The sequence below is a fragment of the Streptomyces sp. NPDC005931 genome, from assembly GCF_042871235.1.
GTDB lineage: Bacteria > Actinomycetota > Actinomycetes > Streptomycetales > Streptomycetaceae > Streptomyces.
On sequence record NZ_JBIAIG010000001.1, the window covers coordinates 622605 to 853290 of the forward strand.

General features: G+C 70.3%; 207 protein-coding genes, 5 tRNA genes and 5 pseudogenes (1 of these 217 running past the window's edge). 61 read left to right on the plus strand and 156 right to left on the minus strand.

What is annotated here, in order from left to right; all coding sequences use genetic code 11:
* Positions 1-536 precede the first annotated feature (536 nt).
* The 46 genes from ACFYOV_RS02810 to ACFYOV_RS03035 form a co-directional block, all read right to left on the minus strand.
* Positions 537-1343, minus strand: coding sequence for a hypothetical protein (locus ACFYOV_RS02810; RefSeq protein WP_389081947.1), 807 nt, complete (start codon positions 1341-1343; stop codon positions 537-539).
* A 65-nt stretch (positions 1344-1408) separates the two neighbouring features.
* On the minus strand, positions 1409-1597 hold the full coding sequence (locus ACFYOV_RS02815; protein ID WP_389081950.1) for a DUF4314 domain-containing protein: 189 nt from the start codon (positions 1595-1597) through the stop codon (positions 1409-1411).
* 123 nt (positions 1598-1720) lie between these two features.
* Positions 1721-2785 (minus strand): N-6 DNA methylase, encoded by a 1065-nt coding sequence (locus ACFYOV_RS02820; RefSeq protein ID WP_389081953.1) that lies wholly within the window; start codon positions 2783-2785, stop codon positions 1721-1723.
* An 80-nt stretch (positions 2786-2865) separates the two neighbouring features.
* Positions 2866-3477 (minus strand): hypothetical protein, encoded by a 612-nt coding sequence (locus tag ACFYOV_RS02825; RefSeq protein ID WP_389081956.1) that lies wholly within the window; start codon positions 3475-3477, stop codon positions 2866-2868.
* Between the two features lie 41 nt (positions 3478-3518).
* The gene (locus ACFYOV_RS02830) at positions 3519-3866 is read right to left on the minus strand and encodes a hypothetical protein (protein ID WP_389081958.1); all 348 of its coding nucleotides are present in this window, start codon (positions 3864-3866) and stop codon (positions 3519-3521) included.
* A gap of 131 nt (positions 3867-3997) precedes the next feature.
* Entirely contained in the window at positions 3998-4405 is a 408-nt protein-coding gene (locus tag ACFYOV_RS02835; RefSeq protein ID WP_389081960.1) for a hypothetical protein, read from the minus strand.
* Positions 4406-4565: 160 nt separating this feature from the next.
* The gene (locus ACFYOV_RS02840; protein ID WP_389081962.1) at positions 4566-5183 is read right to left on the minus strand and encodes a hypothetical protein; all 618 of its coding nucleotides are present in this window, start codon (positions 5181-5183) and stop codon (positions 4566-4568) included.
* Between the two features lie 65 nt (positions 5184-5248).
* Positions 5249-5473, minus strand: coding sequence for a hypothetical protein (locus ACFYOV_RS02845; RefSeq protein WP_389081964.1), 225 nt, complete (start codon positions 5471-5473; stop codon positions 5249-5251).
* Positions 5470-5814, minus strand: a complete 345-nt coding sequence (locus ACFYOV_RS02850; protein WP_389081967.1) for a hypothetical protein — start codon at positions 5812-5814, stop codon at positions 5470-5472. Before ACFYOV_RS02850 ends, ACFYOV_RS02845 begins: the two co-directional genes overlap by 4 nt.
* Positions 5811-6200 (minus strand): hypothetical protein, encoded by a 390-nt coding sequence (locus ACFYOV_RS02855; protein WP_389081969.1) that lies wholly within the window; start codon positions 6198-6200, stop codon positions 5811-5813. The genes ACFYOV_RS02850 and ACFYOV_RS02855 overlap by 4 nt, the downstream gene beginning before the upstream one ends.
* Before the next feature lie 7 nt (positions 6201-6207).
* Positions 6208-6660, minus strand: a complete 453-nt coding sequence (locus ACFYOV_RS02860) for a hypothetical protein (protein ID WP_389081972.1) — start codon at positions 6658-6660, stop codon at positions 6208-6210.
* Positions 6657-8159, minus strand: coding sequence for a DNA cytosine methyltransferase (locus tag ACFYOV_RS02865; protein WP_389081974.1), 1503 nt, complete (start codon positions 8157-8159; stop codon positions 6657-6659). The genes ACFYOV_RS02860 and ACFYOV_RS02865 overlap by 4 nt, the downstream gene beginning before the upstream one ends.
* Positions 8160-8228: 69 nt before the next feature.
* A complete protein-coding gene (locus ACFYOV_RS02870) occupies positions 8229-8711 on the minus strand; it encodes a hypothetical protein (protein ID WP_389081977.1) in 483 nt (160 codons plus the stop codon).
* Between the two features lie 59 nt (positions 8712-8770).
* Complete coding sequence (locus ACFYOV_RS02875) at positions 8771-8926, minus strand: hypothetical protein (RefSeq protein WP_389081979.1); 156 nt, start codon at positions 8924-8926, stop codon at positions 8771-8773.
* Complete coding sequence (locus ACFYOV_RS02880) at positions 8926-9579, minus strand: hypothetical protein (RefSeq protein ID WP_389081981.1); 654 nt, start codon at positions 9577-9579, stop codon at positions 8926-8928. The genes ACFYOV_RS02875 and ACFYOV_RS02880 overlap by 1 nt, the downstream gene beginning before the upstream one ends.
* Before the next feature lie 80 nt (positions 9580-9659).
* Positions 9660-10088: a hypothetical protein gene (locus tag ACFYOV_RS02885; protein WP_389081984.1), complete on the minus strand. Its 429-nt coding sequence runs from the start codon at positions 10086-10088 to the stop codon at positions 9660-9662.
* Positions 10089-10191: 103 nt separating this feature from the next.
* Complete coding sequence (locus ACFYOV_RS02890; RefSeq protein WP_389081986.1) at positions 10192-11175, minus strand: helix-turn-helix domain-containing protein; 984 nt, start codon at positions 11173-11175, stop codon at positions 10192-10194.
* Positions 11176-11261: 86 nt separating this feature from the next.
* Entirely contained in the window at positions 11262-12392 is a 1131-nt protein-coding gene (locus tag ACFYOV_RS02895; protein WP_389081989.1) for a PD-(D/E)XK nuclease family protein, read from the minus strand.
* A 31-nt stretch (positions 12393-12423) separates the two neighbouring features.
* Positions 12424-13515 (minus strand): AAA family ATPase, encoded by a 1092-nt coding sequence (locus ACFYOV_RS02900; RefSeq protein WP_389081991.1) that lies wholly within the window; start codon positions 13513-13515, stop codon positions 12424-12426.
* Between the two features lie 23 nt (positions 13516-13538).
* On the minus strand, positions 13539-13883 hold the full coding sequence (locus ACFYOV_RS02905) for a hypothetical protein (protein WP_389081994.1): 345 nt from the start codon (positions 13881-13883) through the stop codon (positions 13539-13541).
* Between the two features lie 218 nt (positions 13884-14101).
* Positions 14102-14689: a hypothetical protein gene (locus tag ACFYOV_RS02910; protein ID WP_389081996.1), complete on the minus strand. Its 588-nt coding sequence runs from the start codon at positions 14687-14689 to the stop codon at positions 14102-14104.
* Between the two features lie 653 nt (positions 14690-15342).
* Positions 15343-15597, minus strand: a complete 255-nt coding sequence (locus ACFYOV_RS02915) for a hypothetical protein (protein WP_389081999.1) — start codon at positions 15595-15597, stop codon at positions 15343-15345.
* Between the two features lie 30 nt (positions 15598-15627).
* Positions 15628-16476, minus strand: coding sequence for a peptidoglycan-binding protein (locus tag ACFYOV_RS02920; protein ID WP_389082001.1), 849 nt, complete (start codon positions 16474-16476; stop codon positions 15628-15630).
* A gap of 60 nt (positions 16477-16536) precedes the next feature.
* On the minus strand, positions 16537-16896 hold the full coding sequence (locus tag ACFYOV_RS02925) for a hypothetical protein (RefSeq protein ID WP_389082004.1): 360 nt from the start codon (positions 16894-16896) through the stop codon (positions 16537-16539).
* A gap of 89 nt (positions 16897-16985) precedes the next feature.
* The gene (locus ACFYOV_RS02930; protein ID WP_389082006.1) at positions 16986-19934 is read right to left on the minus strand and encodes a hypothetical protein; all 2949 of its coding nucleotides are present in this window, start codon (positions 19932-19934) and stop codon (positions 16986-16988) included.
* 2 nt (positions 19935-19936) lie between these two features.
* Positions 19937-21022 (minus strand): hypothetical protein, encoded by a 1086-nt coding sequence (locus tag ACFYOV_RS02935; RefSeq protein WP_389082008.1) that lies wholly within the window; start codon positions 21020-21022, stop codon positions 19937-19939.
* Positions 21023-21024: 2 nt separating this feature from the next.
* Positions 21025-21954 (minus strand): hypothetical protein, encoded by a 930-nt coding sequence (locus tag ACFYOV_RS02940; protein WP_389082011.1) that lies wholly within the window; start codon positions 21952-21954, stop codon positions 21025-21027.
* Positions 21955-21970: 16 nt separating this feature from the next.
* Entirely contained in the window at positions 21971-22867 is an 897-nt protein-coding gene (locus tag ACFYOV_RS02945) for a phage distal tail protein (protein WP_389082014.1), read from the minus strand.
* A complete protein-coding gene (locus ACFYOV_RS02950) occupies positions 22867-27138 on the minus strand; it encodes a phage tail tape measure protein (protein WP_389082017.1) in 4272 nt (1423 codons plus the stop codon). The genes ACFYOV_RS02945 and ACFYOV_RS02950 overlap by 1 nt, the downstream gene beginning before the upstream one ends.
* A 335-nt stretch (positions 27139-27473) precedes the next feature.
* Positions 27474-28085, minus strand: a complete 612-nt coding sequence (locus tag ACFYOV_RS02955; RefSeq protein ID WP_389082019.1) for a hypothetical protein — start codon at positions 28083-28085, stop codon at positions 27474-27476.
* Between the two features lie 14 nt (positions 28086-28099).
* On the minus strand, positions 28100-28594 hold the full coding sequence (locus tag ACFYOV_RS02960) for a hypothetical protein (protein WP_389082021.1): 495 nt from the start codon (positions 28592-28594) through the stop codon (positions 28100-28102).
* Positions 28595-28726: 132 nt separating this feature from the next.
* The gene (locus tag ACFYOV_RS02965) at positions 28727-29026 is read right to left on the minus strand and encodes a hypothetical protein (protein ID WP_386306602.1); all 300 of its coding nucleotides are present in this window, start codon (positions 29024-29026) and stop codon (positions 28727-28729) included.
* Between the two features lie 131 nt (positions 29027-29157).
* Positions 29158-29589 carry an HK97 gp10 family phage protein gene (locus tag ACFYOV_RS02970; RefSeq protein WP_389082023.1) on the minus strand — a complete coding sequence of 144 codons (432 nt, stop codon included), beginning with the start codon at positions 29587-29589 and terminating at the stop codon, positions 29158-29160.
* Positions 29589-29993: a hypothetical protein gene (locus ACFYOV_RS02975; RefSeq protein ID WP_389082026.1), complete on the minus strand. Its 405-nt coding sequence runs from the start codon at positions 29991-29993 to the stop codon at positions 29589-29591. The genes ACFYOV_RS02970 and ACFYOV_RS02975 overlap by 1 nt, the downstream gene beginning before the upstream one ends.
* Before the next feature lie 40 nt (positions 29994-30033).
* A complete protein-coding gene (locus ACFYOV_RS02980) occupies positions 30034-30459 on the minus strand; it encodes a DUF6093 family protein (protein ID WP_147245119.1) in 426 nt (141 codons plus the stop codon).
* A 1-nt stretch (position 30460) separates the two neighbouring features.
* Positions 30461-30892, minus strand: a complete 432-nt coding sequence (locus ACFYOV_RS02985) for a DUF6093 family protein (protein WP_128803070.1) — start codon at positions 30890-30892, stop codon at positions 30461-30463.
* 141 nt (positions 30893-31033) lie between these two features.
* Positions 31034-31504, minus strand: a complete 471-nt coding sequence (locus tag ACFYOV_RS02990) for a hypothetical protein (RefSeq protein WP_386306596.1) — start codon at positions 31502-31504, stop codon at positions 31034-31036.
* A gap of 174 nt (positions 31505-31678) precedes the next feature.
* Positions 31679-32800, minus strand: a complete 1122-nt coding sequence (locus ACFYOV_RS02995; protein WP_389082030.1) for a hypothetical protein — start codon at positions 32798-32800, stop codon at positions 31679-31681.
* A 100-nt stretch (positions 32801-32900) separates the two neighbouring features.
* Entirely contained in the window at positions 32901-34982 is a 2082-nt protein-coding gene (gene fxlM / locus ACFYOV_RS03000) for a methyltransferase, FxLD system (RefSeq protein WP_389082032.1), read from the minus strand.
* Between the two features lie 23 nt (positions 34983-35005).
* A complete protein-coding gene (locus ACFYOV_RS03005) occupies positions 35006-36280 on the minus strand; it encodes a lanthionine synthetase C family protein (RefSeq protein ID WP_389082034.1) in 1275 nt (424 codons plus the stop codon).
* On the minus strand, positions 36277-39204 hold the full coding sequence (locus ACFYOV_RS03010; RefSeq protein WP_389082037.1) for a lantibiotic dehydratase: 2928 nt from the start codon (positions 39202-39204) through the stop codon (positions 36277-36279). The genes ACFYOV_RS03005 and ACFYOV_RS03010 overlap by 4 nt, the downstream gene beginning before the upstream one ends.
* A 230-nt stretch (positions 39205-39434) precedes the next feature.
* A complete protein-coding gene (locus ACFYOV_RS03015; protein WP_205382920.1) occupies positions 39435-39611 on the minus strand; it encodes an FxLD family lanthipeptide in 177 nt (58 codons plus the stop codon).
* Positions 39612-39831: 220 nt separating this feature from the next.
* The gene (locus ACFYOV_RS03020; RefSeq protein WP_389082040.1) at positions 39832-40266 is read right to left on the minus strand and encodes a hypothetical protein; all 435 of its coding nucleotides are present in this window, start codon (positions 40264-40266) and stop codon (positions 39832-39834) included.
* Between the two features lie 245 nt (positions 40267-40511).
* Positions 40512-40715, minus strand: coding sequence for a DUF5999 family protein (locus ACFYOV_RS03025; protein WP_386306584.1), 204 nt, complete (start codon positions 40713-40715; stop codon positions 40512-40514).
* A gap of 167 nt (positions 40716-40882) precedes the next feature.
* Positions 40883-41470, minus strand: a complete 588-nt coding sequence (locus ACFYOV_RS03030) for a hypothetical protein (RefSeq protein ID WP_389082043.1) — start codon at positions 41468-41470, stop codon at positions 40883-40885.
* Positions 41467-41781 carry a hypothetical protein gene (locus ACFYOV_RS03035; protein ID WP_389082046.1) on the minus strand — a complete coding sequence of 105 codons (315 nt, stop codon included), beginning with the start codon at positions 41779-41781 and terminating at the stop codon, positions 41467-41469. Before ACFYOV_RS03035 ends, ACFYOV_RS03030 begins: the two co-directional genes overlap by 4 nt.
* Positions 41782-42376: 595 nt before the next feature.
* On the opposite strand from ACFYOV_RS03035, the gene ACFYOV_RS03040 reads away from it, so the two are divergent.
* The gene (locus ACFYOV_RS03040; protein ID WP_389082048.1) at positions 42377-43765 is read left to right on the plus strand and encodes a Tat pathway signal protein; all 1389 of its coding nucleotides are present in this window, start codon (positions 42377-42379) and stop codon (positions 43763-43765) included.
* 31 nt (positions 43766-43796) lie between these two features.
* On the plus strand, positions 43797-44264 hold the full coding sequence (locus ACFYOV_RS03045; protein WP_389082050.1) for an SAM-dependent methyltransferase: 468 nt from the start codon (positions 43797-43799) through the stop codon (positions 44262-44264).
* Between the two features lie 9 nt (positions 44265-44273).
* On the opposite strand, the gene ACFYOV_RS03050 is transcribed toward ACFYOV_RS03045, so the two are convergent.
* The 6 genes from ACFYOV_RS03050 to ACFYOV_RS03075 form a co-directional block, all read right to left on the minus strand.
* On the minus strand, positions 44274-45113 hold the full coding sequence (locus ACFYOV_RS03050; RefSeq protein ID WP_389082053.1) for a hypothetical protein: 840 nt from the start codon (positions 45111-45113) through the stop codon (positions 44274-44276).
* Between the two features lie 7 nt (positions 45114-45120).
* A complete protein-coding gene (locus tag ACFYOV_RS03055) occupies positions 45121-45447 on the minus strand; it encodes a hypothetical protein (protein ID WP_389082055.1) in 327 nt (108 codons plus the stop codon).
* 72 nt (positions 45448-45519) lie between these two features.
* A complete protein-coding gene (locus ACFYOV_RS03060; protein ID WP_389082058.1) occupies positions 45520-45804 on the minus strand; it encodes a hypothetical protein in 285 nt (94 codons plus the stop codon).
* A complete protein-coding gene (locus ACFYOV_RS03065; protein ID WP_389082060.1) occupies positions 45804-46859 on the minus strand; it encodes a major capsid protein in 1056 nt (351 codons plus the stop codon). Before ACFYOV_RS03065 ends, ACFYOV_RS03060 begins: the two co-directional genes overlap by 1 nt.
* A gap of 13 nt (positions 46860-46872) precedes the next feature.
* Positions 46873-47292, minus strand: a complete 420-nt coding sequence (locus ACFYOV_RS03070) for a head decoration protein (RefSeq protein WP_234518410.1) — start codon at positions 47290-47292, stop codon at positions 46873-46875.
* Positions 47293-47434: 142 nt separating this feature from the next.
* Positions 47435-48112 (minus strand): hypothetical protein, encoded by a 678-nt coding sequence (locus tag ACFYOV_RS03075; protein WP_389082062.1) that lies wholly within the window; start codon positions 48110-48112, stop codon positions 47435-47437.
* A gap of 923 nt (positions 48113-49035) precedes the next feature.
* On the opposite strand from ACFYOV_RS03075, the gene ACFYOV_RS03080 reads away from it, so the two are divergent.
* The 3 genes from ACFYOV_RS03080 (at position 49036) to ACFYOV_RS03090 (ending at position 50835) form a co-directional block, all read left to right on the plus strand.
* On the plus strand, positions 49036-49455 hold the full coding sequence (locus tag ACFYOV_RS03080; protein ID WP_389082064.1) for a DUF6233 domain-containing protein: 420 nt from the start codon (positions 49036-49038) through the stop codon (positions 49453-49455).
* A 220-nt stretch (positions 49456-49675) separates the two neighbouring features.
* Entirely contained in the window at positions 49676-50137 is a 462-nt protein-coding gene (locus ACFYOV_RS03085) for a hypothetical protein (RefSeq protein ID WP_389082067.1), read from the plus strand.
* A gap of 68 nt (positions 50138-50205) precedes the next feature.
* Positions 50206-50835: a hypothetical protein gene (locus ACFYOV_RS03090; RefSeq protein ID WP_389082069.1), complete on the plus strand. Its 630-nt coding sequence runs from the start codon at positions 50206-50208 to the stop codon at positions 50833-50835.
* Positions 50836-51044: 209 nt separating this feature from the next.
* On the opposite strand, the gene ACFYOV_RS03095 is transcribed toward ACFYOV_RS03090, so the two are convergent.
* The 4 genes from ACFYOV_RS03095 to ACFYOV_RS03110 all read right to left on the minus strand — a co-directional run bounded on the left by ACFYOV_RS03095 (position 51045) and on the right by ACFYOV_RS03110 (position 56246).
* Positions 51045-52877, minus strand: coding sequence for a hypothetical protein (locus tag ACFYOV_RS03095; protein WP_389082071.1), 1833 nt, complete (start codon positions 52875-52877; stop codon positions 51045-51047).
* 41 nt (positions 52878-52918) lie between these two features.
* Positions 52919-54055: a TIGR02391 family protein gene (locus ACFYOV_RS03100; protein WP_389082073.1), complete on the minus strand. Its 1137-nt coding sequence runs from the start codon at positions 54053-54055 to the stop codon at positions 52919-52921.
* 119 nt (positions 54056-54174) lie between these two features.
* Positions 54175-55713 (minus strand): terminase large subunit domain-containing protein, encoded by a 1539-nt coding sequence (locus tag ACFYOV_RS03105; protein WP_389082075.1) that lies wholly within the window; start codon positions 55711-55713, stop codon positions 54175-54177.
* On the minus strand, positions 55710-56246 hold the full coding sequence (locus ACFYOV_RS03110) for a hypothetical protein (protein WP_389082077.1): 537 nt from the start codon (positions 56244-56246) through the stop codon (positions 55710-55712). The genes ACFYOV_RS03105 and ACFYOV_RS03110 overlap by 4 nt, the downstream gene beginning before the upstream one ends.
* Positions 56247-56520: 274 nt before the next feature.
* On the opposite strand from ACFYOV_RS03110, the gene ACFYOV_RS03115 reads away from it, so the two are divergent.
* Positions 56521-58281 (plus strand): DEAD/DEAH box helicase, encoded by a 1761-nt coding sequence (locus ACFYOV_RS03115; protein WP_389082080.1) that lies wholly within the window; start codon positions 56521-56523, stop codon positions 58279-58281.
* A gap of 82 nt (positions 58282-58363) precedes the next feature.
* On the opposite strand, the gene drmB is transcribed toward ACFYOV_RS03115, so the two are convergent.
* Complete coding sequence (gene drmB / locus ACFYOV_RS03120; RefSeq protein ID WP_389082082.1) at positions 58364-60106, minus strand: DrmB family protein; 1743 nt, start codon at positions 60104-60106, stop codon at positions 58364-58366.
* 3 nt (positions 60107-60109) lie between these two features.
* On the minus strand, positions 60110-64018 hold the full coding sequence (gene drmA, locus ACFYOV_RS03125; RefSeq protein WP_389082084.1) for a DISARM system helicase DrmA: 3909 nt from the start codon (positions 64016-64018) through the stop codon (positions 60110-60112).
* A gap of 802 nt (positions 64019-64820) precedes the next feature.
* On the opposite strand from drmA, the gene ACFYOV_RS03130 reads away from it, so the two are divergent.
* The 5 genes from ACFYOV_RS03130 (at position 64821) to ACFYOV_RS03150 (ending at position 72848) form a co-directional block, all read left to right on the plus strand.
* The gene (locus ACFYOV_RS03130; protein ID WP_389082086.1) at positions 64821-66299 is read left to right on the plus strand and encodes an ATP-binding protein; all 1479 of its coding nucleotides are present in this window, start codon (positions 64821-64823) and stop codon (positions 66297-66299) included.
* Between the two features lie 69 nt (positions 66300-66368).
* The gene (locus ACFYOV_RS03135; protein ID WP_128803047.1) at positions 66369-69143 is read left to right on the plus strand and encodes a Z1 domain-containing protein; all 2775 of its coding nucleotides are present in this window, start codon (positions 66369-66371) and stop codon (positions 69141-69143) included.
* Positions 69140-70150: a PD-(D/E)XK motif protein gene (locus ACFYOV_RS03140; RefSeq protein ID WP_389082089.1), complete on the plus strand. Its 1011-nt coding sequence runs from the start codon at positions 69140-69142 to the stop codon at positions 70148-70150. Before ACFYOV_RS03135 ends, ACFYOV_RS03140 begins: the two co-directional genes overlap by 4 nt.
* The gene (locus ACFYOV_RS03145) at positions 70143-72152 is read left to right on the plus strand and encodes an AIPR family protein (protein ID WP_128803045.1); all 2010 of its coding nucleotides are present in this window, start codon (positions 70143-70145) and stop codon (positions 72150-72152) included. The genes ACFYOV_RS03140 and ACFYOV_RS03145 overlap by 8 nt, the downstream gene beginning before the upstream one ends.
* Positions 72153-72215: 63 nt before the next feature.
* Positions 72216-72848, plus strand: a complete 633-nt coding sequence (locus tag ACFYOV_RS03150) for a hypothetical protein (RefSeq protein WP_128803044.1) — start codon at positions 72216-72218, stop codon at positions 72846-72848.
* A gap of 135 nt (positions 72849-72983) precedes the next feature.
* Here ACFYOV_RS03150 and ACFYOV_RS03155 read toward each other — a convergent pair whose 3' ends face one another.
* On the minus strand, positions 72984-73172 hold the full coding sequence (locus tag ACFYOV_RS03155; protein WP_389082092.1) for a hypothetical protein: 189 nt from the start codon (positions 73170-73172) through the stop codon (positions 72984-72986).
* 56 nt (positions 73173-73228) lie between these two features.
* Here ACFYOV_RS03155 and ACFYOV_RS03160 point away from each other — a divergent pair, with 56 nt between their 5' ends.
* On the plus strand, positions 73229-73702 hold the full coding sequence (locus ACFYOV_RS03160) for a very short patch repair endonuclease (RefSeq protein WP_389082442.1): 474 nt from the start codon (positions 73229-73231) through the stop codon (positions 73700-73702).
* Here ACFYOV_RS03160 and dcm read toward each other — a convergent pair.
* The 13 genes from dcm to ACFYOV_RS03225 all read right to left on the minus strand — a co-directional run bounded on the left by dcm (position 73689) and on the right by ACFYOV_RS03225 (position 83361).
* Complete coding sequence (dcm, locus tag ACFYOV_RS03165) at positions 73689-75623, minus strand: DNA (cytosine-5-)-methyltransferase (protein WP_389082094.1); 1935 nt, start codon at positions 75621-75623, stop codon at positions 73689-73691. The two genes, ACFYOV_RS03160 and dcm, sit on opposite strands and share 14 nt — an antisense overlap.
* A 479-nt stretch (positions 75624-76102) precedes the next feature.
* Positions 76103-76549, minus strand: coding sequence for a hypothetical protein (locus tag ACFYOV_RS03170; RefSeq protein WP_389082096.1), 447 nt, complete (start codon positions 76547-76549; stop codon positions 76103-76105).
* A gap of 86 nt (positions 76550-76635) precedes the next feature.
* Positions 76636-78081 (minus strand): methyltransferase domain-containing protein, encoded by a 1446-nt coding sequence (locus tag ACFYOV_RS03175; RefSeq protein WP_389082098.1) that lies wholly within the window; start codon positions 78079-78081, stop codon positions 76636-76638.
* Entirely contained in the window at positions 78078-78737 is a 660-nt protein-coding gene (locus ACFYOV_RS03180) for a ParB/RepB/Spo0J family partition protein (protein ID WP_389082100.1), read from the minus strand. The genes ACFYOV_RS03175 and ACFYOV_RS03180 overlap by 4 nt, the downstream gene beginning before the upstream one ends.
* 55 nt (positions 78738-78792) lie before the next feature.
* Positions 78793-78957: a hypothetical protein gene (locus tag ACFYOV_RS03185; RefSeq protein ID WP_389082103.1), complete on the minus strand. Its 165-nt coding sequence runs from the start codon at positions 78955-78957 to the stop codon at positions 78793-78795.
* Entirely contained in the window at positions 78954-79649 is a 696-nt protein-coding gene (locus ACFYOV_RS03190; RefSeq protein WP_389082105.1) for a poly-gamma-glutamate hydrolase family protein, read from the minus strand. Before ACFYOV_RS03190 ends, ACFYOV_RS03185 begins: the two co-directional genes overlap by 4 nt.
* Before the next feature lie 64 nt (positions 79650-79713).
* Complete coding sequence (locus ACFYOV_RS03195) at positions 79714-79839, minus strand: hypothetical protein (RefSeq protein ID WP_389082108.1); 126 nt, start codon at positions 79837-79839, stop codon at positions 79714-79716.
* A complete protein-coding gene (locus ACFYOV_RS03200) occupies positions 79836-80048 on the minus strand; it encodes a hypothetical protein (protein WP_128803037.1) in 213 nt (70 codons plus the stop codon). Before ACFYOV_RS03200 ends, ACFYOV_RS03195 begins: the two co-directional genes overlap by 4 nt.
* Before the next feature lie 228 nt (positions 80049-80276).
* Positions 80277-81215 carry a hypothetical protein gene (locus ACFYOV_RS03205; RefSeq protein ID WP_389082110.1) on the minus strand — a complete coding sequence of 313 codons (939 nt, stop codon included), beginning with the start codon at positions 81213-81215 and terminating at the stop codon, positions 80277-80279.
* Positions 81216-81230: 15 nt separating this feature from the next.
* Positions 81231-81482, minus strand: coding sequence for a hypothetical protein (locus tag ACFYOV_RS03210; protein WP_389082113.1), 252 nt, complete (start codon positions 81480-81482; stop codon positions 81231-81233).
* Positions 81483-81487: 5 nt separating this feature from the next.
* A complete protein-coding gene (locus ACFYOV_RS03215; protein ID WP_389082115.1) occupies positions 81488-81814 on the minus strand; it encodes a hypothetical protein in 327 nt (108 codons plus the stop codon).
* Positions 81815-81873: 59 nt separating this feature from the next.
* Positions 81874-83028: a ParB/RepB/Spo0J family partition protein gene (locus ACFYOV_RS03220; RefSeq protein WP_389082118.1), complete on the minus strand. Its 1155-nt coding sequence runs from the start codon at positions 83026-83028 to the stop codon at positions 81874-81876.
* Positions 83029-83190: 162 nt separating this feature from the next.
* Entirely contained in the window at positions 83191-83361 is a 171-nt protein-coding gene (locus ACFYOV_RS03225) for a hypothetical protein (protein WP_389082120.1), read from the minus strand.
* 322 nt (positions 83362-83683) lie between these two features.
* On the opposite strand from ACFYOV_RS03225, the gene ACFYOV_RS03230 reads away from it, so the two are divergent.
* Both ACFYOV_RS03230 and ACFYOV_RS03235 read left to right on the plus strand, forming a co-directional pair.
* Positions 83684-84211: a hypothetical protein gene (locus ACFYOV_RS03230; RefSeq protein ID WP_128803032.1), complete on the plus strand. Its 528-nt coding sequence runs from the start codon at positions 83684-83686 to the stop codon at positions 84209-84211.
* Positions 84212-84988, plus strand: a complete 777-nt coding sequence (locus ACFYOV_RS03235) for a hypothetical protein (protein ID WP_128803031.1) — start codon at positions 84212-84214, stop codon at positions 84986-84988. It abuts the gene before it with no gap.
* On the opposite strand, the gene ACFYOV_RS03240 is transcribed toward ACFYOV_RS03235, so the two are convergent.
* Positions 84974-85939 carry a recombinase family protein gene (locus tag ACFYOV_RS03240; protein ID WP_389082123.1) on the minus strand — a complete coding sequence of 322 codons (966 nt, stop codon included), beginning with the start codon at positions 85937-85939 and terminating at the stop codon, positions 84974-84976. The genes ACFYOV_RS03235 and ACFYOV_RS03240 overlap by 15 nt on opposite strands.
* Before the next feature lie 107 nt (positions 85940-86046).
* Entirely contained in the window at positions 86047-86298 is a 252-nt protein-coding gene (locus ACFYOV_RS03245) for a DNA-binding protein (protein WP_389082125.1), read from the minus strand.
* Between the two features lie 137 nt (positions 86299-86435).
* Between ACFYOV_RS03245 and ACFYOV_RS03250 the strand changes: the two genes are divergently transcribed.
* Positions 86436-88019, plus strand: coding sequence for a tyrosine-type recombinase/integrase (locus tag ACFYOV_RS03250; protein WP_389082127.1), 1584 nt, complete (start codon positions 86436-86438; stop codon positions 88017-88019).
* 122 nt (positions 88020-88141) lie between these two features.
* Here ACFYOV_RS03250 and ACFYOV_RS03255 read toward each other — a convergent pair.
* From ACFYOV_RS03255 to ACFYOV_RS03265, 3 genes are all read right to left on the minus strand, one after another.
* Positions 88142-88218: transfer RNA gene (locus ACFYOV_RS03255), tRNA-Ile, on the minus strand.
* Between the two features lie 179 nt (positions 88219-88397).
* A tRNA-Asn gene (locus ACFYOV_RS03260) sits at positions 88398-88470 on the minus strand.
* 5 nt (positions 88471-88475) lie between these two features.
* Positions 88476-88548: transfer RNA gene (locus ACFYOV_RS03265), tRNA-Asn, on the minus strand.
* A 188-nt stretch (positions 88549-88736) separates the two neighbouring features.
* Here ACFYOV_RS03265 and ACFYOV_RS03270 point away from each other — a divergent pair.
* The 4 genes from ACFYOV_RS03270 (at position 88737) to ACFYOV_RS03285 (ending at position 94358) form a co-directional block, all read left to right on the plus strand.
* Complete coding sequence (locus ACFYOV_RS03270; RefSeq protein ID WP_389082129.1) at positions 88737-89042, plus strand: YtxH domain-containing protein; 306 nt, start codon at positions 88737-88739, stop codon at positions 89040-89042.
* Positions 89043-89123: 81 nt separating this feature from the next.
* Positions 89124-90578, plus strand: a complete 1455-nt coding sequence (locus tag ACFYOV_RS03275; RefSeq protein ID WP_389082132.1) for an FGGY-family carbohydrate kinase — start codon at positions 89124-89126, stop codon at positions 90576-90578.
* Between the two features lie 118 nt (positions 90579-90696).
* Complete coding sequence (locus ACFYOV_RS03280) at positions 90697-92430, plus strand: ABC transporter ATP-binding protein (protein WP_389082134.1); 1734 nt, start codon at positions 90697-90699, stop codon at positions 92428-92430.
* Positions 92430-94358, plus strand: a complete 1929-nt coding sequence (locus ACFYOV_RS03285; protein WP_389082136.1) for an ABC transporter ATP-binding protein — start codon at positions 92430-92432, stop codon at positions 94356-94358. The genes ACFYOV_RS03280 and ACFYOV_RS03285 overlap by 1 nt, the downstream gene beginning before the upstream one ends.
* A gap of 179 nt (positions 94359-94537) precedes the next feature.
* On the opposite strand, the gene ACFYOV_RS03290 is transcribed toward ACFYOV_RS03285, so the two are convergent.
* The 5 genes from ACFYOV_RS03290 to ACFYOV_RS03310 form a co-directional block, all read right to left on the minus strand.
* Positions 94538-95833, minus strand: a complete 1296-nt coding sequence (locus ACFYOV_RS03290) for an RNA polymerase sigma factor (RefSeq protein WP_389082139.1) — start codon at positions 95831-95833, stop codon at positions 94538-94540.
* 91 nt (positions 95834-95924) lie between these two features.
* A complete protein-coding gene (gene dnaG / locus ACFYOV_RS03295; RefSeq protein WP_389082141.1) occupies positions 95925-97853 on the minus strand; it encodes a DNA primase in 1929 nt (642 codons plus the stop codon).
* A gap of 29 nt (positions 97854-97882) precedes the next feature.
* The gene (locus tag ACFYOV_RS03300) at positions 97883-99148 is read right to left on the minus strand and encodes an NAD(P)/FAD-dependent oxidoreductase (protein ID WP_389082143.1); all 1266 of its coding nucleotides are present in this window, start codon (positions 99146-99148) and stop codon (positions 97883-97885) included.
* Between the two features lie 134 nt (positions 99149-99282).
* A complete protein-coding gene (locus ACFYOV_RS03305) occupies positions 99283-100599 on the minus strand; it encodes a deoxyguanosinetriphosphate triphosphohydrolase (protein WP_389082146.1) in 1317 nt (438 codons plus the stop codon).
* A 250-nt stretch (positions 100600-100849) separates the two neighbouring features.
* Complete coding sequence (locus tag ACFYOV_RS03310) at positions 100850-101758, minus strand: sirohydrochlorin chelatase (protein WP_389082148.1); 909 nt, start codon at positions 101756-101758, stop codon at positions 100850-100852.
* Between the two features lie 214 nt (positions 101759-101972).
* Between ACFYOV_RS03310 and ACFYOV_RS03315 the strand changes: the two genes are divergently transcribed.
* The 3 genes from ACFYOV_RS03315 to ACFYOV_RS03325 are packed head-to-tail and all read left to right on the plus strand — an operon-like array spanning position 101973 to position 105556.
* Positions 101973-102689, plus strand: coding sequence for a vancomycin high temperature exclusion protein (locus ACFYOV_RS03315; protein WP_389082151.1), 717 nt, complete (start codon positions 101973-101975; stop codon positions 102687-102689).
* 32 nt (positions 102690-102721) lie between these two features.
* Positions 102722-103192, plus strand: coding sequence for a hypothetical protein (locus ACFYOV_RS03320; RefSeq protein WP_389082453.1), 471 nt, complete (start codon positions 102722-102724; stop codon positions 103190-103192).
* Between the two features lie 24 nt (positions 103193-103216).
* On the plus strand, positions 103217-105556 hold the full coding sequence (locus tag ACFYOV_RS03325) for a molybdopterin oxidoreductase family protein (RefSeq protein WP_389082153.1): 2340 nt from the start codon (positions 103217-103219) through the stop codon (positions 105554-105556).
* A gap of 416 nt (positions 105557-105972) precedes the next feature.
* Here the strand turns inward: ACFYOV_RS03325 and ACFYOV_RS03330 are convergent, their stop codons facing one another.
* On the minus strand, positions 105973-107616 hold the full coding sequence (locus ACFYOV_RS03330) for a M4 family metallopeptidase (protein ID WP_389082156.1): 1644 nt from the start codon (positions 107614-107616) through the stop codon (positions 105973-105975).
* Between the two features lie 197 nt (positions 107617-107813).
* Here ACFYOV_RS03330 and ACFYOV_RS03335 point away from each other — a divergent pair, with 197 nt between their 5' ends.
* The gene (locus ACFYOV_RS03335) at positions 107814-108227 is read left to right on the plus strand and encodes a gamma-glutamylcyclotransferase family protein (RefSeq protein WP_389082158.1); all 414 of its coding nucleotides are present in this window, start codon (positions 107814-107816) and stop codon (positions 108225-108227) included.
* Between the two features lie 48 nt (positions 108228-108275).
* On the opposite strand, the gene ACFYOV_RS03340 is transcribed toward ACFYOV_RS03335, so the two are convergent.
* On the minus strand, positions 108276-108860 hold the full coding sequence (locus tag ACFYOV_RS03340) for an NADPH-dependent FMN reductase (RefSeq protein WP_389082161.1): 585 nt from the start codon (positions 108858-108860) through the stop codon (positions 108276-108278).
* 307 nt (positions 108861-109167) lie between these two features.
* Between ACFYOV_RS03340 and ACFYOV_RS03345 the strand changes: the two genes are divergently transcribed.
* Both ACFYOV_RS03345 and ACFYOV_RS03350 read left to right on the plus strand, forming a co-directional pair.
* Positions 109168-109767 (plus strand): hypothetical protein, encoded by a 600-nt coding sequence (locus ACFYOV_RS03345; RefSeq protein WP_389082163.1) that lies wholly within the window; start codon positions 109168-109170, stop codon positions 109765-109767.
* A gap of 117 nt (positions 109768-109884) precedes the next feature.
* The gene (locus ACFYOV_RS03350; protein ID WP_389082166.1) at positions 109885-110535 is read left to right on the plus strand and encodes a class F sortase; all 651 of its coding nucleotides are present in this window, start codon (positions 109885-109887) and stop codon (positions 110533-110535) included.
* 15 nt (positions 110536-110550) lie between these two features.
* On the opposite strand, the gene ACFYOV_RS03355 is transcribed toward ACFYOV_RS03350, so the two are convergent.
* Entirely contained in the window at positions 110551-110901 is a 351-nt protein-coding gene (locus tag ACFYOV_RS03355; RefSeq protein ID WP_389082168.1) for a winged helix-turn-helix transcriptional regulator, read from the minus strand.
* Between the two features lie 107 nt (positions 110902-111008).
* Here ACFYOV_RS03355 and ACFYOV_RS03360 point away from each other — a divergent pair, with 107 nt between their 5' ends.
* The gene (locus ACFYOV_RS03360; protein ID WP_389082170.1) at positions 111009-111917 is read left to right on the plus strand and encodes an NAD(P)-dependent oxidoreductase; all 909 of its coding nucleotides are present in this window, start codon (positions 111009-111011) and stop codon (positions 111915-111917) included.
* Here the strand turns inward: ACFYOV_RS03360 and ACFYOV_RS03365 are convergent.
* Positions 111907-113463 carry a PQQ-binding-like beta-propeller repeat protein gene (locus ACFYOV_RS03365; RefSeq protein ID WP_389082173.1) on the minus strand — a complete coding sequence of 519 codons (1557 nt, stop codon included), beginning with the start codon at positions 113461-113463 and terminating at the stop codon, positions 111907-111909. The two genes, ACFYOV_RS03360 and ACFYOV_RS03365, sit on opposite strands and share 11 nt — an antisense overlap.
* A gap of 110 nt (positions 113464-113573) precedes the next feature.
* Entirely contained in the window at positions 113574-114356 is a 783-nt protein-coding gene (locus tag ACFYOV_RS03370) for a sulfite exporter TauE/SafE family protein (protein WP_389082175.1), read from the minus strand.
* A gap of 207 nt (positions 114357-114563) precedes the next feature.
* Between ACFYOV_RS03370 and ACFYOV_RS03375 the strand changes: the two genes are divergently transcribed.
* The 3 genes from ACFYOV_RS03375 to nirD are packed head-to-tail and all read left to right on the plus strand — an operon-like array spanning position 114564 to position 118738.
* Positions 114564-115781 carry an NAD(P)/FAD-dependent oxidoreductase gene (locus ACFYOV_RS03375; RefSeq protein WP_389082177.1) on the plus strand — a complete coding sequence of 406 codons (1218 nt, stop codon included), beginning with the start codon at positions 114564-114566 and terminating at the stop codon, positions 115779-115781.
* Positions 115782-118391 carry a nitrite reductase large subunit NirB gene (gene nirB, locus ACFYOV_RS03380; RefSeq protein ID WP_389082179.1) on the plus strand — a complete coding sequence of 870 codons (2610 nt, stop codon included), beginning with the start codon at positions 115782-115784 and terminating at the stop codon, positions 118389-118391. It begins immediately after the preceding gene.
* Complete coding sequence (nirD, locus tag ACFYOV_RS03385) at positions 118388-118738, plus strand: nitrite reductase small subunit NirD (protein WP_389082182.1); 351 nt, start codon at positions 118388-118390, stop codon at positions 118736-118738. Before nirB ends, nirD begins: the two co-directional genes overlap by 4 nt.
* Before the next feature lie 177 nt (positions 118739-118915).
* On the opposite strand, the pseudogene ACFYOV_RS03390 reads toward nirD, so the two are convergent.
* From ACFYOV_RS03390 to ACFYOV_RS03400, 3 genes and pseudogenes are all read right to left on the minus strand, one after another.
* Positions 118916-119829, minus strand: a pseudogene (locus tag ACFYOV_RS03390) (SDR family NAD(P)-dependent oxidoreductase).
* 57 nt (positions 119830-119886) lie between these two features.
* Complete coding sequence (locus ACFYOV_RS03395) at positions 119887-121641, minus strand: SulP family inorganic anion transporter (RefSeq protein WP_389082184.1); 1755 nt, start codon at positions 121639-121641, stop codon at positions 119887-119889.
* A complete protein-coding gene (locus tag ACFYOV_RS03400; protein WP_389082187.1) occupies positions 121638-122243 on the minus strand; it encodes a carbonic anhydrase in 606 nt (201 codons plus the stop codon). The genes ACFYOV_RS03395 and ACFYOV_RS03400 overlap by 4 nt, the downstream gene beginning before the upstream one ends.
* A 223-nt stretch (positions 122244-122466) precedes the next feature.
* On the opposite strand from ACFYOV_RS03400, the gene ACFYOV_RS03405 reads away from it, so the two are divergent.
* From ACFYOV_RS03405 to ACFYOV_RS03415, 3 genes are all read left to right on the plus strand, one after another.
* Positions 122467-123387 (plus strand): response regulator transcription factor, encoded by a 921-nt coding sequence (locus ACFYOV_RS03405; RefSeq protein WP_389082189.1) that lies wholly within the window; start codon positions 122467-122469, stop codon positions 123385-123387.
* Positions 123384-124862 carry a sensor histidine kinase gene (locus tag ACFYOV_RS03410; RefSeq protein WP_389082192.1) on the plus strand — a complete coding sequence of 493 codons (1479 nt, stop codon included), beginning with the start codon at positions 123384-123386 and terminating at the stop codon, positions 124860-124862. Before ACFYOV_RS03405 ends, ACFYOV_RS03410 begins: the two co-directional genes overlap by 4 nt.
* Positions 124863-125245: 383 nt before the next feature.
* Positions 125246-125683, plus strand: coding sequence for an LAETG motif-containing sortase-dependent surface protein (locus ACFYOV_RS03415; RefSeq protein WP_389082194.1), 438 nt, complete (start codon positions 125246-125248; stop codon positions 125681-125683).
* A 159-nt stretch (positions 125684-125842) separates the two neighbouring features.
* Here ACFYOV_RS03415 and ppdK read toward each other — a convergent pair whose 3' ends face one another.
* The gene (gene ppdK, locus ACFYOV_RS03420) at positions 125843-128590 is read right to left on the minus strand and encodes a pyruvate, phosphate dikinase (protein WP_389082197.1); all 2748 of its coding nucleotides are present in this window, start codon (positions 128588-128590) and stop codon (positions 125843-125845) included.
* 608 nt (positions 128591-129198) lie between these two features.
* Between ppdK and ACFYOV_RS03425 the strand changes: the two genes are divergently transcribed.
* Positions 129199-130914 (plus strand): CDP-alcohol phosphatidyltransferase, encoded by a 1716-nt coding sequence (locus ACFYOV_RS03425; protein WP_389082444.1) that lies wholly within the window; start codon positions 129199-129201, stop codon positions 130912-130914.
* A gap of 32 nt (positions 130915-130946) precedes the next feature.
* Here ACFYOV_RS03425 and dusB read toward each other — a convergent pair whose 3' ends face one another.
* Positions 130947-132119, minus strand: a complete 1173-nt coding sequence (gene dusB / locus ACFYOV_RS03430; RefSeq protein WP_389082199.1) for a tRNA dihydrouridine synthase DusB — start codon at positions 132117-132119, stop codon at positions 130947-130949.
* A gap of 137 nt (positions 132120-132256) precedes the next feature.
* Here dusB and ACFYOV_RS03435 point away from each other — a divergent pair, with 137 nt between their 5' ends.
* Positions 132257-132469 (plus strand): hypothetical protein, encoded by a 213-nt coding sequence (locus ACFYOV_RS03435; protein ID WP_389082202.1) that lies wholly within the window; start codon positions 132257-132259, stop codon positions 132467-132469.
* Here ACFYOV_RS03435 and ACFYOV_RS03440 read toward each other — a convergent pair.
* The 3 genes from ACFYOV_RS03440 to ACFYOV_RS03450 all read right to left on the minus strand — a co-directional run bounded on the left by ACFYOV_RS03440 (position 132458) and on the right by ACFYOV_RS03450 (position 135812).
* Positions 132458-133051, minus strand: coding sequence for a TetR family transcriptional regulator (locus ACFYOV_RS03440; protein WP_389082204.1), 594 nt, complete (start codon positions 133049-133051; stop codon positions 132458-132460). The two genes, ACFYOV_RS03435 and ACFYOV_RS03440, sit on opposite strands and share 12 nt — an antisense overlap.
* A gap of 25 nt (positions 133052-133076) precedes the next feature.
* The gene (locus ACFYOV_RS03445) at positions 133077-134102 is read right to left on the minus strand and encodes an aldo/keto reductase (protein ID WP_389082206.1); all 1026 of its coding nucleotides are present in this window, start codon (positions 134100-134102) and stop codon (positions 133077-133079) included.
* Between the two features lie 288 nt (positions 134103-134390).
* Positions 134391-135812 carry a hypothetical protein gene (locus ACFYOV_RS03450; protein WP_389082208.1) on the minus strand — a complete coding sequence of 474 codons (1422 nt, stop codon included), beginning with the start codon at positions 135810-135812 and terminating at the stop codon, positions 134391-134393.
* A gap of 461 nt (positions 135813-136273) precedes the next feature.
* Here ACFYOV_RS03450 and ACFYOV_RS03455 point away from each other — a divergent pair, with 461 nt between their 5' ends.
* The 3 genes from ACFYOV_RS03455 (at position 136274) to ACFYOV_RS03465 (ending at position 139533) form a co-directional block, all read left to right on the plus strand.
* Positions 136274-136567: a lactococcin 972 family bacteriocin gene (locus ACFYOV_RS03455; RefSeq protein ID WP_389082211.1), complete on the plus strand. Its 294-nt coding sequence runs from the start codon at positions 136274-136276 to the stop codon at positions 136565-136567.
* Positions 136568-136659: 92 nt separating this feature from the next.
* Positions 136660-138795, plus strand: a complete 2136-nt coding sequence (locus tag ACFYOV_RS03460) for a bacteriocin-associated integral membrane family protein (RefSeq protein WP_389082213.1) — start codon at positions 136660-136662, stop codon at positions 138793-138795.
* A gap of 42 nt (positions 138796-138837) precedes the next feature.
* The gene (locus ACFYOV_RS03465; protein WP_389082215.1) at positions 138838-139533 is read left to right on the plus strand and encodes an ABC transporter ATP-binding protein; all 696 of its coding nucleotides are present in this window, start codon (positions 138838-138840) and stop codon (positions 139531-139533) included.
* An 84-nt stretch (positions 139534-139617) separates the two neighbouring features.
* On the opposite strand, the gene ACFYOV_RS03470 is transcribed toward ACFYOV_RS03465, so the two are convergent.
* Positions 139618-141000 carry a glycine--tRNA ligase gene (locus ACFYOV_RS03470; protein WP_389082217.1) on the minus strand — a complete coding sequence of 461 codons (1383 nt, stop codon included), beginning with the start codon at positions 140998-141000 and terminating at the stop codon, positions 139618-139620.
* A 172-nt stretch (positions 141001-141172) separates the two neighbouring features.
* On the opposite strand from ACFYOV_RS03470, the gene ACFYOV_RS03475 reads away from it, so the two are divergent.
* The 4 genes from ACFYOV_RS03475 to ACFYOV_RS03490 all read left to right on the plus strand — a co-directional run bounded on the left by ACFYOV_RS03475 (position 141173) and on the right by ACFYOV_RS03490 (position 144333).
* Entirely contained in the window at positions 141173-142165 is a 993-nt protein-coding gene (locus tag ACFYOV_RS03475) for a metal ABC transporter substrate-binding protein (protein ID WP_389082219.1), read from the plus strand.
* A gap of 23 nt (positions 142166-142188) precedes the next feature.
* Complete coding sequence (locus ACFYOV_RS03480; RefSeq protein WP_389082222.1) at positions 142189-142959, plus strand: metal ABC transporter ATP-binding protein; 771 nt, start codon at positions 142189-142191, stop codon at positions 142957-142959.
* Positions 142959-143861 (plus strand): metal ABC transporter permease, encoded by a 903-nt coding sequence (locus ACFYOV_RS03485; protein WP_389082224.1) that lies wholly within the window; start codon positions 142959-142961, stop codon positions 143859-143861. Before ACFYOV_RS03480 ends, ACFYOV_RS03485 begins: the two co-directional genes overlap by 1 nt.
* 61 nt (positions 143862-143922) lie before the next feature.
* Complete coding sequence (locus ACFYOV_RS03490) at positions 143923-144333, plus strand: Fur family transcriptional regulator (RefSeq protein ID WP_389082227.1); 411 nt, start codon at positions 143923-143925, stop codon at positions 144331-144333.
* A 4-nt stretch (positions 144334-144337) separates the two neighbouring features.
* On the opposite strand, the gene ACFYOV_RS03495 is transcribed toward ACFYOV_RS03490, so the two are convergent.
* The 5 genes from ACFYOV_RS03495 to ACFYOV_RS03515 are packed head-to-tail and all read right to left on the minus strand — an operon-like array spanning position 144338 to position 146764.
* Complete coding sequence (locus ACFYOV_RS03495) at positions 144338-144679, minus strand: hypothetical protein (protein WP_389082230.1); 342 nt, start codon at positions 144677-144679, stop codon at positions 144338-144340.
* A gap of 11 nt (positions 144680-144690) precedes the next feature.
* Positions 144691-145524: an isoprenyl transferase gene (locus tag ACFYOV_RS03500; protein WP_389082232.1), complete on the minus strand. Its 834-nt coding sequence runs from the start codon at positions 145522-145524 to the stop codon at positions 144691-144693.
* Between the two features lie 41 nt (positions 145525-145565).
* Positions 145566-146312, minus strand: a complete 747-nt coding sequence (recO, locus tag ACFYOV_RS03505; protein WP_389082234.1) for a DNA repair protein RecO — start codon at positions 146310-146312, stop codon at positions 145566-145568.
* 30 nt (positions 146313-146342) lie between these two features.
* Positions 146343-146558, minus strand: coding sequence for a hypothetical protein (locus ACFYOV_RS03510; protein WP_389082237.1), 216 nt, complete (start codon positions 146556-146558; stop codon positions 146343-146345).
* The gene (locus tag ACFYOV_RS03515; RefSeq protein WP_389082239.1) at positions 146555-146764 is read right to left on the minus strand and encodes a hypothetical protein; all 210 of its coding nucleotides are present in this window, start codon (positions 146762-146764) and stop codon (positions 146555-146557) included. Before ACFYOV_RS03515 ends, ACFYOV_RS03510 begins: the two co-directional genes overlap by 4 nt.
* A gap of 116 nt (positions 146765-146880) precedes the next feature.
* On the opposite strand from ACFYOV_RS03515, the pseudogene ACFYOV_RS03520 reads away from it, so the two are divergent.
* The 3 genes and pseudogenes from ACFYOV_RS03520 (at position 146881) to ACFYOV_RS03530 (ending at position 148625) form a co-directional block, all read left to right on the plus strand.
* A pseudogene (locus ACFYOV_RS03520) lies at positions 146881-147713 on the plus strand (helix-turn-helix domain-containing protein).
* Positions 147695-147892 (plus strand): DUF397 domain-containing protein, encoded by a 198-nt coding sequence (locus tag ACFYOV_RS03525; protein WP_389082242.1) that lies wholly within the window; start codon positions 147695-147697, stop codon positions 147890-147892. The pseudogene ACFYOV_RS03520 and the gene ACFYOV_RS03525 overlap by 19 nt, the downstream one beginning before the upstream one ends.
* Positions 147893-147950: 58 nt before the next feature.
* The gene (locus tag ACFYOV_RS03530; protein ID WP_389082244.1) at positions 147951-148625 is read left to right on the plus strand and encodes a hypothetical protein; all 675 of its coding nucleotides are present in this window, start codon (positions 147951-147953) and stop codon (positions 148623-148625) included.
* Between the two features lie 38 nt (positions 148626-148663).
* On the opposite strand, the gene ACFYOV_RS03535 is transcribed toward ACFYOV_RS03530, so the two are convergent.
* The 5 genes from ACFYOV_RS03535 to ACFYOV_RS03555 all read right to left on the minus strand — a co-directional run bounded on the left by ACFYOV_RS03535 (position 148664) and on the right by ACFYOV_RS03555 (position 153473).
* Complete coding sequence (locus ACFYOV_RS03535; protein ID WP_389082247.1) at positions 148664-148879, minus strand: hypothetical protein; 216 nt, start codon at positions 148877-148879, stop codon at positions 148664-148666.
* 11 nt (positions 148880-148890) lie between these two features.
* Positions 148891-149469: an ArsR/SmtB family transcription factor gene (locus ACFYOV_RS03540; protein ID WP_389082249.1), complete on the minus strand. Its 579-nt coding sequence runs from the start codon at positions 149467-149469 to the stop codon at positions 148891-148893.
* A gap of 726 nt (positions 149470-150195) precedes the next feature.
* Positions 150196-151320, minus strand: coding sequence for a hypothetical protein (locus ACFYOV_RS03545; RefSeq protein WP_389082251.1), 1125 nt, complete (start codon positions 151318-151320; stop codon positions 150196-150198).
* A 121-nt stretch (positions 151321-151441) separates the two neighbouring features.
* Positions 151442-152383 (minus strand): SCO2521 family protein, encoded by a 942-nt coding sequence (locus ACFYOV_RS03550; RefSeq protein ID WP_389082254.1) that lies wholly within the window; start codon positions 152381-152383, stop codon positions 151442-151444.
* Between the two features lie 124 nt (positions 152384-152507).
* On the minus strand, positions 152508-153473 hold the full coding sequence (locus tag ACFYOV_RS03555) for an SCO2522 family protein (RefSeq protein WP_389082256.1): 966 nt from the start codon (positions 153471-153473) through the stop codon (positions 152508-152510).
* 171 nt (positions 153474-153644) lie between these two features.
* Here ACFYOV_RS03555 and ACFYOV_RS03560 point away from each other — a divergent pair.
* Both ACFYOV_RS03560 and ACFYOV_RS03565 read left to right on the plus strand, forming a co-directional pair.
* A pseudogene (locus tag ACFYOV_RS03560) lies at positions 153645-154004 on the plus strand (GNAT family N-acetyltransferase); the annotation flags it as partial.
* A gap of 27 nt (positions 154005-154031) precedes the next feature.
* A complete protein-coding gene (locus ACFYOV_RS03565; protein WP_389082455.1) occupies positions 154032-154853 on the plus strand; it encodes a hypothetical protein in 822 nt (273 codons plus the stop codon).
* 209 nt (positions 154854-155062) lie between these two features.
* Here ACFYOV_RS03565 and ACFYOV_RS03570 read toward each other — a convergent pair whose 3' ends face one another.
* The 5 genes from ACFYOV_RS03570 to leuA form a co-directional block, all read right to left on the minus strand.
* Positions 155063-155980: an SCO2523 family variant P-loop protein gene (locus ACFYOV_RS03570; RefSeq protein ID WP_389082259.1), complete on the minus strand. Its 918-nt coding sequence runs from the start codon at positions 155978-155980 to the stop codon at positions 155063-155065.
* A 2-nt stretch (positions 155981-155982) separates the two neighbouring features.
* Positions 155983-157827: an SCO2524 family protein gene (locus ACFYOV_RS03575; protein ID WP_389082261.1), complete on the minus strand. Its 1845-nt coding sequence runs from the start codon at positions 157825-157827 to the stop codon at positions 155983-155985.
* A gap of 55 nt (positions 157828-157882) precedes the next feature.
* Positions 157883-158635, minus strand: coding sequence for an SCO2525 family SAM-dependent methyltransferase (locus tag ACFYOV_RS03580; RefSeq protein WP_389082446.1), 753 nt, complete (start codon positions 158633-158635; stop codon positions 157883-157885).
* Positions 158636-158732: 97 nt separating this feature from the next.
* A complete protein-coding gene (locus ACFYOV_RS03585; protein ID WP_389082263.1) occupies positions 158733-159428 on the minus strand; it encodes a TerB family tellurite resistance protein in 696 nt (231 codons plus the stop codon).
* A 215-nt stretch (positions 159429-159643) separates the two neighbouring features.
* Positions 159644-161365, minus strand: a complete 1722-nt coding sequence (gene leuA / locus ACFYOV_RS03590; protein WP_389082266.1) for a 2-isopropylmalate synthase — start codon at positions 161363-161365, stop codon at positions 159644-159646.
* A 332-nt stretch (positions 161366-161697) separates the two neighbouring features.
* On the opposite strand from leuA, the gene ACFYOV_RS03595 reads away from it, so the two are divergent.
* The 3 genes from ACFYOV_RS03595 to ACFYOV_RS03605 all read left to right on the plus strand — a co-directional run bounded on the left by ACFYOV_RS03595 (position 161698) and on the right by ACFYOV_RS03605 (position 164460).
* Positions 161698-162768 (plus strand): M4 family metallopeptidase, encoded by a 1071-nt coding sequence (locus ACFYOV_RS03595; protein WP_389082267.1) that lies wholly within the window; start codon positions 161698-161700, stop codon positions 162766-162768.
* A gap of 21 nt (positions 162769-162789) precedes the next feature.
* Positions 162790-163056: a protealysin inhibitor emfourin gene (locus tag ACFYOV_RS03600; protein WP_389082270.1), complete on the plus strand. Its 267-nt coding sequence runs from the start codon at positions 162790-162792 to the stop codon at positions 163054-163056.
* 87 nt (positions 163057-163143) lie between these two features.
* Positions 163144-164460 (plus strand): GH1 family beta-glucosidase, encoded by a 1317-nt coding sequence (locus ACFYOV_RS03605; protein ID WP_389082272.1) that lies wholly within the window; start codon positions 163144-163146, stop codon positions 164458-164460.
* A gap of 54 nt (positions 164461-164514) precedes the next feature.
* On the opposite strand, the gene era is transcribed toward ACFYOV_RS03605, so the two are convergent.
* The 8 genes from era to ACFYOV_RS03645 all read right to left on the minus strand — a co-directional run bounded on the left by era (position 164515) and on the right by ACFYOV_RS03645 (position 171189).
* Complete coding sequence (gene era / locus ACFYOV_RS03610; RefSeq protein WP_389082275.1) at positions 164515-165468, minus strand: GTPase Era; 954 nt, start codon at positions 165466-165468, stop codon at positions 164515-164517.
* Positions 165469-165565: 97 nt separating this feature from the next.
* Entirely contained in the window at positions 165566-166045 is a 480-nt protein-coding gene (locus ACFYOV_RS03615) for a hypothetical protein (protein ID WP_389082277.1), read from the minus strand.
* Positions 166046-166217: 172 nt separating this feature from the next.
* Entirely contained in the window at positions 166218-166571 is a 354-nt protein-coding gene (locus ACFYOV_RS03620; RefSeq protein WP_389082279.1) for a cytidine deaminase, read from the minus strand.
* Between the two features lie 35 nt (positions 166572-166606).
* Entirely contained in the window at positions 166607-166966 is a 360-nt protein-coding gene (locus ACFYOV_RS03625; RefSeq protein WP_389082281.1) for an MmcQ/YjbR family DNA-binding protein, read from the minus strand.
* Positions 166963-168273 carry a hemolysin family protein gene (locus tag ACFYOV_RS03630; protein ID WP_389082283.1) on the minus strand — a complete coding sequence of 437 codons (1311 nt, stop codon included), beginning with the start codon at positions 168271-168273 and terminating at the stop codon, positions 166963-166965. Before ACFYOV_RS03630 ends, ACFYOV_RS03625 begins: the two co-directional genes overlap by 4 nt.
* Positions 168270-168767: an rRNA maturation RNase YbeY gene (gene ybeY / locus ACFYOV_RS03635; RefSeq protein WP_389082285.1), complete on the minus strand. Its 498-nt coding sequence runs from the start codon at positions 168765-168767 to the stop codon at positions 168270-168272. The genes ACFYOV_RS03630 and ybeY overlap by 4 nt, the downstream gene beginning before the upstream one ends.
* A 12-nt stretch (positions 168768-168779) precedes the next feature.
* Positions 168780-169847: a PhoH family protein gene (locus ACFYOV_RS03640; protein WP_389082288.1), complete on the minus strand. Its 1068-nt coding sequence runs from the start codon at positions 169845-169847 to the stop codon at positions 168780-168782.
* Positions 169848-170028: 181 nt separating this feature from the next.
* Positions 170029-171189 (minus strand): carbohydrate kinase family protein, encoded by a 1161-nt coding sequence (locus tag ACFYOV_RS03645; protein ID WP_389082448.1) that lies wholly within the window; start codon positions 171187-171189, stop codon positions 170029-170031.
* A gap of 280 nt (positions 171190-171469) precedes the next feature.
* On the opposite strand from ACFYOV_RS03645, the pseudogene ACFYOV_RS03650 reads away from it, so the two are divergent.
* A pseudogene (locus tag ACFYOV_RS03650) lies at positions 171470-172874 on the plus strand (MFS transporter).
* 83 nt (positions 172875-172957) lie between these two features.
* Here the strand turns inward: ACFYOV_RS03650 and ACFYOV_RS03655 are convergent.
* The 8 genes from ACFYOV_RS03655 to hrcA form a co-directional block, all read right to left on the minus strand.
* Entirely contained in the window at positions 172958-173863 is a 906-nt protein-coding gene (locus ACFYOV_RS03655) for a ribonuclease Z (RefSeq protein WP_389082290.1), read from the minus strand.
* A gap of 5 nt (positions 173864-173868) precedes the next feature.
* Positions 173869-174222: a histidine triad nucleotide-binding protein gene (locus ACFYOV_RS03660; RefSeq protein ID WP_389082292.1), complete on the minus strand. Its 354-nt coding sequence runs from the start codon at positions 174220-174222 to the stop codon at positions 173869-173871.
* A gap of 52 nt (positions 174223-174274) precedes the next feature.
* Positions 174275-177478 (minus strand): S41 family peptidase, encoded by a 3204-nt coding sequence (locus ACFYOV_RS03665; protein WP_389082294.1) that lies wholly within the window; start codon positions 177476-177478, stop codon positions 174275-174277.
* 45 nt (positions 177479-177523) lie between these two features.
* Positions 177524-178066 (minus strand): hypothetical protein, encoded by a 543-nt coding sequence (locus tag ACFYOV_RS03670; RefSeq protein WP_389082295.1) that lies wholly within the window; start codon positions 178064-178066, stop codon positions 177524-177526.
* Positions 178067-178173: 107 nt separating this feature from the next.
* The gene (locus ACFYOV_RS03675; RefSeq protein ID WP_389082296.1) at positions 178174-178914 is read right to left on the minus strand and encodes a 16S rRNA (uracil(1498)-N(3))-methyltransferase; all 741 of its coding nucleotides are present in this window, start codon (positions 178912-178914) and stop codon (positions 178174-178176) included.
* On the minus strand, positions 178911-179984 hold the full coding sequence (locus ACFYOV_RS03680; RefSeq protein WP_389082299.1) for a nitronate monooxygenase: 1074 nt from the start codon (positions 179982-179984) through the stop codon (positions 178911-178913). The genes ACFYOV_RS03675 and ACFYOV_RS03680 overlap by 4 nt, the downstream gene beginning before the upstream one ends.
* Before the next feature lie 109 nt (positions 179985-180093).
* On the minus strand, positions 180094-181227 hold the full coding sequence (gene dnaJ / locus ACFYOV_RS03685; RefSeq protein ID WP_389082301.1) for a molecular chaperone DnaJ: 1134 nt from the start codon (positions 181225-181227) through the stop codon (positions 180094-180096).
* Positions 181227-182243 (minus strand): heat-inducible transcriptional repressor HrcA, encoded by a 1017-nt coding sequence (gene hrcA / locus ACFYOV_RS03690; RefSeq protein WP_389082304.1) that lies wholly within the window; start codon positions 182241-182243, stop codon positions 181227-181229. Before hrcA ends, dnaJ begins: the two co-directional genes overlap by 1 nt.
* 162 nt (positions 182244-182405) lie before the next feature.
* Here hrcA and ACFYOV_RS03695 point away from each other — a divergent pair, with 162 nt between their 5' ends.
* Positions 182406-183131, plus strand: coding sequence for an MBL fold metallo-hydrolase (locus ACFYOV_RS03695; RefSeq protein WP_389082306.1), 726 nt, complete (start codon positions 182406-182408; stop codon positions 183129-183131).
* Between the two features lie 31 nt (positions 183132-183162).
* Positions 183163-183969: a DUF3097 domain-containing protein gene (locus ACFYOV_RS03700; protein ID WP_389082308.1), complete on the plus strand. Its 807-nt coding sequence runs from the start codon at positions 183163-183165 to the stop codon at positions 183967-183969.
* Between the two features lie 140 nt (positions 183970-184109).
* Here the strand turns inward: ACFYOV_RS03700 and hemW are convergent, their stop codons facing one another.
* From hemW to lepA, 4 genes are all read right to left on the minus strand, one after another.
* Complete coding sequence (hemW, locus tag ACFYOV_RS03705) at positions 184110-185342, minus strand: radical SAM family heme chaperone HemW (RefSeq protein WP_389082310.1); 1233 nt, start codon at positions 185340-185342, stop codon at positions 184110-184112.
* A 27-nt stretch (positions 185343-185369) separates the two neighbouring features.
* Positions 185370-187949, minus strand: coding sequence for a SpoIIE family protein phosphatase (locus ACFYOV_RS03710; RefSeq protein WP_389082312.1), 2580 nt, complete (start codon positions 187947-187949; stop codon positions 185370-185372).
* 216 nt (positions 187950-188165) lie between these two features.
* The gene (locus ACFYOV_RS03715; protein WP_389082314.1) at positions 188166-190040 is read right to left on the minus strand and encodes an AMP-dependent synthetase/ligase; all 1875 of its coding nucleotides are present in this window, start codon (positions 190038-190040) and stop codon (positions 188166-188168) included.
* 248 nt (positions 190041-190288) lie between these two features.
* Positions 190289-192157: a translation elongation factor 4 gene (gene lepA, locus ACFYOV_RS03720; RefSeq protein ID WP_389082317.1), complete on the minus strand. Its 1869-nt coding sequence runs from the start codon at positions 192155-192157 to the stop codon at positions 190289-190291.
* 239 nt (positions 192158-192396) lie between these two features.
* Here lepA and rpsT point away from each other — a divergent pair, with 239 nt between their 5' ends.
* Complete coding sequence (gene rpsT, locus ACFYOV_RS03725) at positions 192397-192663, plus strand: 30S ribosomal protein S20 (protein ID WP_389082319.1); 267 nt, start codon at positions 192397-192399, stop codon at positions 192661-192663.
* Positions 192664-192903: 240 nt separating this feature from the next.
* On the opposite strand, the gene ACFYOV_RS03730 is transcribed toward rpsT, so the two are convergent.
* Together ACFYOV_RS03730 and holA are read right to left on the minus strand one after the other, a co-directional pair.
* Entirely contained in the window at positions 192904-193299 is a 396-nt protein-coding gene (locus ACFYOV_RS03730) for a nuclear transport factor 2 family protein (protein ID WP_389082322.1), read from the minus strand.
* A 130-nt stretch (positions 193300-193429) separates the two neighbouring features.
* Positions 193430-194419 carry a DNA polymerase III subunit delta gene (gene holA / locus ACFYOV_RS03735; protein ID WP_389082326.1) on the minus strand — a complete coding sequence of 330 codons (990 nt, stop codon included), beginning with the start codon at positions 194417-194419 and terminating at the stop codon, positions 193430-193432.
* Between the two features lie 490 nt (positions 194420-194909).
* Here holA and ACFYOV_RS03740 point away from each other — a divergent pair, with 490 nt between their 5' ends.
* Both ACFYOV_RS03740 and ACFYOV_RS03745 read left to right on the plus strand, forming a co-directional pair.
* Positions 194910-195572, plus strand: coding sequence for a class I SAM-dependent methyltransferase (locus tag ACFYOV_RS03740; protein WP_389082328.1), 663 nt, complete (start codon positions 194910-194912; stop codon positions 195570-195572).
* On the plus strand, positions 195569-195859 hold the full coding sequence (locus ACFYOV_RS03745; protein ID WP_389082331.1) for a sulfurtransferase TusA family protein: 291 nt from the start codon (positions 195569-195571) through the stop codon (positions 195857-195859). The genes ACFYOV_RS03740 and ACFYOV_RS03745 overlap by 4 nt, the downstream gene beginning before the upstream one ends.
* Positions 195860-195967: 108 nt before the next feature.
* Here the strand turns inward: ACFYOV_RS03745 and ACFYOV_RS03750 are convergent, their stop codons facing one another.
* From ACFYOV_RS03750 to leuS, 7 genes are all read right to left on the minus strand, one after another.
* Positions 195968-196213: a hypothetical protein gene (locus ACFYOV_RS03750; RefSeq protein WP_389082333.1), complete on the minus strand. Its 246-nt coding sequence runs from the start codon at positions 196211-196213 to the stop codon at positions 195968-195970.
* A 49-nt stretch (positions 196214-196262) separates the two neighbouring features.
* On the minus strand, positions 196263-197102 hold the full coding sequence (locus ACFYOV_RS03755; RefSeq protein ID WP_389082335.1) for an arylamine N-acetyltransferase: 840 nt from the start codon (positions 197100-197102) through the stop codon (positions 196263-196265).
* Positions 197103-197267: 165 nt separating this feature from the next.
* Positions 197268-199901: a ComEC/Rec2 family competence protein gene (locus ACFYOV_RS03760; RefSeq protein WP_389082338.1), complete on the minus strand. Its 2634-nt coding sequence runs from the start codon at positions 199899-199901 to the stop codon at positions 197268-197270.
* Complete coding sequence (locus tag ACFYOV_RS03765) at positions 199898-200998, minus strand: helix-hairpin-helix domain-containing protein (protein ID WP_389082340.1); 1101 nt, start codon at positions 200996-200998, stop codon at positions 199898-199900. Before ACFYOV_RS03765 ends, ACFYOV_RS03760 begins: the two co-directional genes overlap by 4 nt.
* Before the next feature lie 181 nt (positions 200999-201179).
* Entirely contained in the window at positions 201180-202025 is an 846-nt protein-coding gene (locus ACFYOV_RS03770; RefSeq protein WP_389082343.1) for a DegV family protein, read from the minus strand.
* Between the two features lie 72 nt (positions 202026-202097).
* Positions 202098-202832 carry a hypothetical protein gene (locus tag ACFYOV_RS03775; protein WP_389082345.1) on the minus strand — a complete coding sequence of 245 codons (735 nt, stop codon included), beginning with the start codon at positions 202830-202832 and terminating at the stop codon, positions 202098-202100.
* A gap of 125 nt (positions 202833-202957) precedes the next feature.
* Positions 202958-205852 carry a leucine--tRNA ligase gene (gene leuS, locus ACFYOV_RS03780; protein ID WP_389082348.1) on the minus strand — a complete coding sequence of 965 codons (2895 nt, stop codon included), beginning with the start codon at positions 205850-205852 and terminating at the stop codon, positions 202958-202960.
* A 533-nt stretch (positions 205853-206385) separates the two neighbouring features.
* Here leuS and ACFYOV_RS03785 point away from each other — a divergent pair.
* On the plus strand, positions 206386-207642 hold the full coding sequence (locus ACFYOV_RS03785; RefSeq protein WP_389082351.1) for a cytochrome b/b6 domain-containing protein: 1257 nt from the start codon (positions 206386-206388) through the stop codon (positions 207640-207642).
* Positions 207639-209249 carry an NADH-ubiquinone oxidoreductase-F iron-sulfur binding region domain-containing protein gene (locus tag ACFYOV_RS03790; protein ID WP_389082353.1) on the plus strand — a complete coding sequence of 537 codons (1611 nt, stop codon included), beginning with the start codon at positions 207639-207641 and terminating at the stop codon, positions 209247-209249. Before ACFYOV_RS03785 ends, ACFYOV_RS03790 begins: the two co-directional genes overlap by 4 nt.
* Before the next feature lie 60 nt (positions 209250-209309).
* Here ACFYOV_RS03790 and ACFYOV_RS03795 read toward each other — a convergent pair.
* The 9 genes from ACFYOV_RS03795 to ACFYOV_RS03835 all read right to left on the minus strand — a co-directional run bounded on the left by ACFYOV_RS03795 (position 209310) and on the right by ACFYOV_RS03835 (position 214266).
* Positions 209310-209382: transfer RNA gene (locus ACFYOV_RS03795), tRNA-Ala, on the minus strand.
* 108 nt (positions 209383-209490) lie between these two features.
* Entirely contained in the window at positions 209491-209724 is a 234-nt protein-coding gene (locus ACFYOV_RS03800) for a hypothetical protein (protein WP_006136074.1), read from the minus strand.
* 3 nt (positions 209725-209727) lie between these two features.
* Positions 209728-209901 carry a hypothetical protein gene (locus tag ACFYOV_RS03805; protein WP_389082356.1) on the minus strand — a complete coding sequence of 58 codons (174 nt, stop codon included), beginning with the start codon at positions 209899-209901 and terminating at the stop codon, positions 209728-209730.
* Between the two features lie 201 nt (positions 209902-210102).
* Positions 210103-210175 (minus strand) — tRNA-Ala (locus ACFYOV_RS03810).
* A gap of 120 nt (positions 210176-210295) precedes the next feature.
* Entirely contained in the window at positions 210296-210970 is a 675-nt protein-coding gene (locus ACFYOV_RS03815; RefSeq protein WP_389082359.1) for a histidine phosphatase family protein, read from the minus strand.
* Positions 210961-211407 (minus strand): ribosome silencing factor, encoded by a 447-nt coding sequence (gene rsfS / locus ACFYOV_RS03820; RefSeq protein ID WP_389082362.1) that lies wholly within the window; start codon positions 211405-211407, stop codon positions 210961-210963. Before rsfS ends, ACFYOV_RS03815 begins: the two co-directional genes overlap by 10 nt.
* Positions 211408-211545: 138 nt before the next feature.
* Positions 211546-213282 carry an LCP family protein gene (locus tag ACFYOV_RS03825; protein ID WP_389082364.1) on the minus strand — a complete coding sequence of 579 codons (1737 nt, stop codon included), beginning with the start codon at positions 213280-213282 and terminating at the stop codon, positions 211546-211548.
* 16 nt (positions 213283-213298) lie between these two features.
* The gene (gene nadD / locus ACFYOV_RS03830) at positions 213299-214045 is read right to left on the minus strand and encodes a nicotinate-nucleotide adenylyltransferase (protein WP_389082366.1); all 747 of its coding nucleotides are present in this window, start codon (positions 214043-214045) and stop codon (positions 213299-213301) included.
* 56 nt (positions 214046-214101) lie between these two features.
* Positions 214102-214266, minus strand: a complete 165-nt coding sequence (locus ACFYOV_RS03835) for a hypothetical protein (protein WP_389082369.1) — start codon at positions 214264-214266, stop codon at positions 214102-214104.
* Between the two features lie 251 nt (positions 214267-214517).
* Between ACFYOV_RS03835 and ACFYOV_RS03840 the strand changes: the two genes are divergently transcribed.
* Entirely contained in the window at positions 214518-215633 is a 1116-nt protein-coding gene (locus ACFYOV_RS03840) for a M48 family metallopeptidase (protein WP_389082371.1), read from the plus strand.
* 185 nt (positions 215634-215818) lie between these two features.
* On the opposite strand, the gene ACFYOV_RS03845 is transcribed toward ACFYOV_RS03840, so the two are convergent.
* The 5 genes and pseudogenes from ACFYOV_RS03845 to proB all read right to left on the minus strand — a co-directional run bounded on the left by ACFYOV_RS03845 (position 215819) and on the right by proB (position 220744).
* Positions 215819-216889: a hypothetical protein gene (locus ACFYOV_RS03845; protein ID WP_389082374.1), complete on the minus strand. Its 1071-nt coding sequence runs from the start codon at positions 216887-216889 to the stop codon at positions 215819-215821.
* Between the two features lie 87 nt (positions 216890-216976).
* A pseudogene (locus ACFYOV_RS03850) lies at positions 216977-217568 on the minus strand (hypothetical protein).
* A 71-nt stretch (positions 217569-217639) separates the two neighbouring features.
* Complete coding sequence (locus tag ACFYOV_RS03855; RefSeq protein ID WP_389082376.1) at positions 217640-218926, minus strand: glutamate-5-semialdehyde dehydrogenase; 1287 nt, start codon at positions 218924-218926, stop codon at positions 217640-217642.
* 94 nt (positions 218927-219020) lie between these two features.
* A complete protein-coding gene (locus ACFYOV_RS03860; RefSeq protein WP_389082379.1) occupies positions 219021-219485 on the minus strand; it encodes a hypothetical protein in 465 nt (154 codons plus the stop codon).
* Between the two features lie 131 nt (positions 219486-219616).
* Complete coding sequence (gene proB, locus ACFYOV_RS03865; RefSeq protein WP_389082381.1) at positions 219617-220744, minus strand: glutamate 5-kinase; 1128 nt, start codon at positions 220742-220744, stop codon at positions 219617-219619.
* Positions 220745-220994: 250 nt separating this feature from the next.
* Between proB and ACFYOV_RS03870 the strand changes: the two genes are divergently transcribed.
* Positions 220995-223070 carry a hypothetical protein gene (locus tag ACFYOV_RS03870; protein ID WP_389082384.1) on the plus strand — a complete coding sequence of 692 codons (2076 nt, stop codon included), beginning with the start codon at positions 220995-220997 and terminating at the stop codon, positions 223068-223070.
* 69 nt (positions 223071-223139) lie between these two features.
* Here ACFYOV_RS03870 and galE read toward each other — a convergent pair whose 3' ends face one another.
* Complete coding sequence (gene galE, locus ACFYOV_RS03875) at positions 223140-224111, minus strand: UDP-glucose 4-epimerase GalE (protein ID WP_389082451.1); 972 nt, start codon at positions 224109-224111, stop codon at positions 223140-223142.
* Between the two features lie 340 nt (positions 224112-224451).
* Between galE and ACFYOV_RS03880 the strand changes: the two genes are divergently transcribed.
* Both ACFYOV_RS03880 and ACFYOV_RS03885 read left to right on the plus strand, forming a co-directional pair.
* Positions 224452-226683: a CDP-glycerol glycerophosphotransferase family protein gene (locus ACFYOV_RS03880; RefSeq protein WP_389082386.1), complete on the plus strand. Its 2232-nt coding sequence runs from the start codon at positions 224452-224454 to the stop codon at positions 226681-226683.
* Between the two features lie 24 nt (positions 226684-226707).
* The gene (locus tag ACFYOV_RS03885) at positions 226708-230271 is read left to right on the plus strand and encodes a CDP-glycerol glycerophosphotransferase family protein (RefSeq protein ID WP_389082389.1); all 3564 of its coding nucleotides are present in this window, start codon (positions 226708-226710) and stop codon (positions 230269-230271) included.
* Positions 230272-230359: 88 nt separating this feature from the next.
* Here ACFYOV_RS03885 and ACFYOV_RS03890 read toward each other — a convergent pair whose 3' ends face one another.
* Positions 230360-230686, minus strand: partial view of a glycosyltransferase family 2 protein gene (locus ACFYOV_RS03890; protein ID WP_389082391.1) — the 3' end only. 804 nt of this gene lie beyond the right edge of the window; only the last 327 of its 1131 coding nucleotides appear in the window; its start codon lies beyond the right edge, outside the window; it ends in the stop codon at positions 230360-230362.

The window sequence follows — 230686 nt, forward strand, 5'->3', positions numbered from 1 at the left end:
GCGGCCCGCGCGACCGGTCGGCGAAGGTCGCAGTACAAAGGCACCCCAGCTCCACGGCCCCGGATCCCGCCACCCGCAGAAACGTTTACGCAGGTCAGATCGTCCCTCTGACCTGCGAGTGGTGGGGCGGGTGGGACTCGAACCCACGGCCGACGGATTATGAGTCCTTTGAGGATCTTGGCGACCCTTGCCTGTCCACGCTCCTTCATGACGTTTTCGCAGGTCAGAACGGGTGACCCATGTCGGCGTCCCTTCGTCTTTGTCAGTCTGTTCCTGTCCTTGTGTCCCGACTACGTCCCGACACCGCCCTGATTGGACGACGCCATCGGCCTGACGGGCACGTAGCGCCAGCTCGGCGAGGTGAGGCGAACCCTGCCGCAGCGGATTTCCTTTCCAGCGCGCAGAGGCTCCGCCCCTGAAACGGGGCGGAGCCTCTGTGGCCGTTCTCGCAGGCCAGGCGTTGTCCGGTCAGCTTATCTGGCTGTGCCCCCGCATGGGGCGCGGCGTGGCCGCGCCCCATGGTCGAGGTGGATGGATCAGGTGGTACTGGCCTTGGGACGGCGCTTGGGCGTGCGCTTGCGGGGGCGCCGACTTGTGTCGGCCGCGGGTCGTTCGCTGGCCTGGTCGCTGGCTTCTTCGACGGTGAGGGGCTCGGGTGTTGTGTGAGGCGCTGCCTCGGGGGCTTGGTGGGCATCTGTCTCTGCGGATTCCGGCCCCTCGGCGGGGGTGGCGCCGCCATCCTGGCCGTCCTCGCCCGCGATACCTTCCGGCTGCGCTCCGTCCTCGGTCGGCGGGATGGCCTCGGGCTCGGCTTCGTCGGCGGGCTCGGGCTCGGGATCCGGTTCGGGCTCAGCTTCGTCGGCGGGCTCGGCGGAGGCCGGCGGGGCGCCGCGCGCGGCGGTGACAGCGGCCAGGGCGTTGTCGAAGAGGTCGACCCATGGCCGGTGGCCGACGTAGCGGGGCTTGTACTCGAAGGCCGGGAGAAGGTGGTCTTCGAGGGTGCGCAGGATGATGACGGCGGGGTCTTCGTCTTCCTCGGTGACGAGGGTTGTCGCCTTGTTGTAGCGGTGCCCTTCGGGGAGGCGTGCAGCCGTGTGCGCTTCGTGGGCGGCTCGTTCGCTGCGGGTGGCGCTGTCCGGCAGTGTGGATGCGGCGTTGCCGGTGATCCACAGTTGGACAGTGGCTCCACCGAAGATGGGCCGGAAGCTGATGGCTCGTCCGTCGCCGTGGATGAGATGGGCTGCGCCGTCGGCGGGTGCTTCAGGGTTGAGCGCCCAGTCTTCCCCAAGACTTTGGGCGAGGGAGACCGCTGTCTCTCGGACTGCGGCATCGGTGATGAGCATGCGTGTTTCTCCAAGAGGTCTGGTGGAACGCCGGGCCCGCCCCGGCTGGGGCGGGCCCGGTAGGGCTATGCGGGACGCACCTCGTCGCCGTCGTCGAGGAGCATCGAGAGGGTGGAGCCGCTGTCCCAGTTCACGTAGAGGATGGAGAGACCGGCGTCGAACCGGTGGACGGTCCCTTCGTCGCCGGGTTTGAGTTCGGTGTGCGGGTCGGTGGTCTGAACGAGGGCGACGCGGTCGCCTTTCTTGAGGGTCATCTGCTCTCCATCTGCGGCGGGTTGGGGAAGTTCATGGCACCCCTCAGTTCGTTGGTTCTATTCTATATGCATTCAGGGGATGGTCAAGATCACCTCTGAGAGATTTGGGGGTATCCGCCCCGGTCAGGCGGCGGCATCTCGCACCAGGGCCTCGACCTTCTGGATCGCCGCGAGGAAGGCGGCCTGCGAGTGCAGCCTGTCGCGCCGTTCCAGGGACTCGCGAGCCTCCTGGGCCGCCTTCGCGGTCAGGTTGCCCTCGTGGAGAGTGTCACCGCAGGCGATCAGGACGTGCGGTCCGAGGTCCCAAAGGATCGCGTTGACGGCGGCTCCGGCCGCTGCGAGTTCATCGATGTCCGCCAGGGACCATCCGAACTCGTGGGGGTCGATGCTCTTGTCTCGCATGACCTGTACGGCCGCGCGGTACATTCCGCCAGTGCCGCCGGTGGGTTCGTCGAACTTCATTCCGGGCTTGAGTGGCATGTCTTCGAACATCATCCGGGCCATCAGTTCGGCGACTTCCGGAGGCGTGTGGAACTCCGCGAGCGCGTCGTGGGCGCCCTGGGAGCGCATGACGGCGAGCACCGCACCCATCACGTCCGTAGTGGATCGGAAGTAGGGATCGTCGCTGCTGGTCAGGTGCAGCAGTCCCCTGGTGAGGGCTGCTTCGACCACCGCCCTGACGGCTCGGGCGCGCTTCGGACCGGGTTTCTCGTCGTCAACCCACTTGTGTAGGGGCGTTGCCCGGTCGATGAGGTCGGGGCGCATGATCCACCAGCGTGCCCAGCACTCGCGGAATGCGGTGAGGAGCTGGGTGTCGTCGAGGCTGAGCCACCAGTCGGCAGCGAGGTAGGCGTCGGGGCCGCGCAGAGGCCACAGAGCGAGCGTGGCTACGACGCCCATGGGGACTTCGATTCCAGCCCCGCCCTGGGCGTGGTGCCAGGCGTAGCTGACAGCCTCGGCAATGTCGAACGCGGTCTCGTGCGGGTTCCTCTGCGTGGGGCGGTAGTGGCCGAGCTTGGGCTTGACCGTGGCGAGCTTGGCCCGCGGCTGCGCGGAGACGGTGACGGTGACTGGGGCGGGCGCCGGCGGGAGGTCGGCGAGGGACCTGCGGGGCGGAGCTGCGGGGGTGGGCGGCGTCGACGGCTGGTCGGGGCCGTCTATGTCGGCGAACAGGTCGAGCTGACTCATGCTGCTTCTCCTGGGTCGGCGAGAGTTGGGCGAGATGCCGTGCGTCGGCCCGCGTTCGGACGGGCCGACACACGACGGGTTCAGCGAGCTGCGCGCTGGATGCGGCGGAGCGTGGCGGCGGCCTCTTCGGTGCGTCCGGCTGCCAAGAGGGCGGTGTGCCGGAGCAGTGCGGTCAGCTCCGCAGACGTGACCTGGGCGAGGATGTCGGTGAGGCTCAGGTGCCGCTGGCGGGCCGAGCGGTACGGGTAACCGGTGGCCAAGGTGAGCACGATGCGGGGTATCAGCTGGTCGGTGTGTTCGTCGCTGAGCCCGAGCCGGCCGCCGATGCGGTGGATGGCGTCAGGGTTGCCGAGGAGGGCGGTCGGCGGGACGGCCTCATGGGCCCGCTTGGCGGCCGACACTTCGCGCTGGACGTACGCCTCCCAGTTCAGGCGGGCGTCGGCCTCTCGGCCGTCCGCCAGGAGGGCGCTGGCCGAGAGCATCGCCGCGAAGCGGGGGGACTGTACGGCCTCGTTGAGGTACTGGGCGGGGGTGAGTCCGGCACGAGCGACGGCGGGGTCGTGGGATTCGGCATGGAAGTGTTCGAGGGTGGCGAGCAGCGCGCTCTCGGCGGCGGCCGGGTGTACGCCGTAGCGGTTGGCCAGGTTCGCGCAGAGGATCTGCAGGACGATGGGGTGCACGTCGGTCTCCAAGAGGTCGAGGTAGGCGGCCGAGGTGTCTCTCGGCCGCGAGGTCAGCCCTGCGTGTTCGGCGAGGCGTAGTGGGTGAGGAGTTCGGCGATCTCGCGGGCGATGTGGTCCATGAGCGTGCGGATGTGCTTTCTGTCGCCGCCGAGGTACAGGGCCAGGTCGAGGACTTGGGGGGCGGCGGCGTAGTCGAGGAGCTGCCGGTACTGCTCGACGGTGAGCGCCACGAGGTGGTCGGGACGCAGCGCCCAGGCTGCGATTGCGGCGTTGTCCGCGAGGCGGGCGGCGGCGCGAAGGGTGGCACTGTCGGGCGACCGGGTGAGGATGACCAGGAACATGGCGGCGAAGTGGTGTTCCGGTGTGTCGATGACCGGTATCGAGGAGCGGGGTGGCATGGGTGCCTCCAGGTGAGGTGAGCACCCCCGAATGCTCCTTTTCTATATGCATTCGGGGGATGGTGCGGCCTTGATCGCGAACAGGCAGGGGGGTCAGAGCTTGGCGATGCCCACGGCCGACGCCGCGGCGATCACCGGAGCGGCCCGAGCTCGCGGGGAGCGAGGCCCCGCGGGTTGGAAGGCAGAGGGATGGCGACGTCGCGGGGATCGGGCAGCGAGTGGACGTAGTAGTAGCCGGGCGGGTGGTTTCGCAGGTCGGCCAGCCGGACGAGGAGCGACACGTCGGCGGCGAGCTTGCCCCACTCGACTCCCGGCCCCTTGAGCAGGTCGAAGCGAAGAAGAAGCCGCCCGTCACTCCCATGCAGGCGCCACAGGTCGTAGTCCACGGGGTTGTCGGTCCGGGTGGCGACGATGGTCTTGATGCGCGGCTCGATCCCGGCCGCGGTCACACTCAGGCGCCGCAATACGGCGCGTGCGAGGTCACGCGTGGCCAGGCAGACCTGTCGGTCCGCGATCGGGCAGGGGTCGACCGGTGTCACGTGCGGGCTCCTTGATGTAGGTCCGCCCGACGACCGGATCACTCTGTACCGGCCGCCGGGCGGAGTTGCGGGTGGGGTCCCCCCTTCTTGCTGGTTCTATTCTATATGCATTAGGGCGGTTTGCAAGATTTCGTGGGGATTTTCTTGATCAGGTGAGAGGTTATTTCCGCAGCTCAGAGAAGCCCTCAGCCTCTCCCATCTCCCGGATGTGGAGCACGAGGCGTGAACCGCTGACCACGTGCCCGAGCCTCATGTCCGGCCCGAGCACTCTCTTGTGGTCGTCGTCGTCCAAGACGCCCTGGTCCACGAGCCCGTCCACGCACGCCTTGAAGCTGGGGTACCAGTTGGCGGGGTCTCTACGCTGCTGGTCCTCGGGGTGCAGCACGCCGATGATGTGGGCTCGCTCCAGGTGCGGGACACCCCTCGAAGCGGCCCAGGCAGCACGTCGCAGGACCCTCGTGATGTCGGCTCGCCGATGGTGGTGGAGGCGCTGGTTGGAGTTCAGGAGCAGCAGGCGCGGGGGCATGGCCACGCGGAACCGGCGACCCGGCATCCCCTCGAACCAATCCGTCGTCTCGGCAGCGGGCTGCGCGAGCTGCACCGCCGCCGCCGGCTCGTCGGTCGTTGGTGCGTCCTCCGGCGCATACCCGCTCCTGCGCCTGCTGCCTGACGCGGTGAAGGCCGTGGCGTGCATGCTGGAGACGAGGATGAGTCGTTGGCGTGCGCCAGTGCCAGCGTCGGCGACCAAGGCGCGCATGTCCCCTTCCTTGTACCGCACGATGCGAATGCGAGCGGTGTCCTGCGGATGGCAGGCCGCGAAGATGCGGCCCTTCCGTATGTGGTTCATGAGCGTGCCCGGTTCACCAACGCGTCGACGGCTCTGGCGGCAACGGCCGCAGGCCAGAAGACGGCAACGACAGCGAGGTACAGGGCGACCGCGGCGGGCCGCAGTTGGGCGGCGAGACGCAGCAGCGGTTCGTTGGCGAGCAGCGAGGAGAAGATCCCTGCCAAGGAGAAGGTCCCGGCGAGCCAGCCAAGGAGGATGAGAGCGGCGAGCAGGCCGGTCACGCTCTGCCCTCCTCGTCCGGCTGTACGAGGATGATCTCCAGCACACCGGCTCGGGCGAGTCGAAGCGCCAGTGAGGCGGCTCGCCCCCTCGGGTGGGCGGCGAACCCTTCGCAGATGGCCGGTGCTTCGGTGCCGAGCGTCTTGTGGCAGACGATGTGGCCTTCATCGGCAACAGCCCTGTTGACCATTCCTGCCACCCGCCCAGGCTCCAGGTTCATGAGATTGCCCGGTCTGAAGATGCACGTGGTGCAGCGGTCTTCGCACACTCGGACACTCCAGGTGGCCGGGTCGGCGACATCGTGGCGCAGCCCGTCGTCTGAATAAGCAGCAGCACTGTTCACCGATCGGCTCCCGAGGTGGCAGCGAGCACGGCTCCGTGGTTGGCAGCCGGAGGCGTCACGTAGGCGACGACCTCCACAGGGACGTCCGCGTAGCTACCGTAGGTGCGGCGGCACAGGTTGCCGCGGGGAGTCGGCGCCGGGTCGGTGTGCGAGTCGGGATTGCTGCTGCCGATCAGGTGCGCCCATCGTTCGTAGACACCGTCCTCGGGTTGATACATGAGCAGCCGAACCCCGGCGCCATACTCCCCGTTGTCTTGGTGAATGGGGGCGAACTCGATGCGGGGTGCGGGCAGATCGGGGTTGAGCTGGGCGATGAGCGCCACGGCCGCAACAGGGCCGAGGAGTTCGCTCATCGATCGGTCTTCAAGCACGGGATAGTTCTCCATCAATGGATCAGGCGACGTTGGGAAGTTCGAGCTGCTGCGCCTCGTCCTCGGCGTCCAGCGGGTTGGGGCCGGGCTGGTAGAACGGCTCGCACCGGGGGCACTGCTGCTCGACAGCACGTCGGTGGGCACGAGACCCGGCTGCGGTGCCGCAGGACTTGCGAATGACCGGCGGCGGCAACTCAGAGGGGTCGGCGTCAGGCAGGGCGTGGACGATCACGCCGTTGAGCCAGATCCGGCCGCCGCACACGCCGTCGAACTCGTTCTTGGCCGGGACGACCTGCCGGATGCAGGCGGCTCGGAAGGGGCAGCCGCCGCAGACGTACAGGACGGGTTCGCAGATGGCGACCAGGTCCTTGCCGGTCTTCCACCGGCTGTCAGCTACGGCGAAGTCCATATCGCCCCAGCACGGGGCGTGGTCGGGGACGTGGGTGCCGGGCAGGGCACTGCGTGATCCGGTCACAGGACGGGCTCCAATCGCTTGCCTATCCACCTGGCGACGTTCACTGAGACCGCGTTGCCTGCCTGCATGGTCTGTTCGGCCTGATTGCCGTAGACGACGTACTTCGCGGGGAACCGCTGCCCTTCGAGCTGTTCGCGGGGCTTGAGCATCCGGAAGTAGCAGTCGTTGATATCCGGCGCGCTGCGTACCAGGGCGGCCGAGTCGCGGGTGGAGAGGGTGTGGACAGGTTCGGCAGCGGTCTTCACCGCGGCCTTGCGATACGGCACGACGAGGGTGTTTCTTGCTAGCTCGGGCACTCGGCCGGCGTGGGTGACCAAGCCGTGGTGGTTGCCCTTCGCTGTGATCCCGGCGAGCGGGTTGCTTGCGGGGCTGGCCGTGGCGTGGTTGCGGAACTCGACGATGAAGGGGTCTACCGTCAGCAAAGCTTCGCTTTCCCGCGTGGTACGAGTGCGCAGCGGTACGTCGACGGGAACAGCATCGGTGTTCCACGAGCCGCCAGTCGGCACCAGGAGCGCGTCACCCTGCTTGGCCGTGCGGGTCGGCAGGGGCCGGTCTTCGACGGCGAACGCCCTGTCTCCGCCGTCCTTGCCGTGGGTGAGCGTGATCGAACTGGGGCGGTACGGGAACTTGATGAGGCCGGCACGGATACGGTCCATGGTCGTGTCCGCGAGCGGCTTCTTGCGGTCGCCGATCCGCGTTCCGAGGTCGTCCCAGTTGATGATGTCGCTCGCGGGCCGTACGTAAGGCTCGACGATGGCCTGACGGCAGCGGGTGTTGGGGCAGCGGTAGATGTAGTCGCGCCGGTACTTGCCGATGCGGATGCCGTCGACGTGCCAGGTCTGGACGGCGTGCACGTCCTCGCCGCAGTCCACGCACGGCGCCAGCGGCCTGGGCTCCAGGTCCGGCTTCCGCATGGTCTTGAGGGTGAAGACCACGTACATCCGGTCGCGCCACTGCGGTGCGCGCAAGTTGATGTCGTCACCGATGTGGGCGCTGCTGACGCACACGATCTGGTAGTCGTAGCCGAGCAGGTCGAAGACGTGGAGCCAGGCCGGGAAGGGGAGCCAGTCGAGGCCGAACTCGACCACGTTCTCAACGATGATCGCCTTGAATCGCTTCGCCTCAGCGGCGCGTGCCACGCAATACGCCGTGACCCGGGTTGCTTCGAAGGCTTCCTGAGTCAGGGACTCCCACTCTTCGCGCTCTTCCTGCAACAGGTTGAGCAGGTCGAGTTGCCTCTTCTCACGTTGTCGTCCGCCTGCGGGGCTGATCTCCGTGCAGATAACCGAAGCCCAAAGGACGTCTGCGTTGGGCAGGAGGCGCATCGGGAAGCTGTCCGAGAGGGTCAGGACGGCGTGCTCGGCCTTCGGGTGGTTTGCAGCGTGCGTCTCGATCGCGAGCTTCCAGTGATTGATGCCGAGGATCAGCTCGTACCCGGCTTCAACGAGCCCGGTGCTGCTGCCTCCCGCGCCGCACAGAAGGTCAATGACTGTGGCCATGGTGGTGGTCGTTCTCCAAGAGGTCTGCCGAGCCCGGCCCCGCGTGGCGGGGCCGGGGGATGGCCGGGATCAGTGAGTGCGGAGGCCGCCGTGCTCTTTGGCCCGGCGCAGGAAGTTCACCCAGAGCCGCCAGGTGGGGTCGCCGACCGGCATCTCAGCGATGTCCACGTGAGGGTGAGCCTCGTAAGTGGTCAGGGCGGCGGTGATCTCGGCGACGGTGACCAGGAAGCCGTCGTTGTACCTGAGCTTGTAGGCGGGGATGCCCTTGGGCTCGGACTCCGAGGCGTCCTTGACGGCCAGGTACGCGGCTCGGTATTCGGCGATGCGGGTCGCCGTGGCCTGGTCGCGCTGGGTGCCGGGCTGAAAGTCCTCGCGCGTCAGCCCGTAGGCGGACAGCTCCGGGTAGGCGGGAACGGGAAGCTCGACGAGCATCCCGAAGTTGTTCATCGCGTCGAGGGTTCGCGGCATCGCGGTCCACGCGAAGCGGAAGTAGTTCTCGTCCCCTTCGGCGGGCCTGCCGTCGGCGGTCTGGATGTAGATGTCGTATCCCACGGGGTGCTCCAAGAGGTCTGCGGCTGCCCGGCCCGGCGTCAGGCCGGGTCGGGCAGCGTTCAGCGGTGGGCGGCGTGGCGGTGGTGCTGTTCGCCGCAGGTGGTGCATCGCGGGAGCCGGTTGCGGGCCTCCCAGCGGAGTTCGCCGACGACGAGCGCAGCGAGGCCGGCGGAGGCGCCGAGGCCGAGCGCGAGCAGCCCGTAGATGACGGTCATCAGGCGGTGACCTGGCCGACGTGGGCGAGGTAGACGGTGGCGACCTCGCCGTTCCTCTCCCACACGGTGAGCGGCCATTCGAATCCGCCCTGTTCGTGGATGCACCGCCAGCCCCGCTGCATCAGGTCGTGGGTGGCGTAGCCGTACTCCTTGACGGCCGCGTGGCGGTCGTCGAACGGGCCCTGGACCAGCTGAGACAGGGGCTGGTGCTTGGCCGAGACTCCCTGGATCTGTACTGAGACCAGGTCGACGAGCCGGGGGGCGAGGTGGCGCTCGGTGACGAAAGCGGTGATGGCCTGGATGAGGGAGACGAGGTTGTTCCCGTGCTGGGAGTGCTCGCCGTCCTCGGTGGAGTCGTAGACCAGCTCGTCGACGGTCGGGTTGTCCTCGTGTGCGCGCCGGACGTGGAAGCCCTCGACCTCCTCGGGGTCGAGGGGCAGTTCCTCGACAGAGGAGATCCACAGGTGCGACCCGTCGGTGAGCTGGGCGGTGATGCCGAACATGCCGCCGGAGATCTCGACGTCGGTGACGAGCGGGATACGGCGCAGCGCGGTGATGATCGGCTCGTAGGCGTTCCACAGCTTGCGCCACAGCGGGTCATCGGTGTTGCCGTGCACGGGCATGGGGGCCATCTGCGCGAGTTCGTTGCTCACGGGTGTGTCTCCAAGAGGTCTTGCGCCGATCAACAGTACAGAGTTGGGATCTATTTCGGAACGGGTGAATGCGCCCGCGACTAGCAGACGGGGGGCCTCCGACGCTCCTCCCGCATCCCTCGGGCGACGGCCGTCAGGGCGGCCAACTGCTCGGCGCGCTGCCGGGCAGCGTCGGCGATGCCCTGCGCCTGATGGGCGAGGCTGCGCGCCTGCATGAGCGCATGGTGATTGTCGCGGGGGTCGAGGTGGATCTCGGCGCCGCCGATCTCGTCGAGGAGTTCGCCGACGATCTCGTCACGCACGTGCTCGGCGTGACCGAGGCCGTCGAGGTCGCGTTCGCGCTCGGCCTGGTCCTTGAGGTCGGCGATCTGGATGAGCATGTCGCCGACACCTTCGGGGTCTTCGCGGTAGAGGTCGGCGAGAGTGCGGATCTGCTCGTGGGCGGCGGCGCTGCCGTCGAGCACGAGCGCGCCCTTGTGTTCGCGACGGAGGGTGGGCAGGTAGCTCATGTCGTCCTTCCGGTCCGAAGGGGCCCCTCCCCTTCTTTCTGGTTCTATTCTATATGCAATATCGGGGATGTCCAGATTCCTGGGGAAATATTCGTTCGGGCGCCTAAGTTTTTTGCTCCCTGCGGGCCTTGGAATCTCGCACCGCCTCACGCGCAGCCCTGCGGGCGGCCTCCACCGACTCCGACCGCTCCTCGACCTGCTGACGGCGGCTAGCCGCATCCCCGTGCCACTCATCCCAGAAGCGGCCATGCGCCTGGTGCTCCGCCGCCTTGGCTTGCTCCCGCTCCCTCTCGCGTCCTGCGCGCGGGTTGGTGCCACATCCGCGACAGGAGGCAGCAGGGCGCCCACGGTGCCTCGAGCAGCCCGTCTGCGGCTCCTCGCGGTCCGGGGTTGGGGTGTCTGTCGGATCGGGCGCGGACTCCCCTACGGCGTCAGCCGTGGGGGTAGGGGGGAAAGGAAGGACAGAGGAAGAACCAGGAAAGGAAGGGGTTTCACCGGTGGAACCCAGTGGGTTCCCTGCGTGGAACTCATCGGGTTTCACCGGTGGAACCCGGCCCTCTTGCATGTCTGGGTTACACCCGTGGAACCCTGCCTCTTCCTCTGGGTTCCCCGCGTGGAACCCTGCCTCGACCTGCGGCTTCTCTGCCTCCTTCTGCTGTCGTGCAGCTTCGCGGGCTTCGACGTCCTGATACGTCATCGCAGGCTTGGCCGGGGCTGAACGCTCCACTCCGGAGCGGGCCTTGCGGGGGTTCTTCGGGGCCGCCTTGCGGGCCTCCGCAGCCGCCTTGAGTTCAGGTGTGGTCGGTGTGGGCGGTACGCCGAGCGGGAAGATCCGGTAGACCGCAGAGCGGCCCGCTTTGCCTGTCTCAACACGTTCGACGAGCCCCTTGGCTATCAGCTCCGTGACGATGGTGATGGCGCGCTTGTCGGTCACACCGACCCAGGCGGCAAGGCGTGTCAGGCCGGGCCGCGCAAGGCGCGTCTCGTCGTCGGCGCTGTCCGCGATCTTCATGAGGGCGAGCTTTTGGCTCTGGCTGAGCACATCGGGCGGCAAATAGGCCGCAGCGATCATCAGTTGGATGGACACGGTTCCCCTTGGCGGTACGAGCACAGCGGCAGGACGGGGTGCCCCGCCCGGTCGGACCCGGGCGGGGCTGAGGGCTCACGGGCTCGTCAGGCCGGCGAGACGTTGATGATCGGAGCCGTCTTCTTCCCGGTCTTCCGCCGCGGAACGGGCAGCCCAGCCGCCTTGAGGTTCTTGACCATGCGATCCGTGTCCGGCCTCATCGGCACGGGGATGCCTGCGATCTCGTGGAGGTCGACCATCGCCTCCACGTCGTCCTTCTCCTCGTCGTTCCCACCGCGCCAGGACAGCTTGTTGGGGCCGTAGACCCCGGCTGGGGACTGGTCCAGCTTCTTGCGGGCGAAGGTCTTGATCCGGTTGCCCTGGCTGGCGAGTTCGTGTCCCTTCACGTAGTCGATGAGCGCCTGCTCCCGGTCGGCGTCGTTGTGGATGAGCGCCGTCTGCTCCGGTACGCCCGGGGCGGTCCCCGGCCAGCACAGGGAGCGGAAGGGGCAGTAGTCGCAGATGGCGTCCAGGCTCGGCCCGTTGAAGTCGCGCGGCATCTCTTCGGGGTCGCTGGTCTCGCGCACGCGCTCCACCCACCACTGGGCCTCGGCGGCCCGCTGGGGGTCGAAGTCGATCTCCTGGATGTGCTCCGCGCCGCTGTCGCGGTTGATGAAGCGGAAGCGGATGCGGCCGATGTTCAGCGGACCCAGGCGTGACAGGTACCGCTGGCCAGGTACGTCTTCGAAGCCGACCTCATGCAGCGCGCCCGCATACAGGTAGACCTGGCGCAGCTCGGCGGCCGTGGCGCCGTAGCGGAGGACGCGGTCCCACATGTAAGTGGACTTCGTCTTCACGTCCTCCACGGTGAGCACGTCTGCGGGTATCGCCGGTCTGTGCCGGGCAGGCAGGCGAGCGGCGGTCGCCGCGTCAAGCTGGACGACGTCGACGTGTCCCCGGATCAGGTCGTCCTGGACGCTGCGCTCGACCAGCCATCCGTACTCCGTGCGCGCCGACTCCAGCAGGCCGAAGTGGATGAAGGTGCCAAGGATCGCGGCGCGCTTGTCGGCGTGATCGGTCGGAGTGACGCCGTGCAGGATGTAGGCGGCGCGTCGGCCGCACACGGTGTCGGACGCCCCGAGCTGGGTCTGACGGGAGCGGGGGCGGCGCGCGTCGACGTCGTGCGCGGCGTCCCAGATGGAAGGTGCGACGCCGTCAACGATGGTGGCTACGGACATAGGAGTCCTCCAAGAGGTGCGTGCGGGCCGGTCACTGCTCGGCGTCCGCGTCCTGCTCGGCGGCCTTGCGTTTGGCGGCGGCGCGGAGCTTGTCGGCGTCGGTCAGCGGGCCCTCACCCATCTCCGAGCGCGGGTTGTCGAGTTCGGCCGCCCTCTGCTCGGCGGCGGCCCGGACGGTGGCGATCTCCTCGCGGCTGAGGCGGTTGGCCGGGTCCGGGACGGAGCGCCACAGCGCACCAAGGGCTTCCTTGTCGTCCAGCTCGGCGATGCGGGTGAGCCAGGGCTGCACCAGGTCAGCGACGAGCGCGGGCATGACGCGCGGCTGGGACTCGACGGAGCAGCCGAGCCCGTTGAAGACCAGGTCCTCGATGCTGAAGTTCCGGAGGGTCAGAGGCTTCTTCTGCTCGACGCGCATGCGCAGCGACCGGACCTTGATGATCTGCGGGTCGGCGTTGCGCTTCATGCGCACCCAGCAGGTGGAGTCGAAGCCCAGGTCCTTCTGGGCTGAGACCTTCCACTCGCTCTTGTTCTGGATCGGCTGGCCGTTGTCGTCTGTCGCGCTGACCTGCTTGCCGCGGGCCAGGACGATGGCGATGCCGGGCAGGGTGCGCAGCAGGTAGATGATCCTGTTCCACCGCTCCAGCGCGTCATTCCACAGGTTCCGGCCGATGTCGTAGGCGGCGTCCGGATCCTCCTGGAGCAGGGCCCGGTTCTTCCTGGTCCGGCGGCCCCGCTCGTACGTCCAGTTAGTGAGCATGCGCCACAGGGCCGACCCGGAGTCGATGGTGAGAACGACCGGTGGCTCCCCGGCTGACGCCGCCCGCCGCGCCTCGGCATGCACAGCTTCGACCTGTTCGAGGATGTCTCGGTAGGTTCCGTCGTGCTCGATGATCAGGTAGTTCGCGCCTTCGATCGCCGCGTACTCATCAGCCGACCCCTCATCGAGGTCGATCCAGTACATCTGGCCGATGCGGTCGCTGCTGGAGAACTGGGCGGCCGAGTAGGTCTTGCCGGCGCCCTCCTCACCCTCGATGAGCAGGAGGGGCCACGGGACGATCCCGGTTGGCTTGCGGGTCTTGAGCTTGACGGCAGGCGGCTTTGCGGCGCCCGCAGGTGCGTTCACGATCTGGCTCCAAGAGGTCGTGGTCAGTCCGCGCGCAGGGCCCGGACTTCGAAAAGCGGGGTCCACTCCGGGTGTTCGGTGAGCAGGAGGCGCACGTACCGGGAGCGGTAGGAGTTGTTCAGCGCGAACTCGTCGCCTCGGGTCGCCGCGCCGTACTGGTAGCGCAGGAGCTCGAAGAGCATCCCGATACCGATGCGGGCGAACCCCTTCTCCGCGCAGTCGGCGGTCATCCGGGTCAGCGCCCGGAGGACCCAGGGGTTGAGGGCGTGGAATGCCTCGAACCGCTGCTGGATGGTCAAGTCGCTGACGTCGGCGGGGTGGCGAACGGGCTGGATGGTGCCGAACAACGGCGGCTGTTCGATCAGCAAGGCTCTCCCCCTCAGAGATAGTGCAAACACCCTGGAGTGTTGGAATCTATCTTTGGGCGGACTGATTGTCGATCGACAACACCACCGACCACCATCTGGCGGCCCCCTGGAGTACCGCATTGCACCTCCGAAAACCAAGAAGCGCACCCCCCTTGGATGCGCTTCTATTCTATATGCAATCGGAGAGCGAATCAAGAACAAGTCGCCCTGACCTGCGGTTACTTGGGCGACTGGCCAGCGGCCTTGCCGCGAGGCACGATCCTGGACCCGGGGCCGTCGTAGCTGCCGTTGCGCAGCGCAGCCAAGACCTCTTCGTCGATCGCCCATTCGACCCCGCGAGCACCGGCCTTGAGCGCGGGCGCGTCTTCCACTACCGGCTCAAGGAGCCAGATCGGCGATCCGGACAGCGTGTAGTCGGCGGGACGGAACCGACCCGTGCTGATCGCCTTCCTCAGCAGCGCGCCGGACGACAGCCGGAACAGCGCCACCAGCTCGGCCTGGCCCACGAGCGGCGGCAGCTGGTCCACTTCCCCGACCCAGTACCCCGGGTCCTGCTGCTTGACCAGTCGAGCAAGCTCGGCCTCATTGAGGTGCTTCGGCCGCGGGGTGGTCTGGCCGAAGCCCTTCACGAACTGCAAGAGCCAGTACGGCGACCCGCTGATGATCTTGGCGTGTCGGTAGTCCAGCGTGTGGTCACGACTGATCCACTGACTGACCTGGAGCCGCTTCACGTCGTACAGCGCGGCGAACTCGGCCCCGCCGGCCAGGTACGGCTTCCGGGCCGCCGGCCTCTGATCCCCTGCCACTCCATCGCCTCCAGATCACGGTACGTGTGCATATAGATTGTAACCAGTGAAGAGACGGAGTCCGCATGCCCCCGAAGTCCGGGTAGTGTGGGTGCTTCCAAGAGGTCGAAGGCCCCCGTCGAAAGACGGGGGCCTTCTTCCTTGTCCACTCGGCCAGAGAAGCGAGCGACAAAACGGCCGGTCGGCCGGCGGTAACCCGCGACTCTTCGCAGACCCGGCGCCCACTGATGAGGTTGATCTTGTGTGGTCGCACGGCCTGATCTCGATCGTCGCGGTAAGCCGTGAGCCGCTCCGCACTCCCAGGCGGCTGCCTGGGAGCGCGGGACTTGCCGTCCACCCCGGACAAGCCACCGAGACACCACGAGTTCAAGATCCGAAGCAACAAGCAACCCTGAGGCAGTGCTTGGGCCGTTACCTATTGGGGCCGTTATTCGTGCGCACTCGGCCTCCCCCACGCACAGCGTTCGAGCGAGCGCGTCGAGCAACTCCGTCGAGATATTCACCTGGCGTCCCCAGCGCGCTGCGGTGACGTCCCGGGAGAAGACGACCCGCACTCTTGCAGGTTGAGCGTTGTCACAAGGGAGAAGGCCCTGCCTCGAGGCAGGGCCTTCTCCCTTGTGACATGCGGGTCGCTCAACTCATCACATCATGAGTCAGGTGCCCGGGAGTGTGACCGTTGCGCTCTCGTACTTCGGCGGCCGGGCGTAGCCGAGCAGCCAGCCGAAGCGGGGCGACAGGTGCTCCTCCGCGAATCGGAAGACGCCGTAGTAGACGAAGGTCGCGACAGGCGTGAGGACACCGGTAACGGCGGTGGCGTCCAGGTCGAGGCCATGTCGCAGGGCCACCGCGACGAGCCAGCCGACCGCGGCCGGGACTCCGGTACGCAGCAGCGAGGCGTAGAAGTTCATGGAAGTGCTCTCCTTGCTCGGGTGATGGGATCAGGTGAACAAGCGACGCCAGGTCTCGGGACCGGGGTAGCCGTCAGCGTCGGAGCCGCTCCATCCCTGGGCTCGCTGGAAGTCGGCGACGTTCTGACGGTCGGCTTCGCCCCAGTCCCGGGAGGGGCCAACGCGGTAGTGCTTGCCGAAACCGCGCCGGACGAGCTGCTGGCCCAGGAGGAGGATCGAGGCGTTCGACTTGCCGGGGCCGAAGGCGCTACGGCCGGGGAACGGCGGCGGTCCCGGCTTGGGAGCCGGGCTCGCCCCGGTGGGCCAGTTCGGCATCGGGCCCGGGTCGGTGTGCTGGTTCTCGGGCACCTGGCCATGGCCGTAGTGCCCGCCCTTCGTCTCCCACGTGTGCTCGCTGCGGTTCGCGTTCCAGGTGGGCGTGCCCATCGGCCAGACGTCGGGGACTCCCCAGCTCCTGGCCCAGGTCAGGATCTTGTCGAGACCCTTGGCCGGGGTGTCCCGCACGGTCGCATACGTCTTCCCGCCCACCCGGCAGTAGGGGAAGAACAGCGTCTCGACCTGGAGGCACACCTTCCCCGTGCGGTTCGTCCGCGTGCCGCCGGCGGCGTCGACGACCGACTTCGAACGGCTGTTGGCCGGGTAGAACTGGGCGGTACGCCCGGTGAACGGGTCCCACAAGAGGTGCGGAGCGGCCCCGCTGCCCCCGCCCGTGAAGTACCGGACGAGCTGGTCGAAGGGAACGAGGTCGGCGGGCTTGGCCGCCGTGCCGTTCTTGTCCCAGGTGATGTGCCAGATCACGCGCGGGGCGTACTTGGTGTCGGTGGGTGCCGTGTCACTGAGCGGGTGCCGCTCGGCTCCGGGCAACCAGAGATCGGGCATGAGGCGCGTCCTGCTTCTCCCCCGCGCCATGAGCGATCTTGAGGGGTGTCGTTCGTTGCGCTACGGGCTGCCGCGGGCGGCGAGCAGCAGTTGCAGCACCGTGAGGAGCACCGGCGCGATGAACGCGAAGATGATCAGACGGCGGTTGGTGCTCGCCTGCTCGCGGTCCTGGTCCCGCTCGTTCTTCACGGTCTCCAGCTCGCGTTCGAGAGAGTCGATACGCAGAGCGAGGTTGCGCTGGTCGGCGCGGTACACGTCCACGGTGACCACCTGGTTGAGACGGTTCGCCAGAGCAGCGATGTCGCTGCGCAGATCGTCGCGGAGCTGTGCGAGATCGTCGCGCTGGTCCTCGCGCAACTGAACGACGGCGCGGTGCAGTTCCCACAGTGTGGGTTCCGCGCCCGGCGGCGGGGTGCTCACCGCGTGCTCCTTCGGCGATCGGTGGCCCCGCGCCACGCCTTGATCATACGGCCGCACGGGACGCCACCAGATCTCGAAGGCGCAACCCCCTACTTCGTGTAGGTCACGCGTAGCTGAGGAGGGTAGGTCTGCCCGACTCCCTGAGCGCGCCCGTAGTAGTTGAGGTCGGAGTTGTTCGGGTCCAGCGCAATTCCACGCCAACTAGTGCTATCGAACACCGCAGTGATGTCGACCCATTTTCCGACGTTCTTTCCCCAACTGATCGTCTGCGACTCACTGTCGGAGCTGAACGTCGACGGCCGCGATGTGAACTTGTGGGCCTTGATGACGGCCTTCCCGCCGCTGTTGTAATACCAGTGATCGAAGTAGAGATAGACCTCTGCTTTCTGAATGGTGGCACCAGACAGGTCGGTTCCGAGCGATGCGGGGAATCCGATCAAACTCGCCTGCATTCCATTGGTCGAGCTGTAATAGCCCTGGAGGCACTGATTTCCGTAGTACGAGTTGTAGGCGCCGCGATTCGCATAGCTGCCGGACCAGGAGGCCGCGTAGGTCTTGGTGTAGGTCTTCTTCGGCGGAGTCGTCGTTCCTCCGCCAACGTTGTATACGCCGGTCTCGGGGACGTACGGCCCCACATCCTCGACGTACATCACGCCCTGGTAGGTGGTGCCGCCGAAGAGGCGCACGGTCTGACCGCTAGGGCCGCTCTGGCAGCGGAAGGTCGTCAGCAGGCGGTGCAGGCCCGTCTTGAACGCTGCGCCGGAACGGATGGTCTCCAAGTGAATGCGCTGGTACCCGGCCGTGGGCATGGGGTAGGTCACGGACTGAATCTGAGGCGAAGAGATCGACGGGGTCTGCGCGCCGCCGTCCCGAAGGGTCACAACGAGTTCGCCGCCGGCTGCGGACGGATCGGCGTAGCAGTCCAGGACTATGCGATACATACGGCTGGCATCGGCGTCAAAGGACAGCTCAACAAATCCATATTCAGTGCTCCCCGCCGTGACGGAGCTTGCCTGATAATCGACGGCCACGAGACCGCGGGCGAAGCTGGCCAAGTACGTCTCGAACGGGTCGCCGCCGATGGTGAGAGTGCCAGCTACGGCCAGGTCCGCAACACCGGTATTGCCGTCCTGGTCGATGGTGGCAACCGCAGTGCCATCGTTCGTCAGCGTCACATAGTTCGGTGTACCGGTGGTCAGCGAGACGGCCTCTCCCCCGGACTCGTCGTACAGGCGCAGTCCCTCCGGAGAGAGCTCGGCGCGGGCGCCGCTCCCCGGGGTGGAGAGAACGGCCCGGCATTCGAGGTTGTCGAAGTAGGCGCTGCCGGCGGTGGTCGTGCTGCCGGTGCCGTCGACCCCGATCCGCATGTTGGCCTGGGTGGAGTTGGCCAGGACGGTGACGACCTTGGAGATGCGCTGCCACGTGCCGTCGGTGACCGGGGCAGTGACGACAATTCCGTCCGAGCCGAGGCGCGTACCGGCCTCGTCGTAGAAGCCGAGGAACAGCTTCACGCTGGCCCCGGTGAAGTCCGCAGTGGTCTTGTAGTCGGCGGCGATCCAGTAGCGGTCTCCGGGCAGGACCGGGGACGTGGCGTGCTGGACCCAGCGGTACGCCCCAGCAGCCGAGGTGATGCGCAGCCGCTTGGCGGAGTTGTTGCCCCCGTCTTCGACGGCGAAGACCGCCGGGTCCTGACCGGCCAGACCAGCCGCGACGACGCCGGTCTCGTAGGAGGGGTCTCCGACCAGGTTGCCGTTGGTGCCGATCGCCAGCCGAGACGCTGAGAGCGAGCCCGCGGCGATGTTGCGGGCGGTCAGCGTGTTGGTGGCGATCTCGTCGCCGGTGAGGGACAGCGCCTTGACCTCGCGGGCGGTAAGGGTCTTGGCGACGACCTTCTCGGCGGTAACGGACTGTGCGGCCAGTTCCAGCGTCCCGATGGACTCGGCCAGGACCATGCCCGCGCCGATGACGGTTCGGATCTCGGCATTGTCGAAGTCGGCCGTGCCGGCGGTGGCCTGGAAGTCTTGCAGCCAGACGGTGGCGGTTACGGTCCCGGCCGGGGCTTGCACCTGCTGACTCACGCGCGCCCATACGGCGCCGGGGGTGGGCGTCGCGATGGCGGTGCCGTAGCCAAGCACCGCGCCTGCGGCGTCCTCCCAACGCAAGTAGAACCGGACGGAGTTCCCCGCCCAGTCGGCGGAGACCCGGTAGTCGAAGGCGAGGAAGAAGCGGTTGCCGGGAGACACGGGCAACTCGGTGATGCGCAGACTGGGCGAAGCGGCCGTGGCGCTGGTGCCGTTGACCCGCAGGGCCTTCGGCGAGCCGTTGCCGCCGACAAGCGCCCACTGGCTGTTCGCGGCGACGAGCTGTTCGGTGAACTCGCCCTCAAACGACGGGTCTGGCATCAGGTTGCCTGTGCCGATGGCGAGCTGGTTGTGACCGACTGCACCGATTTGCAGCTTGGCGCGGGACACGGCGCCCTCGGCGAGCGCGGTCTCGCCAACGATGCCGTCCAGGACCTCTTGGGCGACGACCGGCCCCGGGGTGACCGGGCCGCTCTGGACTGACGGGGGCGACGCGACGCCCGAAGAACTGCGCGTCAGCAGGCGGACGTACAGCGCCTGCTCGGCGGGGATGGTCAGCGTGCCGCCGCGCGGGGATTCGAGTGTGCCGCGCAGGGTGGCGGCGCCGGGTGTGAAGTTGTCGAGGCCGGCCGCGTGCACCTCGACGCGGGCGAAGTCCAGCGGCGCGGCGACGGCGTCGGCGAAGGTTCCCTCCCAGGCAGCGGCCACGCCTCCCGGTATCGCTGTGACGGTGGGCTGGCTCGGGGTCGGAGGCGTCGGGCCGTTGACGACGTTGACTCCGGTGGTGCCATCCGGTTGCTGGCCTATGACCGCGCGCAGGGACCCGTCGTCGTCGAAGACGTTGATCGCGCCGTCCTCAATGGACGAGTACGCGAGCTGGGCCGTGCGGCTGGTGCTTTCGAGGCGCCGTTCGACGGCGGCTAGGCGGGCGGCGAGGCTGGCGATCTGGTTGGTCATGCTCAGGCTCCGTAGGTGTAGCGGTCCGCCCGCGCCAGTTGGACTGTGACCTGCTCCGGCTCGTCGTCGGCCGGTGGCTTGAGGGTCCAGCCGGTGATGCGTGACCAGCCGTCGTACTGGGTCCACTCGTCGTTCAGGCGTACGCGTACGTCGTCGCCGATCTGGAAGGCTCCGATGCGAGCCGCCGGGTGGTCGCGGAGCACTACCTCGGTGACCTCGCCGATGACCGACCGGTTGACGCGCTCGGTGCGGGTGCGGGCGGCGAGCCGGTCGTTGGCCTTCTCGGTAGGAACTTCGAGGACCTGCTCCAGGCGCAGGCGCCCGTTGCGGGCTGCGTCCACGACGCGGCGCCGGGAGCGGCCTTCGCCTGCGCCGAGGCCGATGACGACCTGGGCGTAGCTGTCGGCGTCGTACTCCACGGGAACGGTGGAGGTGACGTTGATGCCCGACGTGAAGCTGATGTCCTGCCGCCGCGTGCCCAGGCGGGGCCATCCGATCCGGATGCGCTGCGTCGGCGTGTCACCCGACCAAGCGACGCTCTCGGTCCACTCGGGTCCGCCGGCCACGGCCACCATGTCGTCCACGACCGTGTTGAGCGTCGGCGCCTCCCACCAGGACGTGGAGTAGGGCTCGGCAGGAGTGCCGACCTTGGCGTTGGACGTCGTCCCGTCGATCGCGACACGGAGGTTCCCATCCGGCTGGGCCTGGCAGTACGCCCAGGCGTCGCGGATCACGCGGCAGGGGTCGGCGTTCACCCACGGCCCGCGCCCGTCGAGGTTCCCGTGGAGGTCGGTCCGCTTGGTGAGGTACGAGCCGAATCCGCTGGCCTCGATCCGGAGCTTCTGGCCCTCGGGCTCCGCGCGCCAGATGATGCCGCCCCACAGCAGGGTGCGGTCGCGCTCGGCGAAGATCAGCGTGGTGCCCGGGTCGACCTGCGCAGGGGTGAGGTGGGCCAACCGCGGCTCGATGACACCGGTGAAGTTGCCCGGCCCGCACAGTTCCGGGCCGAACTCGACGCCGGTCAGCGGAAGATCCCATGCGAGGGTGTCACCGGTGAGGGCGTGCGTGGTCAGGTAGCGGTACGACATCGTCAGATGACGCCCTCGTTGAACTCCACGTCGCAGACGATCGAGGTGGAGCCGTCCACACCGAGGTTGCCGGTCTCGCTCTTGGACATGTAGGTCTGCACGTACAGCGTCTGGTTGGTGCCGCGCATGGCCGCCGTGATGCCGATGTTGTCGGCCAGGACGATGGTGGACCGCCGGACGTTCTTGCCCTGGTCGTCGTCGATGACCGTGTTCTGGCCCTGCACGGTGCCGATGACCTGCTGCATCGAAGCGAAGACATCCGCGTCGGACATGCGCAGGCCCGCGAAGGTCGTGACGGCCTTGAGGTTCACGGCCCAGTCCGGCACCGGGATGCTCCAGCGCGCGGCGGCGGGCCACGTGTGCCACTTGTTGTCCTGGTAGACGAGGGTGGACAGGCTTCCCGGGAAGGACGTGTAGAGGCGGCGTTCCCGCCGCGGGTTGGCGATCTTTCGCAGGTCCTTGATCATCACGTCCGTGATGGTCGCGGTGTTCGACGGGATGTCGAGGCGGGCCAGGGGAATGGCCGTCATCCCCGCCGGCACCGCCGTGGCGGTCGCCGACACGTTGGGGATCACCTGGAAGTAACCGATGTCGTCCTTGGCCGGGTCGCGGTTTCCCTCGTACTCGGGGTCCTCGATGCGCTGGACCAGCAGGTCGGATCGGCCGGAGGCGCCGGTCGGCGCTACCGGCACGATGGCATCGCCGACGTTGTACTGCGTGTACGAGCCCTGCCCCCATGAAGCACCGCGTATGACGGAGGAACCGTCCCCCACTCGTACGCCGGAGCCGGGCGTGGAGAGCTGCCGGACCTTGAGGTCGTTGGCCTCGGTCACGCCCTGGTTGCCGCGGGCGAGGTCCCTGACCATCATCCGGAAGGCGCGGGCGGGGTGAGTGCCGCCGTGGGTGAGCATGGGCGGCTGGACGAGCGTCACAGCAGGGTCCTCCTTCTTACAGGGCGGTCCACGCCGACCGCCACGAGACGGTCAGGCGGGTGGTGTTGGTGTAATCGGCGGCCGTCCAGCGGATCTCGCTGCGGCCCGGCGGGATCTGGAAGAGGTCCAGGCGTGATGCGCCGGACAGCGCCGAGGCGGCGTTCCCGCTGCCGTTGCGCAGGACCCACCGCGTGCCGGGCCGGGTCTCGATGTCGATGCGCTCGCCGACCCCGAGAGTGATGTCGAGGTCCAGGACGCGCCCGGAGTCGACGTGCAGGAGGCGGGGGTTGGCCACCGGCCCGGTGATCCGGATGGTCGGCCACGCGCCGGTGTTGCCGTCGTTGATCACCCAGCCCGGCCTGGTCTCCGGGGTGGCGATGCCGGTGGTGATGGGGGCGACGAGCGGTGCCGTGAAGCCCTCGGAGCTGTTGGAGATGTCGAGGGGCAGAGTGACGCTGGATATCTCGTCATCGTGCAGACGAGGGTCGAGGGCGGTGAACTCCAGGTCCAGGGGTATCCAGCCGTGGATGGCCTGCGCGGTGGAGACCGCTTCGGCGCGTCGGATGCGGCCGAAGAGGACCCTGGTGCCGCGTCCGGGCCAGCGCAGTCGTAGCTGTGCGAGCGCGCCCGCGGTGCGACGGATCGCCGCGTTCGCGGCGACAGCCTCTATCTCGGCGAGCTTGTCCAGGGCAGCGGCCGGATCGCCCGCGGTCCGGATTCCCGCTTCGATTCGCACCGTGCGCGGCGCGTAGAGATCGACTCCGGGAAACGCGCCGTCGTCGGCGGGGTTCAGCACGTCCTGTGTGCGCAGCTCGGCAGCCCCGAGTCCTTCGACGTCGGAGATGGACACGGCCGTCTTGTGGCCGATGAGGACCCCGCCGAAGTCGATCTGCCATTCGCTGAGGGGGAGCATCAGATCCGCCCCCCGCGCTGGGCGTTCCGCAGACGGCGCATGATCTCCCCGGACAGCTCCTGCGGCGAGCTGTCGTGGGCTTGGACGGTGATCGGCATGTTCTCCACGAGGGCCTTCGGCTGCTGCTGGACGACGGTGACCTTGATGGCGGTCGGCGGCCGGGCGTCAACGAGCCGCATGGCAGGTGGGGCGGCGCCGCTGGCCAGACGCATCCCGAAGCGCGTGGCGACGTCGTTCAGGACGGACAGGGCGCTGCTGCGCTTGGCGGCCCCGAGCGGGATGAACGCCTCGCCGCCGGTGCTCGGTTCGGCGAACTTGATCAGGCCGCCGGAGGTGGCGTAGAGACCGGGCGTGAGAATGCCGCCGTTCGCGTACGACAAGCCCTTGTTCGCGCGGCTCAGGTCGGAGAAGAACTTGGCGCCCTTCGATCCCAGCGCGCTCTTGAGGCGGGAGAGGCCCAGGTTGGCGATCTCGATGATGTGGTCCTCGTCGAGCCCGGTGGCGTCGGCCACCGCGTGCAGGCCGGTCGTCTTGCTCTTAACCGCGCTGATGATCGCGACCAGGTCCGGCAGATCGTCGCTGGGGACGGTCTTGTCGGCGCTTCGGGCGGCGTCGTTCGCCGCCTTCGCCTTCTTCTTGTCCTTCACGGCCTGGGCGGCGAGGTCGGCCGCGTCCTGGTCCCCCTGCTCGGCCAGGCGCTTGGCGAGGTCGCCGAAACCGCTGGCGGCGAGCTTCGCCAAGTTCTGCTCGAAGCCGGTCTGGTCTTTCACCGCCTGGCGTAGCTGCCCCGTGTACTCGCCGAGGCTCGCCTTGGAGGCTTCGGCCAGTTCCCGCAGGTCCTTCGCCATCGACTTGACGTAGCGTGAGCTGCCGGTCGCCATCTTGCGGGTGAGCGAAACTCCCTCCTCACCCATCTCCGCCAGAGCGTCGGCCACGTCCTGGCCGGCGCGGCGCGCAACCGTGTCGAGGTCGTGTCGCCACCGCTTGGCCGTCGCCACCGAGGAGTGCAGCTTCTTCGCGAACAGGGCGAGGCTGAAGTTCCCCTTCTTGTCCTGCGAATCGCTGGCGATCCCGGAGAGGGAGTACAGCGTCTGCGGCTGGTAGGTGAAGCCCGACAGGCCCCCGTCGGCGTGGTAGCTGACCTCTCCCCCGAAGCGGCGGGCTACCTCGTCCAAGATCCGCTTGGATCGAGCCCGCTTGGCTCCGGCCAGCGGGATGTACGCCTCCCCCTGTGTCTCCGGCTCGGCCCAAATCCGCCACGCGCCGGCCGGGGCGATCTGGGCCGTGTGCTCCTCGCGGCGGGAGCGCACGCCGCCGTCGGCGTAGAAGTCGATCAGACCGCCGTTCGCCTGCTTCTTCGGCGCCTGAATCGAGTCGGGGACGCCGTTGCCGTCCCTGTCCCACGAGCTGGGCTGGACCTTGGCGAAGAACGGGATGGTCACCGCGGCGGGCTTGTTGACGGTGACGGTGATCGTCTTGGTCCCGGGGATGCGCCCCACGGACGCGCCGATGCCGTCGAGCTGGGTCTGCACCGCCGCCATGTCACCCGACAGGAGCGCGGTGGTCAGGGCCGAAGCTGCTGCCGTGCCCTTCTGCTGCGCAACGGCGACGATGAGGCTGAGCATCCCGGACCACTCGGAGTTCGACTGGACCCCGGCCGCCTTGAACGCTCCTACGACCCCCGTCAGGTCGGGCGCCTTGATCGGCAGGTCCGCGCCGTACAGGGCGTTGAGCTGCGAGCGGATCTCCCCGATGTCGCCCTTGAGGAAGGACTGCGCCAGCGAAGTGGACGCCTCTTTGCCGAACTTGGCCGATACGTCCGCCAGGAGCCCCATGCCCTGTTCGAGCTGCGCGGCTGCTGCCTTGGGCAGCTTCTTCGCAGCCTTCTCCATGTCGGCCACAGTCATGTCCTGCATGACGCGAGCGAGCTTGCTGGGGTCGTTGGTGGCTGCCGCGTCCGCCCAGGCTTCGGCTACCTTCTTGCCGTACTTCGCCGAAATCGCGGGCAACTGCTCCAGGCCAGCGCGGAAAGCGGGGGTCGAGCGGGCGGACGACTCCTGGATGATCGATTCCAGCTCGTCGGCGACCTTACCCTTGCCCTTCTTGAGCTGCTTGACCAGCTCGTCGAGGATCGGCGCGGAGTCAGGGCCGAGGTCGGAAAAGTGGTCCGCCAGGTCGAGGCGACCGGCGGCGGCCAGCTCGCCCAGGTTCTTCTGGAACTCGCGCTGCGCCTTGAGCTGCTTACGCAGCTCCGCGACGTAGTCCGACAGGGATGCCTTCGACGCGTCGGCCGACCGGCCCGCTTTGCGGTTCGCCTCGGCCACCTTGTCCTGAGCGGCCTTCCACGCCTTCGCCGGATCGACGATCGAGCCGAGAGACTTGGCCATCGCCTCCATCTGATCGGTGAACTGCGGCGCCCCGTTCTTGTCCGTCGGCAGGGACTGCGTGAGGTCCCAGGCCCCGAGCATCTCGCGCCGGTTGTTCTTGATCTTGTTGTTGACGATCGCCATGTTCGCGGCAAGCTGGCTCTCCTGCTTGACCGCGTTGCTCCAGATCTTGTGCTGCTTGTCCAAGACCTTCTTGGCGGCGTCCCACTCCGGCTCCGGCGCATACGAGCCGATCTTCCAGGTCGACGCCTTCTGCAAGTCCAGCTCGTCCTTGAGCTTCTTGAGCTTCGCGCCGCCGGAGGTGATCGCGTCGATGGCGGTCGCGACGTCGATCCCGGCGTCCTTCAGCTTCTTGACGTCGTCGCTGTTCGTGAGCTGTTCCGTCAGGGTCCGCAGTCCGGCCCCCTGCTCGCCCTCCTCCCGCTCCTTGCGGAGGGCGTCGACCAGCTCCTCGGTCGCGGCCTTGGCCTTCTGCTTGCTGGCGGAGTAGGCGGCGTATACGCCGATACCGATCGTCATCAGCGCCGTCAGGCCGGCCACCGCGATGCCCGCTCCGCTGAGGACGGCGGGGAGGGCGGAGCCTCCCGCGCGGGCCGCCGCGAGTTCGGTCCGAAACACGGTGAGCTGGGCACCGAACCGCAGGAAGGCGGCCTTGGCGAGCAGTGCCGCGGCCGAGAGCGCCAGCACGACGCCCATGACCGACTTCACCGGACCCGGCAGGTCGTTGATCGCCCCAGCCAGCACGTTCAGGTACTCCCCGACCCCTTGCAGGGCGGGCAGCAGCACGCGCGCCATGTCGATGCCGAGGGCTTGGGCCTGGTTCTGGAACAGACTCCACTGGCCCGCCGTGGTGTCCATCTGGATCGCGTACGCCTTCTGCGTCGCTCCGGCCCGCTCGACCTCCTGGCTGATGCCCTGGTAGGTCGCGGCGTAGTTCTCGCCGTCGGCGGCCGACAGGGCCAGGGCGGCGCGGACCGCCCGGATGTCGCGCAGCAGGGGAACCAACTGGTCGGCGCTGCCGCCGGTGGCGTTGCGCACTTTCTGCATGACGACGTACAGGCCATCCTGCTGGAGTGCGGCGGCGGCCGACTCGTAGCCGAAGCCCTTGATCATGTTGGACAGCTCTTGGGTGGGCTTCATCATGCGCGTCAGCAGCATGTTGAGCGCCGTGACGCCCTCGGCGGCCGGGATGCCCGAGAGCGTGACGGCTGCGAGCGCAGAGCTGATGTCCTCGAACTTCACGCCCGCTGCGGCTGCCATCGGGACGACGTCGCCGAGCTGCTGCGCCAGCTCGTCGAACGACACGACGCCGTAGTTGACGGTCTGGAACATGACGTCCATGACGTCGCTGGCCTGTGAGGCGTCCATCCCGTACGCCTTGAGGACGCCGAGCAGGGCTCGGGCGGACGTCTCGGTCGTCGTGAGGCCGGCGGCGGCACCGCGGGCGGCCACCCGGAGGATCGTCATCGCGTCGGCGCCGTCGAAGCCGGTCGAGACGACCTGGTACAGGCCCTCGGCAAGCTGGTCGGCGGACTGTGGGAGCTGGGTGCTCAGCTCGACGATCTGGTCCGTGAAGTGGCTGATGTTGGTGCTGTTGATCTCCTTCGAGATCGTCATGACGTTCGCCATGTGCTTCTCAAGCTCGATGGCACTACGCACGCCCATGACGAACGCGCCGCCGAGGGCGACGCCCATCACGGTGAACCCGGTGGCCATCGCCCGGCGGGTCCGGTCCGATCGCGCCGCGAGCGCGTTGAGGTCGCCGTCGAGGCGGCGGACCTGGCCGCCGAACGCGGTGACCTGGCCCGCCGCTGTCCGCAGACCTCCCACCAGGCCGGTCACGCCGGCCTGGACCTGGACGTAGAGGGTGTAGGCCCCAGCCACTGGCTAAGCCTTCTTTCTGGGCCGAAGCCCGACCTTCACCCCACGCCCCTCCGGACCCTCCGGGACCTGTTCCTGCTCCATGGCGATCAGCTCGCAGCCGACGCACCGGTGTGTCTCAGTGACGTACACGAAGCGGTCGCCACCCGCTTGCTCGTCCCACTCCTCCGGCCTGGTCCCGCACGACTCGCACACCGTTCGCGAGAAGCCGAGGTAAGCGATGGCCTTCGCACGGTCGAGCGCCGACCACCGCCCGTCTCCCGCTCCGGTGAACTGCGAGTGAGGGATGCCGTACAAGGCGCAGACCTCCATCTCTGCGCGAAAGCCCGGGTCGGAGGTCAGCCTTTTCCCAGGTCCGCCCTCAGCGTCTGGTTGACCAGCAGCGCACAGGTGAACAGCGCCTTAGCCTCGGAGTCAGGCCACGCGTCAAGGAGTTCCTGCGCTTCCTGCTCGCTCATTCCGGAAACCTCGTCACCGGACTCGTCCCGCTCGATGTGGCAGGCGGCGATGAGAGCTGCCGGATAGGTCTCGACGTTGTACTCCATGCCCTGATCGGCCTGGGCCTCCGTCGGGGGATGATCGCGCAGGAGCTGTTCCCAGGCAGGACGCGGAAGGGCTCGGAAGGTCAGGACGACCGTCGCGTCCTCCAGGACCTGTTCGGCGGCGTCCAGTCGCAGTTGCGCAGCGACGACTTCCGGCTGGCTGACCGTCCATTCCTCGCGGTCGGCTTCCGAGACGCCCTGCTCGATGGACTGCCCGCGGGCGACTGTGCGCGCCTTGGCTAGCTCCAGGGCGGCATCGGTGGCGTTCTTCTTCGCCTCGTCGTCGTCGCACAGCCGCAGACTGCGCTCGGGGAGCTTGCGCGCCTTGAGCCGCGCCATCTTCGCCGACCAGTGGGCATCGCGGGCGACGGCGGCGGCCGGGGGTTCGGACATCGCTGTGGTGGTCATGCGGCAGCCCCGGCTCAGACGGTCTTCGCCGGCACGGCGGCGTCGAGGGTGGGCTCGTCGGTGATGCCGAAGGTGACCTTGAACTTCGCCGGTTCGGACGCGGTGCTGTAGGAAGGGCTGCGGCTGCCGACACGGATGGGGAACACGTCGAGCGACTTGGACTGCGGCACGTCACCCTTGCGCAGGATGGCGATGTACCCGATGACGCCCTTGGACAGCAGGGTCTCGATCTCATCGCTGACCTTGTCCTCGTAGAACGTCAGCGAGCTGTTGTCCGCCTTGTCCTCGCCGGGGATGGTGGTGGCGAACGTCGACCCCATGTCCGGGGTGTCGATCGGGGTGTTCTCCAGCGACCAGCCTTCGACGTCGGAGATGGTGTCCGACAGGTTGGTGGCGTTGGTGGGGCCGAGTTCGGCGCGGGTGGGGATGTTGTCGTCGGAGGCGATCTTCTGCAGGAAGTAGAAGAGGGTGGTGCCTCGGCGCATGAAACGCTGCTGCGTGGTTGACACGCGACTCTCACTCTCCGGGGACGCTGACGGCCCCGGAATACGGCAGGCCCGTCCCCAACAGATCAAGCTGGGAGTCAGCCCGTACCAAGTGGTCGGGCGTCCGCGATGGGCCTCCGCGGTGAGGTGCGGCGGTCAGCCGAGGGTGGTGACCTCGATTGCGAACCGCTGAACGTAACTGTATACGCCGCTGGCGACAGTCACGCCTTCTTCTTTGTCCAGCTCACGGGACATGACCACGTAGCCTGCGGGCGTGATCGGGTAGGTGTAGCCGAGCACTGTTCGAGCCAGCATGCCCGCGCGGACCTTGTCGGCCATCCACTCCGCCTGCTCGGCGGTGGTGGCAACTGACGTGACCTGATAGACGATTCGGGCGTCCGCGCTGGCGTCTCCGAAGGGTGGGCCATCGCTGGTCGACCCGACCGGATAGAGCACGCTGTAGGGAGTGGCCGCTCCCGTGGGAAGGCTGCTGGACGTGGGCGCCGTTCCGTACCCGCAGGACCGGCCGGTGGCGCTGGCGAGCATCGCTTGGACGGCGAGACTGAGCACTCGCCCGGAAACCGCCATTAGTCGCCCACCGCCGCTGCAACCGCTGCCAGGAAGGCGGGACGGATCTGTTCGACCGCTGGCCCCACGTGCGGGTAAGGCGGCTGGTTATAGATCCGCCCAAGGCTGTCGGCCCCGACGAAGCCGTACTCCAGGCGCCTGCTCTGCGGCTTGTTGGTGCCGACGATCGCCTCTACGTTCAGGCCGCTGGTGCTGAACTCGTGGGTCCACGACCGCCGGTAGTCACCCGTCGGCGCGTTCGGCCCCGGCCGGCCGCTCGCGTTGGCCTTGATGGCCGTCTCCAAGAGCATGGCGTAGTGCTGGACGACACTGGCCACCGCAGGGAGCGCGGCTGCCGCGCGGGCATTCAACAGCGCGGCGATCTGCGGCGCGTTGCTGTACGCCCCCGCCGACTGATGCGCGTTCGGGTGTGGATTCCGGGGGGATGCCATCAGCTCGTCTCCTGGGCTTGGTCGAACTCTCCCCGCGCCCACTGCTGGAGCTGTGCCAGTACGGCCTTGGTGAAGCCGTGCGGGCCGCCGTCCATGTCCGGCCTAGCCAGGGCCGCCTTCTCCAGCAGTCCTGGGTCGATCGCCGAGAGGAAGTGGGCGGCTGCCGGTCCCGGCTCGTACGGGATGCCGACCGCGACCCTGGCATAGCCGTCGAAGTCAGGGCTCGTCCTGCCCTGCGCGAACTGGAGAACCAAGTCCGCGGCTTTGCCCGCCTGTTGGTGGATGGTGTAACCGGAGACGACTCGTGAGTAGTCGGTTCCGTCTATCTGTATCGAAGCCTTGCTGCCGTCCGCCGTGATTCTGACCTGCTGAAGCTCGGCGGCCGGAGTGTCCGTCATCTCCATACGTCGAGCGTAGGACGGTTCTCGGACACTCCGATTCGCCTCACGACGGCGGCGTGATCTCGTCCAGCCGCGTCACGCGCACCAGCTCCACGGTCGACGCTTCGGCCGGGTCTAGGACCTGCCAGACCCGACCGCCTGTTGCCGCGCTGCCCGAGTGCGCGACCGTGACCTCGACCCGGTCGTACCGCGCGGGCACCGGCGCCCCGAGCGGCGTCAGCAGCCGGTACCAGGACACGGTGTCGTCGAGCCACTGCTTGCCGATGATGCCCTCAGCGGTCACCTGCCCGTGTCCGGACAGCATCGCGCCAGGCCCCTCGTAGACCAGGTCGGCGGGTACCTCGCCGAGGAGGCCGGTTGCTGGGTCGAGCGCCGGCGTGCCGGTGGGCCGGGTGACGCGCACGGTGTCGAGCAGGAGCTTGGCCTCCAGCTCCTTCCGCACTTCCTCCGGATCGATCGCTGTCGTCACTTCACGCTCCGGTGGTCTGGGTGTTCTGGTCCACCCACGTGGTACGGACGATGCTCAGCGTTGAGGTCTCCCCGATGTCGATCACGCGCCACGTCCGGCCGATGGCTGACTCGTCTTCGGCTTCCACGACGGCGACGGTGTCCTCGCGCGAGGCGACCGGCGCCGACAGCGGCGTCAGGAGACGGTACCGAGAGGGCGTGTCGTCCACGTACGCCTGACCCGCGATGTGCAGGACGACGGACGGCCCGCCCGTTGGAAAGATGGCGCCCGGTCCTTCGTAGACGGTGACGGGCGGCCCAGGTTCGTACTGTCCCGTGTCCGGGTTGAATACCGGCTCGCCAGGCCGGTAGATGCGGATCTTGTTGGTGAGGATCTTCTTCTCGACGATCGCGCTGACGGCCCCCAGAGTCAGCCCTTCAGTAGGCACGCTCATGTGTTCGAGCGTAGCCGCGCCCGCCGACAGCCCGGAATCTACGCGCGGTGTCCCGTGCCACTGGATCTTGACCGTTTACCATCAAACTTTGACGGACGCGAGATTGTGCCATCGGAGTTTGATCACCGCAGGCCAGAGGCTCTAATCGCTGGCCGTCCTCCTGATCTTCACCACGCGGCGGCCAGCCTCCTGCGCCTCCCTCTTCTTGAGCACCTCCCCAGGGTCCGGGTCGAGCAACTTCACGAGACTCTCTGCTCCGTGCTTCATGCTGAGCGCATGCGCAAGGTCGACGAGGAGCTTCAGATCGTCGTCGTTCTTGACCCCTCGCGCCACGGCCATCAGGTGGCGCAGCCTCTCGGGGACTGTGTCATCCGGCCTCACCCCACACCACTGCTCGGCGACCATCTCCGCCACCCTGCGTTCCGGAACCTCCAGCGCCTTAGCCATGCGCGGATACAGACCTGGCTCCGGCGGGATCTTGATCTCGTTCCACCGCGCCTTGTTCCACCAGGTCACAGACGGTTTGAGGTCACAATCGACCGCCATCTCCTGGTAGGTCTTTCCCGCTTCGGTGTTGAGGTGGGCCACCCGCTCGCTGAACACGTTCGCCATGGCGATAGCATCAACTCAAAAATACGATCCGTCAACTGTCGTTGATGGCGCCCACGGTCGCGCGCCCCATCGATGGTGTCCCGACTGGGCAATCGGCTTGCGGCGACACGAACTCGCATCTGCCAAAGTCCGATGGCAAACGGTCAAGATCCGATGGCAGAGGACACGCGGGACTCACCGGGTAGGCGCATTCGACGTCGCTGTGGCGGCAGAGGAACTGGTGAGCACTACTTCGCTGCGATCGAGAGCTGATGAGAGGTCGCCCGACAGCTCATCTGGGAGAACTCCTGCTCCCAGGCCGCAGGACCGGATCAGGCCACGGCACGCCTGTGCCTCGCGTTCGGTGGCGAGCCCAGGGAACAGCGCATGCGACACGACGTCGCGGGCGGCGTACCCGTTGCGTGCTTCCATGATGCGTCGCATCAGATCCTCAACGAGTCGCCTGGCTCCGGGGTGCTCGGGCCCGACCGCATCTAGGACCGTGAGGCCGAGCCGGGTATCGAAGACGGTCAGGCCCGGTTCGGCTTCACGGCTGAGGTAGGTGTCCACCAGCTCGGCCGCGATGCCGTCGTGGCAGTGACCTGCATCGCAGCGAGACAGCACCGTCAGGCACCCGGTGACCGCCTGCTCCCAGGGCTCGCCGGGAGTTGTGTCGGCGAGCAACGCCGCCGCGTGCTCCTTGTCGCCTCCCGTGAGGGCTGCTACTACGGCAACTTGCCGCCCGTCGAGCATTCTTGTGCCCACGCCCCGGTGCTGCTCGATATGAGCCAAGGCTTCACGCCAGCGGCCCGTCGTGGTCAGCGTGCGTGTGCCGTCGGCGAGCACCACACGCCACAGCCACGCGTGGACTTCCCTCCGGTCCTCGGGGGACGCGGCCAGGTTGGCTGGCACGGTGATGCCTTCGAAGACAGCAGGGCTACCGGTGCCGACGGATTCGTACAGGTCGAGAAGCCGCTGGCGCCCGTCGTCGGTCTGGCCGGCGCGGATCTGCAAGCGGGCGAGGTTGACCAGGGGTTCGAGCCCACGGATGGCGCTCATGGCGGCCAGCGGACAGGCGTGAAGGTACGCGTGGGCGTGTCGGTGGCACATCGACCGGGCCAGGTCGGGAAGACCGAGGTCGGATGCGAGAAGCGCAGCTTGGTTGAAGACGGTGGAGGCCAGCCCCTGGTCATTCTGTTCTGCCGCTCTGTCGGCCAGCTCCACCAAGGCCCGCACTCGAGCGGGCAGCGGCGGGCAGGCGGGCCGGAACCTGGCGACGAGAGGGAAACGCTTTGCTATCGGGCCGTGCGGGTCCATGTGTCCCCCCTGGGACGACGGGTAGGGGCTGGAGCGAAGAGAATCGGCGGTGCCCGTCGGTCGTGCAACGGGCACCGCCGCCGTCACATCCCAGCTGACGTCACCGCCAGTCGACGACGATGCGGTTCAGCGGAGTTTCGAGAGCGAAGAGGCCGGGGCTCTGCTCGATCGCCGGGGCGTCCAGGGGCTGGATCTCGAACGTGGCCTCCCGGTCGCGGTACTCGCGGTCCCAGGTGCGGATCATGTCGGCGACCCGCGCGGTCAGCTCGTCACTGCCGGGGCCGTGTCCGATGACGCCGAACTCCCAGAGCTTGCCGCCTTCGGGGGTCTTCTGGTCCGACAGTCGGCGGGCGAGGTACGTGACGGCGCCCTTCTCCACGGCCGCAGTGGACGACGGGTAGGGGTCGTCCGTGAGAAGGGTCCCCTTGGCGTCCTTCGGGAACAGCATCCGGATCAGCCCGCTGGGCAGCGAGCAGGAGAGAAACAGCTCCATCCACTCCGGCGACTCCATCGCGCGGACCATCATCCCCGTCCACTCCTCGCAGCGCGGCTGCTCCAGCACGCCAGCCAGGGCCTCGGCGTCGATGGGCTGCCCTGCGGGAGCCTGGAGCCGCACGGAGCCGTCCGTGCTGAGCGGGATGACGCGGCGGTCGTCGTCGGCGATGCCGCGCCGCAGCGGCATGAAGGTGTTCATCTTGCTGCTGACGCTGGTCCAGCGGCCGTCGCGCTGCTCGTAGGCGATGGAGCGGGACACGCTGCCCTTGAGCCGCTGGGGAACGACGAGCCTCCCGCCAGGCGCAAGTTGCTGCATCCAAGCGTGCGGGACGCCGTGCGCGCCGACCGTGGCAATGACCCGGTCGTACGGTGCTCCTTCGGCATGGCCGAGGGCTCCGTCGCGGGTCAGCGCCTCCACGTTGGTGAACCCGGCCGCGGCCAGGTGCTCGCGGGCTCCTTCCACCAAGTCGTCATCGACGTCGATGGTCGTGACGTGGCCGCTCTCTCCCACGAGGTGGGCGAGCAGGGCGGCGTTGTAGCCGGTGCCCGCGCCGAGTTCGAGGATGCGTTCGCCGGGCTGGGCGTCCAGTTGGTCCAGCATGAGCGCGACGACTCCGGGCTGGGAGGCGCACGAGATCGACGTGCCGTCACTGTCGTATTTGATGTTGACCGGCACGTTGGCGTAGGCGTCTTCGAGCGTGGCGTCGGGCACGAACAGGTGGCGCGGGACGGTGCGCAGGGCAGTCTCGACCGCGGGCGTGCGGGCGTAGCCGGACTCGCGGATCTTGTCGACCAGGGCATTGCGGAGCTGCGTCGCGTCGGCCTCGGAAGTGGTCATCGTGTCGGTATTCACCGGCCTGACGCTAGTGGTTTCGGGCGTGCCCTCGTTGGACGACGCGGTGTTGTCACTCGATCCCATGACTGCCTTTCGTGCGATGTTGAACAGGGCGCTTTGGTCGCCCGAGGGGAGACCTGCGCGGTTGGCGTGGAAGATCACGTGGTGGGCGATGACCGCTCGCAGGCCGCGTGTGAGCTCGCCGCCGGCGGCGAGCTGAGCAAGCGTCGCTCCGGTCCTCTCGAAGGCGGCAACCCACTCCGTCTGTTCGCCGAGCGGGCCGGTCGGACGGCACAGGCTGCGCGTGTCGACGGTCATCAGCTTCTGTACCGCCGGGACCAAGGCGGCGGCCCGCTCCGGGGCAAGGGGGTCGGTCGCCGGTCGGAACGCGGCGGCTTTCACCCACACGTCGCCCTGCTCGAACCAGTCCAGGTTGGCGCCTCGCATCAGGGCGCTGAGCAGAAGGACGGCCGTCTCCCTGCGTCCCAGCCGCCCGGGTCCGGGCTGGTAGGTGAGCAGATGACGACTGTCCATGTGGAACAAGTCGTGAGCAGCGTCTATGGCCTTCGTCCCGCCGAAGGCAGTGGTCTCCGGCTCGTAGATGCCAGAGGTCCACGACTGGGCCGTGCCGTCCCGGACGAGGTCGCTCAGCAGCGTCTCGATCAACGGGGACGGCCTGGCTGCGCGGTATCGCAGCGGCCAGGGCTGCTTGTTCATGAACCACCAGTCGACGAGCTGCCCGTCCTCCTCGGCCGCCAGCAGTGCGGGACCGAGGCGTTCGGTTATGGCTCGCTTGGCGGTCGTGCGGTCGGTGAACGTCACGTGGTGCTGATGCCAGCGGTCCGGGGGCATGACGGGGTCCTTCGATCGGCGGATCAGGCGATGAGCAGGCAGGAGTCCCAGGCTGAGGCGGGTGGGGCGGTGGTGGCAGGGGCCAGAAGCGCCAACGCCATACCGGCAGCGCCGTTCAGGAATCCAGGTCCGGTTTCCTCGTTCTGAGTGACCGCCCTGGCCACGTCTTCCGGGACGGCGCCCGGCGGGCAGACCGCGCTCAGCAGTGGTGGTACCGCTGCGCGGAGCCGTCCAGCCGTCGACGGGTGGGCGTCGGCGGCGGTCCGGGCCGCTACGTGTGCGAGACCGGCGAAGCCGTGGCACAGGCCGTTGTCCGTGGTGGCCTTGAGCTGGGCGATATCTGTGAGTGCGGCCACGATCGCGACTTCCGCCTCGATCTGGCGGTCGGCGCGGCCGAGTGCGAGGGCGGCGAGTTGCTGCGCTCGGGCGACGCCGACTGTGCCGTAGCACCAGGAAGGGCGCTTGGGCGCTGATGGAACGAGGTGGCCGCTGCGCAGTTCCTCGCGGGTGACCCAGTACGGCCAGGCGAGGCCAGGGCCGGTCTTCTCCTGCCATCGGTCCAGCCAGGCCAGGATCGTGTGGAGGGCTTCCCGGTGCCCGCCGACGGTGATGCCGCGTCGCGCGGCGAGGGCCAGCAGCGCGAGGACGCCGCCGATGCCGTGAGCCATGCCGCTGTTGGCGTGGCCGCCGGGAAAGCGGTCGTCGGGTCGGCCGGATGGTCCGGTCGGCGTCCACCAGCCAGGCAGGACTTCGTCCTCGTGGATGATCGGCTCGGTGAGCCGTACGCAGTAGTCGAGGATGGTGCGGACGTCGGCCCCGGCCGGGTCGTGACGGAGGAAGTAGGCCCCGTAGCCAACCAGGCCCCGTATCGTGTCGAACTCGGCGAGATCCGGAAGGCGTCCCGCGTCGGCGCGGCGGTTCGCGGCGGTCAAGCGGCGGCGAACGTCGGCGGACATTTGGCGGTCCAGGGAGTCCCGGGCACGTTGGTAGGCGCCCGGCAGGTGTTCTGCGGCGCAGGCCAAGGCGTGGGCGAGGGCGGGCGCGCCGTAGAAGGGGTGACTGTCGGGTCCGCTGGTGAACGGCTGCCGTGCAGCAGCGGTGAGCCAGGCATGAGCGCGTTTCCACGAGCCCGTGCCGGCGGCGGCTCGCTCGATGTGCAGCAGGGCGATGCCGGTGGGTCCGTACGCGAGGTGCTGGCGGTGCGAAGACGCAGCGTCCGTTTCCGGCGGCGTCGTGGCGGGGTTGGCGAGCAGTTCGGCGACGGCGTCCACTGTCCTGACCGCGAGTGTGTGAGTCATCGGGCCCTCCGCGACAACCAGGCCAGGGCAGCGGCGCGCGTGAGGTAGAGGCAGACCTCTTCCTCGGGGAAGTCGACCGCGACGTGCCGGACGAAGTGGACGTGCAGCAGTGAGGAGAGGACGTCGTCCAGGACGATGCCTTCGGTGTCAGGGCCGGGAAGATGCAGCCGGTAGGCGGCGACTGCTGCGTCCCGGTCGGCCCACGCCTCCATGACGGCCTGTCCACCGGCCACGGTGCGCAGGGCCGACCAGCCGTCGGACGGATCGGCCAGCCGTACGGCTTCGGTGAATTGCGGACGCGGCACCGCAACAGGGGCGACTGGCGGGATGTGGTCGACCAGCCAGCGCATCGCGGCCTCGGTGCTGCCGAGGAACGCGGTGGCGATCGAGATCGTGTGCGCGGCCACCAGCGCACGTTGTTGCGGACGCTGGAGCTGGCGGAGCTGAGTGACGACGGCGCGCGAGTCCGCCCGGAACACCTCCTCGGCGGCGTCCCACGCCGCGCCCGAGCCCCAACGGCCCATCTCACGGTAAGAGGTGGGGAAGCGCATGTCCGACAGCAGGCCCGTGGTGCGCAGTTCCTCAGCCCAGGTACCGATCGTGCGGGCGGTCTCGGCGAAGGCTTCGGGGCCGGGCAGCGCGATGCGCACTCGCAGGTGATGATCCGGGTCGCGGAAGCGGATGAACCACCACGGCGGGCCGCCGAGTCGATCCAGCAGGTTCGGGAGATGCTGGGAGAGCAGGGCATCCTGACGGCGCAGGTCGCCGTACAGGGTGGCCAGCAGCAGAGACGAGACGCCCGGCGTCTGGATCTGCTCCGGGGAGAAGGTGCGGGAGGGGACGGGGGTCGGCAAGGACGGCCACCCCGGTGATCGCGTCGCCTTGAGTGGCAAGACGACCTCATGCGCCCGGCCGCCGCACCACCCGTACGCGTCGGCGTCCGGGGCTTCGACGAGGACGGCAGTGCCGACGCGGTTCAGATGCTGGCGCAGCAGCGTTCGATGTCCGGCTTGGCCGAGGTCGAGGCGCAGGCGCCGGTCGTCCTCGGCGAGGTCGATCCGCTGAGGCATCCGTCTCCGGGTGCGCAGGTCTTCGAGGGCGGTGTCCCACTGCGCCTGGGGGCGGTCGCGGCCGGGCAGCTCGGTCGCTTCCATCCGCCACCGTGCCGGGGCAAGCACCGTGCGCCCGTAGCGCAATCGGGGCAGGAACGGCATGGCTTTCGCGGCGCCCCAGTCGAACACGGTGACCTGCGCGCATTGGGCGCGCGACAGGTCGGTGAGGAACCGCACCAGGGGCGGGGTGTGCTCCCTGAGGTTCAGCGCGTGCATTCCCACGGCCTCGATCCGTCGCCCGCGCTCGGGTGCAGCCAGGTACATGCGGCGCCCATCGCAGGCCACCGCCAGGTCTTCGGGCGTGAGCACATCGCTGCTGGCGGCCCGATGCTCGTGAACGCTGATCACGGTGGACAGGACCTGCGGGGCCCGGGTGACGTGGGCGCTCGTGGGCAGCAGCGGCGGGAAGGACAACTGGGCGGGGATGGTGCCGGCGTCCGCGGTCGGAAGGTCGGCCAGTTCCGCTGACAGCCGCTCGCGGGCGTCGGGAGCCAGCACGCTGAGGAACCGGCCCGTGGTGACACCGACGCCACGTGACACGCTCGCGACCTCCAGCCGGAAGCGCCCACGGTCCAGGTCCTCGGTGCTGGCGGCGCACACGCGGACACTGACTTCAAGGTGCGGCGGCACCCTCGGGCGCTCGGGCCCCAGCTCCATGGCCGCTACCAGCTCGTCGGTGAGCACGACCTCGTCGCGGCCGTCGAGGACAGCGGTCTGCGCCAGCCGTACCAAGGTGTCGTCCCGTACGGACAGGCGGGAGCGGCGCCCGTCGTCTTGGGTGCCCGGATAACCGTCGGGAAAGCCGGTGCCGCTGTCGGCGACGACTTCGTTGAGCGGCACCATCGTGCCGATGCCGTACTTCTCGTAGAACCGGCGCTGATACGCCTTCCACGACGCCGTCCCGTACGGATGGGCGCTGACCCGGGTCAGGACGGTGGCGGCACGCGCGATCTCGTGGGCGACCTCTTCGGGAAGCTCGACCTCCGCGTCCAGGCGTAAGTCGAGAGCCAGGGGGTGGCGACGTAGCTCCGGAACTTGAGCCCGCATGCGCGTAGCGGCTCGGCTCCGTCCGCTGCGCGAGGCGCAATCACTCAGGTCGTCACGGACGGCGTGGAGTTCACGGACTGCGGCGGCGATCGGTGCCACACCGTCCGCCCTCGCTGTGTCGAGTTGGCCCAGCAGGTATCCCAGCGCGTCCGTTTCGGTGCTCGGAGCGTGCAGGCTGGTGATCAGGACCTCGTTCCGAATCAGCTCCCGTACGAGGCGGTGAGCCTTCGCCGGTCCCGCCGCTGGGAATTCGGCAGTCAGCTTGTCCACGAGCAGCCCGACGCGGATGGGCTCTCGGGCGGTACACAGGACCAGCTTCACCGGGTCGGTCAGGGACAGGGACGCCTCGACCGCGCGCCCACGGGCGCCCTGGCGGTCGGACTTGTACGGCACGATGAGCCGATCACCACGGCTCGCCGTGGTGTTGTTGAGGACCACCGCCAGGCGCTCAAGCAGCTCGGGGCACGCCTCCAGCCGTTCGATGACAGCAGTCAGCCACTCCGCACTCGCCCGGCCGACGGCCGTGTGTTCCGGACCCCACTTCGCGCGTGCCCGTGCCCCGATCGAGGCCGAGGCAACGCCTGCGAACAGGCCGAACGGCGTCGCCCGGTGTTCCGCGCGCAGGACGTAGCGGGCTACCGAAGCGACCGCTCGCCGCACATCACGCTCGCCCGGGTTGCTGGCTGAGCACAGCGCGCGCACCTGCGAGGCAAGAGCCGGGCTGGCGTGATCCAGGGCTTCGGCAACGTCCTCTTCGGACCACACCTGGCGCAGCCACGCGAGGCGGGCAGCCGCGCTCCGCGGGGACAGGTCATCCAGGTCGGGGCACGGGGATACGGGAAGTTCCGGTCGAGCGACCGCACGGAGGATAGCGGTCTTCCCGGCGCGGAACGCGGTGCTCGAAGCCAACACGACCTCCGTGGTCCAGGCGGGCGGCCGGTGCCTTCGCTCGATGAGGCGCGAAGGCACCGGCCTGGGATGACTTGCGTGTCAGGTCAGGCCACGTTGGTGGTGCAGGCGCCGCAGGTCTCGCCACAGCCGTCGTCCGTCAGGCTGATCAGCCCGGCGGTGTCGGAGACCTCGACCAGGGTGACGTCCAGGTCGAAACCGTCCGACGTCGTGCCCGAGCCCTGCGGCTTCACCTGCGTGGTGTGTGTGATCTGGGGACTCATGCGAACTCCCGTGTCTGCGAGTGGATTTGCGGATGGTGGTTCTGCCAGGCACCTCCGTGCGGAGCGTATGAAGATCACAGCGCCGCAGAGGTGGTTCCTGGCCACCGGCCCGAGGTGCCATGCCCTCGACGTAGAACGTGCAGGGACGCCTGTCCCAGGCCGGAGTCTTGCGCCGCCTCGGTGGTCGGGCTCGTACTCACCGACTCACCGAGGCGGTCGTCTAGAGGCGGGCTGTCGCGATCTCCCGTTCGAGGTCGACAACCGATACGCCGCGCAGCTCGCGCACGAGCTGCGAGGCGAGGAACCAGGGCCTGAGCAGGTGGTCCTTATAGGGCAGTGGGACGTCCTTCGCCTCGTCGCTCACCACCACGGGCACCGGCCGCAGATCAGCCCCCGTGGTGTAGAGCCTGCCGACCACCCCGTAGAGGCGCGGAACACGTGCCCGTATCGCGACCGCGCCGTGCTTCAGCAGGTGGGGGCACCGCTCGACCGCGGTTGCGGCACAGTCGAGGCAGAGGGGCGGCTGCCAGGTGAGGACTCCCTCGGGCCAATCCGGCGGCGTGGCGTCTCTTGGCCTCGTTGCGAGGAACAGGTAACCGCTGGCGGTGCGGCTGGCCGGCGAGACGATGCAGACCTGACACCGTAGGCCCTGCATCGTCTCGCGCTGCCGAGACGGATGTACCAGGCCCCATCGTGGAGACCCGACCGGCCAGCCGTCCTCGCGGGATTGCGAGCACCGGGCCCAGAGAACTCCTTGGTCGTCCCGATCATCCGGTCCCTCGTCCAAGTAGCACAGCCCTCCGCCGTCGGGCCGGAGGCCGAGCATGGCCGCGACTTCGGGTTCCTCGCCACGGCGGGCGGTGACGTATGGGACGACGGCGGACCACGGCGCAGGGAGGGTCATGCCGCAACCGCCACCGCGTGTGAGAGCGGGCGGTTCGGTGCGATGATCCGCCCGTCCGGCAGCAACTCGCCGGTGTCCGCGAAGAGGAGGACTCCGTTGCAAAGCAGCGTCCAGCCCTGCGCCGGTTGCTGGGCTGCGGCACGAGCGGCTTCACGATCCGTAGCATCTGGTGGTGGACATGGTGGTTGGTGCTGGCACATGGGATTCCTCATCGACAGGGAGGTCTGGGTCGTGGAGCCGTGACGCCCGCTCCCTGATTCCTCTACGGTCAAGGCCCTGCCGCCCAGACCGGGGGAAATGAAAGCCTCGGCAGCAGGGAGCTAGTGCCGCGTGCGGAGAGGACGGGGCGCCTCGCCGTACGCGGAGATCACGAGATGTCGTTCAGTACCGAGCTCAGGAGCGTTTCGTGCGGCACGGGGCCGGGCTGGAACTGGTTGAGGTGATCCCGCAGCGGCCCAGAAGGCACAAGGCGGTCGCTGCGGCAGCGCCTCAGCCAGTACGGACCGGGCGGCTCGCGCTGATCCAGCGGAGGGAGCGCGAGCTGATGCGGCCTGCCGAGGCACATCGCGAAGCGGTGGGGCGCCCATTGGTCACCGGTCCCAGGCGGAACGAGCCAGATCAGCCAGCCACGCTGGGGATCCTCGATGACGGGGCCACAGGCGTCCGGGGCGTCGCCCGGGGACCGCTGGATCTCGTCCATGAGTCTCATCACCCCGTATGCGGCGGGACCGTTCGCGGTGACGACGATGTCGAAGTACTGACCGCCCAGCGGAATCGTGAGCTGCTGTCCCGTCGAGAGAGCCATCAGGCGCCGGATGCGGTCGGCCAAAGTGCCCATGTCCGCAGCCGGCTCGCGGGGCACACCCCTCAACAGCGGCTCGTTGAAATGGACCTCCGGGGCAGGGCGGCGCTGGTCGACCTTGGAATCACGACGGGGCAGTTGTGTCGTCGTCATGCCGAGACCTCCGGAACTACCCCGGTCAGCAGAGCCTGAACGGCCTTACCCATCACCAGGCCGTTCGCGTCCCGCCGACGGCGAAACGCAAGTCCGGCCCCGCACTCCCGTGCCCGCCACAGGCCGCGAGGTTTCTCGTTCTCCTTGGCCGGGTGCCAGGCCACCGCGACGGCGAAGCCGGGGAACTCTGGCATCGGGTCATCGACCTCGACCAGCAGCTGGCTGTCGGAGTCGACGTACAGATGCACCGGGATCTTGTCGGTCTCGCCTACAGGAGTGTGCTTGACCGCGTTGTCCACGAGCTTCTCCACGATCCGGGCTGCGTCCTCGACATCACCCGGCCACCGGGCCACCGTAAGGCGAGTCCGAACGAGAAGACGGGCGTTCCTGCTGGCTGCGGCGGTCGCAGTAACGCTGCCGTCCCACACGAACACCGGTTCGTCAGGCACCTTGAACGGGAGCCGTAACAGCTTGGGCTCGGACTCCTCATTGACGTTGTCGGGACGCCGTGTGGGCACAGGGGTGGACGGCGCGGGTCTCGTGCTGAACGCGGCCGTCACCGCGGCGGTGGGTGTGAGGTAGTGCGGGGACGGGTTCACGGGGACTCCCTGTTTCATGGCTGGGGCTCCGGCGCGAGAGGGCTGAACAACGGCGCCCCATTCACGAGTCGCGTGGCGGTTACGAACAGCAAACCGCTCCAGGCTCGACCCGGGTACCAGCGCGAGGGAGCGCCGCTGCCAAACGTGACACAAGATCGTTTACTGATCTCACGGCAACGGCTTTCGGTCAGTTCAGTGGATGTCTTCTGGGATCCCGCAATAGGTTGGGGTTGCCACCTCATGTCGACGCGAGGCGAGCGCAGTTGACAAACCTGTCTCAAGATCATTAGCAGCCGGGGGCCGCATCATGGCGCGCGAGCGGAACGAAAAGTTCGAGGCGTTACTGAAGGATGCAGGCTGGTCACGAGCTCAGGCGGCGAACGCCTTCGTGCGAATCGCACACGAGAACCACCTGATCGACTACACGCACATCGCTCGGCAGCACGTCCAGCACTGGGTGGCCGGACACGCCCCATCTGGCCAGGCCCCCATAATCATGTGCGAGGCACTGTCCCGTCGCCTGAAGCGCATCATCACTCCAGCCGAAGCCGGGTTCACAGCGCCTGACTCGCCAGCGCAGGGGGCGCTGGACTGGCGCGTCGATCCACTGACCGCGCTGACGGACTTGGGGAGCACTGACTTGGATCCGGACCGGCGGAGCCTGCTTCGCGGAGGCGTGTACTCGGCCGCCGCCCTTGTTGTTCCCTCAGATGCCTGGTGGACGGAGATGGCGAGGGAGCCAGCGAACTCGGAACAGAAAGGTTCCCAGCGCGTCGGCCGAGGCGATGTAGAGAACGTGCGCGAGATGACGTTGGCCTTCTCACGTATGGACCAGCGCCGGGGCGGCGGACACGGCCGGACCGCTCTCGTCGAGTACCTGCGCTCGGATGTCGCCCGGTATCTCGTGGGAACGTTCCCCGATGACCACGTTCGCCGCGAGATGTTCTCCGCCGCTGCAGAAGCGTCCTACCTCAGCGGATGGATGGCCTTCGACAACGGCGAGCATGACATCGCCGAGCCGTACTTCGCTCTTGGACTGAAGCTGGCTGCCCGAGCCGCCGACGCTCCGCTCTCGGGCCACATCCTCCGTGCCATGGCGCATCAAGCCCTGGACCTCGGCCTGTTTGGCAAGGCCCTGGAGCTCTCGACGGCCTCAGTCGCCGGCCAGCGATATCAGTCCGCGACACCACGAGAACGGGCACTGCTCGGCGTTGTCCATTCCCGTTGTCTCGCTGCAACTGGGCAGGACAAGAAGGCGACGAAGGTGCTGCTTCAGGCCGAAGACGACCTCCGCGGTGCCCATGACGGCATCGAAGAGCCGGCCAGAACCTTCTTCTTCGGCGAGGCGTCACTGGCCCATGAGACGGCGTGCACCTTGCGCGATCTCAAGGACCACAAGGGGGCGATCAGCCAGTTTGACCGCAGCGTCCGCACTCGCGGACCTGCATTCAAGAGGACACACGCCGTGACCCTCGGATACCTCGGGGCAACGCAGATTGCTACGGGCAATGTGGAAGAGGCGTGTGCGACCTGGTCCAAGGCCCTCGACGCTATGGAGGAAGGCATCTATTCCGGTCGAGCTCGGCAGCGCGTCGTGGAGATGCGCTCCCTCCTCTCGCCGTATCGACGGCGCGGCATCCCAGCCGCTGCGCAACTGGAAACCAGGGCAGCCGACTACCTGCGCACCGTAGATTGATCACGTTCGGCAGAGGGATGAGGAGGGCACCATGACTCTACAGATCGAGCCCATCGGCACCGTTGTCGGTGGCCGAACGGAAGTCGCGGACGACAACTGGGGCGGCGTCGAGTGCATCATCCGCCTCGATCCGAAGTTCCCACTCGAAGTCGTAAAGGGACTGGAGGAGTTCTCCCACCTGATCGTCACCTGGCACTTCAGCCAGGCGTCCCCGAGTGACGTTGCTCTGCACGCGCGCAGCCCCCGTAACAACCCTCGCTGGGAGCCATCCGGGACGTTCGCGCATCGCAACCACCGACGCCCCAACCAACTCGCCACCAGCTTTCCCCGGCTGCTCAAGGTCGATGGCCTGGACCTCCATGTCACCGATTTGGACGCGGTCGACGGGACACCCATCTACGACCTTGGGCCCTACTTCCGGGAGATGGGCCCTCAGGGCGAGATCCACGAGCCGGCCTGGCCCGGCGAGATGCTCAGCGACTACTGGGCCGAGTCGTAACGGTTGCGATCACGTGACCCCGGAAGCCGTGCTCGTCGATCCTGTGAGATCCGGGCGCGGCCCGAAGGCACGCCGGCAACGTGGGTGGGAGATCGGCCAGTTTGCCGCGTCGTCGATGGTACGCACGGTGCGATTGGCCTTGTCGGGGTCTTGGTGGGTGCTCCAGCCGCAGTCCGCTCCGTCGAAGACCTCGACCGTGGTCACTCCGGCTTGGCGGGTTCGGTTGAGAGTGCCTGCGTTGTAGGCGACGGCCGACTTCGCAAGGGTGGCGGCCTCGGCCCACGCGCGCACCGGAACCCGCGCCCCGTTGCGGTAGATGACGTACGTCAGCTTGTGCTTGGCGGCCAGCCGATCCGCGAGGTTCTTCGCGGCCTGCTTCGCGGTCATGTTGCCTGCCGCCAACAGCGGCACTTCGCGGCGCGCAGCTTCCCGCGCGGTGCGGTAGAACTGGCTGGCCATGCGCTCGGCTTCCTCAGAACGGCGTAGAAAGTCGGCGTAGGAGTCTGCTGCGAGCGATTGCAGTGCGTCACGGTGGAACGTGGTCCAGGTGAAGGTCACGCCCAGGGCTTCGGCGGCCGTCCTTCCGCCCTCTTCGTACAGGTGAGGGAGCTGCCGCTGTACGAACTGCTGGGCCTCCTGGTCCACGCGCTGACGGAATTCGCGGATGGCCTGCTTGAACTCCTCCAGCGTGGCGAGTGTGTACGGCGTACGTGGGTTGTCGGCGAACCTGGCGAGCACTTCCTGCTGTTTGCTCGCCAGGCGCTGCCAGGCTTCCTCGAGTACGGCCGCAACGCGGCGCGCGATCTCGTCAGGGTCTCCCGGCACCAGTGGCGGCCACTCGTACGGCACTGCCGCTCTACCTCGTGCGCCGGGACGGCAGGAGCGGTGCGGTGACCAGGTCGACGCTCGCCTCCCCCGCCGCCGGGTCATCTGGGGCCACGAGTTCGACGAGGCCCGCGATCTGGCGCTCCAGTCCGGCGACGTTGTTGCTCTGGTCGATGGTGACCACGCCGTCGACCGTCATGCGCAGTGGCTCGGCGAGGAGCTTGGCGCGGCGTTCCGCAAGGACTTCTGCGGCGACCGCTCGGGCGCGGCCGAGGCGGGCGTAACGAGCAGCGAGGTCTTGTTCTTCGGTGGCGGTGCCGAGCTGTGCCCGCAGCCAGGCGAGGAGGATGGGCTCCATCAGTGCTCCTGGATGGTCGTCGCCCGCCCCCTCCCGGGATGGGGGCGGGGCGGGCTGAGACCTCTCGTGTGCTTACTCGGCGGCGTCGGTGGTCTTCTTGCGCCGACTCGGGGCCGGCGGCGTGGGGTCGGCCCCGGGGCCGGGCTCGGGTTGGGGCGGCGCGGTGAAGCCGAACTGCGTCGGCTCCTCCGGCTCCGGCTCCTCGGTGTCGGACGCTGGCTCGTCGTCCTCCCACGCGTCCGGGTTGATGATCTCGGCGGCCAGTTCCTCGTCGGGTTCGTCGCCGGGCTCCAGCACGATCCACTCTCGCGAGGTCGGGTGCTGGACGTGCACTGCGGTTGCGAGACGGCGGCCCATCAGATCACCTTCGCCACGATGTGAGCGTCCGGCGTGTGCAGCACCGGCATCCCGACCGCCGCGCCCTTGGTCCAGATCTGAACCGGGTCATCCTGCGCACCGCGGGTGATGATGATGCCCGGACGGTCCTCCTTGGTGATCTCCGGATTCGTGCCTCGCGACAGGGCCAGGCCCTCGGCGGTTACCCCGAAGATCGTCTGCCCCCACTTCGTCCGGTCCGGGGGAAGCATGATCCACCGGTCCTCAGGGAGCACCTTGGTCTGCACCCCATCGACGCGCACCTGCCCCTTGTAGAAGGTGATCGGCGGCAGGCCGTAGTTGTCTCGGACCACGTTGATCTGCTGCGGGGTGAGCGTGGCAGTCGGGGTATTCGAGGGGTTCACCGAGCCGTAGTAGGCCGCCCTGTAGCTGTTGTTGGCGGCCAGGAACGAGAACGCCTTGCGGCTGGTGACCACCATGTCCGGGAAGGGAGCGCCACGGTCATCGAGGTACTGGATCCACGCCAGCTCGTCCTTGATCGGGTCCGAGGTGGGGTCCGACCACAGCTTGGGCGCGGTCGGCAGGTTGCCCGCCGGCACGCCCCAGTCGACCTCGATCGTCAGGCCGTTCTCTGCGTTGAGCGAGAACTTGCCGTCCACCAGGACGTCGCCCCAGGCGAGTTCGACGCGGGAGCGAATCGCCTCGACATGCCGCTCGGTGTCGTCGTACAGCAGCTCGACAAGGCGGTCCTCGTCCGCGCCGCGGGACGCCTCCAGCAGGATCTGCTCCTGCTCGCCGACGAGCAGCTTCTGTCCGAGCGGCGGCAGCATGCCCTCGCGCGTGGTCTGCCACGCCTCGCGGGACGCGAACGGCACGCTGGCATCGAACGCCCGGTACTTCGCAACGTTGACGTACCGGCCGTTGTCCTTGACGCGCCACTTCACCTCGTCCTGCTCCAGCGTTGGGATGATGCCGCCTTCCCTGGTGAGCAGGTGGTCCTTCTGCGAGGGGATGGCACGAGCGAACGTGGTGAGGTCGCGGGCGGCGACGTTCTTGATCAGGTCCTGAATGGTCATCGTCGGCCGCCTCTCACACGAACCGGATCTGGGGACCGGTCACCGACGGGGTGACCTTGGTGGTGTCGATGCCGCCGGGGACCTTGGCGGCGACGACCACGCCGTGCCACAGCAGCGCGGCGGGGGCCTTCGTCGCGGTCGGCGCGAACAGCACCTCGGCGAACACGAACCCGGCGAGCGCCTGGCGGCCGTCGGTCGCCGCCGGGTCGAAGGCGCCGTACAGGCCGCTCGCGGTGATCTTGCCGACGGGTACGCCGGACAGGACTCGGCTGTAGGGCTGGGCGGTGTCGGCCGACGCCGCGGTGTGCGTGCCAGCGGTCAGCTTCGAGATGTCGAGCGTGATGGTCTCGACGGAGTCGGTGCCGTGCAGCGCGCCGAGCCAGGCCCGGTCGGCGGTGTACGACGTAGAGGTGGTGATGGGCTGGAGTGTCACAGCCGTCCTCCCGTGGACGTGGAGCGAATCGGATTCGCGCGCTCACCTGGTGGCGGCGCCGTCCACGGGAGGGATGAGGGGCGTGGTCCCCATGTCCGGCCTTCCCGCCGGTGGGGTCATGGTCTTCCCATGACGGGGTTGGTCAGTCGGCGATGAAGCCTCGGCGCCGAGCCATTTCGAGTCCCGCTGCGCCGGGCTTGGGCGGTACGCCGTTTCGCGACGGCGGCCCGCCGGCGGGTGAGCCACCCGGCGCGGGCGGCGTGGTCTCGCGGGTCTGGCCGAACAGCTCCGGTCGCCGTTCCTTCAGCTGCTCGGCAGCTGCAGCGACGGCCTCTTCGTCCGCGTCGGGCTGGTCGGCCAGGGCCCTGTCGATGAGGAGCACCGCGTCGGCCAGGTCGTCCCCGCCCGCGCCCAGCCCCGCCAGGGCGGCCCGTCGGATAGCGGCGTGCTCCCGTGCTGCGGCCTGTGCCTCGCGCACCTCGGCGGCCCTCAGCTTCTCCTCGGCGGCCTGCTCCCGTCGCTGGAGATCCGTCAGTGCGGCCTGCTCGGCGTCACGCTTGGTGGTGATGAACTCGGTGAGCGCCTCGGAGTTGTCGAAGCCGAGTTCGCCGAGGAGCTTTTTGACGGCCGCGCGACCGCCCTGCGTCTTTTCGCGGGCCAGCAGCCGGGACAGGTCCTCCTGGCTAACGGCGCCACCGCCGTCACCTTCGGGCTTGTTGGATTCGTCCTCCGGTGAAGCACCGAGGATCGGGTAGATCGGCCGCCCATCACGGCGGCGCCCTACCGGTGCGAGCGGATTGGGGAGCGAGCGTCGCGTCATGCGTGAACCATCCACAGGTCTCCAGCGCCCCCGCGCCGAAGATCAGTCTAGCCACCAACCGCAGCACACCTGATCCGGGCTTTGGCTGTGGTCGGGTAGTTGGCCTCGCCGGCTGACCTGGCATCGCAAGGCGCCGAGCAACGAGGCCCTCGCCGAGGCTGTGGACGGAGTGGTCGCCCTCGCGTTGATCGTCCGCAAGCTGGAGGAGCGGCGGCGCGCATAAGTAGGCCCCGATCCTTCGACCGGGGCGCTACCCGTTACTCAACTCTCCTCGCAGGAACATGTAGCGCAGTGACGTGATACCTCCGCTTTACCGCGAAACCTCACCTTCAGTTGCCCCACACGAACCGATAGGCCATAGCGCCGAATCGCGAACACGAGGCTCCCGCCGGCCGAGCCTCCACCGAGCCAATACAGGATTTGATCTTGCATCGGGACCGCCCTCGCCCTAGTCGTGCCCCACTTCCCCATCGGGGAAGGGGCCTCTGAGCTGCGAAGCTGAGGAGGTCCCCTGCACGAATGGCGTTGTGACAGTTGGGGCAGCGGATTCAGGAGAGTTAGATCAAAGGCGTTGAGTAGCTATGCCCAGTGTGCGAGGTCTACTGCCGCCATGTCCAGGTCTGACATCAAGTGAGTCGGAACGTCCAACAAGTTGATCCCACCGATGCCCCACTGACGCGCAGCGAGCTCACCACGTCACTGGCCCCAAAAATCGAACATGTGATTGAATCCGGCCATGCGACCGATTCCCGGCGACCTGGCCCGCGCCCAAGAGGAGTGGCAGACCACCTACCGACTGCTCGCCGCGCGCCCGCGCACCGCTCTTCGGAGGCGACTGATCCACCTGTCGTCGGAGGTGTTGTTCCACCCGTATTGGCAGGGTCAGCGGTCGGCAGGCTGGGCGGCGCTGCACGATGCACGCCATGTCCGATCTGCCCCCTGACACGCCCCGGCTTCAGGCGATCCTGGCTCATCTCGACAGGCAGATCGCGGAGAACGACACGATCGGCATCTACCTGCGGCTCCAGCGCGACGCGGTCCAGAAGGCCCTCACCAAAGTCCAGCATCCGCCCCAGCAACAGCGGCCGAGGGGCCGTGTGAAGGGCGGCGGCCCGCTGCCAGATTTCGCTCTGCCGCCCACTCGGACCGGCTACGTCGTGCAGCAGAAGCGCACCCCGCACGGGCCTGAGCCCGCCATCATCCACCTGGCTGACTGCACGATGATCGAGGGAACGCCACACCGGATCAGGGCAGACGAGGCAAGGGCCGCCCTCACCGACCCGAACATCGAGCCGTGCCAGTTCTGCCAGCCGGACAGCGAGCTGGGCATCGACCTGGCGTGAGCATCCCGGAGCCGACGAGCTGCTCGGCCGGTCTGCCACACGTAGATTCGGTCGATGGTTTACAAATTGTAACGGCGCTCCCTGGTGCAGCGACCCGCCCCGCTACAACCAGGCCTTGCTGCGAAAAGATGCCTGAGAAAGATGTGCGACTTAGCCTGAAGGTCAGGGAGCGGTGACGTGCGCCCCATCCTGTTGCTCGCCAGGCGGGAGGTGAACCTTCGTGTCATGGACGGAAATTCTGGCCAACGGAGCGTTCAGAGGCGCAGGAATCCCCGCCGTGGGTGTAGGCGTATCGACCATCGCAAAGTGGAACATGCGAGCTGACTCTTCGAAAGAAAAAGTCTGGGAAATATTCGCGATGGGCCCCGACTTGATCGTGATCGCTATAATGGCAATCCCAGCCATATTCATCGAAAGGGCAGTCAAGATTCTTGACACACCCGCCGCCACAACGAATGGACAACAATCGGAGAGCGAGCTCCTGAATCAAGCCGGCATGTTCTTGACTGCAGTCATTTTAATATTCTGCTTGACGCTCATGGAACTCACATACGAGCGAAAATACGGAAGACGCATGCGCCAGACCGAAGGCAGGTTCAAGCCTTTCATATTTGGCGTATTGATCCCCATCCTTTTCGGCGGGGGAGCTCTCGCCTTCGCCTTCACCATGATCCCCGCATAAGGGCGAGACCAATGCGAAGGCGCCTGGATACCGCAATTCTCGTCATCAGCTCCCTTGCCTTCCTCGCAATGATCACCGCGTACGCGACACGAAGCCAAACAAAGAGCGCCAGCTTGCTAATTGCTCTTTCAGGCGCGATGGCTGGCGCATTGTCCGCCGGTCTGGTGATTCCAGCTTTGATCTATCAGCGACGCAAGCGAATGATTCGCAGGGATCGAGCCGCTCTTGAGGAGCATCTACATGGCGGGCTGATCAACAAACCCCTGAACGAAAAGCAGATACGAATCTTTGCGGACATGCTGCACGCCTCGGCCAAGGACATGGCGACACACCTGGGCGTTCAAGCAGATACCGTCCACTCCTCGGTGTACCTCAAAGGTGCCGAACAGCCAATCGCATCCACTGCAAATGAGCCCGGCAGAGATGAGTCGAAACTCATTTCACACCTAATAAAAGACGCAATGTCCAGCAGAAGGCCAATCATTTCCTCACCCAGGCAGGCCGTAGGGGAAACTTCGAAATGGATTATCGCGATCCCCGTATTGGCGACATCAGAAGAGGCCATTGGCGTGTTCACAGTAGAGGGAGTGGGGCCATACCCTTTCGTCGACGAGTCGATTTCTAACCGCGCGGTGAGCAAAGCTGTATACTGGGGTCAACTCGCCGGACTAATCGCCGCCGACAGGATTGAAGAATAGGTGGGTTCAATGGACGAAATAAACCAGCGGGCGGATTACCCGGAACGCAGCATCGAGCCATCACATACGCAACCCTCAGAGGAATTCTTGTCATTCATTGAATCCCTCCAAGATCGCGACGCCTCCGACCGGGTTCGCCTGGGCATCTTCGAGTCCGAGATTAGAAAGCTATTCGGCCTCCAGTCTGAAAATGACGTCGATTCTGTCAGCTAGTCCTTGTCTTCGCTTCTTAGGGACAGGGGCGTCAACGGTATCTCCGAGCCGACGTCCGGCAGCCCCAGGTATTTCCTTACAGCGGCATTGTCGCCAGTCGCATCAGCGAGGCGGGCGGCGGCCTCGAAAGCACGGGCCTGAATTCGCTTGATTTCTCCCTGCGCATCATCAATTGGATACCCGGCGTCGATAAGCATCCGGACGCCAGTCTCAACAGACAGCACACCAGCGCCAACCCCCTTGACTACCTCGTCGAGAACTGCGGCGCGGTCGGTCGGTGTGTGGGCACCCCACATGAGGCGTGCGGGCGACGACTCCCCCGCTGGCCAGCCCTCGGCCTGCCCAGCTTGGTGAAGGCGCTGCACCATACGCAAGAGGATCGCGTACTTGTGGTCCCGTGCCAGCCGCATGCTAGCGACGAGCGAATCCAGCGGGCCGAGTGCCAGCTGTAGCGCGTACCCGGACGGCAGGGCGGTTGGGTCGAGCGTGCCCAGGCCGGCTGCGGTGAGGCGGCTGTTTGCGGCGACGCGGTCGAGGATGTGGTCGACGCGGGCTCGTAGCTCGGCGAGCTGGGCAGAGGTGTCCAGGACGTCCATGCGGCCGTTGTCGTTGAGCTGCCATACCGTCCCAGCCCGGACCTTGACCGGGAGGGGCTGGCCAGTGGCTCGGTCGATGGGCAGCCTGGCACCGGCCAGGCCGATGATCGGCGAGCCGGTGGTTGCTGAAGCGCCGGAGCTGTCGGTGTCTGTTGCGGACAGTTCGTCGAGCGCCTGGAGGACGGTGGCGATCGTGGGCTTACCCCAGTGCTCGCCGCTGGCGGGGATGCTGTTGGCGACGTGGACGAGAGGGATGAAGTCCACCATCAGGTCTAGCTGGTCGAGGACTTCACCGTCCGATCGAACTCGGTACGTGGCCTTGTGCATGGGCAGGTCGTAGAGGAAGTCGGCGTACTTGAGATCGTCCAGCTCCCATTCGGCATCGGTGAGGTAGCACGTCCAGGGGGTGGGTCGGTTCGGTGCCCACGGGTAGGTGCGGGTGATCACCCCGGTCTCCCTGTCGAAGGAGTCGCCAGGAGTCAGGACCGGTTCCCCGTCATCGGCGTAGACGTACTCGCGCACGGCCTTTCCGTTCTTCGCCGTACCGCGTCGGCTGGTTGGGGCGATCGGGCCCAGTTCGTACGTGACTCGGCGCAGCCGGGCTTTCAGGCCGCGCCTCTTGTCCTCCGGAAGCTCCCAGGCCAGGTGGACACGCATGGGGAACTCGGCGCCGTCTTGCTCTCCGTCCTCCGGCCACTCCGGGAAGTACAGGCCCGGATCCCACGTGCGCAGTAGCACACGGCCCTTCGCCGGTTCCCAGGCGAGGCTGTAGATCGCGTCGCCAAGAAGGATCGCGGTCCGTTCTGCCTGCTGGATGCGCAGCGGCAGCAGTTCCTTCTCCGCCCACGCCCTCAGCTTGTCCTGGACCGCCAGCGCCATAGCGGCCTCGTCTGTCGGTTCGCCGTCGGCATGCTCGGCACCCACGACCGTGATGGTTTGCTCGGAACCGAGGAGATAGCCGAGGGCAGTGTCGACGAGCTTCGAGGCATCACCGAGTTCGCGCCGCTCGGATCCGGCTTCGTCATCGCCGGTTATCGCGGCGACCTGGCCGGCCTGATTGGAGTCGTACGCGGCCAGCAGACGGTAGGCGGCGAGGCGCCGCAGGTCCTCGTCGGGAACCCAGGATGAGGTCAGTTCCGCCCAGGCGTTGCGGCCCGGTCGGCGCGGATCGGCCATGACTGGCTTGTAGTCCAGCCAGCTCCAGACGTCGGTGATCAGCTCGCGCAGGCCCACAGTGCCCCTCCAGGCAGTCGGCCCCGCGCCGCAAGATCAGGTTACGGCGTTCCGGCAGCCTGTGTCGGCTGGGCGTTGAGTTTGGCCTCTGCATCGTCCAGTCGTCGCATGAGCAGGTTCGCGAGGGCCAGCATCTCCTGCGCCTCTTCAGGATCGTCGGCAAAGTGGGGGCCGTGCGCCCTGGGGTTGCGGAGTGCTTCCATCGCGCCCTTGAACAGGTCGCGGAACCCTTCGCGCTCGCTTTGTAGCGACGCGCCCGTGGCCCGCGTGACTACGAGCTTCGGCGCGGCCGAACCAAGCGCCATTCCCATCAGCCGTGCCCCAACTTCGGACAGCCCGCTCAAGATCTGGACTCGGTGTTCCACAGCTTGGAAGGCGCGCAGCACTGCGTCGGTGAACTGACCCTTCTCGAAGCGTTCAGCTGCTACTGCGGCCACGTCCGGGTGAAGGGGAATCGAGAGTGCGAAGGCAGGCGTGGCCTGTGGTGTGACGACAGGTGCACTTACAGCTGGCACCGGCACAGGGACGTGCTGTGCATCAAGCTCGGGAGGGAGCACGCTCGTCCTCACCTTCCAGTACTCGGCCAGTCCCGTCACCGCTGCGAAGGGGCGAATACGTCGGTCGAACGACACACACCAATACAACTCCTCGTACCTGAAGCCGAGTCCCGACGTCCAGGGTTCCGACGACGTCAGGTGCGCGGCGCGGTAGAGAACCTCCGACGGTGGGAACACGCCGGGGTCGAAGGCCGGATGTGAACGGAGTACGTCGGGGTCGATGTACGGATGGCTGGGGGCCGACGAGTCGCCGAGAGCAGTTTCCCAGTCCCGCTCCACGACACCTGCAAGACGCACCAGGCCAATGAAAGCCTTAACCTCTGCCGCAGCGTCGTCGCAGTGCACTGCGCCGGCGAGCGAGAGGCGGAGCTCCTGATCGGGTTGTGGCGGCCGACGCTTCATGTCGGGGTCGATGCCGAGCAACAAGCCGTCGGGGAGCTGCTGCACTGCAGCTTCGAACTCAAACCCGTCGCGGTAGAGGGCCCGATCGATCAGCTCGAAGGTTGGCCACCGTTTCGACTGCGCGAACTGCTGCCACACGGTGTTGAGGAGCTTGTACCCATCCTCGCCCTCGGGACGAGTCATTCCCTTCGGTGCCGTGGCACGCATGCGCATGTTCATGGAGCAGCCCCGCGACTCTCTGTAACTGTAGGGGAGATGAAGGTTATCTGACCGCCTGATCTACTGCGACTGCGTTTGGGCTGTTTCCTCTTGGGGCCGTTTTCACAGGTGCCAAAGCCTCAGCGGCGGCCGTTGAAGCGGTCATCGTCGGTATCGGTGGGCAGGGTGTCGAGCTGGTCCGGATCGGCCAGTTCGGTCAGCCCATGCACTGCGGCGTCCATGCGGTCGGGGCTGTCCATTCCCTCGACCCAGGTGACCATCTGGTCCTCCAGGTCTGGGTACTCGCCGACGTGGTGAACGAGCTGCTGTTCGTACAGCTGGGCCACGGGGGCAGCACGGAGGCGCTTTCCGACCTTGGCGGTGACCTCCAAGATCATTGGCATGAGAAGGCCCTTGGTGACGCCTTCGCGGCGTAGCTGCTCCCATGCCTGCGTGACGATCTGGCGGGCCATGTCCCCGCCGTAGTTCTTCTCGACCACGATGGCGTCGGCCTTGAGTTCGAGTGCGAGGCGGCATGCGGCAAGGCCCCAGTCGTTCGCTCCCATGGAGCCTGACCGGTCGGCGAGGACGTACAGCTGCCTGTCAAAGTCTCGGCCGACGCCGATGACTCCGGTCTCGTCGCCGACGGTTGACTCTCCGCCGGCGGGGTCGACGGCCACGACGATGCGCGCCATGTCGATGCTGGAGAACTGGACTGCGTTGATGCGGGCGGTGTCGATCCACTCGCGCTTCCACACGCCTCCCTCTGGCGGGCGGGGCTTCTGCATGTAGAGGGCGCCCCAGACTCGTTCGCCGACGCGTTTGCGGGTCCGGGCATGGTGGGCGGCGTCGAATCGTTGCGGCCACAGTGGCTCTCCGGGTGCCCGGCCGAGCGGGTCGTCGGGGCTGTCTGCCAGGGCTGGCAGGTCGATGACGCGCCAGGCTTCGCGCTCGGTGGCAAGGATGCGCCCTGCGAGGTCGTCTTCGTGCCAGCGCGTCTGGATCAGGCAGATCGCGCCGGCGGGTTCGAGGCGGGTCTGCAGTACGGAGGTCCACCAGTCCCAGGCCCGCTTGCGCATCGTCGGAGAGTCTGCGTCGGCCATGTCCTTGACCGGGTCGTCCACGATGGCGATGTGGGCGCCACGTCCGGTGAGGCCGCCGCCGATGCCTGCTGCGAGGAGCCCTCCTTCGCCGCCCACGATGTCGAATCGGTTGGCTGCCTGGCTGCCGGTCTTGAGCTGGATGCCGAGTTCGTCGCCCCAGGTGTAGATGGCGTCTCTGATCCACCGCCCGTGATCGTCGGCCAGGTCAGCCGAGTAGCTGGCGATCATCATGCGGTGGCCGGGGTTGCGCCGGAGGTACCAGAGCGGGGCCCAGCGGGAGGCGCGCCGGCTCTTGCCGTGCCGCGGGGGCATGGTGAGCATGACGCGGTCGCAGCGGCCTGCCGCCATGTCGATGAACGCTTGGTCGATGAGGTCCAGGTGAGGTGCCTGCATCTCTCGTCCCCCGGTGAGTACAGCGGCCAGCGCGCCCGGGGAGCGGTCCATGGCGAGCTGACGTTCGGCCTGCGCGAGCTCGGCGCGCAACGTGGGGGAAGCGGCCTGTGCGATGGCTCGGCGCTGGGCGGTGGAGAGCGTCTTGTAGCGGGCGATGACGCTCGCGTGGTCACGCGGCCTCACTCGGCGGCCGGGTCCGTGAGCGCGATCAAGGCGTCGAGTTCATCCGCGCTGACGCTCTCGATCTGGACCGCCCCGCCGTCGGGGCCCGACAGCTCGGTGCGTACGGGCATGTCGAGGCCGAGGAGGCGCGCACGGCGCTCCATGATGCGAAGGGTCCGGTCGATCGCGGCGAGGTCCTGGTCGCGGACGGCCTTCTTGTAGGCGACGAAGAACAGCCGGTCCAGTCGATCCGCTTCCAGGGCACGCAGCTCATCGACGTCGTCGTTCAGCTCGGCGCGGCGGTCGGCCAGGGCGGTGCGGACGTCTCGACAGGCGGCGTGGATCAGGGCCTCGTCGCTCGGCGGGTCCTGGTTCTTGCGGTACCGCTCGATCCCGTACCCCTGGGGGTAGGCGATGCCGTCGGAGTTGGTGGCCGGGTCGGCGGCGAGCTTGCGGGCGATGGTCAGCCAGTCCACGCCGGCGAGGCGTAGATCGATGGCGTCCGAGCGGCGGCGCGCGATGGCCGCACGCGCGGCTTTGTCGGGGCGTCCCACGGCGTGGGTCCTTCACAGCTCGGGTGCGCCCCCGCGCCCGCCCCCATGATCGCACGTCGTTTCCAAGTGCTCACAGAGATCAAGATTCACGACAAAGTCGCTCAGTGACGAACAGATCTGCCAAGCGGCGGCTTGACGCGTGATCAAGAGACACGCACCCGGAGGAAAGACCGCTCTGACCGTGAGAGACTTACGCACCCCCCACTGCCCCGATTGGCCGTCTGCGAACGACCAGCGCAGTCGGCTCTGAGTTGGTACCAGGAGACAGTGTTCGGTGGAAGCCTTCGGCCAGTTGAGCGAGCAGGACCGCTCCCAGGCAATCCAAGTACTGCGTCGGCGTCTCGCCCCACGGGATCTGCGGGCGGTGATCGAGGATCTTGAGAGTGGAGGGCGATCTCGCTCGAGGAAGTCGGTGGAGTGGATCATCGCGGCGGTCGAGAGAGAATCCGGAAGGCTGCGGCAAAAGCTTCCCGAAGACGAGCTTGCCGAGTTCCTGGTCGACAGGTCAGGCTTCGGTCTTCTCGAGTCGAGGATGCTACGGGAACGGCTTGCGCTTCGCGCATCGGAAGACGAGCTGGAGAGACTGCACGACTACCGAGGTGGCGAACGCAGCCGTGGTGGCGACAGAGCAAAAGCGAAGAAGATCGCGGAGCGTACGTGGAAGCCGGGTAAGAGCTGGCCTCGCCACTTCGTGCGGGTCCTCGACATCCCGCCTGCCTTTGCTGGCCTGCCGGGGAGTGCACGGGAGCCGGACACCCTGGAAGTTGCTCCCTTTGTTCCTCTGCGAGACCTGGAGGACTTTCAACGGGACCTCAAGGAGCAGGCGATCGAGGTCCTCTCCGGGGCACCGGGTGCCAACCGTGGTGTTCTGACCCTGCCCACAGGAGCCGGCAAGACCAGGACCGCGGTGGAGAGCCTCATCGAGTGGCGCATCTCCCAGCAACGCCGTCCGGCCGTTCTCTGGATCGCCCAGAGCGAGGAGCTCTGCGAGCAGGCCGTCCAGGCGTTCCGTGAGGTGTGGACAGACCTCGGGCACCGAAATGACAAGGTACGGCACACCATGGAGATTGCCCGGCTTTGGGGGATCGCCTCGGTTCCGAGCGACCCTGACATCGTGGTGGCCAGCATCCAGAAGCTTGACGCCATTCTTCGAGGCACCAACGACGACGTACGACAGGAACTCGAGCTGCTGCGCGAGAACCTCGGCGCGGTGGTTGTGGACGAGGCGCACCGGATGCTGGCCCCCAGCTATACCAGGGTCCTGCGCTTCCTCGGAATCGAACTCGGGCAGGAGGCCCCGGTACCCCTCATCGGGCTGACAGCCACTCCCTTCCGCAGGGTCAACGCCGAGACACGCCAGCTGGCGGAGAAGTTCCACAGCAAGCTTCTCAGTTCCCGCTCCTTGGGGGACGACATCGTGTCCGAGCTTCGTCAGCGAAAAATCCTGTCGCGGCCTGAGCACAAGGTGCTCTCCTATGCCGGTCCTGAGTTCAAGATGGAGGATGTCGAAAGCTACCGTGCGCACTTCGATCAGTTCGACGACTTTCACCCCGGCTTCCTCCGTCAGATCGGTGAATCGGACGCGAGGAACCGTGCTCTGCTGAAGCAACTACTCGAACTACCGCCGGACTGGCCGACGCTGTTCTTCGGCTGCACCGTGGAACACGCGATAGCAATGGCTGTCCTACTGCGACGCGCCGGCCGAGCCTCGGAGGTCGTCACCTCCGACACTCGCAGCGCCACGCGGCGCGCGCTCATCGAACAGTTCCGCGACAAGCACCTGTCCGTACTCTGTAACTACGGTGTCCTCACGACCGGTTTCGACGCTCCGGCGGTACGTGCCTTGGTGGTCGGTCGCCCCACCACCAGCCCGGTCCTGTACGAGCAGATGATCGGTCGGGGCATGCGCGGACGACGTTTCGGTGGAACAGAGAGCTGCCTGGTTGTGGACATCGAGGACAACATCCGGTTCAGCGGACAACTCGCTTACGAACGGTACTCCGGCTACTGGTCGAGTAACCAGAGCCGCCCGTAGTCCGAGAGCACACCGCTTCTGCGTCGGCTGTCTGTCAGCCCGCGCAGAAGCGATCGGTGACCGCCCCTACCCGATCAGCAGGTCACGGTAGGTTCTCAGCGAGAAGAAGGCGGTCCAACCCCTGGTTGCGATGCTCACACGAGGTCTCCGACGCCAGGAGACACGAGTAGCAGGCAACTCCGTCGGCCCCCGCCGACGGCGCTTCCTGACACAGCGGGTCGTTCGAGCAGCTGTCGACGTCTCGCAGCGCGTGCGAAAGAACGTGCTCGAACCGGTTGACGAGGGCGACCAGTCCTCCAAGCGTGCCGTCTCCACCGGGTTGAACCGTGTAGAGGAGAAGTCCACTGCCCGTGACCCTGCCGTCCCTCACGCTGAGATAGACCCGCTCACGGATCGCTGCGGACGAGTATCCGGAGTCCACTGACAGCGCCCGAAGAAGGCGGTGGGAGAGGGTGTGCCACCAGACGTGTGCGGGGTGGAGTGACAGATCACCGTGTGGATCACTCCTGAAGCGTTCGTTCCACTGGTTGGCCCTGTTGCCTCCCAGGGTGAGCGAGTCGCCCGCAAGATCAATGAAGACGCCCTCGCCGAAGAGCTCGATGCCCGGGTACCAGGTGGTGCCGTTCCAGTCGAAGGCGGTCGACACCTTTTCAGCCTTCTGCGGGTCCAACCGTTGGTAACCGGTCTGGACCATGACCATGCGGAGACGGCTGACAGGTGCTACCCGCAGCTTGTGACGGTGATCGGGCCCCTGTACGAGGCGCACGTCGTCCTGGCGAACCTCGAACAGCGGAGGAGAGCCCGGATGCGGGTGGGGCACCGCCGGAACACCACAGGTCGCGGCCTGGCGTAGACGGTCGAGTTCGTCGTCACGTAGTGACGACGAGGCCGTGGTGCCAACCCCCAGTAGTTGGTCAACCGCCTTGCTGATCTCGGACCAGGGTGTCTGTTTCAGGTACTCGATCGCGTCCGGGGGAAGCCCGGCCCGTTCGGCCCCGGCCATGAGTGCCACCTGGTCGAGGAGACCAAGAGGATGAAGTGCCCCGACTGCCCCCATCAGGGATCGATCGCTGAGGATGTCATGAAGCCTGGTCGGCATATCCAAGATCGTCAGCGCGCTCTGGAGCAGGCTGAGCCGTAGGTTGGCGGCCCCCCGCTGGACGATGCGGGCCTTCTGCACACACCGCGCCGTTGCCGGCGCCGGGCGCCCTCCGTGCTCCACGATGCGGCCACTACACCGCCACGACTTGGCGTATGCCTGACCGAAGTTGGCGGTCGCATGGCAACGGGGACACTCGATGCGGACGAGCCGTAGGGCGCGGCCGCCCCCGTGCCACAGGTAGTGCTTCGTGCCGCATCCTCCACTCTCGTGTACGAGTCCGTGCCAATGGACCTCGTCCAAGTGACCGTTTTCGCATGCCTGCACGAAACGGATCGCCTCACGCCCCGCCTTCTCCCGACGCTGCTGCGACGACACCGACGGGCACTCCGGGCAGCCGCCATCGGCCGCGTACAGCACCTGGTGCGGTCGGTGCTGCGTGCACAGGGACCAGAAGGGAAACGCGTGTGTGGGGTAGATCGTTCGGTCAGAGGGAAGTCCGAGTTCGGCGTTGGTGGGCACACGAGCAATACGCGCATCGTTCAGTTCGAGACGTGACAGCCGTTCGTCGACGATCTCGAAGTCCTGGGGCTTACGGCCGATCTCGTTGAAGAGTGCGTCCACGGTCTTCAGCACGACTGGGCCGGACCCGGTCTCGAGAATGCTTCCAGGGCCGAGGGTGATGACGAACTGGGACGGGCGGATCTCCTGGTAGGGACGGCTCACGATTCATCCCCTTCCCTTGACAGTGGTGGTGGCCTCCACCTCACGCAGGGAGTTCGGTGCGTTCTCGTAGGCCTCACCGGTGCTCGCAACGAGGTGCGCGAGGTCACCGAGGACGACCGGCCGAGAGGCCGGACGCGTGACCGTCGGCTCGTTGTACAGCAAGGCACTACCTACGCGATCAGCAACCTGTCGCCAACGTTCCAGCTCCGAGCGTGCGTGGTTCTCCGTATCCGAGGTCGGTGGGCGGCGGAGGGCAGGCTGCTGGGCGGCACGTTCCTCGAGGATTCCGGGGAGAAGGTCCACCTCGGGGTGCAGGTGGGCATCGCTCATCTCGTGGGCACGGCAGAACCAGCCCCCGTTGCTGAGCCGCTGTTGGATCCGCCACCGCTGGTCGACTTCCACGGAACCCGTCGTGGTCGGAACACTTGCTGCCTGGCGGAGGACACTCACCATCACCGGGCCGAGGGCCCTGTCCCTTGCCCGGGGCGCGAAGGGATTGACGGTGACGGGCTCGACGTGCCGGTAGAGCGTGGTGTGATAGCCGGCGAAGTACTCGTAGTGGCTGAGGTCCCGCGGGCGCGAGGCCCGGTAGAAGGTGACGACGAGACCGCCAACACCCCGGCCCACGCGACCGGTGGCCTGGATGTAGGACGAGGTGGTCTTCGGCTGCCCGTGTACGACCATGAGTCCGAGTCTGTCCACGTCGACACCCGTGCCGAACATCGAGGTGGCGACGACCGCGTTCGTAGGTTCCCGGCCAGGCGCCAGCCGATCCCCCAGCTCCTCGAGCATGCCCGGGAGCCGTAGGGAACTGGTGCGGCTAGAAAGCTCCATCGGCTCCTGCTCGTCCAGAGTACGAGGCGACGCGGCAACGCTCCCCAGACGTTGGGGGATGTCCTGACGGGCCAGCGCAACGGCTCCGGCCAGTTCGCGGATCGCGTTGAAGTAACCCACGAGCGTCCAGAACGGATCCAGCTCCTCCTGTGCGACGCCTGCGTCGAGTCGGTCGCGGGGTGTCTGGAGTAGACGTGACCACACCCGGACGATGGGTGTCTGCGCTCCGCGGCCGGGGGCTATCACTCCGACGTACAGACGACCCGCCCCCTGTGCGTCGAGTGGATGAGAGGAGCCAGTCGACGAGAAGAACGCCTCCTCTGCGCGGAGTCCCTGGGGAGGGAAAACCTCCAGGCTCCGGTCGAACAGCGAACGGACCTGCTCCTCCGCCCTCCGGACGGTCGCGGTGGAGGCGACGTACTTGGGCCTGACCGTGTTCTCGCCGTCGGACACTGTGGAGAGGAGGTCGATGCCAGCCTCGTAGAGGCCGACCATACTGCCCAGAGGACCTTCGATGAGATGCAGTTCGTCCTGCAGCACGAGGTCGGGTGGGCGGAACCCACGAACCTGAACGTTCTTGCCCGCTGTCACCTCCTCACGGGCGTTTTGTGGGAGGGTCGCCGGCCCGAGCGGAGGTGCCCAGGCCCGGTAGTAGCCCAGGTGCTCGTTGAGCCTGTCGACGTTGCCGAACAGAGCGCCGGCTCTCGGTTCGAACGCCAGACGGGCGAACTTGTCCACCGTCGCCACCACCATCGACGGGCACCTGGCGTAGACCTGCTCGTCCACCGTCCACGCCGGAACAGGACAGTGCGTCGAGGAACCATCACCCCGGTCGAAGGCCGGCGGCACAGGCCAGGCACCGACCTCGGTCGTCTCGGACCAGGCCAGATCGGAGTTGAGTGGACACTCCGGGTGCGGACAGAAGATCTCGAACTCGACGGGCTTCTCGCTCCGTCGCTTGCCCCAGTCGACAATCCGCACGAAGTACCCCGGTCGGCTCGCACGCGCTGAGACGAGCCAGGATCTGGAGCCGAGCAGACGACGCACATGCCCGTCGAACCACTTGTCGACGCTCTGGTCGGAGACGTCCGCAGTGGCGCGGAACCGAACGGACACGGTCGCGAACGACGGGTCCGGGTGACGAGTTACCGTGACCGCGGTCACGTCGAACGGTTCTTCCGACAGCTGCGGTGCCACGTCCGGGCCCAGAGCGGGATCAGTGTCGCCCACCACGAGGTGCAGCACACCCGTGTCGCCTTCGCGCAGGCCCTCCGGGGGGAGGGCGAGCGTCGACCCGCAGGCTGGACAGTTCAGGATCTGGGCCGGGTCACCCTCGCCCTCCTTCCCCTCAAGAATCGAGATGGCTCCGTACCTCTTGACGATCCTGTTGTTCGCGTCGCGGTATTCGAAGTCCTGCAGGTTGTTCGGGGTCACGTTGCCACCCACCCACAGCCCGACCGAGAACCTGGTGGAGCCCCACGGCACGTCACCGAGACCCTCCCACCCGGAGGGCCGCCAGCCACGCTGCCCGGGCGAGCCACTGACCCTGAGGAACTCGCACGCGGTCACCATCGCGAGCGCCCTCCGGTACTGCTGGATCGTGAGGAGCCGCAGTGTGTACCGGGAGAGGACGGTCACTCCTGCTCCTCCCCCGGGCTCCTGCTCGTGCTGGGCACGGAGCCGCCGAAACGCGAGAGTGAAGGCAGCAAGTCCGAGGTATGCCTCGGTCTTGCCTCCACCGGTCGGGAACCAGAGCAGGTCACACACCTCGCGGTCCTCGTGGGTGTCGTCGACGATCCCCCGTAGGTTGACCAGCTGGAACGCGAGCTGGAAGGGCCACCAGCGGTTGACCTTCCCCTTGGTCCACTGCGACTGAAGGGCGATCGCACGGTTGGCGAAGCAGAACGCGAGGAGGGCGTCGCGGTCGCCTGCCAACAGTTCTATACCGTCTCGGATCCGATCGAGCGCGCGTCGGCACCCGGAGAGGTGTCGATGGGCCGCCGTACCTGGCGCATGGTCTCCCACCCCGCGGACCTGGCCCTCGATCCAGCGTTCGTATGCGTCCGCGAGCGGCTCCAGTCTTTGGCGGAGTACGGCACCATCCGTGATACCGGCCAGTTCCGTCGGGTCCAGCTCGGGTGGATCCCCCGCGTCGGATGGCCAACCCTTGTCCGGGGCGTTGACGGGAACCACAGGAACGAACTCGGACCGGACGTCGGCCGGCTCGAACTCGGCCACCGTCCCGTCGTCGAACAGGTGACGCCCATCGGACCACCTGAACGGGGGCCGAGTTCCTTCCAGTCCTCCCGGATGTGGGCGCTCCGGGTCGACCTGACGCCAGACGGCGGAGCAGAGGTGCCCCCGCGCAAGGACGGGACGGCCCTCGTAAAGAAGCGCCAGGCTCTCGTCCTCCTCGTCCTGCGCCAGGTGCTGGTGTTCCAGTGGAACCAGCTCAACTCCGCTCCGACAGCGCAGACGTACCTGCGGCTGGAACACGTGGTCCGACGGGGAGGGGTGGTCTGATTCCACAGTGCTCTGGTTGACCACGAACACCGATATCTTCCAGATGCCGTGGGAATCCCTGCGGCTTCGGACCCTCACCACCAGCCCTGGATCCGCGGGGTCACTCAGCCAGGTGTCGACGGAACAGTCCACGTCGCGCCAGACAGCCCCATGTGGCTCCCTGCACCATTCCCCGTTCGTCTCATTGCGGTACCTGGCCCAGGTACCGCAGATGTCGAGGCGTGGCCCCTCAGGGGCGCTGACCGCCAGGGACACGCCCATCGATGACGGTCTGGCGCGGGGGTCGATAACCAGGGGCGGAAGGCCGGCGCCGACAGGCTGATGTCCTGAGACGGAGTCGCCTGGATCGAGGTCGTCGTCACCGTCCAGGAGCTCCTCGCCAACGAGCTCCTGGTCCGAGTCGACCTCGACCGATGGGGATGAGAACGGAGCCAGGACCCCGACGATGTACTCATCAAGCGGGTCCTCTTCGCCCCCCAGCCTCTCCATCGGCCCTCCTCGGGGACCGAGGAGCTCAGCTACGAGATCCGCTACGAGGTGGTCTCGTTCGCTCATCGGGGTTCTCCTTCTCACTTTGTTCCTCGTGGAGGATCTCGATCTCAGCGTTGCTGAAGTCCCTAGGCCTGTGGCACCAGTAGCCACGCGAGTTCCACAGGTTGCAGAGGACGAGTCTCAGCACCGAGTTGTCCCTGCGGACGTACCCGACGGTGTTGGCCAATACCCCGGAGCTCCACCCGGGGGCGGAGGGGCGCCCGCCCCACTTGGCCATGTCCGGGGCGGGGAATGACCAACCGCTGTACTGACATCCGTCGATTCCGCACTCCCCCCGGAGAACGGCTGGACTCCGCAGGCAAGGAGGCCGGTGGCCAGGACCCTGGGTGAAGGCAGGGCCATTGGCGGCCCGGCGAACCTCGTACGCTCCGGGTGAAGTCGGCCGCGCGGGAGGAAAGCAAGAGCACCGATGGGGCCGTGCGACTAAGGCTCGTCATTCACGAGCGCGGCCGGGTGCTGTTGGAGGTCGATCAGCACGTTGGAGTCGAGGCGGACGGCTGGCGGGCCGTGGTAACCGGACGGAGCAGAGCCGGGACGGCGTTCTGGCACAAGCCCAGCCCACCTTCCCTGGTGACTTCGTGGGCACGCCCGCAGGCTACGCCGTCGGGAGGTTCGTGGTCACGTGATATGCCCAATGGCTCCAGTACTATCGGTTTTTGGGTGGGGGCCTGTCGTGTGCGACAGACTGAGTACGCGGTGGGGCGTCCCCCGAATCTGGGGTGCTCGCCGCTCGGTTCCGATGGATCTCCGGGACGACTGCACTCCAAGGAACGCTCGTAACGGGGAAGCAGGGCTGGATCCACCCATGACGTACGACATCGCGGCCCCTGAGCCCGCGGGAATGGTGGCTTCGCTCAGCTCCCTGGGGTACTCGCTGCCGGCGGCCATCGCCGACCTCGTGGACAACAGCATCTCGGTGGAAGCCCGGAACATCGACGTCGAGTTCGCCTGGGCAGGACGGGACTCATGGATCGCGGTGGTCGACGACGGATGGGGGATGACCGCTGAGGAGCTCGTCACGGCAATGACCGTGGCGGCTCGGGGGCCCTCGACGTCACGCTCCTCCACGGATCTGGGCCGCTTCGGCGTCGGTCTGAAATCGGCCTCGTTCTCGCAGTCGAGGCAGCTCACCGTGGCCACCGCCAAGGCCGGTGGGGAATGGCACACACGTACCTGGGACCTCGACGTAGTCGAGGAGACCGGCGAGTGGCGGCTGCTCCATGGAGCCGACGACGCCACGACAGCCATTCTGGACAGGGTCCGGAGTGCCGCCGGACACGGCACGATCGTTCTCTGGCGACGTCTGAACGGCTACCACGACGATGACGTCAGCGAGGACGACGAGCGCACCCAGAAGCAGTTCTACGCCGAGGCGGCCCGCACGGAGTCGCACCTCGGAATGGTCTTCGCACGTTTCCTCGCCGGGAGCCGACGCCGGAACCTGCGAGTGTCCGGAACCCCGGTGGAACCCTGGGATCCGTTCCTGGGCAACCATCCCTCGGTCCAGCGGCTTCCCATGGAAGAACTGCCTCTCGGTGGCAGTTCCGTTCGGGTCGAGGCGTTCATCCTCCCCAGCGCCCACCGGCTCACGCCGGAGGAGTACGGCAGGGCCGCAGGACCGCAGGGGTGGCTCGACCAACAGGGCTTCTACGTCTACCGCCGGAACCGCCTGATCCTGGCGGGCGACTGGTTGGGGCAGAGAGGCATGCGCCGCGAGGAGAAGTACAACCTGGCGCGCATCGCCGTCGACATCCCGGCGGAGACGGACGCCGAGTGGTGCGTCGACGTGAGGAAGTCGAGTGTCGTCCCGCCCGTCGGTCTGCGTCCGCACCTCCACCGCATCGCGCGGCAGGCCCGGGCGAAGGCCGCGGACGTACTGCGGCACCGCGGACAGGTCGCTGCGCGTACTCACGGTGATCCACTCTCCTACGCGTGGAACGTGCGCCGACCGGACGGCAAGGTCACCTGCAGGATCAACCGCAGCCACCCACTGGTCCAGGCTGCTCTGAGACCTGGCGGCAACAGCACTGCAGACGTACGAGCGTTGATCCGGCTCCTGGAGGAGACGGTGCCCGTGGCGGCCCTCCGCGTGATGCACGAGACGGACACCAGCGACGATCCGGAACCGTTCGGTGGACCGGGGCCTGCAGACGAGGCGGCGACCGAGGTCGCACAGCGGATCTACGAGTCGCTCGTCTCGGGGGGCCGCTCACCCGCTGCCGCGCGCGAGAGGTTGCGGACCATGCCTCCGTTCGACCAACTACAGGGCTTCTGGAGCGGATGAGCCCCGAGCTGTTGTCGGTGCTCGCCCCTACCCTGCTCGATACCGTCTACGTCCCGCTGGAGGTCCCACGTGAGCGCCGTTCCCGACGACCCCATGGCCAAGGCCAAGCGCCTGGTTCTCGGGTTTCTGCCGCAGGACCGTCAGCCGAAGACAGAGGAGGTACAGAACGCGGTCAACGCCATCTTCGGAATGCTGGCCGCACAGGGAGAATCCCTGGACCGGGACCAGCTGGCCAAGGAGATCGAGGCCATGACTGCTGTTTTCCAGGAGCGATCCTCGGGCCTCACGGACTCCAAGGGCCACGAGCCGTGGCTGCCGGAGGCGAAGAACGACCGTGACTGGGACTTCTGGGAGCGGTACCGGCGCTACCTCGAGGACGTGGTGAGCCTTCCGCCGTGGGTCGTGAGGCGGTTGGACCAGAGCTCCGACGAGGTGTTGAGCCAGCTGGAGGATCCACGCCGCCCCGGTTCCTGGAGCCGCAAGGGGCTCGTGATCGGTCAGGTGCAGTCGGGCAAGACCGGCCAGTACATCGGGCTCGCAGCCAAGGCCGTTGATGCCGGCTACCGGCTCATCGTGGTGCTCGCCGGCATCCACGACGACCTCCGCAGCCAGACACAGCTACGGGTCGACGAGGGACTCCTGGGTTTCGACACCCAGCACTACAGGCGGTCCAACGAGGTCGGCAAGTCCCGACTCATCGGCGCGGGCCGGATGCCGGGAGCGAAAAAGCTCGACATCGCCTCGCCGACGAACAGCACCGCGAAGGGAGACTTCGGCAAGAAGACGGCTTCCCACACCAACTTCCCTCTCGGGAGTTTCCCCGTCGTGCTCGTCGTCAAGAAGCACTGGAAGCTTCTCGAGTACGTGCGTAACTGGGTGATCGACGTTCACGGGACCGAGGACGAGAACGGCAAGAAGGTCGTGAAGGATCTTCCCTTGCTCGTCATCGACGACGAGGCCGACAACGCCTCGATCGACACGACCAAGGACGACGACGCGGACCCGACGAAGACCAACGCCGCGATACGTGACCTCGTCAACGCGTTCGACCAGTCCGCGTACGTTGGATACACGGCCACACCGTTCGCCAACATCTACATCAACCCGGAGGCGAACAACGAGAAGGTCGGGGAGGATCTCTTTCCGGCAAGCTTCATCCGCAGCCTTCCTTCGCCCTCCAACTACCTTGGTCCCGAGCGGGTCTTCGGCCTCCAGGTCGACGACGATGACGAGGAGGACACGCCGCCCCTGCCGTTGGTGCGTCACGTGAAGGACGCCGAGATCTGGCTTCCCGCCAAGCACAAGTCGGGCCATGTTCCCGGCGCCGAGCTGCCTGCGTCCCTGCGCGAGGCGATCTCCTCGTTCGTGCTCGCCTGCGCGGCTCGGCGGGCCAGGGGGCAGACGAAGGTGCACAACTCGATGCTGGTGCACGTCACCCGTTTCACCTCGGTGCAGGGGCTGGTGCGGGACCAGGTCGACGACCATCTGCGGCTCCTCGTCGACACGCTCCGGGACCGGTACGGGAAAGGTCCCGCGCTCCGCGAGGAACTCCAGGGGCTCTGGGAGCGGGAATTCGTCCCCACCACGGAACAGTTCCCGACCGACGAGGCCGAGCGCCTCACGTGGGATCAGGTTTCGGCGGAACTCCTGGACGCCATCCGGAAGATCCAGGTCAAAGCGGTGAACGGCACGTCCAAGGACGCGCTTGACTACTATTTGAGCCGCAAGGATGGTCTCTCCGTGATCGCTGTCGGAGGGCAGAAACTCTCCCGCGGCCTCACTTTGGAAGGTCTGACGGTCAGCTACTACCTGCGTTGGTCGAAGTCATACGACGCGCTCCTCCAGATGGGGCGGTGGTTCGGGTACCGGCCAAAGCACGAGGACCTGTGCCGTCTGTACACGACCCCCGAGCTTCAGGACGCCTACGTGGAGGTCACGGCCGCCACCGACGAACTGCGCCGGGAAGTCGAGGAGATGGCCACGCTCGGCCTCGAACCGACGGCGTTCGGACTGAAGGTGCGGTCCTCGTCACTGGGCCTGACAGTGACGGCGCCCAACAAGATGCGCAAGGGCAAGAAGATCCTTCTCAGCTACTCTGGCGAAGGGCCGGAAACAGTGATCTTCAAGCTCGCCGATCGGACCGTCGCTCACAACTTCAGGCTCCTTGAGGGCTTCGTCCGACGACTCGACAGCGCGGAGGGTCTCAAGGCGACGCCCAAGGGCGGCAACGTGCAGTGGGAGGGTGTCTCTCCCGGACTGGTCTCCGAGTTTCTCTCCGACTACGAGACCGACCCCATGGCGCAGCGGGTCCGGCCGAGGCTCATTGCCAAGTACATCGACCAGTGCGCGAAGGTGGGAGAACTGGTCGACTGGACGGTCGTTCTGGTCAGCAGCACGACGTCCAAGTGGCCGCAGAAGATCGCCGGACACACCGTCGGTGCTGTGAAGCGAGCCGCGCTCAAGGACGACTTCGAGAGCGAGGGCAGGTACACGATCCGCCGGGTCATCAGCCCTCAGGACGAGCTGATCGGTCTCGACCCGATCCAGGAGAAGAGGGCACGCGAAGCCGCGCGAAAGGCTGCGGAGGAGGCGGAGAAGGCGGCGCCCCCGCAGAACCCATCGGGCACGTACATCCGGAGGCAGCGCCGCCCCCACCAGGGCCTGCTGCTGATCTACCCCGTCATGCCCGTCAACAAGGACGGCGTCGGGGTGTCGACCACACCTCTCGTGGGCTTCCAGGTGAGCCTCCCTCACTCGAAGCACCAGTCCAAGACCGAGTACGTCGCCAACACCGTCTGGCTCCAAGACGACATCTACTCGATCGTCGAGGAGGACGAAGCGTGACCGTCACGGAAGACGCGTGGCACGAACTGGAGAGCCCCCAGGATGCACCGGGGCGTTCCAGCCTCCGTCTGTACCCGGAGTCCACGCTCGACATCTTCCTCTCCGTCTCCCACCCAGGCCGACAGCGCATGCTGGTCCTCCGAGCGGACGCCCGCTCCGCAGACCCGATCGTGCGGTCGGTGGGTCGCCTCCCCAAGGCGGCCGGAATCGAGATGAACCTGAGCGCGGTGTCCCGGGTCGAGTACGAGCTCCAGGTGATCCTCACCGCGGACGAACTCCGTGAAGTCTTCAACCCTCTTGTCAGCGACGTCGCCGACACGGTGAGGGCCGCTCCGGCCGCCGCCGATGCTCTGGCGGCAGCGGTGGACAGGTTCGGGAGATGGCAGGACCTCCTCCGTGCCGTCAGCAGGGACGGACTGAGCGCCGAGGCACGCCGAGGGCTCTACGGCGAACTCCTGGTACTCGGCGACGTCCTCCTGGCTTCGCTGGCCCAGACCTCGGCCGTGGAAGCATGGACCGGTCCCACGGGTACCAACCAGGACTTCCAGCTCTCCGCGGTTGCGATCGAGACCAAGGCCAGTGTCGCGAAGCGCCCACGGAGTATCCGGATCGCCAGTGAGCGACAGTTGGACGGGACCGGTACCCCTGCCCTGCTTCTCGCCCTCGCCCAGCTCGACGAACGACGCGGTGGTTCGGGAGAGAGCCTGAACAGGAGGGTGGAGGGCATACGACAGCGGCTCACGAGCCCTGCCGCTCGGGCCCGGTTCGACGGTCTGCTCATACAGGCTGGCTACCTTCCCGGGCACCGTGACCTCTACGAAGAACCCCGGTACACCCTCCGCGAGCTTCGGTTCTGGCATGTACGGGAAGGCTTCCCCAGACTGGTCGAGTCGGACCTGCCCGAAGGCGTCGGTGACTGCACGTACCACGTGAGCACCTCGGGTCTGGACGCTCATCGCGCGACGGCCGACGAGGTGAAGGAACTGATCGGGGGGTCCCATGGCTGAGCTCGACCTGGCCGAGTTCTCGCGGAGCCTCGTCGCCGACGTCCAGGCGACCGCTGACGCCGAGGGGACGACCACTCCTGAGGCGTTCACACGCCGGGTCTTCGAAGACCTGGAGCAGGCCGGCGTCGTGTCCAACACCTTCACCGCCTATCACAAGATGCACGGGCACGAGGTTCATGGCTACGGCATCGGCGAATCGGGCGAGTCCCTGGACCTGTTCGTGACCGACTTCCAGCTGACACCGCTGGAGACCAAGCTCACGAAGGCGCAGACGGAGACGTCCTTCAGACGGCTTCTGGCGTTCGTCCAGCGTTGCCGGGACGGTCTGCAGCAGCACATCGACGAGTCCTTCGACGTGTACGACATGTGTGCGGCGGTCGAGAAAGCTCTCACCGAGGTGCAGCGGATCAGGCTCTTCCTGCTCAGCAACCGGGTGAGCACCTCGACCGAGGTCCCGGTCTCGCACTTCGACGGCCTGCCGGTGACCCACGAGGTGTGGGACCTGGCGCGTCTGCACCGTCACGCGACGTCGGGCGCCCTCGGCGAGCCCATCATGGTGCCGTTCAGCCCCCCGCTTCCCTGTGTCTCCGCCCCGAGCTCGGAAGAGGACCACTCCGTGGTCCTGGCGGTCATACCCGGGGAGATGCTCGCCGAGCTGTACGCGGAGTACGGCACGCGGCTCCTCGAACTCAACGTCCGTTCCTTCCTCCAGACCCGCGGAGCGGTCAACCGGGGTATCCGGGAAACCCTGCTGCACGCACCAGGCAGATTCCTGGCCTACAACAACGGGATCACCGCGACCGCGTCGCAGGTCGACTTCGTGAGGGGCCCGGACGGCGAGCCGACCCACATCTCCGCAGTGCACGGCCTCCAGATCGTGAACGGCGGTCAGACGACAGCCTCACTTCACTATGCGCGGAGCCGCGACAAGGCCGATCTGTCCCACGTCCGCGTCCAGATGAAGCTGACCGAGGTGGCGCCCCAGCGGCTCGCGGAGATCGTTCCGAAAATCTCTGAGTACTCCAACACGCAGAACCGAGTGACCCAGGTCGACTTCAGCTCCAACCACGATTACCACGTGGACATGCAGCGCATCACCCGCTCCCTGTGGGCTCCCGCCACGGACGGCAGCGGCCAGGAGACCCACTGGTTCTACGAGCGTGCGCGCGGCCAGTACACGGACGAGCTGGCGAAGGCTCGCACCCCCGCCAGGCAACGGCAGTTCAAGAAACTCAACCCGACGAAGCAGAAGTTCACGAAGGCGGACCTCGCCAAGTTCGTCCACTCCTGGAACCAGCTGCCCTACCATGTGAGCCGCGGAGCGCAGAAGAACTTCGTCGAGTTCATGGTCAACATCGACGAAGCGCCGCCCCGCGTCGACGTCCAGTACTGCCAGCGGGTGATCGCAATGGCCATCCTGTTCAAGGCAGTGGACCGGATCGCTGCCATCCACGGAGCCGGCAGCCACAAGAGCATGATCACCACCTACACCGTGGCTCGGCTGTCCCTGGCGACGGACCGCAGGATCGATCTCGACCGGATTTGGCGAGAACAGGGCGTCTCACCAGTGCTGGAAGCCGCGATCCACGACCTTTGCCCCCGCGTCATGCGGGCGGTGACCACGCCACTCGAGGGAAACCACGTGGGCGAGTGGGCCAAGAAGGCGGCGTGCTGGGACGCCGTGTCCAGGGTGCCCTGGACGACTCCTCGTGCTCTGGTCTCGGAGTTGTTGGACCATTCGCTGGACGAGGCGGCACTCGCCGGCGGCGCCGACGGTCACGAGGGCGCGGCAGAGGCTGCAGCACTGATCCCCTCCGACGAGTGGTTCGCGATCGAGCGATGGGCCAAGGAGACCCGCAACCTCGAACCCTGGCAGCGGCAGTTGGCCCAGTTCGTCGGCAGGCGCCTCGAACTGGAGCAGGAAGTGCCCGAAACGCAGGCCGTCCAAGCCCTGCACGCTCGTACCGAGGCGCTGCGGCTGGGATTCACCCCCCACCCGTAGACGGTGGTTCGTCTCAGGTGAGAACCAGCCACATGTCAGAGGGCAGTTCGCCAAGATGGAGGCATGATTCCCGAGTTCGATGTGTACATCCGTCGCGACTACGACCTAGGAACGCTACTCACGGGCTTGAGCGCAGAGGACGTGGCCAGGGGCTTCACAGATCACCACGAGTACGAATGCCTGGGGCTCCCGAGCTGGGAAGAGGCCGCAGAGTGTCTAACGGAGGAGGCCGCCCTCCTGGAACGGGCGGGGAGGTCTGAGGCACCTGACGGGATGGAGGCGATTCTTGACGAGTTGCACGACGCCGACGACGTCGGCTACGCCGAACTGATGGCGTACACGTTCCGCTGGAACGACATCGGGGTGGCGGGGCTCAGTTTGGCGCTCAGCGCCGCCCGGATTGCAACCTTCTACTCCTGCTCAAGCGGGCTCAACAAGCGTCATCACGCCAAGTATCCAATGGTCGGTGCCGTGCCCGATCCTGAGCGCGCTGGCCTGCTCGCCCGGCTGGTCGAGGAAAGCGGCTGCGGCATCGATCAGGTGTACGGGCGATGGTACATCTACGGGCGCTCCGTCAAGGACCTGCACGTTCTCGGCAGGGCGGTCCTGGTTGCACGCGATGCCTTCGATGCGCTGCCCCAGCCATCGTGGACCGAAGGGCTCGCCGAGTTGCTCGAGGAACTCGCGGACGAGTAGAGCCGCTGATGGCCTGCCGTAATCCCGGTCGGGGCAACCGGCCCCGTTTCGTCTGCAGTCGCGAACCGGAGCAGCAAGGTCTGGAGACGTAGGCGTTCTGGCCTGGGGTTCGCACCTCAGCGGCGAATCCGCCACTCAGAGTGTTCCCTTCTCGATCAGGTCCTTGATCGCGTCCTCGGCCCTCCTGAGCACGATACGCCCGTCCCCATCACTGAAAGCAACGAGATCAGTACCGGGTGTGATGCCAGCTTCTGCGAGCAGGCCGAGCGGCAGCTCGACACGCCCTTGGTCGTCGACATGCAGTTCGGCTGGTTCTCGGATCATGAGGAGAGTGTGGCACTCTCCCTCTCGGAGAACGTCGACAGGCTGGGGCTGTGAGCATGGCCGGAGGTGGCAGGACGCCGGACCAGCAGTGGGTTGCCACTGCTGCGGGGGAGCACCTTCGCGGCCGGCGCGTGAGGGACACCAAACCGGAAGTGGCACTCAGGAGGGCAGTGCACCGGCTGGGCCTCAGGTTCCGTCTCCACAAGCGGGTGGCGCCCCGGTGCACTGCCGACTTCGTGCTCCCCCGATATCACCTTGCGGTTTTTGTCGATGGTTGCTTCTGGCACGGCTGCCCTGCTCACTCTCCTGCGGAGTTCCGAGGACCCAACGCCGCCCTCTGGCAGGAGAAGATCGAGACCAACAAGAAGCGGGACCGGCGCAACACTGAGCAGGCTGCGGCCGCGGGGTGGACTGTGGTCCGCGTCTGGGAGTGCGAGATTCGGCGGGATGTCCAGGGGGCGGCAGAGCGGGTGGCGGCGATCGCCGGCGCCGACAGGGCGGCGTGCCGTAGGCCGGTCACTCCCCCGTGACGGCTGCCAGTGTCAGCAGATCGTCTGCTTCCCGCCGGGGACAGTACGCGGCGAGCGGACACCCCGAGCACATGGGCTGCTCCTCCCGACAATGATCCAAACCGATAAGGCGGATCGCGCCCATGCGGAGCGGTGCTTCCTCTCCTGCCCCCACGAGCTTCACCAGGTTGACGCGACCCTCACTGAGCCGGTTCGGGTGATCCGTGTCGACGTCGTTTATCCGCGCGGCGACCCGCAGCGTCCCTTGCGCGACCAGCATGAGATCCTCTCCGATCAGCAGTCGGTAGAGGGATGCCTCGGCCGGCTTCATGGCCAGCTTGGCAGGTACGTCGAACCGCTTGTTCCACTGCCAGTCGTAGGGCTTGTCCACCAGGGGCGCCAAGCGGTCGACTCGGGCTCGGACAGGCGCCGTGGGCGCAGCGTCGACCAGCTTCTTGAAAAGAGTCGCGGTGAGCCGCTTCGACTTTCTGACCAGGGCCATCATGTCGGCCATCACGGCCGGCTTGGCCTTCGCTCCGGAGAGTATGGCCACGACGGCGGCATGAAGCGGCACAGGGTCCTCGCTGGGAAGCTGATACCAGTCCCTGCTGTCGCGCCGCTGTTCCGCCCACACGGTGAGGGCGCTCCGGACCTCTCGCCAGTGTGGCCGGAGACCGGCGGCCTCCGGAGCGGCGTCACCGACGGGCTTCAGTACCGACGCGGCGGCTGCCCCCAGCAAGGGAGGTACGGCGTTCCCGATCTGCCGGAAGGCGTCACTCCGGGTACCGGCGAAACGGAACCGGTCCGGGAACGTCTGAACGCGCGCCGCCTCGCGCACGGTGAGGGTCCGCAGCTGCTCCGGGTGGATGTACCAATAGCCGTCCTTGGCGATGTGCGCGGTGATCGTACGGCTGAGTTCGTCCCAGGCCAGCTTCTTGTACTTGTCCGTGTAGTTTTCCGCGCTGTACCGCTGGTACTCCATCTCCTCCTTGGTCAGCTTCTTGTGGAGATCGGAGTACTTGGTGTCGGACTCCATGACCTCGAAGATCCGATAGTCGTCCTTACGGACTCTCCGGGTCATGTGGTCCCAGATCACCCCACGAGGCGCGCCTTCCCGCATCATCGTGGCGAAATCAGACAGATTGCGCGGCTTTCGGTACGCCAGGACCCGCTGTCCAACTCGCTCTGTGGGGACGACTTCCAGCTCGGGCAGGTCGCCGATGGCGTCACGCAGGGTGGTGCGCTGAAGGTCGGGCTTCTGCCAGGTGAACTGGTCGACGTCGTTCCGGGCCAGGAGAATGAGACGCTTCCGATGCTGAGGGACTCCGTAGTTCCACGCGTCGACAAGTCGCACCTGTGTCGCGTAGCCCAAGTCCTCCAACTCGTCCTCGATCGTCCGGATGACGAAGAAGTCGTCGTGCAGCCCCATGTCGGGGACGTTCTCCATGAGGACCGTCCGCGGGCGGATCCGCTTGACCATGTCCAGGTAGGCGCTCCAGAGCTCCTTCCGGCGGTCCTCCGGGTCACGGCCGTGGTTCTTGACGAGGTCGCGAATCTTGTTGCGCCCGGCCCGACTGAAGGGCTGGCATGGCGGTCCTCCCGCCACAAGGTCGATCTTGGCAGGCTTGAGGATCTCCTCCAGCCTGTCGCGCTCAGCGGGGTCACCGAGGTCCATCTTCAGGCTGAGGCCCGGGAAGTTCGCCCTGTGGGTGTCCAGCGCCGGGTCGTCGAAGTCCACGGCGGCCGCGATGGTCCAACCTGCCTGCTGGACGCCGAAACTGAGGCCGCCGGCACCGGAGAAGAGGTCGACAGCCAGCCTCTTGCCCTTGCCGAAACCTTCAAGCCACTCCGGGAAACCGTCGGGATCACAGCTGTTCTCGTCCGGATCAAGCTTGAGGTAGTCACTGCGTTCAAGGGGTACGCCGTACCATCCCTTCTTCACAGCACAACCCTCCGTACGCATGACATGAACGAGCACCAGGAGATCACAGATACCCTGGTGGAGGCAACGATTCCGGCATGTTGATCAACGGAACTACCTGCGGCGACTGCCCTTGCCCCCTCGGGCGCCTGCGACGAATGCGCAGACTCCCAGACAGTGACTCTCGACCGGCGTTCCGTTGTCTTCCGCAGCGGTCGATCATAGTGGAACCGGCTGACAGTGCTGCAGCCAGGGTCGGCACGGAACGGCACCGTCTTCACTCGGCCTGGGTAACGACACCGAAGGACTGAAGACACGTTCGGGTTGTTGCGCACCGCACGAACTGGACACTCGCTACCGCCGTCCTTCCCGACCGCCGAACGCCGCTCGGGAAGGACGGCTCTGCCGACTCCCGTTGAGGCCTCTGGCGACGAGGACACGAACGAGCCAGAGATGGAGAGAGACTCAGAGCCGGATCCAACTCCGAGCCCGAACGGATGTCACAGGAGTGACATCTGCTCGCCTTCTCCAGGACGCCGTGGCGGCACGTACTCGGGCGGAGCGTCCGGCGCGTTGCGCTGGGTGCGCAGCCACCAGGCGAACTGGTAGTTGCGGCATGTCCGGTAACGGACGGACTTCCGAAGCGGTTCGTCGGCGGGGATGTTGTGCTCGCCCCATCCGGTGATGGGGCGAGCGTTGTTGAGGTATACGTACAGTCCCGGCACCAGGGCGGGGCCGTCCCACTGCTCTCCCGGGGCGCTCTCGAAGGCCAGGTGCGCGTTCAGGCTCCAGTTCCAGGGGATGGGCAGGGCACACAGGTACCAGGCCAGTGGCTGATTCTCCTGCGGGAGTTCAAGCGTTTGACGCCGGCGGCGCGGGTCCACGCGGAGACGGTCGGGCCGGCCGAAGCTACGCAGGCAGTGCTGGTCGAGGGCTACGTGCCGCACGCCTGCCAGCCACATGATGTGGTACCGGCTTCGCGATTCAATTCGTATCTGCATTCGCTCCAACACGCGCTCCCCAATGGCGTTTCTCAATTGGCGAGAGATTCATTCCTCTCTATTACCAATTTTATCAAATTTCCCACCAATTCCAGATGCCTGTCATGACGGAAGCCATTCGGGTACGGCATGTTGAATTCCTCTTCAAATGCCTTCTCGTATTCCTCTTTGGGAAGGGCGATGGGGCGACGGCACGTCGCCTTGAGATTGGACCCGCTGAGGTCGCTGACCTGCACATCCTTGAAGTAGCGACGGAGCAGCGGTTCCAGCGTCTCGGGGGTGTGGAAGCGGAGCTTCTGCCACTTCCCCTTGACGAAGTTCATCTCCACGTTGTCCTCGTCGAGGAAGCTCATCTTCGTGGTCGCGGTCTGGGACGTGACGCGTTTGGCCTGTTCGTCGCGTAGTTCACGGGCGAGGTTCCGTGTGCCGAGGCACACCACCCCGTCGGCGGCACAGAGCGCGTTGACGGTCGTCATGACCCAGTGCTGGTAGTCGAGCGAGGTGGTGGCGTTGATGACGGAGTCGAGGACGACGACGTCGTACAGGCCGTTGGCCTGGATGTCCTTGTCGATGTCGCGGATCATGCCGACGACTGCGCGGATGTCGACCGCGTACGAGCCGTCCCGGCAGCGGTAGGGCTCGTAGTCGTGGATGTTGAAGCCCTTGGCGCGCAGGTGTTTTGCGTAGTCACCGTAGCCGGCGCCGAAGTCCACGACGCGGTGCGTGGGCTTGAGCCAGGGCGTGACGAGCTGGTCCCACGTTTCGGAGCCATAGGCGAGCTTTCCCGCCTTGGCCTTGGAGGAGAACTGCCGGAGACGCTTGGGCTGGACGATGTGCTGGTTCCAGACGGGGGCCTTGTCCTCGATGGCGGTCCAGTCGTAGACGCCGTATTCGCCGGTGAGGTCGGCGTGTAGCTGAGCGGCGTCGGCCGAGGCCACGGTCCAGGCGAGGAGGTCGAAGCGCGAGATCGCGGCGACGACGGCGTACTCGGCGTTGAGGACGATTCGGCCCTGGTCATCGATGACGACGCTGCCCCAGGGGCCGTGGCCGGCGGTCATGTGGCCGATGGCGTTGACGAAGGAGAGGTTCTTGCGTTCGGCGACGCGGATGGACTGCCACGGGATCCAGGACCAGGCGCCGATTTCGCCGGGCTCGGCGTAGACGACGCTGGCTTCGGTCTCCACGCGGTTGTGGAGGAGGTTGAACTGGATCTCGTCCTGCAACCTGACCTTGGTGCCGAGCATGACGGCGGGGGTGTGGGTCAGGCCGATTGCTTTGAGTCCCTTGGTTCTCTGGTGGCCTGCGACCAGCGTGCCGTCGGCGTTGAGGATGACGGGCTTGACGACGCCGTGGCGGCGCAGCGATGCCTGGAGCCGGATGAAGGCCGTCTCGCTGAGGCGACGTGGGTTGTAGTCGGCGGGGCGCAGCTGGTCGAGCGGGTACGCCTCGTGGAACGTGGTGGTGGGCGCCTTGCTCATGCGGGCTCCTCCGCCTGGTGGGCTTCCTGAAGGACGTGCCAACCGAAGCCGAGGTCGCTGTTGGTGTCGTCGACGAACTTCGTGTAGATGCGGTTGAGGACTTCGACCTCTTCGGAGGTGATCCGCACTCGCTTGGACTCCCACTGGAGGTAGCCCCACTGGAGGTAGTCGACGGTGGCGGCGGCTCCGGTGCCCGCGCCGTCGGAGGTGAGTTCCAGCGTCTCGGGGAGAGAGGTGTCGTCCAGAAGTCTGTCGACGCTCTCGCGGTCGTAGCCGGTGCCGGCGAGGTCAGGGATCTCGGAGAGGACTTCGGCGAGCAGGGCAGTGTCGTACCCCGCGAGGTCGTTGGTCCGGTTGTCGACGATGACGATGCGGGCCGCCGCGTCGTCATCGACGTCGACCCAGGTGGCCGCTATCTGGTCCCAGCCGAGCTGCTGGGCGGCGGCGACAGTGTGGTTGCCTGCCAGGATCTCGTTGGGCCGCCCGGTGTGGGTGCCCTTGTTCACGACGACCGGCCGGTACTGGCCGTTGACCGTCAGCGACTCCGCGATGGACGGGATGTCACCGCTGCGGGGGTTGCGGTGGTACGGGACCAGGTCCCCGATGGGGACGGCCAGCGGCAGGAGCTGTTCGGGGATGTTGGCGAGCACGGTCACGGGCGTCCCTTGTGTAGGCCGTTCCCCGCGCCCTACGCACGCCAACACTAGACGATCAGGACGGAGTGTCGTCTGCGGGCGCTGCGTTGCCCGCCCCGTCGCTGGCCCGGTAGTGCTGCAGTTCGGCGCGAATGGCGTCGAGGTGGTCATCTGTGATGGTGCTGGCGGTGAGCGCGTCGGCGTTGACCCGCTCACCGGTGTACTGGGACGAGGTGGTCATGCGCCCGACGCTACTGAGTCGATCGACTCTCGGCTCGGCTGGAAGACGGCTACAGGCTGCCCCTTACCCGCGGCGACGAGGGCCGTCGTGATGGCACTCGTCACGGCTGTCACGTACGAGGTAAACGCATCCGTGACGTTCTTCCGGTTAGCGCGCGACAGGTCGCCGTTGAGGAAGAAGGCTTGCCGCTGGGCAGTGCTGATCTCCAATTGCACGCCCATCCCCCGCACGCTCCGGTTGCAGATGTTGGTGGCGTCGTTGCCGTTGATCTCTTCGCTGGCGATCTGGACGGCGAATCCGGCCTGAGCCAGCGATTGTCCGACGTGGTCGCGCAGGCTGTAGTCGAGGCCCCCGAGGTTCGTCATGGGGGTGGTTCCGGCGGCACCATGCCAGGAGACGATGTGTGTGGCACTTTGCGCGAGTGTCAGCGCCCGCGGGTCGTCGAAGCTGGTTGAAGTCAGATGCAGGTCACTGTTGTTGGCTTGCTTGGTGCCCTCGAAGGTATAGAAGTCGTGCACATCTCCTGCCGCTGCACTGGCGAGTTCGCTCGTGCCCTGTTCAATTCCGCCCCCGTGAATTGCCAGGTGGAGAAGCGTGGATATGGGGGATGAACGCCACGAGCGTTGGTAGTCGATGCCTTCGATCTGTGCGCTGGCGAGTGCGGCGAAGGAGTTGTAGAGGCCGGTGGTCACAGGGCACTTCCGTTCAGTTCGGGGGTTGCCGACACGGCGGTGGCGGCGGCCACCGCCGTGTCGTCTAGCGGTTGTTGCAGCGGCAGATGCCTGGGGGCAGGCACCAGGCGTCGCAGGCGTTGCACCACTCGGCACCCGGCACGGGGGGCTCGCGGTGCTCGGTCTGCTGGGCTGCCGGGTCCTCGGTCATGCCGCTGTTCTCCTGGGTCGTCGTCTGGTGGCGATGGCTGCCTCGAGTTCCGCGCTTCGCTGCGCCGCGTTCGGGTCGGGGCTCTGGCGAATCCTTCGGCCCGGGTCTCGCTCGTCGGCGGCCCTGTCCGGCGGGCCGTCCCGTTCGATGAGCAGACGCAGGTACAGCTCGCGGTCTTCCGGATTGCCTTTGAAGTCGTCTGCGCTCATGTCGCTCCGGAGTGCACGGGACCCGCTCCCGACGTGGGCGGGAGCGGGTCCGGTCGTGTTCGTGGCGTGCGGTCCGGGTGGCTTCGCGTCGGCGCGGAGCCGGTGCCTGGCGGGTAGGGCGCGGGGGATTGGCCACCCGCCAGGCACCGAAGGGGATGCCGCATGCCACGGCATGTTGGTGGGCCGGTTCCTCGGCTGTGGCCGTTCCCTCCAACGAAATAGACCGTATCACTCTTGAGTGTTGGGATCTATTTCACCCGAAGAGTGGTCCCGCCCGTCATGCGGCGCTCCGTAGCCGAGCCCGTCCAGGGGCGCCGTTCCGTGAGCGGTCGGCTCGTCCGTGAGGAACAGGTCCTGCTGCACCGCGCGGGGCCGCGCGGTGAAGTCCTCGGGCCTGAACGTGATCTGCGGCATGCCGCGAGGCGGCGCCACGTCGCGGACCGGGATGACCGCGATCACCGTGGCCACCCCTACCGCCGGAAACGCGTCTGCGGGCAGCTCCCACAAAGTTCCCCGCGCCTCCCATATCCGGGCGAGGAAATCCTTGGTCCTGCGATCGCTCCGGTAGGTGAGGCTGCCGTACATGATCGCGACGAGGAGGCCGCCGGGCTGGATGAAGCGCAGCGCCCGCTCCACGTGCCGGATGTCCTGGCGTTCGGCGAACGGCGGGTTCATGATGACCCGCTGGTAGCGGCGCTGCACCGGCACGCTGAAGAAGTCGGCGTTCGTGACCTGCCGGGCGTACCCGCCGGCGCGAATGTGCTCGGCGCGAGCGGTGTCGAGTTCGACGCAGTCCACGATGGCCCCGCGGGCGGCGACGGCTTCGGCGATGGCGCCGCGCCCCGCCGAGGGCTCCAGCACCTCGCATGCGGGTTCGAGTTCGGCCAGGTCCAAGAGGCGCTCGACCGTGGCCTGCGGCGTCGGGTAGAACCCCCGGTCAACGTCGGTGATCACCTCCCCTGTGGCGAGCAGCCCGGCTATGGCGTCGGCGGCGTCGATGGTGAAGATGTGGGCCTTCTTGTAGCGGTGCCAGACGCCGCCCAGCGCCTGAAGGGCGAAGTTGACGCGCTCGTACAGCTTGCGGTCGAGCTGGCCGTTCAGGCGCAGTGCCGGGCCATCGACCGAGGCCGCACGGAGGACGTCGAGAACGTCGGTATCTATCTGCATGGCTGGAACTCCTGATCAGGCGTACTGGGTGCAGTTGACGGCGAGCGGGTGGCCCTTGTGGTCCTCGCAGACGGCGTCGCCCGTCGCAGGGTCCGTGCCTCCGTCGCACAGCTCGCAGACCCAGTAGCCGCAGACGACGCAGATCGCGGAGGCGAGTTGGTTGCGGGTGTCGGCCAGGTCGGCGTCGCAGCGGCGACAGACTTCGGGCGGGAGGGTGCCGTCTTCGGGCCAGGTCTTGAGGCCGTTGATGCGCTCGGGCCGCTTCATGCGCTCTACCCCTCAGCCTCATTCGTGGTGCTGGCGACCAGCAGCGCCGCTTCGAGTTCCACCAGGCGCGCCGCGACCATGATCGGGAAGCGGACGTAGACGGAACCACCGGCCTGGTTTAGGAGTTCGGCTGCGGCGAGGAAGGTCGCGTTACTGGCTTCGTTCAGTGCCTGCGGGTCGTTGTCGCGGCGGCCCTTGACCAGATGCCGCGCGGCCTCACGAACGAGCTGGGCGGCGTTGGAGTCGTACTCCTCGAGGGCGTTGGCCGTAGCCGGCACCCCTTCGAACAGGTTGCGGTTGATGTTGCGCATGGTGCGGATGTCGTTCATCACGATGGGTCTCCCGGTGGAAAGGGGGGCGGCCCGCTGGGGGCCGCCCCGGTGTGGGTCGTTCAGGCTGCGACGGCGACCGGCTCGGCGTCGGCGTCGTCCGCCTCCGCCTCCGTCTTCGGCTCCGGGGCGCTCTCCTGCTCCGCGTCGTCAGCCGCTTCGGCCTGCGGGGCGGCGGAGGCCGTCTCCGCCTCCGCGTCCGTCTCTGGGGCTACGTCGGCGGACGGCTCGACGGCGGGCTCCAGGCTGGCGAGGGCGGCGTCGGCCTCCGCGACCAGGTCGGGGGCAGCCGCCGCGGGGTTGACCATGATCTCGCTGGCGTCGGCGTGCGCCTTGGCCTGGCGGAGCTGGAAGCGGGCCTTCTGAACGAAGTTGGCGACTCGGTCCATCTGCTCCAGCCGCTTGCCCACCTGACCCTCCAGGGTGCGGGCCAGCTCCATCGGGTCCGCCTTGCCGATGCTGTCCAGCAGCTCGCACATGCGCTCGATCTCGTCGAGGTCGCTCTTGGTCTTGACCTGCGCGCGGGCGCGCTGCGCCTTCTCCTCGGGGGACATCTCCTCGACGTCGACCATGGAGTCCTGCTGGGCCGCCTTCTCCTGCTTGCGCATGGCGTAGGCGATGTGGACGAGCTGGTTGTCGCTCTTGTCGCCCTTCTTCCAGTCCTCGAAGACGGCCTTCTGGTTGTCCCGGGAGAGGGCGGCGATCTGGACGGCCGCCTGGGTGCCGATGTGGCCGAGGTCGACGGCGGTCTGGATCTCGGGGCGCAGGCTGAGCAGGGCCAGGCGCTGGTTGACGTACTGGACCGACTTGGAGAAGGTCTTCGCGACGCTGGCCGGGTCGGCGTCCTCCTCCTCGTCCAGGACCTTCTTGAAGCCGCGCGCCTCCTCCAGCGGAAGCATGTCCTCGCGATTCAGGTTCTCGGCCATGGCCTTCTTGAAGGAGTCCATGTCGCTGATCTCGGCGTCGCCCTCGGTCAGGAGGATCTTCGTCTCGATGGTGATGTTGCCCGCCATCTCGTTGGCGCGGAAGCGGCGCTCACCGGCGACCAGCTCGTAGCCGCCCTCGTCGACCTTGCGGACGACGATCGGCTGGAGGAGACCGTGCGCCTTGATCGAGTCAGCCAGCTCGGTCAGGGCCTCCTCGTTGAAGGTCTTGCGGGGCTGGTTCGGGTTGCGGCGGATCTGGCGCATCTTCAGGGTCGCGAACTTGTGCGGCACTTCGGGCTCCAAGAGGTCGGTGGGGGCTTCTCTCTCCCCCTTCCTTCTGGTTCTATTCTATATGCATTCATGGGAGGGTTCCACAATTTTCGGGAAGTTTTTGCAGGTCAGACGCGTGAGCGCGGGCTTCCCCGGGGAAGCCCGCGCTCGGTCATTCGCTGATCAGCCTGCGACCGCGCCGCACAGCCACTCAGCGTCGCAGCCGGCCCACTCCGGGTCGACGACCGACAGAGCACCCAGCGCGTCGAGCGCCGCCCGCTCGTCCAAGGCGGCATTCTCCCTGCCGCCGGACTCCGCCAATCGGGCCAGCACTCGCTCCAGCTCGATCCCCACCCGTTCCTCCCCGCGTTGCAGCGTTCCGCCCCCTCAACGAGCGGCGGGCCGCTTAGATCCCCACACAGCAGATCTCGCGGCACACATCGAGCGGTTGGGGGGCGCCGGTCACAATCTCGCAGCCTGGAAAGCAGAGGAGGCGTGGGGGCCCGCATGCTGTGTAACGCGATGTACTGATGGTCTAACAGATCTTGCTTCGCAGCTCAGCTTAATGTCAACCAACATAGACATTAAGCTGTCCCGCGAGTCTCACTCGTCACACCGCCCGACCCGCCCGTCCCCCTTCCGGGCCTCCCGCACCCCCGAAGGAGCACCCAGCACCATGCCGTCCGGCCCGGATGTCCCCCTCGCCAGCAAGCTCGCCCTGCTGCTGCGCCGCAAGACCGAGGCGGACGGTAAGACTCCGAGCACCCGCGCGCTGGCCGCCGCGACGGCCGAGAGGCCCGGAGAGCGCCCTGCGATGACCCACCAGGTCGTGAACGACCTGCTGAACGGCGTCAAGTCGAACCCTTCGATCTCGCAACTGCGGGGACTCGCACGGGCATTCGACTGTCCGGTAGCTTTCCTACTGCCCAGTTACAACGGTTTGACGTCTCTGTCGGTCTATGAGGAGCAACAAGACGCCCGTGAGGCGCTTCGGCTAGTCCATGACCTGGGCGAGGCTGGAGCCGCTGAACTCCTTGAGGCCGCTCGTGAGATTCGGCTACGTCACGGACGTACCGATCTCACCGTCCCCGAGGTTCCCGAACCGATGCCGCCTGCCGCTGAACCACCGCGGCCAGGCCGGCGACGGCGGCTCAGCTTCACTGAAGCGGCAGAAAGGGCGGTCTCTGATCTGGAAGGAACGTGAATGGACGGCATCGTCTTCGGCTTGTGCGCGCTCTTCGGCATAGCGGGCACAGTGCTCTCTGCCAGGGAAGCCTGGCGCCAGCGCAGCCGGAACGACTACCGCATCGCCCGCTTCGCCCGCACCATAGCGTTCGGCGTCTGCACAATCGGGGTCATCTTCGCCATACCCCCGGTCGAAGATCTCGTCGAGTCCATGACCGGCATGAACAACGCTGCCAAGCTCGGAGCACACTTCTGCGCCGTGCTCTGGTGCGGCAGCCTTCAGCTCATGCTTGTCGACTGGTCGTACAAGCATGAGGTGCTGAAGGCCAGCCTGTATGCGCGGATCGCGTTCGCTGTCTGCGTCCTCGCCGCGATGCTGCCGCTGTTCGTCGAGACCACTGGCGAGAGGATCGAGTTCACGACGGAGTACGCCACAGTTCCAGGCGTCACCGTCTACCTCATGGTCTACCTGGCCTATGTGGCGGTCACGTGCGGCGAGATCGCGTTCCTCTGCTTCGGCATGGCTCTGTCCGTGCAGCGGAGCGGAAACGTCTGGTCGGCGCGCGGCCTGGGCCTGTCGGCCGCAGCAGCCATCCTGGGTGTCGCGTACGCGGCCAGCAAGGGCTCATACCTGGTGACCCACTACCTCGGCCACCCCTGGCCGCTGCACGCCGAGGAGATCGTCTCGCCCGCCCTGGCCGGTCTCGCCACCATCGCGCTCATCTCGGGTCTGACCATGGCGATGGTCGGTAGGCGCATCGCACTGCGCAAGGCGTCCGTTTCAGCGGGCGTCTGACAGGCCGGGCAGCTTGCGCCAGTGCAGGACAACCCTGCCAGGCTCAACGGTGCGCACTCCGCGGGCCCTCGCGGGGAACACTTCGATGTTCTCCAGGAACAACCTCACGATGGCTCTCTTGGACGCGGACGGCGCCGTGTTCCACCACCGCACCAGGTCCTTGGCGTTGCCGAGGGAGAAGTCCGCCATCTGCTCGGCGTACCGCAGGCGCGATCGGGTGTCCTTGATGTTGGCCGTGATCTCGCGATCGGCGGCCACGAATGCCTCGCTGCTGATCTGCCGCTGACCGTAGAGGGTCGCCGCTTCGCCGCGGCGGCCCTCCAACTCTTCGATGGTTGCCTTCATCTTCTCGACCTGCGCGCGGACAGCGGCCTGAGCCTTGAGGATCTGGTCGCGGATGCCGGGCTTGAGGAGTTCGGCCACGACGTATTCGCCGACGTAGTTCTCCAGGAGTTCGCCATCGATGCGGACCTCACCGCAGCCTCCGCGGCCGTCCTTGTCCTTTGGACGGCAGCGGTACCCGGGCGTCCCGGCGTTGGTGCGTGCCCCCTGAAGCGCCCAGGTGCACTTGCCGCACGTGCTGGCGCCATCCACCAGGAGGTAGTCGTAGGGCGGGGCCGCGTCCCCCGTCTTGCGGCTCTGGTCCCGCTCTTGGAGGGCCTTGAACTCTTCCGGAGTGATGGCGCCCGGGTGGCCGGCATCAACGAGTTCACCATCGTTGTCATACCGCAGTCCGGCAATCGCCGGGTTCCGGAAGAGGCGTCCGACCGACGCGTCCTTCCACTCACCCCCGAGCGTGCCCCGGTAGCCCTCACCATTCGCCCACACGGCGATGTCCGCGTTGGACTGGCCGCCCTGCAACGCTCGGCTCACCATCTGGCGAAGCGGGCCCACCTCGTCATCACGTAGCCGACGACGCGACGCGTCGTCGAAACCGTAGAGCCGTGGCATGCGGTCGTCCGTTCTTCTCTGGTGCGCCCCCTAGCCGCCCGATCCTAGATCACAGCCCTGTGGAAGGGGCCGTGAGCTAGGGGAATCGATACGCCAAAGCTACGTGATCAGCCCGCGGGTGGCGTCACTTCGAGCACTCGCCACAGCGCGGCAGTAGGGACCTTCACCGTGCTGCCCATCGTGAGCGTCTGCACGGGGAAAGACCCTTCCTTGATCAACTTGTAAGCCTTGTGCACACCGATACCCAGTGCCCGCGCCGCCGTTGTGACGTTCACCGTCGGCGGCAGTGCAAGCAGTTCCTCCAGGGTCATGGTGCTGGCCCCGGGGTCCGTAGCTACAGAAGCGTTCTTCGTGGTCATTCCCGTTGTCGCGTTCTCCCCCGCGCCAACGTCACATAAGTATACGCCAACACTGGAGTGTTGGGGCAAGATAGGGCATCGGTTCGACAAGGACCGGCACAGAAGTTCCACAACCGAAGGCCACGAAGGGGATATTCGTGTTCAACCCCAGCTACTACCGGCAGTGCGCCTGCCGGGAGCCCGTGATCGGGGACGACGGCACTCCGATACTCGACGCCGATGGCCGCCCAAAGCGGCGACTTCTCGGCGCCAGCTGCCCCAAGCTGGACCAGAAGGGCCACGGCCGCTGGTACTTCTACTTCGAGCTCGAAGCGGGCGAGGGCGGCAAGCGGCAGCGCGTTCGGCGCGGCGGGTTTGCCACGAAGGATGCGGCGAAGACCAAGGCGTCCGAGGTCTACCGCGACGCCGTCAAGGGCACGGACGTGCTCAGCAACGCCACCGTGAAGGAGGACCTGGACGCCTGGCTCAAGAGGAAGAGGAGCCTGGCCCGCACGACCTTCCACGGGTACGAGGAGCACGTCCGGCTCTACCTCGAACCCCACCTGGGGCACATCAAGCGGCGCGACCTCAAGCTGCGGCATATCGAAACGATGTACGACGCGATCGAGCGGGAGAACGCCGAGCGGCTGATCCACCACGCCCGGATAGTCGAGTTGCAGGAAGCTCGCGATGCCGCCTATGCGACGTGGGTCCGCGCCGCGGGGAAGAAGGAGGAGCGCCGCGCCACACGCCGCGCGTACCTCGACGCCAACGCCGCCCTCCGCGAGGGCCGCAAGGGGAAGCGGAAGATCACCAGCGCCGCCACGATGCACCGCATCAACGCCACCCTCAGCTCGTTCTTGGGTAGCGGCATCAAGCGCGGCGACTACATGACCAACTGGGCCGCGATGGTCGAGCTGCCGCCGATCAAGCGGCCCAAGGCGCTCGTCTGGACGCCGGAACGGGTCGCAGAGTGGAAGCGCACCGGTACGAAGCCCAGCCCCGTCATGGTCTGGACCCCGGAGCAGACCGGCGAGTTCCTGGACTTCATCGCCGACGACAGGCTGTGCGGCATGTGGCACGGGTTCATCTTCCGCGGCCCCCGGCGCGGCGAGATGTGCGCGCTGCCTTGGACGGAGGTCAGTCTGACCAGCTCCTGGTTCCGCATCTCCGCGCAGACCGTCGAGATCGCCTACCGGATGTACGACGAGGCCCCGAAGCAGGACAGCGTCCGCACTGTCACGCTCGACGCTCTGACACGCGCACTGTGGGCCACGTGGCGAGAAACCCAGGAACAGGAACGTCAACAGTGGTCCGGGGAGAAGGCGTGGGTTGAGAGCAATCGGGTCTGGACCCACGAGAACGGCGAACCCCTCCACCCCGACTGGATCAGCCGGCGCTTCAACCGGCTCGTCGAGCTATCTGGGCTTCCCCCGATCCGCCTGCACGACACCAGGCATCTATCAGCGACGCTGGCGTTGCTCGGCAAGGCAGACATCAAGGTCGTCCAAGAGCGGCTGGGGCACAGCTCCCGCCAGATCACCTCAGACACCTACACGAGCGTCCTGCCGCAGCTCCTGACCGCCGAGGCGGAGTCCACGAGCGCGGTCGTACCCCGCTCGAAGAAGGTCGCTCCCCGGCGAGACAAGCCGAAGTCGCCGGAGAAGCAAGATGAGGCACGTGAGGCAGACGTGGATGCTGAGGGCGATGAGCCGGACGAGGGAGTTCGTCCCGCCGCGTGACCTGCGTCCCAACATTGTCCCAACACGCGTGATTGCATGATCAGGATGGGCCGCCAAGATCTCTCGGTCATCGCCCCGACCGGCTAAGTGCCTGGTCGGGACGTTTCTGCGCTGCCATTCTGTGGTGGGGCGGGTGGGACTCGAACCCACGGCCGACGGATTATGAGTCCGCTGCTCTAACCGGCTGAGCTACCGCCCCATAACGGCGTGTCGCGTACATGTGTGCGCGCCGTCTGCCGCAGCATAGCCGCTCATACGATCTCCTGCCTCGGATGGTCGACTACGTGCGGGCCTCGGTGACCATGGAGACTGCTCCCAGCCCCACACGGTTCCTGAGGGCATGAAAAAGGACCCCTGAGGGGTCCTCGTTCAGCACTGCTCCCCCGACTGGACTCGAACCAGTAACCTGCCGGTTAACAGCCGGCTGCTCTGCCAATTGAGCTACGGAGGACCGAGCTCCCCCGACTGGACTCGAACCAGTAACCTGCCGGTTAACAGCCGGCTGCTCTGCCAATTGAGCTACGGAGGAATGCCTCGTTGCATCGAACGTACCTACCTGGGTATCCGCCAGGGGGCGCGCGTCCGCTGCGACACATACATTAGCGCAAGCAGGGGGGTGCTCCGCCAATCGGTACTCCCCGGCGCCGACGCCGCACCGGAGACCTACGCAGACCCACGCGGATCTGCGCAGACCTACGCAAGGGAAGGGTGGCCGCCATGCGTTACCGGCTCACGTTCGTCGCCGGAGTCGTCCTGGGTTACGTGCTGGGCACGAGGGCCGGGCGCGAGCGCTACGAGCAGCTGAAGAAGTCCGCTCGGCAGTTCGCGCAGAACCCGGCCGTCCGCAACACCGCGGAGACCGCCGCACAGCAGGGCCGCGAGTTCGCGGGCAAGGCCTACCACGTGGTCAGCGACAAGGTCGGTGACCGCATGCCCGACTCCGTGGCCCAGCGGGTACGGACCCTGCGCGAGCGCACCGCGCACGGCTCGGGCGAGGACGACTGGGGCACCAGCAACACCTGAGGGTCCCTACCCGGCGCCGGTTCGGACGACTCGTCGGGCCATGGCCCGACCCAAGCGGTGCGGTACGGCAGAATTTTCGCCATGGGGATAGTCGCCGGGTTGGACAGTTCGCCCGATTTCACTCGTATCGTCGTCTGCGACGCGGACACCGGAGCCGTGCTCAGGCAGGGATATGCACCGCATCCCGTGGAGAACCCCGACGGTGCCGGTCGTCCCTCCGACGTCGATCCGCAGGCCTGGCTGCTGTCCCTGGGCGAGGCGGCGGGCGGCGGACTGCTGGAGGGCGTGCAGGCCATCGGCGTCTCGGCGCAGCAGAACGCGCTGGTGCCGCTGGACGCCCAGGGCAACGCGGTGCGGCCCGCCATGGTCGGCGGGGACAAGCGGGCGCAGGTCGCGGCGGCCGATCTGGTCGACGCGCTCGGTGGGCGCGAGGCGTGGGCGCAGGCGGTGGGGTGCGTGCCGCAGGCCGCGCAGCCGGTGACCAAGCTGCGCTGGATGGCCCGCACCGAGCCGGAGAACGCCCAGCGCACCGCGGTCGTCCTCCAGGCGCACGACTGGCTGGTGTGGCAGCTGCTGGGCCGGCCGGTGCGCCGGACCACCGACCGGGGCGGGGCCTCGGGCACCGGCTACTGGTCGGCGGCGACCGGCGGTTACCGGCCCGATCTGGTGGAGCTGGCGCTCGGGCACCAGGTGATGCTGCCGGAGGTGATCGGACCCGCGGAGGCGGCGGGCACGACGCCGGAGGGGCTGCTGATCTCCGCCGGCACCGGCGAGACCATGGCGGCGGCCTTCGGGCTCGGGATAGGACTGGGCGACGCGGTGGTGTCGCTGGGCGCGTCCGGGTCGGTGATGGCCGTCCACCCGGAGGCGCTGCACGACCGGAGCGGGATGATCACCGCCCTGGCCGACGCGACCGGCATGCACCTGCCCGTCGTCACCACGCTGAACGCCGTACGGACCCTGCGCGGGACCGCGGAACTGCTCGGGCTGCCGGATCTGGAGAGCCTGTCCGACCTGGCGATGAAGTCGACGCCGGGCGCCCACGGGCTGGTGCTGCTGCCCTACCTGGAGGGCGAGCGCACCCCGAGCCTGCCGCACACCGCGGGCACGTTGGCGGGCCTGCGGCGGGAGTCGATGAAGCCGGAGCATCTGGCGCGGGCCGCGTTCGAGGGCATGCTGTGCGGGCTCGCGGACGCGCTGGACGTGCTGCGCGGCCGGGGCGTGGACGTGCGGCGGGTGTTCCTCCTGGGGCCCGCCGCGGAACTGCCCGCCGTGCAGGCGGCGGCGCCCTCGCTGTTCGGGGCGCAGGTGATGGTGCCGCAGCCCGCCGACTACGCCGCGATCGGCGCGGCCCGCCAGGCGTCCTGGGCCCTCGGCGTCTCCCAGGGCACCCTGGACCCGCGCACCCCGCCGGTCTGGCAGGGGGCGGCGGCACAGGTGCTGGACCCCGGCGAGGAACTGGCGGTGGGACAGGCGGTGCGCCAGCAGTTCGTCTCGGTGCGGGAGCAGACCCACCCGGGCGCGTTCCGGCTGTAGCGGGAGGGGCGGGCCGGGACACGGGGCGATAATCGGTTGAGGTAACGCGGGTGGAGTGTCCGACGATAGGGGCCACGGGCAACCACATGCCTCCGTCGTCCACTCCGAGAGAAGCAGCGTGCTCATACGACTCCTGCGGACCTGTCTCAGGCCCTACAAGAGACCCATCGCCCTCCTCGTCCTGCTTCAGTTCCTCCAGACCTGCGCCACGCTCTACCTGCCCACCCTGAACGCCGACATCATCGACGAGGGCGTGGTGAAGGGCGACACCGGCCACATCCTGGCCTACGGCGCGCTGATGCTCGGCGTCTCGCTGGCGCAGGTCGGGTGCAACATCGGTGCCGTGTACCACGGCGCCCGGACCGCCTCGGCGCTCGGGCGGGACCTGCGGGCCGCGGTGTTCGACCGCGTGCAGTCCTTCTCCTCCCGCGAGGTGGGTCGCTTCGGCGCACCGTCGCTGATCACCCGCACGACGAACGACGTCCAGCAGATCCAGATGCTGGCGCTGATGACGTTCACCCTCATGGTCTCCGCGCCGATCATGTGCGTGGGCGGCATCGTGATGGCGCTCGGCCTGGACGTCCCGCTGTCCGGGGTGCTGGTCGCGGTGGTGCCGGTGCTGGGGATCTGCGTGACGCTGATCGTGCGGCGGGTGCGCCCACTGTTCCGAGCCATGCAGGAACGGCTCGACACCGTGAACCGGGTGCTGCGCGAGCAGATCACCGGCAACCGTGTGATCCGTGCCTTCGTCCGTGACGCGTACGAGCAGCGGCGGTTCCGGAAGGCCAACGCCGAGCTGACCGACCTGTCGACGGGCACCGGCAACCTGCTGGCGCTGATGTTCCCGGTGGTCATGACGGTGGTGAACCTGTCGTCGATCGCCGTGGTGTGGTTCGGAGCGCACCGCATCGACAGCGGCGGGATGCAGATCGGTGACCTGACCGCGTTCCTCGCCTATCTGATGCAGATCGTCATGTCCGTGATGATGGCCACCTTCATGTTCATGATGGTGCCGCGCGCCGAGGTGTGCGCCGAGCGCGTCCAGGAGGTACTGGACACCTCCTCGAGCGTGGTGCCGCCCACCACGCCCGTCACCGGGCTGCGCCGGCACGGCCATCTGGAGGTGCGGGGCGCGGGCTTCAGCTATCCGGGCGCCGAGGAGCCCGTGCTGAAGACGATCGGCCTGGAGGCCCGCCCGGGTGAGATCACCGCCGTCATCGGCTCGACCGGCAGCGGCAAGTCCACGCTGCTCGGGCTGGTCCCCCGGCTGTTCGACGCGACCGAGGGCGAGGTCCTCTTGGACGGCGTGCCGGTCGCGGACATCGAGCCGGCGCTGCTGGCGCGGACGGTCGGACTCGTGCCGCAGAAGCCGTACCTGTTCGCGGGGACGGTGGCGACCAATCTGCGCTACGGCAATCCGGACGCATCCGACGAGGAGCTGTGGCACGCGCTGGAGGTGGCGCAGGCCAGGGAGTTCGTGGAGCGGCTGGAGGGCGGGCTCGACGCGCCGATCGCGCAGGGCGGCACCAATGTCTCCGGCGGTCAGCGCCAGCGGCTGGCGATCGCCCGGACGCTGGTGCAGCGCCCGGAGATCTACCTCTTCGACGACTCCTTCTCCGCGCTCGACTACGCCACCGACGCGGCGCTGCGGGAGGCGCTGGCCCGGGAGACCGCGGAGGCGACCGTGGTGATCGTCGCCCAGCGGGTGGCGACCATCCGGGACGCCGACCGGATCGTGGTCCTCGACGAGGGGCGGGTCGTCGGCACCGGTCGGCACCACGAGCTGATGGCGGACAACGAGACCTACCGGGAGATCGTGCTCTCCCAGCTGACGGAAGCGGAGGCTGCCTGATGGCGGGGCCGATGGGGCGGATGATGGCCGGGGGCGGCCCCGATCAGCGTTCGATGGACTTCAAGGGGTCGGGCCGGCGCCTGATCGCCCAGTTCCGGCCGGAGCGCCTGACCGTCTACGGGCTGGTGGCCTGCGTGGTGCTGAGCGTCGGCCTCAACGTCGTCGGGCCGAAGATCCTCGGTCACGCGACCGACCTGGTGTTCGCCGGCATCGTCGGGCGGGAGATGCCGGCCGGGGAGAGCAAGGAGCAGGTCCTCGAGGCCATGCGGGAGCGCGGCGAGGGCGATGTCGCCGACATGCTGCGCAGCACCGCGTTCACGCCGGGCGAGGGCATCGACTTCACGGCCGTCGGGAACGTCCTGCTGTTCGCCCTGGCGGTGTTCGTGGTCGCCGGTCTGCTGATGGCGGTGGCGACGCGGCTGGTGAACCGGGCCGTGAACCGCACGATGTTCCGGATGCGCGAGGACGTCGAGACCAAGCTGTCGCGGCTGCCGCTGTCGTACTTCGACCGGAGCCGGCGCGGCGAGGTGCTGTCGCGGGCCACCAACGACATCGACAACATCGGGCAGACGCTCCAGCAGTCGATGGGCCAGCTGATCAACTCGCTGCTGACCATCGTCGGGGTGCTGGCGATGATGTTCTACGTCTCGTGGGTCCTGGCGCTGGTCGCGCTGGTGACCGTGCCGCTGTCGTTCGTCGTCGCCACGCGCGTGGGCAAGCGGTCGCAGCCGCACTTCGTGCAGCAGTGGCGCTCCACGGGCAGGCTCAACGCGCACGTCGAGGAGATGTACACCGGGCACACCCTGGTGAAGGTGTTCGGGCGGCAGGAGGAGTCCGCGCGGCAGTTCGCCGAGCAGAACGAGGCGCTGTACGAGGCCGGGTTCCGGGCGCAGTTCAACAGCGGCGTCATGCAGCCGCTGATGTTCTTCGTGTCGAACATCAACTACGTGCTCGTGGCGGTCGTGGGTGGGCTGCGCGTGGCGTCCGGGGCGCTGTCCATCGGTGACGTGCAGGCGTTCATCCAGTACTCACGGCAGTTCTCGATGCCGCTGACGCAGGTGGCGTCGATGGCGAACCTGGTCCAGTCGGGGGTGGCGTCGGCGGAGCGGGTCTTCGAGCTGCTGGACGCGGAGGAGCAGCAGGCCGACCCGGAGCCGGCCGCGAAGCCGGCCGTGCTGCGCGGGCGGGTGGAGCTGGAGCACGTGTCGTTCCGCTACGAGCCGGACAAGCCGCTGATCGAGGATCTGTCACTGGTGGTGGAGCCCGGGCACACGGTGGCCATCGTGGGGCCGACCGGCGCGGGCAAGACCACGCTGGTGAACCTGTTGATGCGGTTCTACGAGGTCACCGGCGGGCGCATCACCCTGGACGGGGTGGACCTGACGCGCATGTCCCGGGACGAGCTGCGTTCCGGGATCGGCATGGTGCTCCAGGACACCTGGCTGTTCGGCGGCACCATCGCGGAGAACATCGCGTACGGGGCCGCCCGGGAGGTCGGCCGGGAGGAGATCGAGGCGGCGGCGCGGGCGGCCCACGCGGACCGGTTCGTGCGCACGCTGCCCGACGGCTACGACACGGTGATCGACGACGAGGGCAGCGGGGTCAGCGCCGGGGAGAAGCAGCTGATCACCATCGCGCGGGCGTTCCTGTCCGACCCGGTGATCCTGGTGCTGGACGAGGCGACGAGCTCCGTGGACACCCGCACCGAGGTGCTGATCCAGAAGGGGATGGCCGAACTCGCCCACGGGCGCACGTCGTTCGTCATCGCACACCGGCTCTCCACGATCCGGGACGCGGACACGATCCTCGTCATGGAGAACGGCGCGATCGTCGAACAGGGCGCCCACGAGGACCTGCTCGCCGCCGACGGCGCCTACGCACGGCTGTACCGGGCGCAGTTCGCGCAGGCGGTGGCGGAGGTCGACTGACCGACGCCCCCGGCGGCGTACGCGGGGAGCGCGGACGCGGGGCGGTGTCCCCGCGTCCGCCGCGGCCGGAACGATCGCCCGTACGTCGCAGGGGGATGCGCGCCCGCACGTCCCGGCAGGCACCCACGCGCACCGCGCCGCGGGGCGCCCACCCATGCCGGACAGCGCTGCCGGGGTGGTCAGTCGAGGTACCCCCTGAGCTGGTCCGCGAAGGCGTGGTCGCGGAGTTTGTTGAGGGTCTTGGACTCGATCTGGCGGATGCGCTCGCGGGTGACGCCGAAGAGGCGGCCGATCTCCTCCAGGGTGCGCGGGCGGCCGTCGACGAGGCCGTAGCGGAGCTGGACGACCTTGCGCTCCCGCTCGCCGAGGGTGGACAGGACCGCCTCCAGGTGCTCCCGGAGCAGCAGGAACGCGGCGGACTCGACGGGGCTCGCGGCGTCGCCGTCCTCGATGAGGTCGCCGAGCGCGACGTCGTCCTCCTCGCCCACAGGGGCATGCAGGGAGACGGGTTCCTGGGCGAGCCGCAGGACCTCGCCGACCCGCTCGGGAGGCAGGTCGAGCTGGGCGGCGACCTCGGCCGGGGTGGGTTCGTAGCCGCGTTCCTGGAGCATGCGGCGCTGGACGCGGACGACGCGGTTGATGAGTTCGACGACGTGGACGGGCACCCGGATGGTGCGGGCCTGGTCGGCGAGGGCGCGGGACATGGCCTGGCGGATCCACCAGGTGGCGTAGGTGGAGAACTTGTAGCCGCGGGCGTAGTCGAACTTCTCCACCGCCCGGATCAGGCCCAGGTTGCCCTCCTGGACCAGGTCGAGCATGGTCAGGCCGCGCCCCACGTACCGTTTGGCGACGGACACCACCAGGCGCAGGTTCGCCTCGATCAGACGGCGCTTGGCCATGCGGCCCATGACGACGAGCCGGTCCAGGTCGTGGGCGAGGCGGCTGTCCAGGTCGGGGGTGACGCGGAGCTTCTCCTCGGCGAACAGGCCGGCCTCGACGCGGCGGGCGAGGTCGACCTCCTCGGCCGCGGTGAGCAGGGGGATGCGGCCGATCTCGCGCAGGTACTGGCGGAACAGGTCCGAGGAGGGGCCACCGGTCTCGGACCGCGCGGGCGGGGCCTCGGCGGCCGGGGCCGCGGCCAGCGGTTCGGACGGCTCGGGCGGGCCCTCGGGCCCTGGCCCGGCCTCGGCCTCGGGCCCCGTCCCCGGGTGGTGCACGACGTGGCTCTGCGCGGGCATCGCCATCAGCACCTCGGCCTGCGGCTCCGCGGCGGCCGCGGCGGTGTCGGTCTGGGTGAGGGTCTGGGTCTGCACGGGGGCGACCTCCAGGATGATCGCTGCCTCGGAGGGCGGCAGCGGTACGTCGGGAGCGGAGTCGGCGGCCTCGCCGCTGTCCGTCCCGTACGCGATGAGCGGAACCGCGGGGGTGGGGGACCCGCCGACGACGGATCGGCCGCGCTCCGAGGACTCAGGCACCGCACCCCAGTGTGGGGTACGACACAACGTCCCCACGAGGGTCGTGCGGTGACTTTTTGCGTCCGGTTCGTGACCGCGTGGTGATGCCGGTCTACAGCGCCGCGGCGCCGTGCTCGCGCAGGGCCTGGTCGTACTGCTGGAGGACCCACAACTCGTTCTGCACCGAGGCCAGTTCGGCCGGGTCGCCGTGGGCGCCGAGGCGGGTGAGACGGCCCTGGATGTCGCGGACGCGGCGTTCGACGGCGCGGCGGCGGACGGTGACGAGCTGGGCGCCCGCGTAGGTCTCGTCGACCTCCTTCACGCCCCGGTGCAGCATGATCGCCTCGACGGCGAGCTCGGTGACCATCGCGCGGACGGTGTCGTCGGGGGCGGCGTCGCGGACCCGGATCAGGTACTCCTGCGGCTCCTGCACGCCGGACTCCGCGCCGCCCGCGTCCAGGACGGCCTGGCGCACGGCCGCGTACGGCGGGGCGGTGAACTCGTCGACGCCGTACGCGTCGAAGGCCGGGGACACCAGCTCGGGGCGCTGGAGGGCGAGCTTGAGCAGCTCGCGCTCGGTGGCGAAGACCGGGTTGCGCAGGTTGAGGGCGGGGCCGCGCGGGGTGGCCCCGGCGGGGGCGTACTGCTGCGGGCCGGGGCCTCCGTGCCGCGCCCGGTCCGTGGGCGCGGGGCCCCGGCCGCCCCGGTCACGGGCCCAACGGGCCAGCTGTGCCACCCGCTTGACGACGAATTGGGTGTCGAGGATGCCGAGCATCCCGGCGAGCTGGACGGCGACCTCGTGCTGGGCGCCGCTGTTCTTGATGCGGGCGACGATCGGGGCCGCCTCGTCCAGCGCCGCGGCGCGGCCCGCCGGGGTGTCCAGGTCGTAGCGGCCGACGATCTGGCGCAGCGCGAACTCGAAGAGGGGGGTGCGGGGTTCGACCAGGTCCGCGACCGCCTCGTCGCCCTTGGCGAGACGGAGGTCGCAGGGGTCCATGCCGTCGGGGGCGACGGCGATGTACGTCTCGGCGGCGAACTTCTGGTCGTCCTCGAAGGCGCGCAGGGCCGCCTTCTGGCCGGCCGCGTCGCCGTCGAAGGTGAAGATCACGCGGGCCGAGCCGTTGTCCATCAGCAGCCGGCGCAGGATCTTGATGTGGTCGCCGCCGAAGGCGGTGCCGCAGGTGGCGATGGCGGTGGTGACGCCGGCGAGGTGGCAGGCCATGACGTCGGTGTAGCCCTCGACCACGACCGCGCGGGAGGACTTGGCGATGTCCTTCTTCGCCAGGTCGATGCCGTAGAGGACCTGAGACTTCCGGTAGATGGCGGTCTCGGGGGTGTTGAGGTACTTCGGGCCGTTGTCCGCCTCGTGGAGCTTGCGGGCGCCGAAGCCGACGACGTCGCCGCCGATGTCGCGGATGGGCCACATCAGCCGGCCCCGGAAGCGGTCGATGGGTCCGCGGCGGCCCTCCTGGGCGAGACCGGACAGCAGCAGTTCCTTGTCGCTGAAGCCCTTGCCGCGCAGGAAGCGGGTGAGGTGGTCCCAGCCCTGGGGGCTGTAGCCGACGCCGAAGTGGAGCGCCGCGGCCTGGTCGAAGCCGCGCTCGGCGAGGAACACCCGGCCCGCCTCGGCCTCGGGGGAGGTCGCGAGCTGTTCCGCGTACCACTCGGCGGCGACCTTGTGGGCCTCGACCAGGCGGATCCGCTCGCCGCGCTGGTGGGAGGGGTTGTAGCCGCCCTCCTCGTAACGCAGGGTGATGCCGGCCTGACCGGCGAGCCGCTCGACCGCCTCGGAGAAGGAGAGGTGGTCGATCTTCATCACGAACGTGATGGTGTCGCCGCCCTCCTGGCAGCCGAAGCAGTGGAAGAGGCCCTTGCTCGGGCTGACCTGGAAGGACGGCGACTTCTCGTCGTGGAAGGGGCACAGGCCCTTGAGGTTGCCGCCCCCGGCGCCCCGCAGCTGGAGGTACTCGGACACCACGGCGTCGATCGGGACCGCGTCCCGTACCGCCTTCACGTCCTCGTCGTTGATCCGTCCTGCCACGCGTGAATTCTACGGGGACGCACCGACACTCAGGAGGCGAGGCTTTCCAGCGGTACGTGCGGGTCCGCGAGCGCCTCGGTGTCCACCCGGGCCCCGGTGCGGATCAGCCGCTGGATCGGGTCCGTGACGTCCCACACGTTGACGTTCATCCCGGCCAGCACGCGGCCCTCCTTCACCCAGAAGGCGACGAACTCGCGCTTGCCCGCGTCCCCGCGGATCACCACCTGGTCGTAGCTGCCGGGCGGCGCCCAGCCGGAGTACTCCATGCCCAGGTCGTACTGGTCGGTGAAGAAGTAGGGCACACGGTCGTACGTCAGTTCCCGGCCGAGCATCGCGCGGGCCGCCGCCGGCCCGCCGTTCAGGGCGTTGGCCCAGTGCTCGACGCGCAGCCGGGTGCCGAACAGACCGTGCGGGAAGGAGGCGACGTCGCCGGCCGCGTGGATGTCGGGGTCGGAGGTGCGCAGCCGCTCGTCGACGAGCACGCCGCCGCCGTCCGCGGGGCCGGCGAGCGCCAGGCCGGCCGCCTCGGCGAGTCCCGTGCGGGGGGCGGCGCCGATGGCGGCGAGGACGGCGTGCGCGGGGTGCTCCTCGCCGTCGTCGGTGCGGGCCGCGAGGACCATGCCGTCCTGGCCGGTGATCTCGGTGAGCGTGGCGCCGAAGTGGAAGCGGACGCCGTGGTCGCGGTGCAGCTCGGCGAAGAGCTGACCGAGCTCGGGGCCGAGGACCGAGTGCAGCGGGGTCGGCGCGCGGTGGACGACGGTGACCTCCGCGCCGTACTCGCGGGCCGCCGCCGCGACCTCCAGGCCGATCCAGCCGGCGCCGGCGATCACCAGGTGGCCGTTGTCCCGGCCGAGGGCGGCCAGGACGGCCTTGAGGCGGTCGGCGTGGGCGAGGCGGCGCAGGTGGTGGACGCCGGCGAGGTCCGTGCCCGGGATGTCGAGGCGGCGGGGCTCGGCGCCGGTGGCCAGCAGCAGTTTGTCGTAGCGGACGGTGGTGCCGTCCTCGCCGAAGCGGACGGTCCTCGCGGCGCGGTCGATCGCGGCGACGGTCTGGCCGAGGTGCAGTTCGACGTCGTGGCGGGCGTACCAGGCGGGCTCGTGCACGAAGACGCTCTCGCGTGCCTCCTTGCCGAGGAGGTAGCCCTTGGACAGCGGCGGCCGCTCGTAGGGGTGGTCGCGTTCGTCGCAGATCAGTATCACCCGGCCGGTGAAGCCCTCCGCTCGCAGCGTCTCGGCCGCCTTGGCGCCCGCCAGACCGCCTCCGACGATGACGAATGTCTGATCCGCGTCGACCACTTGATGCCTCCTCGTAAGAATGCCGCCACTTGCGAGCGTCCCGCACGCAGGGTGATGCGGGAAGAGGGAGTGGCCCGATCAGGCCACGCAGGGTCACATTCGGGGGTGCCCGGGCCCCCGGTGTCCCGGCCGTCTCACGGGTGCCCCGTCAGACGGGCATGCAGGGAGCGGGCGGAGGTGTCGGTGAGGGACGCGATCCGGTCGACGATCACGCGCTTGCGGGCGCAGTCGTCGGGTGCCTTGTCGAACAGCGCGCGGAACTGCGGGTCCAGGCCGTCGGGGGCGCGGGCGGTGAGCGCCTCGGCCAGTTCCAGCACCACGATCCGCTGCTCGGCGCGGAGCCGCTCCTGCTCGGCGCGCTGCATGACGTACCGGTCGGCGACCGCCTTGAGGACGGCGCACTCCATGCGGGTGCCGCGCGGGACGACGAGCTCCGCCGCGTACCGCGTGAGGCGTCCGCCACCGTACGCCCGGCGGGTGGCGCCCTCGGCGGCGAGGCAGAAGCGGCCGATGAGCTGGCTGGTGGCGTCCTTCAGGCGGGCCTGGGCGACGGCGGTGCCGTCGTAGCCGTGCGGCCACCACTCCTGGTCGAGGAGGCGGTCGAGGGCCTCGGCGAGTTCCGCGGGGTCGGTGTCGGCGGGGACGTACCGTCCGACGGCGACGGCGAAGACCTCCCGCCGTTCTGGGTCGGCGTGCAGGCAGTTCGGGTCGATGTGGCCGGCGTGCAGGCCGTCCTCCACGTCGTGCACCGAGTAGGCGACGTCGTCGGACCAGTCCATGACCTGGGCCTCGAAGCAGGTGCGGGTGCCGGGGGCGCCCTCGCGGACCCAGTCGAAGACGGGGCGGTCGTCCTCGTACACGCCGAACTTCGGGGAGGTCGGGTCGGTGGGGTGGGCGCCGCGGGGCCAGGGGTACTTGGTGGCGGCGTCGAGGGTTGCCCGGGTGAGGTTGAGCCCGACGGAACCCTCGGGGGTGAACCGCTTGGGTTCGATGCGGGTGAGCAGACGCAGCGACTGGGCGTTGCCCTCGAAGCCGCCGCAGTCCTCGGCGAACTCGTTCAGCGCCTGTTCGCCGTTGTGGCCGAAGGGCGGGTGGCCGAGGTCGTGGGAGAGGCAGGCGGCCTCCACGAGGTCGGGGTCGCAGCCCAGGGCGGCGCCGAGTTCACGGCCGACCTGGGCACATTCGAGGGAGTGGGTGAGGCGGGTGCGGGGGCTGGCGTCCCAGGCGTGGCCGAGTTCGCCCGGGGTGACGACCTGGGTCTTGCCGGCGAGGCGGCGCAGGGCGGCGGAGTGCAGGACGCGGGCGCGGTCGCGCTGGAAGGCGGTGCGGCCGGGGCGCTTGTCGGGCTCGACGGCCCAGCGGGCCACCGACGCCGGGTCGTAGCCCGGGGGTGGGAGGTGGTGTTCGTACGCGTGCGGGGTGGGGTCGGTGGGGGTGCGGGTGCCTTCCATGTCTCGACAGTACGGGGAGGCGGTGACAGAGGGCTGCGGGTGCGCCTGCGCGTCCGCCGGATGCGGGTGCGCGTCCGCCGGGAGGGCCCGTGCGCCTGCAGTGAGGGCCCGTGCGCCTGCAGTGAGGGCCCGTGCGCCTGGCAGGGTGGGGAGGGTGCGGGGGTGGGGCAGGTGTCTTGTGGCCGGTCGCGTGGCGCGGGTGTCCGGGCCCCGGTGGGGCGGGAGCGGTACCGGACGTCTACCGGACGCCTCAGGCCGATGCCAGTTCCGGTTCCGTGGCGGCCGGCGTGGTGCGGGTCCGGTCGTAGCGGTGGAGGAGGAGGTGGGCCATCGACGGGTGGGTGCCGAGGGGGGCCGCGGCGATCCCGGGGGCCGCCCGGGCGCACTCCGTGGCGAAGCGGCCGGGGGCCGTGAAGTAGGAGGCGACGGCCACCCGGTGCCGGCCCCGGGCGGCCAGGGCGCGTACCGCGTCGGGGACCGTGGGCGCGGCGGCGGAGGCGTAGGCGGGGACGACCGGGACGCCGAGGCGGGCCGCGAGCTGGTCGGCCGTGCGGGACGTGTCGATCCGCGACTCGGGGTCGCGGGAGCCGGCCGAGGCCAGGACGACACCGCTCGCGCGGCGGGCCGCCTCGTCGGCCGGGGCGCACCAGCCGGCCTCGGTGAGGCGGGCGTGCAGGGCGTCCACCAGCAGCGGGTGCGGGCCGAGCGGCGCGGCCACGCGCGTGTGCAGCCGCGCCTCGGCGGCCATCTCGGGGATGTCCCGCTTGACGTGGTAGCCGCGGCTGAGCAGCAGCGGCACCAGGACGGCGGCGTCGGTGCCCCGCGCGTCGAGTTCCGCGAGGGTGTCGGGCAGCAGGGGGGCGTTCAGCTCGATGTGCCCCAGGTGCACCTGGAGACCGGGCCGCAGGGCGCGGACGCGGTCGAGGAGTCCCCGTACGGTGCTCAGGGCGCGCGGGTCGCGGCTGCCGTGGGCCACGACGACGAGGGCGGGCGAGGCCGACGGGCGGCGTCGGCGGCCGTCGAGGGCCACCAGGCCGAGCTGGTCGGCGAGCTGGCTGCTGATGCGGTTCATGAGGTGCGCCGTACTGTCGAGGTGGGTTGCCGGGGGCGGAAGCCGCGTGTCGGTTCTCTTCGTGCTCTTCGCGCTCGTCGCCGTCATGCACCGATGGTGGCGGCGGGACGTTGCCTTCCCGTTGCGCCGTAATGACGGGCGTTTTCCAGTGGTTCACGATGCGGACGCCGGGTGTGTGAGGGCGTTTGAGCTGCGCGTTCGACGCGGGATGTGAAGTCGGTCATACGGGGTGGAGTGAACCGGGGGCGGCACGGGGGCGTCCCCCACCGGAGGGGAGCCGACCGGGGAGGGGCCGTTTTCCATGCGCGACGCGATACGCCGGGTGGTGCCGCTCCGACCGCGCCTGCCGCGCACCCGCACCGGTCGACGGCGGCTGGTGCGGGCGGTGGTGGGGGCGTGCGTGCTGGCGCTGCTGCCGGCCACGTGGCTGCGCCTGACGGCCCGGGACGGGCTGCACACGACCGCCGACGTGCCCCGCACCGAGGTCGCCGTCGTCTTCGGGGCCGGCCTGTGGGCCGGGGAGCCGTCGCCGTATCTCGCGCACCGCCTGGACGCGGCGGCCGAGCTGTACCGCGCCGGCCGGATCGAGGTGGTCCTGGTCACCGGCGACAACAGCCGCGAGGACTACGACGAGCCGGACGCGATGCGCGCCTATCTGAACCGGCACGGCGTGCCCGACGCGCGGATCGTCAGCGACTACGCGGGCTTCGACACCTGGGACTCGTGCGTGCGCGCGAAGAAGATCTTCGGGGTGGACCGGGCCGTGCTGATCAGCCAGGGCTTCCACATCCGCCGCGCGGTGGCGCTGTGCCGGGCGGCCGGGGTCGTCTCCTACGGGGTCGGGGTCGACGAACGGCACGACACGACCTGGTACTACGGGGGCGTGCGGGAGATCCTGGCGGCGGGCAAGGCCGCCGCGGACGTGGTGTTCCGCCCGGACCCCCGCTTCCTCGGCCCCAGGGAGCAGGGGGTGGAGCGAGCCCGGGCGGCGCTCGGCGACGGACCGGACGAGCACTGAACCGGGCCCGCGAACCGCGGTGCGCTCGGCCCGTGGCGGACACGGCGCGGATCACGGTGACGCTCCCGAGCGAGCAGGTCACCGAGCCCAGGAAGCTCACGGACAACGTCCCCGGACACGTCGCCGAAGCGGTGGCGCGTCAGCCGCGGCACCAGTTGCTCCTTGCCGATCTCCCGCGCCACCAGGAGCGGGTGCCGTCCCGTGTCGAGGTCGAGCCGGTGACCGAAGGGGCGGCGAGGGGAGCCGCGGAACTGCTCGAGGCCGCGGGCCCGCACGGCCACACGTACGCGACCGTCACCGGGACGGCGCCGCGCCGGGCGGGGCCGGTCGCCGTGCCGGCCTCCGACGTCGACGGCATGTCCCGCCTCTACGGTGACCGCGTCCGGCTCGTCGGCGTCCGGGCGGACCCGCTGATCAGGGGCGCGTGGCGCCCTCACGGCGGCTTCGCGCCGACGGGGAGGTCGCCGTACCGGTCGTGTAACAGGGACCGGCGCGCCGCGTAACACCGGCCACGCAGGCTGAAGTGCATGCAGAACACCGTGACGCCCACGCACTGCCCCTACTGCGCCCTGCAGTGCGGGATGAATCTGACACCCACCGCCGACGGGACCGTCGAGGTGGGCGAGCGCGTGGACTTCCCGGTGAACCGGGGGGCGCTGTGCGGCAAGGGCCGGACGGCGCCGGCGGTGCTCTCCTCCCGGGTGCGGCTGACCTCCCCGTACGTGCGGTCCGGTGACGGCACGCTGGTGCCGGCGTCCTGGGACGAGGCGCTGGACCGGATCGCCGAGGGGCTCGGCCGGACGCGGGCGGAGCGCGGGCCGGACGCGGTCGGCGTGTTCGGCGGCGGCGGGCTGACCAACGAGAAGGCGTATACGCTCGGCAAGTTCGCGCGGGTGGTGCTGGGCACCTCCCAGATCGACTACAACGGCCGGTTCTGCATGTCGTCCGCGGCGGCGGCCGGCATCAAGGCGTTCGGGCTCGACCGGGGGCTGCCGTTCCCGCTGGAGGACATCCCGAAGACCGGCTGCGTGATCCTGGTCGGGTCGAACCCGGCGGAGACCATGCCGCCGTCGCTGCGCTACTTCACCGAGCTGAGGGAGAACGGCGGCACCCTGATCGTGGTCGACCCGCGCCGCACCAGGACCGCCGAGCAGGCCGACCTGCACCTGGCTCCCCGCCCCGGCACCGATCTCGCGCTGGCCCTCGGTCTGCTGCACCTGATCGTCGCCGAGGGCCGCACCGACGAGGCGTACATCCGGGAGCGCACCGCCGGCTGGGAGGAGACCCGGGCGGCGGCGATGGCGCACTGGCCGGAGTACGTGGAGCGGATCACGGGGGTGTCCGTGCCCGAACTGCGGGAGGCCGTACGGCTGTTCTGCGAGCCGGAGGCGGCGATGGTGCTCACCGCGCGCGGGCCCGAGCAGCAGTCCAAGGGCACGGACACGGTGGGCGCGTGGATCAATCTGTGCCTGGCGACGGGCCGGGCGGGCCGCCCGCTGTCCGGGTACGGGTGTCTGACCGGGCAGGGCAACGGGCAGGGCGGGCGCGAACACGGCCAGAAGGCCGACCAGTTGCCCGGTTACCGCAAGCTGACCGACCCGGCGGCGCGGCGGCACGTGGCCGAGGTGTGGGGCGTGGACCCGGACGGTCTTCCGGGGCCGGGGCGCAGCGCGTACGAGTTGCTGGACGCGCTGGGCACGGACATCCGCTCGCTGCTGCTGATGGGCTCCAACCCGGTGGTGTCGGCGCCGCGGGCCGCGCACGTCGAGGAGCGCATCCGCTCCCTGGACTTCCTGGCGGTGTGCGACGTGGTGCTGTCGGAGACGGCCGCGCTGGCCGACGTGGTGCTGCCGGTGACGCAGTGGGCGGAGGAGACGGGGACGACGACGAACCTCGAGGGCCGTGTGCTGCTGCGGCGGCGGGCGATCACCCCGCCCCCCGGCGTGCGCAGCGACCTGGAGGTGCTGCACGAACTCGCCGCGCGGCTGGGCGTGGAGAAGGGCTTCCCGACCGACCCCGAGGAGGTCTTCGAGGAGCTGCGCCGGGCGAGCGCGGGCGGGCCCGCGGACTACTCCGGGATCACGTACCGGCGCCTGGCGGAGGAGAACGGCGTGTTCTGGCCGTGCCCGACCCCGGAGACCGCGGACGGCCGGGAGCCCGCGGCCCCCGACACGGCGGGGCCGCAGGACGTCGCGCCCGACGCCGCCGATCCGGAGGACGCCGCCTTCGACGTGCTGCCCGACGACCCGGCGCGGGCGGAGGATCCCGGTCACCTCAGCCACCCCGGTCACCCCGGTCACGCCGGCCAGGGGCCCGCCCGGCGGGCCGGGGGCGCCGCTTCCGCCGCCTCCGTTCCCTCCCCCGCCGCCTCCGTTCCCACCCCCAGCGCCTCCCCCGGCGTCCACCCCGGCACCCCGCGTCTCTTCCTCGAGCGGTTCGCCACCGAGGACGGGCGCGCCCGGTTCGCCGCGGTCACGCACCGGGCGATCGCGGAGGAGCCCGACGACGAGTACCCGGTGCTGCTGACCACCGGCCGGGTCGTGGCCCAGTACCAGTCCGGCGCCCAGACCCGCCGGGTCGAGGAGCTGAACGCCGCGGCACCCGGTCCGTTCGTGGAGCTGCACCCGCGGCTCGCCGAGCGGCTCGGCGCGGCCGAGGGTGATCCGGTGGCCGTGGTCTCGCGGCGGGGCCGGGCGGTGGCCCCGGCGCGGATCACCACCGCGATCCGGCCGGACACCGTGTTCATGCCGTTCCACTGGACCGGCGAGGGCCGCGCCAACACCCTCACCAACCCCGCGCTCGACCCCACGTCCCGAATGCCGGAGTTCAAGGCGTGCGCCGTGCGGCTGGAGGCGGTGCGGCCGTAGCCGCCGTGGGGGGGACGGGCCGCAGACCACGATCGACGGGCCATGGAACCCGGCAGGACGGGCTGGGGCGGCGGCCAGGACCGTGTCCAGGTCCTGGCCGTCGCCCGCGGCAGCGTCGGCCTCTGTGTCTGCGGCACGGCCCGCTGGGCTCGGCGCCTCCGACGCGCTCTGCGTCGGCCCCGCTCCCGAACACCGGTGACGGGCCCGCGCTCTCGGGGCCGACACCGCCGAGACGCCGCACCCGTCCGCGGGGCCCCGGCGTCGCCGTGGCGGTCACCGGCCGGGGCGACCTGCCTGCCCCGCCCCGTCAAGTGTCTGAGCCGGCGGAAGCCGTGGGCCACGGTGGGCGGGCGGCGGGGCACGGTGGACCGGTCGAAGGCCGCGGTCGGGTGGCCCGTCGGCACGCGGCCGGCGCGTCAGCCCACGTTCACCGCGCTCCAGGCCGCCGCCACCGCCGCGTACTCGGTGCCGCCCACGCCGTAGAGGTCGCCGGCCGCCTTCAGTGTGGCCGTGCGGGCGCCCGCGTAGTCGGTGGACGAGGTCATGTAGACGGTGAGGGCGCGGTACCAGATCGCGCCGAGCTTGGCCCGGCCGATGCCGGTGACCGTGGAGCCGTCGCAGGTCGGGGAGTCGTGGGCGACGCCGCCGAGGGTCTTGGCGCCGCTGCCCTCGGCGAGCAGGTAGGCGAAGTGGTTGGCGACGCCCGAGGAGTAGTGCACGTCGAGGTTCCCGACGGAACCGGCCCAGCAGTCGGCCGACGTGCCGTCCTTCGACGGCTCGTCCATGTACCGCAGGGCGCTGCGGCCGAAGCCCTCGCGGACGATCTCCTCGCCGATCAGGTAGTCACCGGTGTCCTCGGGGTTGGCGGCGTGGAATTCCACCAGGGTGCCGAAGATGTCCGAGGTGGCCTCGTTCAGTCCGCCGGACTCGCCCGAGTAGGTCAGCGCCGCCGTCTTCGATGTCACCCCGTGGGTCATCTCGTGCCCGGCGACGTCGAGCGACACCAGCGGGCCCATCTGGACGCCGTCACCGTCCCCGTACGTCATGCAGAAGCAACTGTCGTCCCAAAAGGCGTTGTTGTACTTGTTCCCGTAGTGCACGCGGTTGTACGAGCCCTTGCCGTCGCCCGCGATGCCCCGGCGACCGTGGACGTCCTCGTAGTAGTCCCAGGTGACGTCGGTGCCGTACTGCGCGTCCACCGCGACGGTGGCGCGGTCGGCCTCGGTGCCCGTGCCCCAGTGGTTGTCGGTGTCGGTGAGGACGGTGGCCGGGGCGCGGCCGAGACAGAGGCTGAGGACGCACAGGTCGGTCCGGTTGCCCGCGTCGCCGGTGTAGGTGTTGCCGCGGGTGGGGTCCCTGAGCTCGTACGACGGTCCCGAGGACGTCGTCTCCAGCGGAACCGTGCCGCCGTACAGGGACCGTCCGTCGCCGGACGCGCTCTCGAGGCTGTCCCAGGCGTCGATCCGGGCACCGGTGCGCGCGTCGGTCAGCAGGGTGCGGGCGACCGGGTTGCCGAGGGAGTCCTGGGCGACCGCGTCGGTGCGCCAGGCGAGTCGGGGGGTGCCGTGCAGGGCGTCGACGACCAGCTCGGGCCTGGCGGTGAGCCGGTCGAGGGTGTCGCCGAGGTGGGCCGCGCGCAGGGCGTCGGCGGCCAGGTCGGCGACCCTGGGAGCGGAGAGACCCGGGGTGACGGTCGGCAGGTCGATGGCGGCCCGGGTGGCGCGGTCGGCGCCGCGGTATGTGCCGTCCGGCGCCAGATGGACGACGAAGTCGCCGCCCAGGACGGGTAGTTGCCGATAGGTGCGGTCGTAACGGACGTGCTGGGTGCCGTCCCGGTCGACGACGACGTCCCGGACCGTCGTCTCCTGGGCGGCGGTCAGGCCGAGGGCGGCGGCGTGGTCGGCGAGGGCCGACGCGGCGTGCCGGATCGCGGTGGCACGGGTGGGCCGGTCGGCCGCGCCGGCGGTGGGGGAGAGTGCGGTGGCCAGCAGGGCGGCGCTGCTGACGGCCACCGCGGCGGTGACGGGACGGGAACCTCGGGCATGCCGTATCCGGCTCAAGCGGTCTCCTAGAACGGGCGCCCCGACACGGTGGGGGGAGGGGCGGCGGTAATGGTGACCGCGATTCAAGTGGCGCTGAACATGTCATGTCCATAACGTGAATGTGGGGGTGTGTGAGGGGTGAGAATCGTTCCTGCAAGGCTCCGGTGGCACTTCGGTGCAGAGGGGCTCCCCGACCGTCCGTGCAGGTGAAACGAGTGACCCTTCCCTTCTTCGTCTACGGCACGCTCCGCCCCGGCGAGGCCAACCACGACCTCTTCCTGCGCGGCCGCACGCTGAGCGAGGAGCCCGCCCGGCTGCCGGGCGCCGTGCTGTACGACGGGCCCGGTTATCCGTACGCCGTGGAGGAGCCGGGCGGCTCGGTGGGCGGGGAACTGGTCACCGCCCGGCCGCAGGAGTACACGGGGCTGCTGGCCGAACTGGACCGGCTGGAGGGGTACGCGCCCGGCGCTTCGCGCAACCTCTACGAGCGGGTGGCGCGGGACGTGGTGCGCACCGCCGACGGCACGGCCGTACGCGCCTGGGTCTACGTCGCCGCGTCCGCCGTCGCGGCCCGGCTGCGGGTCCGGGGGAAGCCGATCGAGCGCGGGGAGTGGCGGGGGCGGGGCTGAAGCACCCCCCGGTCGGGCGCTGTTGAGCGTCCCCGCCCGCCGCCGGTCTCACCCCGCGTACGGCCCGCGCGCCCGTGCCTCCCGCAACGCCGCGGCCCACCAGACCAGTTGGTCCAGCATCGTCTTGGCCGCCGCGTCCGGACCCGCCGGGTCCCGCGGGCGGCCCTCGTCGTCGAAGGACGCGCCCGCGTTGTGGAAGGAGACGGTGTCGCGCACGGTGACGGCGTGCAGCTCGGCGAAGACCTGGCGCAGGTGTTCGGCGGCGCGCAGGCCCCCGGCGAGCCCTCCGTAGGTGACGAGGGCGACGGGCTTCGCGCGCCACTCGCCGAAGTGCCAGTCGATCAGGTTCTTCAGGCCCGCCGGGAAGGAGTGGTTGTACTCGGGAGTGAGCACCACGAAGGCGTCCGCACGGGCCAGCTTCGGGGTGACCTCGGCGAGCGCGGCGGTGGCCCGCGCGGTCCGCTCGAAGGTGGTGGGCAGGTCGATCCCGGCGACGTCGACGACGTCGACGGTGAGGTCGTCGCGCTCACGGATCCGGTCGAGCAGCCAGTCGGCGACGACGGGGCCGAAGCGCCCGTGCCGGTTGCTGCCGAGGACGACGGTGACATGGAGGACATCGGTCGCTGTCTTCATGCCGCACAGACTCGTACCTCGACTTCGATTGAGGTCAAGCGGTGACCCGCGCGTCCCGGTCACCCGTTCACCGCCGCGCCGTACGGCTTTCCGCGCCGGCACCCGCGACCGCCCGGTGACCTGCCCGAACGCCGACCCGGCGGGGCTCGCCGGGATCCCGGCGACACCCGTTCGGCCCGCCCTCCGACGCCCGCTCAGGAAGCGGTCCGGGCCCGTCGGCACTTACCTCGGAAGTGCAGGGACGCGTCCGACGGCGGCACATGGGGGTGCCGCGGGCCGTGCCCCGCCGTGAAGCCGAGGGAGCATCATGCGTCGTACCGTCCGGCCGCTGACCGGCACCGCGTTCGCCGTGACCGCCGCGGGGCTGCTCGCCGCGGGGGCCACGGGGCTGCTCGCCGTGCCCGCGTACGCCGGAGAGGCCGACGCCCCGGCGGTCCGTCCGGCCGGCCCGCCGGACGGGAGCCTGGAGGTGTACCCGTCGTCGGTGGAACCGGGCGGGCAGGTGACGGTGAACACCGCGGCGTGCGGCCCCGGCGGCACGGCGGCCGGCGACGCGACCGCCGTGGGCGCGGGGCGCTTCACGCTGGCGCCGAGCGCGCACGAGCAGGACGTGATCGGGCGGTTCCGGGTGCCGCCGGGCGCGCATCCGGGGACGTACGAGATCGTCGCCACGTGCGACGGGGGCGGCCGGCGGGTGACCGGCGACCTGGTCGTCACGCTGACGCCCCCCTCGCTCCCGCCCCACGACTCCCAGCAGGTGTATCCCCGGGGCAGTGTGAAGACGGGGGTCGGTGGCGCTCTGGGCCCCGACCCCGTGCAGACCGCGGCCGGCGTGACGGCTCTCGCCGTCGCCGCCGCGGGCGGTACCTGGCTCCTGCATCGCCGGGCGAGAGGCGACGGGATCTGACGGGCACCCTCCGCCGCCTGTCCGCCGGTACCGCACGTCCCCTCCCCCTCCGGGCCCGACGCCCCTCGCGGCCCGGAGGGGGATACGGGCGCCGACTCGAAGAGAGGTCAGTCCGCCATGCCCCGCAGGAACCGCCGGACGGGCAGTCCGGGCAACACGGCCATAGCGGCCGTCACGGTGCTGGCGCTGTGCTCCGGGGCCTGGCTGCTGCACGACGGGGCCCGGACGCATGCCCCGCCGCAGCCGTCGGCCGCCGAGGCCCGCTCCGGGGCGGACGACGAAGGCGGCGCGCAGCGGGCAGCTCCCGCCCTGCCGCCCTCCCCGCCCCACCGCATCCGTATCCCCGCCATCCGCGTGGACGCGCCGCTGACGGGACTCGGTCTGACCCGGACGGGGAGCCTGGAGGTCCCGCCCGCCGAGCGGAAGAACCTGGCCGGCTGGTACGAGGCGGGCACCACGCCCGGCGAGACGGGCACCGCGATCGTCGCGGGGCACGTGGACAACGCCGAGGGCCCCGCCGTCTTCTACTCGCTGGGTGCGCTCCGCAAGGGCAGCACCGTCGAGGTGGACCGGCGCGACGGCGGCGTCGCCGTGTTCACCGTGTACGCCGTCGAGGTGTACTCCGCCCGGGACTTCCCCGACGCGAAGGTGTACGGCGCGGCGAGCCGCCCCGAGCTGCGGGTCATCACCTGCGGCGGCGGCTACCACCGCACGACCGGCTACCAGGGCAACGTGGTCGTGTACGCGCATCTGACGGGCAGCCGGTGAGCGCCGCGGGCGCGCTCACCCGACCGGGTGCGGGCCGGTTCCGCCCAGGACGTTCGCCCTCCCCCACGCGCCCAGCGGTTCCAGGGCCTGGTCGAGGGTGACGCCTCGCGGGGTCAGCGAGTACTCGACGCGCGGCGGGACCTCGTCGTACTCCTCGCGGTGCACGATGCCGTCGCGCTCCATCTCCCGCAGGTGCGAGGCGAGCACCTTCTCGGTGATGCCGGGCAGTTCCCGGCGCAGTTCGCCGAAGCGGTGGGGCCGCTCGTGCAGCGCCCAGAGGATGAGCACCTTCCACTTGCCGCCGATCACGTCCATCGCCGCGTCGATCCCGCACACGTACCCGCCCGGCCGCCGTCCCGCCGCCATGCCGCCACCCCGTCCAACTCCGCTGCCTGCACGCTTTCCCCGGGGTGCGTGCCCACTTCGAAGTGCGTACTTGAGCAGGCCCTTTCCCCGCGGCGAGCCTAGTCGCCATGACCGACAACACCGCCCCGGCCGCTCCCGCTTCCCCCACCCCCGTGACCCTCCTCGGCACCGGTGCCATGGGCACCGCGCTGGCCCGCGCCTGGCTCGCCGCCGGGCATCCGCTGACCGTCTGGAACCGCACCCCCGCCCGCACCGCGCCCCTGGCCGCCGAGGGCGCCGCGGTGGCCGCGGGCGCGGGCGACGCCGTGGCCGCGAGCCGTCTGGTGGTCGTCTGCCTGCTCGACGACGCCTCCGTGGGCGAGGCGCTGGACGGGGCCGACCTGTCCGGGCGGGACCTGGTGAACCTGACCACCGGCACTCCCGGGCAGGGCCGCGCTCGCGCCGCCTGGGCCACGTCGCGCGGCGCCCGGTACCTGGACGGCGGCATCCTGGCCGTACCGCCGATGATCGGGGACGCCGAGTCCGGTGCCCACGTCCTCTACAGCGGCTCGCGCGCCGTGTTCGAGGAGCACCGGGCCACCCTGGCCGTCCCGGCCGGCACCCGCTACGTCGGCGAGGACCCGGGCTTCGCCGCGCTCCACGACGTGGCGCTGCTGAGCGCGATGTACGGCATGTTCGCCGGGGTGGCGCACGCCTTCGCGCTGATCCGCCGGGAGGACGTGGCCCCGAAGGACTTCGCCCCGCTGCTCGTCTCGTGGCTGAGCGCGATGAGCCCGACGGTGCACGAGACCGCCGAACGACTGGAGAGCGGCGACTACACCGAGGGCGTGGTGTCCCACCTCGCGATGCAGGTCGCGGGCACCACCACGCTGCTGCGCACCGCCGAGGAACAGGGCGTCAGCGCCAAGCTGCTGACGCCGTACCTGGACCTCATGGCCCGACGCGTCGCCGACGGACATGGCGACGAGGACGGGGCGGGTCTGATCGACCTGCTGGTGCGGGCGGCTAGGGCCTGACCGCGAGCGCCGGGGGGTACTCGTCGCCGTTGGCGTTGACGATCACCCAGGTGTCGCCGGCGCGGAGCAGCTGCGGGGCCGTGTCGAGCTTCCAGGCGAGGTCGCGCACCGTGATGCCGTCCTCCTCGCCCAGCCGGGTGCCGTCCCCGGCGGTGAGCGTCCACAGCCGCTGGGACTGGCCGAGCACGGCCACGCGGTCCCGGCCCGCCGGAGCGAGGGCGGCCACCGTGGTGCCCAGGTCCGCGTGCCAGCGGCGCCGGCCGTCGTCGAGCGCATAGGCCACGACCCGCTCGCGATCACCCGCACCCGGCTCGGTGGCGGCCACGACCAGGTTGCCGTCGGCGACCACGGCCGGGAACACCGGCCGGGCCGCGAAGCCGGGGCCGGACGTGTCGAGAGCCAGATCCTCCTCGTCGGCGGTGAGCGGGAGCGTCACCGGCTCCCGCTCCGGGTCGTCCGGGTCGGCGTAGGCCAGTACGGCGGTGAGTCCGCGCTCGTCCTTCTCCCGCACCAGCAGGGTGAACGGCTCGGCGGAGAGCACCGCGGCCGCGTTCAGGTAGCTCTCGATCGGCAGCTCGCGCCGGCTCCGTTCCTTGCCGGTGGCGGTGTCGAGGGTGAGCAGCCACGCCGAGTGGAAGTCGCTGTAGGAGCCGCACGTCACGGCCACCCGGGTGGTGCCGCCGGCCGAGGAGGCCGTCACCGGCTCGCATGCGGCGTCGTCCTCGCCACCGGACCGGGGCGCGGTGGGCTGCACGGTCCAGCGCTCCCCGCCGTCGGTGAGCCGGTATCCGTGGACGGAATGCTCCCCCAGTGCCACAGCGACGCCCGCGTCGGCGCCGAGCACACCGCCACCGCCGTACAGCGGCGTCCTCCCGGTGAGGTGCCGCTCCCACACCTTGCGTCCGCTGCTCGCGTCGACACCCCACACGGTGCCGCACGGCTGGTCGTCCCGCGCGAAGGCGACCAGGCCGATGCCGTCGACGATCCGCTCGCTCATCGCGCACACCGACTCCCGCACCGGAGCGGGCAGGACCCACGCGCGGTCCCCGCTGCCGGAGTCGTAGGCGACCAGCGCGTCGGTCCGGGCGCGGACGACCGTGCCCGCGTCCTCCCCCACACCCCAGGCCCCCACCCCACGCACGGTCGAGGGCCGGTCGGGGTTGGCTTCCCAGGCGCCGTCGAGCACCGGCCCGCGCATCCACAGGTAGGCCTGCCAGCCGGGCCACAGCACGACCAGGACACCCACCGCGACCAGGGCGCCGGGCACGGCCTTGCCGGGGCGGGCCCGGGTGAACGCGGCGAGGGCGACGGTGAGCCCGATGAAGCCCCCGAAGGTCAGGAGGAACGCCAGGACGAGAGTCGGCGTCGTGCCCTCCGGGCAGGGACGGTACCTGCCGCCGCAGCCGTTGCCGGGAAAGGACGTCCACCCCAGCCAGTGGAACTCCACCGCGAGCCCGATCAACGCGCCCGCGCCGACCACCAGGGCGGCCTTCTTCAGCGGCCACGCCCCGGACGGTCTGCCGTCCTCGACCATCGTCTCCCCCACACGTGTTCCGTTCCGCGGCGCTCCCCAGCACCGGCCGCCCGCGTCACGGAGCGGCGCTGGAGCCTAACCCGCGCGCGCGGATCATGTCCGCCCGGTCGATCACCGGGCCGTCAGGCCGCCCACTGCTCGTACGCCAGGTTCGCCACCAGGGCGAGGACGACCGTCAGCAGGACGACGCGGACGAAGCCGCTGCCCCTCTTCAGGGCGGTGTGCGCGCCGAGCGTGCCGCCCGCCAGATTGAACACCGCCATTAGCGCCGCCAGTTGCCACAGCACTGCCCCCTGCCAGGCGAACGTGGCGAGCGCACCGGCGTTGGTGCAGCAGTTGACGATCTTGGCGGTGGCGGAGGCGGTGACCAGGTCGAGGTGGAGCAGGGCGGTGAGCGCCAGGACGAGAAACGTGCCGGTGCCGGGGCCCACGAGACCGTCGTAGAAGCCGATGCCGAGGCCGGCGAGGCCGATCGCGGCAAGGATCCGGCGCCGGGTCACCGGGCCGGTGGCGGGGACGGTACCGAAGGCGGGGCGCAGGATGGCGAAAGCGGCCACCGCGAGCAGCACCACCATGATCACGGGCTTGAGCACCTCGGTGCTCATCCCGGCTGCGAGGGAGGCCCCGGCCGACGATCCGGCGAGGGCGGCAAGGCCGATCCGTACGGCGGTCCGTACGTCGACCGGCGCCCTGCGGGCGTAGGTGACCGCCGCGCCCGTGGTGCCCACGATCGCGACGGCCTTGTTGGTGCCGAGGGCGTGTGCGGCCGGGGTGCCGGAGGGCAGTCCCAGCAGCAGGGCCGGCAGGAGCAGCAGCCCGCCGCCGCCGACCACGGCGTCGATCCAGCCGGCGGCGAGGGCGGCCAGGCAGAGCAGGACGACCGCGGTCAGGGAGATGTCGGGCATGGGCGCGAGCCTAGGGACGGAATAGATGGTACGTCCATCGAGATGAGCGTTCCTTGAGCTGGGCGCGGCTGTCCGCCTCCTCACAGCCGTGTCCGCGTCCGCTCCCGGAACCCTCACACGCACCCCCCTCCCCCGCTGAGGGCAGCGTTCCGCGCGGGAAACAGAGGTGATGCTGCCGGGTAACACCCGCACCGCACGCTCAAGGGCATGACCTCGAATGAGCGTGTGGTGGTGATCGGCACCGGCCTCGCGGGCGTACGACTCGCCCGGCGGCTCGGCGAGCTCGGCACGCCCGTGACGCTGATCGGCGAGGAGGAGCACCGCCCGTACAACCGGGTGCTGCTCGCCGACGTGCTGGCCGGACGCTACAGCCCCGAGGTGATCGCCCTGCCGGCGCCCACGGGGATCGTCCGCGGCCGGGTCACCGGCATCGACCGCGCCGGGCGGACAGTCACCTGCGCGGACGGCTCGGTGATCGCATACGACCGCCTCGTCCTGGCCACCGGCTCCAACCCCGTACTGCCTCCGCTGCGCGGCCTGTTCACCGCGGACCGCGAACTTCCCGAGGGCGTGCACGCCTTCCGCACCATGGACGACTGCCTGGGCCTGGCCAAGGCGATACGGCCGGGCGTGCGGGCGGTCGTCATCGGCGGCGGACTGCTCGGCGTCTCCGCGGCCCGCGCGCTCGCCCGGCGCGGCGCGCAGGTCGTCCTCGCCCAGCAGTCCGAGCGGCTGATGGAACGCCAGCTGGACCCGGCCGCGTCCCGGCTGGTCGAGCGGCATCTGACCGAACTGGGCGTCGAGGTGCACACCGAATGCCGGGTGCGCGACGTGCGCTGTGTCGCCGGCGCGGTCCGCTCGGTGGAGATGGCCGACGGATACGCGCTCGACGCCGACATCGTGGTGCTCGCCTGCGGGGTGCACCCGCGGGTGGGGCTCGCGCAGGCGGCGGGCCTCGAGGTCCGCAAGGGCATCGTCGTCGACGACGAACTGCGCACGTCCGACCCGCACGTCCACGCCGTCGGCGACTGTGTCGAGCACGCCGGCACGGTGTACGGACTGGCCACCCCGGCACTCGAACAGGCCGACGCGCTCGCCGCGTTGCTCGCCGGGGACGCGGACGCCCGCTACACCGGCACCCGTTCGCTGACCCGGCTCACCCTGACCGGGCCGGACAGCCCCTTCGACCTGGCCGCGTTCGGCGAGACCCAGGCGCTGCCGGGCGACGACGTCGTCCAGCTCACCGACGCCACCCGGGGCACCTACCGCAAGGTCGTCGTCCGCGACGACCGCCTGGTCGGCGGGGTTCTCGTCGGCGATCTCGGGACCGTCGGCGCCCTCGCCCGCGCCTGGGAGGGAGCAGAGCCGCTCCCCTCCGACGGCGGCCCGCTGCTCCACCTGCTCACCAACGATGGAGGCTCCTGAATGACCGCCAACCCGGGGGGCACCCCCACGATCGTGCTCGTCGGCCACGGCATGGTCGGCCAGCGCTTCCTCGAAGCGCTCGCCGAGCGCGGCCTGACCGCCACGCACCGCGTGGTCGTGCTGTGCGAGGAGCCGCGCCCCGCGTACGACCGCGTCCAGCTCACCTCGTACTTCTCGGGCCGGACCCCCGAGGAACTCTCCATGACCGACATGGAGTTCATCAAGGACCACGGTATCGAGCTGCACGTCGGCGACCCGGCGGAGAGCATCGACCGCGAGGCCCGCCGCGTCACCGCCCGCTCCGGGCTCGTCGTCGACTACGACGTCCTGGTGCTGGCCACCGGCTCCTACCCGTTCGTGCCGCCGGTGCCGGGCAAGGACGCCGAGGGCTGCTTCGTCTACCGCACGATCGAGGACCTGCTCGCGATCGAGGAGTACGCGAGGACGAAGGCGAAGACGGGCGCGGTGGTCGGCGGCGGTCTGCTGGGCCTGGAGGCCGCGGGCGCGCTGAAGGGGCTCGGGCTGAACACCCACATCGTGGAGTTCGCGCCGCGCCTGATGCCGGTCCAGGTCGACGAGGGCGGCGGCGCCGCACTGCTGCGCACCATCTCGGACATGGGCCTGAGCGTCCACACCGGCGTCGGCACGCAGGAGATCCTGACCGACGGCTCCGGCGCAGTCACCGGCATGAAGCTGTCCGACGGCTCCGAACTCGCCGCCGACATGGTGGTGTTCTCCGCCGGTGTCCGCCCCCGTGACCAGCTGGCCCGGGACTGCGGCCTCACCGTCGGCGAGCGCGGCGGCATCACCGTCGACGAGCAGTGCCGCACGGTCGCCGACCCGCACGTCTTCGCGATCGGCGAGTGCGCGCTGGCCGCCGACGGCCGCGTCTACGGTCTGGTGGCCCCCGGCTACGAGCAGGCGGAGACCGCCGCCGCGACGATCGCCGCCGACGAGGCCGCGTTCACCGGCGCCGACCTGTCCACCAAGCTGAAGCTGCTCGGTGTGGACGTGGCGTCCTTCGGCGACGCGCACGGCACCACCGAGGACTGCCTCGACGTCGTCTACTCCGACTCCCGGGCCGGCCTGTACAAGAAGCTGGTCGTCGGCCGCGACGGCACCCTGCTCGGCGGCATCCTGGTCGGTGACGCGGAGGCCTACGGCACCCTGCGGGCGCTGACCGGCTCGGTGCCGCCGGTCTCCCCGGAGCAGTTGGTGCTGCCGGCCGGATCCGGTGGCGGCGCCCAGCTCGGACCGTCCGCGCTGCCCGACGACGCGGTGATCTGCTCCTGCCACAACGTCACCAAGGGCACGATCCGCGGCGCGGTCACCGAGCACAGCTGCACCACCGTGCCCGAGGTGAAGAAGTGCACCAAGGCCGGTACGGGCTGCGGCAGTTGCGTCAAGGTGCTGGGCCAGCTCGTCAACACCGAGCTGGAGGCGAGCGGCATCGAGGTCGACAAGGGCCTGTGCGGCTGCTTCGCGCAGACCCGCGAGGAGCTGTACGAGATCGTCCTCGCCCTGCGCATCACCTCCTACCAGGACCTGCTCGACCGCCACGGCCGGGAGAACGCCCGGGGCGGTGACGGCTGCGAGATCTGCAAGCCGACCGTCGGCTCGATCATCGCCTCCCTCGCCCCGACGATCGGCGCCAGCAACTACGTGCTGGACGGCGAGCAGGCCGCGCTCCAGGACACCAACGACCACTTCCTGGCCAACCTCCAGAAGAACGGCTCGTACTCGGTCGTCCCGCGCATCCCCGGCGGTGAGATCGCCCCGGAGAAGCTGATCGTCATCGGCGAGATCGCCCGCGACTTCGGCCTCTACACGAAGATCACCGGCGGCCAGCGCATCGACATGTTCGGCGCGCGGGTGGAACAGCTTCCGCTGATCTGGGCGCGCCTGGTGGACGCCGGGTTCGAGTCCGGCCACGCCTACGGCAAGTCGCTGCGCACGGTGAAGTCCTGCGTCGGCCAGACCTGGTGCCGCTACGGCGTGCAGGACTCGGTGCGCATGGCGATCGACCTGGAGCTGCGCTACCGGGGACTGCGCTCCCCGCACAAGCTGAAGTCGGCGGTCTCCGGCTGCCAGCGCGAGTGCGCCGAGGCCCAGTCCAAGGACTTCGGTGTGATCGCCACCGCCAACGGCTGGAACCTCTACGTCGGTGGCAACGGAGGCGCCACCCCGCGCCACGCGGACCTGCTCGCCCAGGACCTCTCCGACGCCGAGCTGATCCGGCTGATCGACCGGTTCCTGATGTTCTACGTCCGCACCGCCGACCGCCTGGAGCGCACCTCGACCTGGCTGGAGCGGATCCCGGGCGGCCTGGACCACGTGCGGGACGTGGTGGTGCACGACTCGCTGGGCATCTGCGACGAGCTGGAGGCCCTGATGGCCGCCCATGTCTCGCACTACCGCGACGAGTGGGCCGAGACCATCAACGACCCGGAGAAGCTCGCCCGGTTCGTGTCCTTCGTGAACGCGCCCGACACCCCCGACCCGGTGGTCGCCTTCGTCCCCGAGCGCGACCAGATCAAGCCCGACCTGCCCCTGCTGAACATCGGCCTGCGACCCTCTGACGAGATCCTGGAAGGAAGCGCCCAGCGATGACCCTGGCACTCGAGACCACCGACCTGAAGGTCCGGCTCCGCCTGGCGGACGACTGGTTCACGGTCTGCGACCTCAGCACGCTGATCCCCGGCCGCGGGGTGGCGGCCCTGCTCCCCGACGGCCGGCAGGTCGCCGTCTTCGCCGACCGGAACGGCCGGCTGTACGCCGTCGACAACCGCGACCCGTTCACCGGCGCTGCGGTCCTCTCCCGCGGTCTGACCGGCACCCACCAGGGCCGCCCCTTCGTCGCCTCGCCGCTGCTCAAGCAGCGCTTCGACCTGGAGACGGGGCAGTGCCTGGACGACGAGGCGGTACGCGTGACGGCGTACGAGGTGAAGGCGGCGTGAGCGCCGCGTAGGACGGGGACCGGCAGGACACCGGGCGCGTGCCTCCCCACCGGGGGCACGCGCCCGTGTCGTGGCGCCCGGCCTCCACCCGGTCGATGCCCGCGTCACCGGCCCCACAGGAGCCCGCAGACCCCGCTGACGACGTCCGCGGCGGTGGCGCAGCACCGGAGGGCGCGGTCAGGGGGCGGCCGGCGCGGCGCAGGTCACGCGCGTCAGCTGCTCGGAGGCGGCCCACAGCCGCTCCCCCGTCGCGTCCTCGCGGTCCAGGGCGCCCGCCAGGACGGTGCGGGCGCCCCGCGCCACATCGCGACGGACGGTCCCCGGTACGCGTCGGGGCGCACGCCGGGCGCGGTCGCGGCGTACAGGCGGCGTACAGCACGGGCAGCGCACCGCCCCCGGCGGGCTGGGCGACGATCCGGTTGGCGCGCCGCATCAGCCGCTCGGCGGCCCGGCGCCCCTCGGCCCGCGGCTCGCGGCCCCGCCGTCTGGAGGCCGGCGGCCGCGTACCCGGGATGGGTGGCGGCCACCAGGTCCGCGCCCCGCGCCGCTCAGCGGTGGGCCGGCTCGTGCGTGCACAACAGGTGGGCGGGCTTGGAGCGCGCGTAGGCGGTCCAGCGCCGGTAGGGCCGTTCACCGTCGAGGTCGCGCGGGTCGATGTCGGCCGGCGCGTGCGTCATGGCGGACACGGTCTCCACCCGGCCCAGGGCGCCGCGAGCAGCGCGGGCAGCAGCAGCCCGGTGAGGGTGAAGTGCCCCAGGTGGTTGGTCCCGGACCGGGTGTCTCGAATCCGTCCGCGGTCGTGCCGTGCGAGTGCGCCATCACGCCGGCGTTGTTGACGAGCGGATCGACCCGCTCGTACGGCAGCGTGGCGGCGAACTCGCGTACGCCGGTCAGGTCGCCCAGGCCGGCCGCCGCACCCCGGCCTCGGCGGCCGGCACCCCGGTCCGCGGCCGGTCCAGGACCGTCCGGCCCCGGGACTCGCTGCGACAGGTCGGCACGACCCGGGCGTCGGCCCCGGCCGGCGCCGTCGCCGGCCCGAGCCCGCCGTTGACCCCGGTGACGCCGGCGACGGGCCCGCTGAGGCCGGGGATGTCGTGCGCCGTCCAGGCGGGACATGACCACTCCCTGCGCTCGGAAACGCTCTCAGCCTACGAGCGGCGGGCGCCCGCGTAGTCGTCCGGCAGGGGCCGGGTGTCCAGGTAGAACCACTCGGCGTCCGGGGCGGGCGGCAGGGGGGCGGTGTGCGGGGCGTTCGCCGCCCCGGAGTACGGGGCCGTGACCGGTGAGGCCGTCACCGGAGCGTCCGTCATCGGTGCGTCCGCCGCCGCCCGCTTCGCCGTGCCCGGCATCAGCAGCTCGACCCGCAGCCCCAGTCCGCGCTGCTGGGCGGTGAACTCCTCGATCTGGTTGCGGCAGGCGTGGTCCAGGTGGGTCACGCCGGTGAGGTCGAGCCGGATCCGCGGCTTCCCGGAGGCCGCGGCGGCCTCCAGTGCCTCGATGACCCCGGGCAGCCGCAGGAAGGTGGCGTTGCCGGCCATGACGACCTTGGCGGTGTCCTCGTCGATGTGCTGCCGGATCACCGTCTGCGACATGCGCAGCGCGGCCAGCACGATCCCGGCGCCGAGGCCGAACAGCACGCCCTCCAGCAGGGCGGTGGCCGTGATGACCAGCGTGGTCAGGGCCATCACGGCGAACTCCCCGCGGTCCTGGCGCCACATCTTGGGAAACTCGGCGGGCGCGAACAGCTTCCACCCGCTGTGCACCAGGACGCCGGCGAGCACCGAGATCGGGATCAGCGCGAGGACCTGCGGCAGCAGCAGGGCGAAGGCGAGCAGCCACAGGCCGTGCAGTGTGCGCGAGAGCCGGGTCTTCGCTCCCGCCTGGACGTTGGCGGAGCTGCGGGCGACGACCGCGGTGACGGGCAGCGCGCCCAGCAGACCGGCGAGGGTGTTCCCGGCGCCCTGGGCGATCAGCTCGGTGTTGTACCGGGTGCGCGGGCCGTTGTGCATGCGGTCGACGGCGGCCGCGGTGAACAGGCTCTCCGCGGAGGCGATCACCGTGAAGGTCAGGATGGAGGTGAGGACCGCCGCGTTCGCGAGCTCGGCGAACTGCCCGGCGCCCGGGGGCTGCACCGAGGCGAGCAGATCACCCACCTGGAGGGTGCGCACGTCCACGCCGGGCAGCGCGGCGACCACGCAGCCGATGCCCACGGCGACCAGGGCGGCCGGGATCTTCGCGACCGGTCCCGGGACCTTCTTCCACACGAAGCTGAGCACGATCGTGACGACGCCGAGCAGGGTGGCGATCATCGCCTGCCGGTCGGTGAGGATGTCCGCCAGCAGCCCCGGGACGCCGGCCATGTTCTCGACCGGGGTGCCGGGGGCCTTGCCGTCGGCCATCGGGTAGAGCTGGCTGAAGATCAGCGGCAGTCCGATGCCGGCCAGCATGCCCTGGACGACGGCGATGGAGATGGCCTGGAACATCCGGCCGAGCCGCACCATGCCGAGGACGATCTGGAGCAGCCCGGAGAACAGGACGATCACGCCGAGCGTGGCCAGGCCGTGTTCCGCGACGGTCTCGGCGACCAGGGCGGCGAGCCCCGCGGCCGGCCCGCTGACCTGGAGCGTGGAGCCCCGGATCGCGCCGACCACCAGACCGCCGATCACCCCGGAGATGATCCCCAGCTCCGCCGGGACGCCGGAGGCGACGGCGACACCGATGCACAGCGGCAGGGCCACGAGGAAGACCACCAGGGACGCGGTGATCTCGGTGGCGAGGTCGGCCTTCGGGCCCTTGTCCCGCGCGGGCGGCGGAGCGGTTCCCCGGGCCTGCTGCCGGGTCTGCGTCCCGGCCTTGCGGGGGGCCGCTCCGCGGGTCCGGCCGCGCGCGTGGGCCCCGCTCACGCGGCGTGCACCCGGAAGCCGCCGGCCTCGTCGAGTTCGTGCACGCTGCCGGTGTCGATCTCGTAGTACCAGCCGTGCAGGCGCAGGGTGTCGTCGGCGAGCCGCTGCCGCACGACGGGGTAGGTGCGCAGCGCGGCCAGCTGGTTGACGACGTTGCTCTTCACGACCTCGGCCAGCGAGGGGTCGTCGGGTGCCGTCTCGAGCACGGGGGCCAGCTCGGGGCGGGCCAGCCGGAGCCAGGCGTCCACACCCGGCAGCGCGGACAGGTCGTCGCCGGACTTCAGCGCGCCCATGGCGCCGCAGTGTGAGTGACCGCACACGACGATGTCCTGAACCCCGAGCACCCGCAGTGCGTACTCGATGGTGGCCGCTTCCCCGGAGGCCCCCGGCCGCCCGTACGCCGGCACGATATTGCCCGCGTTCCGCAGCTCGAACAATTCGCCGGGACGCGCTCCGGTGATGAGCGCTGGAATCACCCGTGAATCCGAGCAGGTGATGAAGAGCGCCTCGGGATATTGCCCCTCGGCCAGTTTCCGGTATGCGTCGCTTTCGAAATCGACCCGTCGGCTGAAAGTCCGGGCGCGATCCAGTAGCGCTTTCAACTAAGCCTCCATGGTGGGGAGTTCGGCTGTGCCGGATTCACCGTAGAGGAGGCATGTACAGCGAGAGGTTAAGCGGTGACCAGCAGGCGGACAGGAATGTGACTTTCTTTGCCCCGGAGCACGGAAAGGCGGGGCGTCTTGTAGCGTGTCGCCCGTGGCGCGTGAAATGGGTGCGCGCTTCCTGGATTTGTTTCGATGATGTTTCACGAAAGAGACAGGACGCATGGGCATACGAGTGCTGCTGGTCGAGGACGACGAGACGATCGCCGAACCGCTCGCCGAGGGCCTCGCGCACTTCGGGCTGGCGGTCGACCGCGTGGCGACCGGCACCGACGGCCTGAGAGGCCCGTACGGCGACGTCGTCCTGCTCGACCTGGGGCTGCCGGACATGGACGGCGTCGACGTCTGCCGGGGCATCCGCCGGGTCTCCGACGTGCCGATCGTCATCCTCAGCGCCCGCGGCGAGGAGGCCGACCGGGTGCTGGGCCTGGAGCTGGGCGCCGACGACTACCTGGCGAAACCGTTCAGCGTACGGGAGCTGGTGGCGCGGGTCCGCGCGGTGACCCGGCGGACCCGGCGCGCCCACCCCGACACCCCGGGGGCCGTCCCCCAGGCCGCGCCGCCGTCCTACGAGCAGGTCACGGCACCGGAACCGCCCCCGTCGTACGAGCCGGCCGGCGCACTCGCACCGCCCCCTTCCTACGAGCCGGTCCTCGCTCCCGAACCGCCCCCTTCCCACGAGGGGTTCCCGTTCCACGAGACCTACGCCCCGCCCGGGCCGGCCGTGTCCGACGAGCCCGACCCGGCGCCCGCGTCCGGCCCCGTGCCGGACCCCGGACCGCTGGTCGTGGACCGCCGCACCCGACAGGTGTGGGTCGGTGAGACCGCCGTGGCCCTCACCCCCAAGGAGTTCGACCTGCTGGCGCTGCTCAGCGAGGACCCGGGCGCGGTCTATTCCCGGCAGCAGATCCTGGACCGTGTGTGGGACCCGCACTTCGACGGGCCCACCAAGACCCTCGACGTCCATGTGGCGGCGCTGCGCAGGAAGCTGGGGCACCCGGCGTGGATCAGGACGCTGCGCGGCGTCGGCTTCCGGCTGGCGGTGCACCCGCGGCCGGAGGGCGGACGGGCGGCGTCGCCGTGACCCGCCGGCTGCTGCTCAGCTATCTGAGCCTGGCCGCGCTGGTCCTGGCGTGCCTGGAGATCCCGCTGGGCTTCGTCTACTCGCGCGCGGAGCGGGAGGGGGTGGTCAACGCGGCGCGGAACGAGGCCGAGGCGGTGTCCGCGTACACCGCCCTGTCCCTGGCCGCCGGCCGGGCCCGGCGGGAGCTGCCCGGGCGGGTGGCGCACTGCGCCCGGCGCATCGGCGGCAAGGTGGTGGTGGTCGACGGCACGGGCCGCCCGCTGGCCGCCTCGCACTCGCTGACCGCCCGTGCCGCGCGGGCGCTGGCCTCCCGGCCCGGGATCGAGGCGGCGCTGCGGGGCACCTCGACCGTGGACGTGCGCACCTCCACGATCGGCGGGGTGGAGTACCTGTCGGTCACCGCGCCGGTCGGCGAGCTCGGGCGGCCGGAGGGCGCCGTGTGGCTGACGGTGCCCACCCGCACGGTCCACGAGCGGGTCCACCGGGTGTGGCTGCTGCTCGGCGTGGGCGGGCTGGGCGTGCTGACTGCGGTCGCCGTGGTGGGGTTCGCCTTCGCCCGCTGGGCGGGCCGGCCCATCCGGCAACTGGAGCGCGCCACGCACGCGTTGGCCGACGGGGGCCGCTTCGCGCCGGTGCCGGTCACCAAGGGGCCGCCCGAAGTGCGCAGCCTGGCGGCGGCGTTCAACCGCACCGCGGCCCGCCTCGCCCATCTGCTCGCCTCCCAGCGGGCGTTCGCCGGTGAGGCCTCGCACCAGCTCAAGACCCCGCTCGCGGCGCTGCGGCTGCGCCTGGAGAACCTGGAGCCGCACGTCTCCTCGCGCGCCCGGGGCAGCCTCGAGGCCGCCATGACCGAGACCGACCGGCTGGCCCGGATGGTCGAGGGGCTGCTGGCGATGGCCCGTCTGGAGGAGCGCGCGGCCACCCCGGTCCTGGTCGACATCGGCGGTGTGTGCGCGGAGCGGCACCGTTCCTGGGCTCCGGTGTTCGCCCGGCAGGACGTGTCCCTGGTGCTGTTCGCGGGCAGTGTGGGGCCGGTGCTCGCGCTGCCGGGGGCCGTGGAGCAGATCCTGGACAACCTGCTGTCCAACGCCCTGCGGGCCTCGCCCGCCGCCAGCACGGTGACCATCGAGCTGCGGCTGCACACACCGGCCCGGCGGGCCCTGCGCGACAGCCGCCCCTGCCGGGTCGACCTGCATGTCACGGACGAGGGCCCCGGCATGACCGCCGAGCAGCGGGCCCGCGCCTTCGACCGTTTCTGGCGGGCACCGGGCGCCCCCAAGGGCGGCACGGGCCTCGGCCTGGCTCTGGTCCAGCGCCTCGCCCACGCCAGCGGCGGCGAGGCCGCCCTGCACACGGCGGCGACCGGCGGCCTGGACGCGGTGATCAGCCTTCCGTCGGCCGCTCCGCCCGAGGACGGCGGCGCCCCGGCCGCCCCCGGCCCCCGCGCCTACGAGGCCCCGGCCCTTCCGGCGTGAGGGCGCCGCTGTGTTGCGGACACGGCATGGCCGGCATCCCGGCGTGGCGGCATCCCCGGCGTGGCGGCGACCCTGCGCGCGTCCCCGCCCGACCGCGACCCCGCGCGCGTCCCTGCGTGACGGCGACCCCGCGCGCGTCCCTGCGTGACGGCGACCCCGCGCGCGTCCCTGCGTGACGGCGACCCCCGTGGCAACGCCCGACCGGGTGCGCGCCCGCGGAAGGTCCCGTAGCGCAGCGCTACTTCCCAGTCACGTCACGTTCGCATCACAGGTGCTCCGTATCCCCGCCGCTGCACGGGTCCCCCAGTAGCTTCGTCACTCCGTGCGAGCGACAGGCACGGGCATCCGCACACGTACCCGCACCGAGCTGGGGGGCTCTCGTCATGAACCCGTTCCGCACCTCCGCCGCCACGGCGGTCCTCGCCGGCCTCGCGCTGGCCGCGCTGCCCGCCACCGCCGAGGCCCACGACGGCACGCACCCGTTCAGGAACTGCACCGAGGCGTACGACCACGGCTACGCCAACATCCCCTCCGGGGACGATCACTACGGCGAGCACCTGGACCGGGACGGCGACGGCATCGGCTGCGACAAGCCGCCCGCGGACTTCGAGCCGCACCCCGAGGACGAGATCGACACCGGCCGGGACACGAGCACCGACGACGGCGCCGGGAGCACCGGCACCGGCGAGCCGGGCGGCTCCGACCTCGCCGAGACGGGCGGCAGCAGCGCCACCCCCTACCTGGCGGCCGGCGGCGCGGCGGTGCTGCTCGCGGGCGGTGGCGTGATGTTCGCGGCCCGCAGGCGGCGCGGCGACCGCTGAGCCGGCCCCGGCGGCACGCGGGGGCGGCGGGAAGACGCAGCACGAAGGGGCGGCACCCCCGCACGGGTGCCGCCCCCTCCTCGTGATCCGGAACCGTTGCCGATCGGTGAGGGTGGTCGGGTGACAGACAACGGTTCCGGGGTCTCGTGCCCCGGAGGGCTAGCGGTGGTCGCTGCCCTGGGAGGTGACCGCCGCGCGGCCGGCCTCCAGCCGGGCGACCGGGATGCGGAACGGGGAGCAGGAGACGTAGTCCAGGCCCACCTCGTGGAAGAAGTGGACGGACTCCGGGTCACCGCCGTGCTCGCCGCACACGCCGAGCTTGAGGTCGGGCCGGGTCTCGCGGCCGGCCTTGGCGGCGAGCTTCACCAGGGAGCCGACGCCGTCCTTGTCGATCGTCTCGAACGGCGACACCCCGAAGATGCCCTTCTCCAGGTAGGCGGTGAAGAAGCTGGCCTCCACGTCGTCCCGGGAGAAGCCCCACACCGTCTGGGTGAGGTCGTTGGTGCCGAAGGAGAAGAACTGCGCCGCCTCGGCGATCTGGCCGGCGGTCAGCGCGGCGCGCGGCAGCTCGATCATCGTGCCGATGGAGAGCTTGAGCGACGTGCCGGTGGCCTCCTCGACCTCGGCGATGACCTTGTCGGCCTCCTCGCGCACGATCTCCAGTTCCTGGACCGTGCCGACCAGCGGAATCATGATCTCCGCGCGCGGGTCGCCCTTGGCGGCCCTGCGCTCGGCCGCCGCCTCCGCGATGGCCCGCACCTGCATGGTGAACAGGCCGGGGATGACCAGGCCGAGGCGGACACCGCGCAGACCCAGCATCGGGTTCTGCTCGTGCAGCCGGTGCACGGCCTGGAGCAGGCGCAGCTCGTTCTCGTGCGGCTCCTGCCGGGACTCGGCGAGGGCCACGCGGACCGACAGCTCGGTGATGTCGGGCAGGAACTCGTGCAGCGGCGGGTCGAGCAGGCGGATGGTGACCGGGAGGCCGTCCATCGCCTCGAACAGCTCGATGAAGTCCTGCTTCTGGAGCGGCAGCAGACCCTTGAGGGACTCCTCGCGCTCGGCCTCGGTGTCGGCCAGGATCAGCCGCTCGACCAGCTCGCGCCGGTCGCCGAGGAACATGTGCTCGGTGCGGCACAGGCCGATGCCCTGGGCGCCGAAGCGGCGGGCGCGCAGCGCGTCCTCGGCGTTGTCGGCGTTGGCGCGCACGCGCAGCCGGCGCTTGCGGTCGGCGAAGGCCATCATCCGGTGCACGGCCTCGACCAGCTCGTCGGCGTCGTCGGCGCCCGGGTGCATCCGGCCCTCGAAGTACTCCACGACCGGGGAGGGCACGACCGGGACCTCACCGAGGTAGACCTTGCCGCTGGAGCCGTCGATGGAGATGAGGTCGCCCTCCTCCACGACGTGCCCGCCCGGCACGGTCATCCGGCGGCGCTTGGTGTCGACCTCGAGCTCCTCGGCACCGCAGACGCAGGTCTTGCCCATGCCGCGGGCGACCACGGCCGCGTGGGAGGTCTTGCCGCCGCGGGAGGTGAGGATGCCCTCGGCCGCGATCATGCCGTCGAGGTCGTCGGGGTTGGTCTCACGGCGGATGAGGATGACCTTCTCGCCGGAGCGGGACCACTTGACGGCGGTGTAGGAGTCGAAGACCGCCTTGCCGACCGCCGCGCCCGGGGAGGCGGCGATGCCGCGTCCGACCTGCTCGACCTTCGCGCTCTCGTCGAAGCGCGGGAACATCAGCTGGGCGAGCTGGGCGCCGTTGACGCGGGTGAGCGCCTCGGCCTCGTCGATCAGGCCCTGGTCCACCAGCTGGGTGGCGATGCGGAAGGCGGCGCCCGCGGTGCGCTTGCCGACACGGGTCTGGAGCATCCACAGCTGGCCGCGCTCGATGGTGAACTCGATGTCGCAGAGGTCCTTGTAGTGGTTCTCCAGCGTCTCCATGATCTGCATCAGCTGGTCGTACGACTTCTTGTCGATCGACTCCAGCTCCGCGAGCGGCACGGTGTTGCGGATGCCCGCGACCACGTCCTCGCCCTGCGCGTTCTGCAGGTAGTCGCCGTAGACGCCCTGGTGGCCGGAGGCGGGGTCGCGGGTGAACGCGACGCCGGTGCCGGAGTCCGGGCCGAGGTTGCCGAAGACCATGGAGCAGACGTTGACCGCGGTGCCCAGGTCGTGCGGGATGCGCTCCTGGCGGCGGTAGAGCTTGGCGCGGTCGCCGTTCCAGGAGTCGAAGACCGCCTTGATGGCGAGGTCCATCTGCTCGCGCGGGTCCTGCGGGAAGTCCCGGCCGGCCTCAGTCTTGACGATCTTCTTGAACTTGGTGACGAGCTTCTTGAGGTCGGACGCCTCCAGCTCCGTGTCGACGGTGACCTTCTTGGCCGCCTTCGCCGCTTCCAGCGCGTCCTCGAAGAGCTCGCCGTCGACGCCGAGGACCGTCTTGCCGAACATCTGGATGAGGCGGCGGTAGGAGTCCCACGCGAAGCGGTCGTCGCCCGCCTGCTTGGCCAGGCCCTGCACCGACTTGTCCGACAGGCCGATGTTGAGGACGGTGTCCATCATGCCCGGCATGGAGAACTTGGCTCCGGAGCGGACCGAAACGAGGAGGGGGTTGTCGGGCTGGCCGAGCTTCTTGCCCATCTTCTCCTCGAGGGCCACGAGGTGCGCACTCACCTCGTCACGCAGTGCCGCCGGCTCCTGACCGCTGTCCAGGTAGACCTTGCAGGCCTCCGTGGTGATGGTGAAGCCGGGCGGGACCGGAAGGCCCAGGTTGGTCATCTCGGCGAGGTTGGCACCCTTGCCGCCCAGCAGGTCCTTGAGGTCCTTGTTGCCCTGGGTGAAGTCGTAGACGAACTTCACGCCCTCAACGCTCGTGCCCGACTGAGCTACGTGGGGATCTTTGTTTTCCGACACGGGTCTCGACTCCTCGAGGACGCGGTGGCTGCCCTGACGGCGAGGAACATACCCAGATCAAAGGCGTCTGGGTACGTCTGCTCACGCGTCATGAGCCTGTAACCACTCGTACGCCAGTGGATCGAAAGTCAAAGCTTGGCAAGCGGTCACGGCCAAGTGTTTTCACCTCTTGAACGCACCGGGCCTCCTGAGAGGCATCCCATCGCTCATGTGAGCGGCAACCGGCACGCATGATTTCGCTCGATGAACGATCAAAGTGTGGCACTGAGTGCCAACCTTTGAGAAGTGCAGCCGCCCAAGATCCGCTCATCTGAGCGCTGCCCCTATCAAGGGTGGCGAGAATCACGCTGTCACAGCCACTGCGATTTCACCATGCGGACGACTCCGGGACACCGCCCCGCCGCGTTCCCGGACGTGCCGCGCAACAGACCACCCGTGGGTTGAACGCGCCGGTCACAGCGCCCGTACGGAACGACGGCGGACCCGGACCCCCACGCCGGGTCCGCCTCCTCACGGGCTCCGTACGGAAGGACCTCCAGGTGTCTCTCCTCGCACACCTGCGCCGCCCGCGACGACCGGCGGCAGCGGCGGAGCGGCGGCCCGCACCGCTGACGGCCGCAGCGGACCAGCAGTCCGCACCGCGGGCCCCCTCACCCCGTGCCCGCCTCGCACGTCTGCGCGCCGCGCATCCCCGGGTGGCCCGCGGCGTCCGCCGGGGCGGGCACGTCCTCGCCGCCGCACTCGTCGTCGGCGCCCTGCTGCTGCCGAACACCACCGATGCCCTGCGCCCGAGCCGGTTCACCCGGATCCCCGCCGAGGCGATCATCGGTGCCGTGGTGCTGCTCGGCCTGCCGCGCCGGCCGCGCATCGTCGTGGCCGCGCTGTACGGGGCGGGCCTCGGCGCCCTGACCGTGCTGAACCTGCTGGACATGGGGTTCACCGAGTACCTGGGCCGCAGGTTCAACCTCGTGCTCGACTGGGGCCTGCTCGACGACGCGCGGGCCTACGTCGAGGACTCGATGGGCGGCACGGCCGCCACCGCGGCCACCGTCGGCGCGGTCGTCCTCGTGCTGCTCCTGATCCTGGTGACGGCCCTCGCGACGGTACGGCTGAGCAACCTGCTGGACCGGCACCGCTCCCGGGCCACCCGGGGCGCGCTGATCGCCGGGACCGTGTGGATCACCTGCACCGCCCTCGGCCTCCAGCTCGCCGGGGTGCCGGTCGCCTCCGACCGGGCCGCGGGGGCGCTGAGGGCGCAGGCCCGGAGCGTGGTGAACACGTTGCGCGACGAGGCGGCGTTCGCCCGGGAGGCCCGCGCGGACACCTTCGGGGCCACACCGCCCGACCAGCTCCTGAGGGGCCTGCGGGGCAAGGACGTCGTCTTCGCGTTCATCGAGAGCTACGGCCGTACCGCCGTCGAGGACCCCCGCGTCGCCCCCGCCGTCACCCCCGTCCTCGACGCGCGCACCGACGCACTGGAGAAGGCCGGCTACCGGGCCCGCAGCGGCTGGCTGACCTCGGCGACCTTCGGCGGCAGCAGCTGGCTCGGCCACTCCACCGCCCTGTCCGGCCTGTGGGTCGACAACCAGCAGCGCTACCGCACCGTCACCGCGGGCGACCACCTCACCCTGACCAAGGCGTTCCGCAGGACCGGCGCCTGGGACACCGTCGGCATCATGCCCGGCGTGCAGAAGGGCTGGCCGGAGGCCGAGTGGTACGGCCTCGACAAGGTCTACGACGCCTTCCACCTCGGCTACCGGGGCCCGAAGTTCAGCTGGTCGACGATGCCGGACCAGTACGCCCTGGAGGCGTTCGAGCGCCTGGAGCACGGCCGGGAACGGGACCGGCCGCTGATGTCGGAGATCATCCTGACCTCCAGCCACCAGCCCTGGGCACCGATCCCGGAGCTCGTCGACTGGGAGGACCTCGGCGACGGCTCGGTCTTCGACGCCGTCCAACGGGCCGGCCGGACGTCCGCCGACGTCATCGCCGACAGCACCGAGTCCCGGCGGGAGTACGGCAGGTCGATCGTGTACTCGGTCACCAGCCTCACCCAGTGGCTCGAGCGCTACGGCACCGACGACACCGTGCTGGTCTTCCTCGGCGACCACCAGCCCATCGCCCGCGTCAGCGGCCCCCGCGCCAGCCGCGACGTGCCCGTGTCGATCGTCGCCAAGGACCCGGAGGTGCTGGAGCGGATCGACGGCTGGCACTGGACGGAGGGGCTCCGGCCCGCGCAGGACGCACCGGTGTGGCGGATGAGCGCCTTCCGCGACCGCTTCCTGACCGCCTACGGCTCCACCCCGCACCCGAGGAGGGACTGACCCCCTCCCGGAGCCGGAGCGCCGAGAACGGGTCAGCCGCCGGAGGTGTCCAGTTCCGCGTCCTCGCCGACGCCGGCGCAGTCGTACGGGTCCTTCAGCCAGCCGTCCGGCAGCACCACGCGGTTGTTGCCGGACGTGCGGCCGCGCGGACCGTCCGCACCGGCCGGCCACGGCTGGTCCAGGTCCAGCTCGTCGAGCCCGGCCCGCAGTTCCGCCAGTGAGGAGGTGATCGCGAGCCGCTTGCGCATCTCGGAGCCGACCGCGAAGCCCTTGAGGTACCAGGCGACGTGCTTGCGGAAGTCGATCACCCCGCGCGCCTCGTCGCCGATCCACTCGCCGAGCAGCGTGGCGTGCCGCACCATCACGTCGGCGACCTCGCGCAGGCCGGGCCGGGCGATGTCGTCGGTGCGGCCCTCGAAGGCGGCCACCAGGTCGGCGAACAGCCAGGGCCGCCCCAGGCAGCCCCGCCCGACCACGACCCCGTCGCAGCCGGTCTCGCGCACCATGCGCAGGGCGTCCTCGGCCGACCAGATGTCGCCGTTGCCGAGCACCGGGATCTCGGGCACGTGCTCCTTGAGGCGGGCGATGGCGTCCCAGTCGGCGGTGCCGCCGTAGTGCTGGGCGGCGGTGCGGCCGTGCAGGGCGATGGCGGTGACCCCCTCCTCGACGGCGATCCGGCCGGCGTCGAGATACGTGAGGTGGTCGTCGTCGATGCCCTTGCGCATCTTCATGGTGACGGGGAGGTCCCCGGCCCCGCTGACGGCCTCGCGCAGGATGGCGCGCAGCAGGTTCCGCTTGAACGGCAGCGCGGAGCCCCCGCCCTTGCGCGTGACCTTGGGCACGGGGCAGCCGAAGTTGAGGTCGATGTGGTCGGCGAGGTCCTCCTCCGCGATCATGCGGACGGCCTTGCCGACGGTCCCCGGGTCGACGCCGTACAGCTGGATGGAGCGCGGCTTCTCGCTCTGGTCGAACGTGATCAGCTGCATGGTCTTGTCGTTGCGCTCGACCAGTGCCCGGGTCGTGATCATCTCGCTGACGAACAGGCCCTTGCCGCCGCTGAACTCCCGGCACAGGGTGCGGAAGGGCGCATTGGTGATCCCGGCCATGGGGGCGAGCACGACGGGCGGCCGGACGGTGTGCGGGCCGATCGTCAGGGTCGAGGTCGCGGTGGGCGTGGGCATGGGCATGGCCCCATTGTCCCGCATGGCGCGGAGTGGACGGCACGACCCTGAGCGCCTGCCCCCCGCCCTCCCGCCGGGTGGCGTGGATGCTGCACACTCCATGTCGGCCCCGAACCGGGGCACAAGAACGGCGACACCCGAACCCTGATGCCGGAGGCACCATGCCGCAGATCGACACCAGCGAGGTCAGCCGGTGGGACCAGCACGGACGGCGGCACGTGGTGCGGGTCTCGCGCACCGGTGTGCAGCGCACGATCAGCTGCGACACCTGCGGGTGGCGCCGCGGAGCGCAGTTCCTGCCGTGGCTGAAGGCCCGGGACCATCTGGCCGAGGCCCACCAGGCGACGGTGGATCCGGCGGGTTCAGCCCCGTAGGCCGCGCACCACCAGGTCCACGACCGCTTCGAACTCCGCGTCGGTGCCGGGCTGTTCCCAGTCCTTGGCGTAGCAGGGGTCGTGGAAGCGGCCGGTGGCCTGGAAGACCGCGCGGGCCGTGGTGACCGGGTCGGCGGCGGCCGTGAAGGCGCCGGACGCGGCGCCCGCCTCCAGGATGCGGGTCAGCTGAGCGGTGAGGTCGGCGATGTGCTCGCCGACCGCCTCGCCGTTCTCACCGGTGAGCACCATGTAGGTGGCGAACAGTTCGGGGTCGTCGCCCGCCTTGCGCCGCTTGGCGTCGAACAGGGTGAGCAGCCAGGCGCGCAGGCGCGCCTCCGGGTCCCTCTCCTCGTCGGCCGCGATCCCGGCCAGCGCCTCGGAGGTGCGGTCCAGCCAGCGCTTGGTGACCGCCTCGCGCAGCGCCGCCTTGGTGCGGAAGTGCCGGTAGACGCTGCCGTGGCTGACGCCGAGCGCGCGGGCCACGTCGACCACGGTGGCCTTGGCCGGGCCGTGGCGGCGCAGCACCTCCTCCGTGGCTTCGAGGATGCGCTCGGCGGTCAGGGTCTCGCTGGTCGATGGCATGAGGTGACGGTACCCGGCCCCCGGGTCAGCGTTCGCTGTCGAGGTCCGCCATCTGCGGTGCCGCGTACCGCTCGCCGGCGGCGGCGTCGGCCGGCACGGCCTCCTCGACGGCGGCGAGGTCGGCCGCGTCGAGGACGACGTCCAGCGCGCCGAGGGACTCCTCGAGCCGCTCCCGGGTGCGGGCGCCGACCAGCGGGACGATGTCCTCGCCCCGGGACAGCACCCAGGCGATCGCGGTCTGGGCAACGGTGACGCCCTTGTGCCAGGCGATCTCGCGCAGCGCCTCCACCAGCTTCAGGTTGTGCCGGAGGTTCTCGCCCTGGAAGCGCGGGGAGTGGGCACGGAAGTCGTGCGCGGCCAGGTGCCGGTCGGCGGAGAAGTGGCCGGAGATCAGGCCGCGCGACAGCACGCCGTACGCGGTGACGCCGATGCCCAGCTCACGGGTGGTCGGCAGGATGTCGGCCTCGATGCCGCGCGAGATCAGCGAGTACTCGATCTGGAGGTCGGCGATGGGGGCGGTGGCGGCGGCCCGGCGGATGGTCTCGGCGCCGACCTCGCTGAGGCCGATGTGCCGGACGTACCCCTTCTCCACCAGCTCGGCGATCGCGCCGACGGTCTCCTCGATCGGCACGGCCGGGTCGAGACGGGCGATGCGGTAGACGTCGATGTGGTCGACGCCGAGGCGCTGGAGCGAGTAGGCGGCGAAGTTCCGTACGGCCTCCGGACGGCCGTCGTAGCCGAGCCAGTCGCCGTCGGGGCCGCGCAGCGCGCCGAACTTCACGCTGGTGAGCGCCTGTTCCCGAAGTGCGGCGGGGGCGGTGCGCAGGGCCTCGCCGATCAGCAGCTCGTTGTGGCCCATGCCGTAGAAGTCGCCGGTGTCGAGCAGGGTCACCCCGGCCTCCAGGGCGGCGTGGACGGTCGCGACGGACTCGGCACGGTCGGCGTCGCCGTACAGGGCGGACATGCCCATGCAGCCCAGGCCGAGGGCGGAGACACGGGGGCCGGTGGCGCCGAGGGCGCGGAAGGACTGGATACGCGTGGTCGTCGTCATGCCCTCACTCTGACATGACGACTGACAGATTTCAATATCTGTCAGTCGTCATTCGTCACCCCGGCGACCGCACCGGGGAGGACGGCATGGACACTGCGTGAAGGGCCACCCATCCGGCGGAGACGTGCGGGGCCGACGAGTGTCGCCGCCCCTGGTCGACGATGCGGTGGCGGCACTGCGGCACGTCCCTCGGAGCCCGACGACGTGGTTGATCGATGGGGACGACGCGAAGCACTGGACCTATGGCGACAACGTCGAGCGACTCCAGGACCGCTGCCGGGGACAGCCTCAGGAATGGCGCCCGGACGGCAACGGAGCGGACTCGAGTCGTTCGTACACGGCCAGCCTGCGGCCCCGGACCTGTTCGTCGGCCACGAGCCTGAAGTACCTCTTCAACACGGAGGCCTTCATCCGGTCCCGTTCCCCCGTGACCGGCCTGGCCACGGACGGTGCGTCCGTCACCAACAGGATCCGCTCCTGCAGCAGCATCGCGGCACGTATGCGCTCCGGGCTCGCCTCGACCCCCTTGAGGGTCGCGGACTTCACCGGGCTCTCGGCGAGGGCGACGTCCCGCAGTCCGACGAAGGCGTCCGGTGAGACGGACCGGGTGTCTCGGCGGGCCGACGGGAGGAAGAGCACCGCGTTGCCGGTCTCCTTCGTCCGCCGCACGTCCGAAGTGATCGCCACGACGTCGTCCACCCGGCTTTCCGGTGATCGCTTCGCCAGCGACTGCGGCATCAGAGCGGCCATGGCCACGGCGACCACCGCGGGCAGGATCCACTTCGACGCACTCCGACTCCGGGCCCCGACCGCCCGAGCTGCCGCGCCGATGACGGCGCCGATCAGCAACGCCAGGCCGAGCAGGCTGTAGAGAACGTACCGGTCCAGGAACAGCGGCTGCACCAAGGACAGTGCCAGCAGGCCGATCTGAGGCACCGCCAGCAACGGCAGCCCGACGGCAGCCACGGATATTCGACCCGGCTGCGGCCGGTCGAGCAGCGCGCCGACCCCGCCGATCGCCAGCAGCACCGCGGGGCCGATCAGCATGTGCCAGGTCAGTGGCGGTATCCATGAGACCTGGGCCGACTGGCCTCGGCTGAACACGATGAGCGGCAGCACGCACACCACGGCGGCGGCGGAGGCCGCCGTCCAGCGTGTCAGGACGTCGCGCCGGGCGCGGCACCAGAGGAGAGTCGCCAGGTGGGCCGGAAGGATCATCAGCGAGAGCCAGTTCAGCAGTCCCATCAGCACGACGGTGGTGCCGTACGCGGCCCAGTGCAGCCCGCGGACGCGCCTCTGCAACGCGCTCACGAGGAGCAAGGTGGACATGCCGGCTCCGGCTGCCACACATGCGTACGGCCGCCCTTCCTGGAGGTAGAACTGCACCGCCGGCAGCAGACCCAGCGCCAGCCCCGCCGCCGATCCCACCCACACGCCCGCCAGCCGGTGCCCGATGACGGCCACGCACCCCGCCGCCACGGCCATGGCCAGCACGGAGGGCACCCGCAGCGTGGTGGTGCTGGCGCCGAAGCACTCGAACAGTGCGTGCATCAGCAGGTAGTAACAGCCGTGCACCACGTCGACGTTCTCCAGCATGCGGCAGATGTCGGCCGTGGAACGCTGGGCCACCTGCCAGGTCGCGGCCTCGTCCCGCCACACACTGCCCTGCCGCGACAGCCCCCACAGGCCGAGGGTGACCGTCCACAGCACCGGAAGGACCCAGACGGGAACGGTGCGACGCCGAGCGGCGGCCTCAGCCGCCGGGGACGTTGCTCCAGCCCTCCGACAGCGAGGTAACGAACGCAAGGTGGGGTCGATCGACATCAAAGAGGGCTTCCAGAGCGGGAGTTGTGGTGGAGCTGTCTCACCGGCCGTTCACTGACCATGATCCGCAAGCACCCTAACGCTCCTGCACTGCTTTATGAATGTTGCGCCTGTCTCACCGGTCCGCACAGGGCTGCGATGCAAGCGACGAGCTCGTTACCCCCAGGTAGCACATTCAGGCCACCGTCCTGATCTTGATCATCTTCTTTCCGTCAGCCTTCCGGCGGTAACCGCCGGTTCTGGTCAACTTATCCGGCGAAAATCACCCAGGTGTTGCCCTCCTGCCGCCTTCTCGATCAAGGTCGTCGCTCGTTAGATCAATCCCGTTCCCGAGAGGTGGTTAAGAAATGAACAAGAGAAATGTGATGAAGGCTACTGTCGCGTCCGCCGCGCTCCTCTTCGCCGCGGCCACTCCGGCCATCGCCACGACCGTCGACGTTGCCGGCGGAAAGTGGAGCTACGACGAGGGCGCCAATTCGGCGTGGTCGAACTACAAGCACCCGAAGAACCGGCACGCCTCCTCGGTGAAGATCGGCAGTCAGACCTTCAAGAGCGGCTGCACGGCTGCGGGTCAGTGGTCTTTGGCCTCGGGCTCCAAGAACGGCGGCGGGATCTCGTACTACTACGACCCGAGCTGCTGATCCTGGTCATCTGATTCGCCCTCAGCGGCGGGTGCGAGCCCTTCTCGCCCCGCCGCTTTCCCAAGCAATTCAATCATTCGACCTTCTCGGACGTGCTCACCGAGCGCCCTCACCTTAGGTTCCAGATGCTGCATCGAGGCATAAGATTTGTTCACGCCGCCGTCTTGGCCTTCTCCGCAGCGCTGACTTTCATGTTCGTGCGAGGGCTGGACGACACTTCGGTGCTGGGGAATTCGGCTCTGGTCGACGTCGTCGACACCGATGGTTCCACCAACGGAGCCCGGGTCATCCACGCCGTCGAGTCCTTCTCGGCCGAGCGGGGAATCGGAGTGGCTCGTGAGGTCGCGGATCTGAGAAACCCCGACGGTCGTCGGCATCTGTACATGGCCCCGGGCAGACCCGGTTCCATGACGGCGGCGTGGCTGGACGAAGGATATCCTGCGTTCAGCAGGAACTACGAAACACGTGTCCATCCGATCTCCGAGATCCGACATCAGGACCCACGAGGCTCCTACTACGTCTTCGGACCACACGCGTCTGCCGATGCCCTGGTGGCCGAGTTGCGCGGCCTCGGTCTCACCACACAGGTGACGCATCCCCTGTCGTACGCGGAGTTGGCCGACCGCTACGCGGATGATCCCCTGATCCGGGCCCTGTGTGTGGTCGCCCTCGCGGCACTGGCGATGACCGGTGCGAGCGTGCTGCTCAACACCAAGACGTACGGGATCCTGCGCATGCAGGGCATGTCCCTTCCGGGCATACTTCTGCGCGATCTGCGTGGCCTGGTGGTCTTTTGGCTCGCCTCGGCCGGCACCGTGGCCGTGACGTCACTCGTTGTGCTCGGCTTCTACAACGGATTCGCCTGGCTGGGGCTTTTCGCCGCTGTGGCCGCGGTGGTCGCCGCCCTCCTGACCGTCCTGGTGGTCGCGACGCACGCGGCAGTGCTCTCGCTGACCTTCAGGGTGGGCATACTGCGCGCGCTCAAGGGTGAACTGCCTTCGCGCGCCGCGTCCGTCAGCGTCTACCTCGTACGGATCCCCGCACTGCTGCTGGCGCTCGGCATCGCCACGAACGTCACCGTCGCGGGCCGGGACGTCATGATGCGTCTTGACAACCGCGACGTCTACGACACCGTGGGTGATGCGGTCTCCATCCGTCTCAGCGGCGCGTTCGCCATGCACACCGACCAACTGGACGCCCATGTGGGGCCGTGGCTGCGTGAAGCCGACAAGCGCGGCGACATCGTCCTCGCCGGACGCAGAGACCTCCAGGTGTCCGCCCCCGGTGCACGTCTACCACCCGGCGAAATCCTCATCGTCAACGACACGTATCTCGAGAAGCAGCCGGTTCTCGACCCGGCGGGGAAGCGGTACGCGTCCGAGGCCCGGACCGGCGAGGCACCCGACGCACGCCCGGTGCGCGTCATCATCCCCGCATCCCTGTCCACGCACACTGCGGCGATCAAGGAGGCGGCATCCGACATCATCGATCAGGGCCGCAGCCGGAACATCCCTCTCAAGATCTTGCACAGCAGCACGGGGCAGAGTCTCTTCGGGTACAACACCGGGGCCTACGCCTACAGTTCGGCCCATGGGCCGGAGGAGGACAGGTCCATGGTGCGCGATCCGGTCCTTCTTGCCGTCCCCAACGGTTCGCACCTCCTCAGCGATGACGCCTACACGACGTATGCCACGCAGGCGGGAGTCGTCTTCCCGGACCCGAACGACGTGATGAGTGGTATCGAGGCACACAAGCTGCAGAGCTACATCAGCGCCATGAGTCCTGTCGGCCAGAAGACCGCCCTGGACCTCCGGAACGCGGTGAACGAACTGCGACTGCAGATGTTCAACCTCATCGTCGCCGTGATGGTTCTGCTGATCGCCGGCGTCGGCGTCTGCATCATCTACTCCCGCAAGAATGCGCAGACCATTTTCGTCCGGCACTTCAGTGGATGGCGGTACGTGGCCATCCATCGCTTCATCATCATCGTGGAAGCGGCGATCGCGGTCGTCTTCGCCACGAGAGTCCCTTTTGAGGCGTGGCAGCAGAGACAGGAACTGAAGGAATTGGCGGCCCTCGGGGCGCCCGCTCCCTTCCAGCCGACGCACCTCACCGGGCTGGACATCGGTGTCCTCACCGGACTGGTCGCTTTCGAATTCGGGGCGGTGTTGCTCGCTCTCGCGTTCTTCCATCGCCGGATCGTGAAGGAGGGGGCGACCGCCGGGTGAACCCTTCCAACCTCGGAGACCTTCAGCAAGCCGGAGCATGGTGTGATATCAGTCGAAAATCTGTCCAAAACCTTCGACGCCCGGGTCCTGTGGCGCGACGTGCATTTCACGGTCGACCGCGGTGAGATGCTCGCCCTCGTCGGTCCGAGTGGATCGGGCAAGTCGACGCTCCTCCACTGCCTCGGGCTGCTGGAGAGACCGACCGGCGGGACCATCCGATACGAGGGGAAGGACATCACCCGGTTCGGGAGAGGCGAGATCCGCCGCTTCCGCCGCGACAGTCTCGGCCATCTGTTCCAGCACTATGCCCTGATCGAGAACGCCACCATCGACGAGAATCTCGAAGTGGCCGCGAGCATACGGCGATCATCGCGAGGCAAGGGTGGCTCGGCCATGGCGGAGGCGCTTGAGCGCGTGGGCCTGGCGGGGCGCGGCACGGAGCGGATCCACCGACTCAGCGGAGGCGAGCAGCAACGCGTGGCCCTGGCCCGCCTCATGATCGCGCGGCCGGCACTGGTGCTGGCGGACGAGCCCACAGGCGCCCTCGACGAGGTCAATGCCACCGCCGTCGTCGACATCCTCCGAGACATGAGCGAGCGGGGCTGCGCCGTGGTCGTCGCCACACATGACGCCGCTGTCCGGGACCGATGCGATGCCGTGTTCGCCGTGCACGAGTCGTCGCTTGATGCCCCCCGGCGGGACGCGATCACTTCCCCAGCAGCGCCGTCCGGTCGCTGACCGCAACGAACGCCGGGCGGGCTGATCACTCAGCCCGCCCGGCGTTCGGCGTTCGCTCACCGACCGACCGAGTCCGTCAGGGACCTAGCAGCCGATCAGACGCGAGGCCAGGTAGCCCTCGATCTGGTCCAGGGAGACGCGCTCCTGCTTCATCGAGTCGCGCTCGCGCACCGTCACCGCGTCGTCGTCGAGCGTGTCGAAGTCGACGGTGACGCAGAACGGCGTACCGATCTCGTCCTGGCGGCGGTAGCGGCGGCCGATGGCGCCGGCGTCGTCGAACTCGATGTTCCAGTGCCGGCGCAGGGTCTGCGCGAGACCCTTGGCCTTCGGCGACAGCTCCGGGTTGCGGGACAGCGGCAGGACCGCCACCTTCACCGGGGCCAGGCGGTGGTCGAGGCGCAGCACCGTGCGCTTCTCCATCTTGCCCTTGGCGTTCGGCGCCTCGTCCTCGACGTAGGCGTCGAGCAGGAACGCCAGCATCGCCCGGCCGACACCGGCCGCCGGCTCGATGACGTACGGCGTCCAGCGCTCGCCGGCCTCCTGGTCGAAGTAGGAGAGGTCCTGGCCGGACGCCTTGGAGTGGGCCGACAGGTCGTAGTCGGTGCGGTTGGCGACGCCCTCCAGCTCACCCCACTCGTTGCCGCCGAAGTTGAAGCGGTACTCGATGTCGGCGGTGCGCTTGGAGTAATGGGAGAGCTTCTCCTTCGGGTGCTCGTACCACCGCATGTTCTCCTCGCGCAGGCCCAGGCCGGTGTACCAGTTCCAGCGCTGCTCCATCCAGTACTCCTGCCACGTCTCGTCCTCGCCCGGCTTGACGAAGAACTCCATCTCCATCTGCTCGAACTCGCGGGTGCGGAAGATGAAGTTGCCGGGCGTGATCTCGTTGCGGAAGGACTTGCCCATCTGGGCGATGCCGAACGGCGGCTTGCGGCGCGAAGTGGTCTGCACCTGGGCGAAGTTGGTGAAGATGCCCTGGGCGGTCTCGGGGCGCAGGTAGGCGATGGAGCCGGAGTCCTGCGTCGGGCCAAGGTGCGTGGACAGCAGGCCCGAGAACTGCTTGGGCTCGGTGAACTGGCCCTTGTTGCCGCAGTTGGGGCAGTTGACGTCCGCGAGGCCGTTCTCGGGCACGCGGCCGTGCTTGGCCTCGTAGGCCTCCTCGAGGTGGTCCGCGCGGAACCGCTTGTGACACGCGGTGCACTCGGTCAGCGGGTCCGTGAAGGTGGCGACGTGGCCGGAGGCGACCCAGACCTCGGGGGCCAGGATCACGGACGAGTCGATACCGACGACGTCCTCGCGCGACGTCACCATGTAGCGCCACCACTGGCGCTTGAGGTTCTCCTTGAGCTCGACACCCAGCGGCCCGTAGTCCCAGGCGGCACGCTGGCCGCCGTAGATCTCACTGCAGGGGAATACGAAGCCACGGCGCTTGCTCAGGCTGACGATGGTGTCGATCTTGTCGGCGGCCACGGTGCTCTCTTCATTACGACGACGGGCGACGAAGCGAGATGCTTCCAGCGAATGCTTCAGGTTACCGGCGTGGCCTGCCCCTCGACCAAATCGGTCCCCGCCATCGGTCCCCGCCGTGGACGTCCCGCCTACTTGTTGACAACGGTTTCCATATTTGTTGAAAATGACTGTCATGAACGTACGACGACGCCTCATACCCGCCGCGGCGGTGACCGCGGTCACCGCTCTCGGCCTCGGCACCCTCTCCGCCTGCTCCTCCGACAGCGCAGCCGCGGGCAACACCGAGAAGTTCGACGTCGTCGCCTCCTTCTACCCGATGGCGTTCCTCGCCGAGCAGATCGGCGGCGACCACGCGAACGTCACCAGTCTCACCGAGCCCGGCCAGGAACCGCACGACCTGGAGATCAGCGCCCGGCAGACCGCGCAGCTCCAGGAGTCCGACGCGGCGCTCTACCTCAAGGGCCTCCAGCCCACCGTCGACGAGGCCATCGGCCAGTCCGGGGTGAAGACGAAGATCGACGCCGCCACCCTGACCTCCCTCGAGGCGCACGGCACCGAGGCCGGCGGCCACGAGGACGAGCACGCCGGGGAGTCCGCCGACGAACACGGCCACGAGGACGAGCACGGCCACGAGCAGGACGGCGGCCAGGATCCCCACATCTGGCTGGACCCGGTCAAGTACGCCGAGGTCGCCGAGGGCGTCGGCAAGGCCTTCGAGAAGGCCGACCCCGACCACGCCGCCGACTACCGCAAGAACACCGAGGCCCTGGTCGGCAAGCTCAAGGCCCTCGACAGCGAGTTCGAGACCGGCCTGAAGAACAAGAAGAGCGACGTCTTCGTCACCACCCACGCCGCCTTCGGCTACCTCGCCGAGCGCTACGGCCTGATCGAGGAGGCCATCAACGGCCTCGACCCCGACTCCGAGCCCAGCGGCGCCCGCGTGAAGGAACTCGGGAAGACGGCCAAGGCCGACGGCGTGACCACCGTCTTCTACGAGACGCTGGTCAGCGACAGGACGGCGAAGACCCTCGCCGCCGACACCGGGCTGAGGACGGACGTGCTCGACCCGATCGAGGGCATCACCGAAAAGTCCCGCGGCGACGACTACTTCGAGGTCATGAGGTCCAACCTCAAGGCTCTCCAGACGGCTCTGGGAGCCAAGTGACCGACTCACGAACGGAGGACGGCATGACCACCGAGCCCGTCATCTCCCTGCGCGGCGTCCGCGCCGAGCTGGGCTCGCGCCCCGTCCTGCGCGGCATCGACCTCACCGTGCGCCGCGGTGAGGTCGTCGCACTGCTCGGGGCCAATGGCTCCGGCAAGTCGACGGCCGTGCGCAGCGTCATCGGCCAGGTGCCGGTCGGTGCGGGCGAGATCGAGCTGTTCGGCATCCCGCAGCGCCGGTTCCGCGACTGGGCGCGGGTGGGCTACGTCCCGCAGCGCACCACGGCCGCGGGCGGCGTGCCCGCCACGGTGACCGAGGTCGTCTCCTCGGGCCGTCTCTCGCGCAGCCGCTTCGGCGTCTTCCGCAGGGCCGACCGCGAGGCCGTCCGCCACGCCCTGGAGCTCGTCGGCATGGCCGACCGGGCCAAGGACTCCGTCGACGCCCTCTCCGGCGGTCAGCACCAGCGGGTCCTGATCGCCCGTGCGCTCGCCGCCGGACCCGAACTGCTGATCATGGACGAGCCGATGGCGGGCGTGGACCTGGCCAGCCAGGAGGTCCTCGCCGAAACGCTTCGCCGCCAGGTCTCCGAGGGCGCCACCGTCCTGCTGGTGCTGCACGAGCTGGGCCCGCTGGAGCCCCTGATCGACCGGGCGGTCGTCCTGCGCGACGGCTGTGTGACGCACGACGGCCCGCCCCCGAAGGCGGTCGGCCAGCACGCGCTGCCCGGCCACGACCACGTACACCCGCACGCACCGGCGGGCGCCGAACCGATCCGCACGGGACTGCTGAGCTGATGGAGATCCTGAACTACGCCTTCATGCAGCGGGCGCTGCTCGCCGCCGTCCTGGTCGGCATCACCGCACCCGCCGTCGGCGTCTACCTGGTGCAGCGCCGCCAGGCCCTCATGGGCGACGGCATCGGCCACGTCGCCATGACCGGCGTCGGCCTGGGCTTCCTGCTCAGCTGGTCCCCGGTGTGGATGGCGACCCTGGTGTCCGTCCTCGGCGCCGTCCTCATGGAGCTCATCCGCTGGTACGGCAGGACGCGCGGCGACATCGCCCTCGCGATGCTCTTCTACGGCGGCATGGCGGGCGGTGTCATGTTCATCAACCTCGCCCCGACCGGCTCCAACGCGAACCTCACCTCGTACCTCTTCGGCTCCCTGTCCACGGTGAGCGAGTCCGACGTCACGGCGATCTGCCTGCTCGCGGCGTTCGTGGTGCTGGTCACCGTCGGCCTGCGCCGCCAGCTGTTCGCGGTCAGCCAGGACGAGGAGTTCGCGCGGGTCACGGGCCTGCCGGTGCGCGCCCTGAACCTGCTCACCGCGGTCACCGCGGCGGTCACGGTGACGGTGGCGATGCGCGTGGTCGGCCTGTTGCTGGTCTCGGCGCTGATGGTGGTGCCGGTCGCGGCGGCCCAGCAGCTCAGCCGCAGCTTCGCCGCCACCTTCGCGATCGCCGTCGCCATCGGCGTGAGCGTCACCATCGGCGGCACCGTCACCTCGTACTACCAGGACGTGCCGCCCGGCGCGACGATCGTGCTGCTGACGATCGGCGCGTTCATCGCCCTGACCGTGCTGGCCGCCCCGCTCGCCCGCCGCCGCGCCCGGGCGCTGGCCGCCGCGCAACCCGCCGGCGACCCCGCCGAGTGCGCGATTCCGGCCAGCCGGAAGTCCGGCGGCGAGGTCGGCGTCTGACCCGCCCGTGCCCGGACTGGCACAATGGCCCGGGCACAGCCAGACGTGAGGAGGCAATCCGGTGACGACCGCAGGACCGCCCGTGAAGGGCCGCGCCACCCGGCAGCGTGCCGCAGTGGCGGCTGCGCTCCAGGAGGTCGACGAGTTCCGCAGCGCGCAGGAGCTCCACGACATGCTGAAGCACAAGGGCGACTCGGTCGGTCTCACCACCGTCTACCGCACGCTGCAGTCCCTCGCCGACGCCGGCGAGGTCGACGTCCTGCGCACCGCCGACGGCGAGTCCGTCTACCGCCGCTGCTCCACCGAGGACCATCACCACCACCTGGTCTGCCGCACCTGCGGCAAGGCGGTCGAGGTAGAGGGCCCGGCCGTGGAGAAGTGGGCGGAGGCCGTCGCCGCGGAACACGGCTACGTGAACGTGGCCCACACCGTGGAGATCTTCGGTACCTGCGCGGAGTGCGCCGCACGGTGAGCGGTCAGCCCCGGTCGACGCAGGTGTAGGTGCCGTCGGCCCCACGGCCCACGCTGTCGTACGACCAGCAGTGGAGCATCGGCGCGAGCGTCCACAGCCGCAGCGCCACCAGGCCGACGAGGACGGCGGCGGCCGTCCGGCCCGCGTACGACCGCCGGCCGGCGAGTGCCACCCCGCCGGCCGCCGCCATCGCCGCGAGGACCAGCAGGTACACGGCGAGCGGCGCAAGGTTCTCCCGCAGCCCGTGGAACGCCTCCATCTCGACGGTGGCACCGAAGCTCAGCAGCACGACGAGCGCGGCGAGCGCGAACACCGCGCCCGCCGCACACCCCCGGGCGGCACCCACCCGCGGGCCCCCTACGCCTGCCGGCCCTCCATGGCCAGCAACTCCTCGTTCGGGATCGCACCGCCGAAGCGGCGGTCCCGCGAGGCGAATTCCAGACAGGCCCGCCACAGGTCGCGCCGGTCGAAGTCGGGCCACAGGACGTCCTGGAAGACCATCTCCGCGTAGGCGCTCTGCCACAGCAGGTAGTTGGAGGTGCGCTGCTCCCCGCTGGGCCGCAGGAAGAGGTCCACGTCCGGCATGTCCGGGTAGTACATGTACCTCTGCAGTGTCTTCTCGTTGACCTTGGCCGGGTCGAGCCGCCCCGCCCGCACGTCCTCGGCCAGCGCCTTGGCCGCGTCGGCGATCTCCGCCCGCCCGCCGTAGTTCATGCAGAAGTACAGGGTCAGCCGGTCGTTGTCCTTGGTCTGCTCCTGCGCCACCTGGAGTTCCTTGGCGACCGACTTCCACAGCTTGGGCATCCGGCCCACCCAGCGCACCCGGATGCCGAGCTCGTCGAGCTGGTCACGGGTCCTGCGGATGAAGTCACGGTTGAAGTTCATCAGGAAGCGCACCTCGTCCGGCGACCGCTTCCAGTTCTCCGTGGAGAAGGCGTACAGGGAGATCGCCCCCACGCCCATCTCGATCCCGCCCTGGAGCACGTCCAGCACCCGCTCGGCGCCGACCTTGTGCCCCTCGGTGCGCGGCAGGCCCCGCTCCTTGGCCCAGCGGCCGTTGCCGTCCATGACGATCGCCACATGGTTCGGGACCAGCTCCCCGGGGAGCTTCGGCGGCCGCGCGCCGGAAGGGTGCGGTTCCGGCGTCCTGTACTCCCGGCGCTGACGCCCCAGGAACCCACGTACGGCCATGTGTCTCTCGTCTCCCTCAGCTCGTGGTGCTTCGGCTCTGGTCACTTCTCGACGTACCGCAGGGAACGCAGCCCGCGCTCCAGGTGCCAGTGCAGGTAAGCGGACACCAGCCCGCTCCCCTCCCGCACGTACCGCGCCTCGCACGCGTCCGCGGTCTCCCAGTCTCCCGTGAGCAGCGCGCCGAGCAGTTCCAGTGCCTGCGGCGAGGGTACGACGCTGCCGGGCACCCGGCAGTCGACGCAGACGGAACCGCCCGACGCCACGGAGAAGAACCGGTTCGGACCGGGCAGCCCGCACTTCGCGCAGTCGCCGAAGCTCGGGGCGTAGCCGTTCACGGCGAGGGAGCGCAGCAGGAACGCGTCCAGCACGAGGTGCGGGGCGTGCTCACCGCGGGCGAGTGTCCGCAGGGCCCCGACCAGCAGCAGGTACTGCTGCACCGCCGGCTCGCCCTCGTGGTCGGTGAACCGCTCGGCGGTCTCCAGCATGGCCGTCCCGGCGGTGTAGCGGGCGTAGTCGGTGACGATCCCGCCGCCGTACGGCGCGATGGTCTCGCTCTGCGTGCACAGCGGCAGTCCGCGCCCGACCAGCTCGCTCCCCTTGGCGAAGAACTGCACGTCCACGTGCGAGAACGGCTCGAGGCGCGCACCGAACTTGGACTTCGTCCGGCGCACGCCCCTGGCCACGGCGCGTACGCGTCCGTGACCGCGCGTGAGCAGCGTGATGATCCGGTCCGCCTCACCCAGCTTCTGGGTGCGCAGCACGATGCCGTCGTCGCGGAACAGGCTCATGCCGTCCATTCTCGCGTACCCGGGCGGCCCTCAGGGCAGCTCCCCCCGGCTGCGTGCGTTGGCGTACGCGGTCGCCGCGCGCAGCCGCTCCGCGGGGGTCGCGTACCGGACGAGCACCGGGTCGGCGTCCCACTCCCGGCCCCCGCCGAACGGTCTCAGCTGGACGTAGGGACCCTCGTGCCCCATGACGATGCCGACCCGCTCGGTCCCGGTGTCCACGACGTACGCGCCGATGGGCGGCTTCACCGCGCCACCGCCGCCGCGATCCGCCGGGCCGTGTCGACGGAGCACCGCCCCATGTCGATCAGCGGGCAGGGGGCCTCCCGTGCGAGACCCACCGGGTCCAGGACCCACGACGACAGGGTAATTCCGGCCTTTGCGAGTGCCGCCCGCAATTCCTTCACCACTTCCTCCGCTTCGTCGACGCGGAGCGCCGAGTGCTGTGCCTTCAACGTGATCCCCTTTCCTTCGCCCTTTCACTCTTCGTATCCCGATGGTGACCGTACGCGTCTACACTCGGGAGTGGTTTGGGCACTACAACTCCGGGGCAGCGCAAAGGAGTTCATCAATGGCCAACGCTTCGCGGCAGGCGGCGTGGGAGTTCTTCGGGACGGAACTGAAGCGCCGGCGGGAGGAGGCGGGGTTCACGCAGGTGGAGCTGGGTGCGCGAGGTTCGTCTCCGGTGGTTATATCGGCCAGTTCGAACAGGCCATTCGCAAGCCCCAATGGGACGTCGCGCAACGGATCGACGAGGTGCTGCAATCCGACGGTATTTTCGAGCGAATGTGGCGGAAGCTCATTGACGACCGGCGGTATGCGGATTACTTCGCGGAGGTCGTGGAGTTGGAGAAGCTGGCCACGAGGATCTGCGAGTTCGCGTCGACGCTGGTGCCGGGGCTTCTCCAGACGGCGGCGTATGCGCGGACGGTGACCGTGGCGGCCAACCCATTCGTCACCGACGAGTACGTCGAGGAGAAAGTGGCGGGTCGACTGGAACGGGCGGAGCTTCTCAAGGACGCAACTCGGCCGGAGTATTGGGTGGTTCTGCACGAGAACGCGCTGCGCGTGCCGGTGAGCGGGCGGGAGGCCATGGCCGAGCAGCTGGGCCACGTCGCCCGTTTGATGCGTGAGCGTCAAGCGTTGGTGACGGTGCTGCCGTACGAGGAGGGCGCCCACCCCTCCATGGGCGGCATGCTGACGCTCATGGAGTTCGACGACGCGCCACCCGTCGCCTATACAGAGACGTCGTTTTCGGGAATGTTGATCGACGATCCCGACGTGGTGAAGCGGGCGCAGCGCGCATACGATCTGCTCAGGGTCGCCACGCTGTCACCGGAGGCGTCCCTGGCCCTGGTCGAGTCGGCGGCGGAGGACCACAGACGATGCGCGAGGATGTCCTGAGCAACGGCTGCTGGCGCAAGAGCAGTTACAGCAACGGCGAGGGCGGAAGCTGCGTCGAGGTCGCCGACGGAGTCCCCGATGCCGTCCCCGTCCGGGACAGCAAGGTGCCGGACGGAGCCGTTCTCGTCGTGGGCCGGGAAGCGTGGCGGACGTTCGTCGCGGACGTCGCGGCACGGTGAGACGCCCGGCCGGGACGGGCCACGCCGCACAAGGTGTCGCGGCACGGGGAGAGGACCCATGGGAAACGCACGCACGTCACTGCTGACGGCCGCCGCCGCGGCGACGCTGCTCACCGTCTCGGGATGCTCGGGGGAAGGCGCGCCGGCGGCGGAGGCGTCGCCGTCCGGGCTGGCTCAGTACACAGCCGCTCCCGACCCGGCCACTCCCGAGCCGAGCCCGACCACGGACGCTCCCGTGGAATGCGTGAAAACGGCCGGGATGGGCGTCAGGCAGCTGACCGCGTATCTGAAGGAACTGCCCAGCGGCAGCGGCGCTTTCCGGAGCAGGGGCCTGACCCTGGACTCCTCCGGCCTGAGGTTCAGCCCGGAGGCGGTCCAGAGACCCTGCGAGGCGATCGCGGTGAAGGTCGCCCACTTCTGGGTCGAGACCGAGAAGACCAGGGACGCGGACACTTTCGGCCCGGCCCGCTACGAGTACCGGTACAAGCGGATCGGCGCCGCTTCCCACAAGGTCGGTCCGAAGGAGGGCAGGGTCCCCGACACCGCACCGCCCCGGGCGACCGCCTGCCGGGGCACGGTTTCCGTGGCCTACCTCGGCAAGGACATCCCGGAGGATTCCCTGCCGTACGACCTGGAACTGATCGATGCCGACGCCCCCGTCCCGGTCGAGGTGGCCGAGGACCGGGCGCTGTCCGCGATCTACGTTTCGCCCCTGTACCCGGGGTCCTGCTGACCAAGGACGGGCACCGGCGACCGCCAGGAGTCCGCGCGTCAGGCGAGTGGCCACGCCGCGCCGCGCCGGGGCAGGGCGACCGCGGCCCGGTGGGCGACCGCCATCCGCAGGCCGATCTCCACGAGCGCCCAGCCGATGCGGCTGCGCAGGTGACGGAGGCGCGCGGGTGCGGCGGCGAGGTGTGACACCTCGCGGGCGGCGCGGGCTTCGGCGAGTCGGGCGTGGTGCAGGGCGAGATGTGTCTCGGGGTGCATCGGTCGGCCTCTCAGTCCGTCTGGACGGGGATGACGTGGCTGTGGACGCGGACCTGCTCGGCCGCCGGGGGGCCGCCGTCGTGAGCGCGGTAGCTCTCCACGAGGTCGTGCATCCGCTCGATGAGTTCGCGGGCGAGCTCGGGCGTGAGGCGGAGCGTCCAGTCGCTCATGTCCGAGCTGCTGCGCCAGGTCTCCGGCCAGTCCTCACGCGTGCCGATCCAGGTCGCGAGCTCCTGGGTGTGCTGGTTGGCGACTTCGTGCAGGAACAGGTCAGCGGCTCCGCGCACGCCGGGGTCGCGGTCCCCGAGCAGGGCGTCGTCGAAGCTCACGCCGTCGTGGACCGCCCTCCACCACCGCTCCCGGCCCTTGCCGTGTTCCGGCGCGTCCTCCACGAAGCCGTGCGTGGCGAGCTGACGCAGGTGGTAGCTGGTGGCCCCGCTCGACTCGCCGAGCCTGGCCGCCAGTTGGGAGGCGGTGGCCGGACCGCCCCGCCGCAGGGCGTTCAGCAGCTGCATGCGCAGCGGATGCGCGAGTCCCCGCAGTGAGCGGGCGTCGAGGCTGCGGACCTTCGGATTCTGGGAGTCCTTCACGCCCCCCACGATAGACATGCAAAGGGTTCATTGCAACGTCTTCTTTGCAACAAACTCTTTGCATGGGACGGCCGTTCGTCGGACCGCACGATGAACTGCCGATGACGCCGTTGGCGTGACGTTTCGCCCGCTCCGCAACCGGGGCGACCGCCCCGCGCCTCCTGTCCTGCAGAACCGACACCCCTTGGTGAGGAGACCGACATGACCGCCACCGCTTTCGAGTACGGCCCGAACCATGCCACCCGCGACCGGGACTACCTGCTGGCCCCGCCGCACCCGGCCGACCGTCTCGGCGCCGACATCTCCCTGGATCCGCGCGACCGCCGCCGCCTGGAGCTGCACGCCGCCCTGACCGCGGCCGGTATCCCGCCCCGAGGACCGCGAGGCCATCGACCGTCTCAGCGCCCTCCCCGGCAGCATCAACTCCACGATTCAGCGCTGGCTGCAGCACACCCTGTGACGGGCCGCCGGCCGCTCACGGCGGACCCGGGGCCACCAGGCCCGACTCGTACGCCACGATGCCGGCGACGAGCCGTGCCGTGGGTGGTGCTCGGCGGCCCCCATGGCTCGGGCCTCCCTCCGGCACGGATGTCCGGATGGTTCCGGACTCCCGGCGCGGGCGGGCCGTTGCGTTGGGCCCGAGGCCGAGTTGCCGCTGACTGCCGGGGGGTGGCGGGGCTGCGTTACTCTCCGGGGAGTAGGGAGAGGGAGGCGGTTCGGCCCCGCTCAGGCCCGGTCGACCATCCAGGTGCCCTTCTCCTGGTCGTCGGCCCGGACCTCCAGTTCGCGGATGCTCATGCCCGCCTCCCAGAGCTCCTCGAACCGCTTCATGCGGTCCTGGACGTGGTCCGGGCGGGCGATGAGGCGGGTTCTGACGTAGACGTCGCGCAGGTCCTGTTCGATCTCCAAGGACACCGCCCCGTCGTAGAGAATGTAGTCGCCGGTGGCGCCGCGCAGCAGATGGGGTGGCAGCTCCGGCAGGACCGCCACGCGCACCTCGATGTGCAGCACCTCCTGCTCCTCGCACAGCCGCAGCAGCCGGTCGTCGAGTTCCCGCGCGCTCTTCAGCAGGAACAGCCGCCGCACCGGCACCCCGTGCTCGTCGATCGCCTCCCGATGCGCGTGCAGGTAGCGGCCGGCGGGCTCGCTGTTCCACAACTCCGGGTCGACGCCGGTGCTGGTGGCGCAGATGGACTCCTCGGCGGCCCGGGTGAGGGTGATCATCCAGTCGTGATTCTCGCCGGGGCACTCGACGTTCAGCGTGGTGAGGTCGGTCATGTATCCGATCACCCGCTTCATCTCCAGCCGGACGAAGGTGGAGAGGATCGGGGGTCCGGGGGCCAGGATCTCGGCGAGGTTGGTGGCCAGGTCGGGAACCGCGTCGACGCACGGCAGGGCCGGGCCCGGGTGGGCGTCCGTGCCCCGCTCCAGCACGACGCGCCGGTGCTCGGCGAGTTGCCTCACGTCCTGGGTGTAACGGGTCAGGACGCTCCGCGGGTCGGCGTGGGGCACCGCTTCGGCCGGTACCTCCGCGGGGGCGCCGGTCTGCGGGGCCTGCGTCGGAGGCGCCCCCGCGGGTGCCCCGCGGTGCGGGCCGTGCAGGTGCTGGACGGCCACCGCGGCTCCGGCGACGAGCCCGGCGGCGGCGAGCTGCCGCACCGCGCCGTCCTCCGGGCTCAGCAGCGCGGCGACGCCCCAGGTGAGCAGCGCCAGGACGAGGCCGACCAGCAGTCTGCGCGTCCAGGGGGTCGGCTTCGGGTTCCGGTCTGGGCCGCCCGCGCGGTCGGCGCCGTTCACCGGGCCGGGCGGACCGGCCGTCTCGTCGGGCCGGGGTGATGGTGCCGTGCTCATCTCGCTGCTCCTTCCGTTGGGACACGCGTCGGATCGGGATGCGGGGATGTGCGTGGGTTCGGGAGTCCGCCCGGCGCCTCGTGGGCGCGTCGGGGGCTCGGGCGTACGGGGCCGGGGCGGGTCAGGGCGCCGACTCCACGTCCCGGTACGGAGCGGGGACGGCGTGCAGGGTGAGCTGGTCGCGGATGCGCTGCACCATCGTCTGCCACTGCCGGGTGAAGCCGGGCCGTTCCTCCAGCGCCTCCCACAGCGGCGCGAGTCGCCTCGCCACCCGGGCCCGCGGCATCCACAGGTGCAGCAGGTGGTCGACGGCCGGCCGCAGCGCCTCCACCACAGCGGGACGGTACTGCGCCGCCCCGGGCAGGGGGCGGGCGGGTTCCCCGGAGCCCAGCCGGATGCCGTCGAGGATGCGGACGACGGTGGTGAGCAGCCAGTCGTGCAGGGCGAGGTCGTCGCAGAGCCCGGCGATCTCGGCGGCGGGCGTCCCCTCGGGCACCCGGAGCCGTACCGTGCGCAGCTCGTCCTCGGCGACGGTGAACCGCTCGAGCACCGGGCCGTCGTCCCGAGCCGTGGGCAGCGCCACCCAGCGGAGCCGGGTCGGCCGGGACTTCAGCGGTGGCCGCTGGTCGAGCAAGGAGTGGCGCAGGAGCCGGGTGAGCAGCCCGCCGGCGATCAGGCCGACGTCGAGTTCGCCGTGCCGCCCGCCGTCGAGCAGCCCTTGGGCGACCGCCTCACGGGGCAGCCTGCCGAACGGTTCGACCACTCCGGGCCGCACCAGGTAGTGCCCCCAGGGTCGCCGGTGGTCGGGGCCGGCGGCGGGGACGCGGAAGTACGCGGAGGTCTGCAGGACGCGTCCCTCGGTGAGGGCGGCCCGTGCGGCGACGGTGCCGACAGCGCGGACCCTGGCGCCGTTGGCACTGGGCAAGGGGCAGTCGACGCCGGTGAGGGTCTCGGGGGAACGCCCGTAGTGGTTGGGGCGCTCCGAGAGCAGGACGCGCTCGTCCGCGCGCAGGGCGAGGAACTGGGCGGCGGACCGGCTGTCGAGGGCCTGCCGGGCGGGCAACAGGCAGGTGCGGACCTCGCCGCAGGCGAGCGCCTCCGGCGGGGCGGGCGGGACCGGCCGCGGGTCCCTTGACGCGCTCCTGTCCGGCCGGGCCGCACTCGGCGCGCTCTCCCCCGGCCCCACGTCAGGCCCCCGCGTAGAAGACGTAGGAGACCCGGTCGGCCACCGAGTCCGGGACGGGCACCGATTCGCGCGTGGCACGCTGGGCGGCCTGGCGCAGTGCTTCCGGCTCCACCTCGATCCGGTCGAGGATCACCCGGACGGCGTGCTCGACGGGTAGGAACCGGTTGGGCAGCACCGAACACGTCCGGTACGCGGCGAACGGGTCCGCGTGCGGGTTGAGCCGCACCAGCGAGGGCAGTTCGTCCCAGTCGTCGGGGAAACCGGACGCGGTGTGCGGCTCGGGGACGAGGACGGCCTCGCCACGGTTGCGCAGCAGCCCGAGCCGGGCGAGCTGCCACACCGCGGCCAGGAAGGGACAGGACCAGGTGCGCTGTCCGTCGGGGCCGTCGCTCCACAGCTCGACGTCGAGGAAGACGGAGTGACGGCGGGCGGCGGTCTCGCTGGGCGGCTGCCAGGCGACGGCCCTCCGCATCGCCTGCGGGGCGTGCGCGGTGGGACTGCGCTCGCCGTTGGCCAGCCAGCCGGTCAGCGTGGCCGGCGGACGCGTGCCGTAGCTGCCCGGCGGCGGCTCCTCGACGATGCGGCCGGCCACCGCCTCGGCGACCGGGACCTTCCCGTTGACCGCGCAGCCGGACTCGCGGGCCAGGTAGTCGACGGCGATCCCGGCCCGGTCGGCCTCCTCCAGCAGGAGCGGGACGAGTGCGGCGGGGCCGGCGAAGCGGGTGAAGTAGTCGTCGATCAGGAAGCAGGTGCTGATCCTGGGGCGGCTGTCGCCCGACGCGGCGGCCGTCGCGGCGCGGGCCGCGTCCGCCCAGGGGCGCACCCGCTCGAAGTGGCGCCTCAGGTGCCCGCGGCCGGCCTCGAAGTCCTCCATGTAGAAGTGGCCCAGCTCCAGGGAGAGGTGGGACAGCGGCACCGCCCGGGTGCGTGGTTCGGCGGTGGTCTCCTGAAACACTGACTCAGTCACAGCGTCTCCGCTCCGTCGGTCACCAACCGGGTCAGCAGCCCAAGTCAGCAATGCCGCAGTCGACTTGACGATATGCTGTCGGAAGCGATGTTCCGTGGTCAAAGGGCCGAGGGGCACGCGCCGATCGGTAGCATGCAACCCCGGAACCTGGGCTGACCGAAACGGACGGACATGGCTGCGTGGTCGACCAGGACAGCCGACCCGGCGGATCTGGCCTCGATTCGCTCCCTCCTGATCGATTCGTGTGAGCCGTCGCTCATCCCCTCGTCGGCTGTGCTCGACACAGCTGTTGGGCGTGGTGCGGTGCGAGTCGCCGAATCCGACGGTGCGTTGCTGGGGTGCGTCGTCGCCGAGACGCCGTCTCCGGGACATGTGCGGCTGTCGGTGATCGCGGTCCACACCGGAGTGCGACGGCAGGGTGTGGCCACTCGGCTCCTGACGGAGACGGTGAAGGTCCACCGGACGTCCGATGCACCGCTCCTATCCGTCCTGGTCACCGCGGAGGACGTTGCGTTGTCGCGGCTCCTCCTGGCATGCGGCTTCCTGGGTACCCGACTCATGCGCGACAGCGGCCCGGGCGCCGATGTCCGGATTCACTACCAGCACAAGTCGCGCGTCGCGTATCTGGATCCGGATTCCCGGCACCTCGTACCCGTCAGTGATCAGGAGCAGCTCGCGGAGTCCCTGGCACCGTCCGATCACGCGGTGACGGCGTTGGTGCCCTTGGGCGATGGTTGGGCGTTCGAGATAGCGAGGTTCGAGCAGGACGATCCCGCAACGCTTCAGTCCGGGGAAGCCGCGGCCGGCATCGCCTTCGCCGGTTCCATTCTCGCCGCCATCACCTTCCTCCTCGGCTTCGCCTTCTCGTCGACCCGCTTCCCGGACGACGTACGCCTGCTCCTCATCGGAGCGACGTTCAGCACCGTGCTCTCCCTGATCGTGTACGCGAGCGCCTCCGGCGAGCTCGCCCGGATCCGCTCCAACTCGTTCGGCAAGATCATGAAGTGGGGGAACGTGCTGTCCGAGTACGGCGGTGTGTTCCCTTTCCTCATCTCGCTCCCCGTGACCTACGCACAGGCCAGTCGGAACCCCTGGACCACCATGGTTCTGGCCCTTGTGGTCAGCGCCGCCATCGCCTGGTACGAACGGTCCGAGTTCTCCATCGCCCGTCGCTTCCGACGGAGTCCGGGCGAACTCACCCTGGTGGTGCTCACTGCGGCTTCGCCGACAGTGGGCGCGGGCCTGGTCGCGGCGAACGCCACGAGCTGGCCGTGGACCACGGTGCTGGTCCTCACCCTTTCGGCCCGGACAGGGCTGTACCTCTTCTACCGAGGCGCCGAGGCGGACATCGCCGAGCGTCGGCAGTGGCAGGCCAGGTAGTCACTGCGATCACACGGCGGATCCCTCCACGACCTCGCGGGCGGATCCCCGGCACGGTCTCGGGCTCCTCGAGGATCCGGGCTCCAGGAATCGACGGTTCCACGGCGGCACAACGCGCGATCGTGCGCCCAGCACCGCAAGCCCCGACAGGGCCGACGCTGCCCGCCTCCGTCATGCGCAGTGGTCGAGGCTCTGCTCGGCCGACACGCTCAAGGCCGCCCCCAGTGGGAGTCGTCGGTCAGGCGCCGGGCGATCTCCTCGAGCGCCTCGAGCGTCTCCTTGTCGGCGATCTGGGTGGAGAGCACGTCCTCCTCGGTGATCAGCTGCTCGCGCCACTGGAGGATGGGCTCCAACGGCACGATGCCGAGGACGACGCTGTCGCCGATGCGGTGTTCGGCGGCGAGCCGGCGCAGCGCCCCGTCGCAGGACTGCATCCAGGCGGCCTGGGCGGGCGAGCCCTGGGACCACAGCGGCGACTCGGGGTCGGGCACGGCGGTCCGGACGAAGCGGACGGCGCCGCGCAGGGTCTCCTCGTCGTGCCCGCGGTCGACGCCGCCCGCGATGATGCCGTTCTCCTGGTGCACGAGTCCGGAGGCGGCGATGACGTGCTGCCGGGTCCAGCGGTGGAAGACCAGCCAGCGGAAGGGGACGTAGCGCATCCGGGGGTGGGCCGTGGCCGCGAGGACCATGTCGACGGCGTAGCTGCGGCCGGCGCTGAGGTCGACGACGATGAGGTCGAACTCGCCGTTGAGCCACAGCAGCAGGTCGACGCAGCGTTCCAGGACGTCCTCGCCGGTGGCGAACTCCCCGCCGCCTGCCTCGCCGGGGAACAGGACGAGGCGGCCGGACTGGTGGGGCCGGGCGCGCAGCAGGGGGCGCTCGGTCTGCCGCCAGACATCGATCCTGGCCGGTTCGGTGACCTCGCCCTCGAGGTAGGAGTGCAGGCCGCATTCCTCGGTGCCGCGCATCGCGCCGGGCACGTCGAAGACCGCGGCGGCCGTGGGCGAGCCGAAGTCGAAGTCGACGTAGGCCACGTGGTCACCGGTCAGGGCGCGCTGGTAGGCCAGGTTGGCGCTGGTGACCGAGCGGCCCGTGCCTCCCTTGTCGGAGGCGGCGAAGACGAGCACGGCTACACCTCCTGGGCGGCGACGCCCCGGGCCTGGGCCAGGGTGTCGAGTTCCCGGAGCACGGGCAGGGCCAGTGCGAACGCGGTGGCGGGCCGTTCGTCGACCAGGCTGCGGGCGTGGTCCAGGCGGCTCTCGATGCTGCGCATGGCCCGGCCCCGGCTTCCGTCGGGGGTGGCGGAGGCCTCGAGCTGCTCCTTGCCGAACAGGTGGGTGGCCTCGCTGAGCGCCTCGCGGGCCAGCCGGGCGAGTTCGGAGCTGCGGATGGGCTGCTGCTCGTACAGGCCGCGGGCGGCGACCAGGCATTCGGTGACGCGTTCGGTGACGCTCCAGGACAGGCGCTTGCCGACACCGCGCGCGTCCGGGTGGACGGCCCGGACGTCGTCCCACAGGCCGGTGCCGTCGCCGTCCTCGATGCGTCGGCTCCACAGGTGCTCGAAGGTCTGCTCGGCCAGGCGCAGCAGCCGGTCCTGGGCATCGACGTTGCGGGAGAGCTCGGCGAGCTGGATGGTCCGCTTGAGCAGTTGGGCGGAGAAGTCGGTCATCCGCCACTGGAGGAGCCCGCCGGAGCGCTCGGAGCCGGCGAGCGGCATGGTCACGCCGGGGTCGTGCAGGGCGACGGCGGGGTCGTCGCGGGTCATCCGGCTGGTGATGCGGCCGCGGTCGGCGAGGCGCTCCATGATGGCGACGGTGCGGGTGAGGTCGTCGTCGGTGGCCTTCCGGCGGACCAGGTCGTGGACCAGGATGGCCGCGACGGTCAAGGAGAAGTACTCCGACTCCAGGCGCAGTCCGGTGGTCTGCCAGGGCAGGTCCTCCAGGGGCCAGCGGTCGCTGCCGAAACGGGCGACGGCCGACCAGTACTGCTGGCTCAGTTCCCAGCGCAGCCGCAGTGCCTCGGCGAGTTTCTGCTGGTCGGCGTCCAGCAGGCCGAGGGTGAGGGTGCGGTCGGAGAACAGGTCCTGGATGCCGTCGAGGGCGACGACGGTGAAGTAGACGTAGGGCAGCCGGTCGGCGATGCCGTCGGGCTGGCCGGGGACCTGCACGTCCAGGTCGGTGATCGTCGGTGCGTCCTTGACCACGCCCCAGGCCCAGCCGCACTCGAAGAGCCGGCTCTCGTCGCGGATGCTCTCGTCGACCTGGATGCCGCGGCTGAGGCTCTCGATGATGGTGGCGCGCAGCGGGCGGAGGCGGCGGGAGAACTGCTGCAGGACGGCCCGGTCGGACTGTCTGTTCCGACCGATGACCTGGATCAGCCGCCGGCCCTGCTCGGACTCGGCGTCGAAGACGTTGACGGTGAAGGAGCGCAGCAGACTGATCATGGCGGAGGTCAGCCGGGTGTGGGTGGCCTCCCTCAGCTCGGCCAGCGCCCTGCGCACTTCGGGTCGGGTGGTGCCGGCTTCGTAGACCTTCAGGAAGCCGAGGGTGGCGAGACAGAGCGTGACGGACATGGAGAAGGAGTCGACGACACCCAACTTGCCCTGCTCGTGGGTGAGTTCCTTCTTGGGGTCGGCGGGTCGGAAGTACGGGCCGCCGGCGAAGGTGGGGCTGTCGTCCGGGTCGGTGTAGGTGCGCATGAACTGGGTGAGCGCGGTGATGAGGTGGGGCGGGATCTCCAGTCGACTGCCGACCCGTTCCAGCGCGCGCAGGACGTCCCGCTCGGTGGTGTCCGGCTGGTCGAGGCGGAACGCGGGGAACTCGGTGGCCGGGTAGAGCAGGCAGAGCAGCCGCTCGGCGTCCGCGACGCTGCTCAGCCCGTCGGTCTCCCCCCGGACGAGCTTTCCGTCGTCGAACGAATGGCGGGCCAGGGCCCGCCAGATGTCCAGCAGGTGCTGGCGTGGCTTGATCTGCATCCCCGTACCCCTCGAACAGACCCGAGTGCCCTGTGTGCAGACATCGTCCCCGTTCCTACGGGGCGGCAATCGCCGCGTTGCGCCGCCCCAGGGCGAGAAGCATTCCCTCGTGCCCCGGCCGCACCATGTGATCCAGACGGTGAATCTCGAGTTCGGCGGCGAACGGTTGCAAAGCATCCCGGACGAGCGTCTCGTTCACCCGACAGGCGGGATACCAGTGTTCACCGACGCAGTATCCGACCGCTTCCTGCATGAACGCCGCGGCGAACGGCGCCTCCTCCTTCAGCGCACCCATGAAGCACTGCACTCCCCGCCGGAACTCCTCGGGGTGCTCGGACATCAATTCGGCGACGAAAAACATGGTTCCGATGTCCCAGCGTCGTTGTCCGTCGAGGTCCAACAGGTTGCCGCGTTCCACCCGGACGATCCCGCCGAACCGGTTCCTCGGCTCGACGTCCCGGTAGGCGGGGGCCTGACTCAGTACGTCCCAGAACGCGTCCCAGACCGTGTCGTATCCCCCATCGGACGCCTGTTTCTCCAGGTACTCGACATTCGGAGTCGCATATTCCAGGAGGAGGACGCTCTCACACCAGGGCAGCATGGAAAGGGCCGGATAGAGATTCGCGCCGGCGCCCATGTCGATCCCCCGGGCCGAGGCCGGAGCACCCTGTTCACAACAGCGGCTGAAATGGTCACGCATGAGCCCCAAGATCAGCAGATCGACTTCGAGCGGGGTCCGGTAATTGAGGTCGACATACGCCTCTGGATCGAACTTCGACCACGGTGCGTCGGCGTTTCGGTCCATCATCACCCTGCCTGGTTGCCTTCCCTGTCGGACAGGACTGTGCACGCGCCTGGTGCTGCGACGCGCCCCGGTCTGTCACGGCGCGGCCGCCGGGCCCCGGTCAGGACGGTGTCCGGGCCGCCGCCAGCAGGCGGGTGACGTCCGTGGAGCAGATGGTCAGGGCCGCGCCGACCGTGGCCAGGGTGTCGCGTTCGGCGGGGGTGTAGGGGCCGTCGGCCAGGGCGATGCGGGCGCCCTGGAGCAGGATCGCCTCGCGGCCCGCGGCGGCGAGGTGCGGGGCCAGGGGATCCAGGGCCTCGTGGAGCTCGATGGCCAGACCCACGGCGCAGGGCTCGGCGGTGAACCGGCCCGTGTCCGCCGCCAGCGCCTCGACGAGCGCGGCGAGCTGTTCCTCCGTGCAGTCGTCGAAGCCGGCCGCGCGCACCGCGGTCACGGCGGTCTCCAGGGCCGCCCGCGAGCCGGTGCCGCCCGCGGCCAGCACCGCGAGCGCGACGGTGTGCACGGCGTCGCGCAGCATCGCGGAGAAGCGGGTGGTGGTGGGGTGGTCCAGGACGTCGGTGCCGAAGTGCCGGCGGCAGGCCGCGCACTCGACGACCGGCCCGGTCTCACCGCGCGGCAGCACCGGCACGCCCAGCAGGGAGAAGCGGCGGTGGCCGGTCAGCCGCTGGTAGTTGCGGTCGCCGCCGCAGCCGGGGCAGAAGAACTCCCCGTCACCGACCGGCGTCCACGACGTGCGGGTGCCCAGGAGGCGAGAAAGCCCGGCGGCACGGCCATTCGGTCCCCGTCCTGGCAGCACGTCGCACCTCCATAACTCCCCCGCTGCCCGATGAGCGCGGGCGGTGCCCCCACGGCACCGTTGCCGCGCTTGCGTGATGTTAGCCACATCCGCGAGGCGGAGTCAGTAGTCCGGAAGTCCCTATCCGTGCCGTGCACAGCAATTGGCCGGTATACGCCGGGGCCCTGTCCGCCGTCCACGGCGGCCCGAGCCCCGGCGCTCCGGGATTCGGCTGATCAGCGCGCCGCGCGGTTGACGGCCGAGACGACCGCCTTCAGCGAGGCGCGCGTGGTGTTCGCGTCGATTCCGATGCCCCACAGCACCTTGTCCTCGATGGCGCACTCGATGTAGGAGGCGGCCTGCGCGGAGGCGCCCTCGCTCATGGTGTGCTCCTGGTAGTCCAGCAGCCGTACGTCGATGCCGATGGACTGGAGGGCGTCGAAGAACGCCGAGATCGGACCGTTGCCGGTGCCGGTCAGCACGGTGTCCGCGCCGTCGACCGTGGCCTCGACGGTGAGCGTGTCGACGCCGTCCCGGTCGGTCGTGGACTGGCCGTTCCTGACCTGGATGCGGCCCCAGGGGTTCTCCGGGTTGGGCAGGTACTCGTCCTCGAAGGTGGCCCAGATGTCCTTCGGCGTGACCTCGCCGCCCTCGGCGTCCGTCTTCGCCTGAATGATCTTCGAGAACTCGATCTGCATCCGGCGCGGCAGGTCCAGCTTGTGGTCGTTCTTCAGCACGTACGCGATGCCGCCCTTGCCGGACTGCGAGTTGACCCGGATGACCGCCTCGTAGGAGCGGCCCACGTCCTTGGGGTCGATCGGCAGGTACGGGACGGCCCACTCGATGTCGTCGACCGTGACGTCCTTGGCCTTCGCGTCGGCCTCCCTGGCGTCGAAGCCCTTCTTGATGGCGTCCTGGTGGGAGCCGGAGAAGGACGTGTAGACCAGGTCGCCCACGTACGGGTGGCGCGGGTGGACCTCCATCTGGTTGCAGTACTCCCACGTACGGCGGATCTCGTCGATGTCGGAGAAGTCGATCTGCGGGTCCACGCCCTGCGAGAACAGGTTCATGCCCAGAGTGACCAGGTCGACGTTGCCGGTGCGCTCGCCCTGCCCGAAGAGGCAGCCCTCGACGCGGTCGGCGCCGGCCATCAGCGCCAGCTCGGCGGCGGCGACGGCGGTGCCCCGGTCGTTGTGGGGGTGGACGGACAGGCAGACGTACTCGCGGCGGGACAGGTGGCGGCCCATCCACTCGAAGCGGTCGGCGTGCGTGGAGGGGGTCGAGCGCTCCACCGTGGCGGGCAGGTTGAGGATGATCTCGCGGTCCGGGCCGGGCTGCCAGACGTCCATCACCGCCTCACAGACCTCCAGCGCGAAGTCCAGCTCGGTGTCGGTGAAGATCTCGGGGCTGTACTGGTAGCCGAAGTGGGTCTCGGGGCCCAGCAGCTTCTCGGCGTACTCCATGACCAGGCGGGTGCCGTCGACCGCGATCTGCTTGATGTCGTCCTTGGAGCCGCGGAAGACGACCCGGCGGAAGACCGGGGCGGTGGCGTTGTACAGGTGCACGGTGGCGCGGTGGGCGCCGCGCAGGGACTCCACGGTCCGCTCGATCAGGTCCTCGCGGGCCTGGGTGAGGACGGAGATCGTCACGTCCTCGGGGATGGCGCCGGGCTCCTCGATGATGGAGCGCACGAAGTCGTAGTCGGTCTGGCCGGAGGCCGGGAAGCCGACCTCGATCTCCTTGTAGCCCATCTTGACCAGCAGGTCGAACATCGCGCGCTTACGGGCGGGCGACATGGGGTCGATCAGGGCCTGGTTGCCGTCGCGCAGGTCGGTGGAGAGCCAGCGGGGGGCGGCGGTGATCCGCTGGTCGGGCCAGGTGCGGTCGGGGATGTCGACCTGGTCGTAGCGGCCGTACTTGTGGATCGGCATGGGGCTGGGCTGCTGGCGGTTCGCCATGATGCGTGGGCTCCTCGATGGTCCGCGGGGTGTCCTTGCCGGGACGGCCGACGGCGCAGCGCCACACTCCGCGGGGAGGGGGTCGGCCTCTACTGCAGGCCCTCGCCGCGGCAGCTAAGGAGAAGCAGCCCGAAACGCATGATGCTCCGCAGCTTAACCGAGCCGTGCGTCACGCGAGGGTCCGTTTCAGTATGCGGGACCGCGGGGAGGAACCGGGCCAAAAGTGCCGTATACCACTTCCGCGTCCGTCGGCGGGCGGGATCGTGCGTACCATTCACCGATCCTGGTTGCCGCCAGTGACAGGCGGATAACGCAGTGCAATGGTGCTTGGCATGACCACCAACGGGGGCTTCGAGCCCGTCTTCTGCACCATCATTCCGCCCCACGTCCTCGACCGGCTGGCGCAGGCCGAGGACCCCGTACTGGCCGGCCCGGCCCGGCGCACCCTCCAGCGCGACGCCTACGAGCGCACCCAGCGCCGGCTGACGACGGTCGTCGGCGCCCCGGCCGTCGCCCAGCCCGCCGCGGCCGAGGCGGGCAGGCCGCACCGCACCGTCCACGACGCCCGGCACGGCACCGACCTGCCGGGCACGAAGGCCCGAGGCGAGGGCGACGAGCCCGGCCAGGACGCCACCGTCAACCGCGCCTACGCGGGCCTCGGCGCCACCTTCGAGCTGTTCCTGTCGGCGTACGCGCGGGACTCGATCGACGGCAACGGGCTGCCGCTGGACGCCACGGTGCACTACGACCGCGACTACAACAACGCGTTCTGGAACGGCGAGCAGATGGTCTTCGGCGACGGGGACGGGGAGATCTTCCTGGACTTCACCATCCCCGTCGACGTCATCGGCCACGAGCTCGCCCACGGCGTCACGCAGTACACGGCGAACCTGACCTACTTCGGCCAGCCCGGCGCGCTCAACGAGTCGGTCTCGGACGTCTTCGGCGCGCTGATCAAGCAGTACACGCTCCGCCAGACCGCCGCCGAGGCCGACTGGCTGATCGGGGCCGGCCTGCTCGCCCCGCGGGTCACCGGCAAGGCACTGCGCTCCATGAAGGCGCCGGGCACGGCGTACGACGACGACGTCCTCGGCAAGGACCCGCAGCCCGCGACGATGGACGACTACGTCCGCACCGGCCGGGACAACGGCGGGGTGCACATCAACTCCGGCATCCCCAACCACGCCTTCTACCTGACGGCCACGACCCTGGGCGGGCATGCCTGGGAGCGCGCCGGGCAGATCTGGTACGACGTGCTGACCGGGGGCGAGCTGAAGCAGGACGCGCTGTTCACCGACTTCGCGACGCTGACGGTGAAGGCGGCCCGGGCCCGGTACGGGGACGGCGAGGAGCTGGAGGCCGTGAGCAAGGGATGGGAACAGGTGGGGGTGCGGACGCTGTAGTTCCGTACTAGACACGGACCCATGCGCATTCAGGTCACACGCACCGGCGGATTCGCCGGCATCGAGCGACGCGCCGAGGTGGAGACCGCGGGCCGCGCCGACGCTCCCGAGTGGCACTCCCTGGCCGAGCGGGCCCTGGCCGCGGGCCGGGGCACGCCACCGGTCGGCGTGCCGGACGGCTTCAGCTACCGGATCACGGTGGACGGCCGGACCGTGTACTGCGCGGACCCCCGGCTGACCGACGACCAGCGCGAGCTGATCTCGAAGGTGCTCAAGGAGGGCGCGTAGGACTCGGCGGCCGGTCGCCACGAGCGCAACGGCCGGTCCGCGCACGGGCGTTGACGCGCCTTACCGCGGGTACGGATGATCCGTGCCATGGCGACGAACCCGATCCCCCGCTTCCCGGCCGGCTTCCTGTGGGGCGTGTCCACCTCGGCCCACCAGATCGAGGGCGCCGCGGACCTGCGCGAGCCCTCGGTGTGGGACGCCTTCGCCGACCGGCCGGGGCGGGTGAAGGACGGCTCGACCGCGGCGGTGGCCTGCGACCACTACCACCGCTACCGCGAGGACGTGGCCCTCCTGGCCGGTCTGGGTGTGAACGCGTACCGCTTCTCGGTGTCGTGGCCGAGGGTGCTGCGCGAGGGCGGCCTGGACTTCTACGACCGGCTGGTGGACGAGCTGTGCGCGGCGGGCGTCGGCCCGGTGGCGACGCTGTTCCACTGGGACCTGCCGTTGGCCCTGCACGAGGCGGGCGGCTGGCTGCGGCGGGACACGGCGGCCCGGTTCGCCGAGTACGTCTCGGTCGTCGCCGGGCGCCTCGGCGACCGCGTCCGGCGCTGGATCACCCTCAACGAGCCCGCCGAGCACACCCTGCTGGGCCACGCCCTGGGCATCCACGCCCCCGGCGAACGGCTGATGTTCGAAGCGCTGCCGGTCGCCCACCACCAGCTGCTGGCCCACGGCCTGGCGGTCCGCGCCCTGCGCGCGGAGGGCGCCGGCGAGATCGGCATCACCAACTCCCACGGGCCGACCTGGCCGGCGTCGTCCCGGGCGGCGGACGTGGAGGCGGCGGACCTCTACGACGTCCTGCTGAACCGCCTGTTCGCGGACCCGGTGCTGCTGGGGACCTACCCGGACGGGTTCGGCGAGCTGATGCCCGGTGACGTCGGGGCCGATCTGGCGGTGATCGCCGAACCGCTCGACTTCTACGGCGTCAACTACTACGCGCCGACGAAGGTCGGCGCCCCGCAGGGCGCCGAGATCGAGTTCGGCGGGGTCGTCATGCCCGCGGAACTCCCCTTCTCCGTGCGGCGGATCGAGGACCGCCCGCTGACCGACTTCGGCTGGCCGGTGGTCCCCGAGGCGCTGACCGAACTCCTCACGGCCTTCCGCTCCCGCTACGGCGAGCATCTCCCCCCGGTCGTCGTCACCGAGAACGGCTGCTCCTACGAAGGACTCGACGACCGGGACCGCATCGCCTATCTCGACGGCCACGTCCGGGCCCTGCACCGGGCCCTGGAGGCCGGGGCGGACGTGCGGGGCTACTTCGTGTGGTCCCTGATGGACAACTTCGAGTGGGCCGAGGGCTACGCCCGCCGCTTCGGCCTGGTGCACGTGGACCACGCGACCCGGGAGCGCACCCCGAAGGCGTCGTACGCCTGGTACCGGGAGCTGCTGCGGGCCCAGCGGTGACCGCGGCCCGGGGCACCGGCGGTGAGCCCTCGGGGACCACCGGGCCGGGGCGGCTCAGAAGCCGAGGCGCCTGAGCTGCTTGGGATCGCGCTGCCAGTCCTTGGCCACCTTGACGTGCAGGTCCAGGAAGACCGGCGTGCCCAGCAGCGCCTCGATCTGCTTGCGGGACTTGATGCCCACGTCCTTCAGACGCTTGCCCTTGGGGCCGATGACGATGCCCTTCTGGCTGGGGCGCTCGATGAAGAGGTTGGCGTGGATGTCCAGCAGGGGCTTGTCGGCGGGGCGGTCCTCGCGCGGGAGCATCTCCTCGACGACCACGGCGATGGAGTGCGGGAGCTCGTCGCGGACGCCCTCCAGGGCGGCCTCGCGGATCAGTTCCGCGACCATGACCATCTCGGGCTCGTCCGTCAGGTCGCCCTCGGGGTAGAGGGCCGGACCCTCGGGCATCAGCGGGATCAGCAGGTCGGCCAGCAGGTCGACCTGCTTGTTGGCGGTCGCCGAGACGGGGACGATCTCCGCCCAGGTGATCCCGAGCTCCTTGCCGAGCTGGTCGACGGCGATCAGCTGCTCGGCCAGGGCCGGGCCGTCCACCAGGTCGGTCTTGGTGACGATCGCGACCTTCGGGGTCTTCCTGATCCCGGCCAGCTCCTTGGCGATGAAGCGGTCGCCGGGGCCGATCTTCTGGTCCGCGGGCAGGCAGAAGCCGATCACGTCGACCTCGGCCCAGGTGGTGCGGACGACGTCGTTCAGCCGCTCGCCGAGCAGGGTGCGCGGCTTGTGCAGCCCGGGGGTGTCCACCAGGATCAGCTGCGCGTCCGGGCGGTGCACGATGCCGCGCACGGTGTGCCGGGTGGTCTGGGGGCGGTTGGAGGTGATCGCCACCTTCTGCCCGACCAGAGCGTTCGTGAGGGTGGACTTGCCCGCGTTGGGGCGGCCCACGAAGCAGGCGAAGCCGGCCCGGTGGACAGCGTCGGCCGGCTGCTCGGATGACTGGGTACGAACACTCATGGCGCCCATTCTCCCTGATGCCGGGAGCCCCGCCGTACCACCGGTCGGCCGGGCCGGACGCCCGGCGGCGTCCGGCCCGGCCGACCGGCCGCGCGGGTCAGTCGAAGACGAACGGGCCCGGCGCCTGCGGGGCGGTCGCCGTGCAGGTGATGGTGATGAAGCCGAACGCGGTCACCTTCAGCGTGCCGCCGAACGCCTCCAGGCTGTCGCCGGGGGCCACGGTCCCGGTCAGCGGGCCGACCTCGAGGGCGTCGCCGGTCGCCATGGCCGGGTTCCTGGTGCCCCTGAAGACGGTGGTGCCGCCGCCGGCCTTCACCATGGTGAGCTCCGAGACCAGCGAGTCCCTGCCGAGCGCGACGGGCGCGGTGACCGCGGAGGTGTGGAGGGTGATCGTGGCGGACGTGCCGTTCTGCGTGGCCGTCAGGGTGGCCTCGCCGCCGCCCCGGGTTCCGCAGTCGGCGTCGACGGTCGCCGACCCGGGGGCGACGGCGGCAGCGGTGGGGGCGAAGGCGAGCCCGCAGACCGCGAGAACGCCTGCGGCCAGGGACACACCTGTTCCGAATCGCTTGCCTCTCATGGATTCCGGCTCCCTTTCCGTGTGGGGGGAACTGCTCGCAGGGGGTCCGGACCCGGCTGCACCGGGGAGGGCCGCTGACATTCCGTCAGCGGCGCCGGTTCCATTGATGCGCGGGAGGCGGTGCGGGGCAAGGTCGGTATCCGGCCTATTTACCGCTGGTAACAGCAGGTCGTCAGCCCGCGGTCAGCATCTCCCGTACGGTCCCGTCCGGCCCGGCCACGAGCACCGGGGTCCGAGGTCCGCCGAGGTCGCGCACGGCCGCGCGGTCCTGCTCGGACGCCGATCCGGCGTCGGTCACCACCGCCGCCGCCTCCAACGAGGTCGCCCCGGACGCCACCGCCATCGCCACCGCCGTCTGCAGGGCACTCAGCTTCAGGGAGTCCAGGGCCACGGTTCCCGCGACGTACGTCCGCCCGGTCTCGTCACGCACGGCTGCCCCCTCGGGCACGCCGTTGCGGGCCCGCGCGGAACGGGCCAGGGTGACGATCTTGCGGTCCTCGGGGTCGAGCGCGCTGCTGTCGGTCATGACAGGAGCATACGTAGCCGCTCGGGCACGGATCATCACGGCCGGTCGAGGCGGAGCCGCTCGGCGCGCGGCAGGCCGGCGACGACCAGGTCGTAGGAGTCCTCGACCAGTTCCCTGACCAGGCGGTCGGGGAGGTCGCCGTCCGCGGTCACCGTGTTCCAGTGCCGCTTGTTCATGTGCCAGCCGGGGACGATCAGCCCCGGGTGCTCGGCCCGCAGCCGGAGCGCGTCCTCCGGGTCGCACTTGAGGTTGACCTTCAGGGGCCGCGCGTCCAGGGCGGACAGGGCGAACATCCTGCTCCCCACCCTGAAGACCGAGGTCTCCGTGTCGAAGGGGAAGTCCTCCACCGCCGCGTCGAAGGACAGGCACAGGGCGTGCAGCTCCCGCGGGGTCACTCCGGCTTCTCCTCCTCGTCGCCGGGCGGGTCCGCCGGACCGACCGGCTCCGCCAGCACGGTGACGATCTTGTTGCGGCGTCCGGCCGCGGCCTCCGCGGTCAGGCGCAGTTCCCGGCCGTCGGGGAGTTCGACCACCGAGGACGCACCGGCGATCGGCACCCGGCCGAGCGCCTTGGCGAGCAGCCCGCCGACGGTCTCCACGTCCTCGTCGTCGAACGCCTCCAGGCCGTACAGCTCGCCGAGGTCGCCGATGTCGAGACGGGCGGTGACCCGGTAGCGGTCCTCGCCCAGCTCCGCCACCGGCGGCAGTTCCCGGTCGTACTCGTCGGTGATCTCGCCGACGATCTCCTCGAGGATGTCCTCGATGGTGACGATGCCGGCGGTGCCGCCGTACTCGTCGATGACGACGGCGACGTGATTGCGCTCCTTCTGCATCTCGCGCAGCAGGTCGCCGGCGTTCTTGGTGTCGGGCACGAAGAACGCGGGACGCATCGCCGTGGACACCAGCTCGCTCTCGGCGTCCCGGCTGATGTGCGTCTTGCGCGCCAGGTCCTTCAGGTACACGATCCCGACGATGTCGTCCTCGCTCTCGCCCGTGACGGGGATGCGCGAGAAACCGGATCTCAGGGCCAGGGTCAGGGCCTGCCGGATGGTCTTGTAGCGCTCGATCACCACGAGGTCGGTGCGCGGGACCATGACCTCCCGCACGAGGGTGTCGCCCAGTTCGAAGACCGAGTGCACCATGCGCCGCTCCTCGTCCTCGATCAGCGACTCCTTCTCGGCGAGGTCGACCAGCGCCCGCAGCTCCGCCTCGGAGGCGAAGGGGCCGCGCCGGAAGCCCTTGCCGGGGGTGAGCGCGTTGCCGATGAGGATCAGCAGCGACGGGATCGGTCCCATGATCCGGGCCAGCGGCAGCAGCACGTACGCCGCCGCCGTGGCGGTGTTCAGCGGGTGCTGGCGGCCGATGGTGCGCGGGGAGACACCGACGGCGACGTAGGAGACGAGGACCATGATCGCGATGGCGATCAGCAGGGCCTCGGCGGTGCCGTCGAACTCCCGCAGGCTGGCGTAGGTGACCAGCGCGGCGGCGGCCATCTCGCAGCCGACGCGGACCAGCAGCGCCACGTTGAGGTAGCGGGTGGGGTCGGCGGCGATCTGGGCGAGTCCGGCGCTGCCGCGCCGGCCGGAGCGCACGGCCTCCTCGGCGCGGAAGCTGGAGACGCGCGCGATGCCGGCCTCCGCGCAGGCGAACAGCCAGGCCAGCACGACCAGGAGGAGCGCGCCGAGGACGAGTTGCGGGCTCATGAGACGGTCGGGGCCGGGGACGGGCCGGTCAGGCCCTTCTCCGCGCGCCAGCCGTCCACGATGGCGGCCTGGAGGCCGAACATCTCGGCCTTCTCGTCCGGTTCCTCGTGGTCGTAGCCGAGCAGGTGCAGCACACCGTGGACGGTGAGCAGCTGGAGCTCCTCGTCCATGGTGTGCTGCGTCGGCGCCTCGGCGCCCTGCCCGGCGGCGACCTCGGGGCACAGCACGATGTCGCCGAGCAGCCCCTGCGGGGGCTCGTCGTCGTCCTTGGACGGCGGCCGCAGCTCGTCCATGGGGAACGACATGACGTCCGTCGGCCCGGGCAGGTCCATCCACTGGAGGTGCAGCTGCTCCATCGCGCCGGCGTCCACGATGATCACCGAGAGCTCGGAGAGCGGGTGGATCCGCATCCGCGCGAGCGCGTAGCGGGCGATGTCGAGGATCGCCTGCTCGTCGACCTCGGTTCCGGACTCGTTGTTGACGTCGATCGACATCTGGTGCTCGGTCTACTTCCCCTTGTGCGCGGACTTGCCCCGGCCCTTGTGCGTGCCGTTCTGGGTGCCGTGCTTGCTGTCGTACTGCTCGTACGCGTCGACGATACGGCCCACCAGCTTGTGCCGTACGACGTCGTGGGACGACAGCCGGGAGAAGTGGACGTCCTCCACTCCGTCGAGGATCTCCTGTACCTGGCGCAGACCGGACCTGGTGCCGTCCGGCAGGTCCACCTGCGTCACGTCACCCGTGATCACGATCTTCGAGTCGAAGCCGAGGCGGGTGAGGAACATCTTCATCTGCTCGGGGCTGGTGTTCTGGGCCTCGTCGAGAATGATGAAGGCGTCGTTGAGCGTGCGTCCGCGCATGTACGCGAGCGGGGCGACCTCGATCGTGCCCGCGGCCATGAGCCTCGGGATCGAGTCGGGGTCGAGCATGTCGTGCAGGGCGTCGTAGAGCGGGCGCAGGTACGGGTCGATCTTCTCGTAGAGCGTGCCCGGGAGGAATCCGAGCCGCTCCCCGGCCTCGACCGCCGGGCGGGTCAGGATGATGCGGTTGACCTGCTTGGACTGAAGGGCCTGGACCGCCTTGGCCATCGCCAGGTACGTCTTGCCGGTGCCGGCGGGACCGATGCCGAAGACGATGGTGTGCTTGTCGATCGCGTCCACGTAACGCTTCTGGTTGAGCGTCTTGGGGCGGATCGTGCGGCCGCGCGAGGACAGGATGTTCTGCGTGAGCACCTGGGCCGGGGTCTCCTGGCCGTCGCTCTCCCCGTTCTCGCTCGCCTTGAGCATGGCGATCGAGCGTTCCACTGCGTCCTCCGTCATCGGCTGCCCGGTGCGGAGCACCAGCATCATCTCGTCGAACACGCGCGAGACCAGGGCGACCTCCGTGGCGTCGCCGACCGCGCTGATCTCGTTGCCCCGGACGTGGATGTCGGCCCCGGGGAAGGCCTTCTCGATCACGCGCAGGAGGGCGTCGCCGGACCCCAGCACGGTCACCATGGGGTGCTGGGCGGGGACGGTGAACTGCACTCTCGCCTGCCCCTGCGCGGGGTTGTGAGCTGTGGGTGTCTGAGTCATGGGCCGGCGCTGAAGGCCTGCGGTTCCTCCTCGTCACGGCCGCGCAGCTGAGGGCGGCCTCGCGATTCCCAGGGTACGACGCGGCGGTGACAACGCCGTAGGGCTTTTCGGCGCCCGGCTTCTTTCCCGGCCGAGCCGGACCCGGCCCCGCTCACCGCGCGCGGCGACGCCCGCACCCGGGTCACGCCGACCGGCGGAAGCCGATCGTCGGCACCGCCCGCCGCCGCGGCCACGGCCGCACCGGCTCCTCCGGCACCAGCCCGGCCAGGAACGCGTACCGCCGCAGCGCCGCCGGGTCCTGCCCCTCGACCGACTGCACCCTGCGCCACCACGCCCCGATCTCCGCCCACCCCGGCGCCGACAACGACCCGCCGAACTCCTGGACCGACAGCGCCGCCGTCAGCCCCGCGAAAGCCAGCCGGTCCGCCAGCGGCCACCCCGCCAGCGTCCCGGTGACGAAGCCCGCGACGAACACGTCCCCCGCCCCGGTGGGATCCAGCGCCTCCACCGCGATGGCCGGCACCTCCGCCGTCTCCCCGGTGCGCCGGTCCACCGCGTATGCCCCCTCCGCCCCGAGCGTCACCACCGCCACCGGCACGTGCTCCGCCAGCGCGTGCGCGGCGGCCCGCGGGCAGTCCGTGCGCGTGTACCGCATCGCCTCCTGCGCGTTCGGCAGGAACGCCTCGCAGTGGCGCAGGTCGGACAGCCCCGTCAGGTCCCACGCCCCGGTGTCGTCCCAGCCCACGTCCCCGAAGATCCGCGCGCCCTTCCGCACCGCCTGGGCGATCCACGGAGCGCTGCGCCCCGGGATGAGCGAGGCGACCGCGGCACGGGCCCGCGGCGGGCAGTCCGGCGCGGGCTCGTCGGGGGGCGGTTCGTGACCGTGGGAGACCATCGTGCGCTCCCCCTCGTACGCCATGGACACGGTGACCGGCGAGTGCCAGCCGGGCACGGTCCGCGACGGCGTGAGGTCGATGCCCTCCCCCTGTTCCAGGGCGTCCCAGCAGTATTCGCCGTAGTGGTCGTCGCCGAAGGCCGCCGCGAGGGAGGTGCGCAGGCCGAGACGGGCCAGGGCGGTGGCCATGTTGGCGACCCCGCCGGGGCTCGAGCCCATGCCGCGCGCCCAGGACTCCGTGCCGCGCACCGGCGCGGAGTCGAGCCCGGTGAAAACGATGTCGAGGAAGACGGTCCCGGTGAGATAGACGTCCCACGGCGGATCGTGCCGGGTGCGCAGCGCGGCGAGCGGGTCGACCTGGGCCGACGGCGGCGCCTGCGCGCGGCTCGACCCGACGGACGCGGCGGTCCTGTCTCCGGCGGACGCGGTGGACCCGGTGGACGCGATCACGGTGCGCTCCCTGGAATGGTGCGGATTCAGACAGTGTGCACCACCCCACCGACATCCCCCAGGGAGAGTGGGAGCGCAAACTTTTACCCACCCTCCAACGGCTCAAACTCCGGAGTGGTCCACATCACAGCATCAGCGCTCCCGCGGGAATGCCCCGGCTTGATGCAAAGTGCCCGCGCGTTCCTGTCCGTCGACGGTCGTCGCTCCTCCCCTCCCGGGATTTCTTCCGTCATTCCCGTCATTCCCTCCGTCCCTTCCGCATGCTCCGGGAACGCACGTGTTCGCCCCTCGCACCACTCCCTGGCCCCTCGTCGCCCTTTTCACGGCCGGATACCTCGCCCCGTATCTGCTGCCGACCACCGTCGGCCGGCTGGAACGCGGGCTCGCCCTGTCGGCCACGCAGGCCGGTGCCGTCGGCAGCGCCCTGCTGCTGAGTTCGGCGACGGCGGGGTTCCTCCTGGCGTCGCGCGTGGAGCGGGCCGGGGCCCGGACGGTGGCGCGGTTCGGTCCGGTCCTGGCCGCCCTCGGCTGCGGAGCCGCCGCGCTGACCACCAGCGTCCCCCTCCTGATCGCCGGTGCGGTGGTCGGCGGCTTCGGTTCGGGCACGGCCACGACCGTCGCCGCGACCGGGATCGCCGCGCTGGGGGTCCTCCCGCGCGAGGGTGTGCGAGCGTGGGGGAGCGATCCGCACCGGGTCTCCACGCTGGGGCTGCTCAGCGTCTCCGCGCTGGCCGGCGTGGTGTACCTGACGGTTCCGCACCTGCCGGGACACGGTCTCACCCTGGCCGCCATCGCCCTGACCGCGCTCGCGGTGTGGCCGCTGACGTCCCGCCTCCCCGCCGACACGGCCGCTCCACGCCCCGCCCTGTCCGGCGCCGGCACTGCCATCACGACCACCACCTCCCCAGCCGCCTCCCGCCTCCCGCCTCCCGCACCGGCGTTCGGGGCTGGTGCTGACGGGCGCCATGCTGCTGTGGTCGCTCGCCCAGAACGCGCTGTGGGGCGTGAGCGGGCGGATCGGCGTCACTCAGGCGCACCTCGGCGAGGCGGCCGTCGGTGCCGTCTTCGCCGTGGCGCTGGGTGCCGGTCCGGTCGGCGTGCCGGCGGCGGGCGCGCCGGGGGCACGGCTGGGGCGGGCGGTGCCCATCGGGGGCGGCACGGTCCTGATCGCCGGCTGCATCGTGCTGAGCGCCTCCGCGACCGGGCCGGTCGGTTTGGCAGGCGGTGGGATCGCCTGGAACACGCTCTACCCGGTCGTGCTGTCCTACCTGATCGGGCTCGCCGCCTCGCTGGATCCACGGGGCCGGTGGGCGGTGCTGGTCGGCTCGGCGTCCTCACTGGGCACGGCGGCCGGGCCGCTGACCGGGAGCGTGCTGTCTACGCAGGCGGGGTTCCCGGTGATGGGCGCGGTGCTCGGCGCCGGTCTGCTGCTGGTCGCGCTGCCGATGACCGCCGTCGCCCGGCACACCGGCGGGCGCCCGCTGCTGCCCGGCGCGGTCCGCCGCCGCGGCGGCCACCCGGCCGCCCTGCTCGCCGCCGCCACGGGCGCCCCCAGCGGCACCGTGCTCGAGATCGGCGCCCCCGAGCAGCCGGTGGTGGAGATCGCCCTCGACGGCACCCCCGCCCCGGCCCGAGGCGCCTACGACAGGACAGCCGCCACGACGGCCCCGTCGGCCGACTGACCCCCACGGCCGACGGCGCATCGCGCCCTCCCCTGCCGCCCCGGGACGACCGGCGCAGCGAGCGCCGCCTCCGCGCCCACGTGTCAGCGGCGCTTGGGAAGCGGCACCCTCAGCAGATCGTGCGCCACGGTCAGCTCCCCCTCGTACCCTGCGGCCAGCGCCTGTCGCCCGAACTCGTCCGGGTCGTCATAGCGCTGGCTGAAGTGGGTGAGGACGAGGTGCCGTACGCCCGCGTCGCGCGCGACCCGCGCCGCCTGCCCGACGGTCAGATGGCCGTGCTCGACGGCGAGATCCTCGTCCTCGTCGAGGAAGGTGGACTCGATGACGAGCAGGTCGCAGCCCTCGGCGAGCGCGTCCACCCCCTCGCACAGCCGGGTGTCCATGACGAACGCGAACCGCTGCCCGCGCCGGACCTCGCTGACGTCCTCCAGCGAGACACCGCCGAGCGTGCCCTCGCGCTGGAGCCGGCCGACGTCCGGGCCCGTGATGCCGTGCGCCGCGAGCCGCTCGGGCAGCATGCGCCGGCCGTCGGGTTCGGTCAGCCGGTAGCCGTACGACTCGACGGGGTGGGACAGCCTGCGCGCCTCCAGCGTGTAGCCCGGGGTGCGGGCGAGCGGGCCGTCGGTGTCGACCGGGGACTCGCTGAGCGCGACGGTCTCGCGGTAGGCGGTGGCGTACCGCAGCCGGTCGAAGAAGCGCTGCCCGGAACGCGGATAGTGGGCGGTGATCCGGTGCGGCACCTGATCGAGGTTGATGCGCTGGATCACCCCGGCGAGGCCGAGCGAGTGGTCCCCGTGGAAGTGGGTGACGCATATCCGGTTCAGGTCGTGCGCGGCGACCCCGGCGCGCAGCATCTGGCGCTGGGTGCCCTCGCCGGGGTCGAACAGGATGCCCTCGCCGTCCCAGCGCAGCAGATAGCCGTTGTGGTTGCGGTGCCGGGTGGGGACCTGGCTGGCGGTGCCGAGTACCACCAGTTCTCGTACGGACAAGGCACCTATCCCGGGGGCCACTCGAGGCCGCGTCCGCCCAGCACGTGGGCGTGCGCGTGCCAGACGGTCTGTCCGGCGCCGCTGCCGGTGTTGAAGACGACCCGGTAGCTCTCCAGCTTCTCATCGTAGGCGACGGCCTGCGTCTCGCGCAGCACGTCCGCGGCGATCCGGGGCTCGGCGGCGGCGAGGGCCGCCGCGTCCCGGTGGTGGGCCTTCGGGATCACCAGGACGTGGGTGGGCGCCTGGGGGTTGATGTCACGGAACGCGACGGTCGTCTCCGTCTCGCGGACGATCGTCGCCGGGATCTGCCCCGCGACGATCTTGCAGAACAGGCAGTCGTCCTGCGGTTCCCCTGCCATGCGGTGCCTCCTCGCGCCGGTGATCTCGTACCCGGGCATCGTATCCAGGACGTCAGTCCAGGGCGGGCGGGGTCCTCGCGGGCGTCGTCTCCAGTGCCTCCAGCGCCATCCGGATCGCCTCGTCCAGCTGCGTGTCCCGGCCCGCCGCGTGGTCCTGCGGGCGCTGGACCACCTCCACGTCGGGATCCACGCCGTGGTTCTCCACGCCCCAGCCGTAACCCTCCAGCCAGAAGGCGTACTTGGGCTGGGTGACGAGGGTGCCGTCGACCAGGCGGTAACGGCTGTCGATGCCGATGACGCCGCCCCAGGTGCGGGTGCCGACCACCGGGCCGATGCCGAGGGCCCGGATCGCCGCGTTGACGATGTCGCCGTCGGAGCCGGAGAACTCGTTGGCGACGGCGACGACCGGCCCGCGGGGCGCGTCGCGCGGGTAGCTCTCGGGCCGCATGCCGCGCGGCAGGTCCCAGCCGACGATCCGCCGGGCCAGCTTCTCCACGACGAGCTGGGAGGTGTGGCCGCCGCGGTTCTCCCGCACGTCCACGACGAGCCCCTCGCGGGTCACCTCGACGCGCAGGTCCCGGTGGATCTGCGCCCAGCCGGGGGCCTGCATGTCGGGGACGTGGATGTAGCCGAGGCGGCCGCCGGACCTGTCATGGACGTAGGCCCGCCGGTCGGCGACCCAGGCGTGGTAGCGCAGCGGCTCCTCGTCGGCGACGGGCACGACCACCGCGTGGCGCGGCTCGCCGCCGCCGGACGGGGAGACGGTCAGCTCGACCGGCTTGCCCGCGGTGCCGACCAGCAGCGGGGCGGGGCCGGTCACCGGGTCGACGCTCTGTCCGGCCACGGCCACGATCGCGTCGCCGGGGCGGACGGCGACGCCGGGCGCGGCGAGCGGGGAGCGGGCGTCGGGGTCGGAGGTCTCCGAGGGCAGGATGCGGTCGACGCGCCAGCTGCCGTCCTCGTGGCGGGAGATGTCCGCGCCGAGCAGTCCCTGCCGGGCGCCGCCGCCGTGGCCGCCGCGCGGGGTGACGTAGGCGTGCGAGGTGCCGAGCTCGCCCTGCACCTCCCAGAGCAGGTCGACCAGGTCGTCATGGGTGGCGAGCCGGTCAAGGACGGGGCGGTAGCGGTCGAGCACGCCGTCCCAGTCGACGCCGTTCAGGTCGGGGCGCCAGAAGTTGTCCCGCATGATGCGGCCGGTCTCGTCGAACATCTGCCGCCACTCGGCCGCCGGGTCGCAGAACTGGCGGACCCGGCCGAGGTCGACGGTGATGTTGCTGTCGCTGTCGTCGTCGCCCGACGCGCGCCGGTCGCTGGGGACGACCTTCAGCCGCCCGTCGGTCCACAGCAGCACCCGCTTGCCGTCGCCGCTGACCTCGAAGCGGTCGGCGTCGACGGCCAGGTGCTCGAGGCGCTGCTGGGCGAGGTCGTAGCGCTCCAGCTCGGTCTTGGGGTCGGGGTCGTCCGGGGTGGCGCGGGAGGCGCCGAGCACCCCGCGCACCGGGTGCCTGAGCCACAGCACCCCGTCCTTGGCGGCGCGCAGGTCGGAGTAGCGGGCCGCCTCGACCGGGAACGGCACGATCCGGTCGGCGAGCCCCTCCAGGTCGATCCGGGTGGTGGGGGTGCCCTCGCTGTCGGGGGTCTCCTCCCGGTCCGGCGTCTCGAAGGGGCGGCCGTGCCGCTGCGGGCCGAACGGGGACGGGGTGGTCGCGGCGAGCGTGATGAGGTGCGGACGGGCGCCCTCGACGAAGGCCAGGTCGAAGACGTGCTCGTCGTAGACCGGGTCGAAGGAGCGGGTCGACAGGAACGCCAGGTGCTTGCCGTCGAGGGTGAAGGCGGGCGCGTAGTCCTGGAAGCGCAGCGGGGTCGCGTCGGTGACCGACAGGTCGGTGGTGTTGGCGAGCCGGAGCTGGCTCAGCGGGCGCGGGCCGGGGTGGGACCAGGCCAGCCATGCGGAGTCGGGCGAGAAGACCAGCCCGGACACGTCCCCGTCCTCGCTGCGGTCGACCTCGCGCACCTCGCCGGTCTCGCGCTCGACGAGCAGGACCCGGCCGTCGTGCGAGGCGACCGCGGCCCGGCTGCCGTCGGGGGCCATGGTGAGCTCCAGTACCCGGCCGAGCCGCCCGGCGGCGACCCGGCGCGGGGTGGTGCCGAGGGCGGGCCCGGTGGCGGGCGCGAACTCCAGGGCGTCGTCGCCCTCGGCGTCGGTCACCCACACCACCCACTCCTCGCCGTCCGCGCGGAAGGCGCACGGCTTGCGGGCCCGTACGCCCGGGGTGGCGGCGAGCGCGCGGGCGGGCCCGGCGCGGTGGGTGACCCAGTGGACGGCGCCGCGCACGCAGACGGCGCTGCCGCGCGCGGTGTGGTCGGGCGAGGCGGAGCCGAACCAGCGGGCGGCGTTGACCGGGAACGGCTGGAGGTCGGCGCGCTGCCCGCCGAGCCGGACGTCGAGCCGGCGCGGCTCGGCCCCGTCGAGGTCGTCCAGCAGCCACAGCTCACCGGCGCTGGAGTAGACGACCCGGGTGCCGTCGGTGGCGGCGTGGCGGGCGTAGAAGCCACCGAGGGGCGTGTGCCGGCGCAGGTCGGAGCCGTCGGCGAGGGAGGAGTACAGGGCGCCGGTGCCCTCGTGGTCGGAGAGGAAGGCGAGCCTCTCCCCCACCCACAGCGGGTACTCGATGTTCCCGTCGAGGTCCTCGTGCAGCCGGACGAACTCGCCGTCGTCCCGCTGGTCGATCCACAGCTTGCCCGCGGTGCCGCCCCGGTACCGCTTCCACGAGGCCGCCTCGCGGCCCATCGTGGCCGACAGCAGCGCGGTGTGCGGCCCGTACGCCACGTCGCCGACCGGCCCGTACGGCAGGGTGGCCGCCGGTCCGCCGTCGAGCGGGACGGCACGGGCCCAGGTGCGGCGCAGGCCGGCCTGGCCCTGTGCGGAGATCGCGAGGACCTCGCCGTCCGGGGTCCAGCCGCGCACCTGCGTCTTCCCACTGCCCCAGTACGTCAGGCGCTTGCCGGCACCGCCGTCGACCGGGGCGATGTGCACCTCGGGGGCCCCGTCCCGGGTGGAGGTCCAGGCGACGGTGGTGCCGTCGGGGGAGATCCGGGGCTGCGTCACCGGCACGTTGTCGGCGCTGACGCGCCAGGCGCGGCCGCCCTCGAGCGGCGCGAGCCACACGTCGTCCTCGGCGGTGAAGGCGACCAACTCGCCGTGCAGATGCGGGAACCGGAGATACGCGGAGGCGACCGATGCAGGCTGTGTCACGCGATCACCCTATGCAAGCGGGGACGGCGCGGACAGGGGTTTCGATCACTTGCCCTCGACGGGACGGCAGGACGGGTACTGGTCGCACCACACGGTCGTGGTGACGGTCACCGTGACGGTGGGGTTCGGCCCGCGGTCGGTGGGCCCGCCCACCGGCGGCGCGCTGGTGGCGTCGCAGTTGCCGAGACCGTCGACGCGGAACCACTGCTTGCCGTCCACCTTCGCGGTGATGTCCCCGCGCACACAGGCGCCGTCGACCGCGTGCGTCACCTTGCCGGTGACGGTGATCTCCTTGCCGTCCTCCGTCTCCCCCTGGCAGTCCACGGACGCGACGGTGTCCTCGCTCGCGGACGCCGACGAGCCGCCCCGGTCGCCGAAGGACGCGGTGCAGCTGAGCCAGCGCACCCCGGCCTTCTGCCGGTTGAGCTCCTCGGTCACCGTCTCGTCGGTCGTGTAGGCCACCGCGGCCGAGCTCAGCCCACCCGGCTCGCACGCCACGGCACCGGCCACGGCCACCACCGCGCACCCCGCCACGGCCACCGACCGCCGCCACCGTGCCCCGTACCGCATCCTCTTCGACACCCCCATGCGGGGCAGCCTGCCACCGTCCCGGGCGGGACGGTAGGGCGCATACGGCCACATGGGCACCCGGCGGTCCGCGGACCGCCGGGCACACCGTCCCGGATGACGCGCCGTCAGGACCAGCGGCCGGTGCGGCCCAGCAGCAGCGCGGACGCGGCCGTACCCGCCGTGGACGTGCGCAGCACGCTGGGGCCGAGCCGGTGGGCACGCGCGCCGGCCTGCTCGAAAAGCGCCAACTCCTCCGGGGCGACGCCGCCTTCGGGGCCGACGACCAGCACGACGTCGCCCGAGGCGGGGAGTTCGGCGGTGGCCAGGGGCAGCGTGCCGCTCTCGTGCAGCACCGCGGCGAACGCCGCGTCGGCGAGAAGTGAGGCAACCTGCTGGGTCGTCGCCGCGTCCGCGACCTCGGGGAAGCGCGCCCGGCGGGACTGCTTGCCGGCCTCCCGCGCCGTCGCCCGCCACTTCGCGAGCGACTTCAGGCCCCGCTCGCCCTTCCACTGGGTGATGCAGCGCGCGGCCGTCCACGGCACGATCGCGTCCACCCCGACCTCGGTCATCGTCTCCACGGCCAGCTCGCCCCGGTCGCCCTTGGGCAGCGCCTGGACCACGGTGATCCGGGGCTGCGGGGCGGGCTCCTCGGCGACCGGGCCCATGCGGACGACCAGCCGGTCCTTGCCCTCGGTGTCGAGCACCTCGCACGGCGCCGAGCGGCCGGCCCCGTCCGTGAGGACGACGTCCTCACCGGGCCGCAGCCGCTTCACGGAGACCGCGTGCCGCCCCTCGGGGCCGTCCAGCACGTAGCGCCCGTCGGGGCCCGCGTCGAAGTGGTCCACGACGAACACCGGCGCGGTCATCGCGCACCCCCGGCGGCCAGCGCGGCGCGGGCGGTGGCGAGTTCCGCCACCAGCACCTCCACCAGCTGCCCGGCGGGCAGTTCGCGGGCCATCCGGTGGCCCTGCCCCGCCCACAGCGCCATGCCCTGCGCGTCCCCGGCGCGGGCGGCGGCCTTGCGCAGCGGCGCGGTGAGGTGGTGGACGTCCGGATAGGCGGCGGGCGCGTACGGGCCGTGCTCGCGCAGGAACCGGTTGACCAGACCGCGGGCCGGGCGGCCGGAGAAGGCCCGGGTCAGCTCGGTGCGGACGTACAGGGGGTTGGTCAGCGCCTGCTTGTGGAGGGCGTGCGCGCCGGACTCGTGGGCGGCGAGGAAGGCCGTGCCGAGCTGGGCCGCGTCGGCGCCGGCCGCGAGCACCGCGGCGATCTGGCTGCCGCGCATGAGGCCGCCGGCGGCGACGATCGGGATGCCGACGGCCTCCCGCACCTGGGCGACCAGCGACAGCAGTCCGACTCCCGAACCGTCCGCCTCGGGGACGTCCCGGTGCGTGCCCTGGTGGCCGCCGGCCTCGACGCCCTGCGCGACCACCGCGTCGGCGCCGGCCCGCTCCACGGCCCGTGCCTCCTCCGCGGTGGTGGCGGTGACCAGGGTGAACGTGCCGACCCGGCGCAGCGATTCCAGCACCTCGCGCCGCGGCACACCGAAGTGGAACGACACCACCGGCACCGGGTTGTCGAGCAGTACGGCGAGCTTGGCCTCGTAGCCGTCGTCGCGGCCGCTGTCCGGGTCGCCGAGCTCGGTCTCGTACCAGGACGCCTCGCCGGCCAGCTGATGGGCGTAGACGTCGACGGCGGCCGGATCGGCGGTCTCCGGCTGGGGCAGGAAGAGGTTGACGCCGAAGGGCCGGCCGGTCAGTCCGCGCAGCTGTTTGATCTCCTGGTACATCCCGTCGGCGGTCTTGTAGCCGGCGGCGAGGAAACCGAGTCCGCCCGCGTCGGACACGGCGGCGGCGAGCTGCGGCACGGAGACTCCCCCCGCCATGGGGGCCTGCACGATCGGGTGCGGGAAGAGATCGGTCAGCGCGGAGGACATGACGGCATGTTGTCACGTCCTCCGACCGGGGCCGAATCCGCCCTTCCCCTTGACCGGGCAGGGAAGGAAGGGCACGGAGCCGCTGCGGAACCGGCCCTTCCTCAATGCCTCAGCGCCCGTTGAACGCGTCCTTCAGCCGCGAGAACAGGCCCTGCTGACCGGGCTGGAACTGGCCCTGGGGCCGCTCCTCGCCGCGGAGCTTGGCCAGCTCGCGCAGGAGGCCTTCCTGCTCGGGGTCGAGCTTGGTGGGGGTCTGCACCTCGACGTGGACGATGAGGTCGCCCCGGCCGCCGCCGCGCAGATGCGTGACTCCGCGGCCGTGCAGCGGGATCGACTGGCCGGACTGGGTGCCGGGCCGGATGTCGACCTCCTCCATGCCGTCCAGCGTCTCCAGCGGCACCTTGGTGCCGAGGGCCGCCGCCGTCATCGGGATGGTGACCGTGCAGTGCAGGTCGTCGCCGCGGCGCTGGAAGGTCGGGTGGGGCAGTTCGTGGATCTCCACGTACAGGTCACCTGCGGGACCGCCGCCCGGGCCGACCTCGCCCTCGCCGGCGAGCTGGATGCGGGTGCCGTTGTCCACACCGGCCGGGATCTTCACCGTCAGGGTGCGGCGCGAGCGCACGCGCCCGTCGCCCGCGCACTCCGGGCACGGGGTGGGCACGACGGTGCCGAAGCCCTGGCACTGGGGGCAGGGGCGGGAGGTCATGACCTGGCCCAGGAAGGAGCGGGTGACCTGCGAGACCTCGCCGCGGCCCCGGCACATGTCACAGGTCTGCGCGGTGGTGCCCGGCGCGGCGCCCTCGCCGCTGCACGTGGCGCAGACGATCGCCGTGTCGACCTGGATGTCCTTGGTGGTGCCGAACGCTGCCTCGTCCAGCTCCACCTCGATCCGGATCATCGCGTCCTGGCCCCGGCGGGTGCGCGAGCGCGGACCGCGCTGCGACGCCGTGCCGAAGAAGGCGTCCATGATGTCGGAGAAGTTCCCGAAGCCGCCGGCCCCGAAGCCGCCCGCGCCCCCGCCGGCCTGCGAGAGCGGGTCGCCGCCGAGGTCGTAGACCTGCTTCTTCTGCGGGTCCGACAGCACCTCGTAGGCGGCGTTGATCTCCTTGAACCGCTCCTGGGTCTTCGGATCCGGATTGACGTCCGGATGCAGCTCGCGGGCGAGCCGCCGGAAGGCCTTCTTGATCTCTTCCTGCGACGCGTCGCGGCGCACGCCGAGTACGGCGTAGTAGTCGGTGGCCACTACGACTCCGCCAGGATCTGTCCGACGTACCGTGCCACTGCGCGTACCGCTCCCATCGTTCCCGGGTAGTCCATGCGGGTCGGTCCGACCACGCCGAGCTTGGCAACCGCCTCGCCGCCCGAACCGTAGCCGACCGACACGACGGACGTGGAGTTGAGTCCTTCGTGGGCGTTCTCGTGACCGATACGGACGGTCACGCCCGGATCCTGCGCCTCGCCGAGCAGCTTGAGGAGCACGACCTGCTCCTCCAGCGCCTCCAGCACCGGCCGGATCGTGAGGGGGAAGTCATGAGCGAAGCGGGTCAGATTGGCGGTGCCGCCGATCATCAGCCGCTCCTCGTTCTCCTCGACGAGCGTCTCCAGCAGCGTGGAGAGCACCGTGGAGACCGTACCGCGGTCCTCCGTCCCGAAGGCGTCGGCAAGATCCTCCACCAGGCCCGGCACGTCCGTGAACCGACGCCCCGCTACCCGGCTGTTGAGCCGCGCCCGCAGATCCGCCAGGGACGTCTCGCCGAACGGCGCCGGGCAGTCCACCACCCGCTGCTCGACCCGGCCGGTGTCGGTGATCAGCACCAGCATCACGCGGGCCGGCGCGAGGGAGAGCAGCTCCACGTGCCGCACGGTCGAGCGGGTCAGCGAGGGGTACTGCACCACGGCGACCTGCCGGGTCAGCTGCGCCAGCAGCCGCACCGTGCGGGCCACCACGTCGTCGAGGTCGACGGCGCCCTCGAGGAAGTTCTGGATGGCCCGCCGCTCGGGCGGGCTCATCGGCTTGACACCGGCCAGCTTGTCGACGAACAGGCGGTACCCCTTGTCGGTGGGGATGCGCCCGGCGCTGGTGTGCGGCTGGGCGATGTACCCCTCGTCCTCCAGCGCCGCCATGTCGTTGCGGACCGTGGCCGGGGAGACGCCGAGGTTGTGCCGCTCGGTGAGGGCCTTGGAGCCCACGGGCTCCTCGGTGCCGACGTAGTCCTGGACGATGGCGCGCAGCACCTGGAGCCTGCGTTCACTGAGCATCGCGCACACCTCCAGAAGCCTTCCGCCCGGCACCTTCCCTGGCACTCTTCACTCCCGAGTGCCAGACTTCCCCGGCCCAGTGTACGGCCGGGTAGTACGCCCCGGGCAAGGGCGGGCCCGTCACACCGGACCGTCGGCGGGCGGGACCGCTAGCGTCGCGGTATGACGGTGACTTGGGAAGAGTCGGGATGGGAGCAAGTGGCTCCCGGCGTGGGCCGGTGCCGGCTGCCGGTGTGGGACTGCACGAGCGGGCTCGTCGTCGGCCCGGACGCGGTGCTGCTGATCGACAGCGGGTCGAGTCTCGCCGAGGGCGCGCGGTTGCGGGCCGAGGCGCAGGCGCTCACCGGCCGCCGTGTGACGCATGTCGCGCTCACCCACGCCCACTTCGACCACGTCCTGGGGACGGCGGCGTTCGCGGGCGCCGAGGTGTTCGGCGCGGTCGGTCTGGACGCGGCGCTGGCCGGCGGGCGCGAGGAGCTGCGGGTGAGCGCGGTGCGCCACGGCCTGGACACGCGGGCGGCCGACGCGGCCGTGGACGCGCTGGTCGTCCCCCGGCACGCGGTGTCCGGCGAGTGGACGCTCGACCTGGGCGGCGGCCGGCAGGCGTTGCTGGCCAACGTGGGCCCGGGGCACACGCCGCACGACCTCGCGGTCCTGGTGCCCGGCGACCCGGAGGTGGTCTTCTGCGGCGACCTGGTGGAGGAGTCCGGCGAGCCCCAGGCCGGGCCGGACGCCGTGCCCTCCCGGTGGCCGGCCGCCCTGGACCGGCTGCTCGCGCTCGGCGGCGAGGACGCGGCGTACGTGCCCGGTCACGGAGCGGTGGTGGACGCGGCGTTCGTCCGCGCCCAACGCGAGGCGCTGGCGGCCCGTTTCGGCGTGTCGCCGTGATCACGCGCGGGCTTCTCCTATCGTCGTTCGAATGCGCCAGTACTCTCCGGACCTGACCCCTCCGTGGAAGAAGCCCCGCCCCGTACCCGAGGTCGCGGCCGAGCCCGGCCTGGTGGTGGAGGAGCCCGGCAGCGGTTTCTGCGGCGCGGTGATCGGCTGCGAGGCGGGGACGGTGACCCTGGAGGACCGCTTCGGCAAGCACCGCGTCTTCCCGCTGGCGCCGGGGGGCTTCCTGCTGGAGGGCCGCGCGGTGACGCTCATGCGGCCCGCGTCCGGGCCGGTACGGCCCACCCGCACGGCCTCCGGTTCGGTGGCCGTCCCCGGCGCACGGGCGCGCGTGGCCCGCGCGGGGCGCATCTACGTGGAGGGGCGGCACGACGCGGAGCTGGTCGAGAAGGTGTGGGGCGACGACCTGCGCGTCGAGGGCGTGGTCGTGGAGTACCTGGAGGGTGTGGACGACCTCCCGGCGGTGGTCGAGGAGTTCGCCCCCGGCCCCGACGCCCGCCTCGGTGTCCTGGTGGACCACCTGGTCCAGGGCAGCAAGGAGTGGCGCATCGCCCGGGCGGTGACGAGCGAGCACGCACTGGTGGTGGGCCACCCGTACATCGACATCTGGCAGGCGGTGAAGCCCTCGTCCCTGGGCATCGCGGCGTGGCCGGGCGTCCCGCGCGGCCAGGACTGGAAGACGGGGGTGTGCCGGGCCCTGGGCTGGCCGGAGAACACGGGGGCGGCCTGGCAGCACATCCTGTCGCGGGTGCGGTCGTACAGGGACCTGGAGCCGGCACTGCTGGGCCGGGTCGAGGAACTGATCGACTTCGTCACGGCTCCGCCCGCCTAGCCCTCGGGCAGTCGGGCCGCCGGGCGCTGGGGGGTGCCCCCGCGCGAGCGAAGCCGAGCGTGCGGGAGGGCGGACGCGGGCGGCACCTCGCAGCGCCGAGCCGAGCGTCCCACCCGCGCCCGGCCGTGCCGGGCCGCGTCTCAGTCCACCAGGTCCCGCACCACCGCGTCGGCCAGCAACCGCCCGCGCAGGGTCAGCACCGCACGCCCCTGCGCGTACGGTCCCTCCTGGAGCAGTCCGTCCGACCGAGCCCGGCGGGCGGCCCTCAGGCCCTCCGCACGGAGCAGGGAGAGAGGCACGCCCTCCCTGAGCCGCAGCTCCAGCAGGATCCGCTCCACCCGCCGGTCCTCGTCCGACAGGACCTCACGGCCCGCCCCCGGCGAGCGCCCCTGCGCCAGCGCCGCCGCGTACGCGCCGGGGTGCTTCACGTTCCACCAGCGCACCCCGCCGACGTGGCTGTGCGCGCCGGGGCCCGCGCCCCACCAGTCGGCGCCGCGCCAGTACAGCTCGTTGTGCAGGCAGCGGGCGGCCTCGGAGGTGGCCCAGTTCGACACCTCGTACCAGTCGAAGCCCGCCGCCGCGAGGGTCTCCTCGGCGATCAGGTAGCGGTCGGCGTGCACGTCGTCGTCGGTCGCCGGGACCTCGCCGCGCCGGATGCGGTGGGCGAGCCGTGTGCCCTCCTCGACGATGAGCGCGTAGGCCGACACGTGGTCGGGCCCGGCGCCGAGGGCCGCGTCCAGGGAGGCCCGCCAGTCGTCGTCCGACTCACCGGGCGTGCCGTAGATCAGGTCGAGGTTGACGTGCTCGAAGCCGGCCGCGCGGGCCTCGGCGACGCAGGCCTCGGGGCGGCCGGGGGTGTGGGTGCGGTCGAGGACCTGCAGGACGTGCCGCCGGGCGCTCTGCATGCCGAAGGAGATCCGGTTGAATCCGCCCTCGCGCAGCTCCGCGAGGTAGGAGGGGTCGACCGACTCCGGGTTGGCCTCCGTGGTGACCTCGGCGTCCGCCGCCAGTCCGAACTCGTCGCGGACCGCGCCCAGCATCCGTACGAGGTCGCGGGCCGCGAGCAGGGTCGGCGTACCGCCGCCGACGAAGACCGTGCGGACCTCGCGCGGGTCGTCGCCGAGCACCTTGCGGGCGAGGCGGATCTCGTCGGTCAGGGTCTCGCCGTAGTTGTCGCGGGAGGCGAGCAGTCCGCCGGTGCCGCGCAGCTCGCTCGCGGTATACGTGTTGAAGTCGCAGTAGCCGCAGCGGGTCGCGCAGTACGGGACGTGCAGGTAGAACCCGAGGGGGCGGTCGGCCGCCCCGGCGAGCGCGGACGTGGGCAGCGCGCCGTCGGCGGGGACGGGCTCGCCGTCGGGGAGTGCGGAAGGCATGTGCTCCATTGTCCCGCACCGGCGGTCTCACTCGGCCTGGAGCACCAGCAGAGCGAGGTCGTCGGCGGGCGGACGGGCGCCGAACTCGTGCACGAGCCGGACGATACGTTCCGCTATCGGCTCGGCGTCCAGCCCCGCACAGCCGGCCAGCGCGGCGGCGAGCCCGTCCCCGTCGTCGAACTGGCGCGAGCCGGAGCGGCGCTCGGTGACGCCGTCGGTGACGCAGAGCAGGGTGTCGCCGGAGCACAGGTCGAAGGTGTCGCTGGTGTACCCGGCGTCCTCGACGACACCGAGCAGGGTCTGCGGCTGGGCGACGGTACGGACCGTGCCGTCGGGGGCGAGCAGCAGCGGGAGGGGGTGTCCGGCGGAGGCGACGGTGCAGCGGACGCCTCCGTCGAAGGGGACGAGTTCGCCGTAGAGGAGGGACAGGAAGCGGGTCTGGGGGCCGTCGCCCGGGGCGGTGGGGCGGGCGCCGGCGGCGACGAGCGCGCGGGCGGCGGCGTCGGCGGCCTCGGTGGCGTCGTCGAGGAGGAGCTGGTTGAGGCGGTCGAGGACGTCGGCGACGTCGTAGCCCTCGCGGGCGAGCAGCCGCAGCCAGGGCCGGGCGAGCCCGATGACGACGGCCGCCTCCGGGCCCTTGCCCTGCACGTCGCCGACGGCGAAGCACCAGCGGCCGCGGCCGGCCGGGAACAGGTCGTAGAAGTCCCCGCTGGGGCCGCCCTTGTCGCAGGGTTCGTGGACCAGGGCGCTGCGCAGGCCGGGGATCTCGGCGACGGCGCCCGGCAGCAGGCCGCGCTGGAGGACGGCGCTGATGGTGGCCTGCCGGGCGTACTGCCGGGCGGCGCCGATGGCGAGGGCGACGCGGCGGCCCAGGTCCTCCACGAGCCCGGTGATCTCGTCGGGGAACCGGTCGATGCCCGCCCGCCCGATCACCAGGGTGCCGAGCGGCCGCCCACCGGCGACCAGGCGGTAGGCGAGGGCGGTGCCGGCGGTGGGGCGGGCGTCGGGGGGGTCGATGGGGCGGGGGTGGGGGGCGCCGGCGGAGTCGGGGTCGTCGAGGGTCTTCTCGGGCCAGTCGAGGGCCTTCTCCGGCCAGGGGTAGGGCGTGGGGCCGGGGCTCGGCGGGTCGTCGGGGTGCGGGGGGTTGATGTCCAGGTCCCGGCGCAGTTCCTCGATGCGGTTCTCACTGGCGTGCCAGACCCGGGCGAGACGGGCCCCGGTGGTCCGCGCGCCGTCGCTCCAGCCGGCGTGTCCGCCGGCCTCGTCCTCCAGCCACACCGCGCACCAGTCCGCCAGCCGGGGCACGATCAGCTGCCCCGTGAGCGCGGTGACGAGATCCTCGTCCAGCTGCCCGGCCAGCAGGTCGGACGCCTCGGCGAGGAACGCGAGGGCCCCGCGCCCCAGCCAGACCCCGTCCCGCCGCTGCCGCCGCACCCGCCAGTCGTCACCGTAGGCACCACCGCGCCAGCCGTCCCCGCAGGGCCCGCCCGTCCGGCCGGCACGGCAGCAGCCGCACGGCGCGCCGCTCGGGTGGGCGTGCGAACCGCCCGGTTCCGGATCACCGCGCACCTGCCGGACGGCCGCACCGCAGCCACCCCGTTCCTCACCGGCACAGCCGTCCGCCCCCTCCCCGCCGCAGGAGCGGTCCCCGCCACCGGCACCGCGGCACCCGTCCCGCTCACCGGCCGGGTGCGCGCCGTCCGGACCGGTGCCGCGGGAGCCGCACGTAGCTCCGCCGTCGCGCCGACGGACTCCGTCGCCGCCCCGGTGCGCGCCTTGCCACCGCCCGGCATCGCGGGGGCCGCCCGGGCCGTCGTCGCCGTAGGCGCCGTCCGGGCCGTCGTCGCCGTGGGCGTCGTCCGGGCCGTGGGCGTCGTCCGGGCCGCATGCCCGGGCGGCGGTCTCCGGGGACCGGTCGTCCCGGCCTTCGGCTTCCGGCGCGCTCGGGGCTTCGGGCCGGAGCGGGGCGCCCGGCGTACCCGGTGCTTCCGGCCCGAGCGGGGCAACCGGCGTACCCGGTGCTTCCGGCCCGAGCGGGGCCACCGGGGCGCTCCCGGCGAGGATCCGGGCGACCCGCAGGTCGTCCGTCAGCGGGTGCTCCCCGGCGTACGCCTCGATCTGCTCGCCGGGCGTGCCACCGCCCACGGGAAGCCGGGCCCACACCGTCTTGGTGCCCGGGCGGTAGGTGATGCCCCAGGACTCGCAGAGGGCGGCGACGAGGCGCAGGCCGCGGCCGTGGTCGGGGGCCTCGTGCGGTGCGTCCGGCCCGTCGCCGCGGGGGGCGCGCGCGGGGTGGTGGTCGCAGACCTCGACGACGAGCGCGCCCGTTTCCTCCTCCAGCCGGCAGGTCAGCCGTACATCCGTCCCGGCGTGCACCACGGCGTTGGTGACCAGCTCGCTGGCGACCAGCATGGCGTCGTCGCCGACGCGTCCGGTGAGGTGCTCGGCCCCGGGCAGCCCGAGCCGCGCCCACTCGGCGAGCGCCCCCCGCACGAGCGCCCGCGCGGACCCCGGCGCGAGGGAACTGCCGGCCAGGGTCGCGTCCGCCCGCGCGGGCGCCCCGTCGGCACGGGACACCAGCTCCCGCTGCGTAGGAATGGCCCCCATGTGGCAGCTCCCCGAACAGTGACGAATGCTGCCGACAGGGTGACAGACAGAGCCCGTACATAAGCGGGGAGTTACCGAAGTGAGTCAGCATGGGTGAATACAGCGCCATGCCTGTGGTCAGAAATCGGCCCGAAAACGGTCGTTTCCGAACAGTCCGGGACCTCAGGACACACGTCGGCCCCGGAACGCCGCATGCGTCCCGGGGCCGGTGTGCCGTCAGACCTCGCGTGCGCCCTCGTACATCTCGTCGATGAGGTGCTTGTACTCCCGCTCCACCACCGGCCGCTTCAGCTTCAGGCTCGGAGTGATCTCACCGTGCTCGACGTCGAGGTCGCGCGGCAGCAGGCGGAACTTCTTGATGGTCTGCCAGCGCTGGAGACCCTCGTTGAGCTGCTTGACGTAGCCGTCGACCATCTCCACGGTGGCCGGCGCGGCCACGATCTCCGCGTACGACTTGCCCTCCAGGCCGTGCTCCGCGGCCCACGCCGTGATCGCGACCTCGTCGAGGGCGATCAGGGCGGTGCAGTAGTTCCGGTCGGCGCCGTGCACCAGGATGTTGGAGACGTACGGGCACACCCCCTTGAACTGGCCCTCCACCTCCGCGGGCGCGATGTACTTGCCGCCGGAGGTCTTGATGAGGTCCTTCTTGCGGTCGGTGATCCGCAGGTAGCCGTCGGGCGACAGCTCGCCGATGTCGCCCGTGTGGAACCAGCCGTCGGCCTCCAGGACCTCGGCGGTCTTCTCGGGCAGTCCGTGGTAGCCCTCCATGATGCCGGGGCCGCGCAGCAGGATCTCCCCGTCGTCGGCGATGCGCACCTCGGTGCCGGGCAGGGGCTTGCCGACCGTGCCGGTGCGGTACGCCTCGCCCGGGTTGACGAAGGACGCCGCGGAGGACTCGGTGAGGCCGTAGCCCTCGAGGATGTGGATGCCGGCGCCGGAGAAGAAGTAGCCGATCTCGGGGGCGAGGGCCGCCGAACCGGAGACGCAGGCGCGCAGTCTGCCGCCGAACGCCTCACGGATCTTGGCGTAGACGAGCCGGTCGGCCACCGCGTGCCTGGCGGACAGGCCGAACGGCGCGGTGCGCACGCCGGTGCGGCGGAAGTTGTCCTGGGTGACCTTGGCGTACTCGCGGGCGACGTCGGCGGCCCACTGGAAGATCTTGTACTTGGCCCCGCCGCCGGCCCGCGCCTTGGCGGCGACGCCGTTGTAGACCTTCTCGAAGATGCGGGGCACGGCAGCCATGTACGTCGGCTGCACCACCGGGAGGTTCTCGATGATCTTGTCGACGCGGCCGTCGACGGCGGTGACGTGACCGACCTCGATCTGCCCGGAGGTGAGCACCTTGCCGAAGACGTGGGCGAGCGGCAACCACAGGTACTGCACGTCCTCGCCGCTGACCAGCCCGGTCGCGGCGGTCGCCTTGGCCATGTACGACCAGTTGTCGTGCGGCAGGCGCACACCCTTGGGGCGGCCGGTGGTGCCCGAGGTGTAGATGAGGGTGGCGAGCTGGTCCCTGGTGATGGCGGCGACCCGTTCCTTGATCAGGTCGGGGTCCTTCTCCAGCCGGGCCGCGCCGCGGCTCTCCAACTCGGCCAGGCCGATCACCCAGTCACCGGTCTCTACGCCCTCGGAGTCGATGACCACCACGTGCTTCAGCTCGGGCAGCTCGGCGCGCTTCTCCACCGCCTTGGCGACCTGCTCGGCGTTCTCCGCGATGAGCACCCGGCTCTGGGAGTCCGAGAGGATGTACGCGGACTCCTCGGCGTTGGTCTGCGGGTAGATCGTGGTGGTGGTGGCGCCCGCGCAGAGGATGCCGAGGTCGGCGAGGATCCAGTCGACGCGGGTCGAGGACGCCAGCGCCACCCGCTCCTCCGGCTGCACGCCCAGTTCGATCAGGCCGGCGGCGATGGCGTTGACCCGCTCGGCGGTCTGCCCCCAGGTGAGCGACTTCCAGTCGTCGGGGCCCTCGCCGGAGGCGGGTGGGACGGGGTAGCGGTATGCCTCTGCGTCCGGTGTGGCCGCGACACGCTCCAGGAAAAGGGCCGCCACGGACGGCGGACGGTTCTCGATCAGTGTCTGTGTGTCGCTCACGACATCCTCCGGGGCCCGCGACGGTGCGGCTGGCTCAGTGGGGCTGGTTTCACTCGCGTGCCGTTGTTTAACTCGCGAGTAACTATCGAGCAGGGACAGGGTAAGGGTCGACCGGCCGCCGCGTAAGGGGCCGCGGCCTGTCACTTCCTACAGAGAGCCGCGGGCGCACGCACAGGGGCCCGCCGCGCTTTCGCACGACGGGCCCCTGTTCCGCCCGGTTTGCGGAGTGACCCGCGGTAACCCCTCGGTTACTTCTTGGCCTTGCCCGATCCCGCGCTGTCGTCGCTGGACAGGACGGCGATGAAGGCCTCCTGCGGAACCTCCACGGAACCCACCATCTTCATCCGCTTCTTGCCTTCCTTCTGCTTCTCCAGCAGCTTGCGCTTGCGGGAGATGTCGCCGCCGTAGCACTTGGCGAGGACGTCCTTGCGGATGGCGCGGATGGTCTCGCGGGCGATGACCCGCGAGCCGATGGCCGCCTGGACCGGCACCTCGAAGTTCTGCCGCGGGATCAGCTCCTTGAGCTTGGCGACGAGCCGCACGCCGTACGCGTACGCCTGGTCCTTGTGGGTGATCGCCGAGAAGGCGTCCACCTTGTCGCCGTGCAGCAGGATGTCCACCTTGACGAGGCTGCTCGACTGCTCGCCCGTGGGCTCGTAGTCCAGGGAGGCGTACCCGCGCGTCTTCGACTTCAGCTGGTCGAAGAAGTCGAAGACGATCTCCGCGAGCGGGAGGGTGTAGCGGATCTCGACCCGGTCCTCGGAGAGGTAGTCCATGCCGAGCAGGGCACCGCGCCGGGTCTGGCACAGCTCCATGATCGCGCCGATGAACTCGGTGGGCGCGAGGATCGTGGCCCGCACGACCGGCTCGTACACCTCGGCGATCTTGCCCTCGGGGAACTCGCTCGGGTTGGTGACGGTGTGCTCCTCGCCGTCCTCCATGATCACGCGGTAGACCACGTTGGGCGCGGTGGCGATCAGGTCGAGACCGAACTCGCGCTCCAGGCGCTCACGGATGACGTCCAGGTGCAGCAGCCCGAGGAAGCCCACGCGGAAACCGAAGCCGAGGGCGGCGGAGGTCTCCGGCTCGTAGACCAGAGCGGCGTCGTTGAGCTGGAGCTTGTCCAGCGCCTCGCGCAGCTCGGGGTAGTCGGAGCCGTCCAGCGGATACAGACCGGAGAAGACCATCGGCTTGGGATCCTTGTAGCCGCCGAGGGCTTCCGTGGCGCCCTTGTGCTGGCTGGTGACGGTGTCGCCGACCTTGGACTGGCGGACGTCCTTCACACCGGTGATGAGGTAGCCGACCTCACCGACGCCGAGACCGTCGGCGGGCAGCATCTCCGGCGAGTTGGTGCCGATCTCCAGCAGCTCGTGCGTGGCGCCGGTGGACATCATCCGGATCCGTTCGCGCTTGTTGAGCTGACCGTCGATGACACGGACGTACGTCACCACGCCCCGGTACGAGTCGTAGACCGAGTCGAAGATCATCGCGCGGGCGGGGGCGTCCTTGACGCCGACCGGGGCGGGGATCTCCGCGACCACCTTGTCCAGCAGCGCCTCGACGCCGAGACCCGTCTTCGCGGACACCTTGAGCACGTCGCCGGGCTCGCAGCCGACCAGGTTCGCCAGCTCCTCGGCGAACTTCTCCGGCTGCGCGGCCGGCAGGTCGATCTTGTTGAGCACCGGGATGATCGTGAGGTCGTTCTCCATCGCCAGGTACAGGTTGGCGAGGGTCTGCGCCTCGATGCCCTGAGCGGCGTCCACCAGGAGGATCGTGCCCTCGCAGGCGGCGAGCGACCGCGAGACCTCGTAGGTGAAGTCGACGTGCCCGGGGGTGTCGATCATGTTGAGGATGTGCGTGTTGCCCTTGTCGTGGGTCGGGGCCCACGGCAGCCGCACCGCCTGGGACTTGATCGTGATGCCGCGCTCGCGCTCGATGTCCATGCGGTCGAGGTACTGAGCGCGCATCTGCCGCTGCTCGACCACACCGGTCAGCTGGAGCATCCGGTCGGCGAGCGTGGACTTGCCGTGGTCGATGTGCGCGATGATGCAGAAGTTGCGGATCAGAGCCGGGTCGGTACGGCTCGGCTCGGGCACATGGCTAGGGATCGCGGGCACGCAGGGTCCTGATTCTTGAGGCGTCCGCAGTGTCTGCGGTCTCGGGTCGGATCGATACGTAGCTTCCATGGTCCCACGGGTGGGGACCTGGGACGGGTTTGGGCCGCTGAACGGGCCGCTGCTAGTGTGGGGGGCTGTGTCTCATGCCCTCTCAGCACGAGGCACACCTCAAGAAATCACCGGTACGGATCCGTGCGGCACCCGTGCGGCCATGTGCCAGAACCTGTAGAGGCTCATTCGTGGCGAACATCAAGTCCCAGATCAAGCGGAACAAGACGAACGAGAAGGCCCGGCTGCGCAACAAGGCCGTCAAGTCCTCTCTGAAGACCGCGATCCGCAAGGCCCGTGAGGCCGCTGCCGCGGGTGACGCGGAGAAGGCCGTCGAGTACCAGCGCGCTGCCGCGCGTCAGCTCGACAAGGCCGTCTCCAAGGGCGTCATCCACAAGAACCAGGCCGCCAACAAGAAGTCGGCGCTGGCTCAGAAGGTCGCGTCCCTCAAGGGCTGAACCCCCTGTCTGGTCTGATCGCCGGAAGGACCCAGGGCGGGCCCTCTCTCATCCGCCCCCGACCGGCACCCCGAGCTCGCACGCGGCCTGCGTTCGCCACGCGGGTGTGAGCTCACCGGCTTCATCCGAGGGCCCCGTCCACGCACCCTTCCCCGGGGCGGTGGGCGGGGTCCTCGGCTTGTTGCGACCCGGGCGGTGGGCGGGGGTCCTCGGCCTGCTGCGCCGTGTCCGGCGACGGAGTCACGCCCAGAAGTCGTTCGCCGTGTCCAGGTCCTCGACGCACTCGTCGAGATCCGTGATCTTGTCTCCGACGACCCGGAAGACGATGCAGCCGTCGTCGTCGAGGTGCTTGCCCTTCCGGTCGGCCGTGAAGCGGTGCAGGGCGACCGCGTGTCCCCGGCCGTCGACGAGGACGGTCCGCAGCTCCACCCTCATCGACCCGCCGGTCTCCTCGCCGAGCCGGCGGTACATGTCGAGAATCGCGTCCTGCCCCTTGAAGTCGCCCGAGAGGATCCCGGTCCCGGGCACATGATGTGTGGCGTCCGCCGCCATCAGACCGCGCAGGGTGTCCATGTCCCCGCTGGTGAAGGCCTCGTAGCCCCTGCGGACGAGCTGTGCGTGCGGGTGTTCGGCCATGGCGCTCGCCACCTCTCCACTCCATGGCGACCTACGGCTGATACACCGATTCTCCTCTTCGGAGGCAGGAAGGCGACTCGATCAGGGGAGCCCGAAGCGGGCCCGACTCGTCCGGCGGCGGTCCGTGGTGTTACGCCCGTCCCCTCGACCGGGCGGCGCGGGCGATGACGACGACCGCCTTCTCCAGGGCGTACTCGGGGTCGTCGCCGCCGCCCTTCACGCCCGCGTCCGCCTCGGCCACCGCCCGCAGCGCGACGGCGACCGCGTCCGGGGTCCAGCCGCGCATCTGCTGCCGCACACGGTCGATCTTCCAGGGCGGCATCCCCAGTTCCCGGGCGAGGTCGGCCGGTCTGCCCCCACGCGCCGACGACAGCTTCCCGATCGCCCGCACACCCTGCGCCAGGGCACTGGTGATCAGCACCGGTGCCACGCCGGTCGCCAGCGACCAGCGCAACGCCTCCAGCGCCTCCGCCGTCCGCCCCTCGACCGCCCGGTCGGCGACCGTGAAGCTCGACGCCTCGGCCCGCCCGGTGTGGTACCGCCCGACCACGGCCTCGTCGATGGTCCCCTCGACGTCCGCGACCAGCTGGGACACCGCCGACGCCAGCTCCCGCAGATCACTGCCGACGGCGTCGACCAGTGCCTGGCAGGCCTCCGGTGCGGCCGACCTCCCGGCGGTCCGGAACTCGCCCCGCACGAACGCCAGCCGGTCCGCCGGCTTGGTCATCTTCGGGCACGCCACCTCCCGCGCCCCCGCCTTGCGCGCCGCGTCCAGCAGACCCTTGCCCTTGGCGCCGCCGGCGTGCACCAGGACGAGCGTGATCTCCTCGGCGGGCGCCCCGAGATACGCCTTCACGTCCCTGACGGTGTCGGCGGAGAGGTCCTGCGCGTCGCGCACGACCACGACCTTGCGCTCGGCGAAGAGCGACGGGCTGGTCAGCTCGGCCAGGGTGCCGGGCTGGAGCTGGTCCGGGGTCAGCTCGCGCACGTCGGTGTCGGCGTCGGCGGCCTTCGCGGCGGCCACCACCTCCCGCACGGCGCGGTCGAGCAGCAGGTCCTCCTGACCCACGGCGAGCGTCACCGGGGCGAGGAGGTCGTCAGAAGCGGTCTTCCTGGCCATCGCGCCAAGCATCCCACGCGCCACCGACAACACGGCCCGCCACGGGTCGCCCGAGCCCCCCGGCTCCTCCTGCCTCGGGGAACAGCGGACACCATGAGCGCTCAGCGCAGGATCTGGAACGCGAAATGGGCCCCTCGCGGACGCTGGACCCGGTTCGCGTCGGTGCAACGTCGGTCGCAGCACTCGCAGCCGGGCGGCAGCCGCAGGCATCCGCCCCGACGACGGCCGGGCGGGACCGTCGCGACGGCGGGCCGGGACCGTCGCGGCGGCGGGTGCGGAACAGTCCTTGCCCCGCCGGGCTTCGCGGCCATCCTTGACCGCGACGGCGGCGATGACGAAGGCGGCGACGGGTCGGCCCGGAATCAGCCGGGGGTGTCGTTGAGGACCGGGCCGAGCAGGAGCACGGCGGAGTCGCGAAGTGGTCTGACGACAAGGAGGTGATCTGCCTCGGCGTAGGCTGCCCCCGGACACGAACGGAAGGTCGAAGACTGTGGCGGACGAGCGGGAGCTGGCCGAGATCCAGCGGCGGCACTGGCAGGACATCTACACCGCCCACCCCGGTATGTACGGCGAGCAGCCCTCCGCCCCCGCCGTCCACGCGGCCGACGTGTTCCGCAGGGCCGGGGCCCGGGACGTGCTGGAACTCGGCGCCGGGCACGGCCGCGACGCCCTGTACTTCGCCCGCGAGGGATTCACCGTCCAGGCCACCGACTTCAGCCCCATCGGCCTGGAGCAGCTGCGCGACGCAGCCCGGTCCCAGGGCGTGGCCGGGCGGGTCACCACTGTGGTGCACGATGTACGCGGCCCGCTGCCCCTGGGGGAAGCCGCGGTGGACGCGGTTTTCGCGCACATGCTGCTGTGCATGGCCCTGTCCACGCAGGAGATCCAAGCGGTGATCGGCGAGATCCGCCGCGTCCTGCGGCCCGGCGGCACCCTCGTCTACACCGTCCGGCACACCGGCGACGCCCATTACGGCGCCGGCACCGCGCACGGCGACGACATCTGGGAGCACGGCGGCTTCGCGGTGCACTTCTTCGACCGCGCTCTCGTCGACGCCCTCGCCGACGGCTGGACCCTGAACGAGGTACACGCCTTCGAGGAGGGCGACCTGCCCCGCCGCCTGTGGCGCGTCACCCAGACCCTGCCGCGATGACCGCGCTCCCCCCACCGGACATCATGGTCGACGGCACCGGCCTGCTCTGCGTCACCCTCCTGCTCCGCCTGCGCAAGCAGATCGACGGCGCCGCTCCGGGCACCGTCGTGCACGTGATCGCCACCGACCCGGCCGCCCCGCTCGACCTGCCCGCCTGGTGCCACATGACCGGCCACGCCTATCTCGGCCCCGTCCCCGGCACCGCACAACCCTCGTACGCGCTGCGGCTGGCCGCCGACGCGCTGCCCACCCGGGCTGACGCGCCCTGGCACCCGGCCACGCCTTGACCTGCGCCGCCCGTGCTCACCCGTCCTCGCCGTGGTCGGCCGTAGTGGGTCCTGCAGCCGGCGCAGGCCGCCGCCGGAGGGGACAGCGGTGCGGAAGCTGCAGCGGCCCTACGGCTCCTCCCGCCAGCCCTCCCACCGGGCCGCGAACTCGTCCAGCTCCGCCGGGTCCAGCCGGTCCTCCTCGTCCCGCAGGACGACGAGCCACTGCGCGTCCTCCGCGTCGTCCTCACCGGCCAGGGCGTCCCGCACCAGCCGGGGCTCCTCCTCCACGCCGAACCGCTCGGCGAGCGCCTCCACCACCTCCTCGGCGGCGTCGCGGTCGGGCAGCACCAGCACATGTCGCACATCGCTCACGTGCGCCATTGTCCGCCAACCGGCCGACCGCCTCGCCCCGGTGCCCGGGTCAGCCCCGCTGTCCCGGACCCCGCACGACCGGCACCGTGTCCAGCTCGATCCCGAACCGGTCCCGGTACACCGCGAGCACCTCCTCGTCGGCCCCCAGCTCCCGCTCGTCCCGCGTCCCGTCCGGCGCCGTGACGGTGTACCGGCGACCGCTGAGCGTGATCCTCCCGCCGTCCTCGGTGACCCGCGAGCACACCAGCGAGCGGGTGAAGTGCGAGGCCGGGGAGGTGCTGTGCCACCACGCGCCGACCGCGAAGTCGCCGAGCACCCGCGGCCGTACCTCGAGCCGGTACACCGGCACCCCGTCCCGGCTCACGTCGAGATCCGCAGCCTCCACCGTGTCGTACCCGCCGCGCACCCCCGCCGCGTCGGGGCCCGCCTCGACGATCCGGAACGTCCCCCCGGCATCGGGCTGTTCACCCCGGTCCCCGAGCGCCAGGGGCAGATGGCAGTGCGCCCCGAAGCCCACATCGGCCAGCCAGTCGCCGCCGTCCACCGTCCGCACCCGCAGCGCGAGATGGTCGTACGGGATCCCGAGCCGGCCCCCGTCCCCGTACACCCGCGCCGCGAGCAGGGTGACGTCGTAGCCGAGCGCGGTCAGCAACGCCCCGAAGGCGCCGTTGAGTTCGTAGCAGAATCCGCCCCGCCGTGCCACGGTCACCTTGTCCAGCAGCCGCTTCTCCTCCAGGACGATCTCCTCGCCGAGGTGGAGGGAGAGGTTCTCGAACGGCACGGCCCGCAGATGGCGCAGGTGCAGCTCGCGCAGTACGTCCACGGTGGGCCAGGCCGGCTGCTCGACGCCCAGTCGGCGCAAATAGGCTTCGATCCGCGTTGCAGTCATGCCGTCAGTGTCGCGCGCCCCACGATGCGCGGTCCGCGAAGGTGCGGGCTCTCACGGGCCACCGGCGAGCGGACCGGTGGGTGAGGGACGCGGTCGTGACTGCAGCGGCGCGCTCCCGTGCCGCCGGGCTCGGCAGAGGAGCGCCGCGCGGACCGACCGCTTTCCTCAGCCCCGCGCCACCCTCAACTCCCCTCTCCCCTCCCCGCCCCCGACGACCACCGCCAGCGCCCCGTCACGGTCCGTCCGCAGCACCGCCGCGCCGCCGGAACGCAGCGCGGCGACCGTGCCGGGAGCGGGGTGGCCGTACCTGTTGTCCGCGCCGCAGGAGATGAGCGCCAGCCGGGGCGACACCCGGCGTATGAGGTCCGGGTCCTGGTACGCCGAGCCGTGGTGGGCGACCTTGAGGACGTCCACGTCCGCCAGGGTGGCAGCCGCCGGTGAGGTCGACAGGGCCCGCTGGGCCGGGGGTTCCAGGTCCCCGAGGAGGAGCAGGCGCAGGCCCGCCGTCCGGACCAGCATGGCCACGCTCGCGTCGTTCGGGCCTTCCGGCTCGGGGGACGACACGAACGGTGGGAGTACCGGCGCGCCCGGGGCGGTGGAGGCGCCCGGTGGAGGGCTCGGCGGTGGCCACACCACGTCCCAGGACAGTGGCCCCAGGCGTCGCCGCTCTCCGGTGACGGCATGCCGTACCGGGATGTCCCGGGCCGCGGCGAGTCGGCGGACGAACTCCACCTGATCGGCGGGCTCCTCGAAGCCCGTCGTCTCGATCGCGCCCACCGAGCGCCCCCGCAGGACACCGGGCAGGCCGGCCACATGGTCGGCGTGGAAGTGGGTCAGGATCACGAGCGGGACCCTGGTGACGCCGAGGGAGCGCAGGCAGCGGTCGACGCGGGCGGGATCGGGGCCGGTGTCCACCACCACGCCGGTGGACCCACCCGCCGCGAGCACCATCGCGTCGCCCTGACCCACGTCGCACATCACCATCCGCCAGCCCGGCGGCGGCCAGCCCGTGATGACCCGGTTGAGCGGCGGCGGCTGCACCACGAGGAGCACCAGCAGCATCGCGCAGACACCACACCACCAGGGGTGCCGCAACAGTCGCCGACCGACCAGCAGCGCGAGCGGGGTGGCGGCGGCGAGCAGGGCCGCCCCGGTCCAGCTGCCGGGCCAGTCCACTCCCGCGCCGGGCAACGCCGCCCCGGTGCGGGCGACCCGCGCGATCCACTGCGCGGGCCAACCCGCGCACCACGCCAGCGTCTCGGCCACCGGCATCGCCCACGGCGCCGCGGCCATGGCCAGGAAACCCAGCACCGTGGCCGGCGCCAGCGCGCACTCCGCGAGGAGATTGCACGGCACCGCGACCAGACTCACCCGCGCCGACAGCACGGCGACCACCGGCGCGCACAACGCCTGCGCGGCACCGGCCGCGGCCAGCGCCTCCGCGAGCCGTGGCGGCACCCCGCGCCGGCGCAGCCCCATGCTCCAGCGCGGCGCGAGCGTGAGCAGTGCCCCGGTGGCCAGCACGGAGAGCAGGAACCCGTAACTGCGGGCGAGCCACGGGTCGTAAAGCACCAGCAGCAGGACGGCCGTCGCCAGGGCCGGGATCAGGGATCTGCGGCGGCCGGTGGCGAGCGCGAGGAGCGCGACGGAGCCGCAGGCCGCCGCCCGCAGCACGCTCGGATCCGGCCGGCACACCACGACGAACCCCAGCGAGAGCGCCCCGCCGAGCACCGCGGTGGCCCGCAACGGGATGCCGAGGCGGGGTGCGAGCCCGCGACGCTCCACGCGCTGTGCCAGACCCGGCGGGCCGAGGAGCAGCGCGAGCAGGATGGTGAAGTTGGCACCGGACACGGCCAGCGTGTGCGTGAGGTCCGTCTCCCTGAACGCCTCGTCCAGGTCCGGGGTGATCCGCGAGGTGTCCCCCACGACCAGCCCGGGCAGCAGGGCCCGGGCGTCCGCCGGCAGGCCGTCGGTCGCTTCCCGCAGCCCGGCCCGCAGGCGCCCCGCCAGCCGCTGCGGCGCCGACGGCCTCCCGACGACCTCCGGTGCCGCCCGGCCCCGGACCCGCAGCACCGCCGCGAACCGGTCGGCGCCCGCCCTCGGCGGCGCGAGCCTCGCCTCGACCCGCAACCGGGTGGAGGGCAGCAGTCCGAGCCAAGGCGAGTGGCCCCGCACGCCGGGGGCCGTCGGCCGGGCCGAGCGCGCGTCGACGATCACCAGCACCGGCGTGCGGGTCGTCGCCTCCCCCACCCCGGCCGCGCTCGCGATGCGCCGCACCTCGGCCTCGATCAGTACGGCCGTGGGGGCCACGTGGTCGCCGCCGGTCCCGGGCCGGGTGAGCCGGGGATCGGAGGTGATCTCCACCTCCGCGGTCACCGTGGCGTACGCCCGGGCCAGTGCCGGTACCGGACCGCGTCGCAGGTCGGCCCCGTGCAGGCCCGCCGACGCGGCGGCGGCGGCGACGCACAGCAGTACGGCGGCAACGGAAGTTGCCGACCAGGCAGAACCGTTGGCGCGTCCCCGACCCGCCCGAAGGCCGGGCGCCACGAGCAGGAAGCCCGCCACCGACAGGGTCACGGTCACGGCGGCCGCCACCCAGCCGGGCGAGGCGTACAGCATCACAACTGCCGTCGCCCAGGCCGCCAGCGCGGGCGGCACGAGGCGGAGGTCCGCCGGACCCTCCTGCCGCGGATGAGCGGCGCCGAGCCGGTTCCCCGAACGGGCGTGGACGGGCTGCCGGGCGACCGGCTCCGCGGGTGCTTCCGCCCTCCGCGGCGCGACATCCGGCCCGCTCCTCATGGCCGTACGAGGTTCCGCAGGTCCGCGAAGCGGCGGTCGCCGATCCCGTTGACCTCGCGCAGTTCGTCCACCGAGCGGAAACCGCCGTGCCGGGTGCGGTAGTCGACGATGTGCCGGGCCAGCACGGGACCGACCCCGGGCAGGGTGTCGAGCTGGTCCAGCGTGGCGGTGTTGAGGGACACCGGTGCCGCGGGCCCTGCCGCACCCGCCGTACCGGCCGCTGCCGTCGCGCCGCCGGGAGGGGTCCCGCCTGCTCCCGTCGGCGGTGCCGGGCCACCGACGACCACCTGCTCGCCGTCCACGAGGAAGCGGGCCCGGTTCAAACCGTCGGTCCTGGTCCCGGGGCGCACTCCGCCCGCCGCCCGCAGCGCGTCCTCCACCCGGGATCCGGCCGGCAGCCGGTGCACCCCCGGGTCACGCACCTTGCCGCTGACGTCGACCACGATCTCCGGGGCCGCCGAGCCGGTGGCCGCCACCGCACCGGCGGCCGGCAGGGGCGGGCTCTCCCCCTCACCGGGCCCGCCCTCCCCGGGCACGGCGAAGGGCGCTGCCTCCCGCGCCACCTCCGGTTCCCGTACCGGCTGGGTCCGTCCCGCCCAGAAGTGCTGCACGGCGAAGCCCACGGCGGCCACGAGGACCACCGACAGCGCGACCACGCTCCGCCGTTCCAGCCCGCACCGCGCCTGCACCCACAGCGGCAGCCGCTCCCGCAGCGCGAGCCGAAGGCGCACCCCACGGCGGCCCTCGGAAGCCGTCGCGCCCACCGGCTGGGGCAGTTCCTCCGCCTCCGACGTCGACTCCCCGTCAGCGGCACGCTCGTCGCCACCGGGTGCCGGCGTCTCCGCACGGACAGCCCGTCCCGTCGTGCCGTTTGCGGCCCGGCCCGGCACCCGCCCGGCGTCCCCACGCCCGCCGGCGCCGCCGTCCCCGAACAGCACCCCCGCCCGCCGCCGCAATTCCTCCGCGGAGGCATGACGGTCACGGTGCCGGCCCCGTGAGCGGGTCGGGCGGCGGTGGCGGACCCGGCTGTCGGACGCGGGCGCACGGCCCGGGCCGCTGGTCGCCGTCGCTGTGCCTGAACGTGATCGAAGTGCCATGCGACGAGGATCGGGCACCGCGCCGCATCAGCGATGATCTTGTGCGATTCCCGGGGACTACCGCCCGGTTGTGGACAACTCCGTCACCCGCACGAGGGGTCGCCGCCGCCCCGAACGCGAACGCGAACGGTCCTCGACGCACCCGACGCACCCGACGCACCCGACGCACCCACGAACACCCTCACCGTCCGGAGACCACGACCCCCAGCAGCCCGGGCCCCGTGTGCGCCCCGATCACCGCTCCGACCTCACTGACATGCAGGTCCGCCAGTCCGGGCACCCTGCGCCGCAGCCGGTCCGCGAGGGCCGACGCGCGGTCGGGGGCAGCGAGATGGTGGACGGCGATGTCGACCTCGCCGCCTCCCGCCCGTTCCGCCGCGATCTCCTCCAGGCGTGCGATCGCCTTCGTGGCCGTGCGCACCTTCTCCAGGGGTTCGATCCGGCCGCCCGCCAGCTGCAGCAGCGGCTTCACGGCGAGAGCCGAGCCCACCAGGGCCTGGGCGGCACCAATGCGGCCACCGCGGCGCAGATAGTCGAGCGTGTCCACGTAGAAGTAGGCGGACGTGCCCGCCGCCCGCTTCTCGGCGGCGGTGACGGCCTCGTCCACCGTGCCGCCCGCCTCGGCCGTCTCCGCCGCGGTGAGCGCGCAGAAGCCGAGCGCCATCGCGATCATCCCGGTGTCCACCACCCGCACCGGCACGGGTGCCCGCCGGGCGGCGACGACCGCCGCGTCATAGGTGCCGGAGAGTTCGGCGGAGAGGTGGAGGGACACGATGCCGCCGGCGCCGGACTCGGCGACCTTGCGGTACGTCTCGGCGAAGACCTCGGGGCTCGGCCGGGAGGTCGTGACCGAGCGCCGCTTCTGCAAAGCCTGGGCCAGGGAGCGGGTGGAGATCTCGGTGCCCTCTGCCAGCGCGCGGTCGCCGAGGACCACGGTCAGGGGTACCGCCGTGATGCCGTGCCGCTCCATCGTCCGGGCCGGCAGGTAGGCCGTTGAATCGGTGACGATCGCGACATGGCGGGACATGAGCTGGAGGTTACCTGGCGTAGCGCCCTCGCGGCAGCCCGGGCCCGCGCGCCGGGCGCGGCAGTGACCTGATCAAGTGGTGCTCTCGGGGCGGGGCTTCTTCTGCCAGGGGTAGGTGGGGCGCGGTGCGGGCGGGGTGATGGCGGGTCGCTCGGGCTCCCGCTCCGGCGCCGGCCCGGGGGTCTGCGGCCGTGCCTGCCCGGCCGCCGGGGTGTCGGCGGCGGGGGCTTCGGGCCAGGGCGGCGGCGTGGGCCGCTGCTCGGTGGTCGTCCAGTGGCGCAGCGCCCCGGCCTCCATGTCGATCTGGGCGCTGAGGGTGTCCAGGTCGTCGTCGGCGAAGTGGCGGGCACGGTCCCGGGCCGCCCAGCGCAGGGACTCCGCCGAGGCGGTGATGCGCTCGGTGCGCTCGCGCAGTGCGGGCAGCCGCTCGGCGAGGGTGGCGCGGTCCGGTTCGGACTCCAGGCGCCTGAGCTCGGCGTCCAGTTCGTGTCCGTGCGCGCTGAGGCGCTCGAAGAGGCCGAGGGACTCCTTCAGGGACTCGTCCTCGGCGACGGCGGCGTGCAGCGCGTCCTGGGTGGCGCGCATCGACGTGCGCAGCTTGAGCCGCAGTTGGGCGATCTCACCGGCCGGTCCGGGCTGGGCGAAGGACTTGACCTTCAGGGTGTGGTCCTCGACCGTGCGGCGGGCCTGGGTGAGGTGACGGTCCGCGGTGCGCTTGGCGGCTCCGACGGCCTTCACCGTGGCGTAGGCGCCGAGCACGAGCAGGAGCACGAAGAGCAGGGCCATCACTGCGATCACTGCTTCCACTGCGCTCCTCCTCGCACCGGACGCGGCGGCCACCGCGTCCCTCCTCAACGGTAAACGCAAGGGGCAGGTCCGGAGTTCCGGATGGACCCCGAACCTGCCCGTAGGGGGATACCCCGAACCCGCACCTACGCCGGAACGATGTTCACCAGCTTCGGCGCCCGCACGATCACCTTGCGGATCCCGGCCCCGTCCAACGCGGCGACGACCTTCTCGTCGGCCAGGGCGACCTTCTCCAGCTCGTCCTCGGAGATCGACGGCGACACCTCCAGCCGCGCCTTGACCTTGCCCTTGATCTGCACGACGCAGGTCACCGTCTCGTCGACCACGTACGCCGGGTCGGCGACCGGGAAGTCCCGGTGGACCACCGAGTCGTCGTGGCCCAGGCGGCGCCACAGTTCCTCGGCGATGTGCGGGGCCAGCGGGGCGACCATGAGCACCAGTGACTCGGCGACGGAGCGCGGGACCGCGCCCTGCTGCTTGGTCAGGTGGTTGTTCAGCTCGGTGATCTTGGCGATGGCGGTGTTGAAGCGCATGCCCTCCAGGTCGCCGCGCACGCCGTCGATCGCCTTGTGCAGGGCGCGCAGCGTGTCCTCGTCGATGTCGGCGTCCTCGACGTCGACGACGGTCACCTCGCCGGTCGTCTCGTCGACGATGTTGCGCCACAGCCGCTGCAGCAGGCGGAACTGACCGACCACCGCGCGGGTGTCCCACGGCCGCGACACGTCCAGCGGGCCCATGGCCATCTCGTACAGGCGCAGGGTGTCGGCGCCGTACTCGGCGCAGATCTCGTCCGGGGTGACGGCGTTCTTCAGGGACTTGCCCATCTTGCCCAGCAGCCGGGAGACCTTCTCGCCCTGGTAGTAGTAGGCGCCGTCGCGCTCCTCCACCTCGGCGGCCGGCACCGCGATGCCACGGCTGTCGCGGTAGACGTAGGCCTGGATCATGCCCTGGTTGAACAGCTTGTGGAACGGCTCCGCGGAGGAGACGTGCTCCAGGTCGTACAGCACCTTGGACCAGAAGCGCGCGTACAGCAGGTGCAGCACGGCGTGCTCGGCGCCGCCGACGTACAGGTCGACGCCTCCGTGCGGCATGCCCTCGCGCGGGCCCATCCAGTACTGCTCGACGGCCGGGTCGACCAGCCGGTCGCTGTTGCGCGGGTCCAGGTAGCGCAGCTCGTACCAGCAGGAACCGGCCCAGTTGGGCATGGTGTTGGTCTCGCGGCGGAACGTGCGCGGACCGCGGCCGTCGCCCAGGTCCAGGGTGACGTGGACCCATTCCTCGTTGCGCGACAGCGGCGTCTCGGGCTGGGTGTCGGCGTCGTCCGGGTCGAAGGTGCGCGGGGAGTAGTCCTCGACCTCGGGCAGTTCCAGCGGCAGCATCGACTCGGGCAGGGCGTGGGCGACGCCGTCCTCGTCGTAGACGATCGGGAAGGGCTCGCCCCAGTAGCGCTGACGGCTGAACAGCCAGTCGCGCAGGCGGAAGTTGACGGTGCCCTCGCCGTAGCCCTTGCCCTCCAGCCACTCGGTGATGCGCGCCTTGGCCTCGGCCACGCCCAAACCGTCCAGGGAGACGTCCGCGCCGGTGGAGTTCACGAGCGTCGCGTCGTACGAGGTGAAGGCGTCGTCCCAGGCGGCGGTGTCGGTGCCGCGGCTGTCGGTCGGCTCGACCACGCAGACGATCGGCAGTTCGAAGGCGCGGGCGAACGCGAAGTCGCGGCTGTCGTGCGCCGGGACGGCCATGATGGCGCCGGTGCCGTAACCCATCAGGACGTAGTCGGCGATGAAGATTGGGACCCTCTCGCCGTTGACCGGGTTGGTGGCGTACGCGCCGACGAAGACGCCGGTCTTGTCCTTGGCCTCGGCCTGCCGCTCGACGTCGGACTTGGACGCGGCCTGCGCGCGGTAGGCGGCGACGGCCTCGGTGGGGGTGGCGTGACCGCCGGTCCACACCTCGTGGGTGCCCTCGGGCCAGGCGTCGGGGGTGAACTTCTCCACGAGCGGGTGCTCGGGGGCCAGCACCATGTAGGTCGCACCGAACAGGGTGTCGGGGCGGGTGGTGAAGACGGTGATGTGCTCGCCGTCGATCGGGAAGTCGACCCGGGCGCCCTCGGAGCGGCCGATCCAGTTGCGCTGCTGGAGCTTGATGGCCTCGGGCCAGTCCAGGGCGTCCAGGTCCTCCAGCAGCCGGTCGGCGTAGGCCGTGATGCGCATGTTCCACTGGCGCAGCTTGGCCTTGAACACGGGGAAGTTGCCGCGCTCGGAGCGACCCTCGGCGGTGACCTCCTCGTTGGCCAGCACGGTGCCCAGGCCGGGGCACCAGTTGACGGGCGCGTCGGAGGCGTAGGCCAGGCGGTACTCGCCCAGGACGTCGGCGCGCTCGGCCTCGCTCAGCTCGCTCCAGGCGCGACCGCCGGGTACGGCGCGCTCACCGGACTCGAACCGGGCGATCAGCTCGGAGATCGGGCGCGCCCGGTTCGCCTCGTCGTCGTACCAGGAGTTGAAGATCTGGAGGAAGATCCACTGGGTCCACTTGTAGTAGTCCGGGTCGATCGTGGCGAACGACCGGCGCTTGTCGTGGCCCAGGCCCAGCCGGCGCAGCTGGGCCCTCATGTTCTCCATGTTGGCCTCGGTGGACACGCGCGGGTGCGTGCCGGTCTGCACGGCGTACTGCTCGGCGGGCAGGCCGAAGGCGTCGAAGCCCAGGGTGTGCAGGACGTTGTGCCCGGTCATGCGCTGGAAGCGCGCGAAGACGTCGGTGGCGATGTAGCCGAGGGGGTGGCCGACGTGCAGTCCCGCACCGGAGGGGTACGGGAACATGTCCATGATGAACTTCTTGGGCTTGGCGGCCGTCTCCGGGTCGCCCGCCAGGTCGCCGCTCGGGTTGGGGGCGGCGTAGGTGCCCTCGGCGTCCCAGAAGTCCTGCCAGCGTGCCTCGATCTCGGCGGCCATGGCGGCCGTGTAGCGGTGCGGCGCGGCATCCACCGACGTGCCAGTGGCGGCCGCGGGGTTCGTCTCGCTCATGATCCTCAAAGCTCCATCGATCGTCTCTGCCTGCGACTGCGACTTCCAAGAAATGAAAAATCCCCTCGCACAGGAGGGGACGCCGCGCCGATTCCGATCTGCCGGTCACCTGTCGGTCACCCGGCGGTCGGGACTGATCAGCGCGGCTCGCTAAGCAGAAGGCGTACGGCACGCATGGCGCAAGGGTACCGCAGGCCCCGAGCCGGTCGCGACGCGCTCACCGGGGGCCTCCGCGGCCGGCGCGGCTGCCGTCGGCCCGCGGGCAGTCCTGAACCTCGGTCAAAAGTTACTTCGCGTAACGACCTCTAAGGGGCATCACAACGACCACATTGTCTTTTGATAACAGCGCAATAACTCAAACCTCGTACTCATCGGTATGACGGCGCTTAGAGTGCGGCAGCGGGACCGCTTTCCCGAACGTTCGGAGTTGCCCCCATGAACTCTCGTCCACACAGCAGCCCACCCCCCGCGCGGGTCAGGTCGGCTGCCGCTCCGCTCTGCCCGCTCTTCGCCGTGACGGGGGGAGGTAGGTCGTGAGGCCGGACGACAGCACGGCGGACGACTGGTTCGCGGAGTTCCTCAACTTCGGTGTGGGCGTCCTGTCGCTCGTCTGCCTCACCTGCTCGGTGATCTGGGGGCTCGTGGCTCAGGACCGGGTCCTGCTCGGCCCCCGCCAGCGGATCCTGGCGCAGGCGGTGCACCGGACGACCGCCGTCGCCTCGATCGCCTTCCTGCTGGTCCACATCGTCATCAAGCTGGCGCTGGACCACACCACGTGGATCGCCGCGGTGATCCCCTTCGGCCTGGCCCTCACGGACGACGAGGCCGTCACGGGCCGGGCCTTCCTCGTCGGCCTGGGGACCACGGCCGCGCTGCTCATGGTCTTCGTGGGCATCACCGGCGTCCTGCGCAACCGCTTCGCCTCCCCGGCGCCCGTCGCGGCCCGCTGGCGCGCCATGCACATGCTGGCCTATCCCGCCTGGTGCGCCGCGCTCGTGCACGGCCTCTACGCGGGTCGAGCGGCCAAGCCGATCTTCACCATCCTCTACGGCCTGTCCGTGCTCGGCGTGCTGGCGGCCCTCGTGCTGCGGGCCTCCCCCCGCCCGGTCAAACGCAGGGTCGCCGACCGCGTCGCCGCGCTCCTCGGCACCGCCGTGCAGCCGGACCGCGAGGAACTGGCCGAGAGCCGGTTCCGCGCGGCGGAAGGCCGCGCGGGAGAGGCCGAGTCACCCTTCCCCGGTTCCGGGGGCCGGCGCGGGTCCCGCTCGCGCGCCAAGCCCTCCGGGCCGCTGTTCCAGAGCGCCGAGCGCCCCGCGCCGGAGCCCGCGAACGGCTTCGCCGCCGCCTACCGCGCGGTCTCGACGCCCTCCCGTCCCGCGCAGCCGCCCGTCGGCGCCGATCCGACCGCCCGCATGGAGCTGCCGCCGGACATGCAGCCCACCCAGAGCATGCCGAGCTTGGGCGACGATCGGGTGGACGGCCCGTCCAGCACCTCGGGCAACTGGCCGATCCCCTCCCCGCCGCCGGTCGGCGAGGCCCCGCCGTCCGCCTACGACCCGCTCAACGACACGGGATACACCATCCCGGCCTATGACAATTCGCACGCTTCCGGCTACGGCTCGAGTGATGTATACGACACCGTTGAGACGAACGGCCTCTACGGCACGTACAACCCGAGTGACACGTACAACAGCGGTCCCGCCACTGAAACACTGCCCGGTGCGTCCTACGACTTCGACGCACCGGGTTCGGGCGAACCTTGGAACACGCCTTCCGGAGGCTTTAAGTGAACGAGGCCCTGCCCGACGTTCCCGAAGTCCGCGTCGTCGGACTTCCTCAGCTCACGTCGGGCTTCGACCTTGTCGACCGGCTCGATCTGCCCATGCACCTCAAGGTGCACGGGCCCTTGGAACCCATGGGCGGTGAGCAGCTCGCGCAGCTCGCCGACCGCATCAACCTCAGGGGCCGCGGCGGCGCGGGCTTCCCCTTCCACAAGAAGCTGCGCTCGGTCGCCGAATCGGCGATCAAGCGCGGCGTCCGGCCGGTCGTCGTCGTCAACGGCAGCGAGGACGAACCGGCCTGCCGCAAGGACACGGTGCTGATCAACCGCGCCCCGCACCTCATCCTGGACGGCGCCCTGCTGTGCGCCGAGGCCCTCGGCGCCCGCACGCTCGTGGTGGGGGTCACCCGGGAGTCCACCCAGCGCTCGATGGAGGCCGCGCTCGCCGAACGCGGCCTGAGCAACGGACGCCGGTCGGCGCTGCGCGCCCGCGTGCAGCGCAACCCGGTGCGGATGGTCACCGGTGCCGCCGCGTCCCTGATCCGCTCGATCGACGGGGGTCCGGCGATTCCGCCGGGCCGCAAGATCAGCGCCTCGAAGAGCGGCGTCGGCGGCGCTCCGACGCTGCTGTCCAATGCCGAGACGTTCGCCCAGCTGGCCATCGCCGCCCGCATCGGCCCGGACCGCTACGGCAACACCGGGCTGTACGACGAGCCGGGCACCGTGATGCTCACGGTGTCCGGGGCGGTGGCCCGCCCGATGGTGATCGAGGTCCCGACCGGCGTGCCGTTGCGCTACGTCCTCCAGCTCGCCGGTGCGCCACCGGTGCCGCAGGGCGTGCTGACGGGGGGTTACCACGGCAAGTGGATCGACGCGGCAACCGTCAACGAGGCGATCGTCTCGCGCAACTCCCTGGACGCCGTGGGCGGTTCGCTCGGCGCGGGGGCGATCCTGCCGATCAGTCAGGACACCTGCCCGCTGGGCGAGTCGCTCAGGGTGGCGCAGTGGCTGGCCGAGGAGAGCGCGGGCCAGTGCGGCCCCTGCTACCTGGGCCTGCCGGCCGCCGCGCGGGGCCTGGAGGACATCCTCAACGGGGGCGGCCCGGCCGCCCTGGAGGCCCTCAAGCAGGTCACCAAGAACGTGAAGCGGCGCGGCGCGTGCTCGCACCCCGACGGCTCCGCGATGTTCCTGGAGTCGACCATCAAGGCGTTCACCGACGACCTCGCGGCGCATGTCCTCGGCAACGGCTGCGGCCGGCCCGTGGCGGGCGTGCTGCCCCTCTTCGCGGCAGGCAGGGCCCCCACGGGCATCCCGGGCGGCCAGTCCGAGGAGGAGAACGGGCCCAGCCGCCAGAAGATCTACGTCGACTGGACGCTGTGCCGCGGCCACGGCCTGTGCGCGGACATCCTCCCGGAGGTGTTCCAGCTGGGCGCCGACGGCTTCCCGACCGTGGCCCAGGCGCAGGTGCCGCGGTACGCCGAGGCCAAGGCACTGCGCGCGGTGCGCCGCTGCCCGGCGCTGGCGCTGCGCATCGAGGAGGAGGCCCAGGCGAAGGCCCCGTCGCGCAACCTGCCAGTGCTGTCCCAGGGCCGGGGACGGCGCGCCCTGGGCCGCTGACGCGGACCGCCAACCGCAGAGGGCGGACCATCCGTTCGGATGATCCGCCCTCTACTTCTGTGGAGCTAAGGAGAATTGAACTCCTGACCTCCTGCATGCCATGCAGGCGCTCTACCAACTGAGCTATAGCCCCTTGTGGTGCCGCCCTCCGGGTTTCCCCGGCGGCGACGCCAACTTTACACGGTCCACCCGGGCCAACACCAAATCGGTTTCGCTTCGCTCGCTTCTGCCCGAAATGACCTCACGCCGTCACGAACGAATAGAAGCGTTTGAGCGTGCAGTGCTCCTCCAGCAGCCGGCCATAGATCGGCTCACCCTCGAGTTCGCGGTACGTCTCGATGGGGTCGCCCTTTATGATCAGCGCCCGCGCGCACTCCTCGCACCAGTACTGGTAGTCCGGATTGATCGGTTCCATGTCCCGGACGATCGGCGTCCCGCTGCCGCACCAGTCGCACTTCCGCCTGTGTGCACCCATCGATCAGCTCCAGCTGTGGCCGCAGGCCGTGCACACGTAGGAGATCCCGCCGTTGTCGCCGAGGACCTGGGCGACGTGCGCGGAACCGCAGGAAGGGCAGGCGAGCCGAGTCGAGGTCCGTGGTGTCAACGCCGCTCCGAGGAGGCGATCGACCTCCTCGTGGATGCTCGCAGGCATCGCAACTCCCTCCCGTCGGGCCGCGCCCCCTTCCGGCCGTTTGATTCTGCCACGACCGGGCCGACACGGTCAGCGACGCCGTGGTACCGGTCGGGACACGGCCCGGCGTCCCGTAGAGGTATACGCCCGCCGGAGCCGGACTTCTCAAGGGAAGACGACGAAAAAATCCCGCCTCCTGCGGAGGACGGGATCTTCGTCACGTGGAGCTAAGGAGAATTGAACTCCTGACCTCCTGCATGCCATGCAGGCGCTCTACCAACTGAGCTATAGCCCCTTGCGTCACACGGGAGGCCCGTGCGGTGTTCGTCCCGCTCGGCGGGGCGAACAAGAAGAACTTTAGCCTGCGACCTGCCGGAAAGTGAAATCCGGTCCCCCGGGCCGCCCCGGGGGACCCTCAGTCGTCGTCGCCCAGCACCGGCTCGGGCAGCGTGCCGGCGTTGTGCTCGAGCAGCCGCCAGCCGCGCAGGCCCTCGCCGAGGACGGACCAGCAGCAGTTGGTGAGGCCGCCCAGGCTCTCCCAGTTGTGCGGCGCCAGGCCGAGCAGCCGGCCGATGGTGGTGCGGATGGTGCCGCCGTGGCTGACCACCACCAGCGTGCCGTCCTCCGGAAGCTTCTCGACGTGCCGGAGCACCACCGGGGCGGCGCGGTCGGCGACCTCGGTCTCCAGCTCGCCGCCACCGCGGCGCACCGGCTCACCGCGCTTCCACGCGGCGTACTCCTCGCCGTGCCGGGCGATGATCTCGTCGTGCGTCAGGCCCTGCCAGACGCCCGCGTAGGTCTCCCGCAGCGCCTCGTCGAGGGTCACCTCGAGGCCGGTGAGCGCGGCCAGCTCGGCGGCGGTGTCGGCGGCCCGCTTGAGGTCGGAGGCGACGATCGCGTCGGGCCTGAGGCCCGCGAGGAGACGGGCGGACCGGCGGGCCTGGGCCACGCCGGTCTCGGTGAGCTCCACGTCCGTGGAGCCCTGGAAGCGGCGCTCCACGTTCCAGGACGTCTGGCCGTGCCGCCACAGGATGACGCGGCGGCCCCGGCGCCCGGGACCGCCCACCTCACCGGTGGCGCTCACCGCCACTCACCGCCCGGCTCCGTCGCCTCCTCGGCCTCCTGCATGCGGGCGTGCTCCGCGGCCTTGCCGCGGGTGGCCAGGGCGTCGGCGGGCAGCTCCAGCTCGGGGCAGTCCTTCCACAGTCGCTCCAGGGCGTAGAAGACCCGCTCCTCGCTGTGCTGGACGTGGACGACGATGTCGACGTAGTCGAGCAGCACCCAGCGGGCCTCGCGGTCGCCCTCGCGGCGGACCGGCTTGGCGCCGAGCTCCTTGTTCAGCCGCTCCTCGATCTCGTCGACGATGGACTTGACCTGGCGGTCGTTGGGCGCGGAGGCCAGCAGGAAGGCGTCGGTGATGGACAGCACGTCACTGACGTCGTAGGCGACGATGTCGTGCGCGAGCTTGTCGGCGGCCGCCTGGGCGGCGGTGGTGACGAGCTCGAGGGAACGGTCGGTTGCGGTCACTACAAGGCTTTCGGTCGGCGGACGATGGTCACTCACTCGTCACCAAGGGTCTCACGGACCGCCGGGCGGACCCCACGTGATGAGGGGCGCACCCCTGGAGATCACGGGGGTGCGCCCGTGGGCCGGTCCGCGGCCCGGCTACGTCGCGGGGTCGTAGTCCTGGCCGAGGACGACCGAGACGCGGGTGTTCGCGAAGACCTCGCCCCTGGCGACGGAGCCGGCCGGCAGGCCCAGGGTCTTGGCGACCTCGACGGCGTTCTGCTTGTCGGCGGCGTCGGCGTACAGGACCCTGGAGGTCGCCCGGGCGTCCGCGGTGCCGCTCTCCCGGAAGGTGAAGCCGCCGTTGAGGAGCACCACGCGGGCCTTCTCGGTGTTGTCCTTCACTCCGGTGGCGTTGCGCACGGAGACGCTGACGGCGGCGTCCTTGTCGGGGCTCTTCGCGGTGCCGCCGAGGACGTCCTCGACGACGCTGTCGCTCGCCTGCGCGGTGAGCGTGCCGTCCTCCTGCACGGGCAGGGTGGCGGTGCGGTGGTCGCCGCCCTTGGCGAGGTCGGAGAGGCGGGCGAGGAAGGAGCCGAGGTCCTTGTCGGTCAGGGGCGGCTCGATGATCTGACCCAGCGTCTGGATGGTGGTGGTGGCGGCGTCGGGCTCGGAGGTCATCTTGCGCAGCACCCCGTGCATGACCTGCCCGAACCGCTCCAGCTGGGCGTTCGGAGCCTCGCCGGGGGCACGGTGGGTGGCGTAGGCGACGGCCATCTTGCCGCTGAGGGTCTGGTTCTCGCCCTTGTTGACCAGCGGGGCCTCGCCCTTCTTCTTGGCGTCCGGGTCGGCTACGGCGGCGTTGGTGTCGATGTCGATGTTGCCGACGAGGTCGACGAGGTTCTGAAGATAGGGGGTGTCCAGGCGCCAGGTGCCTTCGATGTCGGTGCCGAGGACAGAGTCGAGCGCGGTGCGGGTGCCGTCGGAGCCGTCGTCCTCGACGGACTTGGCGAGCGTGGTGGTGCTGCCGTCCTCGGCGGTGAGGGCGAGGGAGTTGGGCAGCAGGACGGTAGTGCCCTGCTTGGTGGTGGTGTTGCCGACGAGCAGGGCGGTGGCGGTGCCGCCCTTCTTGGTGTCGTGCAGGTGGACCACGATCACGTCGCGCTTCTGTGCGCCCGCGGCCGCGGTGGTGCCCGTGCCGGAGCCGGAGTCGGACAGGCCGGGGAGCTTCCCGGCGTACCAGAGGTAGCCGACGCCGCCGACCGCGACCAGGGCGAGGACCACCACCAGGGCGACGATCCGGCTGCGCGCCCGGCGCCGGGCCTCCTCGCGGCGCTCGGTGCGGTTCTCGGTGAACTTGAGCCAGTCGATGACGTCCTCGGAGTCGTCGTCGGGCTCCTCGACGAACGCGAACTGCTCGGTGCGGTAGTCCCGTCCCGGTTCCGGGTCGGGAGCCGGGCCGTCGACGGCCGGGCCGGCCTGCTGCGGGATGTGCGGGGCCTGCTCGGCGACCCGGTGCGTTCCGGTGCCGGCGGGCGCGCCCTGCCCGTAGGGGTCGTACGGGGCCGCCGCCGGGCCGGCCTGGTGGGTACCGGTGCCGTAGGGGTCGTAGGAGCCGTAGCCGGGGGCGTGGGGCTGGTGGGCGGTCCCGTAGGGGTCGTAGGGCTGTGCGGGCTGCTGCCCGCCGGCGGCGTAGGGGGCGTAGCCGTAACCCTGCTGTCCCTGCTGACCCTGTTGCGGCGCGTGTCCCTGTTGGGGCTGCTGGGCGTAGGGGTCGTACGCCTGCTGTGGCGCCTGCTGGGCCGGGACCTGGCGGTAGACAGGTCGGCCGTACTCGTCGTAGCCGACGAGTTCGTACGGGTCGGCTCCGTAGCCCGCGTCGTATCGGTCGTTCACCGGTGCCCCTCTCGGCTCACTCGCCGCGGTACAGCTGACGCTTGGCGATGTAGCGCACGACTCCGTCCGGCACCAGATACCAGACGGGGTCTCCCTTGGCGACTCTCGCACGGCAGTCCGTCGAGGAGATGGCGAGGGCCGGGACCTCGACGAGCGACACGCCGCCCTCGGGCAGACCGGCGTCGCTGAGATGATGTCCGGGACGGGTCACCCCGATGAAGTGGGCGAGGGAGAACAGTTCCTCGGAGTCGCGCCAGGTGAGGATCTGGGCCAGGGCGTCGGCGCCGGTGATGAAGAACAGGTCCGTGTCGGGGTTGAGCGCCCGCAGGTCGCGCAGGGTGTCCACGGTGTAGGTGGGGCCGCCGCGGTCGATGTCGATACGGCTCACCGAGAACTGCGGGTTCTCGGCGGTCGCGATGACCGTCATCAGATAGCGGTCCTCGGCCGCGGAGACCGTGCGGTGGCTCTTCTGCCACGGCTGGCCGGTGGGAACGAACACCACCTCGTCGAGGTGGAACTGCGCGGCGACCTCGCTGGCCGCCACCAGGTGACCGTGGTGGATCGGGTCGAAGGTGCCGCCCATCACGCCGAGGCGGCGCTTGCCCGGCCCGGCCGGCCCGCTGCCGGGGCCGTCGGCCCTGCGGGGCGCCGGACGGCGCGCGTCGCCGCCCGCCGTGCGCCCGGCGGCGTCCTCGGCCGTACCCGGGGCCGTGTTCCCGGCCGGATCGTTCACCGGGCCGGTAGGCATGTCCTGCTCTCCCATGCGTGCAGACCCTACCGGCCCGGCAGGAGCGCCCCGGCTGCCGGTCTCCGGCGGGCTCAGCGGTCGCGGTTGAAGCGCGTGGTGATCCACAGCAGGAGCAGCAGCACGAGGAGGGCCCCGCCGCCGGTGACGTAGGGGTTGAGGCTCTCGTGGTTGCCGCCGTGCTCTCCGCCCTCGGCGGCGAGGGTGACCAACTGGGCAGCGGTGCTGTGGAAGCTCATCTTCGGCAGGACCTATCGCGTGTGGGCGGGATAAAGACGTCGGCTCATCGTAAGCGGGCGCGGTCGCGGCGATCACGCCGACTCCGCGGTTGCGGGGCGGCAGGCAACCATCGTGGTGTCCTGGGTCGTCCTTCCCCACGATCGGGACCGCACTTCCCCTCCTGCCCGTCCACGGTGTCTCGGCCTAGGCTGGGCTTCGCCCCGGGGGAGCAAAGGGCCGCACAGGCCACACAGACGCACTTGGGGGACACATGTCCGACGGCCACCACGACAGCGGGCACGAGAACGTGCCGAGCAGGCAGCGCAGGCGTTTCCCCGGGATCTCCTCGCGCGCGTACGAACACCCGGCCGACCGTTCCGCGCTGGTGGCGCTGCGCAGGCTGAGCGGCTTCGACACGGTGTTCAAGACGCTGAGCGGACTGCTGCCCGAGCGCAGCCTGCGGCTGCTGTTCCTGTCCGACTCGGTTCGGGTCTCGGACCGGCAGTTCGCCCATCTGAACGACATGCTGCGCGACGCCTGCTACATCCTGGACCTGAAGAAGGTCCCGCCCATGTACGTGAACCAGGACCCGAACCCGAACGCGATGTGCATCGGCCTGGACGAGCCGATCATCGTGGTCACCACGGGCCTGGTGGAACTGCTCGACGAGGAGGAGATGCGGGCGGTCGTCGGGCACGAGGTCGGCCACGCGCTGTCCGGCCACTCGGTGTACCGGACCGTCCTGCTGTTCCTGACGTCGCTGGCGGTCCGGGTCGCGTGGATCCCGCTGGGCAACGTCGCGATCATGGCGATCGTGACCGCGCTGCGCGAGTGGTTCCGCAAGTCGGAGCTGTCCGCGGACCGCGCCGGGCTGCTGGTCGGCCAGGACCTCCAGGCGTCGATGCGCGGCCTGATGAAGATCGCCGGCGGCAACCACCTGCACGAGATGAACGTGGACGCGTTCCTGGAGCAGGCCGAGGAGTACGAGGCGGGGGGCGATCTGCGCGACTCCGTGCTGAAGATCTTGAATGTGCTGCCGCGCTCGCACCCGTTCACCACCGTGCGGGCGGCCGAGCTCAGGAAGTGGGCGGCCACCCGGGACTACCAGCGGATCATGGACGGCCACTACCCGCGCCGGGAGGAGGACAGGGACGCCTCCGTGCGCGAGTCATGGCGGCAGTCGGCGAGCAGCTACGCCAGTGACGTGCGCGATTCCAAGGACCCCCTGATGAAGCTGGTCAGCGACCTCGCGGGCGGCGCCGGCGATCTGGGCGACCGGGTGCGCCGCGGCTTCGGCGGCTTCACGTCGTCGGCGCAGCCGCGGCCGGACGAGCCGGGCACGTCGGCGGACACCGGCGAGGACCGCCCCCCGCGCGACGCCGACTGAGCCGCCGTCGGCGCCGGGTGCCGGTACTCGCCGGCCCCGGGGCCTCGCCGCCCGCCGGGGCCGGGGGCGCGGTGCTTCACCTGCGCCGGGCCTCACACCATGGTCTGCACCCCAGCGCCGGGCCTCACACCTTCGTGCGCCCTGCGCTGGGTCCTACACCATCGACTGCGCCCCTGCGGCGGGCCTCACACCCTCGGCTGCGCCCCCGGTGCCAGGGAGCCGCACAGGGCCGGGGCGCTGCCCGTGGCGTAGGGGTCCGTGCCCGCGGGACCCGCGTCCTCGGCGGTCTGGCCGGCCAGGAGGGGACGCAGCCGGGAGGCGGAGTCCTCGGCGCAGGACAGGGGGCCGGCCTGGGCGTGGGAGGCGGCGAGCCGGGTCTGGTGCAGGCGCAGGTCGTCGCGGTCGAAGCGGAAGGTCAGCTCGCGCCGGACGGTGAACAGCGACGCCTCGGCGTCCCGGCCCGCCCCGGCCGGGCGCAGCGCGTAGACGAACGTGTGGTCCGCGGTGACCTCGAGGGTGGAGGAGTCGCTCTCGGCGGCCTGGAGGGTGCCCTGGACGCGGACCGTGCGGTCGGCGAGTTCCGCGCGGGCGGGGTCGAAGCGGACCAGCCAGCCGGTGGGCGCGTGCCGCCCGTCGGCGGTGGGCCGGGCGAAGCTCTGGTCGAACTGTTCGAGCTGGTCGGGGTTGAGCAGGACCCGCACCGAGCGCGTCTCGCCGCCGGTGAGCACGTCCGGATCGAGGGAGGACCGCACGAGGTAGTCCTTCGCGGTGACGAGCGCGGTCACGACCTGCCCGTCGGAGAAGTGCGCGGTGCGCCGGGAGGCCGGCAGCGGGATCCCCTCGGCGCCGTTGCGGAACTGCGCCGCCGGGCTGTGCGCGTACAGCCGCTCCGGGTCGGCGGTGCCGGGCACCTTGCCCCGCGGGGCGAGCGGGATGACCGTCATGCGCAGCGGCTCGGCGGGCCTCTTGGCGACCGGTGTCTGGTACGGGTGGCGTACGCCCATGTAGATCGCGGTGCCGAAGGCCACGGCGATCAGGACGACCAGTACCAGCGCCTGCCGGGACAGCCCCCGGTGCCGGGGCGGACGGCGGCGTACGGCGGGTGCGTGGTCGGTGATGCGCTCCTGTGCGGAGTACTCCTGGAGGCGGGCAGCGCGGACGAAGGACTCGTCGAAGACGACGGACCTGTACTCGTCCTCTCCACCTCCGGGGGCTCCCTCAGGGGTCCCCTCGGGTGGGTCCGAAGGCCCTCCCATACCTTCAGGGTAGGTCCCACGGCCCTCGCATAAACGCCCCGCCGCCCGACAAGTTCTGACAGGTTCTCACCGGGCTGACACCCGGTCTCAGGGGCTTCGCGGGATGACCGGCACGGGCGGCTGGGAGTAGTCCGCGGAGGCCGACGGGGCGGCCCCGCCACCCTGCTCCAGGCCGGTCGAGGCGGGTGGCGGTACCTGCTCCTGGCGGTTGGAGGAGGCACCGCGGTAGACGGCCGAGAAGGCGAGCACGACCATGCCGATGCCCATCACGAGGGCGAGCACCCAGGCGACCGGGCGGTGCCAGCGGACCTGTCTGCCGTAGGGGCCCGGGGAGCCGTAACCGTCCTCGAGCAGGTCGAGGTCGTCGTCCGGGTCGTCGAAGTCACCGTCCCTCCGGTAGAGGCGGTACCCGTCGTCGTAGCGCTCGCCTCTGGCGTGCGTGCGGTGGGCCTCGGCCTCCGAGGCCTCGGCTCTCGCCTGCGCGGCGGCCAGGAGGCGTTCGACGGCGGTCGGCTCGTGCACCACGGCCGCCCGTACGAAGTCCTCGTCGAAGACCACGGAGGCGAACTCTTCGTCCGACACTCCGCGGTCGTGGTCGTCGTCGGGCTCCCAGCCGTCAGGGAACGGCGTACCCCCCACGTCCTCCGGCACAGGATCCAGAGTAGTCGCGGGGGGTCAATTTGGGCAGACGGTATGGAAATTCATCCGGCTGCGAGACGCCTTCGCGGCGCCCGAGCGGCCGTCCGCGGCTCAGCGCCGCACGTGCCCGTCGCCGGTGACGATGTACTTCGTGCTGGTCAGCTCCGGCAGGCCCATGGGGCCGCGGGCGTGCAGCTTCTGCGTGGAGATGCCGATCTCCGCACCGAAGCCGAACTGGCCGCCGTCGGTGAACCGGGTGGAGGCGTTCACGGCGACCGTGGTCGAGTCCACCCATTGGGTGAACCGCCGGGCGGCCTGCTGCGAGGTGGTGACGATGGCCTCGGTGTGGCCGGAGGTCCACAGCCGGATGTGCTCGACGGCCTTGTCCAGCGAGTCCACCACCGCGGCGGCGATGTCGTACGACAGGTACTCGGTCTCCCAGTCCTCCGCCGTGGCCTCGACGACCGTCGCCTTCGAGTCCTTGGCGTACGCCATCACGCGCTCGTCGGCGTGCACGGTCACCCCGGCGTCCGCGAGGGCGTCCAGGGCACGCGGCAGGAACTCGGGCGCGATGTCCTGGTGGACCAGGAGGGTCTCGGCGGCGTTGCAGACGCCGACCCGCTGGGCCTTGGAGTTGACCAGGATCTCGACGGCCATGTCGAGGTCGGCCGCCGCGTCGACGTAGACGTGGCAGTTGCCGGTGCCGGTCTCGATGACCGGGACGACCGACTCCTGGACGACCGTGTTGATCAGGGAGGCGCCGCCGCGCGGGATGAGCACGTCGACCAGGCCGCGGGCGCGCATCAGCTCGCGCACGCTGTCCCGGCTCTCGCCGGGGACGAGCTGGATCGCGTCGGCGGGCAGCCCCGCCCCGCCGACGGCGTCGCGCAGCACGCGCACCAGCGCGGTGTTCGAGCGGTACGCCGAGGAGGAGCCGCGCAGCAGGACCGCGTTGCCCGACTTCAGGCACAGGGCGGCGGCGTCGACGGTGACGTTGGGCCGGCCCTCGTAGATGATCCCGACGACGCCGAGCGGCACCCGGACCTGGCGCAGGTCGATGCCGTTGGGCAGCGTGGAGCCGCGCACCACCTCGCCGATCGGGTCGGGCAGCGCTGCGACGTCACGCACGTCGGAGGCGATCGCGCGGACCCGTTCCGGCGTGAGCGTGAGCCGGTCGATCATGCCCTCGCTGAGCCCGGCCTCGCGCGCCTTGGCCACGTCCTGGGCGTTGGCCTCGACGATCTCGCTCGCCCGGACCTCGAGCGCGTCCGCGACGGCGAGCAGCGCGTCGTCCTTCGCGGCCCGCGGCAGTGGGGCGAGGGTGGCGGCGGCGGCCTTGGCCCGGTAGGCGGCCTGGCCGACCGGGGACATCGAGTCGTACGGCGAGAACGTGGTCATGAGGGAAGGGTAGTGCGGCCGGGCGGCCCGGTCGGCGGTCATCCCAAACCGCGAGACACACGCTCAAAACGGATGGCCCGGGGGCCGGCGGGACTCAGAAGGGGTGCACGCCCACCGGGCGGGCCGGCGGCGGGCCGTAGCCCTCGGCGACGCGCTGGTGGTAGGTGGCCCGGTCGATGACCTCCAGGCCGACGATCTCCCAGGGCGGCAGCCCCGCGGTCTGCCGGTGCTCGCCCCACAGGCGCAGGGCCACGGCGGCCGCGTCGTGCAGGTCGCGGGCCTCCTCCCAGTAGCGGATCTCCGCGTGGTCCTCGGCGTACCGGCTGGTCAGCAGGAAGGGGTGGTCGTGGGCGAGCTGTTCCAGGGCGCGCCGCACGTCCGTGATCGGGGCCCGCCGGCCGGAAACGCTGAGGGTGACGTGCCACAGGCGGGGGGTGTCGACGGGTTCGCCACCCTTGAAACGGTCACCCGTCGCGACGCTGGTCAGGGCGCGTTCCTCGCCGGCCGCGCGGGAGCCGGCACCACCGCGGGACGCCGTCCCAGGGCGCACTCGTCTCACGACGGCCTCCTTCACGCACGGACCGACCGGGGTCGGGCGGGGATGTCTCCGGGACAAAGTTGAGCAGGCCGCGAGGGATCGTGGGGCGGTTTTGCGGAACGTCCACCACCGGGGGCGGACGTTTTGGAGCATTACGGATGCAGGACCACCAGATCGTCCCTGTGTACGACCTCGCGTTCGTACGCCGGGCCGAGGTCCCGGGCGAGCTCGTGGGTCGAGCGGCCGATCAGCCGCGGGATCTCCTTGGCGTCGAAGTTGACCAGCCCGCGGGCCACGGCCCGCCCCGCGCGGTCCCGCAGCTCGACCGGGTCGCCCGCGCTGAAGTCGCCCTCGACGGCGGCGATCCCGGCAGGCAGCAGCGACTTGCGGCCCAGGACGACCGCGCGCACCGCCCCGTCGTCGAGGGTGAGCGAGCCCTGCGGGGTGGAGGCGTGCTGGAGCCACAGCAGCCGGTCGGCGGAGCGCTTGCCGGTGGGGTGGAAGTAGGTGCCGGTGTCGCCGCCGGTCAGGGCGTCGGCCGCGTGGACGGCGCTGGTCAGCACCACCGGGATGCCGGCGGCGGCCGCGATCCGGGCGGCCTCGACCTTGGTCACCATGCCACCGGTGCCGACGCCGGCCTTCCCGGTGCTGCCGATCTCGACGTGGGCGAGGTCCCGCGGTCCGCGCACCTCCGCTATCCGGGAGGTCCCCGGCCGGCCCGGGTCGCCGTCGTAGACGCCGTCCACGTCGGAGAGCAGCACCAGCAGGTCGGCGCGCACCAGATGGGCGACGAGGGCGGCGAGGCGGTCGTTGTCGCCGAAGCGGATCTCGTCGGTGGCGACCGTGTCGTTCTCGTTGACGACCGGCAGGGCGCCCATCGCGAGCAGTTTGTCGAGGGTGCGCGAGGCGTTGCGGTGGTGGGCGCGGCGGCTCATGTCGTCGGAGGTGAGCAGCACCTGGCCGACCCGGACGCCGTAGCGGGCGAGGGAGGCGGTGTAGCGGGCCACCAGCAGGCCCTGGCCGACGCTGGCCGCGGCCTGCTGCCGGGCGAGGTCCTTGGGGCGGCGGCGCAGCCCCAGCGGGGCGAGACCGGCGGCGATGGCGCCCGAGGAGACCAGGACGATCTCCTTCTCCCCGCCGCTGCGCACCTTGGCGAGGACGTCGACGAGCGCGTCCACCCGGTCGGCGTCCAGACCGCCGGACGCGGTGGTCAGCGACGAGGACCCGACCTTGACGACGATCCTGCGGGCCTCGCCCACGGCCTGCCTTGCCCCAGCCACTGTGCCGCCCGTCCCCTCGCCTCGTCGTGCTCCGCGCCGATGCGGTCGCCCGCCTGGCAATCTACGCGAAGCGGGCCCGGTGACGCGCACCGGTCCAGCCTGTGGGCAGGGATTCCGACAGAGCGCGGCCGGGAGCGGCGCGGGTCTTCCCGGGGGCCCGCGCGGACCCCACGCGGACACGCGCGTGTCGTTGGGAGGTCGCCGCGCGTTAACCCGTACGGCCGACCGGCTCCGAACCGACGCTCCTGGAGTGACCGCAGTGCCCGTACCGATCCCCCGCCCGCAGACCCTTCTGAAGGGGCTGGTGACCGCCGTGCTCGCCGGCGCCTTCGTCACGCAGGCGGTCGCGGCGCTGCGGCCGCACGTGCCGCTGCTGGTCGCCGCGACCGCCGTGTCCCTGGTGGCCGAGGGCGTGCTGTACCGCTGGCAGCCCGGGATGCTGTCGCTGTTCGCCAAGTCGCACGCGGACCTCACGGTCCGCCATGTGCTGCGGGACCTGCTGCTGGTGGTGGGGCTCGTGCGGCTCGGCGAGCAGGACCGGGAGACGCAGTACGCCCCGCTGGTCGGCGGGCTGCTCGCCTTCTACGCGCTGCACTGCGCGATCCAGGCGGTTTCGGTGCTGGTCCGCCGCACCCGGACGCTGCCCGTGGTGACCCGGAACATCGACGCCTCGGCACTGCGTCTGTCCCCCGCGCCGGCCGTGCTGCTGCGCCGCCCGGGGCACCGGCTGCTGGTGTTCGGCCTGCCCTCGACGGCCGGGCTGCTGGTCACGGCGGCGCTGGAGGAGCCCCGGTGCGCGGCGGCCGGCGTCGCGCTGTCGCTGCTCGCGGCGCTGACCGGCCTCGGCGCGCTGCTGCTGCGGCTGTTGCCGTCGCGGCGGCCGGCGGGCGAGCAGGAGGTGCTGGACTGGTTCGACGCCTGGCTGGCCGGCTACCGGCCGACGGTGGGCCTGTACTTCTCGGGCGGGATCTCCTCGGCGTACCAGGCCAACATGTGGCTGGAGCCGCTGGCGAAGCTCGGCGGGCGGCCGGTGATCGTGCTGCGGGAGCGGTTCATGGTGCCAAGGATCGCGGCGACCGACATCCCGGTCGTGTGCCTGCCGAAGGTGTCCACCCTGATGCGGCTGGAGCACTCCTCGCTCCAGGTGCTCGTCCACCCGTCGAACTCCGGCAAGACCTCACAGGTGCTGCGCATCCCCACGATCAGGCACGCCTTCGTCAACCACGGCGAGAGCGACAAGCTGTCGTCGTGCAACCCGTACGCCAAGGCGTACGACGAGGTGTGGGTGGCCGGTCCGGCGGCGCGGGAGCGGTACGCGCTGGCCGAGGTCGGGGTCGAGGACAAGGACGTGGTGGAGATCGGCCGGCCCCAACTGGACGCCGTGCTCCCGTACGCGGGCCCACCTGCCGGGCGGTGGACCACCGTGCTGTACGCGCCGACCTGGGAGGGCTGGGACGGCAACCCGGGCAACACCTCGGTGATCGCGGCCGGCGAGAGCTTGGTGCGGGCGCTGCTCGCGGACCCGGGGGTGCGGCTGCTCTACAAGCCGCATCCGCTGACCGGCTCGGTGGATCCGCGGGCGGGCGCCGCCGACCGGCGCATCCGGGAGCTGATCCGCGCGGCGAACCGGGACCGGTCCGGGCCGCGTCCCGCACCGTCGCCCGAACTGATTTCACTGGCCGCGGAGTTGGAGCGGCTGACCGCGGCCTCGTCGCGTCCGGGCGCCGACCAGGTCGAGCGGATGCTGCTCCAGTCCGCCCCGGAGCCGGGCCGGGCGGAGGCGGTGGCGCGGGTGACGGCGGCCTGGGAGGAGGCGTACTGGGCGTCGCTGCCGGAGTGGGAGCACCAGGTGATCACGGACGTCAGACCGACACTGTACGGCTGCTTCGACGTCGCCGACCTGTTGATCAGCGACGTGTCCAGTGTGATCAGCGACTTCCTGGCGAGCGGAAAGCCGTACGCGGTGGCGAACACCAGCGGCCTGTCCCCAGAGGCGTTCCGCGCGGCGTTCCCGACGGTGGCGGCGGCGACGGTGCTGTCACCGGACGCGACCGGGGTGCCGGCCCTGCTGGAGTCGGTCCGTCGTCCGGAGAAGGACGCGTGGGCCAAGGCCCGCGCCGAACTGAAACTGCGGCTTCTGGGCCCGGCCGAGCCGTCGGCCCAGGCCCGCTTCGACGCCGCGGTACGGGCGCTGTGCGCGGCCGCCGCGGAGCACCGGACGCGGGTGGCGGGGCGCCGGGCGGCCGAACTGCCGGGGCAGCGCACGGGCCGCGCGCCGCGGGCCGTGCCTCCGGCGGAGGGACGGCCGCCCAGGGTGACGGCCTGAGGACCGGGGCGGACCCGCTCCGGGCGGCGCGGGCGGCCCGTCCCCGCCGGGGGTGAACGGCCCACCGGGTCAGGGGCGGTGGTGCCGCCACCCCTGCCAGGCCGACTCGATCATCTCGTCCAGCCCGTACCGGGCCGTCCAGCCCAGTTCCTCGCGGATGCGGTCCGCCGCGGCCACGACACGGGCCGGGTCGCCGGCGCGGCGGGCGGTCACCTCCGGGGTGAGGTCCTCGTGGGCGGTGACCTTGAGGATGCGGTCGACCATCTCGCGCACGGAACTCCCCTCCCCACGCCCGATGTTGAGCGTCAGGGCGGTGCCCCGGGGGGCCTCGTCGAGCCGCCGCGCCGCCGCCAGGTGGGCGGAGGCGATGTCCTGCACGTGGATGTAGTCGCGGACGCAGGTGCCGTCGGGCGTCGGGTAGTCGTCGCCGAAGATCCGCGGCGCCTCCCCGGCCTCCAGCCGCTCGAACACCATCGGCACGAGGTTGAAGACGCCCGTGTCGGACAGTTCGGGGGACGCCGCTCCCGCCACGTTGAAGTAGCGCAGCGAGGCGCCGCGGATGCCGTACGCGGTGGCCGCCGCCTTGATCAGCCACTCGCCGACCAGCTTGGTCTCCCCGTACGGGCTCAGGGGCGCGCAGGGCGTGTCCTCCGTGACGAGGTCCACGTCCGGCATGCCGTAGACGGCCGCGGAGGAGGAGAACACGACCTTGTCGACGCCGGTCGCGGACATGGCCTCCAGGAGGGTCTGCACTCCGGTGACGTTCTCCCGGTAGTAGTGCAGCGGCCGGTCGACGGATTCGCCGACCTGCTTCTTGGCCGCGATGTGCACCACACCTGTCACAGCATGGTCACGAATCGCCTGCTCCAGCAGGTCACCGTCCAGGACGCTGCCGACGACGAGGGGCACCCCGTCCGGCACCCGGTCCGCGCTGCCGGTGGACAGATCGTCGTAGACGACCACAGACTCACCGCCGTCGCGCAGGGCCCGCACCACATGCGCGCCGATGTATCCGGCTCCACCCGTGACCAGCCAGCTCATCCTCATGCCTCCAAGGTCGTAGTCACTGCATGCAGACTCTTCCGCGGGCCGCGGAAAATCGAATCCGACACATGGGGCATCAGGGAGAAAGCGACCCAATCCCCTGCCGCCGGGGCCGCCGTTCCCCCGCTTCAGGAGGGAGAGAACAAGGGCAACAAGAACCTTACGAAATCGGGTGATTCCGACACTGGCCAGTCTTCGGACATCCCGCTACCTTGCCCACGGAAACTTCACGTGAATCCTTTACGCTGATGCGGCGACGCACTCCAGGCCCACGGACGCCCGGAGCACAGACCGACCCCCGTGCGCACGTGGTCAGTTCTCGGAACAGGTTGTAAGGATGCCCAGACTCTCTCTCGTTGTCCCTGTGTTCAAGGTGCAGGGCTATCTGCCGGAGTGCCTCGACTCCATACTCGGGCAGAACTACACGGACTTCGAGATCATCGCCGTCGACGACTGCTCGCCGGATGGCTCGGGTGCCATTCTCGACCAATACGCGGAAAGAGACTCCCGCATTCATGTGATTCACCTCACGGAGAATGTGGGCCTGGGACGTGCGCGCAACGCGGGACTGGAGAAGGTCCAGGGCGACTACGTCCTGTTCCTGGACAGTGACGACACCCTGTCCGACGGTGCGCTGGAGGCGATATCCGAGCGCCTCGACGCCACCGGGGATCCGGAGATACTCGTCTACGACTACGCGCGCACCTACTGGGACGGCCGGGTCCGCCCCAACCAGCGTGCGGCCCTGCTGAAGCAGGAGGGTCCGGACGTCTTCACCCTCGCCGACCGCCCGGAGCTGCTCCACCTGCTCCAGATCGTCTGGAACAAGGCCTACCGCCGCGACTTCGTCGCCCGCACCGGGCTCACCTTCCCGCCCGGGTACTACGAGGACGCCCCCTGGACGTTCTGCTCGATGATCAGCGCCGGGCGCATGGCGGTGCTGGACCGCGTGTGCGTGTACTACCGCCAGCGGCGTGAGGGCGGCAACATCCTCAAGACCGTCAGCCGCAAGCACTTCGACGTCTTCGACCAGTACGGCCGCGTCTTCGACTTCCTCGACGCGCACGAGGAGCTCGGGCGGTGGCGCGGCCCGCTGTTCCGCAAGATGGTCGACCACTACCTGACCGTGCTCGAAAACCCGGGCCGGCTGCCGCAGAACGCCCGCGCGGAGTTCTTCCACCGCGCCGCCGCCGACTACCGCGCCCGTCGTCCGGAGGGCTTCCAGCGGCCGCCCGGCGGCCGGGGCCACAAGTACGCGATGCTGGAGCGGGACGCCTACGCGGCCATGGTGAGCGCCACCGCGGCCGTGAAGCTCAGGCGTTCGGTCACCAACCGCGCCCGGACCGCGATCGGCCGGTCCAAGCGCAGCGCGATGGGCGTCTTCTACCAGTCGCAGCTGCGGCTCCCCCTCGACGAGAACCTCGCGCTGTTCTCCGCCTACTGGAGCCGCAGCGTCTCCTGCAACCCCGCGGCCGTCGACGCCGAACTCGCCCGGCTCGCCCCGCACATGCGCCGGGTGTGGGCCATCCGGCCGGACGCGGTGGACCAGGTGCCCGAGGGGGTGGAGTACGTCCCTGTCGGTTCGCGCGAGTACTGGGCGGCCCTCGCCCGGGCCAAGTACCTCGTGAACAACGTGAACTTCGCGGACGCCGTGGTGAAGCGGGAGGGCCAGGTGCACCTCCAGACCCACCACGGCACCCCGCTGAAGACCATGGGCCTGGACCAGCAGAAGTACCCGGCCTCCACGCACATGGACTTCGAGAAGCTCCTCGAGCGGTGCGACCGCTGGGACTTCAGCCTCAGCTCCAACCGCTTCTCCACCGCCGTGTGGGAGCGGGTCTACCCCTGCTCGTACGTGTCCCTGGAGACCGGCTACCCGCGCAACGACATCCTGGTGAACGCCACGGCCACGGACGTCCGCCGGGCACGCGCGGCGCTGGGCCTCGCCGACGGCGGCAAGGCGTTCCTGTACATGCCCACCCACCGCGAGTACCAGCCCGGGTTCACCCCGAGCCTGGACCTCGCGCGGCTCGCCGAGGAACTGGGCCCCGACGTCACGCTGATGGTGCGCGGGCACTACTTCTACGGCACCTCCCCGCACGTGGCCGAGCTGCGCCGCAGCGGCCGGATCGTCGACGTCTCGGCGCATCCCCGGGTGGAGGAGCTCTACCTGGCCGCGGACGCGCTCATCACGGACTACTCGTCGGCGATGTTCGACTACGCGGTCCTGGACCGGCCGATCATCATCTACGCCCCGGACTGGGACATCTACTCCGCGGTCCGCGGCACGTACTTCAACCTGCTCCAGGAGCCGCCCGGTGCGGTCGCCACCTCGCAGGCCGCCCTGATCCAGCTGCTCGGCTCGCAGGAGTACCGCGGAGCGGACGCCGCCGAGCGCCGTGCCGCGTTCCGGCGCCGGTTCTGCGAGTTCGACGACGGGCGCGCAGCCGAACGAGTGGTGCGACGCGTCTTCCTCGGCGAGGAGAACCCGCTGCCGTTCCTCCCGTTCACCGAACGATCCCACGCACCGACCCCCGACCAGGCGCTCGAACCGGTCGAGCGGGCCTGACCCCCGGAAGGAGACCGAAAAGCCATGGCCCCTCGGCTCAGTGTCATCGTCCCCATCTACAACGTCGAGCGTTATCTGCCCGCGTGTCTGGACTCGCTCGCCGCGCAGACGTTCAAGGACATCGAAGTCCTGATGGTCGACGACGGCTCCCCCGACGACTCCGCCTCCATAGCCGCGGCCTACGAGAGCCGCGACCCGCGCTTCAAGCTCATCCGCAAGGAGAACGCCGGACTCGGAGCGGCCCGCAACACCGGCATCGCCCACATGTCGGCCGAGGCGGAGTTCCTCACCTTCGTCGACAGTGACGACGTGATCCCGCCGGACGCCTACCGGCTGATGATCGCCAGCCTGGACGAGTCCGGCTCGGACTTCGCCACCGGCAACGTCTTCCACCTCAAGGGCGAGAAGTCGTGGCAGGTGCCGCTGCTGAAGATGCTCGCCGGCGAGGCGCGCAAGGGGACCCACATCTCCAGGTACCCGAAGCTGATCGCCGACCGCATCGCCTGCAACAAGATCTTCCGGCGCACCTTCTGGGAGAAGGAGGGCTTCGTCTTCCCCGAGGGGATCCTGCACGAGGACATCCCCGTCGTCCTGCCCGCGCACTACCGGGCCGAGGCCGTCGACATCATCGGCGAACCGACGTACTTCTGGCGGCTGCGCGAGGGCGAGTCGGCGCCGTCGATCACCCAGCGTCGCAAGGAGCCGCAGGCCATCCGGGACCGTGTGACCGCGGTGAGCATGGTCAGCGACTACCTCGCGCAGCAGCCGGGCGCGGAGTTCGCCGAGTACAAGCGCCAGTACGACGACCGCGTGCTCCGCGACGACCTGCGTCTGTTCCTGCGGGTGCTGCCGGACGCGACGGCGGAGTTCCACGAGGCGTTCCTCGAGGCCGCCAACCGCTACCTCGACATGATCGACCCGAAGATCGTCATGGCGCTGCCGACGGACCTGCGGGTCCAGTGGCTGCTGGTGCGCAAGCACGCCATGCCGGAGCTGATCGCCCTGCTGGCCTCCCAGCGCCGCAAGGAGCCGATCGAGGTCTCCGGGACGTTCCGCAAGTACGCGAGCTTCCGCACGCTGGAGGAGAGCGGCTTCGAGCTCCCCAAGGCCGCCCTGCGCATCGACGGCGACCTGGACCTGCGCGCCCCGCTGCGCTCGGTGGTCTGGCAGGACGGCAAGCTGGTGCTGTCCGGCGACGCCTACATCGACAAGATCGACGTCTCCACCAGGCGCAGCAGCGTCAAGATCGTCCAGCTCAAGCGGCACGGTTCCCGCCGCCGTATGTTCCTGCCGGCCAAGAACGTCCACCGTCCGGAGTGCACCACCGACTCCGGTCAGCAGCGGTACAACTACGACTGGGCGGGCTGGGAGCTGGCGTTCGACCCCGCCAAGCTCCGCAAGGGCGGCACCTGGCAGGAGGGCCTCTGGCACGTCGGCATCAATGTCTACGCCTCCGGCCTGGTACGGCGCAGCGGCGTGTGGACCCGCGGCGGCTCGGCCGCGAACTACCCTCCGTACCAGTGGCTCGACGAGGACTTCCGGCTGCTGCCCACCGTGGAGCGCAGCGCGCTGAAGCTGCGCATCGAGAAGGTGCGCGCCCTGATCACCGACCGCCGCCTGGACGGTGACGCGATCGAGGTCAGCGGTGACATCCGGGTTCCGCTGAAGCCCGGGGAGACCCTGTCGTTCCGCCTGAGCCACGCCAAGAGCGGTGAGGTGCGCAAGTACCCCGTCGAGGTGGCTCAGCAGGCCGGCGGGACCACGTTCCGCACCAGGGTGCCGCTGGAGGACGTGGCGCTGCTGCACGCCGAGTCCGTCGACGACAAGGCCCAGCCCGACCGCCGCCAGTGGAGCACGGCCCTGCTGGCCGTCTCCGCGGACGGCGAGGAGCGCCAGTTCAGCAGTGTGGTCCGGGAGGGCCTGGAGGACCTCTCCTTCGACCTGCCGGCCTCCTTCGGCGAGGCGGGCGCCCACCGGGAGATCGCCCTGATATCCGGCCACAACGGCTATCTGAAGATCATCGGCCGGACGCGCCGCGCGGTGATCACCGGGATCGGCCTGGAGGGCGGGCAGATCGTGGTCCGCGGGCGCGGCAGCCGCGAACTCGACGGATCGGACCTCGTGCTGAAGGCGACCAACCGCTTCGACGAGCGCAAGGCGGCCGCCGACTGGTCCGAGGACGGCACGTTCACCGCGGCCTTCGACCCGTCCGTGATGGGCGGCTCCGGCCAGGTGCCGCTGAAGGCGGGCCGCTGGAACCTGCTGCTGCGCTCATCGGACGCCCAGGTGCCGGACGCCCCGTTCGTCATCGACCGGCTCGCCCTGGGGCAGTTCCCGCTGCACACCGAGCTGAGCGGTCGCCGTTACTGGTTCGAGAACCGCTGGGGCGGCTTCCCGCAGCTCAACTGCCGCTCCGAGCTCAGCGACCTGGAGCGCGGCCCGTACCGCCAGCTCCAGCTGCGCCGCGAGGTGTACCAGCCCGGCCGCCAGGAGCCGCTGCGCGACCAGGTGTTCTTCCTCAGCTACAACGGCAAGCAGTACTCCGACAGCCCGCGCGCCATGCACGAGGAACTGCTGCGCCGCGGCAGCGACATGAAGTTCCTGTGGGCCGTGCGCGACGGCCAGGTGGTCCTGCCGCCCACCGCGGAGAAGGTGCGCATGTGGGGTCGCGAGTGGTTCGAGGCCCTGGCCACCTCCCGCTACATCGTCACCAACGGGCACCTGCCCGAGTGGGTGGAGCGCCGGCCCGGTCAGGTCATCGTGCAGACCTGGCACGGCACGATGCTGAAGAAGATCGGCCACGACATCGAGACGCTCTACTTCGACCGCGAGTACCAGAACCGCCTGGCGCTCGAGGCCAAGAACTGGAGTCTGCTCGTCTCCTCCAACCGGTTCTCCACGCCGATCCTGAAGCGTGCCTTCTCCTACGACGGGGAGATCCTCGAGGCCGGTTACCCGCGCAACGACTACCTCTACTCGCCCGACCGCGACAAGATCGCGGAGAAGGTGCGGGAGACGCTCGGCATCCCGAGCGGCAAGAAGGTCGTGCTGTACGCGCCGACCTGGCGGGACGACCAGTCGCACAGCGCCGGTCAGTACCTGTTCGACCTGCGGATCGACCTCGAGGACGCCCGTCGCCGGCTCGGCGAGGACCACGTGCTGCTGATCCGCCGCCACTCCAACGTCGTCGACGCCGTGCCCGGCGCCGGCAACGGCTTCGTGTGGGACGTCTCGGAGTACCCGGACATCGCCGACCTGTACCTGGCCGCGGACATGATGATCACGGACTACTCGTCCGTGATGTTCGACTACGCCCACCTGGGGCGTCCCATGCTGTTCTTCACGTACGACCTGGAGCACTACCGGGACACGCTGCGCGGCTTCTACTTCGACTTCGAGAAGGACTCGCCCGGACCGCTGATCGCCACCTCCGAGGAGCTGGTGACGGCGATCCGCGACATCGACGAGGTGTCGGCCGAGTACCAGGAGCGGTTCGAGCGGTTCCACCACCTGTTCTGCGACCTGGACGACGGCCACGCGTCCCGGCGGGTCGTGGACCGGATGCTGGAGCAGGCCAAGGAGGTCTGAGCGCCTCGGGCGGCCGGGAGGCACCCGAACCGCTGAGGGCCCGGCCGGGGCGATCGCCCCGGCCGGGCCCTTCTCCCTGCTGCGGAGGTCAGCGCGACAGCCACCTGCGGACCCGGCCGCGCAGCCGTGGGGTGGCCCTGGCCGGTCGGGTCCGCGTCTGCTTCTCCTGGGTGGGCGGCGGGGACGGGGACGGAGCCTGGGACTGCGTCTTGGCCGGCTGGGCGGCAGGCCTGGGCACGAGGGTGCTGAGGGCCGTGAGTTCCTCCACGAGCCCCTCGGAGATCAGCAGGCAGCGCAGCCGGGCGAGCGCGGGCAACGAGGCCACCAGGTCCGGCGGGAAGTAGGCACGCAGCAGTTCGCCGGCGAGCTTCACGTGCAGCGCCCGCGTCCCTTCCGGCAGTTCGGCGAAGGGGGC

Bases quoted from the DNA above. Each gene is read 5' to 3' on its own strand.
- ACFYOV_RS03155 (WP_389082092.1), bottom strand. From the start codon at position 73,172: ATGATCCGAGAACCAGCCGAACTGCATGTCGACGACCAAGGGCGTGTC.
- hrcA (WP_389082304.1), bottom strand. From the start codon at position 182,243: ATGCTCAGTGAACGCAGGCTCCAGGTGCTGCGCGCCATCGTCCAGGAC.
- ACFYOV_RS03065 (WP_389082060.1), bottom strand. From the start codon at position 46,859: ATGACCATTCAGGACCTGATCAAGAACGTCGCCGCCCGCGACCTCACC.
- ACFYOV_RS03090 (WP_389082069.1), top strand. From the start codon at position 50,206: ATGATCACCGCGTACGCGACACGAAGCCAAACAAAGAGCGCCAGCTTG.
- ACFYOV_RS03535 (WP_389082247.1), bottom strand. From the start codon at position 148,879: ATGCACCCCGAGACACATCTCGCCCTGCACCACGCCCGACTCGCCGAA.
- ACFYOV_RS03710 (WP_389082312.1), bottom strand. From the start codon at position 187,949: ATGGGGGCCATTCCTACGCAGCGGGAGCTGGTGTCCCGTGCCGACGGG.
- ACFYOV_RS03595 (WP_389082267.1), top strand. From the start codon at position 161,698: ATGACCACCAACGGGGGCTTCGAGCCCGTCTTCTGCACCATCATTCCG.
- ACFYOV_RS03150 (WP_128803044.1), top strand. From the start codon at position 72,216: ATGATTCCCGAGTTCGATGTGTACATCCGTCGCGACTACGACCTAGGA.
- ACFYOV_RS03680 (WP_389082299.1), bottom strand. From the start codon at position 179,984: ATGTCCTCCGCGCTGACCGATCTCTTCCCGCACCCGATCGTGCAGGCC.
- ACFYOV_RS03025 (WP_386306584.1), bottom strand. From the start codon at position 40,715: ATGTGCCAGCACCAACCACCATGTCCACCACCAGATGCTACGGATCGT.
- ACFYOV_RS03670 (WP_389082295.1), bottom strand. From the start codon at position 178,066: ATGGGGGTGTCGAAGAGGATGCGGTACGGGGCACGGTGGCGGCGGTCG.
- ACFYOV_RS03055 (WP_389082055.1), bottom strand. From the start codon at position 45,447: ATGGAGCCCATCCTCCTCGCCTGGCTGCGGGCACAGCTCGGCACCGCC.
- ACFYOV_RS02945 (WP_389082014.1), bottom strand. From the start codon at position 22,867: ATGCTCCCCCTCAGCGAATGGCAGATCGACTTCGGCGGGGTCCTCATC.
- ACFYOV_RS03210 (WP_389082113.1), bottom strand. From the start codon at position 81,482: ATGAAGCGGCCCGAGCGCATCAACGGCCTCAAGACCTGGCCCGAAGAC.
- ACFYOV_RS03345 (WP_389082163.1), top strand. From the start codon at position 109,168: ATGCGTCGTACCGTCCGGCCGCTGACCGGCACCGCGTTCGCCGTGACC.
- ACFYOV_RS03200 (WP_128803037.1), bottom strand. From the start codon at position 80,048: ATGAGCGCAGACGACTTCAAAGGCAATCCGGAAGACCGCGAGCTGTAC.
- ACFYOV_RS03565 (WP_389082455.1), top strand. From the start codon at position 154,032: ATGCGCGACAGCGGCCCGGGCGCCGATGTCCGGATTCACTACCAGCAC.
- ACFYOV_RS03605 (WP_389082272.1), top strand. From the start codon at position 163,144: ATGGCGACGAACCCGATCCCCCGCTTCCCGGCCGGCTTCCTGTGGGGC.
- nirB (WP_389082179.1), top strand. From the start codon at position 115,782: ATGACCGCCAACCCGGGGGGCACCCCCACGATCGTGCTCGTCGGCCAC.
- ACFYOV_RS03835 (WP_389082369.1), bottom strand. From the start codon at position 214,266: ATGAGCTTCCACAGCACCGCTGCCCAGTTGGTCACCCTCGCCGCCGAG.
- drmA (WP_389082084.1), bottom strand. From the start codon at position 64,018: ATGAGCGAACGAGACCACCTCGTAGCGGATCTCGTAGCTGAGCTCCTC.
- ACFYOV_RS03235 (WP_128803031.1), top strand. From the start codon at position 84,212: ATGGACGGCATCGTCTTCGGCTTGTGCGCGCTCTTCGGCATAGCGGGC.
- ACFYOV_RS03270 (WP_389082129.1), top strand. From the start codon at position 88,737: ATGCGTTACCGGCTCACGTTCGTCGCCGGAGTCGTCCTGGGTTACGTG.
- ACFYOV_RS03185 (WP_389082103.1), bottom strand. From the start codon at position 78,957: ATGACCACCTCGTCCCAGTACACCGGTGAGCGGGTCAACGCCGACGCG.
- ACFYOV_RS02930 (WP_389082006.1), bottom strand. From the start codon at position 19,934: ATGACCAACCAGATCGCCAGCCTCGCCGCCCGCCTAGCCGCCGTCGAA.
- ACFYOV_RS03405 (WP_389082189.1), top strand. From the start codon at position 122,467: ATGGGCATACGAGTGCTGCTGGTCGAGGACGACGAGACGATCGCCGAA.
- ACFYOV_RS03245 (WP_389082125.1), bottom strand. From the start codon at position 86,298: ATGACCACGAAGAACGCTTCTGTAGCTACGGACCCCGGGGCCAGCACC.
- ACFYOV_RS03480 (WP_389082222.1), top strand. From the start codon at position 142,189: ATGACCACCGAGCCCGTCATCTCCCTGCGCGGCGTCCGCGCCGAGCTG.
- ACFYOV_RS03885 (WP_389082389.1), top strand. From the start codon at position 226,708: ATGGCCCCTCGGCTCAGTGTCATCGTCCCCATCTACAACGTCGAGCGT.
- ACFYOV_RS03040 (WP_389082048.1), top strand. From the start codon at position 42,377: ATGGCGCGCGAGCGGAACGAAAAGTTCGAGGCGTTACTGAAGGATGCA.
- ACFYOV_RS03640 (WP_389082288.1), bottom strand. From the start codon at position 169,847: ATGACTCAGACACCCACAGCTCACAACCCCGCGCAGGGGCAGGCGAGA.
- ACFYOV_RS02830 (WP_389081958.1), bottom strand. From the start codon at position 3,866: ATGCCACCCCGCTCCTCGATACCGGTCATCGACACACCGGAACACCAC.
- ACFYOV_RS03855 (WP_389082376.1), bottom strand. From the start codon at position 218,926: ATGACCACGTTCTCGCCGTACGACTCGATGTCCCCGGTCGGCCAGGCC.
- ACFYOV_RS03240 (WP_389082123.1), bottom strand. From the start codon at position 85,939: ATGCCACGGCTCTACGGTTTCGACGACGCGTCGCGTCGTCGGCTACGT.
- ACFYOV_RS03160 (WP_389082442.1), top strand. From the start codon at position 73,229: ATGGCCGGAGGTGGCAGGACGCCGGACCAGCAGTGGGTTGCCACTGCT.
- ACFYOV_RS02810 (WP_389081947.1), bottom strand. From the start codon at position 1,343: ATGCTCATCACCGATGCCGCAGTCCGAGAGACAGCGGTCTCCCTCGCC.
- ACFYOV_RS03075 (WP_389082062.1), bottom strand. From the start codon at position 48,112: ATGACGCGACGCTCGCTCCCCAATCCGCTCGCACCGGTAGGGCGCCGC.
- ACFYOV_RS03205 (WP_389082110.1), bottom strand. From the start codon at position 81,215: ATGCAGATAGATACCGACGTTCTCGACGTCCTCCGTGCGGCCTCGGTC.
- ACFYOV_RS03310 (WP_389082148.1), bottom strand. From the start codon at position 101,758: ATGACGGCGACGAGCGCGAAGAGCACGAAGAGAACCGACACGCGGCTT.
- ACFYOV_RS03100 (WP_389082073.1), bottom strand. From the start codon at position 54,055: ATGAACATGCGCATGCGTGCCACGGCACCGAAGGGAATGACTCGTCCC.
- ACFYOV_RS03455 (WP_389082211.1), top strand. From the start codon at position 136,274: ATGAACAAGAGAAATGTGATGAAGGCTACTGTCGCGTCCGCCGCGCTC.
- ACFYOV_RS03355 (WP_389082168.1), bottom strand. From the start codon at position 110,901: ATGGCGGCGGGACGGCGGCCGGGCGGGTACGTGTGCGGGATCGACGCG.
- ACFYOV_RS03525 (WP_389082242.1), top strand. From the start codon at position 147,695: ATGCGCGAGGATGTCCTGAGCAACGGCTGCTGGCGCAAGAGCAGTTAC.
- ACFYOV_RS03005 (WP_389082034.1), bottom strand. From the start codon at position 36,280: ATGACTCACACACTCGCGGTCAGGACAGTGGACGCCGTCGCCGAACTG.
- ACFYOV_RS03020 (WP_389082040.1), bottom strand. From the start codon at position 40,266: ATGCAGGGCCTACGGTGTCAGGTCTGCATCGTCTCGCCGGCCAGCCGC.
- ACFYOV_RS03805 (WP_389082356.1), bottom strand. From the start codon at position 209,901: ATGCCTGCGAGCATCCACGAGGAGGTCGATCGCCTCCTCGGAGCGGCG.
- ACFYOV_RS03435 (WP_389082202.1), top strand. From the start codon at position 132,257: ATGCCGCAGATCGACACCAGCGAGGTCAGCCGGTGGGACCAGCACGGA.
- ACFYOV_RS02920 (WP_389082001.1), bottom strand. From the start codon at position 16,476: ATGCCCGATCTCTGGTTGCCCGGAGCCGAGCGGCACCCGCTCAGTGAC.
- ACFYOV_RS03530 (WP_389082244.1), top strand. From the start codon at position 147,951: ATGGGAAACGCACGCACGTCACTGCTGACGGCCGCCGCCGCGGCGACG.
- ACFYOV_RS03840 (WP_389082371.1), top strand. From the start codon at position 214,518: ATGTCCGACGGCCACCACGACAGCGGGCACGAGAACGTGCCGAGCAGG.
- fxlM (WP_389082032.1), bottom strand. From the start codon at position 34,982: ATGCCCCCGGACCGCTGGCATCAGCACCACGTGACGTTCACCGACCGC.
- ACFYOV_RS03375 (WP_389082177.1), top strand. From the start codon at position 114,564: ATGACCTCGAATGAGCGTGTGGTGGTGATCGGCACCGGCCTCGCGGGC.
- ACFYOV_RS02865 (WP_389081974.1), bottom strand. From the start codon at position 8,159: ATGGCCACAGTCATTGACCTTCTGTGCGGCGCGGGAGGCAGCAGCACC.
- ACFYOV_RS02935 (WP_389082008.1), bottom strand. From the start codon at position 21,022: ATGTCGTACCGCTACCTGACCACGCACGCCCTCACCGGTGACACCCTC.
- ACFYOV_RS02995 (WP_389082030.1), bottom strand. From the start codon at position 32,800: ATGGACCCGCACGGCCCGATAGCAAAGCGTTTCCCTCTCGTCGCCAGG.
- ACFYOV_RS02985 (WP_128803070.1), bottom strand. From the start codon at position 30,892: ATGAGCGTGCCTACTGAAGGGCTGACTCTGGGGGCCGTCAGCGCGATC.
- ACFYOV_RS03545 (WP_389082251.1), bottom strand. From the start codon at position 151,320: ATGAGCACGGCACCATCACCCCGGCCCGACGAGACGGCCGGTCCGCCC.
- ACFYOV_RS03325 (WP_389082153.1), top strand. From the start codon at position 103,217: ATGCAGAACACCGTGACGCCCACGCACTGCCCCTACTGCGCCCTGCAG.
- hemW (WP_389082310.1), bottom strand. From the start codon at position 185,342: ATGCCTTCCGCACTCCCCGACGGCGAGCCCGTCCCCGCCGACGGCGCG.
- ACFYOV_RS03485 (WP_389082224.1), top strand. From the start codon at position 142,959: ATGGAGATCCTGAACTACGCCTTCATGCAGCGGGCGCTGCTCGCCGCC.
- ACFYOV_RS03880 (WP_389082386.1), top strand. From the start codon at position 224,452: ATGCCCAGACTCTCTCTCGTTGTCCCTGTGTTCAAGGTGCAGGGCTAT.
- nirD (WP_389082182.1), top strand. From the start codon at position 118,388: ATGACCCTGGCACTCGAGACCACCGACCTGAAGGTCCGGCTCCGCCTG.
- ACFYOV_RS03045 (WP_389082050.1), top strand. From the start codon at position 43,797: ATGACTCTACAGATCGAGCCCATCGGCACCGTTGTCGGTGGCCGAACG.
- ACFYOV_RS03695 (WP_389082306.1), top strand. From the start codon at position 182,406: ATGACGGTGACTTGGGAAGAGTCGGGATGGGAGCAAGTGGCTCCCGGC.
- ACFYOV_RS02975 (WP_389082026.1), bottom strand. From the start codon at position 29,993: ATGGAGATGACGGACACTCCGGCCGCCGAGCTTCAGCAGGTCAGAATC.
- ACFYOV_RS03315 (WP_389082151.1), top strand. From the start codon at position 101,973: ATGCGCGACGCGATACGCCGGGTGGTGCCGCTCCGACCGCGCCTGCCG.
- ACFYOV_RS03730 (WP_389082322.1), bottom strand. From the start codon at position 193,299: ATGGCCGAACACCCGCACGCACAGCTCGTCCGCAGGGGCTACGAGGCC.
- ACFYOV_RS03230 (WP_128803032.1), top strand. From the start codon at position 83,684: ATGCCGTCCGGCCCGGATGTCCCCCTCGCCAGCAAGCTCGCCCTGCTG.
- holA (WP_389082326.1), bottom strand. From the start codon at position 194,419: ATGGCCAGGAAGACCGCTTCTGACGACCTCCTCGCCCCGGTGACGCTC.
- ACFYOV_RS02990 (WP_386306596.1), bottom strand. From the start codon at position 31,504: ATGGCGAACGTGTTCAGCGAGCGGGTGGCCCACCTCAACACCGAAGCG.
- ybeY (WP_389082285.1), bottom strand. From the start codon at position 168,767: ATGTCGATCGACGTCAACAACGAGTCCGGAACCGAGGTCGACGAGCAG.
- ACFYOV_RS02895 (WP_389081989.1), bottom strand. From the start codon at position 12,392: ATGTCCGTAGCCACCATCGTTGACGGCGTCGCACCTTCCATCTGGGAC.
- ACFYOV_RS03620 (WP_389082279.1), bottom strand. From the start codon at position 166,571: ATGACCGACAGCAGCGCGCTCGACCCCGAGGACCGCAAGATCGTCACC.
- nadD (WP_389082366.1), bottom strand. From the start codon at position 214,045: ATGGGAGAGCAGGACATGCCTACCGGCCCGGTGAACGATCCGGCCGGG.
- leuA (WP_389082266.1), bottom strand. From the start codon at position 161,365: ATGGCGAACCGCCAGCAGCCCAGCCCCATGCCGATCCACAAGTACGGC.
- ACFYOV_RS02875 (WP_389081979.1), bottom strand. From the start codon at position 8,926: ATGACCGTCATCTACGGGCTGCTCGCGCTCGGCCTCGGCGCCTCCGCC.
- ACFYOV_RS03415 (WP_389082194.1), top strand. From the start codon at position 125,246: ATGAACCCGTTCCGCACCTCCGCCGCCACGGCGGTCCTCGCCGGCCTC.
- leuS (WP_389082348.1), bottom strand. From the start codon at position 205,852: ATGAGCGAGACGAACCCCGCGGCCGCCACTGGCACGTCGGTGGATGCC.
- recO (WP_389082234.1), bottom strand. From the start codon at position 146,312: ATGAGCCTGTTCCGCGACGACGGCATCGTGCTGCGCACCCAGAAGCTG.
- ACFYOV_RS03015 (WP_205382920.1), bottom strand. From the start codon at position 39,611: ATGAGTCCCCAGATCACACACACCACGCAGGTGAAGCCGCAGGGCTCG.
- galE (WP_389082451.1), bottom strand. From the start codon at position 224,111: ATGAGCTGGCTGGTCACGGGTGGAGCCGGATACATCGGCGCGCATGTG.
- ACFYOV_RS03440 (WP_389082204.1), bottom strand. From the start codon at position 133,051: ATGCCATCGACCAGCGAGACCCTGACCGCCGAGCGCATCCTCGAAGCC.
- dusB (WP_389082199.1), bottom strand. From the start codon at position 132,119: ATGCGGGACAATGGGGCCATGCCCATGCCCACGCCCACCGCGACCTCG.
- ACFYOV_RS03615 (WP_389082277.1), bottom strand. From the start codon at position 166,045: ATGAGAGGCAAGCGATTCGGAACAGGTGTGTCCCTGGCCGCAGGCGTT.
- ACFYOV_RS03350 (WP_389082166.1), top strand. From the start codon at position 109,885: ATGCCCCGCAGGAACCGCCGGACGGGCAGTCCGGGCAACACGGCCATA.
- ACFYOV_RS03745 (WP_389082331.1), top strand. From the start codon at position 195,569: ATGACCGCGCTCCCCCCACCGGACATCATGGTCGACGGCACCGGCCTG.
- ACFYOV_RS03080 (WP_389082064.1), top strand. From the start codon at position 49,036: ATGTCCGATCTGCCCCCTGACACGCCCCGGCTTCAGGCGATCCTGGCT.
- ACFYOV_RS03030 (WP_389082043.1), bottom strand. From the start codon at position 41,470: ATGACGACGACACAACTGCCCCGTCGTGATTCCAAGGTCGACCAGCGC.
- era (WP_389082275.1), bottom strand. From the start codon at position 165,468: ATGAGTGTTCGTACCCAGTCATCCGAGCAGCCGGCCGACGCTGTCCAC.
- ACFYOV_RS02855 (WP_389081969.1), bottom strand. From the start codon at position 6,200: ATGGAGAACTATCCCGTGCTTGAAGACCGATCGATGAGCGAACTCCTC.
- ACFYOV_RS03755 (WP_389082335.1), bottom strand. From the start codon at position 197,102: ATGACTGCAACGCGGATCGAAGCCTATTTGCGCCGACTGGGCGTCGAG.
- ACFYOV_RS03580 (WP_389082446.1), bottom strand. From the start codon at position 158,635: ATGATGGACCGAAACGCCGACGCACCGTGGTCGAAGTTCGATCCAGAG.
- ACFYOV_RS03195 (WP_389082108.1), bottom strand. From the start codon at position 79,839: ATGACCGAGGACCCGGCAGCCCAGCAGACCGAGCACCGCGAGCCCCCC.
- ACFYOV_RS03445 (WP_389082206.1), bottom strand. From the start codon at position 134,102: ATGACGACGACCACGCGTATCCAGTCCTTCCGCGCCCTCGGCGCCACC.
- ACFYOV_RS03700 (WP_389082308.1), top strand. From the start codon at position 183,163: ATGCGCCAGTACTCTCCGGACCTGACCCCTCCGTGGAAGAAGCCCCGC.
- ACFYOV_RS03760 (WP_389082338.1), bottom strand. From the start codon at position 199,901: ATGAGGAGCGGGCCGGATGTCGCGCCGCGGAGGGCGGAAGCACCCGCG.
- ACFYOV_RS03145 (WP_128803045.1), top strand. From the start codon at position 70,143: ATGGCTGAGCTCGACCTGGCCGAGTTCTCGCGGAGCCTCGTCGCCGAC.
- ACFYOV_RS02955 (WP_389082019.1), bottom strand. From the start codon at position 28,085: ATGACCACCACAGCGATGTCCGAACCCCCGGCCGCCGCCGTCGCCCGC.
- ACFYOV_RS03060 (WP_389082058.1), bottom strand. From the start codon at position 45,804: ATGGGCCGCCGTCTCGCAACCGCAGTGCACGTCCAGCACCCGACCTCG.
- ACFYOV_RS03285 (WP_389082136.1), top strand. From the start codon at position 92,430: ATGGCGGGGCCGATGGGGCGGATGATGGCCGGGGGCGGCCCCGATCAG.
- ACFYOV_RS03500 (WP_389082232.1), bottom strand. From the start codon at position 145,524: ATGGCCGTACGTGGGTTCCTGGGGCGTCAGCGCCGGGAGTACAGGACG.
- ACFYOV_RS03800 (WP_006136074.1), bottom strand. From the start codon at position 209,724: ATGGGTGCACACAGGCGGAAGTGCGACTGGTGCGGCAGCGGGACGCCG.
- ACFYOV_RS03370 (WP_389082175.1), bottom strand. From the start codon at position 114,356: ATGCCCGACATCTCCCTGACCGCGGTCGTCCTGCTCTGCCTGGCCGCC.
- ACFYOV_RS03360 (WP_389082170.1), top strand. From the start codon at position 111,009: ATGACCGACAACACCGCCCCGGCCGCTCCCGCTTCCCCCACCCCCGTG.
- ACFYOV_RS02815 (WP_389081950.1), bottom strand. From the start codon at position 1,597: ATGACCCTCAAGAAAGGCGACCGCGTCGCCCTCGTTCAGACCACCGAC.
- ACFYOV_RS03600 (WP_389082270.1), top strand. From the start codon at position 162,790: ATGCGCATTCAGGTCACACGCACCGGCGGATTCGCCGGCATCGAGCGA.
- ACFYOV_RS03630 (WP_389082283.1), bottom strand. From the start codon at position 168,273: ATGAGCCCGCAACTCGTCCTCGGCGCGCTCCTCCTGGTCGTGCTGGCC.
- ACFYOV_RS03575 (WP_389082261.1), bottom strand. From the start codon at position 157,827: ATGCAGATCAAGCCACGCCAGCACCTGCTGGACATCTGGCGGGCCCTG.
- ACFYOV_RS03275 (WP_389082132.1), top strand. From the start codon at position 89,124: ATGGGGATAGTCGCCGGGTTGGACAGTTCGCCCGATTTCACTCGTATC.
- ACFYOV_RS02915 (WP_389081999.1), bottom strand. From the start codon at position 15,597: ATGAACTTCTACGCCTCGCTGCTGCGTACCGGAGTCCCGGCCGCGGTC.
- ACFYOV_RS03675 (WP_389082296.1), bottom strand. From the start codon at position 178,914: ATGACCGCGCCGGTGTTCGTCGTGGACCACTTCGACGCGGGCCCCGAC.
- ACFYOV_RS03340 (WP_389082161.1), bottom strand. From the start codon at position 108,860: ATGAAGACAGCGACCGATGTCCTCCATGTCACCGTCGTCCTCGGCAGC.
- ACFYOV_RS03475 (WP_389082219.1), top strand. From the start codon at position 141,173: ATGAACGTACGACGACGCCTCATACCCGCCGCGGCGGTGACCGCGGTC.
- ACFYOV_RS03765 (WP_389082340.1), bottom strand. From the start codon at position 200,998: ATGGCACTTCGATCACGTTCAGGCACAGCGACGGCGACCAGCGGCCCG.
- ACFYOV_RS02885 (WP_389081984.1), bottom strand. From the start codon at position 10,088: ATGAGCTACCTGCCCACCCTCCGTCGCGAACACAAGGGCGCGCTCGTG.
- ACFYOV_RS03845 (WP_389082374.1), bottom strand. From the start codon at position 216,889: ATGGGAGGGCCTTCGGACCCACCCGAGGGGACCCCTGAGGGAGCCCCC.
- ACFYOV_RS03770 (WP_389082343.1), bottom strand. From the start codon at position 202,025: ATGTCCCGCCATGTCGCGATCGTCACCGATTCAACGGCCTACCTGCCG.
- ACFYOV_RS03305 (WP_389082146.1), bottom strand. From the start codon at position 100,599: ATGGAAGGCACCCGCACCCCCACCGACCCCACCCCGCACGCGTACGAA.
- ACFYOV_RS03660 (WP_389082292.1), bottom strand. From the start codon at position 174,222: ATGGCAGGGGAACCGCAGGACGACTGCCTGTTCTGCAAGATCGTCGCG.
- ACFYOV_RS02970 (WP_389082023.1), bottom strand. From the start codon at position 29,589: ATGGCATCCCCCCGGAATCCACACCCGAACGCGCATCAGTCGGCGGGG.
- ACFYOV_RS03175 (WP_389082098.1), bottom strand. From the start codon at position 78,081: ATGAGCAAGGCGCCCACCACCACGTTCCACGAGGCGTACCCGCTCGAC.
- ACFYOV_RS03130 (WP_389082086.1), top strand. From the start codon at position 64,821: ATGACGTACGACATCGCGGCCCCTGAGCCCGCGGGAATGGTGGCTTCG.
- ACFYOV_RS02820 (WP_389081953.1), bottom strand. From the start codon at position 2,785: ATGAGTCAGCTCGACCTGTTCGCCGACATAGACGGCCCCGACCAGCCG.